144 protein-coding genes are annotated in these 172240 nt (G+C 38.8%); 84 read left to right on the top strand and 60 right to left on the bottom strand.

The window, feature by feature from the left end:
* Nucleotides 1-403: 403 nt before the first annotated feature.
* From H4J65_RS03895 to H4J65_RS03915, 5 genes are read right to left on the bottom strand one after another with little or no spacing between them, the layout of a single operon-like run.
* Complete coding sequence (locus tag H4J65_RS03895; RefSeq protein ID WP_182196037.1) at nucleotides 404-1435, bottom strand: XrtA/PEP-CTERM system-associated ATPase; 1032 nt, start codon at nucleotides 1433-1435, stop codon at nucleotides 404-406.
* 4 nt (nucleotides 1436-1439) lie between these two features.
* On the bottom strand, nucleotides 1440-3068 hold the full coding sequence (locus H4J65_RS03900) for a TIGR03016 family PEP-CTERM system-associated outer membrane protein (protein ID WP_182195675.1): 1629 nt from the start codon (nucleotides 3066-3068) through the stop codon (nucleotides 1440-1442).
* On the bottom strand, nucleotides 3025-3888 hold the full coding sequence (locus H4J65_RS03905) for an XrtA-associated tyrosine autokinase (protein ID WP_182137254.1): 864 nt from the start codon (nucleotides 3886-3888) through the stop codon (nucleotides 3025-3027). The genes H4J65_RS03900 and H4J65_RS03905 overlap by 44 nt, the downstream gene beginning before the upstream one ends.
* A 3-nt stretch (nucleotides 3889-3891) precedes the next feature.
* A complete protein-coding gene (locus H4J65_RS03910) occupies nucleotides 3892-5484 on the bottom strand; it encodes an XrtA system polysaccharide chain length determinant (RefSeq protein ID WP_182195678.1) in 1593 nt (530 codons plus the stop codon).
* A 37-nt stretch (nucleotides 5485-5521) separates the two neighbouring features.
* Nucleotides 5522-6145, bottom strand: a complete 624-nt coding sequence (locus H4J65_RS03915) for an XrtA/PEP-CTERM system exopolysaccharide export protein (protein ID WP_259367507.1) — start codon at nucleotides 6143-6145, stop codon at nucleotides 5522-5524.
* A gap of 258 nt (nucleotides 6146-6403) precedes the next feature.
* On the opposite strand from H4J65_RS03915, the gene H4J65_RS03920 reads away from it, so the two are divergent.
* A complete protein-coding gene (locus tag H4J65_RS03920) occupies nucleotides 6404-7813 on the top strand; it encodes a TIGR03013 family XrtA/PEP-CTERM system glycosyltransferase (protein WP_182137257.1) in 1410 nt (469 codons plus the stop codon).
* Nucleotides 7814-8004: 191 nt separating this feature from the next.
* On the opposite strand, the gene H4J65_RS03925 is transcribed toward H4J65_RS03920, so the two are convergent.
* The 8 genes from H4J65_RS03925 to H4J65_RS03960 form a co-directional block, all read right to left on the bottom strand.
* On the bottom strand, nucleotides 8005-8991 hold the full coding sequence (locus H4J65_RS03925) for a polysaccharide deacetylase family protein (protein ID WP_182195684.1): 987 nt from the start codon (nucleotides 8989-8991) through the stop codon (nucleotides 8005-8007).
* A 3-nt stretch (nucleotides 8992-8994) separates the two neighbouring features.
* Entirely contained in the window at nucleotides 8995-10089 is a 1095-nt protein-coding gene (locus H4J65_RS03930) for a hypothetical protein (protein WP_259367508.1), read from the bottom strand.
* Nucleotides 10090-10160: 71 nt separating this feature from the next.
* Complete coding sequence (locus H4J65_RS03935) at nucleotides 10161-11333, bottom strand: glycosyltransferase family 2 protein (protein WP_182195687.1); 1173 nt, start codon at nucleotides 11331-11333, stop codon at nucleotides 10161-10163.
* Nucleotides 11333-11857, bottom strand: a complete 525-nt coding sequence (locus H4J65_RS03940) for a serine O-acetyltransferase (RefSeq protein WP_259363403.1) — start codon at nucleotides 11855-11857, stop codon at nucleotides 11333-11335. Before H4J65_RS03940 ends, H4J65_RS03935 begins: the two co-directional genes overlap by 1 nt.
* Before the next feature lies 1 nt (nucleotide 11858).
* The gene (locus tag H4J65_RS03945; protein ID WP_182195690.1) at nucleotides 11859-13064 is read right to left on the bottom strand and encodes a glycosyltransferase family 4 protein; all 1206 of its coding nucleotides are present in this window, start codon (nucleotides 13062-13064) and stop codon (nucleotides 11859-11861) included.
* Nucleotides 13064-13702 (bottom strand): polysaccharide deacetylase family protein, encoded by a 639-nt coding sequence (locus tag H4J65_RS03950; protein ID WP_182195693.1) that lies wholly within the window; start codon nucleotides 13700-13702, stop codon nucleotides 13064-13066. Before H4J65_RS03950 ends, H4J65_RS03945 begins: the two co-directional genes overlap by 1 nt.
* Before the next feature lie 85 nt (nucleotides 13703-13787).
* Nucleotides 13788-14930, bottom strand: a complete 1143-nt coding sequence (locus H4J65_RS03955; protein WP_182195696.1) for a glycosyltransferase — start codon at nucleotides 14928-14930, stop codon at nucleotides 13788-13790.
* Entirely contained in the window at nucleotides 14920-16260 is a 1341-nt protein-coding gene (locus tag H4J65_RS03960; RefSeq protein WP_182195699.1) for a phenylacetate--CoA ligase family protein, read from the bottom strand. Before H4J65_RS03960 ends, H4J65_RS03955 begins: the two co-directional genes overlap by 11 nt.
* A 298-nt stretch (nucleotides 16261-16558) precedes the next feature.
* On the opposite strand from H4J65_RS03960, the gene H4J65_RS03965 reads away from it, so the two are divergent.
* The 3 genes from H4J65_RS03965 to H4J65_RS18175 all read left to right on the top strand — a co-directional run bounded on the left by H4J65_RS03965 (nucleotide 16559) and on the right by H4J65_RS18175 (nucleotide 21251).
* Nucleotides 16559-17494 carry a glycosyltransferase gene (locus tag H4J65_RS03965; RefSeq protein ID WP_182195701.1) on the top strand — a complete coding sequence of 312 codons (936 nt, stop codon included), beginning with the start codon at nucleotides 16559-16561 and terminating at the stop codon, nucleotides 17492-17494.
* A 232-nt stretch (nucleotides 17495-17726) separates the two neighbouring features.
* The gene (locus H4J65_RS03970; protein WP_182195703.1) at nucleotides 17727-18875 is read left to right on the top strand and encodes an acyltransferase; all 1149 of its coding nucleotides are present in this window, start codon (nucleotides 17727-17729) and stop codon (nucleotides 18873-18875) included.
* Nucleotides 18876-19316: 441 nt separating this feature from the next.
* Entirely contained in the window at nucleotides 19317-21251 is a 1935-nt protein-coding gene (locus H4J65_RS18175) for a tyrosine-type recombinase/integrase (protein ID WP_182195705.1), read from the top strand.
* A 236-nt stretch (nucleotides 21252-21487) separates the two neighbouring features.
* Here H4J65_RS18175 and H4J65_RS03980 read toward each other — a convergent pair whose 3' ends face one another.
* The 5 genes from H4J65_RS03980 to H4J65_RS04000 form a co-directional block, all read right to left on the bottom strand.
* The gene (locus tag H4J65_RS03980) at nucleotides 21488-22819 is read right to left on the bottom strand and encodes an O-antigen ligase (protein WP_182195708.1); all 1332 of its coding nucleotides are present in this window, start codon (nucleotides 22817-22819) and stop codon (nucleotides 21488-21490) included.
* 276 nt (nucleotides 22820-23095) lie between these two features.
* A complete protein-coding gene (locus tag H4J65_RS03985; protein WP_182195710.1) occupies nucleotides 23096-24061 on the bottom strand; it encodes a GNAT family N-acetyltransferase in 966 nt (321 codons plus the stop codon).
* Between the two features lie 139 nt (nucleotides 24062-24200).
* The gene (locus tag H4J65_RS03990; RefSeq protein ID WP_182195712.1) at nucleotides 24201-25709 is read right to left on the bottom strand and encodes an oligosaccharide flippase family protein; all 1509 of its coding nucleotides are present in this window, start codon (nucleotides 25707-25709) and stop codon (nucleotides 24201-24203) included.
* 27 nt (nucleotides 25710-25736) lie between these two features.
* Nucleotides 25737-27170 (bottom strand): sulfotransferase, encoded by a 1434-nt coding sequence (locus H4J65_RS03995; protein WP_182195715.1) that lies wholly within the window; start codon nucleotides 27168-27170, stop codon nucleotides 25737-25739.
* A gap of 15 nt (nucleotides 27171-27185) precedes the next feature.
* Nucleotides 27186-28031 carry a glycosyltransferase family 2 protein gene (locus tag H4J65_RS04000; protein WP_182195718.1) on the bottom strand — a complete coding sequence of 282 codons (846 nt, stop codon included), beginning with the start codon at nucleotides 28029-28031 and terminating at the stop codon, nucleotides 27186-27188.
* 217 nt (nucleotides 28032-28248) lie between these two features.
* Between H4J65_RS04000 and H4J65_RS04005 the strand changes: the two genes are divergently transcribed.
* Together H4J65_RS04005 and H4J65_RS04010 are read left to right on the top strand one after the other, a co-directional pair.
* Nucleotides 28249-29199: a DUF5672 family protein gene (locus H4J65_RS04005; RefSeq protein WP_182195721.1), complete on the top strand. Its 951-nt coding sequence runs from the start codon at nucleotides 28249-28251 to the stop codon at nucleotides 29197-29199.
* A 45-nt stretch (nucleotides 29200-29244) separates the two neighbouring features.
* Nucleotides 29245-30180, top strand: coding sequence for a glycosyltransferase family 2 protein (locus H4J65_RS04010; protein ID WP_182195723.1), 936 nt, complete (start codon nucleotides 29245-29247; stop codon nucleotides 30178-30180).
* Between the two features lie 210 nt (nucleotides 30181-30390).
* On the opposite strand, the gene H4J65_RS04015 is transcribed toward H4J65_RS04010, so the two are convergent.
* Nucleotides 30391-31212 carry a glycosyltransferase family A protein gene (locus tag H4J65_RS04015; RefSeq protein ID WP_182195727.1) on the bottom strand — a complete coding sequence of 274 codons (822 nt, stop codon included), beginning with the start codon at nucleotides 31210-31212 and terminating at the stop codon, nucleotides 30391-30393.
* A 204-nt stretch (nucleotides 31213-31416) separates the two neighbouring features.
* Here H4J65_RS04015 and H4J65_RS04020 point away from each other — a divergent pair, with 204 nt between their 5' ends.
* The 5 genes from H4J65_RS04020 to H4J65_RS04040 all read left to right on the top strand — a co-directional run bounded on the left by H4J65_RS04020 (nucleotide 31417) and on the right by H4J65_RS04040 (nucleotide 37663).
* Nucleotides 31417-32568, top strand: a complete 1152-nt coding sequence (locus H4J65_RS04020; protein ID WP_182195730.1) for a glycosyltransferase family 4 protein — start codon at nucleotides 31417-31419, stop codon at nucleotides 32566-32568.
* A gap of 23 nt (nucleotides 32569-32591) precedes the next feature.
* Nucleotides 32592-33584, top strand: coding sequence for a glycosyltransferase family 2 protein (locus H4J65_RS04025; protein WP_182137280.1), 993 nt, complete (start codon nucleotides 32592-32594; stop codon nucleotides 33582-33584).
* A gap of 104 nt (nucleotides 33585-33688) precedes the next feature.
* Nucleotides 33689-34759: a glycosyltransferase family 4 protein gene (locus tag H4J65_RS04030; protein ID WP_182195734.1), complete on the top strand. Its 1071-nt coding sequence runs from the start codon at nucleotides 33689-33691 to the stop codon at nucleotides 34757-34759.
* A gap of 9 nt (nucleotides 34760-34768) precedes the next feature.
* Nucleotides 34769-35752 (top strand): endonuclease/exonuclease/phosphatase family protein, encoded by a 984-nt coding sequence (locus tag H4J65_RS04035; protein ID WP_182195737.1) that lies wholly within the window; start codon nucleotides 34769-34771, stop codon nucleotides 35750-35752.
* Between the two features lie 351 nt (nucleotides 35753-36103).
* Nucleotides 36104-37663, top strand: a complete 1560-nt coding sequence (locus H4J65_RS04040; RefSeq protein ID WP_182195740.1) for a hypothetical protein — start codon at nucleotides 36104-36106, stop codon at nucleotides 37661-37663.
* A 115-nt stretch (nucleotides 37664-37778) separates the two neighbouring features.
* Here H4J65_RS04040 and xrt read toward each other — a convergent pair whose 3' ends face one another.
* Nucleotides 37779-39155, bottom strand: coding sequence for an exosortase (xrt, locus tag H4J65_RS04045; RefSeq protein ID WP_182195757.1), 1377 nt, complete (start codon nucleotides 39153-39155; stop codon nucleotides 37779-37781).
* Nucleotides 39156-39360: 205 nt separating this feature from the next.
* On the opposite strand from xrt, the gene prsT (H4J65_RS04050) reads away from it, so the two are divergent.
* From prsT (H4J65_RS04050) to H4J65_RS04065, 4 genes are all read left to right on the top strand, one after another.
* Nucleotides 39361-42126, top strand: a complete 2766-nt coding sequence (gene prsT, locus H4J65_RS04050) for an XrtA/PEP-CTERM system TPR-repeat protein PrsT (protein ID WP_182195761.1) — start codon at nucleotides 39361-39363, stop codon at nucleotides 42124-42126.
* Between the two features lie 112 nt (nucleotides 42127-42238).
* Nucleotides 42239-45010, top strand: coding sequence for an XrtA/PEP-CTERM system TPR-repeat protein PrsT (gene prsT, locus H4J65_RS04055; protein WP_182195765.1), 2772 nt, complete (start codon nucleotides 42239-42241; stop codon nucleotides 45008-45010).
* Between the two features lie 204 nt (nucleotides 45011-45214).
* A complete protein-coding gene (locus H4J65_RS04060) occupies nucleotides 45215-46087 on the top strand; it encodes a PEP-CTERM sorting domain-containing protein (protein WP_182195770.1) in 873 nt (290 codons plus the stop codon).
* Between the two features lie 446 nt (nucleotides 46088-46533).
* Nucleotides 46534-47403 carry a PEP-CTERM sorting domain-containing protein gene (locus tag H4J65_RS04065; RefSeq protein WP_182195773.1) on the top strand — a complete coding sequence of 290 codons (870 nt, stop codon included), beginning with the start codon at nucleotides 46534-46536 and terminating at the stop codon, nucleotides 47401-47403.
* 82 nt (nucleotides 47404-47485) lie between these two features.
* Here the strand turns inward: H4J65_RS04065 and H4J65_RS04070 are convergent, their stop codons facing one another.
* The 3 genes from H4J65_RS04070 to H4J65_RS04080 all read right to left on the bottom strand — a co-directional run bounded on the left by H4J65_RS04070 (nucleotide 47486) and on the right by H4J65_RS04080 (nucleotide 50236).
* The gene (locus H4J65_RS04070) at nucleotides 47486-48376 is read right to left on the bottom strand and encodes a ThiF family adenylyltransferase (RefSeq protein ID WP_182195778.1); all 891 of its coding nucleotides are present in this window, start codon (nucleotides 48374-48376) and stop codon (nucleotides 47486-47488) included.
* Between the two features lie 83 nt (nucleotides 48377-48459).
* The gene (locus H4J65_RS04075) at nucleotides 48460-49269 is read right to left on the bottom strand and encodes a PEP-CTERM/exosortase system-associated acyltransferase (protein ID WP_182195783.1); all 810 of its coding nucleotides are present in this window, start codon (nucleotides 49267-49269) and stop codon (nucleotides 48460-48462) included.
* Between the two features lie 145 nt (nucleotides 49270-49414).
* Nucleotides 49415-50236 carry a patatin-like phospholipase family protein gene (locus tag H4J65_RS04080; RefSeq protein ID WP_182195788.1) on the bottom strand — a complete coding sequence of 274 codons (822 nt, stop codon included), beginning with the start codon at nucleotides 50234-50236 and terminating at the stop codon, nucleotides 49415-49417.
* A 113-nt stretch (nucleotides 50237-50349) separates the two neighbouring features.
* On the opposite strand from H4J65_RS04080, the gene H4J65_RS04085 reads away from it, so the two are divergent.
* Nucleotides 50350-51114, top strand: coding sequence for a serine protease (locus H4J65_RS04085; RefSeq protein WP_182186247.1), 765 nt, complete (start codon nucleotides 50350-50352; stop codon nucleotides 51112-51114).
* A 51-nt stretch (nucleotides 51115-51165) separates the two neighbouring features.
* On the opposite strand, the gene H4J65_RS04090 is transcribed toward H4J65_RS04085, so the two are convergent.
* The 3 genes from H4J65_RS04090 to gpmI all read right to left on the bottom strand — a co-directional run bounded on the left by H4J65_RS04090 (nucleotide 51166) and on the right by gpmI (nucleotide 54747).
* Nucleotides 51166-51918 (bottom strand): divergent polysaccharide deacetylase family protein, encoded by a 753-nt coding sequence (locus H4J65_RS04090; protein WP_182195791.1) that lies wholly within the window; start codon nucleotides 51916-51918, stop codon nucleotides 51166-51168.
* Between the two features lie 94 nt (nucleotides 51919-52012).
* A complete protein-coding gene (locus H4J65_RS04095; RefSeq protein ID WP_182195794.1) occupies nucleotides 52013-53176 on the bottom strand; it encodes a murein hydrolase activator EnvC in 1164 nt (387 codons plus the stop codon).
* Nucleotides 53177-53205: 29 nt separating this feature from the next.
* Entirely contained in the window at nucleotides 53206-54747 is a 1542-nt protein-coding gene (gene gpmI / locus H4J65_RS04100; RefSeq protein WP_220465086.1) for a 2,3-bisphosphoglycerate-independent phosphoglycerate mutase, read from the bottom strand.
* Nucleotides 54748-55041: 294 nt separating this feature from the next.
* Between gpmI and H4J65_RS04105 the strand changes: the two genes are divergently transcribed.
* From H4J65_RS04105 to gpsA, 4 genes are all read left to right on the top strand, one after another.
* Nucleotides 55042-55467: a rhodanese-like domain-containing protein gene (locus H4J65_RS04105; RefSeq protein WP_182137296.1), complete on the top strand. Its 426-nt coding sequence runs from the start codon at nucleotides 55042-55044 to the stop codon at nucleotides 55465-55467.
* A gap of 27 nt (nucleotides 55468-55494) precedes the next feature.
* Nucleotides 55495-55749 carry a glutaredoxin 3 gene (gene grxC / locus H4J65_RS04110; RefSeq protein ID WP_404851937.1) on the top strand — a complete coding sequence of 85 codons (255 nt, stop codon included), beginning with the start codon at nucleotides 55495-55497 and terminating at the stop codon, nucleotides 55747-55749.
* 66 nt (nucleotides 55750-55815) lie between these two features.
* On the top strand, nucleotides 55816-56325 hold the full coding sequence (gene secB / locus H4J65_RS04115) for a protein-export chaperone SecB (protein WP_182137297.1): 510 nt from the start codon (nucleotides 55816-55818) through the stop codon (nucleotides 56323-56325).
* Nucleotides 56326-56328: 3 nt separating this feature from the next.
* Nucleotides 56329-57336 (top strand): NAD(P)H-dependent glycerol-3-phosphate dehydrogenase, encoded by a 1008-nt coding sequence (gene gpsA, locus H4J65_RS04120; RefSeq protein WP_182195801.1) that lies wholly within the window; start codon nucleotides 56329-56331, stop codon nucleotides 57334-57336.
* Between the two features lie 409 nt (nucleotides 57337-57745).
* Here gpsA and trmL read toward each other — a convergent pair whose 3' ends face one another.
* Nucleotides 57746-58210 carry a tRNA (uridine(34)/cytosine(34)/5-carboxymethylaminomethyluridine(34)-2'-O)-methyltransferase TrmL gene (gene trmL / locus H4J65_RS04125; RefSeq protein WP_182186235.1) on the bottom strand — a complete coding sequence of 155 codons (465 nt, stop codon included), beginning with the start codon at nucleotides 58208-58210 and terminating at the stop codon, nucleotides 57746-57748.
* Between the two features lie 112 nt (nucleotides 58211-58322).
* Between trmL and H4J65_RS04130 the strand changes: the two genes are divergently transcribed.
* Nucleotides 58323-59222 carry a cation diffusion facilitator family transporter gene (locus tag H4J65_RS04130; RefSeq protein WP_310649915.1) on the top strand — a complete coding sequence of 300 codons (900 nt, stop codon included), beginning with the start codon at nucleotides 58323-58325 and terminating at the stop codon, nucleotides 59220-59222.
* Nucleotides 59223-59298: 76 nt separating this feature from the next.
* Here the strand turns inward: H4J65_RS04130 and H4J65_RS04135 are convergent, their stop codons facing one another.
* From H4J65_RS04135 to H4J65_RS04145, 3 genes are read right to left on the bottom strand one after another with little or no spacing between them, the layout of a single operon-like run.
* A complete protein-coding gene (locus H4J65_RS04135) occupies nucleotides 59299-60309 on the bottom strand; it encodes an alpha/beta fold hydrolase (protein ID WP_182195805.1) in 1011 nt (336 codons plus the stop codon).
* A 49-nt stretch (nucleotides 60310-60358) separates the two neighbouring features.
* Nucleotides 60359-61765, bottom strand: a complete 1407-nt coding sequence (locus H4J65_RS04140) for an ATP-binding protein (protein ID WP_182195809.1) — start codon at nucleotides 61763-61765, stop codon at nucleotides 60359-60361.
* Nucleotides 61765-62466 carry a response regulator transcription factor gene (locus H4J65_RS04145; RefSeq protein ID WP_182195812.1) on the bottom strand — a complete coding sequence of 234 codons (702 nt, stop codon included), beginning with the start codon at nucleotides 62464-62466 and terminating at the stop codon, nucleotides 61765-61767. The genes H4J65_RS04140 and H4J65_RS04145 overlap by 1 nt, the downstream gene beginning before the upstream one ends.
* Before the next feature lie 237 nt (nucleotides 62467-62703).
* Here H4J65_RS04145 and H4J65_RS04150 point away from each other — a divergent pair, with 237 nt between their 5' ends.
* Entirely contained in the window at nucleotides 62704-63210 is a 507-nt protein-coding gene (locus tag H4J65_RS04150; RefSeq protein WP_182195815.1) for a Spy/CpxP family protein refolding chaperone, read from the top strand.
* A 3-nt stretch (nucleotides 63211-63213) separates the two neighbouring features.
* On the opposite strand, the gene H4J65_RS04155 is transcribed toward H4J65_RS04150, so the two are convergent.
* From H4J65_RS04155 to rsgA, 4 genes are all read right to left on the bottom strand, one after another.
* On the bottom strand, nucleotides 63214-65094 hold the full coding sequence (locus H4J65_RS04155; protein WP_182195819.1) for a M56 family metallopeptidase: 1881 nt from the start codon (nucleotides 65092-65094) through the stop codon (nucleotides 63214-63216).
* A gap of 123 nt (nucleotides 65095-65217) precedes the next feature.
* Nucleotides 65218-65604, bottom strand: coding sequence for a BlaI/MecI/CopY family transcriptional regulator (locus H4J65_RS04160; RefSeq protein ID WP_182137305.1), 387 nt, complete (start codon nucleotides 65602-65604; stop codon nucleotides 65218-65220).
* 412 nt (nucleotides 65605-66016) lie between these two features.
* On the bottom strand, nucleotides 66017-66859 hold the full coding sequence (gene asd, locus H4J65_RS04165) for an archaetidylserine decarboxylase (protein ID WP_182137398.1): 843 nt from the start codon (nucleotides 66857-66859) through the stop codon (nucleotides 66017-66019).
* A gap of 69 nt (nucleotides 66860-66928) precedes the next feature.
* Complete coding sequence (gene rsgA, locus H4J65_RS04170) at nucleotides 66929-67966, bottom strand: small ribosomal subunit biogenesis GTPase RsgA (RefSeq protein ID WP_182137306.1); 1038 nt, start codon at nucleotides 67964-67966, stop codon at nucleotides 66929-66931.
* Between the two features lie 210 nt (nucleotides 67967-68176).
* On the opposite strand from rsgA, the gene orn reads away from it, so the two are divergent.
* The 5 genes from orn to H4J65_RS04195 all read left to right on the top strand — a co-directional run bounded on the left by orn (nucleotide 68177) and on the right by H4J65_RS04195 (nucleotide 75462).
* Entirely contained in the window at nucleotides 68177-68722 is a 546-nt protein-coding gene (orn, locus tag H4J65_RS04175; protein ID WP_182195824.1) for an oligoribonuclease, read from the top strand.
* Between the two features lie 366 nt (nucleotides 68723-69088).
* Entirely contained in the window at nucleotides 69089-69577 is a 489-nt protein-coding gene (locus tag H4J65_RS04180) for a DUF4442 domain-containing protein (protein WP_182195827.1), read from the top strand.
* A gap of 377 nt (nucleotides 69578-69954) precedes the next feature.
* Nucleotides 69955-73587, top strand: coding sequence for a hypothetical protein (locus tag H4J65_RS04185; RefSeq protein WP_182195832.1), 3633 nt, complete (start codon nucleotides 69955-69957; stop codon nucleotides 73585-73587).
* The gene (locus H4J65_RS04190) at nucleotides 73584-73790 is read left to right on the top strand and encodes a DUF1289 domain-containing protein (RefSeq protein ID WP_182195835.1); all 207 of its coding nucleotides are present in this window, start codon (nucleotides 73584-73586) and stop codon (nucleotides 73788-73790) included. Before H4J65_RS04185 ends, H4J65_RS04190 begins: the two co-directional genes overlap by 4 nt.
* A 31-nt stretch (nucleotides 73791-73821) precedes the next feature.
* Nucleotides 73822-75462 carry a response regulator gene (locus H4J65_RS04195; RefSeq protein ID WP_182195838.1) on the top strand — a complete coding sequence of 547 codons (1641 nt, stop codon included), beginning with the start codon at nucleotides 73822-73824 and terminating at the stop codon, nucleotides 75460-75462.
* A 170-nt stretch (nucleotides 75463-75632) separates the two neighbouring features.
* Here the strand turns inward: H4J65_RS04195 and queG are convergent, their stop codons facing one another.
* Complete coding sequence (queG, locus tag H4J65_RS04200) at nucleotides 75633-76778, bottom strand: tRNA epoxyqueuosine(34) reductase QueG (RefSeq protein WP_182195843.1); 1146 nt, start codon at nucleotides 76776-76778, stop codon at nucleotides 75633-75635.
* Nucleotides 76779-76816: 38 nt separating this feature from the next.
* On the opposite strand from queG, the gene H4J65_RS04205 reads away from it, so the two are divergent.
* The 15 genes from H4J65_RS04205 (at nucleotide 76817) to H4J65_RS04275 (ending at nucleotide 94581) form a co-directional block, all read left to right on the top strand.
* A complete protein-coding gene (locus H4J65_RS04205; protein ID WP_182195848.1) occupies nucleotides 76817-78343 on the top strand; it encodes an NAD(P)H-hydrate dehydratase in 1527 nt (508 codons plus the stop codon).
* A 16-nt stretch (nucleotides 78344-78359) separates the two neighbouring features.
* Entirely contained in the window at nucleotides 78360-78845 is a 486-nt protein-coding gene (gene tsaE, locus H4J65_RS04210; RefSeq protein WP_220460886.1) for a tRNA (adenosine(37)-N6)-threonylcarbamoyltransferase complex ATPase subunit type 1 TsaE, read from the top strand.
* Nucleotides 78846-78942: 97 nt separating this feature from the next.
* Nucleotides 78943-80262: an N-acetylmuramoyl-L-alanine amidase gene (locus H4J65_RS04215; protein WP_182195852.1), complete on the top strand. Its 1320-nt coding sequence runs from the start codon at nucleotides 78943-78945 to the stop codon at nucleotides 80260-80262.
* A 7-nt stretch (nucleotides 80263-80269) separates the two neighbouring features.
* Nucleotides 80270-82252 carry a DNA mismatch repair endonuclease MutL gene (gene mutL / locus H4J65_RS04220; RefSeq protein WP_182195857.1) on the top strand — a complete coding sequence of 661 codons (1983 nt, stop codon included), beginning with the start codon at nucleotides 80270-80272 and terminating at the stop codon, nucleotides 82250-82252.
* Nucleotides 82249-83205 (top strand): tRNA (adenosine(37)-N6)-dimethylallyltransferase MiaA, encoded by a 957-nt coding sequence (gene miaA / locus H4J65_RS04225; protein WP_182195860.1) that lies wholly within the window; start codon nucleotides 82249-82251, stop codon nucleotides 83203-83205. Before mutL ends, miaA begins: the two co-directional genes overlap by 4 nt.
* A 130-nt stretch (nucleotides 83206-83335) precedes the next feature.
* On the top strand, nucleotides 83336-83584 hold the full coding sequence (gene hfq, locus H4J65_RS04230; protein ID WP_182137317.1) for an RNA chaperone Hfq: 249 nt from the start codon (nucleotides 83336-83338) through the stop codon (nucleotides 83582-83584).
* 33 nt (nucleotides 83585-83617) lie between these two features.
* Nucleotides 83618-84904, top strand: coding sequence for a ribosome rescue GTPase HflX (gene hflX / locus H4J65_RS04235; RefSeq protein WP_182137318.1), 1287 nt, complete (start codon nucleotides 83618-83620; stop codon nucleotides 84902-84904).
* Nucleotides 84905-84970: 66 nt separating this feature from the next.
* On the top strand, nucleotides 84971-86116 hold the full coding sequence (gene hflK / locus H4J65_RS04240) for an FtsH protease activity modulator HflK (protein ID WP_182137319.1): 1146 nt from the start codon (nucleotides 84971-84973) through the stop codon (nucleotides 86114-86116).
* A gap of 3 nt (nucleotides 86117-86119) precedes the next feature.
* Nucleotides 86120-87004: a protease modulator HflC gene (gene hflC, locus H4J65_RS04245; RefSeq protein ID WP_182137320.1), complete on the top strand. Its 885-nt coding sequence runs from the start codon at nucleotides 86120-86122 to the stop codon at nucleotides 87002-87004.
* Between the two features lie 129 nt (nucleotides 87005-87133).
* Nucleotides 87134-87319: a DUF2065 domain-containing protein gene (locus tag H4J65_RS04250; protein ID WP_182137321.1), complete on the top strand. Its 186-nt coding sequence runs from the start codon at nucleotides 87134-87136 to the stop codon at nucleotides 87317-87319.
* Nucleotides 87320-87445: 126 nt separating this feature from the next.
* On the top strand, nucleotides 87446-88744 hold the full coding sequence (locus H4J65_RS04255) for an adenylosuccinate synthase (protein ID WP_182137322.1): 1299 nt from the start codon (nucleotides 87446-87448) through the stop codon (nucleotides 88742-88744).
* A gap of 716 nt (nucleotides 88745-89460) precedes the next feature.
* Nucleotides 89461-90702, top strand: coding sequence for a malic enzyme-like NAD(P)-binding protein (locus tag H4J65_RS04260; protein WP_182186207.1), 1242 nt, complete (start codon nucleotides 89461-89463; stop codon nucleotides 90700-90702).
* A 318-nt stretch (nucleotides 90703-91020) separates the two neighbouring features.
* Complete coding sequence (locus tag H4J65_RS04265) at nucleotides 91021-92445, top strand: sigma-54-dependent Fis family transcriptional regulator (protein ID WP_182195864.1); 1425 nt, start codon at nucleotides 91021-91023, stop codon at nucleotides 92443-92445.
* Nucleotides 92446-92636: 191 nt separating this feature from the next.
* Nucleotides 92637-94016: a cytochrome c oxidase accessory protein CcoG gene (gene ccoG, locus H4J65_RS04270; RefSeq protein ID WP_182195868.1), complete on the top strand. Its 1380-nt coding sequence runs from the start codon at nucleotides 92637-92639 to the stop codon at nucleotides 94014-94016.
* A 151-nt stretch (nucleotides 94017-94167) separates the two neighbouring features.
* Complete coding sequence (locus H4J65_RS04275; RefSeq protein WP_182196053.1) at nucleotides 94168-94581, top strand: VOC family protein; 414 nt, start codon at nucleotides 94168-94170, stop codon at nucleotides 94579-94581.
* 448 nt (nucleotides 94582-95029) lie between these two features.
* Here the strand turns inward: H4J65_RS04275 and metJ are convergent, their stop codons facing one another.
* Nucleotides 95030-95362, bottom strand: coding sequence for a met regulon transcriptional regulator MetJ (gene metJ / locus H4J65_RS04280; RefSeq protein WP_182186199.1), 333 nt, complete (start codon nucleotides 95360-95362; stop codon nucleotides 95030-95032).
* Nucleotides 95363-95595: 233 nt separating this feature from the next.
* On the opposite strand from metJ, the gene metB reads away from it, so the two are divergent.
* Nucleotides 95596-96753 (top strand): cystathionine gamma-synthase, encoded by a 1158-nt coding sequence (gene metB / locus H4J65_RS04285; protein WP_182186196.1) that lies wholly within the window; start codon nucleotides 95596-95598, stop codon nucleotides 96751-96753.
* Between the two features lie 106 nt (nucleotides 96754-96859).
* The gene (gene metL / locus H4J65_RS04290) at nucleotides 96860-99391 is read left to right on the top strand and encodes a bifunctional aspartate kinase/homoserine dehydrogenase II (RefSeq protein WP_182195872.1); all 2532 of its coding nucleotides are present in this window, start codon (nucleotides 96860-96862) and stop codon (nucleotides 99389-99391) included.
* Between the two features lie 191 nt (nucleotides 99392-99582).
* Here the strand turns inward: metL and H4J65_RS04295 are convergent, their stop codons facing one another.
* Nucleotides 99583-100227, bottom strand: a complete 645-nt coding sequence (locus tag H4J65_RS04295) for a TorF family putative porin (RefSeq protein ID WP_259367516.1) — start codon at nucleotides 100225-100227, stop codon at nucleotides 99583-99585.
* Between the two features lie 361 nt (nucleotides 100228-100588).
* On the opposite strand from H4J65_RS04295, the gene rpe reads away from it, so the two are divergent.
* Both rpe and trpS read left to right on the top strand, forming a co-directional pair.
* Nucleotides 100589-101260 (top strand): ribulose-phosphate 3-epimerase, encoded by a 672-nt coding sequence (gene rpe, locus H4J65_RS04300; RefSeq protein WP_182192209.1) that lies wholly within the window; start codon nucleotides 100589-100591, stop codon nucleotides 101258-101260.
* Between the two features lie 61 nt (nucleotides 101261-101321).
* On the top strand, nucleotides 101322-102326 hold the full coding sequence (gene trpS, locus H4J65_RS04305; RefSeq protein WP_182137328.1) for a tryptophan--tRNA ligase: 1005 nt from the start codon (nucleotides 101322-101324) through the stop codon (nucleotides 102324-102326).
* A gap of 178 nt (nucleotides 102327-102504) precedes the next feature.
* Here trpS and H4J65_RS04310 read toward each other — a convergent pair whose 3' ends face one another.
* Nucleotides 102505-103473 carry an FHA domain-containing protein gene (locus H4J65_RS04310; RefSeq protein WP_182195876.1) on the bottom strand — a complete coding sequence of 323 codons (969 nt, stop codon included), beginning with the start codon at nucleotides 103471-103473 and terminating at the stop codon, nucleotides 102505-102507.
* Nucleotides 103464-104717, bottom strand: coding sequence for a serine protease (locus tag H4J65_RS04315; protein WP_182137330.1), 1254 nt, complete (start codon nucleotides 104715-104717; stop codon nucleotides 103464-103466). Before H4J65_RS04315 ends, H4J65_RS04310 begins: the two co-directional genes overlap by 10 nt.
* 584 nt (nucleotides 104718-105301) lie before the next feature.
* Between H4J65_RS04315 and H4J65_RS04320 the strand changes: the two genes are divergently transcribed.
* The 5 genes from H4J65_RS04320 to H4J65_RS04340 all read left to right on the top strand — a co-directional run bounded on the left by H4J65_RS04320 (nucleotide 105302) and on the right by H4J65_RS04340 (nucleotide 111000).
* Nucleotides 105302-105532, top strand: a complete 231-nt coding sequence (locus H4J65_RS04320) for a FeoA family protein (protein ID WP_182137331.1) — start codon at nucleotides 105302-105304, stop codon at nucleotides 105530-105532.
* Complete coding sequence (feoB, locus tag H4J65_RS04325; protein ID WP_182195880.1) at nucleotides 105529-107709, top strand: ferrous iron transport protein B; 2181 nt, start codon at nucleotides 105529-105531, stop codon at nucleotides 107707-107709. Before H4J65_RS04320 ends, feoB begins: the two co-directional genes overlap by 4 nt.
* A gap of 155 nt (nucleotides 107710-107864) precedes the next feature.
* Nucleotides 107865-108257, top strand: a complete 393-nt coding sequence (locus H4J65_RS04330; protein ID WP_182137333.1) for an MmcQ/YjbR family DNA-binding protein — start codon at nucleotides 107865-107867, stop codon at nucleotides 108255-108257.
* A gap of 428 nt (nucleotides 108258-108685) precedes the next feature.
* On the top strand, nucleotides 108686-109708 hold the full coding sequence (locus H4J65_RS04335; RefSeq protein WP_310649916.1) for an NrtA/SsuA/CpmA family ABC transporter substrate-binding protein: 1023 nt from the start codon (nucleotides 108686-108688) through the stop codon (nucleotides 109706-109708).
* Nucleotides 109709-109716: 8 nt separating this feature from the next.
* Nucleotides 109717-111000 (top strand): GGDEF domain-containing protein, encoded by a 1284-nt coding sequence (locus H4J65_RS04340; RefSeq protein ID WP_182137334.1) that lies wholly within the window; start codon nucleotides 109717-109719, stop codon nucleotides 110998-111000.
* A 295-nt stretch (nucleotides 111001-111295) separates the two neighbouring features.
* On the opposite strand, the gene H4J65_RS04345 is transcribed toward H4J65_RS04340, so the two are convergent.
* Entirely contained in the window at nucleotides 111296-112183 is an 888-nt protein-coding gene (locus tag H4J65_RS04345; protein WP_182195884.1) for a LysR substrate-binding domain-containing protein, read from the bottom strand.
* Between the two features lie 130 nt (nucleotides 112184-112313).
* On the opposite strand from H4J65_RS04345, the gene H4J65_RS04350 reads away from it, so the two are divergent.
* The 3 genes from H4J65_RS04350 (at nucleotide 112314) to H4J65_RS04360 (ending at nucleotide 114615) form a co-directional block, all read left to right on the top strand.
* Nucleotides 112314-112772, top strand: coding sequence for a DoxX family protein (locus H4J65_RS04350; protein ID WP_182195887.1), 459 nt, complete (start codon nucleotides 112314-112316; stop codon nucleotides 112770-112772).
* A 72-nt stretch (nucleotides 112773-112844) separates the two neighbouring features.
* Nucleotides 112845-113795 (top strand): glutathione S-transferase family protein, encoded by a 951-nt coding sequence (locus H4J65_RS04355; protein WP_182195891.1) that lies wholly within the window; start codon nucleotides 112845-112847, stop codon nucleotides 113793-113795.
* 112 nt (nucleotides 113796-113907) lie between these two features.
* Nucleotides 113908-114615, top strand: a complete 708-nt coding sequence (locus H4J65_RS04360; protein WP_182195911.1) for a pirin-like bicupin family protein — start codon at nucleotides 113908-113910, stop codon at nucleotides 114613-114615.
* Nucleotides 114616-114783: 168 nt separating this feature from the next.
* Here H4J65_RS04360 and H4J65_RS04365 read toward each other — a convergent pair whose 3' ends face one another.
* Nucleotides 114784-117756 carry an EAL domain-containing protein gene (locus H4J65_RS04365; protein WP_182195914.1) on the bottom strand — a complete coding sequence of 991 codons (2973 nt, stop codon included), beginning with the start codon at nucleotides 117754-117756 and terminating at the stop codon, nucleotides 114784-114786.
* Nucleotides 117757-118095: 339 nt separating this feature from the next.
* Between H4J65_RS04365 and H4J65_RS04370 the strand changes: the two genes are divergently transcribed.
* A complete protein-coding gene (locus tag H4J65_RS04370) occupies nucleotides 118096-118713 on the top strand; it encodes an HAD family hydrolase (protein ID WP_182186174.1) in 618 nt (205 codons plus the stop codon).
* Nucleotides 118714-118787: 74 nt separating this feature from the next.
* The gene (locus tag H4J65_RS04375; RefSeq protein ID WP_259367517.1) at nucleotides 118788-119399 is read left to right on the top strand and encodes a CIA30 family protein; all 612 of its coding nucleotides are present in this window, start codon (nucleotides 118788-118790) and stop codon (nucleotides 119397-119399) included.
* Nucleotides 119400-119786: 387 nt separating this feature from the next.
* On the opposite strand, the gene H4J65_RS04380 is transcribed toward H4J65_RS04375, so the two are convergent.
* The 8 genes from H4J65_RS04380 to H4J65_RS04415 form a co-directional block, all read right to left on the bottom strand.
* Nucleotides 119787-120533: an SDR family NAD(P)-dependent oxidoreductase gene (locus tag H4J65_RS04380; protein WP_182195917.1), complete on the bottom strand. Its 747-nt coding sequence runs from the start codon at nucleotides 120531-120533 to the stop codon at nucleotides 119787-119789.
* Nucleotides 120496-120921: a thiol-disulfide oxidoreductase DCC family protein gene (locus tag H4J65_RS04385; RefSeq protein ID WP_182186169.1), complete on the bottom strand. Its 426-nt coding sequence runs from the start codon at nucleotides 120919-120921 to the stop codon at nucleotides 120496-120498. Before H4J65_RS04385 ends, H4J65_RS04380 begins: the two co-directional genes overlap by 38 nt.
* 132 nt (nucleotides 120922-121053) lie before the next feature.
* Nucleotides 121054-121713, bottom strand: a complete 660-nt coding sequence (locus tag H4J65_RS04390; protein ID WP_182195920.1) for a flavin reductase family protein — start codon at nucleotides 121711-121713, stop codon at nucleotides 121054-121056.
* Between the two features lie 233 nt (nucleotides 121714-121946).
* A complete protein-coding gene (locus H4J65_RS04395) occupies nucleotides 121947-123704 on the bottom strand; it encodes an alpha-amylase family glycosyl hydrolase (protein WP_182195925.1) in 1758 nt (585 codons plus the stop codon).
* A gap of 15 nt (nucleotides 123705-123719) precedes the next feature.
* Nucleotides 123720-124946, bottom strand: a complete 1227-nt coding sequence (locus H4J65_RS04400; protein ID WP_182195928.1) for a glycosyl transferase — start codon at nucleotides 124944-124946, stop codon at nucleotides 123720-123722.
* A 13-nt stretch (nucleotides 124947-124959) separates the two neighbouring features.
* The gene (locus tag H4J65_RS04405) at nucleotides 124960-125802 is read right to left on the bottom strand and encodes an HAD-IIB family hydrolase (RefSeq protein WP_182195931.1); all 843 of its coding nucleotides are present in this window, start codon (nucleotides 125800-125802) and stop codon (nucleotides 124960-124962) included.
* On the bottom strand, nucleotides 125799-126680 hold the full coding sequence (locus H4J65_RS04410) for a kinase (RefSeq protein ID WP_182195934.1): 882 nt from the start codon (nucleotides 126678-126680) through the stop codon (nucleotides 125799-125801). Before H4J65_RS04410 ends, H4J65_RS04405 begins: the two co-directional genes overlap by 4 nt.
* A gap of 354 nt (nucleotides 126681-127034) precedes the next feature.
* Entirely contained in the window at nucleotides 127035-127907 is an 873-nt protein-coding gene (locus H4J65_RS04415) for a LysR family transcriptional regulator (protein WP_182195938.1), read from the bottom strand.
* A 120-nt stretch (nucleotides 127908-128027) separates the two neighbouring features.
* Between H4J65_RS04415 and H4J65_RS04420 the strand changes: the two genes are divergently transcribed.
* The 4 genes from H4J65_RS04420 to H4J65_RS04435 all read left to right on the top strand — a co-directional run bounded on the left by H4J65_RS04420 (nucleotide 128028) and on the right by H4J65_RS04435 (nucleotide 129463).
* Complete coding sequence (locus H4J65_RS04420) at nucleotides 128028-128531, top strand: lactoylglutathione lyase family protein (protein ID WP_182137349.1); 504 nt, start codon at nucleotides 128028-128030, stop codon at nucleotides 128529-128531.
* 184 nt (nucleotides 128532-128715) lie between these two features.
* Nucleotides 128716-128985 (top strand): DUF6482 family protein, encoded by a 270-nt coding sequence (locus tag H4J65_RS04425; RefSeq protein ID WP_182195943.1) that lies wholly within the window; start codon nucleotides 128716-128718, stop codon nucleotides 128983-128985.
* Complete coding sequence (locus tag H4J65_RS04430) at nucleotides 128985-129251, top strand: DUF3081 domain-containing protein (protein WP_259363392.1); 267 nt, start codon at nucleotides 128985-128987, stop codon at nucleotides 129249-129251. The genes H4J65_RS04425 and H4J65_RS04430 overlap by 1 nt, the downstream gene beginning before the upstream one ends.
* Complete coding sequence (locus tag H4J65_RS04435) at nucleotides 129248-129463, top strand: TIGR02450 family Trp-rich protein (protein ID WP_182137351.1); 216 nt, start codon at nucleotides 129248-129250, stop codon at nucleotides 129461-129463. Before H4J65_RS04430 ends, H4J65_RS04435 begins: the two co-directional genes overlap by 4 nt.
* A 280-nt stretch (nucleotides 129464-129743) precedes the next feature.
* Here the strand turns inward: H4J65_RS04435 and H4J65_RS04440 are convergent, their stop codons facing one another.
* Nucleotides 129744-130160, bottom strand: a complete 417-nt coding sequence (locus tag H4J65_RS04440) for a DUF3429 domain-containing protein (RefSeq protein ID WP_182195946.1) — start codon at nucleotides 130158-130160, stop codon at nucleotides 129744-129746.
* 161 nt (nucleotides 130161-130321) lie between these two features.
* On the opposite strand from H4J65_RS04440, the gene H4J65_RS04445 reads away from it, so the two are divergent.
* From H4J65_RS04445 to H4J65_RS04505, 13 genes are all read left to right on the top strand, one after another.
* A complete protein-coding gene (locus tag H4J65_RS04445; RefSeq protein WP_182137354.1) occupies nucleotides 130322-130834 on the top strand; it encodes a DUF2878 domain-containing protein in 513 nt (170 codons plus the stop codon).
* Nucleotides 130824-131459, top strand: a complete 636-nt coding sequence (locus H4J65_RS04450) for a chalcone isomerase family protein (protein ID WP_182195951.1) — start codon at nucleotides 130824-130826, stop codon at nucleotides 131457-131459. The genes H4J65_RS04445 and H4J65_RS04450 overlap by 11 nt, the downstream gene beginning before the upstream one ends.
* The gene (locus H4J65_RS04455) at nucleotides 131456-132007 is read left to right on the top strand and encodes a DUF3833 domain-containing protein (RefSeq protein WP_182137356.1); all 552 of its coding nucleotides are present in this window, start codon (nucleotides 131456-131458) and stop codon (nucleotides 132005-132007) included. The genes H4J65_RS04450 and H4J65_RS04455 overlap by 4 nt, the downstream gene beginning before the upstream one ends.
* Before the next feature lie 286 nt (nucleotides 132008-132293).
* Nucleotides 132294-132860: an LON peptidase substrate-binding domain-containing protein gene (locus H4J65_RS04460; protein WP_182195968.1), complete on the top strand. Its 567-nt coding sequence runs from the start codon at nucleotides 132294-132296 to the stop codon at nucleotides 132858-132860.
* 75 nt (nucleotides 132861-132935) lie between these two features.
* Nucleotides 132936-133562: a sigma-70 family RNA polymerase sigma factor gene (locus H4J65_RS04465; RefSeq protein ID WP_182186138.1), complete on the top strand. Its 627-nt coding sequence runs from the start codon at nucleotides 132936-132938 to the stop codon at nucleotides 133560-133562.
* Nucleotides 133555-134244 (top strand): ChrR family anti-sigma-E factor, encoded by a 690-nt coding sequence (locus H4J65_RS04470; RefSeq protein WP_182195971.1) that lies wholly within the window; start codon nucleotides 133555-133557, stop codon nucleotides 134242-134244. The genes H4J65_RS04465 and H4J65_RS04470 overlap by 8 nt, the downstream gene beginning before the upstream one ends.
* An 11-nt stretch (nucleotides 134245-134255) precedes the next feature.
* Nucleotides 134256-135215, top strand: a complete 960-nt coding sequence (locus H4J65_RS04475) for a DUF523 and DUF1722 domain-containing protein (protein WP_182137360.1) — start codon at nucleotides 134256-134258, stop codon at nucleotides 135213-135215.
* Nucleotides 135216-135402: 187 nt separating this feature from the next.
* Nucleotides 135403-136803 (top strand): deoxyribodipyrimidine photo-lyase, encoded by a 1401-nt coding sequence (phrB, locus tag H4J65_RS04480; RefSeq protein ID WP_182195975.1) that lies wholly within the window; start codon nucleotides 135403-135405, stop codon nucleotides 136801-136803.
* 169 nt (nucleotides 136804-136972) lie between these two features.
* Nucleotides 136973-137452 (top strand): nuclear transport factor 2 family protein, encoded by a 480-nt coding sequence (locus H4J65_RS04485; RefSeq protein ID WP_182195978.1) that lies wholly within the window; start codon nucleotides 136973-136975, stop codon nucleotides 137450-137452.
* Entirely contained in the window at nucleotides 137449-138246 is a 798-nt protein-coding gene (locus H4J65_RS04490) for an SDR family NAD(P)-dependent oxidoreductase (RefSeq protein ID WP_182195982.1), read from the top strand. Before H4J65_RS04485 ends, H4J65_RS04490 begins: the two co-directional genes overlap by 4 nt.
* A complete protein-coding gene (locus H4J65_RS04495) occupies nucleotides 138243-139526 on the top strand; it encodes an NAD(P)/FAD-dependent oxidoreductase (protein WP_182195985.1) in 1284 nt (427 codons plus the stop codon). The genes H4J65_RS04490 and H4J65_RS04495 overlap by 4 nt, the downstream gene beginning before the upstream one ends.
* On the top strand, nucleotides 139516-140352 hold the full coding sequence (locus H4J65_RS04500) for a DUF1365 domain-containing protein (RefSeq protein WP_182195989.1): 837 nt from the start codon (nucleotides 139516-139518) through the stop codon (nucleotides 140350-140352). Before H4J65_RS04495 ends, H4J65_RS04500 begins: the two co-directional genes overlap by 11 nt.
* Before the next feature lie 30 nt (nucleotides 140353-140382).
* Nucleotides 140383-141609: a cyclopropane-fatty-acyl-phospholipid synthase family protein gene (locus tag H4J65_RS04505; protein WP_310649917.1), complete on the top strand. Its 1227-nt coding sequence runs from the start codon at nucleotides 140383-140385 to the stop codon at nucleotides 141607-141609.
* A gap of 297 nt (nucleotides 141610-141906) precedes the next feature.
* On the opposite strand, the gene H4J65_RS18270 is transcribed toward H4J65_RS04505, so the two are convergent.
* Nucleotides 141907-142164, bottom strand: a complete 258-nt coding sequence (locus H4J65_RS18270; RefSeq protein WP_182196068.1) for an EAL domain-containing protein — start codon at nucleotides 142162-142164, stop codon at nucleotides 141907-141909.
* Between the two features lie 534 nt (nucleotides 142165-142698).
* Here H4J65_RS18270 and H4J65_RS04515 point away from each other — a divergent pair.
* Nucleotides 142699-146493 carry a multicopper oxidase family protein gene (locus H4J65_RS04515; RefSeq protein ID WP_220465088.1) on the top strand — a complete coding sequence of 1265 codons (3795 nt, stop codon included), beginning with the start codon at nucleotides 142699-142701 and terminating at the stop codon, nucleotides 146491-146493.
* Between the two features lie 116 nt (nucleotides 146494-146609).
* A complete protein-coding gene (locus H4J65_RS04520) occupies nucleotides 146610-147965 on the top strand; it encodes a copper chaperone PCu(A)C (RefSeq protein WP_182195992.1) in 1356 nt (451 codons plus the stop codon).
* A 570-nt stretch (nucleotides 147966-148535) separates the two neighbouring features.
* On the opposite strand, the gene H4J65_RS04525 is transcribed toward H4J65_RS04520, so the two are convergent.
* From H4J65_RS04525 to H4J65_RS04550, 6 genes are all read right to left on the bottom strand, one after another.
* Nucleotides 148536-152798 carry a cobaltochelatase subunit CobN gene (locus H4J65_RS04525; protein ID WP_182195995.1) on the bottom strand — a complete coding sequence of 1421 codons (4263 nt, stop codon included), beginning with the start codon at nucleotides 152796-152798 and terminating at the stop codon, nucleotides 148536-148538.
* 13 nt (nucleotides 152799-152811) lie between these two features.
* Nucleotides 152812-153117 (bottom strand): DUF2149 domain-containing protein, encoded by a 306-nt coding sequence (locus tag H4J65_RS04530; protein WP_126667454.1) that lies wholly within the window; start codon nucleotides 153115-153117, stop codon nucleotides 152812-152814.
* Complete coding sequence (locus H4J65_RS04535; protein ID WP_182186119.1) at nucleotides 153104-153712, bottom strand: MotA/TolQ/ExbB proton channel family protein; 609 nt, start codon at nucleotides 153710-153712, stop codon at nucleotides 153104-153106. Before H4J65_RS04535 ends, H4J65_RS04530 begins: the two co-directional genes overlap by 14 nt.
* A gap of 105 nt (nucleotides 153713-153817) precedes the next feature.
* Nucleotides 153818-154990, bottom strand: a complete 1173-nt coding sequence (locus H4J65_RS04540) for an HmuY family protein (RefSeq protein ID WP_182195998.1) — start codon at nucleotides 154988-154990, stop codon at nucleotides 153818-153820.
* Between the two features lie 18 nt (nucleotides 154991-155008).
* Complete coding sequence (locus tag H4J65_RS04545; protein WP_182196001.1) at nucleotides 155009-156967, bottom strand: TonB-dependent siderophore receptor; 1959 nt, start codon at nucleotides 156965-156967, stop codon at nucleotides 155009-155011.
* Between the two features lie 225 nt (nucleotides 156968-157192).
* Nucleotides 157193-157477 (bottom strand): hypothetical protein, encoded by a 285-nt coding sequence (locus H4J65_RS04550; RefSeq protein WP_182196006.1) that lies wholly within the window; start codon nucleotides 157475-157477, stop codon nucleotides 157193-157195.
* Between the two features lie 355 nt (nucleotides 157478-157832).
* Here H4J65_RS04550 and H4J65_RS04555 point away from each other — a divergent pair, with 355 nt between their 5' ends.
* The 3 genes from H4J65_RS04555 (at nucleotide 157833) to H4J65_RS04565 (ending at nucleotide 162069) form a co-directional block, all read left to right on the top strand.
* Nucleotides 157833-159416, top strand: a complete 1584-nt coding sequence (locus tag H4J65_RS04555; protein ID WP_182196011.1) for an alkaline phosphatase — start codon at nucleotides 157833-157835, stop codon at nucleotides 159414-159416.
* A gap of 24 nt (nucleotides 159417-159440) precedes the next feature.
* On the top strand, nucleotides 159441-161264 hold the full coding sequence (locus tag H4J65_RS04560; protein WP_182196016.1) for an alkaline phosphatase: 1824 nt from the start codon (nucleotides 159441-159443) through the stop codon (nucleotides 161262-161264).
* Between the two features lie 97 nt (nucleotides 161265-161361).
* Entirely contained in the window at nucleotides 161362-162069 is a 708-nt protein-coding gene (locus H4J65_RS04565) for a hypothetical protein (protein ID WP_182196019.1), read from the top strand.
* 220 nt (nucleotides 162070-162289) lie between these two features.
* Here H4J65_RS04565 and H4J65_RS04570 read toward each other — a convergent pair whose 3' ends face one another.
* Together H4J65_RS04570 and H4J65_RS04575 are read right to left on the bottom strand one after the other, a co-directional pair.
* Nucleotides 162290-163255, bottom strand: coding sequence for an NAD(P)-dependent oxidoreductase (locus H4J65_RS04570; protein ID WP_182196024.1), 966 nt, complete (start codon nucleotides 163253-163255; stop codon nucleotides 162290-162292).
* Between the two features lie 67 nt (nucleotides 163256-163322).
* Nucleotides 163323-163805: a putative 4-hydroxy-4-methyl-2-oxoglutarate aldolase gene (locus H4J65_RS04575; protein ID WP_182192172.1), complete on the bottom strand. Its 483-nt coding sequence runs from the start codon at nucleotides 163803-163805 to the stop codon at nucleotides 163323-163325.
* 691 nt (nucleotides 163806-164496) lie between these two features.
* On the opposite strand from H4J65_RS04575, the gene prmA reads away from it, so the two are divergent.
* The 6 genes from prmA to purD all read left to right on the top strand — a co-directional run bounded on the left by prmA (nucleotide 164497) and on the right by purD (nucleotide 171067).
* Nucleotides 164497-165378 carry a 50S ribosomal protein L11 methyltransferase gene (gene prmA, locus H4J65_RS04580; RefSeq protein WP_182186092.1) on the top strand — a complete coding sequence of 294 codons (882 nt, stop codon included), beginning with the start codon at nucleotides 164497-164499 and terminating at the stop codon, nucleotides 165376-165378.
* 207 nt (nucleotides 165379-165585) lie between these two features.
* Nucleotides 165586-166563: a tRNA dihydrouridine synthase DusB gene (dusB, locus tag H4J65_RS04585; RefSeq protein ID WP_182137371.1), complete on the top strand. Its 978-nt coding sequence runs from the start codon at nucleotides 165586-165588 to the stop codon at nucleotides 166561-166563.
* Between the two features lie 5 nt (nucleotides 166564-166568).
* A complete protein-coding gene (gene fis, locus H4J65_RS04590; protein WP_044832893.1) occupies nucleotides 166569-166856 on the top strand; it encodes a DNA-binding transcriptional regulator Fis in 288 nt (95 codons plus the stop codon).
* Between the two features lie 184 nt (nucleotides 166857-167040).
* Nucleotides 167041-168654, top strand: a complete 1614-nt coding sequence (purH, locus tag H4J65_RS04595) for a bifunctional phosphoribosylaminoimidazolecarboxamide formyltransferase/IMP cyclohydrolase (protein WP_182186090.1) — start codon at nucleotides 167041-167043, stop codon at nucleotides 168652-168654.
* A gap of 229 nt (nucleotides 168655-168883) precedes the next feature.
* Nucleotides 168884-169711 carry a class I SAM-dependent methyltransferase gene (locus H4J65_RS04600; RefSeq protein ID WP_182137373.1) on the top strand — a complete coding sequence of 276 codons (828 nt, stop codon included), beginning with the start codon at nucleotides 168884-168886 and terminating at the stop codon, nucleotides 169709-169711.
* 69 nt (nucleotides 169712-169780) lie between these two features.
* A complete protein-coding gene (gene purD / locus H4J65_RS04605) occupies nucleotides 169781-171067 on the top strand; it encodes a phosphoribosylamine--glycine ligase (protein ID WP_182196028.1) in 1287 nt (428 codons plus the stop codon).
* 83 nt (nucleotides 171068-171150) lie between these two features.
* Here the strand turns inward: purD and H4J65_RS04610 are convergent, their stop codons facing one another.
* On the bottom strand, nucleotides 171151-171894 hold the full coding sequence (locus H4J65_RS04610) for a hypothetical protein (protein WP_182196033.1): 744 nt from the start codon (nucleotides 171892-171894) through the stop codon (nucleotides 171151-171153).
* Nucleotides 171895-172240 lie beyond the last annotated feature (346 nt).

The following is a 172240-nucleotide window of genomic DNA, read 5'->3' on the forward strand; positions in this document are numbered from 1 at the left end:
GCAATTTTTTTGTAGGTCTGACTTCAGTCCGTCAATCGTTAAGCGCGCGATGAACGTGATAAGCCAAAAAATATTTGCAGTGGTTATACTTAATCGATTGGCATTTAGCTCAACCCAAGCAGGGCAATTTTTTGTAGGTCGGACTTAAGTCCGTCAATCGTTAAGCGGGCGATTAACGTGATAGGCCAAAAAAATTAGCAGTGGCTACTACCTCATCGATTGGCATTTAGCTCAACCTAGGCAGGGCAATTTTTTTGTAGGTCGGACTTCAGTCCGTCAATCGTTAAGTGGGCGATTAACTTGATAGGCCAAAAAACATTCGCAGTGGTTATTACTTCATCGATTGGAATTTAGCTCAACCTACACTTAACCTGCGTAGGCAAAGCTATAACCATAAGGTGGATTATTTTTGAGTGCTCTCGTCTGTATTGGTGTAAATACGGCTTTTATGTTTGAGTATTTTATCAACATAACGAGCCATTTTTATTTTTTGTTTTATATTACCTTCCAGTATTTCTTCTACTTCTCTTAATATCTCTTTAATGCTTTCCACTTTTTCTGAAGAATTTACCACAACTTGACTTGGCTCATTACTGGCCAGCTCTGCGGTATTTAGTGAGCCGGTAAGTTCAACTGTCATTTCTTGCGCAACCTCATTAATCGCATCAGTGTCTATACTTTTAAGTTCCTCCAAAAAACCAAATAAAAGTAAGCGGTCGACAAAAATATTTATCTTTCGTGGCACACCGAGGGTTTTCTCATGAATGAGGTCAAATGCCGCATTGGAAAACAAATCATCTTTAATACAACCGGCCTGCTGCAAGCGATGATTTATGTATTCTTTCACTTCTGCTTTTGATAAAGGTTTCAAATGTGCAGAAGCAATAATACGTTGGCGAAACTGCTCCATATTAGGCGCTTGTATAATGCCTTTTAGTTCTTCTTGGCCAAGTAAAAAGCTCTGTATTAAAGGTTTATTATCCAGTTGGAAATTAGACAACATACGTAACTCTTCAACGGTTTCACTCGGTAAGTTTTGCGCTTCATCAACAATTAATAAAGCTCTTTTTCCTTGCTGATGTAATCTAATCAGAAATTTTTCAATGCCTTGCAGTAAATCTGCTTTGCTATTACCAATAACAGAGATGTCAAATTCTGAAGCGACTAATTCGAGTAACTCCTGAGGATTTAGTTTAGTGGTAACAAGCTGAGCTGCTACGATACTTTTATCACATAAGTTATTTAATAAATTGCGGGCGATAGTAGTTTTTCCAGTACCTATTGGCCCAGTAACCACGATAAATCCTTCACCTTGATCTAAGCCATATTGAAGGTATGACAGGGCTCTTTGATGATGACTAGAAGCAAAAAAGAATCTCGGATCGGGACTTAATTGAAATGGTCTTTCTTTAAAACCATAATAACTTTCATACATACGACTAGAAGCCTTTGGTAATTTTGGCGCTAACGCGGCCTTCTTCATAATTGAGCGGAGCATTGCCAGAGCTTCTGTTTAGATAGCTCACAGCGACATTAAAAGACAATGCACTATTTAAGGATGTTTCGTAGTCTAGTTGGTAACGTCGATAACGATCGGTTCGCTCAAATTCGGTATCAAGTTGTAAACTAGTTTCAGTGTAAGATAAATTCAAACTAACGTTAGAACGGCCACTGACTTTTCGCTTTATGCTTAAACTTGCTGAGCTCAATTCGTCTTCAATACGGGTGTCGAGATTTTCGCGATTTTGCTGATTCGCATTAAAAGTAATCGTTGTGCGCGGCAGTGTCAGTGAAGAGTTCCAGCTAAGCGTTTTATTAAGTGAAAAAACGTTATCTTCTACTAAAGTAAAATCTTGAATTGCCAATATCACATAGTCCTGACCGTTAGGGTCATTAGGATTGTCAGGAATAATAGTGTCACCCTCACTGAGAATACACTCCTCTATTAGTAACGAATTATTATTAGGACATAAATAAAACCCGACTATGTTAGCCACAAAATTATTACGAGTTAAGGTCTGAATATCTTCAACATAACTAATGGTGTTGGTTAAACGCCTATTTCTATGTGTTAAATCAAGGCCATAACTATTACCATAAAAGCGTTCAGAAAAATTTGCGGATAGTTTGGTACGGGTTGATGGTTGCCATAGCACCGCAGCATCAACATAGGCTTTTTGTTCATCGCCATCAATATCGAGTTTTTTACCAATCGGCTTATTATAGGAAGTATCGAGACGCAGTCGGGGAGAAATTAACCAGCGTACACCTACACCATATGAATTTGATTCTATTGAACGATTTGAATTATTTAAATCACCACTATTGTCTTCATTATAGTAGCGAACAAAAGGATTGATTTTATAGTCAGTGATTAACCCTATTATGGCTTCGCTTTGGCTCTGTTTACCATTCCGGTTATTGTTGCTTAGCTTTTGATAATTATGCTCTAGTGACCAAAAGGCATGTCGAGCGCTTGTGCCGTTGGTACTGTTGATATTGGCAACTACACCTTGACGATTACCAATGTTATCTTCTGAATTGGTTTGACGATAGCCCAGAGTAGAATTCAAGATAAAATCACTATTATCAATATTATACTCAAGGCCACCGTTATAGGTTTCTACTCGCACAGTATCGGCTGAGACGATATCTGCTAAGGCATTTCTACTGCGATTACGGGATTGGTTTGAAATGTTTGCAGCACCAAAAAGTACAAGGCCGTTAGGCCAAAGCTGCAACCGTAAATCACTCGCTATCGTGTGGTAGTCATTATCAAGTTTATGATTATGGCTATAAAGTGCATAACGACTTTGCGACGACAAAGTGAATTTTGCTTGTTGTGCGGTATAACTGGTTTTTATATTAACCCCAGCTTGGCTTACTAAGCTAGACTGTTGATTATTAGAAACTAAACTAACATTGTCAGTATAAGTTTCATCAAGATTAATGCTCGGGTCAAATTGCCAATCACCTGAAAAAGCAAAGTTAGAGTAAATCAATGCTAAAAAAACAGTCGAGAGTTTAGTTTTTTGTGCCATACCCATAGCCGTAGCCGTAGTAGCCATACAAATCCTTATGAGATCTTATTGCTTTATTAAGTACCAGCCCCAAAGCTAAATTTTCGTTGAGGTGTTCAGTTGCCGCCTGTATATCAACAATTGAGGTTTTTGATTCCTCAACAACAATGATTGCTTGCCCCATTAAATTTGCTAATACCAGTGTTTCTGTGACGCCAATTAATGGCGGGCAATCAAAAATAACGATACGATCGGGATAACGATTAGCCAACTCATTAGCCAATGTGGCCATTTTCTCACTGGCTAATAATTCGTTAGACAAATGATGTAGTTTTCCCGCCGGTATTAATTTCAATTTATTAATATCGGTATTGTAAATGATATCGCTTACCTGTTCTGTTTTACCCAGTAAATAATCAATCATACCAAGCTGTTCTTCGATACCTAATTCACGCATAACACTTGGCCGCAGAACATCTGCATCGACAAGCAATACCGTTTTATCTTGTTCAAGCGCTATACTTAACGCTAAGTTAATTGCAACAAAGGTTTTACCTTCGTTGGGTTTAGCACTACTGACCATAATTAAATTACTATGGTGTAGTGTTTTTGCCGCTTTACCAAAAGCATTGTTCAGCAGTATTCGCTTGATTTTACGGAATTCGTCTTTGATACTTTTTCGGGTACCGTTATCAATCAGATAACCGCGCTCTGCTAAAGCTATTTTATCCAGGGTTAATTCGTGCTTTGGACTTGCGTCAATAGGCTCGTTAATGCTCTCTTCTTCTAGCGGATATTGAGCCTCCTTAACGGAGGTTTCTAAACTTTTCTGTTGTTGTTTTGCTCGCGCTTTTTCGATAATACTCATAAATTATAAAATCCCTCTGATCGGCGCTAATATGACATTGGGTGCAATGGCATAGAGCATAAAAAATGCCAGCATGATGAAGAGCACACAATTAGAAATAATAAAAATTAGGGTTTTTCGTTTATGCCAACGCTGCAAGCCAAGATTTTCTGTGGCTGACACCACACCAAAGACAGGAATGCCTGTAATTTTTGCTACCTGGCTACTAGAGGTAACCACAGGGTTAACCTGACTAAATAACAGTGATAAGCCAACACCAACGCCAAAAGCAAAAACAGTCGAACCCACTAGAAATAGCATGCGTTTGGGCCCAACGGGTGCAGTTGGGGCTCGAGGTGGGTCAATAACTTTAAATTGTATTGGGTTGGTTGTTTCATTGGCTTGTTGAGCTAACAGTGCTGTTTCTTTGCGGTTGAGTAATTGTTCATATTTTTCTTTTGTAATATTATAGCCACGATTCAATGAGGTTAACTCTGCTTCAATTTCTGGCAAAATGTGAATTTTGCTTTCAAGCTCTTTAACTTGCCGGCGATAATCATTTGCTCGAACGGTAGTTGATGCCACTTGATTTTCTAACTGATTCACTTGTATTTGCAATTGTTGTATAACGGGGTTTTGGCTGCTTAAAAGCTTACTGCCATCGTCATTTTTAGTACTACTTAAATATTCATCAATTTCTTCACTGCGTTTATTATTTAAGTGAGCCAGTCTGCGTTTAACTTCTTTAACATCTGGGTGCATTTCAGTGTAGCGTAATTGTAGTGAATCTAAATTTGCTTCTAATTCAGCAATACGATCGTCATAAGTGGTTTGAATACTATAGGAATTCTTAATGTTATTTTGAGCATTACCGCCACTGGACGGAGAAGAGCTTAATTGCGCTTTCGCAGACTTTAATTGAGTCTCTAATTCACGTAAACTTAAATCAATTATTTTTAGTTGCTCTTTTACAAGATTTAACTTTTGATAATAGCCGCCATATTGACCGGGTAACACACCACTATATTTTTGTTTAAAATCGGTCAACCTAGACTCAGATGCTAATAAACGATTTTCATAGTCTTTGATCTGGGTATCTAAGAATTTTTGTGCTGAGTTGGAATCGTTTCGATTTTCACCTAACGTATTCTCAATAAACACAGTTAATGCCGAATTAACGACATTTTTTGCCATTTCAGGATCTTTATCTAGATAAGAAATGGTAAAAATATTATCTGCGCGACCACCCGTTTTTCTAATCGTAATATTAGATTTTAAGCGATCAATTAATGACTCATAAGCGGCAGGCGTAGTGGCTTGCACATCTAAATCTGTCATACGCGTTATGCGCTCTAGATTTGGGCGACTTAACAGCGTTTTAATCATTAAGCGGATTTGTGTTTCGGGATTTGTTTTAACCGTTAAACCTTTTAACAACGGACCCAGGATAGATTGAGTATCTACGTATATACGGGCTTCAGACTCATATACATTATCGAGTTGAGCAATATAAACCCACGCTAACGGGCATATTAACCAAGTTGATATGATAATAAAGCGACGCTTAAGCCAAATCCCTTTAAGGTAATCTATAATTTGTTCTATAATTTCTTGCATGCCCGGCCTCTAAAACAGGTAAATAAAGCTATTACGTTTAAAACCATGTTTCAGGTATTACAATAATATCGCCAGGTAATACATCAACATTTGCTGATATTTCCCCATTTTTAATTAGGTCTTCAATAAATATGTCATATTGTTTTTGTAGACCATCTTCTATACGAACTAATATTGCCCCGTTACCATTGGCAAACTCAGTTAAGCCACCAACGCGGATCATAACGTCTAATAAGGTCATATGTTGAATGTAGTTTACTGCTTTGGGCTGGGCTGCTTCACCAATAATGCGAATTTGCTCACTGAAGGGGCCAACAAAATTATTGACCGTTACGGTCACAACAGGTTCTCGCAAATAGGTAGCAAGTATTTCTTCAATTGAGCGGGCAAGTTCCGTGGGTGTTTTGCCTGATACGGGAATATCTTCAACTAGCGAAGTGGTGATCATGCCATCAGGACGGACGATAAACGTGCCGGAAACCTCAGGATTACGCCAAACAAAAATATTGACCACATCGCCGGCACCAATTAAATATTTGTATGAGTCAACATCAACAGTGTTGGACGGGTGAAGCTGTGCAGGAGGTAATGTAGGCGAACTACATCCGGTTACAATATAACCTAGTGCAAGAAATATAAGTGCTTTTAATGTATTAGTCATGCATTTTTCCATGGTATTAACCTTCTTATTTACAACCGTTTTTTATATAAGCAATCAGATTGTATTTGATTTTTACATCTGATGCACATTATTTAATATATTGTAAAGATATTGTAAATCAAGTGCATTAAATATACTAACATTTGCACATACTAATCTTTACATTTAGTAATGAATCAACTCTAATAAACACCTGAGAAAATAAAAGCATTGCATGCTGGTTTATTTTTATTCACTAAAAAGGAACTTTCCAACCTTATGTCGAGCCTTAAATTTCGCGACTTATCTTCGGGTAGCAAGTCTTTAGTCTTAATCGAATTTTTCTGTTTTGCGGGCGCTCTTTTACTGAGCTTATACTTAAATAGTTTATTTCATTTTGTTGCTTACGATACACAAAGTATCGCGTTAAACGTGTTGTTTATCCACGCAGTTGTTTTTGCTTTAATGGTTCAGCTTTCATGTTTGGCAATGGGACTTTATAACTCCAAGTTAAGGGAGAACTTGCGAGGCGTCATGAGAAGATTACTGGTGTCGGTCGCTATCGGTTTCTTTATTGTTTCTTTGCTCAATCCTATTTACGGTGCTGACGCATTAGCTATTGAGCTACTAGCTATGGCGTCATTGATAAGTTTGTTCATAGTGAGTGCTGTGAGGTATTTAACGCTACGAATAGACTTTTTTGGTTTCAATAAACGCAATATCCTAGTATTAGGAGGAGGTGAACGTGCCTCGATTATAGAAAGGCGAATGCGTCGTGATGTTGACCGACAAAACTTTTTTATGCATGGCTTTGTTGTCCTTAATGGCGATGCTGACCATGGCATCATCAATGAAAATATCATTAAGTTAGATACCTCATTAGTTAATTACGCGTTAGAGCATCAAATTGATGAAATTGTTGTGGCCAACGACGAGCGCCGAGAAAACCTACCTGTGGATGAACTTTTTGCCTGTAAAATTAGGGGCGTTGAAATAACAGAAATTCTTGACTTTATAGAGCGTGAAACGGGTCAAATTGCTGTTAATTTAATTTATCCAAGTTGGGTTATATATTCGAATGGCTTTGCATCACCTAATCATCTACGAAACACTTTAGACTGGGTCTTTAATGCGGGTATGGGCTTTATTTTATTGATGGTTACTTGGCCTATTATGCTCATTACTACCCTATTAATTAAGTTAGATGAGGGCTTAAAAGCGCCTGTTTTTTATTCTCAAGAGCGTGTCGGCGTAGATGGCCAAGCCTTTAGTATTATTAAATTTAGAAGTATGCGACTTGATGCAGAAAAAAATGGTGCTCAAATGGCCTCAGAAAATGACGATAGAACCACAAGAATTGGTAAGTTTATTCGAAAATATCGCATTGATGAACTACCGCAAATATATAACGTAATGCTGGGTGAAATGGGTTTTGTTGGCCCTCGTCCCGAGCGTCCAGAGTTTGTTCAGCAGTTGATTAAGAATATTCCATACTATAATGAACGTCATAACGTTAAGCCGGGTTTAACAGGCTGGGCGCAACTTAAGTACCCATACGGCGCTACAGAAAATGACTCGTTAGAAAAACTAAAATACGATTTATATTACATCAAACATCGCAGCTTTATGTTGGATTTACTGATTTTAATAAGAACAGTTGAAATCATTTTATTTGGCAAGGGCCGCTAAACTTTCCACCCTAATATCTTTAAATTCAAGTGCCTATGTACTTGAGTTTGAGAGATAGCTTCAAGAATAAACCCCCACATTTATGCAGGTTTACACCATAATATTAATCACTTAAAACTCATTTGTTAACCGCCATTTGTTAACTGAAAGCCGACAGCTAGCAACTTAAAACTTCAAACTGTTGTGATCATTTAAAGGGTAGGTGCGTTAAGACACAACTCCATAAATCTTCTTTCAGTAAAGGGCTCAGAAATTGAGAATCGTCCTAATTGAAATTTGTTAGACTTTAATTCTTGATTGATAAAGTATCGAAAAGTGAAAGCAAGTTGATATCCTTGTCGATCTATTTCATCAAACATGTCTTTGTTATAGGTTGAGGCATTACCCACGGGGTAAGAAATAGACAATACTTTTTGAGCTAATTTCGCTTCTAATAACATTTTTGCATGCGATAATTCATGTGATAGTTCTTTGGCACTTAAGCTTGAAAAAATACGATGCGAATGTGAATGAGCACCGATTGTCATGCCGGCTGATTCCATTTCAGCTATATGCGCCCAAGTCATAAATTCACTGTCATAATGCTCTAATACCAAACCAGTAATCTGGCGTAATTCTACTAATTGCTTTTCTATCGGCGCCGATGCCGATTTGAATTGACTTAGTACGGCCTTAATTTTTTTAGTTAACGTTGTGTTAGATAATACAACCGGCTTATGCCACGAAGGCAGACTCAGTTCATCTAAATTACACTGCCTAACATGCCAGGCAATTTCATCCCACCAGGGAACAACTTCTGATTCAATTAGCCCAGTAGCAACAAAAAAGGTGGCGGGGACATTCATGGCCTTTAAAACAGGAAAAGCTAATTCGTAGTTATCTAAATAACCATCATCAAAGGTAATGTAAGCGAGCTTTTTATCAACTATCTGGCCACTATTGACTATGGCTATAAAGTAAGCCTGATTGATAATTTCAAAATTATTTTTAATAAAAGCAACGTGTTTTTCTAAGTCTTCTACGCTACAAGAAAATATATTAGGGTCATACTTGCCCTTATTAGCGTCACCTATACGGTGAAAATTAAAGCAATAAATGCCATTTTTTCGATAACGCCATAATATTTTCGTCATGCCTAAATGACGGAAAATTCGCGTTCTAATTTTATTGATCAGCATGCGCTATTTCGCAATGAAATCAGGTTTGGGTAAGATATAATCACGGTATTGATGAGGACTTCCTGTCTCATTTGCTTCAGCTGCTTTAATCATATTGTACATTTCCCTGCTATTAACGTAATGCAGCTGATGACGCTCACCATCGTTGTATTTAGCTTCTAAATAAGAAAACATATCATCAACAGGTTTCCCTAATATAACGTCCATATCTCTTTCTTGTGTGCCATGAGTGTGCACTTTAATGAATACCCAATCAGGCTTACCCTTAACATGCACATTAGCTTCTACCCATAAATCAACACGCTTATCAGTCGGCTCCATGCCTTTTCTAATGTCAGCGTTCTCGATTTGAGGAAAAATGCCTTTTTTTAATTTTTTCCAGTTCAACATCAATGGGCCGTTCACTATCATAAGGTCACCCCATGGGCTTCCTCCAACACTCACGTCAACACCCGTGTTATGCGATTTAGGTTTAAGCGCATCATCTTTGGCGTAATAGATACTATTAATGGTTTTAGGTTGTGTACTATGAGGGGCTGACGGATAGGTAAAGTCGGCGTAACAACCGGTTTCTTTTAAAACAATTAATTCGTCGTTTACACCACAAAGCTTACCGTCATGACCTGAATTATCTAGTGTCCAATTACCATGAATAAAGCCATACATTAATTGCCCTGTTTCTGGATGATGGGATAAAGCACCATGGTCATTATGTAAAACATGACAAAATTGGCTAATAGACGCTCTTAGGTTATCAGAGGTGTCATTGTCATGATGCAGGTGTACTTCTATCTCACCAAAACCAGCGCGACATAATTTGGCGATTTTATCTAAATGTTCAAAGCGATACTCTTCCTCGGGGTAGAAAAAGGTATGTTGAGGGTGTACGCCGTTGGCATCAAGGTGTTTACTGGCCATGGCTGGATATTCTTCACACCAACGGTCAACACGGCTGCGCTCAATATCAATGCTATTTGGCTTGCCCCATTGAGGTTCATAGTGATCAACAAAGGAGAAAATAATATGTTGGGTATTTGCCGCGTTGTGGGCTGGCTTGTTCATGCGTTGTTTAATGTATTGTGGCAGCCACTCCTGCATATTTTTCTTCTTTAAAATAAGAAAAAATAGATATAAAGCTATGAAAGATAAAAATAAAAATAAAATGATCACTAGCGAGTTGTCCTTTGCCAAGTTCCCTGCACGTTGGAACTAAAATATTTAATAAATCCACGCATCAATGCCAGATTCATCGCCACAAAAAAAGCCAAAAGTGCGATTAACATTGTTGTTTTCTTGTTATCGGCCTGTTGTTTAATGCCATAAAAGGCAGTGAAATAAAATATTAATTGCGCCGCCAGTATCGCTTGATAAAAACCACTATCAAGTAACAACACATTGCTAATCAAGACGATCAACATCAAGTGTGGTACAAACCATCGGCAGACTTTATGGCTAATATAAGCGACAAAGCGCCAACCTAATAACGGATTTAAAGCCCAAGACATCTTAAAAAAAGCTTGGTAATTACCTAAGCCAATACGCACTCTTCTGCCTTTTTCTTCGGCAAGGTTTGGAGCTATCTCTTCAACGGCTATGGCTTCAGGGTCGTAAACTAAACGAAAACCTTGCTTTGCCACATTCATCGCAATTTGAAAGTCATCAACAATGGTGTTTGCAGGCAATGGCATAAAAAGTGACTTTCTAATAGCATAAATAGCCCCATTTGCCCCTTGTAGTGCATTCAGCCTAGATTCATGAAATTTTAGTACTTGTTCGTAACGCCAATATACGTTGTCTTTATTGTCACCCGTATCGCCATCTACTAGATGCAGCTCACCGCAAACTGCGCCAATTTTATCATTGTTAAAATGCCGAGCTAATTGCGCTATGGTATCAGATTGAAAATGGGTATTAGCATCAGAAAATATGATGATATCGTCAATGGTTTTTTCAACTAAGTCATTTAAAACACTCATTTTTCCTCTGTTGGTGTTAAAGATATGCACATATAAATTTTCGATATCAAAGGCTGAGAGTATGTCTGCGGTTTGATCGCTACTGCCATCTGAGCCAATTAATAACGTAAGCTTTTCTTTTGGGTAATCTAAGCTTAATAAGTTTTCTATTCTGGCTTTGATGCAAGACTCTTCGTTATATGCAGCAATAATGACAGTAACAGCGGGGTAATCCTTAATATTTAAGGTCCGGCGCTGATGTCTGCGCCATAAATACTTGGTGTCACTGAAAGCTTGTTTAATACCACTAAAAGTAAATAAAACTAACGGGTAAATAAAATAACTGTAGATAATTATTGTGACGCTAATCCAAAATAAGCTTTCCATTAGCTCGCTGCCCCGTGATTTTTTTTCACATAAGCTTTGGCCGGTATACCCAGCATAGTGGCGCCTTTATCAGCATTTTTAGTCAGTACGGCATTAGCACCAATTTTCACATCATCAGCGACGGTTAGCCCGCCAATAATTTTTGCACCCGCACCAACAAATATATTGTTAGCTAAAATAGGTGACTGACCTTTTTCATCGCCAATAACCACGCCACTTTCTAGGGTAATATTATGGCCGCCAACCACTTTAGAATTAATAACGATGCCCATAGGGTGCATAATGACAAAGCCAGGGGCAAAGTCAGCGCCACTGCCGATAACACAAGCGTTTAAAAATTTATTAGCCCATTGAAAAAAGTAAGCCAATAAGCCAAGTTGGTGGGTAGCACACCAGCGCATACATCGATACAGCACATTAGCGCTTGTGCCGTCAGCCATGAAAATTCTGAGCATACTGACATCAGCACCATCTTGGGCAAAAATTTGTTGTTTTCTTCTTAAGTCAGCTTTTAAATTATCCATTTCAATTACCATCTCGATTTATATCTAGACTCACGAGCGATAATAACTGCGCCGCGTTATGCTGCCATTGGCGCTCGCTTTCAATATAAGCACGGGCATTAATACCGACGGCTTTATGTGCTTTTCTATCATTAACAATGTCAAAAACTTTGTCGATACAGGCTTGTTTATCGCCAGCTGGAAACAACCAACTGGTAACGTTATCTCGAACAACCTCGGCAATAGGACTAAAGTCAGGAGCGATCATGCCTTTGCCCATCGCCATAAATTCAAATAATTTCATCGGTGAACCATAATCATTTGAATCAGGTAATATCCCTAAATCCATGGCGGATAAATAGGATGAAACTTGGTGATGTGGCACTTTACCCGGTAAAATAACTTGCGATTCAACACCGGCTTCAATCACCTTGTTTTTAATGCCCTCAAAAGCGACACCATCGCCTACTAGCAATAATACTAGTTCAGGTGTTTGTTTTAATCGATGGCAAACTAAATCTACAAACCAGTCAATACCATGCCAATGCACAAATGCACCGACATAACCCAGCACTATTTTGTCTTCAATACCGAGTTTACTTCTTAAAGCGCAACCTGAGCTTTCATCAATAACAAACTTATCTAAGTCGGCCGCATTGGGTGAAACAACCGAGTTTGCAATCTCACCGTAGGCTTGCTCAGCGACTTGCTTAAATCGCGTTGAAATAAACACTAAGCCGGTAGCATTTTTAAAAGTCCAAGCCTCTATTTTTGTAGCAAGCTTTTTAAAGCTTAATGCACGCACCCTTTGAACTTGGCAAGAGTCGTTAATTTCTAGCACTATGGGTAAGTTATGACGTTTTGCCCACCAAACACTGGAAAACATAAATAAAGAATAACGTTCATAAATAAGGGTAATATTTTTTTCTTTAACCGCTTTACGTAAACGTATTAAGGCAATTAAATTAAAAGCCAGTTCAAAAAGTTCAAAGACAAATTCTGGCACATGTTTGGTCAGATCAGAAAGTATGGAAAAACTACTTTTTTTAGTCGGTGCTTTTTTAGCCTGTTCAACTGCAATGTTTGTTTCTTCTGCTTCAGGTTCGGCTCCAGGTAAAGATAAAATATCAACGTTATTACCTAACTGCCTCAAGCCTTTAACAACACCTCGAATATGCACACCTTCAGCACCTCTGCCACGGGTTCTATGATGAAATAAAATATTCACTAGTATTTGTGCTCCAGTGCGCTAAAGCAGTAACCTTGCGCAAGCCATTGCGGAATTAGTATGTCAAGTGCATCAATACAACGTGTGTTGTCGTCATGAAATAGAATAATATCGCCAGACTTAACTGGCTGTTTTAGTAAGCGCTCGGCAATTTTATTCGCAGGCTCTTTTAAAAAGTCTTGAGAGTCGCGACTCCAATGCACGGCGGTAATTTTTTTCAGCAGCAGTGTCAATATTAAGCGTTTATCCCAACGCCCATGAGGCGCTCTAAATAAGGTACAAGGTTTACCCGTAATCTGTTTAATAATGAGATTAGTTTTATCAATTTCTATGATTTTTTCAGTATGTGAAATTTTATGAAACGCGGGATGACTATAAGAGTGATTCGCGATGGTGTGAGCGCGCTTGTGGATTTCGTGCAGTAAATCAGGGTTGCTTTCTGCTCGACTACCAATAATAAAAAAGGTGACCTTAATTTGATATTTATCGAGTAAATCCAACAAACGCTCGATTACGCCAGGAACAGGACCATCGTCAAAGGTTAAATAGAGTGTTTTTTCTTGTTGAGTTTTGCTCAATAAAAATAAACGGTCGGGCAGTATGATTGACCTGAGGAGATATTTTAATTTACCGAGCATTAAATCATAGTTCCATTATTTTGATTAAATCACATTGTAACAGTAACGATTAATAATCATACCCTGAATGTTAATAATATTGCTATCAAGTGTTAATTTTCATTAACATTTGCAGCAGTTGCTGGCGATTGTTTTGCCAAGAAAACTGTAAGCTATGCTGCTGTATTTTTTCTTTATCCCATGTGTTTGATAAAATATAAGCTAAGCCATTGGCCACGGCCAAGTCACTTTTGGCTGAAATTATTTTGCCACAAATTTTTTCATCAACCACTTCAGGAATACCACCAACATTACTGACCAATACCGGTATGCCACAAGCCATTGCCTCAAGTACTACATTTGGCACACCTTCGTTATAACTAGGTAAGGCTAAGGCACGAGCTTGGCTAATAAGCTCAGGCAATTGGTCATGATCAACACTGCCCAATAAAATAACCTTGTCACTGATGGCTAAATGTTTTGCTTGGCTAGAAATTTCACTGCGTAAATTACCAGGCCCAGCATATAACAATTTAAGGGTAGGGTGTTTTTCACTTATTGCAGCAAAGCCTTTGAGTAGCTCAATGACACCTTTCTCTTTTTTTAAATTACCAACATATAAAATATAATCATCATTTTTTTCTTTTGTTATGGCATGCTGTACTTGAAATTTTTGCTGATCAACACCGTTGTAAATAACATGAATTTTTTCTTTATTAACACCCATAGCGATCATTTCATTAGCTAGAGCCTGAGAGACTGACAAAATGCCTAAAGCTCTTTTACTGGCATTAACTATTTGTTTGGCGCGAGCCGGCACCTTGCCATGCAAATTAATATCACTGCCATGCACTTTAAAATAGAAGTCACAATTAAATAGCTTACTGATCCAACTAGCCGCTACTGCATCGGGAAAGGCCCAACTGGCGAATATTTTTTTCGGATTTTTGCGCATTAACCAGTAACCAGAATGCAGCATTATCGAGGCAAACATCATAGCGCTATAAAATCGCCGACCAAACTTTGGCAGGTAAAAGTAAGGCACGTATCGCAAATTTTCTGTTTGTTTAAGCTCTTTTCTATGGGAAAACCAATCAGCAAAGGCAATAGGCACTAAAACACTTTTAGTAAATTTATCATCGAGTTGAGCAAATTGCTGACGGTTGAATGTTGCTCGATTAGGCTCCCAAGGTAAAGGGTATAAATTAGAGATTATAACAAGTGATTGTTTGTTTTTATCAGAGTTCACAGATAGTTACTCTGTGTTTGCCGCTAACGGTTAGCGGGATATCATCTACTAGATCAAACATCAGCTGTAACTCGTTTTCAGCGTATTTATTTATCTCTTTGGCAATGTCATCTTTGTTTTGTTCAGTAAAGTGCTTATTGGTAATCAACAGTATCTGCACACTAGATATTTCGCTTTGTTTAACTTGAAATTTATCTATGCCGATAAATTCTTTAAACAAGTGTGGGAAAAGCTCGCCGGGAATTGATTTTCCAGAAGCAGTTTTAATAATATCGAGTTTACGGCCATCAATACTGCTCATAATGGGTAACGGGTTTTCGCACCCGCAAGCTTGGTCTATTAAAGTGGCTCTATCACCATTAACATATCGAATTAACGGCATACCGTAATTATATAAGTCGGTAACAACCAAATCGCCTGACTCGCCAGTTATTGACCGTCCTAAATTGTTAACAGTTTCCACCACTAAATGATCACTATTAATATGAAGGTTTTTATGTGCTTGGCATTCTGCCGACATCAGCATAAATTCACGGCAACCAAAGGTATTATAAACCTCACAGTTAAAAGCTTTTTCGATGACTTGTCTTTGAAATTCGTGCAATGGCTCGGCACCCGTCAGAATGGTTTTTGGGGAGAATACCGAGATTTTTTGTTCGATAATAAATCGAGCTAATTCATATAAAGGGTTCACATAAGAAACCAGCGCTGTGGGTCGATAACTATTTATCTCCTCTACATAGGTATGCATGTTGTTGGTGTTCATGGCGAACGAATTAAGCATTTTTCTATTGTAAAACCTATGGTACAAGTTATTTTTTATACTTTTAAATAATGTGGGTTGACCAATGTCAGCCCCCCAAAGGTATAACGTTTTTTGCCCTAAGTCTGCGCCTAACCAACCATAACCGCGCCACATAATAGCTTCTCGGCGTGTATTGCTTTCTATATCAAGTTCGAAACGAAACGGTTGCCCTGTAGAGCCACCGGTCGCTTTTTTGATATTGTTTTTTGCGTTATTGGCGACAATGTCACGATAATGCTCGGTAATATCATCTTTAGTCACTAAGGGGAGTTTGGCAAAATCTGACATAGTATTAATGTCATCAATAGAGTGAATGCCAACTTTAGCCCAAAATTTGGGATAAAAGCTGGTATGTTTAAATGCATGCTCAAGTAATTTTCGCAGCTGCTGCCACTGATGTTGCTTTAACTCTTCAGGCGTCCAGGTTAAATGTTGTTCATAATGGGTGATATGTTCAACAAGATTTTTACCTTTAACAAGTTCATACATCGGCATTAATACATGACGAAAAATTGCGGTATACATCAGTAAAAATCATCCTTTTATTTTTAGTCGTCCAATGGCTTAAATTTAACAAATTAATTACATAAAAGTAACGCTTTTATAGTAATATTCTTAGATAATAAAAAATTAAGTGCTTAGTTGATAATAATACCGCAATTGTTATGACTTAAATAAAGGCATATGTAGCGTTAATTATTTTAACTAAATATCTATGAACTGACTTTTGGGCGGCATTTATGCTGTTAACTTGGCAGGCTAAAGTTTGGCTACATTGTTACCTGTGTGAATTACATAGAGAAGTAAATAAAAGGAAGTTTTTGTGTCACAAGTATTAGTTTCTGTTGTTGTACCTGTATATAACGGTGCAGAATATCTAGAAAAAACTGTTGAATCGATATTAGCTCAAGACTATGAAAATATTGAACTTATTTTAGTTGACGACGGTTCTGTAGATAATTCAAAAGCTATTATTAGCCAACTTGTAGCGCAAGACCCCCGTATAAAACCTTTTTTTAATAGTAATGGCGGTGTTGCTCACGCTAGAAACTTTGGTATTGGCCAAGCAAAAGGTGATTTTATCGCCTTTTGTGATCAAGATGATTTATGGCTACCAAGCAAGCTCAGTCAACAAATGCCATTGTTTAGTAATAACAAAGTTGGTCTAGTTTACTGTGGCGCCATCACTGATTATATTTTATATAAAAGACAGTCAAAGTCAGGCTTTAAAAATAAGCATAAAGGCAAGGTTTTTGAGCAATTAGTACAATTAAATATGCTCACTTGCTGTACCGCTGTAGTTCGGAAAAGCGACTTACAGCAAGTCGATGGTTTTGACGATGACAGAGCTTTAATGGGGGTAGACGACTGGCACCTTTGGCTTAAATTAGCCATGGTTTGTGAGTTTGATTTTGTTGCAGAACACCTCGCTGTTCACGTATTTCATGGCGACAATTACTCATTAAACGATGAGAAAATGCATGAAGCTGAAATGGTATGTTTAAAAAAAATTGAAACAATAGCAACTACTTACCAAAAAACTGCAGACTGGTCGTTAATCAAACAACGGCTACACCTTAGGTATGCTAAGTCTTATATTTATTCGGGCTTGTATAATTTAGCCGGTAATACTTACATTCGTGCCCATCAAACTAAAAAAAATATCCCATCTTTTTTAAAAGGCTGGTGCATAAAAGTAGTGCCCAATTTTTTTTGGAACATACTACAAAAAACTAAACGCAAATTTATCATGCATTAGTGACTCGTGTATCTACGTTCGAGTCATTCGTTTTTAAAAGTATGTCTAGGGGCTTTATAATGGGAAGCATCATACCCTTTCAGTATGTTTTCTTGAAATTATAGATAATACATTCTGAAATACAGATATTAAGTGGTGGTATATTTTTTGTATTTCTCCTAAACCTGTTAGATAAGAAGTCTATGAGAAAGTGATTTTCTCTATTTAGAAAAACACATAGGAAATTGAAAATATGATCCACCTCTGGCAAATCACTTCAATATTAATAACTCTACTAACGGTATTCTATTTAAGTACAAAAATATCTAGGTCGAAAAAATTTCAGTTTATCCTATTAAGAGACAACCGTTTTGGAGCCATTGATGGGTTGCGTGGATATTTAGCTTTAGGGGTTTTTATACATCATTTTATAATTACTTGGTATTGGAAAACTCAAGGGATATGGCAGCAGCATGAAGATAGCTATATACAAAATTTAGGTAAAGTTGGTGTAGCTGTTTTTTTTATGATTACGGGGTTGTTATTTACACAAAAGTTATTAAAAGATACTGGTAATATTCGCTGGTTACGCTTATATGTGTCTAGAATATTTAGGATTTACCCACTTTATATTTTCGCTTTATTGTTTATAACAGTGCTAGCATTTTATGAGACAAACTTTATTATCAATACTGACACCCTACAATTATTAAAAAACTATGTAAGATGGATGTTATTCCAGGGAACTAAAATTAATGGTTTTGAGCATACAGAATTGATTATAGCTGAGGTCTACTGGACGTTAAGGTATGAGTGGCTATTCTATTTAATTTTACCCATGCTTGCATTTATTCTAAAATTAAACAGATCAATTAGCCTTAGCTTGATTGCAATATGTTTTTTCTTTTTTATTGAGCCTGTAATTTTTGCAAAAATAAATAGTAAGTATTTTATTTTATTTGCAGTAGGAGGTTGTACTGCTTATTTAAGCCAAAAACTTAATGAGAATCATACTTTTTTTAGACATTATCTATGGTCGTATATTTCTTTAACCTCTCTTATACTATCGTTAACTTCTGCAGAATTTCTTAGTGTGGTGCAGCTTGTTTATATTACTATTTTCTTCATTCCAATAGCCTTAGGAAATGATTTGTTTGGTGTGCTTTCTTTAACAGGCTCTAAAGTTCTTGGTGAAATTAGCTATAGCATTTACTTGTTGCACGGCATAGCTCTATATATTTTATTCACAATACTGCCGTTTGCTGATTTGTCATTTTTTACTTATGAAGAATATATTATTTCTATGCCATTTGTTGCTTGTATCGTTGTTATTATTTCAACCCTAACTTTCTTAAATGTTGAGTTACCGAGTATGAAATATGGCAAAAAGTTAATAAAATAATTATCTTTTACGGAGATAATTATTATGAAAAATTAACAAAAATATAATTTATCCGCAAGAGATCACAGAGCAAACAGTAATAGAGTTTAAAAGATTAATAATTAAGCATAACTAAGCTTTTTTGACATGTAATAAAGACTGAAAAACATTGGAACATAAACCGGCTGATACTTACTATGGCAAGATTTAAAATTATGACTGGTCTTTACTATATATCAGATATGAGTATTGTTTTCGATTTAACACTTAAAAAATTAAATTTGATTAACCACAACCCTGTATTTTCAGAGTTAGCAATTTGAAGGATATAAAAATGACTTTTAATCTATCCTTTTTGGGTATGGCATTAAAATATGTTGGCTTTTTAATATTCCCGCATACTTTAACTTTATACACCATAAAAACGAGTAATAACTAGTGTCTTTCGATCGGAGCGTAGATGTGACATCTCCCGTATATCAAACCCAAAATATAGAATTAGATTCCAATATTCAAAATGAAATTTTACAAACGAAAAAATGGAAAGTACTAATAGGAACATTTCTATTTGTTCTTATAGTATCGTTAATTTTGGTATGGACTAGAGAAAATATTTTTGAGAGCAAGGCTACTATTCAATTTTCTGCTACACAGATATCAGGTGCAGAATCTTCTTCTACGTTAATGATAGATAGTTTACAAAATCAGCAGCGCCTTACAAGTAACAGAATATTAGCAGCAGTTAATCACAGCATACGCTTTAATTACGGTATACAAAGTAATGTGAAATTACTGAGTGAAATGCTAAGTGCCGAGTTGCAAAGTGGCCAAATTATTAACTTAAGGGCAACCGGAAGTAACCCTGAGCAATTGAAGCCGATTTTGTCTGCTTGGTTAGAAGAATACCTTAAGGCCTTTGGAGAAGAAAACGACAATAATAATACTGATAGTATATTAAGGCTAAGCAACATGCTTATGGCTTTAGAGGAAAAAATATCGCAACAAAAAGTAGCATTAATTACCTATAGTCAAGATAAAGACATTGTTTCTCTTGAGCGTAACGAAAACAAAATTTTAAATAAAGTAAACTCACTGGAAAAATTGCTGCATGCTGCAGAGCAAGACTACCTTAACCAGCAAGAAATAGTAAACCGCATTAACTATGCTGAAAAAGAAAATAGGTTAATTACTCATCCTGAAGATGAAGCTACTATTGCAACGATAAGACAAAATATAGCTAAAATTGAAAATCAATTGAGTGAATTATCTGATAAATATACGCGAAAATATATGGAGAAAGATCCTAGGATAATTTCGATGCAAAATTCGTTATTAAATTTACAAGAACAATTTAAAAAAGAGAGCCTATTAAGCCAATCTATATTCGTAAAAGAAGCTAAAAACAATTTACTGGTGGCAAAAAGCAAAGTTAGTCTTTTAACCGAGCAACTTGATGCGCTCAGTATAAAAGCCCAAGCTTTTAATCATCGTTTAAAAGAATATGTTCGCTTGAATGATTCATTGGATAAATTGGTAGCACAAGCACAAAGCCTAAAAGATAGCTTGCTCGCGCAGGAAATGCTACAGGTAGGAAGACCTCAATTTAAGGTGCTAGAATATCCATTTGTGCCTAGTTATCCTATAGCACCTAATAATAAAAGAGACTCTTTAATTAGCGTGCTAATAGCAGCGGTTGCTTCACTAATAGCGTTATTTTTGTTTAGTTATATTGTACGACAAAAACAGGCATCAACAGTTTTTTCAAATTATACCGTAGTGCCCAATGACATGAGCGATAAGCGACAACTGCTTCATCAACAAGAGGCTCAAATTTCCGAGAATCAAGTATTGCTTGAACAAAAATTTGCTATGGAAAGTTTTCGACTTTTAAGTGCTGGTGAATGTCATAAACTGGTGAGTTTTGCTAGTAAACAAGGAAAACTTGTTATTTTGCTAGTATTAAGTGGCGTGAATATTAAAGAATTATTAGCAATTAAGTTACAGGATGTTGATTTAGAAAAAAACACCCTCGAAGTTAACGGAGCGTTCGCCAGAAATATAGTGTTATCACCTGAAGTCAGTGTGCTAACTGCAGACGTTATGGAGTATAAAAACACGCAAGACAATATTTTTGATGAAGATTATTCACTTGAAGAACTATCTCATTTAATCACTAATAGCGCTCATGACGCAGCGTTAGCAAAACCAGAAGGCATTAGCCTAGAAAGCTTGCGACATACCTATCTTACTTTTCTATCTGAGCAAGGAATAAAATTAAATGATTTGGAAAAAATAGCAGGATATATTAACCCCGCACAGTTGTCGCTTTACCGTAAAAATAGTATTAACACACAGTTGGAAAATACAGAAGTTAGAACAATATACCCAACACATTAAATTAAGTATCTTTTGATGTGTTCAGGGCTTTATTAACAAGCCTTATAATAAATGTCAGATAATTCTTGGTACATTGAAAAAATGACAATCTGGACTAACTAGCTGGCTCTAGGTTACTTACTAAAGCAAGTATGCTGTGGCTAATCATAACGGCGAGTGCCGCTAATATCCTAAATTAAATTATTGTTTTGCTATCAATAACGCTGCTCAGTACGATTGTATTTTGGCGGCCTAAATTATAATCCTAACTTTAAGGAAATATAAACAGCAACGATAATTGACCAGCAATAAAGCATAGATCGAACAGCAAGGCGTGTAGAAAAGTGTATTGCATATTCTGGATTGAGCTTTACGAGTCTAATGTGGGACGCTATTGCCATACCTAAAAAGATGAATAGCAATAGTGTGAACATTCTACTGATAAAAAAGCCTGTGATCATAAAACCCACCAAAGAAAAGAACAGGGTTTTGTTTAGAAATAACTCTGCTTCTTCTTCAGGCGGGAGAGTTGTTTCAGCGTCGTCTAGCTTTTTCTTGCTAATTCTATCTTGAACAAATAGATAGCCCGTTAACGCGGTAAAAATCAATGCCCCGCCCCATAAAGAATAACCTGGCACTCCTAATTCAGCAGCAACATGAATATATGAATTGTGTGCCACTAAGCCATGTTCTTCAAGAAACTGGCCCATGCCGATACCAAAAATAGGGTTGTGTAATAGCATGAGCACCCCAGCATACCAAGCCTCTAAGCGGCCATCGGCAGACTCGTCCATATTACTTTGTAGAGATGTTATTACTGTAGCAGCAATAGGGGCGAGAACTACAATGGTAATAAATAGTTTTGGCCCCGCATTCATTACGATAAAATATACCGCAATTAAAGCACCAGCACCAAGCATAGTGCCACGAGAACCGGTTAAATAAATACCATAAAATAGCGTCGCCAATACGCCAAACATAAGTATTTTACTGACCGCTTGGCTTTTTTTATAAAAATAAATAGCAAAAGGAATGTTCATGACTAAAAACATACCTATGTCATTTGGATCATTAAAAAACCCTAAATAAGTAATGCGCCGCTCACCAAGATTAATGTAACCAACAGAGTATGTGCCTAATGCCCAACCAGCGCCTTGATATGCCGTTTGTTGTACATGACCGTTATGCACCATAAGTAGTGCAGCAAAAAGACAAACAGCCATAAGTATGTGTTGGCGCTTAATACTGGTTATACAGTTTGAATATAAGAAGAGAGGAAACAGTGCACTGATCATTATGCGCTCAGATTGCTCGACACCTATCATGCCTGAGCCGTTCAAGAACCCTGAGACTATAATTAACGGTACTAAGCCTAATATCATCCAATGCTGTGGATACATTTTTATTGGCCTATGCATGGCAACAGTGGCGCCAAACGCAATAATGATAAAAATTTGAATGGTTATCCACTGAAGACTTATTTGAAACATTTCATGTGGACGAATAAGCACTGAGGCGGTATATAAAAATAAAAAGAAGAAGCCTAACGGCGAGTCTTCGGTTTTATTTTTTGGGAAATAACGAGCCATACTTTTATAATTCCTTTATAAATTTTTTCTTAACACTCGGGACAATATGTGTAATAACATAATGCAACTGAGCCTTTTTAATGTCCTTATTAAGTAACAATACCCAACAAATGACTATAATCACTGGCAACGTAATGTTGAATATTACGGAAAAACTAGTAAACGCTGAGCTATAGTTATGATTTATTAACATAATTATAACTTATTTGACCTGGCGCATAAATTATATCGTTAAGGTTTTATTAAATAATCTAATGATCAATAAAATCAGTTTACTCATTTCGTCAATGCTAATTTCCATTTTTCTAATACTTTATAAGCAAATAACCTTAATGGGTTTAAGTTGATTTTTAAGTTCACCATGCCCATTTTTACATTTGAAAATTTGGACTTGTAGCTATCCTGATTACTACCCATCATAAAATCGTAATAGCAATGGTTACAGTTATCTATACTCCAAATATGTAAAGCTAGCCCAGGTGATAACTTTGAATATTGCCCATCATCCCAGCCACACTGATAAAAATACAAGGTTGTAGCATCACTCAAATAATAGTTTATTGCGATAGCTTTCCCGTCAAATAAAATAGCACTCATTTTTATACTATCACTATTATTTAACAATAGTTGCTGATGAAAAGCATTAAAGTTAGGGTGAAAAAAGGCCCCTAACTGCCCTTTTTCTTGCCAACGTATTTGATGAAAGTTGACTAATGTTTGGTAGTAATCTTTATAGTTTTCAGGTTTAATCCAAACACATTTTGCCGAATATTTTTGAAATTGGTTTAATGACCGCTTATGTCTTGATCGAGTATTTCGACTTAACTCTTTTATAGACCAACGCTTAGTTTCAACTAAGTATCTGGTATTGTTCTGTTGAATATTATATTTAAAAGCGCAAGTGATTAAGGCAGAGATATGACTGTTAGATAATGCCGCACGCCAAATTATTTGGTCAACTTTCATTAGCCTTAAACACAAGGCGAGTTCTTTTAACACCACATCTTTATATCCTGGGGATATTAAAATATCGAGATATTCTGAAGCGATTTCGGCGCTTTCGGGTTCTCCCTGACCTAAGGGGTATAAAAGCGTGGGCAGGTGCCATTTTTTTTCATTTTGACAATAAAAAGGGGCAATGGCGATTATGTTATCATTTTGGTAAATAACGATACTGTGCAGTTGCCAGCTCGTTTGCCAATAATGTGCATACCAAGTAGTTAACCACACTAATGAATTCATTAGTGGTTGGCTATTAGCTTTCTCGTAGTCGTAATAACATTGAGACAGCTCTTCAAAGGAGCTAACTTTTATTATTTTAATTTTTTTTAAAATAGCTGTTGTTGGCATAGTTATATAGGTTTAGCGAGTAATAATTAGTTTAAGCCAAGGTCTTTTTTAATTTTATTTTATCGGCAAGTAGGTTGAATATTATGACTTTAAGATTTTGCGGTAAAAGCATAAACCAACAAATCAAGACAATAAAAGGGAAAGTAAGCGCGGCAGAGAACACTAGCTCTAGCCAAGTATCGACAGCAAGCCTTTCTAATATTGAAGACCCAATAAACGATAACGAATAAACCAGAAATATTGACATAGCCAAGCGTTGATAAATTTCACCTGTTTTATAATTATTATAGTGTTTAAATAGGGCCATTTTCACAAACACATTAAAGATTAAATTGGTAATCGCCCCCGCCATAGCAAGCCCAATTAAGCCAAACTTTAATCCTAGAAAAACAGCCATAGGAATGTTAAAAATAACAATAAAAAAGCTAATTAAAGACAAAAGTTTATGGTTAGCTTGTGCGAGTAAAATGCTATTAGCGCTAGTGGTAAAACCAGCACAAAGTACAGAAAAAACAGAGTAATATAATATAGAGACTGAATATTCAAATGCCTCACCTACCCATAAAACAATGAATACTTTGCTAAACATTAACAAACAGGTAAACATTACGCTCGCGAGAAAAATATTGATAGTGGTAGTTTGGATAAATATTTTTTCCATATTCTGTTTTTTAGCAGCCATTTTATTATAAACTGGCCCGAAAACACCGGTAATTGTGCCAACAAAGGCTCTCGTATGCATAATTAAATTGGCAGCAATTTGTTGAATGGCAAGAGACGGTAAGTCAAATAATCTTGTAATTATCATCGGGCCTGATTTTGAACCAATAGTATTTATAATGCCGTTTAGCACTAGGTGCTTTGAATAAGAAAAAAGTTCATTTATTTCATTAAAACTAGCTAATTTCACGTTAAAAGCGAGGCTAGGGAATAAACGTTTAGCATAAATGACTTTTAGTATATTGGTAACGACATCAGAGGCTAGGGTGGCAACAACAGCCCCCCATATATTTAAGTCTGATATTAACCAAAATACGAGCAATGCTTTTACAATTGCATTTAAGGAAGATAAATTAGCGTCAATATCAAAGCGTAATAGGCCAGAGAAAAAACCATGAAAAGGGTTCATCAAAAAACCCCAGAAAATCTTTATAGAAAGTACTAATAGTATTTGAACTAGGGTTAATTGGTCAGGCCCAGTAACGCCAAAAATCGCAGGTACTTGGGTCAAACCAACAAGTGCTAAAACTGAAAAAAGCCCTAAAATAGCAAAAAGCACTATCCCTGTTGAAAAAACAATATTTACCCGATGATTATCTTTAAGTGCAAGCGCTTGAATAACTTGTCTCTGTACTGCTTGTGGAAAGCCAAGATCGACAACATTAAACCAACCTAGGATAGAGAGTACTAAAACCCATAGACCATAATCATTACTACCGAGTACACTAATTAAGTATGGAGTAAGTAATAATGACGTGATGACAACAATAGCCCGCTCTAAAAATCTAAATATAGAGCTTTTTAATAGGAGTTTTTTCATTTATAGTTTTATATCTTCGGTTGCCATTTAATACAAATCTTGCTTATCACACCATTTATTAAATGAAGAGTGCATTGCTGTTGTCCATTTTTCATCCGTTAATAACTCATATTTAGGCGGCGCCTTATTTGTTGTTGAAACTTCTGAATTTATAGGTTGAACATCTAAGAATTCATATATTGAGTTTATTTTTTCACCTAACTCCTCTAATCTAACCTTTATCCATAATTTACTGTCAATCAAGTCTAATTCTTTCATGATATTTTGATTCCAGAAATACCAATACCAACAGTTTCTTTCGAATTCAGACATGTCTAACCATTCATCTTTAGACATGTAGCCGGATAAATCTCCTCTTGGTCGGTAATCCGAATATATACCTGCATATAAATTACTATCCAGTTTGTTTTGCCCTTCAAACTCCATTTCATTATTTGAAAACCAACCTCTAGAGTATGTGGAGTTGACTGTTTTAACAGGTTCCCTTATTAGCCATATAAATTTAGCCTTTGGCATTATTTTGTGGATTAACCCTATTAAGTTAGAAAGTTTTTGATCTGATTCACCATAAATAAGACTAGAGGTTTTCGTGTCTTTAATATAAAGCTTTCTTAGTTCTTCTGCTGCTTCTGCTTGCGAAATTTCACCATGGAGCAACTTAGTAGAAATTCTTATTAATTGAAGTTTTGGTTCATGAAAACATGCGATGTTATTATGTTTGGATAAGGCTTTCGCAATTGTTGTACTACCTGAACGGCCGGTACCCAATACAAAAAATACATTTTTTCCATCTTCGTTTAAATTTTTACTGTACTTTTCAATTTCATTTAGAGGTAATTTTCGTCCTCTTATTCCTCCGTATGACTGCAAGTTATTCAAGCGTGAATATGTATCTTCATCTCTGTAAGTAATTTTATAACTTTCATTTATTGAAACAATAGCTCGCTCGGGAATATCATTAGATATGACTAATCCTGATTTGATCACTGCGCCTTCACCTATCGTAACACCAGGAAGAATACTTACATTATCATCAATATATACATTATTTCCAATTCTAACAGGATGATCATTAGTCGTAGAGTCGAATGGTAGGCATATGCCCTCATAATTACTTTTACTTGTAGTAATATTAACGTTACTACCAATTTGGGTGTTACTTCCAATTGAAATCCCTCCCCGGCAATTTAGATAAGAATTTTCTCCAATGTGGACATTATTTCCTATGATTAAACCTCTGGGTTCTATTATTTTAATATTTCGAGATATTGTTAAATACCGTCCTTTGTTGTTAATGTCATTTTTTATTTTATTTAATTCTTCTTTTTCATAGGCTTCCATTATTTTTTTATAAATTAATGGATTGTTTTCAATCATTGATTGAAAACCATAGCTAATTATTTTTCGAATTACTTTTTTGATTCCAATTAATTTTAAAAAGCTTTGTAATTTCAAGTGCATATTTAATCTACCCTTTTAAAAGAACTTATTTTTTAATGTACTCAAAATATTCTTGAGTTTCATGTAAAGAGTTGATTTAAAATGGATTTTATTTAGATGCTCTGCTTTTTGAGAGTCAAAGGATGTGGTTAATATATTATCAGCATCATTTTTTATCCATTGCAAGAATTCAGCATTTGTTGTGAACCCTCGAACTCTAGCTGTGAGTGCTAATGGTTGACCGGTAGAGTTTGTTAAACAATTTTTTGAGCGTGGATCATCCATATGTTCAGCGTGTATTAATGGAAAGTACCAACCGCTTACGTAACCATCTAAAGACATTCTTGCCCTATCAACAGGAAAGGCTCTTCCGTTGCCTTCAACTAGGTACTTTTTAGCTAAGCCTTTCATCATTAGAAAAGCAGTGCCTCCTATCCAGAAATTTTGTAATATTTTGCCTTTGTTAAGTTCTATAATTTTATTTATTGCTACTTGTTTATTTCTTTCATAATCTTCAGGATAAAAAGTCCAACACCCGACCATACCTACTTTCTTATTTTCATTTAATAAGCTTACACATTTATCAATCCAACCGTGTGGTGCGATTGTGTCATCATCTAATTTTCCAATAATGTTTGAAGTGCTATTTTTTAAAAACCAATATGTTGGTTCTGCTTGCATTACATTATTTTCACTTTTATGAGTTAACACAATCCTGCTATCATCATATCGTTCTATTAATTCCGCAGTACCGTCTTCTGAACCATTATCCCACCAATAAAGCCTAAAATTACTTTGATCAGAGAGTATATTTTCTAATGTTTTAATAACATAATCTTTTCTATTCCAAGTTATTAACAATATATCTACAGTTTCAGACACACTCATTTCTTCCTTTAATTTGCTATGTACATTATAAAAAATAATACAATATTTAGTTTTAATATCTAAAAAGATAACGACACTGACTTAAATCAATAGTTTTTATATTGATAGGCTGTATTTATTGATTAAATTAGTTGGGTTATTTGATTTTTGTTGTTAATCTCTTTCCTGAAATTAAATTGTTATTAAATTGTTATGCAAGAGTAACTCATTTGTGATTTTAATTAAAATAATTAAACCTATATATTGGCAATGGTTGAGGACTTACACTTCGATCCAACAATTTTTTGCTAATTTTAGACCTACTAGTGCAGCTGTAGCTTTAAAATATTTAAGTAAGAATAAATTGGATATAGCTCAAATATCAGTTAACGACATAGACTTCATCTATAAAAACCTTAAGTCATGGACGGACGCTCCTTCAGTTACCGGAAAGAAAATTTTAACTGATATTTTAGAACCATTGAAAAAAGATACTTCTGTTGATGATGATTGTATGGGAGTGATTGTTGAAACACGGTCACATTCTGCATTGGAGTTCGTTGTTTGTAACTTTGTCGAACAAACAGGAAAAAGAGTTCAGCTTTTTCATGGTAAAGAGAATACGGACTTCATTTTGAATTCAAAAATCGGTGATTTAGTTAAGAACGGTGTTGTGTTTTTGGTAAAGCTAGATATTGATAGTTTAAATGCAAACCTATATAACTCCTTGTTTTTAATTGAGTCATTCTGGAGGTTGATTGTAGCTAGGAATAAGGTGATAGTATTTCAAACAGATAGTGTAATTTGTAATGCATCAAGTTATCAGTTGTCAGATTTCATTCACTTCGATTATATAGGTGCGTGGTGGCATAATCGTTTGATCCCAAATGGTTTGATTTTAGATGGAGGGGTAGGTGGTTTTAGTATTCGAAATTACGAATTATCAATTGAAAGTGTGCGTAGATTTTCAAATCATACCTGGCAAGGTGGTGAAGATGATTTTTTTGCGTTTCATATAGAATTACTTGGAGGGAAAGTAGGTAAAAAATCCGATTGTATAAAATTTTGTACTCAAAATGAGTTTCTTAGTGAGAGTTATAGTGCACATCAAGTCAATAATTTAAATCCTGAAGCTTTAGAAAAGTTTTTACGTTATTGCCCTGATGCCGAAAAAATACTTTAAACAGTACTATTTATTAATGTGTTAATTTTAGGAACAGGATAAACAATGGATCTTTCTATTATTTTTGCAACCTACCATAGTGAAGAAATCTTGCAGAAATCTCTGGAGTGTTATTGTTTAATTGAGTCTAACTATCAATGGGAATTAATCATTGTTGATAATGCTTATCGTGAAGAAACGAGAAAAGTAATTGACTTATTTAAAGATATAATTCCAATTCACTTTATTGAAAAGTCTGAATCAGGCAAGAATAACGCTCTTAATAAAGCGATACCTCATGCAAAAAGCGACCTAATTTGGTTTACCGATAACGATATTTTACCAAATAAAAATTTAGTCGATCAATATGTAAATCATGCAAGAAGTAAGCTCGATATAAATATTTTTGGCGGTAAAATTTTACCAGACAGAGTACTTCCAAAATGGATTGAGGTGTCATCACCAAGTATTAAAACAGCTTTAGGTATATTGGATTTAGGTGACGAGAATAGACTGATTGATGCCGATGCCTTGTGGGGAGGAAATATGCTTATTCGTAAAGGTATATTCGATCAAGGTGTCCGTTTTGCTTCAAAAGAGATAACTGTAGTAAATAACCATATTACAGGAAGTGAAACTGAGTTATTGATTCGTCTTAAAAATGCGGGAAATACCACAATGTACTTGAAAGATTCTGAGGTACGTCACCAGATCAGAGATGAGCAGTTAACATTGGGCTGGCTAATTAAAAGAGCTTATAACGCTGGCGGTGGTTATGTGTATAATAATCCAGTTGGTCAAATGCCTAATTTTTTTGGAATGCCCAGATACTTATTTAAAGTATTATTGACTGACATATTGAAGGTCTTGGTTAAGGCGTTTTCTTTTAAGAAGAGTGAAATTTGTTTATCGTTAATGAAAGTATCTAATACATATGGAAAGCTAGTACAGTTTAGCCGAGATAGAAACATGGTAAATAGTAGTTCGACAAACGCTTCTTAGTGTTTTGAGTTTACTTCTTATTAGCTGCTATTTAGCGCTCATCTTATATTGTGGTGAGCACTAAATAGAAATTAAAATAGGCTATCTGCTACGTGGGGTATGGGACAAGCCTAAGACTTTTCCATCTCTTAAGTCTCTGTTTTTATTTGCAAATAATTATGCCGCAAATTATAACAGGTAGGTTTAGATTACCGATAGTTTGTTATCGTATTATTCTTTAACACTAAAGATAAGCTTAATAATATGACCTGTAAGATAATAAAGCTTTCGCTCAATGCCAGTGGATTTACCACCTGCAGTCATGAATGTTTTATATAAATATTTAGAAGTCATTCCCTTGTGTTGCCTAAACGTGTGCCAGTGTTTTTTTAAAAGCTGGCAATGGCCAATTAGTATCGAGCGGCCATTAGATGAAATGTTGCCATGGTCCATTCGCCGGACTTTTGTTAGCGCTTGGTCAATGAAACCTATTCTAAAGCCTTGTTGAACTAGGCGTATGCTGAAGTCATGATCTTCAGAGCAGCGTATGCCTTGATCGAAAAAATCAACTGCCTCTAGTGATGCTTTAGTAATAAGTAATGAGGGTGGGGTAACTTGCATCGATTCTAATAAATCAATAATTGTTAAGTCAAAGGGTTTATTATTAAATGTTGAAATATCACCTTTATCATTAAATGTAGTGACGCCTGTATGGCAAGCTGAAAAATGTGGGTACTCTTCTAAAAAAGCTAGTTGTGTTTCAAGTTTATTCGGTAGCCAAATATCATCAGCGTCTAAAAATGCAATTAAATCACTGGTTGCCGCTTTTGCCCCCTCATTTCTAGCCGTGGATACACCTTTATTTTCGGTGAAATTGATGATTTTTATATCAGTATATTGAGATAAAAATTCTATTGCTTTAGCACCACAACCGTCATTTACTACTATAATTTCTTGAGGTTGAATTGTTTGTTGCTTTATTGATTGGTATGTTTCGTCAAAAAACGCTTCAGCATGATAAAAAGGAATTACGACACTAATAGAGGGGAGCATTAAACATTCCATTGTTTGTTTCAGTTAATTAGCTACTAAATGTACTTTTATTCTAATTTTCATACAAGCTTTTAGACCTATTTCTTTTAATGATAAGGAAGATGTAGTAATTTATAAACAATAAAAGGCGATGTTTATTATTACGGACAATTTGTTTTGGTAAGTAGATTTTATAAGGGAATATAATGCAAATAAGGGAATATAATGCAAAAAAATGAAAAGCCACTGAATATTTTACAGTTAACATTGTCATTTGAGAATGGCGGTCGCAAAGAGGCCATTAGAAACCTCGCAGCAGGTATGCAAGGAGCTGGACACAAGGTTTTTTTAGGTTGTGTTTCTCATTTAGGTGCAGATGAGATAGATTTAACCGTATTTGAAGACACCATTGTATTTGATCGGAAAAAACTGTTCGACTTTGCTGCGGCAAAAAAGTTAGCGCGATTTTGTGCTTCGCATGACATAGATTTAATACATACACATGATGCTGGCAGTTTGTTTTTTTCATCGCTCGCTAAATTTTCTTTCAATAAAACACCACCTCAAATCATGACTTTTCATCGTTCATTAAACTTTGAAACAGCAAGCTTTAAAAACAAATTACGTAATATGTTTTCGCTAATAGTTAGCGAAGGTGTCATTACTGTGTCAAATGCTCGCGGTCGAGATTTTATTGCCAGCAATTTAATTAAACCTAAACGATTACAGTTAATTAATCTTTCTGCAGATATAAACAGATTTTCATTTGATCTTGATGCTAGAAATCGTATTAGGGATGGCTTTGCCATTAAACCAACCGACATTGTTTGTGGTGCCATGGGGCATTTTGGCTTAGAAAAAGGCATTGATGTAGTTATTAAAGGTTTTGCTGACTTGCAACAGCGCCTAGGTGACGAAGGTAAGTCAGTACACTTGATGATTTTAGGCAAGGGTAATGAGCAAGACACTAAACGGTTAGAAAAGCTGATCAGTGACTTTAAGGTTGAAAGGGTTATTTTTGCCGGTTTTCATCCTGATCCTGAATCTTACTTTTCGGCATTTGATATTTTCTTACATTCTCCAAGGGAAGAAAATGGCGCTACGGTATTATTTGAAGCAATGGCGACAGGTTTACCTATAGTTGGGTCTTTAATTGGTGGTGTGCCTGAAGCTATAGTAGAAAATGAAACCGGTTTATTGGTTGATAGCGACACGCCCAAGCAATTGGCTGATGCAGCCCATAAAATAATTGTTAATAATGAGCTTAGAAGCGCTATGGGACTGGAGGGCTTTAAACGATGTTACCTCAACTTTACTCGAGAGCATTATTTTAATCGCCATGTCGACTTTTATAGAGAAGTTTTAAAACAAAATTAACCATAAGTCATAAAGGAAATGTAATGACCACTATTACCATAGTGATAACTCCAAGAGAGCGATATTACGGTGTTATTGAGTGCATTGACGCTGTTTGTGAAAATACTGATGAGCCATTTGATTTAATAATAACTGATATTGGCTATCCAAAGGCTCTTATTAAGCAAGTTGAACAACGTATTAAAAGTATACCGAATGCTAAAATAATTGATTATGGTGGCATGGTCACGCCTATGAAAGTGTTTGAGCATTTAGTGCCTATTATTAAAACCGACATGTTGGTTTGGGTTGAAACGGATACTACTGTGTTGCCTGGTTGGATGCCGCCACTGATTGAAAGTATTAATGATGGCGCTGCTTTTGTTTCTCCATTAACGCTTGAAAAAGAGGGCGTTGATCAAGGCGCTAAGATTCGAAACCATTTATATACTTGTAAAATATTGGTTGTTGAATATGAGGGCGTTGATTACTTAATTGAAGCTAAAGAATATAGAAGAGAGCTACCAGAGAATATACCGTTAGAAATTAGGCCGACAGAAACTTTTGAGTGGCATACCGTAGCTTTTAAAACTGAAGATCTACAAGAAATTGATTTTCCAGATATGGTCATGAGACAACAAATAGATATTCCTATGCAGTTAAGAGCACAGGGTAAAACTATGGTTGCCAACCCTTTTTCAAAAGTGATATTTGATAATTTATGTACTCGATTAACCATTAAAGACATGCAATATTTCTTTTTTGTTTGGTCGCATAAGCTTAATGAAAAATCGCATCGAGAGTTTGAAAAAAGATGGGGCTATAATTTTTATTCAGAGCAGTCTATTTATAATTGGGTATTTCGCCGTAAGGCTTTTTTGATTTGCCGATTCTTTTTTATTCCTATTCCCTTAGCAAATAAAATTACCGGGCTGGCTAAAAGAATTTTTTGTAAAGATTGGGATCCTTTGAAAGATCCAATCGGTGATTCAAGACAATTATCTCAAGAAATAGGTAATCCAGAGCCGAATCGTTAGTGCTTACTTAATTGTATTGTTATTTTCACCTCTTTTGAGGCTAACACTTCATAAGAGGTATTTTTACACATTCATATTTATTATATGTTCATTCTAAGTTTGTTATGAAACAAAAAAAAACAAGTAAAAAAGTAGCTCACATTATTGGTAGCTTAAAAATTGGCGGAGCTGAACGCTTTATTATCGATTTGTCGATAGCGCAAAAAAAACTCAATATACAACCTGCAATTATTTCATTAGGCAGCCCAACCGATGATTTGGTTGGTACTTGCCACATCAATAACATTCCGGTTGCCTCTTATTCAAGTCACTCATATATAAAGTTATGTAGAGTGTTTATGGTTTTATTAAAGTTTGATGTAATTCATGTACATTCTCCTCATGCGTTAAAATATTTAAGCTTATTTTTACCTTTGCTAAGAAAGACGGTTGTTTATACAAGACATGGTGCCGCACCATACTCTTCAGCACCCTGGTTAAGGTTTCACCAAAAAATTAAGCAATATATAGCTGCCGTTACTTTTGTTTCTCAAGAAGGTAAAGATAATTTTCATCAAGCTCATGAATGGGGAAATGTTACTAGCGTTGTGGTTGATAACGGTGTTTTGATAGAACCAGTAAATAAAGTGCCTGCTAAAAGTGAAGTTTTAAGAATTGGTTCAGTCGGTAGGGTTATTCCTTTAAAAAACCAGATAGGATTACTTAAAGCTATTCAACGCTTACCTGCAGACTTACAAACTAATGTTGAAATACACTTTTTTGGTGATGGCCTAAGTTTAGAAGATTTAAAAACTTTCTATAAAGAAAAAACGCCTACTTTAGCTGTTACCTTTCATGGCATGGTGAACGACCGTGAACTGATTTATTCCTCTTTAGATTTACTCGTTGTTACTTCCGAAACGGAGGGGTTGTCGATGGTAATTATTGAAGCTATGGCCAATAGTATTCCCGTTGTCGCGACTAATGTGGGTGGTAATCCAAGACTGGTCAAACATGATGAAACTGGTTGGTTGTTTGAATTTGATGATGATCAAAAATTAGCAGAACAGATACTGAATATTATGAATAATAGATCGCTTGTTGATGAAATAGGTACTAATGCTCTTGCTTATATAACAGACAATTTTTCTATTGAGTCATCAGCTAAAAAATATGCTGAGCTTTATGAAAAATAGAGAAGCTACATGTTTAAACGTTTAAGCCAAGCGTATTTTATTTTCTGTTGTGGTATGTGCTTTTTGGTCACATTATTACCTTGGTGGCCGACTTACGAGATACTGACTATTCCTAAGTATGCGTTATTATTTGGTCCACGTTGGTGGTTGTTGATTGCTGTTATTGGTTTGTTGTTTTTCTGGCGTTATTTGTCAAAAGCACAATTATGGTTTTCTTCCTTGTTAATTTTATTATCACTAAATTTTTTAGACTTTCAATTGCCTAGCCCAAGTTCATACTTTTCAACTTCAACTTCAACTTCAGATGAAATATCAGTGCTTAGTGCTAATATTGGTGGTGGCGGCTCTAAGCGAGAGCTTGAGTATATTGGCTTCACTAGGAAGCCAGACATAATTTTATTGCAGGAAGCGAGAAACATAGCGCTTTCAACGCTATTTATTGATTATGATTTTAAGGAGTGTATTTCTGGTTTATGTATTTTTAGTAAATACCCTTTCAAACGAGTTAAAGTACTGAGTAGAAGGTTATTTGAGGGGTGGGGGACTTTTGCCATTTTCTATCAAATTGAAACTCAGTTTGGTCAAGTTTCTTTAGCGAATGTACACTTTGAAACGCCGCGTTCAGTACTGATGGGCTTAATTTATCGTTTTTTTGATTTTACATTGGCAAACACCATAGAGAGTAACCGGCAATTTGAAGCTGAATTAGTCAGCTTGTGGTCAAAAAACAAACCCTACACCTTAATTGTGGGTGACTTTAATATGCCGGAAGATGAAAATACTTATCAGCGTAATTTTACACATTTAAATAATGCGATTGGCATCAAAGGTATTGGTTTTAACGCCACTAAGCATACGGTATGGCATGGCGTAAGAATCGATCATATTTTATATTCTGATGACTTTAAGTTAAAGGCTGTTGATGTTGTTGAGGTTATAAATGGCGATCATCAGCCCGTGTTTGCTACTTTTAGTGTAGGTAATACCCATTAAATTTATTAAGGATTCAGCTTTACCTTTACCCTCACTTTACATAAGTAATGAGAGCAAATTTTAACAACAAGGTGCTTGATGGGTGCTTTCATCGCCTTTACTCGTCATCTGGGTATATGCTTCATGTATTCTTTAATACCTTGCTCTAATGACTAACACCTCTTTAGAACATGGCTCCAGGGCATTAGTAAAACCTAATATATTGATGTAAGCCTCTAGAATAAAACAAGAATATTTTTTTGAGAAATAGCTGGCGTGTGTGCTTGAAAGCAACAATATTATTAAATATTTAGACCATTTAAATGGCTCACTTAGTTAGTATCATAGGTGTAATTAATAAAAGGATTTTTGATGTTAAAATTAGCGCTTATTGCGGTTTATATTGTTTTGGTTTTTTTCTCAACTCATAGCTTTAGTGTTGAAAATACTATTACATTTGATCTTGCCACCATTAATAAAACCATTAATGAAGAGTCGATATTTTTATTGCTACCCATTCCAAATCAACGTGTTGCTTTGAACAGTAGCTTTTTTTTAACTGCCAATAACCATCCGATTAAAGCTAACTACCAGGTACTTAATACTTGGCCAACCATGAAGAGTGAGCCATTTATTCGCCTGCTGTCGATTGACCTTAGTCGTTTGCAAGACTTTGCTGAAGCACTGGGGCCTAAAGAACTGACGCCTAAAACACTGACGCTTACTTGGTTAGATTCAGATAAAGCACTTGCTGTTCAGCAAATTAATGCTAATCAATCTAATTTAAGCCAGCTTGTTTATCCTTCAACACCATGGCTGGTGCAAAGTATATTACTACATCCTGATAAAGCACTAGACACCGATTGGTATACAGAGCCGCAAAAAAAATACGCCCATTATTTAACCAATCAAGCCTTGTTGAGCAAAAAAGGTTACCCAGCACGCAAAGCAAGCCAATGGTTGTATGACCGCCCGCAAGCCATTTATCAATTATTTTTAATGTCAGGTGAAAATCAATGGTTAACAAAAGCCAATAAACTTGCAAAGTTTTATATTAAAAATATTGATGAAAGTGGCCTATTTGTTCTGAAAAAAAACTTTGACCCTAAATATTTAATGCCAAAAGGTTTGTTGTATCGGTACTTACTTACGGGTGACGTTGAAGCAAAAAAAACACTGAAGCGAATTTTTGAACGTTCACTAGATTGGGATGAAAGCTATAGTCTAGGGCGTGGTTTTTGGACTGAGCGTAATCAAGCAGCAGCGTTAAATGTGGCTGTTTCCTCTTGGGAGCTAACCAATGATGCAGCAGCCTTAGTTCGTATCAATAACATTATTGATGCGAGCGTTGCCATGACGTTTAATCCTGACAATAACTGGCCATTAAGAGGTTGTCCGCAGCATGGTTATAAATCACATGAAGGTTGGGGTGATGACACGCCGGCTTGTTCGCCTTGGATGATGGCTTTATTAGGTGATGCATTATGGCGCTTTTATCAACTAACCGGTGATGTGCGAGCCGCGTCTTTAATTGATGCCTTTGGCGATTTTATTTTGAATTATGGTATTTACTATGGTGACGCTAGGGTAAAGAATATTGTGATTGCTAAATACATAGTATCTATAGAAAACCCTAAGCAGGAAGAGTTAAATCAATGGACAGATCCGCAGCATGCTTGTGATGTTGCCGCTTTATTGGGTAAGTCAGCGTATATAAAGCAAATAACCAAGCAGGATAACTTTATGGTTAAAACCTTGTTTCGTGCTTTATTAGAGCAATGCTCAGGCACTTATACGAGATTAATAAAAGCACAAAAAAGCAAGCGAGAGAAAAATTACTGGGTGCTGAAACCGCCGCGACGTTTTGGTTGGATGTATTCAACTACCAGTGACTTACCTTGGTTAAAGAGCTTGTTGTTAAATACTGACTAATATTGCAATAGGCTTACGTGACCAGGCCAACTAAATGTAGACACCTTGATTAAGTCGTTTTCTTAATTTCATCATGTTGACCTAGTCAGGTAGCGTGTTAGTTGATGATATTACCTTAGAGGTTTTGTAACTCAGCTTCACAATTGTGTTGCTTGCAAGGTATAAAGGTCCAATGTAATTTTGTTTGATTGATGTTTTTGAATGCCATGGTTAATCGGGCGATTTTGAAGGCGGTAAGTGACGGAAATTGTTGTTGGTTGATTTCATAACTGACCAGAATTAATGCGCTTTTACCCTCCTTGAAAATGCGGTGTATTTTTATATTTTGATGGTTTTCTTGCCAAATGCTTCTCCAACCACTAGGTATTAAATTATTTTCATAATAACTGGGTTTACCATCTAAGGCTTCACCATTAAAAACATAAGTAAGCTTAATAGTGTTGTCGTTTGAAGATATATTGTGAGTGACAAAAGAATAAAAATGTATTTTTGGCTGTATTTCAAAAGCAGCATCGCTGGTTAAATTTTCAGTAGCAGTAGCAGGTACAAGCATGCTGCTGAACGTGGTTGATGACAAACCCAACATTAATACCATTACTGCCATAGATGCATAGCTAGGGCTATTTTTGATTTGTGCTGTATTTGATGTTGAGGCAATTAAGTCAATGTCAGAAAGCTTGTTACCCCACCAAAAAAGAAAAATCATAAATGGCACATAAAGATACCAGCCAAAAGTATTATGATCTTGCATCAAACTACTTTCCATATTGGTATATTCACCAATTAATATTAACGCTGTAATTCTTATCCAGTTAGTCAGTAGTGCCCCAATTATGGTCATCAATAAAAATAATATTGCTCGTTTAGTGTCTCTAATATTAAGAAAAACAAATAGAGAACCAATAGCTAATGAAACAATCATGTATCTTAATCCACTGCATCCGTCCGCTATTTCGAATACACCTGCAGGAATAGTTACAAAGTTGCCTTCTACATAAGTGGGCACACCCGTAAAGTTCATCAGGTAAGTGACAGCCGCTGTTGACACATTTTGTAATAAAGGGACTAATACCCCCCAAAAAGGGAATATAAAAATGAGGAAGGCAGCAGGAAAAACAATATAATAATTAAACCGAAACAGCATAGTTACACTGGTGATAAAAACCGCTAGTAACGCCGCCCAATAACCAACACTTATTTGTGCGTTACTGGTTATAAACAATAAGCCACAACTTAAGAGTAATAATATAGTGGGCACCACAGTCCATGTTTCTTTGAATTGTAGTGTGCCATTTCGAGACAATTGATAATAAAGATATAGACTAATAAAAGGGATGAGGTAAGCATGAGAATATGTACCATCATCAAATCCGTGTCGCCAAAGGGTTAGCAGAACAGGAATATTCAGCGCACAGATAGCAGTGAAAATTATTAATATACAAAGAAAAGGTTTATTAATTGTTGGCAGTTCAAAAGAGACATTTCTATTCATTATTAACCATTGATATCCATATTGTCTACATTCAATACTACCGAGTATAACGCGTTAGCGGTAGTTATTTTTCAGCTAGTGATAAAACGCTTCACTAATATTATTACGGGTTAATTTTTCTGACAATTGTAAACGGCTTGTTAAATTAGTAGTATGTTATATGAAGTAAAATATAGTCTATCTAAGTTAATAAAGGGATTTAATAATGAAATGGTTAAGTGTCTTAGTTTGTTGCAGTGTATTGATTAATATCGGAGGTTGCAGCGAAAGTGAAACCGCTTTAACTCATCTCAATAAAGCAAAAACTTATTTCGATGAAAATAAATTTGATGAAAGTATTATTGAGTTAAAAAATGCGATAAAAAAAGCACCTGATAATGCCAATGCTAGGTTTTTTTTAGGTCAACTTTATTTGCATCAAGGCAGTGGCTTAAATGCCGTGAAAGAGTTAGAAAAAGCGCAAGAATATAACTATAGTCCTGTTAAGGTACTCCCGCTTTTGGCTCGTGCATATATCTTGGTAGATGCAGATACTGATATTCTTGCTCTGAATGAACAAGCACAACTGTTACCTGATGATATCAAAATTCGCTATTTAGCCTATAAAACCTTAGCAGCCATTCGCACTGAAAACATCGCACTTGCAACGGAGGCAGCAGCACAAGCGAATGCGTTTGACTCGGTTAGTCTCTATTCTATGATGGCGGTGGCTTATTTAAATTTAGCAGAAAAACAAGTGATTAAAGCCAATACTCAAGTGTTGCGGGTGTTAACTGCTGAGCCAAAAAATCCCGATGCTTTAATGTTACAAGGTCAAATAGCTACGGCAATGAATGATCATGCTAGAGCCAGTAGCAGTTATTTGCAGTTTGCTCAAGTACAGCCAAAATCGAGTGTGGTGATATTGTTTTTAGCTGACTCTTTACTTAAAGAGCAAAAGTTTTCAGCAGCTGAAAAATATGCGGATATTATTTTGTTGAAGTTACCTAATCAACCCTTTGCACATTATGTTAAAGCCATAGCGCTATTTGAAATTAAAGCCTATCGAGGTGCAAAAAATCATGCGGAAATCGCGTTGCGCAGTAATTTTAATCGACCTTATTTACAGCTTATAGCGGGTGTTAGTTCATATTTTTTAGATGATTTTGAACAAAGTCATCATCATTTAAATTCAATAGTGCAATATTTAACGCCAGAGCATCCTGCGCGTAAAATTTTTGCTCTTAGTCAGTTACAATTGGGTTTGGTAGGTGAAATAAGTGAGACATTGAGTGGCTTTACGTCAGTATCAAAAGAAGATGATAAATTCTTATCTTCACTCAGTTATCAGTTAGCTGAATTAGGTGCCTATCAAGATGCCAAAGCATTAGCGCGTCAAGTTAGCACTCATGAAACCGATGACACTGTTACCAATGCCGAGCAAAATATTCGTGAGGGGATGTTAAAGCTAGTGCTAAATGATCCTTCAGGTATACAAAATTTAAAAGCTGCGCTTGCGCAATCACCTGGTATGTTATCCGCTGAGTTAGCCTTAGCATATGCGGCTATTCAGACGGGCGATTTTGACCAAGCATTGGATATTTCACAGAAATGGAAAAATGAATATCCAGATAACCCCGTTAGTTATAATGTATTGGCGGGTGTCTATTTAAAAAAAAGAGAATTAACAAAGGCTAAGGAAGCACTGTTACAAAGTCTAGCCATTGCACCCAATAATTTATTCGCATTAACTGAGCTAACCTCAATAGCGCAGCGGCAAAAGAATGATCAGGCGGCTAAACGCTGGTCTGAAATGGCAGTAATCGCTTTTCCTGCAAATGTTAAAACTCTAAGACAGCATTATGGGCTATTTAAGAATGAGTCTGCGTTTGCAAAAATTAAAACCTTGTTTGAAACAAATAAAGCCGACTTGTCTTATGGAATACTTTATACCGAGGCGTTATTAGATAGGGATAACATTATGGCAGCTGACCAAGTTTTAGCTTCATATCCTAGCTCAATAACGTCACCTAAAAAATTATGGCAGCTAAAGCTTTTTGTACAAAAAAAGCAGGATAATGACATTAATTATCAACGACTACTCGAGGATTGGCTTCAAACAAATCCTTACCATATAAAGCCAGTTTTGTTATTGGTAAAGCAATTTGTTAACAAACAGCAAGCAGACAGGGCACTCGTGCTGATTAACAAATCGCTTGCTGGGCCACATAAAGATAATAAAATGCTTAAAATGGCGAAAATGCAATTACTGCTTGAGGAAAAATTATTACGCGAAGCTAAAGACTTTTATACCCAGTTAGAAAGTGAGGGAATGAACAAAAAGCTTAGCCAAGGTTTTCAAGGCAGAATTTATTTATTAGAGAAAAGTTATGCACAGGCAATACCGCTGCTAAAAGCGTATTACACCCACTTTCCATCCAGTCAAAATATTATCCTCTTGGCAAGTTCACTGCAGGGTGATAATCAAGCCAATGCAGCAATTACAAGTCTAGAGTCGCATCTTGTCAGTAATGAAAAAGATGACAAAGTGCGTGCACAGTTGGCTAATTTATACTTACAAACCCAGCCAGATAAAGCGATTAGTCACTATGAAAAAATATTAACTAGGCTGCCCAATAATATTATAGCCTTAAATAACTTAGCTTGGTTAAATATAGAAAAAGGTGAATTAGAAACAGCGTTATTACATTCTAAGAAAGCAATGGATCTTGCCCCTGAAAATCCAAATGTTGTAGATACAAGAGGGATGGTTTTACTTAAGACTGGGAATAGCTTGGGTGCATGGAAGGCGTCATCAAAAGCATACAAAATAAGTAATGGCCAAGATATCAGTATCGCACTTAATTATGCAGAGGTATTAATCAGTATTAACGAAAGCCAAAAGGCATTGGATGTATTACAAAAGGTAGCTAATAATAGTGGCACTAGGCAGAGAAAGAATTCACTTATAACTTTAGCGAAAAGTAATTAATTAGTTAATTTTATTTAAAATTTGAATAATAGTGAATTAACCTCTATTTTCAAATTAAAAATTAAACCTAGCGAAATATATAATTGTTATTTAAATACAAAAGGATAGGATAATGCTACTAGGGAAAAACACTCAAAAAGTTATTGTTGCTTTAACATTAATAATGTTACTTCTAGGCTGTGGTAACAATTACACACCAGAAGAATATATTGCTGCCGCGAAGGCATCTCTAAAAGAAGGGAAGAATAACGAAGCGATTATCAGCCTTAAAAATGTGCTGAAACTTGACGTGAAAAACTCTGAAGCTCGACTATTATTAGGTATTACGTATCTACAAGAGGGCATCTGGTTGTTGGCTGAAAAAGAGCTTGATAGGGTCTTGGAGCTAGGTAATAAAAATATGGTTGTTTTACCTTTATTAGCCCAAGTGTATTATCACTTAAATAATAGTAGCGCTATTAGCGAATTAATAGCTAATAATTTATCGGTAGATGCCAATATTCTGATTATTCCAAGAACATATTTAGGTCTTTCTTATATTCGTGATGGCGAGGTTAATTTTGCGAAAGTTGTTTTTGAAAAAATAATTTCAGATAATATTGAGTCACCGTATACAAAAGTAAGTCAATCTTGGGCTACGGGTTTAAACAATGATTATGACAATGCGCTGCAATTAATTGATGAAGTGATGTCTTCACCTCCGGCACTAGACATTGCTATTATTTCTAAGGCACAATTTCTATTTGCTAAAGATGACATGAGCAAAGCGGCAGAAGCGTATGGTGCGTTTTTAGCGGTTCATCCCAAAGATCTTTATTCTAGATTAATGCTCGCATTATCATTAACTAAAGCCTCAGATTATCAAGCGGCCGAAAAGCAAGTCGACGTGATATTGAAAAACCTACCATCTCAGCCTCTAGGTAACGAAATAAAATCGCAGATCAGGTTCGTCGATAAAGACTATGCACAAGCCAAACATTTTGCTGAATTAGCCTTACAAAGAAATAATAATTTACTCATTTCAAGAGTGGTTGCTGGTATAAGTGCATACCAGCTCAAAGAACCAGAACTGGCTTACTCTCATTTAGTAAAAATTAAAGATCAATTATCACTAAAACATCCAGCACAACGCTTATTAAATAGTCTTCGATTACAACTGGGTTATGTTGATGAAAATATAGCGGCATTATCAGCGGCTCCATTAGAGGAACTAGATGTCGAATTATTAACTTCATCTGCTCAAGAGCTATTTAATTTGGGACGGGTGGATACTGCAGAACGATTGCTCTCAAAAGCATCCACTATAGCACCTGAAGATGGTTTTATAGATTTTCAAATGGGTATACAAAAATTACTGAATAATGATGATTCTGCAGGTGCTTTTTTTGAGGCTGCATTTGAAAAGAACCCTGACGAAGACACAATAGCAGCTATGAAAGTACTGAAACTGATTGATGAAAAAAATTACGAACAAGCGATTGAAATCACTAATGGTATTAAAAAACGCAATGAAGAGCTAGCCTATGGCTTAATGGCGGCTATATTTAAACGCCAAGAAAAATATGATCTAGCAGAAATAGAGCTTAAAAAGGTGGTGGGGTTAAATAATAAGCAAGTGGGTGCATTATACTCATTGGCTGATTTGGCGAAGCAAAAAAATAACCTTGAGGCCGCTATTGGTTATTATCAGGAAATTCTGATTATTGACCCAGATCAGGTTCATGCCATAAACGCTTTATTAAAGTATGTCACCAACAGTACTTATCAAGCAGAAATTAAATTATTCTTTGAATCAAATATTACTAATTCTGCGGGTAATGCTACAGCTAGTCTAGCTTTAGCTGAATATTTTGTATTTCAGCAGCAATTTAATGAGGCAGAAAATATTTTAGCGAAGGCTTTGCTACAACACCCAACTGATTTACGTTTGAATTTATTATTAGCAAAAATTTACATGTACCACAAAGACTATGCGTCAGCGCTCAATCAAGTAGATGCCTACATTCAGTTTCAGGATAGAGAACCCAGAGCTTATCTTGCCAAAGCCTTAATTTATAATGAAATGGGGGATAAATTTAATGCTCTGCAATCACAAATACAGGCCGTAAAGTTACAGCCTAATGATTTTGTTGCACAAACAGACTTGGTTGCGTTTTATTTAGCTAACAATAAATTGCCTGAAGCAAAGAAAATATTAGCAAGCTTAGCTAGCAGCCCACAAGTAGCGCTTAAAATTAAGCGTTTAAAAGGCAAAGTAGCATTTATGGAGCAAAATTATCAAGATGCGATAAGGTTTCTCCAACCAATATATAAGCAAGTAAATTCTCAAGAAGTTATCCTTGAAATTGTACAATCTATGCAAAACCTTGGGCAAGTAGAACAGGCAATTGAGATTATTAATGAGGTTAGCAATCGTGTTAAGTCAGATATTTCCGTAGCTATTTTGTTAAAGCAGGCAGAGCTTTATTCTGAGCAAAAGCAGTTGGCTGAGGCTATTGTTATTTATAATCAGTTACTTAAGAGAACAAATGACCATTTTGCTATTTCAAATAATTTGGCCTGGGCATTGTTAGCACAAGGCAATACAAAACAAGCGTTGGCACAGGCGACCCTTGCGATAAATGAAGCGCCTGATGAGCCTATTGTGCAAAATACTTTTGGAGTGATCTTGTTAGCCGCTGGGGAAAGTAAGCAGGCTTTAATATATCTTAAAAAATCTTATGAAGCAGAGCAAAGCAATAGTAATTATACCTTACATTATATTCAGGCATTGCTGAGCAATAATGAAAAGCAGGATGCTAAAAAATTATTAAAACAGCTCAATGAATCAACATTATCATCAGATAGTTTGAGCCGTCTTAAACGGGTGAAAAGGGAAATATAACTCAAACTCTTTCTTTAAAGTGTCAGTTTTTTTTACATAATGAAGATATAATTTTTTTTGTGATTGAAAAAAAACTAATAAAACAGCGATTTGCCATGTTGGTTTGTTTTATGCAAGTTTCTAGTTGGTAATACTACTGTTATCGAATAATTTTTTGCATATTCAGCTTTTTTGCAAATTAGTTCACATTTATAAGGAAAGAAAATGAAAAAACTAATTTCAACACTAATCGCTTTATCTATAGCCGGAAGTTTTGCCGGCAGTGCTTCCGCTGACGAATTTTATATAGATATAGGTTCTAATCAAGGCGGGAATGCAAATACGGCCAATGGCCCGAATACAACCGGCTGGTTAGATCAACTATCGTTTTTGTACGAATCTACATCTGTGATCACTGATGGTGGCGTTGGTGGGGCAAATGCTTTATCAGTTGGCGATACAATATTATCTGCTGGCGGTGTAAATAACGGTAACTTTGTTGACCCAACCGGTATTAGTAATAACTTGATTGATGGCTTTGAACCGTCAGAAACCACCTTCGGCGGCCCAAGTAATAATGGCTTTGGTCCTGCTAGTCCACTTCAGTGGGGTTTAACTTTTGGTTTTCCTGATTTAGCCGGCACTTGGAATGGCTCAGGATTTGATTATACTTCTGGTACGATATCTATGTATTATTATGATAATACGATGACTAACCTTGCTGGTTTTGTAAGACTGTTTGATTTACAAGTATCAAGTGGTGGTGACACTGGTAATTCCACGGTTTTAAATGGTCAGTTAGTCAATTTTAACGCGCTATCTTCAGTAAATGGTGTTGACGCCGCTGATGTATTTAATTTTGCTTTAGGATCTTTTGGTGAGCTAAGTGGGCCACCAAATAATCAAATAGTTAGCTTTAATGCCTCACAAGATACTCAAGCCATAGGTGCTCTTCAATTTGCAGGTGGACAAGCTGAATTTGCCGCTAGTCATAATGGCTCTATCAATTTCTCTCAAGTACCAGAGCCTGCTTCTATTGCTATTTTAGGCTTAGGTTTACTGGGTTTTGCAGGAGCCAAGCGTCGTAAAGCTAAATAACTTTGCGTATTATTATTTGAATCTACAATTAATGAAACCGCCGCAAGGCGGTTTTTTATGTATCCAGACTACTTATTTATACTATTTAAGTATTATGTTATAGCGTGTTAATACTATTCTTTAAGCTTGTGTAATATGTAATACTAAGTTTAGCTTTTTGTTCGTGGGTTATTTATCACCGAAAAAGTGAAGTTTATCTTGATAGCTAAGCAAATTTTTTAAAGGCTGAGTAAGAAAACTTAATAACTGAGAGTAATAATTTTAGTTAGACTTACAGATATAAGCTTTTTTGTGCTTGCTCTAGTGTTAATAAAGAGTGTCGAATTTATTAACACTAGAGCTAAAATTAATTACCTTTATTTAAATTAATTGATATTAATCAATGCCTTAAGTGTTGTGGCTTGACTTTTGCATTTCTTAGTCTAATTAAACAATAAGGGATTAACATGAAAAAAGTAGTAACCAATATAACAAAAGTAGTGACAACACTTGTTGCTTTATCTTTTGCAGGCACTTCAGCAGCAGATCAATTTTATATTAATGTAGGTAACGATTTTGGTGGTAATGGTACCAATAACCCAAAAGCCGCGGGTGTAAATACAACAGGTTGGTTAGATCAGTTGTCAATTGCTTATCAGTCAACTTCAACCATTACTGATGCAGGTAGTTTTGGTGTCGCTGACGGTATATTAAGTGCCGGTGATAGTATTTTATCTACAGGTGGTGTTTCAAATGCTAATTTTACTAGTTTATCTGACATATCAAGTAATTTAGTGAATAACTTTGAACCTGCATCAACCACTTTTGGTGGCCCAAGTAATAATGGTTTTGGCAATTGGGGTTTAACTTTTGGTTTTAGTGATTTAGCTGGTACATGGAACGGTTTTGGTTTTGATTACACTTCGGGTACCGTGTCTATGTATTATTACGATGGCACTACGACTAGTGTTAGTGAACTTATTCGCTTATTTGATTTAGAAGTCAATGGTGGTGGCGATACAGGTAACTCAACGGTTCTATCTGGCACTATGACTAACTTTGGTGGAACTACTGTTAATGGCGTTGATGCCGGTGATGTGTTTGTTTCAAAACTAGGTACCTATAAAGATTACTCTTCTGTACCAGGTCAAAACGTTTACTTTAATGCCTCACAAGATACACGGCCTCTAAATAGTGTCGATTATAATAATGGCATCGCTAACGTTGGTGGTACCCATAACGGTTCTATCAACTTTTCTGTGCCAGAGCCTACTTCTATCGCTATTTTAGGTTTAGGTTTATTAGGTCTTGCTGCTGCACGTCGTCGTAAATCATAATTAGCTTTATAGTAAAACATAAAAAAACCGCTTAAGCGGTTTTTTTATGTTTTAAATTTAAGAAAAGTGGATAAGTAATAAGTTAATTATTATCTGATAATAACGTTTTAACTCGCCAAAACATAAAGCGCTGTAGCCAATTTTTATTACCCCAAGGACGCCAAGTTTTAATCAAACTATTTCTATAGGCATCAAAATGCATGCCATGAGGTGCGTGAATAACGTGACCACGTTTTAGCAATATTTTTAATACATTGGTACAGAGTGTTCCTGCAGCTAAGGATATACCCATACAGGTAGATGGCACTTTTTTCTTAAGGAAATTAACCGATGCTCTATCCACTAAATAGTGGCGTTGCTGTACCGAAGGTGACACACCAATAACAAAGCGAATAATATTGTCGTTGAAAATTTGAGCTTTTTCTTCTTCACTACTATTTGCTGCAGGATCTACAATGGCAAAGTATTCATCAAAAGACATTTTACCGGGCATAAATACTAAAAAAGCGGTTCCCATGCCCATTGGTGCTGCTGTTATTGTTGGAATTCCTTTTTCATAGCAACGACGGAATACTTTGCGCCTGATCTCCAATACAAAAATATCAAGACTATCTACGTAGATATCTACACCATCTAAGAAGTCATCCATATTTTCTTCATTAATGCCTGAGCTGAAGTTTTTTATGTTGGCTTCAGGATTGATACCTCTAATGGTATCTTCCATAACTGCAGCCTTGGCTTGACCCAAAGTTGACATGTTAGCACCGGCTTGGCGATTAAAGTTTGCCACATCATAATCATCAAGATCAGATATATGAAAATCTCCAATACCTAAACGAGCTAATACTATGGCGTGATCACCACCCACACCACCTAAACCTCCAATAGCAACTTTGGTGTGTCTAAGTTTTTGTTGCTCTTCCTGAGTAACCCAACCGATATTTCGAGAGAATGCTTCTTCATAGTTAAACATGAGGATCCTTTTATACTAAAATTTAGGTTTATTAAGCTAGTATCAGTTTTTGATCTTAGTAATAGCATTAATATGGGAGAGCACTATTTTAAACTTTTACCAATTTCTCTTTCGATCTCTTTATATAAACTTTTAAATCCAGGAGATAAATTTTTCATAAAAATCGATGAGTTAATGTAGTAAGGTGCTCGCAAACCATGATAATCAATGGCTTCACCAAGCTGGATAAAGTTAATACCGACAAATCGCAGACTGCGGGCTAGCCTTGGTTCCATCATGACATACACGTGTTTTACGCCCGTTTTAATGCTTATTGACGCCCCGACCATATAAAGTCCAATGGCAATAAATGGAAAGCAACGTAACTCAGTTTCTGAGTAGGTGGGTTCATTAATTGTACCGACTGCTGAGCCATTGAATTTATCTATTTTACGTCGTCTAAAATCAGCTTTTACGGCAAGGCGAGATATTTCAGCTATTTCATGGCGTGGAAAGTTGCTTGGGTGTAGTTCTTTGTTTTGTATGGCATTGGGGCAATATCTTTCGATCGGTAGTAGTTCAGATTCGTTGGCTGATGTCACCATTCTTACGCAACTTGTATAGGTATTCGACGGCTTATGTTTTATCATAGCGAAGAGCGAGTGGGCATCAAACTCATCTTGTTCTTTACCACCATTTTTTACTTTTTCATAGGCCAATTCTTCACAATAAACATTGTGACGAATGCGGAACACTTCGTCGCGTAACTCATCAGTATCGGCAATTTCAGGCTTTAAGAATTGGGTGAAATGCTTAGAAATATCCACTGCATCATGATTAACTTTCATTGATGCAATGCGTTTGGTGATGGCTCCAACCACGGGCACGTTTAGTAACTTCTTGCTCCAATTCATTACTTTTAGTTCCTGACTTTTAGTCGGTTATGCATGATGATAATTATGTTGTTCTTAGTATAGCTATATAATTAAGTTACCATTTTATGTAATGATTATGAAACACAATTGTTAATTATTTATTAACAATTGTGTTTTTAAGCACTTAACGGCCATGATTAGTTTTAATAGGCACAATTTTCATTGCAGTTTCATAGCCAATATCAAAAAGTGAAAATTTTTTTTCTTCACTCATACCAAAATCAACGGCCGAGCATAAGCCGGTGTTGATAATGATAGTATTGTGCCAAAAGGCGTCATTAATATACTCACGTGATATGGTTGTCATAAAGGTCCTGATCAATAAGGTTACGTAATTTACGATAGGAAATAGCCCATCTGTTTTGAGCTCGTCATATTCATGCTCACCGCGCAGACGAAAACACAATACGGGTGTGCCGTCCATAGCCCAATCTCGGTGTAAGGCATCTTCAGATAAAATACTGCCATCAACCATTAAATGTTTACCAAAGGGTTTAAAGCTGAAAACCAGTGGAATTGACATAGAAAAACGCACGGCCAAAGAAACTTTCATATTAGGTGTTCGTGCTTGGTTAAAAATAACGGGTCGGCCAGTTTTAACATCGGTGGCTACTATATGTAAGTTTCGATCTAGGTCGATAAACCTTTTTCCTTCTAGGTGTTGGTCAACCCATTGTTCAAAAATGTCACCGGAACTTAAACCGCCATTACGAATTAAGCACACTAATGAGAAACCTTTAAATTGGTTGTAATCTGTGGTTATCGCAATATGTTTAATTTTTGCTATCGATAAACCAGCAGCATACAAGCTTGCAATTATGCTACCTCCTGATACGCCAACAAGATGAGAAAAATCGATATGCAAATCTTTTAATGCTTTCAAAACGCCGATATGAGCAGGTGAGCGTGTTCCCCCGCCAGCTAAAATAGGTACTATATTCGTCACATATATCTCCTCGCTGTATCCTATTATTTAATTATGGGTAAAAATGACAAAATCGCTAGCAAAAAAATGTGCTAAGTTCAGGTAAAGTTTAAATTTTTAAAAGGAGTAAAAATATGAATAAATTATTACCATTATTAATCTTTATTGGGCTGATATTCAGTTCAATAGCCTGCGCTGATTTCGCGGATACGGTGAGTTTACTTAAACCTTCTGTGGTTGGTATTGGTGTTTATACGCCGACAGGACAGCCGAAAAATCAACTTTATGGCACGGGCTTTGTTATTGGTGATGGCACTTATATCGTGACCAATCATCATGTTATTGAGCAAGAGTTAGATGATAATTTATTACAAAAATTAGCCGTATTTACCGGTAAGGGCCGAGCGGCGAAAGTAAAATTAGCTAAATTGGTTGCCCATGATGAGGATCATGATCTTGCTATCCTTAAAATTGAAGGGCAGGCGTTACCGGCATTATCATTAGCAAACAATGACTTTCGACGTGAAGGCAGTGCTATCGCATTTACTGGATTTCCAATTGGCGCCGTTTTGGGGCTTTATCCTGTAACACACAGAGGTATTATTGCTGCCGTAACACCCACTATTATACCCGTTGATGATGCAAGACAAATAAGCATAGCTATGCTTAAGCGCTTAAGAGATCCTTATTTAGTGTATCAGTTAGATGCAACCGCTTATCCGGGCAACAGTGGTAGTGCTATGTATGATGTTAAAACGGGTGAGGTTATTGGCATTATAAATAAAGTTTTTGTTCAGCAGAGTAAAGAAACCGTGATCAGTAAGCCGAGTGGCATTACCTATGCGATACCCGTGAAGTATCTACATAAACTATTAAAAAAGCATAATATAAAGGGCTAGTGACTATATATGGCCTGATGATTTCATCAGCGGCTAAAGTACAAAAGTGGGTTAATCTTCAGCATTTGTTTGTTGATTTGAACTGGCCATTTTATTGTTTAGTAGCCTTGATATCGGTACTAGTTCTATGTTGTTTTTCTCGAGCAAGGGCAAGAGCTTATGTAATGATTTGATTGTTTCAGGATGTGGATGAGCGATAGCAACAACGCTCCGATAACGTTTGGCATCGAGTATTAGTTGTTTAAATTGACTGAGAATATAGGCGTGTTCTAATTTATTATCGAGAAAAATATGTCGATGTAAACTGGGTACGCCAAAGCTTATAGCAACTTCTTCTGCTTGGCTAGCGCCAGTGGTTAAGCTATCAATAAACATTAAATTTCGTTCACGCAAAAATTGCATGGTCCACGCCATAGGTTGATATAGCTCGGTCAGTTTACTGCCCATGTGGTTGTTGATACCTAATGCGAAAGGAATTTCAGCAAAGGCATGAGTTAAGCTTGCTCGAATACCCGTTTCATTCATGGCACTGGTTAACGCGCCTGGGCCAAGTTTTTTGCCATTTTTTGCTTCCATTGGAATATGCAAAATTACATCATTTTTGTTTGCTTTTGCCTGTAACGCCAATATTTTTCCATAGGGCGTATGGGGAAGAATCGCGTAACTGATATTCCCGGGCAAATAGAGTGCTTGAGCGTCGCTTTTTCGATAGCCAATGTCGTCAATAATGATCGCTACTTGTGCAGGTTGAGCATAAAGCAAAGCAGGCCAAAGTAAGCTAAAGGTTAGTAGGAGTCGCAGCACGGTTAGTTTTTTTTGATGAGAGAATAAATCATTATTTAGGGTAACAGTTCAGATGGTCAAAATCGACTAGTTAAACGCTTAACAATGCATAAGCTTATTTACACCAAAGTTTAGGGTTGACGGCTATTCCTGTATGTCGAATTTCAAAGTACAGGCCTGAGTTGGCTTGACCACCACTTTGACCTACCAAAGCTATGGGTTCACCGGCTTCTACACGGTCGCCAACAGCTTTAAGTAACGCTTGATTATGGCCGTATAAACTCATGTAACCATCGCCATGATCAACCACAGAAACTAGTCCATAACCTTTAAGCCAATCTGAAAATAAAATAGTGCCATTGTGAATGGCTTTAACTTGTTGGCCAATCGGTGCTGAAAGAAATACCCCTTTCCATTTTAAGTAGCCCTGTTTACTTGAGCCAAAACGGTGACGAATTTGCCCTTTAACTGGCCAACTCAGTTTACGTTTTAATTTACTCAAACCGACTAGGTTATCTACTTTTTGTGCGGCAGCAGCCATTTTTCTCAACAAGGCAACCAATGCCGACTCTTCTTGTTCTAATTTAGCTAGCTTCTGTTGTTCGGTAAGCGCCTTTTTATTGAGCGCTTTTAAGGTTTGTTTTTGTTTGGTTTTTGATAATTCGAGCAGTTGTTTTTGCTGACTTTGGGTTTGTGTTAATTGCGTTAATTGTTCAGCTTGCTGCTGGTATTGTGCTGTCACGTCATTCAGTTGAGTAATTGTGCTTTTAAAGGTTTCAATTTCTTTAATACGGGCAGCATTGAGGTATTGATAATGAGTAATAGTACGCTGTACGTTACTGGGTTTTTGTTGGTTAAGAATTAACTTTATATAGTCGTGATGGCCGGTAGAATAGGCAGCTCTAAGCTGCTTGGCTAATATCTGCTCTTGCTGTTTTTTGGCCAGTGTTAATTGTTTTTTTTCTACGCTCAGTTGGCCTATTTTTTGGCGTGTTGTGGTTAGGCTAGTATTGGTATTTGCTAAGTTTCGGGCCACTTCACCTATGGCGATATCGTCTGTTTTTAATTGTTGCTCTAGATCACTAATCTCTACATTAGTACTTGATAAGGTTTGTTTCTGTTGATTAATAGCTTGTTGAATATCAGACAGTTGCTGATTGGCTTTTGCACTGCTTTGGGCAAAAATATCAAACGAGCAAAACATCAGCACTAGGCCAATAAAAAAAGCGTAGCCAGTGCTAAACTGGCTACGTTTTAATATTGGCTTGCTGATATTCATCTTAAAAAGCATGTTTAGATTAAATTAAGTTAAGTTAAGGTTAATAATTTACACCCGGTCATTTCTTTGGGTTGAGGCATATTCATTAATGATAAAATAGTGGGAGCGATATCACTTAGCGCACCTGTTTTGGCCATTTTTGCGTTTCGACCAATATAAATTAACGGTACAGGTTCACAAGTATGTGCGGTGTGCGCTTGTCCTGACACCTTGTCCATCATTTGTTCTGCGTTGCCGTGATCAGCGGTAATTAAACACTCGCTGCCCGTTTTCTCTAATGCCGTCACTATTCTACCAATACAAGTGTCGACGGCCTCGCAGGCTTTTACTGCGGCATCAAAATCACCGGTATGACCTACCATATCACCATTTGGATAGTTACAAACAATAAAGTCATGCTCGCCGCTTTCTATTGCGGCCACTAATTTATCGGTTAACAGGGTTGAGTTCATTTCTGGTTGTAGGTCATAGGTTGCTACTTGTGGTGATGGCACTAATATTCGTTGTTCACCGACAAAAGTATCTTCTTTACCACCACTGAAGAAAAAGGTTACGTGTGCATACTTTTCTGTTTCTGAAATGCGCAGTTGCGTTTTATCATGCTTTTCTAGCCATTCGCCTAACACGTTATTAAGTTTTACCGCTGGGAATGCAGAGGGCGCATCGATGTCGGCGGCATATTCGGTTAGCATAACAAAACTGCCGAGTTTGGGTTGTTTTTGGCGTGTGAAGCCTGAAAATTTTGTGTCGGTAAAGCAGCGGGTAAATTGGCGCGCACGATCGGCTCGAAAATTCATAAAGATCATGGTATCGCCATCTTCTACCTTAATCACTTCACCCTGTTCGTCGGTAATCGCTGAGGCTTTGACAAATTCATCATTTTCGTTGCGCGCGTAAGCAGCATGCAAAGCATCAGTCGCCTGAGTATAGTGAAACTCGGCTTGGCCTGAAACCATTAAATTATAAGCTAATTCAACGCGTTCCCAGCGTTGATCTCTGTCCATGGCATAATAGCGGCCAATCACTGAGGCGACTTGCCCGCAACCTAATTCAGCAAACTTTGCTTGTGCTTTTATTAACGAAGCTTCTGCACTGCGTGGTGGCGTATCACGGCCATCTAAAAAGGCATGTAAATAAATCTTTTTTGCGCCTTTTTCAGCCGCCATTTCTAACATAGCAAAAATATGATCTTCATGGCTATGGACGCCACCTGGAGATAATAGACCAAAAACGTGTATCGCTTTATTGTTGCTAACGGCGGTTTCTACCGCATTGACTAAAACAGGGTTGCTTTGAAATTCTTTATCTTTAATCGCTTTGGTAATGCGAGTGAAGTCTTGATACACAATGCGGCCAGCGCCTAAGTTAACATGACCTACTTCAGAGTTACCCATTTGCCCGTCAGGTAAACCAACCGCCATGCCTGAGGTCTCAATCAGCATATTCGGTTTATTCGCCATTAAGTTATCTATTACCGGGGTTTTGGCATGATATATAGCATTAGACTCTGGGTTTTCTCTATATCCCCAACCATCTAAAATAATAAGAACTGTTGATTTTTTGTTTGGCATCACGGCTTCCTTTATATAAGTAATGAGAAATAAAAATAATTTTCAACAGCAGTATATCAAGACACGCAGTGAATATCTTCTGTCTATGTAGAGAAAATAGCAGAGAAAACACTTCTGATCTCATCAGTTTTACAAGTCAATTATGGTGTGAAAAGTTACAGCAATAAGAACAAAATTTGTCGATGGGTATTAAGATATTAAGTAAATCTGTTTTTCTATGAAAAGTTCAGTTTGGGTTTAGTTTATTAGCCTGTATACTATTGCCAAATTTTAGTTAATTAGAATATAAAACTTATGGACCAACTTATCACCTTCGCAATGAGTCAATCTTTGCTCAGCACTATTTGGCTATTTATTGTTTTGATGATTATTGTCATGACGATCAGAATTCAAATGTCACCTATTAAACAATTAAGCACACAACAAATGACTTTTTTAGTTAATAGAGAGTCAGGTGTTGTTGTTGATAGCCGAAGCGAGAAAGACTTTAAAGCCGGACATATTGTCGATGCGTTACACCTTGGCAATGATAAAGTCAGTAAAAATGACTTTTCTAGTCTTGAAAAACATAAAGATAATCCCATCATTATAGTATGTAGTGCTGGCATGAGCGCAGGCAAAGTGGCTAACCAGCTAGCAAAAGCGGGTTTTACTCGAGTAAGTTTACTTAAAGGTGGCATGAGTGCTTGGTTAAGTGCAGGTTTACCTGTAACTAAGTAGTGTGCAACTAAACAACGGACTATGATAATGGCAGTTGACATATATACTAAAGTAACTTGTTTTTATTGCATGAGAGCGAAAGCTTTGCTTGATGACATGAAGGTTAGTTACAACGAAATAAAAATTGACGGTGATGCACTATTGCGTGAAAAAATGATCACACGCAGTCAGGGCAGCGCAACAGTGCCACAAATATTTATTAACAACGCTCATATTGGCGGTTGTGATGAATTACTTGCATTGCATGCGCAAGGAAAATTAGCTTCACTCTTAGCACAATAATATCAGTGAAAAAACATAGAATAAAAATGCCTTAAAAAAGGCGTAACACTTAGGAAGTAACATAACATGGCTGACGAAATTCAAAACGGCGCAGAAGCAACAACTGAACAACAAGCACCACAATTTGCTATTCAACGCGTTTATACCAAAGATATCTCATTTGAAACTCCAAACTCACCGGCAATTTTTCAAAAAGATTGGAAGCCAGAAATCCAGTTAGATATTGATACTAAATCAACTAAACTTGCTGATGATACTTATGAAGTAACTTTGTCGTTAACCGTTACGGCTAAAGTTGAAGACCAAACCGCTTTTCTAGCTGAAGTACAACAAGCCGGTATTTTTACCATAGGTAACCTGCCTGAAGCACAGTTAGCCCATACTATTGGTGCATTTTGTCCTACCACTTTATTCCCTTACGCGCGTGAATCAGTAGCGAACCTAGTTAGCCGTGGCTCTTTCCCACAAATTAACTTAGCCCCGGTAAACTTTGAAGCTTTATTCGCCAACTATGTACAACAACGTGCAGCACAAGCGAATGCCGAACAAGCACCAGCAAGCACAGAAACTCACTAGTTTATGAGCCCTGATTCTGCAGCAATTTCCGTCATTGGCGCTGGCTCTTATGGCACAGCGCTAGCAATATGTTTAGCCCGTAATGGTCATAAAACATTGCTTTGGGGACGTGATGCTAATCACGTTGCTGAAATGGGGAGTACACGCGCTAATGAAAAATATTTACCCGGCAGCCAGTTTCCAGAAGCATTAGTGGTTAGTGATGATTTGGCCAACGTAGTCGCGGCCAGTAAAAATATTTTATTGGTGGTGCCGAGCCATGTATTTGGTGAAATGCTGGAGAAAATCAAACCTTATCTAAGAAAAGATACGCGTTTGGTTTGGGCTACTAAAGGTTTAGAGCACGATTCAGGGCGCTTATTGCAAGATGTAGCACGAGAAATCCTAGGTAATGACATATCGTTAGCTGTGCTTTCTGGACCTACTTTTGCAAAAGAAATGGCCGCAGGATTACCAACGGCGATATCTTTATCTTCAACCGATGATGTCTTTGTTGAAGATATATCTAACTTATTACACTGTGGGCGCACCTTTCGTGTTTACAGCAACAGTGATTTTATCGGTGTACAGTTAGGCGGAGCCGTTAAAAATGTTATTGCCATTGGTGCCGGTATGGCTGATGGTATTGGCTTTGGTGCCAATGCACGAACAGCTTTAATTACCCGTGGCCTAGCCGAAATGACCCGCTTAGGTTGTGCATTAAACGCTGAACCGTCAACATTTATGGGCATGGCAGGGCTAGGTGATCTAGTATTAACTTGTACTGACAACCAGTCACGTAACCGTCGTTTTGGCCTAGCGTTAGGCGCTGGCGCAGGTGTTGAGCAAGCGATTGCTGATATTGGCCAAGTGGTTGAAGGTTATCGCAACACTAAAGAAGTTTATATGCTGGCACAGCGCATGGGTGTTGAAATGCCGATTGTTGAGCAGGTTTACCAAGTACTTTATTGCGGTAAAGACGCAAAATTAGCCGCGGCAGATTTATTATCTCGTGATCGTAAATTTGAATAAGGTTAACTAAAGCAACATAGTTGGTGACTTAATAAATAGCGGGTAGTTTAAAGAATTACCCGAAGTTTAAAATTACCTGTAGGTTCTATGCATGTATGTATGTATTTATTTATGTAGGGTGGACTTTAGTCCATCAAGTTAAATGAAATTTAACGGTTTTCTCCATAAATTACATTAATTTTTCAATCTATATTTACAGATTAAAAAAATAATACCCGCTACAGATGTTTGTTTGCCCATCACCTTAATTCCCTGATCAACGTTCCACGGACTCAAGTCCGACCGACAATAAAACTCTGAACGTTGAAAACCACCTGTAGGCTCTATTTAGGTTGGACTTTAGTCCATTAAGTTAAATGAAATTTAACAGTTTTATCCGTAAAAAAATTACGTTATAACTGACCTACTTTTACACTGAATCTGCAAAGCCTAGCTGTCGCCATGCCTCATAAACAATCACAGCGGTGGCGTTTGATAAGTTCATACTGCGGCTATCTTTTAACATAGGTATTCTGATTTTGTCTTGGTCAGGTATTTGTTGTCTAACATCTTCGGGTAAGCCACCGGTTTCTGAGCCGAATAAAAGATAATCACCGGACTGAAAACTGATATCACCATAATACCCGGTAGACTTTGTTGTCACCGCTAATATGCGCTTAGGTTGCTCACTTTCAATAAAACTTTGATAATTCGCATGGCGCTTAAGTGCTGCAAACTCATGGTAATCTAAACCGGCTCTGCGCAATTTTTTATCTTCTAGGTCAAAGCCGAGTGGTTCAATTAGATGTAACCTAAAGCCGGTATTAGCACATAGGCGAATTATATTACCCGTATTGGGTGGAATTTGAGGTTGAAATAAAACGACATCTAACATATCAAGTGCTTAATAAATTATATAATTAAGTGGTATTATACCGTGCTTGATTCGGCTTTGCTTTATCAATGTTCAGCAATGTTCAGCAATATTTATTCATTAGGAGGACTTAGTGCAGGCTAACAAGATAGATTCAAACCAATATGCTTACTTAGTAAAGCTAGCAGCATTTGCGGCAACAGCAACGGCGTTGATTTTAGTGGTCTTGAAGCTTTATGCTTTTTTTGTCACTGATGCTAGTGCCATGTTAGCTTCTGCGACTGACTCGATTTTAGATTTATTCGCTTCCATCATGAATGTGGTGATTTTACGTTTCGCTTTGGCTCCGGCCGACAAAGAACATAAATTTGGTCACGGCAAAGCGGAAAGTTTAGCCGGATTGGTACAGGCCGCCTTTGTGTTGGGTTCAGCATTATTACTGGTGTTTAACGGTGTTGATCGCATTATTAATCCACAAGAAGTGGTGCGCACTGAAGTGGGTATTGTGGTCTCAATTATTGCGATTGTCTTGACCTTGTTGCTGGTGATACTGCAAAAATATGTCATTAACCGGACAAAATCTGTCGCTATCAGTGCCGATTCTTTGCATTATCAATCTGACTTAATTCTGAATTTAGGCGTGCTTGCGGCCCTGTTTTTAAGCCAAGGTTATTGGTTACAAGCGGATGGGGTTTTTACTGTTGCGGTCGCTATATTTCTGCTCATTGGCGCAGGTAAAATTATCTGGAACAGTGTTCATCACTTAATGGATCATGAACTTACTGAAGAAGAGCTTAATACCATTAAGAAAATTATTTTGGCGCATGAAGGTACTCATGGTTTACACGAGTTGAGAACACGACAAGCAGGGCCAGATCGTTTTATTCAATTTCACTTAGAATTAGATGGTGAGTTATCTTTGTCAGAAGCTCATAGTATTGGCGAGGCCATTGAAACAGAAATTATTCTAGCCTTAGCACCCTGTGAGGTATTTATTCATCACGATCCTTTGTCAGCGTCTAACCACCAATAGGCTAAAGACAAAAAGCCGATGACTAAGGCATAACTCCTTATGTTTTAGTCATCGGCTCTTGGCGCTTAGTTATGGGTTATTGATGTTGTGAAAACCATGTGATGGTTTTATCTATCGCGATATCCCGGTATTGGTCCACTTCAAAAAAAAGCTCGTGATAGGCGCCAGAGATGACTATGGGCTTACCGCCCGGGCAAGCATTGTGATTAAAATTATTGAGTGTTAGACAAAAGTTATCTTGCGCATGATTATCAACAATTTGTTCATTTTCTGCTTGCAACATTTGTATTGGTAACGACAATTTTTCGATATCGATAAATAAATTATCCGAATTTATCATGGCTTGCTCTAGCCAATTAAAAGTGACGCCACCGAGTTTTAGTACTGGCTGAGCTTGATATAGTGACTGAAAACGCTGATAACGCTTTGCTGAATGCATCAAGCGATTTTGTGCAAATGAACTTTGATTACTATCACTTTGGCCAAAAAAATACCATGGTGTATTAGACAGCCAACAGTTTATGGTTGAGCCTGTTTTGATTAATGCTTTCGCTAACCAATCTGGTGTGCCGCCACTTGATATAGCTATCATGGGAGAGCTTAAACTTAATGCTTTAACCTTATGTGGGTAAAGTTGCAGGTATCTTAATGCAATAGCGCCGCCCATTGAATGTGCTAGCATAAAAGAGCTTTGCTGATGTTGCGGGTATTTTTCAGGTAAGACCTGGTGGAGTAATCGTTGTAAATCTTGCGCATATTGGTCAAAATTTTCCACATAACCCTGTAGGCGGTTTGTGGTTAAACGCATCGAAAGTCCTTGTCCTCTATGATCAATAATAACGCTATCATAGCCTTGATTATCTAGGTCATAAGCCAACTCTTGATATTTTAGGTAACCTTCTGAACGCCCAGGTACAATAACAATATAAGGCTTTTGAGGGCGTTTAAAGTTAGTGGCATAAGCGATGCGAATATTGTCATCTGTTTTAAATGACGCTTGAGTTACTGATTGCCAAAAGTTTTCAATAGCGGCAATTTTCTCTAAGGTAAGCGCTTGCTTACTCTCTAAGCTTTTTGCGTTAGTCATTACTGAAATTCCTAAAAATAGCCAAAAGAAAATTAGCGGATAAAGTTTTTTATGATTCATTAGCGCTATTTTTACTGATATCAAAGGGTAATTCAATGGTAACCGTAAGACCATTCTCGCTATTGTTCTGCGCACTAATGTTGCCATTATGTGCAACAATAGCTTGTTTTGCTATTGCCATGCCAAGTCCCGTGCCACCTGTGGCGCGATCACGTGATTGAGCAACCCGATAAAAGGGTTCAAATAACTTAGCTAAGTCCTCAGCGGGAACACCGATGCCAGTATCAATTATCTCGATTATAAAATGGCTGCTAGTTTTGTGTAAATGTACCTTTAGCTGATCGTTTGCGTGGCTATATTTTATCGCATTAATTAAAATATTATTGATGGCACTGGATAATAAGTTTGGATCTGCTTGCATCAGTGCTGACCTTTGACAGTCAAAGGTAATGGTTATTGATTTTTCATTGGCGATATATTGTGCGTCTTCAATGCAGAGGATTAATAGCTGTTTAAGATCGACAAACATCAATTCTATTTGGCTAATGGTGTTCTCCATTCTTGATAATGATAAAACATTAGCGATCATTTCGTCGAGCCGAGCGACCTCGAGTTCACAGCGTTGTAAATGTTTGTGTAATAGTGCTTCGTTTATATTGTTTTGTTGAGCAAGCCCAAGCGCGATTTGCAATCGGGTCATGGGTGAGCGCAGTTCATGAGAAACATCGGCCATCAGTCTTTGATGAGCGCCAATGTTTTGCTCTAGCTTTTCAGCCATTAAGTTAAAACTAATCGCACAAGCGCCAATTTCATCATTGCGTTGCGCTATTAAGGGAATGCGGGCGCTAAATTCACCATCACCAAAACGTGCGGCGGCTTTTTGCATAGCTATTAGCGGCTTGGTTAACGAGCGAGTCAGTAGCCAAAGTAAAATAGAGCTGATAATAATAGGAATAGCGAAACGCGGCCACACGGGCATACGGTCTATAATGTTACCAAAGGGAGGTTTTCGGTCGCGACTAGCAAGAAATAACTGATAGGGTGTACCGGCAATATCAATCGTTAACGGCCCGGTCATACGATAGAATTGAAACTTAACTGTAGTGAGGCTCTCGATATTATTTTCGGTTAAAAACTGTTGTAAATTTTTTATTTGCCACTTATCAGCAGCGTATACGGCATGAGTTGAGATGTTTTTTAATAGTAATTCACGGCCTTCTTTTTGCGACAAAATGGCCAGCACTTGTTGTGGTGAAGAGACTCGATTCGCTTTAATTTTTTGGCTAATTCGCTCTACTCTTGTAATATCAGAGTGATGCGTTGGAATAATAAAACTCTTGTTTCTAAATTGTTCAGATACCAACCTGGTGACGCCAATGGTCAATATTACAATTAACCAAAAACAGATAAATAGTTTGGCGCCAATGGAGGAAAATTTCCCGGCAATTTTCAACATTAATTGAGTTCTCCAGTCAAGAAAATATAGCCGGCACTGCGAATAGTCTTAAGTTTGTCGCTTGGGCTAAAGGGTAATAATTTTCGTCTGATATTACTGACATGCATATCAATACTGCGGTCAAACGCACTTAATTTACGCTTTAATACCTGTTCTGATATTTCACTTTTACTGACAATTCCCCCTGGCTTTGACATTAAATGCTCAATGATCTGGTATTCAGTGCCGGTAAGTTCAATAAGTTGGTTATGGCAACTCACCTGACGGGTCGCGTGGTTAAGTTTAAGGCCGTTAACTTGCAGTGCGGTGCTTTGTGCTTTGCTATTTTTTACAATCTCTATACGGCGAAGAATGGCGTTAATACGAGCGAGTAATTCACGATGTTGGAACGGCTTGGGTAAATAGTCGTCTGCGCCAAGTTCTAAACCTAATATTCGAGAGGCATTATCACCTTTGGCAGTTAGCATTAATATTGGGGTTTTGTGGTTGCCACCCAGCGCTTTTAGCACTTCAAAACCGGTTAAGCCTGGCATCATCACATCTAATAAAATCAATGAAATTTTATCATCATAGGCTTTTTCTAATCCTGAGATACCATCATGGCAAGATATTAATTCAAAGCCTTCTGTAGCCAGATAATCAGATAATAACTCAGCAAGCTCTGTGTCATCGTCTATTAAGAGAAGTTTATGCTTTTTCATGGTTGCTCTCGTTAAGCGCTAGGGTCAAGTATTCAGTACTTATACTCAAACCATTGAAACAAGGATGTTGAGGGCGTTTGGGTATAAGCGAAACAGATTAATTATGTTGTCTAATTAGCATTATAATAACGTATAAGTTAAGCGCCAAGGGCTATCTTTACAAAACATTTACGTTGCTTTGCGTTAACTTTCGTTGCACAAATTATACTGAGGGTGAATTAATTGAGGAACAAACTTATGAACACACAAAAACTGTATTCAACAATAAAACCCCATGCGGCAGTCAGCATACTTGTGCTTGGTATTATCAGCCTTAGTAGCTTTAGCGCCAATGCTATGGGTCACGAAAACAAACATCATAGCCACCACAATAGCCATGACATGAGTCATCAACAGCATGAAGGTCGTGAACATCAGCAGGCAAAGCTAGACAAACGCTTACATCACTTAGCGAAAAAGTTAGATCTAAGTCAAGCACAACGCAGTGAAATTAAGCTGATTTTTGTCAGTATGACAGAAGATAAACAGGCTAAAAAGCGCGTTATGTCAGATTTTAAAGCGCAAGTGAAACCATCGCTGCAAGCGAGCGAATTTGATGAAAATCAGTTTGCAGCTATTTATGCCGAACATCAGCTGAACTTTCAACAAGCCGCAATGGAAAGGGCAAAAGTTCACCATGGTGTTATGCAAGTGTTAACAGCAGAGCAGCAGCAAAAGTTTTTAACTATGGGTAAACACCGTTAAGCTTTACTCTAAAAGACTAAAGGAGAATATTTTTGACATTGTGCTTTCTACTGCGCGGCCATTTTCTTTTGCAGGTAGAAAGCGCCATTTTTCCATGGCGTTACGAATAGTATGGCGAAAGTAGCTAACTCTGCTTTTAGACTCAAACTGAATGTCTTGAACTAAGCCATTTCGGTCTATACTAAACTCCACCATGATCTCTAATTCTATGCCTTTTCTTTTTGCTGAAGCCGGATATTTAGGTTCAGCTGAATTTATTAGTCGCGCGGTTACCGTACTCGTTTTAAAAGCATCATGTTCGATGACACGCTTGTTTAATTGGCTTTGACTTAAGCGTGTACTACTCAACTTATTATCTGTCTGTTGTGGGTAGTTAGTACCAAATTGGCTTGGGTTTAATGCCGTTATTTGAGTATCTCTGGATGTTATGGGCTCGTTTAACAGTGAATTAACTTGTTGCTTATACGGGTTTGCCTCTGCTCCAACATATGTAGAGTCAGTGCGTTCAAAGGCTAATGTTGAAATCGATTGTTTGCTTGCTATGTCTGGCCGTTGCTTAACTTGTGTTTCCTGTTGTAATTCTGCGTGATGTTGGGCGACATTTTTTTTATTATTGGTATTTACACGCACAAAAGGTAACTCGTTATAATAGGAGCTAGTTGAATTATCACTCAAAACGTCAAGCTTATTTTTTGCTACTATTTCATTGGTTTTTTGTTTTTTATAAATAGGTTGAGCTGAGCTTGCTACTTTTTTGGGTGCCGGTAATGCACGGGCACTTGTCTGATCGCTAGCTAATAAATGACTAGCAAGTGTGGTGTTGGCATTTGTTTGCTGAAAGGTTTCAGGGCTCGGCGTTATTGAGTTTTTATTTTGCACTGTTACAGAGTTATACATTGTTACAGGGTTATATAATGAAATACTCCCCGACTGTAGATCAATAATCGGTAAGGTTAGCGAGTATTTAGACAAGAGAAAAATAATGCTCAATAAGATGGTAAATGAAGCAAGCCATTTGCCGGTGTCGGCAGTTTTTGTGCAGTGCTGCTGCTGGTCTAATAGTCGAACAACCCGTTGTTTTAAATCACCACCAGAAGCTGCCATGGCCATATTTGGAATGGTGTGATGGCGATGTTGCTCACACAAAGAGGCGGTATCTGCCAAGGTATGCGCATAGGCCAATGAACTGCCACCGTGTTGTACGGCAACATCATCGCTACAATACTCTCTTTCGTTACGCATTTGTTTTGACACCCAATTAACTGCAGGATGAAAAAACAGTAATATTTCAACAAGCGTTTGTAAAAAATTGACCAAGTAATCATGACGTCGAATATGTGCTAATTCGTGTAGCAACAGCATATCTAACTGTTGAGGTGTTAAGCCTGACAACATACTGAATGGGATCAGCACCACAGGTTTTAACCAACCTATTGCCATAGGAACATCGGTTTTGTTAGAAAGTAATAAGGCTACTTTTTTCGACAAGCCGACTTTAACAAGCAGCACATCAAAACGCTTTTGCAGTGCAATATCAACGGCAGTACAGCCCTGCAATGGCAGTTTATTAACATTGTACAGCTCGATAATTAACTTAAGCGCAAGTGTGGTGACAACAGTAAACCAAAGCATGGCGACTAGAGGGAAATATTCTAACCATTCCATATACCAAGCGTTTGCGGCTGTTTTTTGTAGATAAAAATCTTGATCCAGTAAAGGCTGAGCATGAACAAAGTTTGTTACTTGACGAAAATCAGTATCGTAAACAAGAAAAAAAGTGATGATAGGTAAAATAAGGTTGGCTAGCATCGCCATAGAGCTTAATGCGTAGCGTAATTGAGATTTTTGATAGGATATTAGCGACAGTAAGGCTTTTAATACCACTGCAATTAGAACTCCTTGCCATAAAAAATGGATAAGAGTTATGGCTAAAGCCGCCAATGATGGACTATGTATTAAGCTTTCCTCAATCATGCCTGTTTAAGTTACCTTTTGAGTCTTAGTTAATTAAGATTGTTGTTCTAATTCATTGAGTAACTGTCTAATATCTTCAATTTCTTCTTTGCTTGTTGAATTATCTAAGGCTCGCATGACTAACTTTGATGTTGAACCACCAAAGGCTTTTAACACTAAATCTTTTAATAAAGACGATTGTGTAACCATCTCGCTATTCGAGGGCGCATAAACATGCGCTCGGTTGCTTTCGTCGCGAATAACTAAGGTCTTTTCGTGCATAATTTGTAATATCTTCAGCACAGTTGTATAACCCGTTTTTTGGCTTTGGCTAACTGTGTCATGGACTTGTCGAACTGTAGCTGGTCCGATTTTCCAAAGAATATTAAGCAGCGTTAGTTCCGCCTCTGTAGGCTTAATATTTGATTTATCTCGTAACATTGAGATTCCTTAAGGCAAATTTATCTAAAATTATACCAAGCGAACTAATTTTCTGCTTATTGTGAGAAGTAGTCAGTTTGGTATTGTTATACGAATATACTCGTATCTTATTATTGCTATCCTAGCTTGCGACGAATAAATGAGCAATAGTAATAGTTGAATTGCTCTATTTAATTATCATTAGATTCAAATCATAAGTACTGAAAATATTTATTAGCCGATCGTGTTAATTATTGCTCTTACAGTATGACGTGATCGCTGTGTAAAGTTTGTCAATATACCAACACAGGCGGGCCGCTTGCTAAAAAGCTAGCAGTGAACTCTCAATAAACTCACCACTAGCCCCTTGATGGGCAATTATTTACATTTTTTGTAATGCTTATCGCTGAGCTTTAAAGCGATGGGATAAAATTTATGCACTGGTATCCAATGTTACTAAATCTGCATAATGTTCACCCAGGCGAGTCACTGTTTCTGGCCCCGCTTGCGGGTTAAATTTCACCATATTCGGCGCAAAGGTGGTAACAACAGTAGAGCCGAGTTTAAATCGACCCATTTCAGCGCCTTTCTCTAGCGTTATTGCCCCCGCGCCCTCTGTTGGATATTGCCAGCGAAATACATCTTTACCTGCAGGAGGTGTTATCGTGCCAGCCCAAATGGTTTCAATACTCGCAACTATGGTTGCGCCGACAAGCACCATCGCCATCGGGCCATGTGCGGTATCAAACACTGTGACTACACGTTCATTACGGGCAAATAAGTTGGGTACATTATTGGCGGTTAACGGGTTTACTGAAAACAAATCACCGGGCACGTAAATCATTTCTCGTAAGGTGCCGGTAATCGGCATGTGAATACGGTGGTAATCTTTCGGCGCCAGATAAATACATGAAAATTCACCATCTTGAAAAGGTGCTGCAGTTGCTTGATCGCCACCCAGTAAGGTTTCCAAGCTGTAGTTAAAACCTTTCGCTTGAATAAGTTGCCCTTGTACAATCGGCCCTTGTTGACTAATAGCACCATCAACAGGATAACAAATAGTGTTTGGGTCTGCGATTATAGTGCGAGCGCCTGCTTCTAATTCACGGGTAAAAAAGTCATTAAAGGTGGTAAAATCAGTGGCGTTTTTTAACTTAGCTTCTGCCATATTAATGTCATAAGCTTTGATAAAATAACTGATGGCCTTAGTGGTAAGCCAGCCAGCTTCTGCCGCGGCAAATTTACCTACCAGTCGCGAAATCGCATGTTTTGGCATCAGGTGTTGTAGGGCGATTTTCAATTTATTAACTAGCACTATTTTTTCCTTATTATGGGGTTAACTGTCTTAATCATTAAAGCGTGAGGTTAGGGTATTATCACCTAAACTGGCTAATATTTTTTGGAAACTGGCTAAGCGCTCTGGGAATATCTTGCCTTCATCTTTCGCGGCAATTAGCGCACAGCCGGGATCGTTTTGGTGTTTACAGTCACGAAATTTACAGGTCCCTATGTAGGGGTCAAATTCGATAAAGCCATTACTGACCTGTATGGGTGATAAATGCCACAAGCCAAATTCTCGTATGCCGGGTGAGTCAATCAGATCGCCACCTTGTTCAAAATGATATAATCGAGCAACTGTTGTAGTGTGCTGACCCAACCCTGAATTTTCTGAGACAATTTTAGTGACGACACCTAATTCAGGCATCAAGGTATTAGTTAGCGTTGACTTACCAACGCCAGACTGACCGACAAATACACTGGTATGTTGGCTAAGTTGACACTTTAACTCGGCAATACCTTCACCGGTTTCGTTACTCATGTAAGTCACTTGGTAACCAATTTTACGGTAAATATTCAGTTGATTTTCAATTTCATCACGATTGCTATCATCGAATAAATCAATTTTATTCAATAAAATAACCGGGGTAATACCGGTTTGTTCAGCCGCGACTAGGTAACGATCAATAATGTCGGCATTAAAAGCGGGTAACACAGATGAAACAATCAGTATTTGGCTAATATTGGCCGCAATAGGTTTAACACCGTCGTAAACGTCAGGGCGACTCAGTACCGACTCACGCTCATGAACGGCTTCAATGACGCCTGAAATACTGTGTTGCGTTTCTTTGCCTTTACGCCAAAGCACTTTGTCACCACAAACCAAGGAAGCAATACTGCGTCGCATATTACAACGAAACACTTCGCCATCGCTGCCCTCTACATCAGCATGTTGGCCAAAACGACTAATGATAGTACCGGTTTCAACTGCAGCGAGTTCATCATCTTGCCATTGTACTTTTTCAGTAGATTTACGTAATTTCTTACTTTGGTTCGCTTTGATCTGTCGCGTTTGACCTTTGGTTAATTTTTTGGCTTTAGCCACAAGTTATTCTCTTTTTATGTTAACTCAGAATTTGTATTTTTGATCTCTGTTGGTAACCGATAAATAAATTTAATCGTGTTACCTTCTGCCGTATTATATACTCAAGTAGCGCTTAAATGCATGTGTAATCGTGCCTTTACAGGCGCACTCTCTGTAGTTTATCTGCTAATATATATAATTTGATCAACAGTAAATAACGTAGGAATGACAATGAACGCTAACGATAGCAATTTAATTTGGTTAGATTTAGAGATGACCGGCCTTGAACCGAGTACTGACGTTATTTTAGAAATTGCGACAATCATTACCGATAGCCAACTTAATATTTTGGCTGAAGGCCCAGTGTTTGCTATTCATCAAAGTGATGAAATATTAAATAATATGAATCCTTGGTGTATCGAGCATCATGGCCAATCAGGTTTAACCCAAAGGTGTCGAGAAAGTAGCACGAGTTTAGCGCAAGCAAGTGCTGAAACCTTGGCATTTTTTAAGCCACATGTTACACAAGGTAAATCGCCTATGTGTGGTAATAGCATTGGGCAAGATAGACGCTTTATTAATAAATACATGCCAGAATTTGAAGATTACTTTCACTATCGTAATCTTGATGTGAGCACAGTAAAAGAGTTGGCCCGTCGTTGGAAACCAGAGGTATTAGGCAAAGTGGTTAAAACGGGAGCACATTTAGCCATGGATGATATTCGTGAATCAATTGCTGAATTGAAAGTTTATCAGGAACATTTTTTTAAGCTGTAGTATCGGCATTTAGAAACTGAGTAAAGCCTATAATTAGACGCATTAGCGTCTTTTTTATGCTCAGGCCTCACTGAGATATTTTGGCCTTTGAGGCATTTTTCTAGCTTAATCTGGCTCCTACACTTCGCTCATCTTTTACAGTTATTGAAGCTCCTGTGCGTTGTTGTTAGCCATTCAGTGCTGCGCAGTATTAATCACCTTAATGATTTTTCCTATATTAGGCTAATAACTTATATGACCTTTAGCCGTTGGTTTTAAGGCGTTATTATTTAGATTTTAAAGCGTAATAAGATAAAAAACTTGAAGGTCTGACCAGTTTGCTTGACAATCATTAACGTATTTTGAAAACATTTATCTAGGATATTTATGGTTAATCGCTTTAGTCGAATCGTTAAAAAAATTAAAAAGTTTCCAAAAATCAGTCATTCATTTTTGTTAACAAAATTATTTTGCTCTCAGGTTAAATATGCCAGCACGTCAAAGGTCACTCTGGTCGATATAGAACAGCAGCAAGTTAAGTTGTCTATGGTCAATCGCAAAAGAGTACAAAATCATATTGGTGGTGTGCACGCTATTGCCGCGGCGTTATTAGCTGAATCGGCGACAGGTATCGTTTTTGGTTTGAACTTACCCGATAGCTGTCTGCCTTTATTAAAGTCGATGACGATTAACTATCAGCGCAGAATGCAGGGAGATTTAACCGCTATTGCAAGCATTTCAGATCAGCAAATTGCATTATTGACCCAAGAAAAGGGCAATATGGATATTGCGGTTACCATCACTGATGAGTCAGGCGAACAGCCAATTGAATGTATAATGACATGGGCATGGATCAGTAAAAAAACCAAAAAGTAATAAGCGCTAATCATCACAAACATTAAAAAATGCATGTGGGTCAAGGTAATACTAAGTAATCGCTGATCTCTTTCAGCGCGCTGTGGTTAGACTTTGGCGCTTATGGGATCTTAGCTCGTTACCGCTGATTTATCCCGACTTGCTCTTATTTCCTAGCTTAACGCTGAAACTGCAGCTGGCAGTGGAACGGGTATATATAGGTTAAGATAAAATGCTCTGCTGACATGATTAATCTTTGCTAATTAATCTTAAAGCCATACACTATTAATGGTATAACTAATTTTTGCTAAGTTGTTGCACCATACAGCTTGGCGTCACTGGGTTATATAGGTATATAAAAATATTATCTATTTGATTTATTAGGATATTACCCAAGCATGGATTCAACACTGCCGCTATATCGTCAGCTTAGCCGCCAATTTTTTTTATTGGCCTTGAGCTTTTCCTTACTTTTTTTGCTGGGGTTTTGGTTGTTCTTTCAATCGGAACAAGATTTAGCGCTCGTTAACTATCAACAATTGCCTGCCCTTGAACAACACCATCAACGACAATTGTTATTAATTAAAAATAATCGCTTACTCAATGATCTGCTTGATAGTAGGTCGGCGCTAAAATTTGATGAAAGTTATCAAACACTGAATGAAAACTTAAAAAATATTTCTGCGTTAAGTCAAAATAATAAGCGGTTATTAGCGCAGTTAACTCAGCGTTTAAAAATGCAGGCAGAAAATGTCACACGCTTAACTGAAAGTGCTCGACGAAACCTTCAACTTAAAGACAGTGTCATTATTCAATTGATCCTAGTCACTGATAGTTTATCTCATTTAATCGCTGAGCAAACAAGTCAGCAAAAGGATTTATATCGTCAAATCAGCCAAGACAACTTAACCAAAAGGGTAATTACCCTACGGGCGAAGGCATTAAGTAACTTAGTGAATAGCTTAAATATTAATCGTGAGTTGCATCAAGGTATCATTGATACTTTAGTGATGTTTAACCAACTTGATTTACAGTATGATTTAGTCGAATTTAATTATATTCAGCAAGAGATTCAACGCGATATAATGCGTTGGCTGGCAAATGCCAGTAATGTGATGAATGAAAATTCAAATGAAACAGGCTTAGTTGAACAAATATCAGTGCTTAATCGCTTGCTGTTTAGTGAGCAAAACACTTTTGCAAAATGGCATGGTCAATTACGCAGGGCCGTTGACTTGCAGGCTGAATTAGCAAAACAGAAAGCTGAGTTAATCCCCTTACTTGATCACACACTTGTCGTGCAACCCCTTAAACCATCGCTTATCAAACAACAGTTTTTCGCATGGTTGGTAAAAGCTAATATTGACGTGCAGCCTAAGCATTACACTTGGCTTATTACCGGTGTTTTTCTTTTACTCAGCCTGATTTTTATCAGTTTTCTTTTCAGTTTACGCAGAAAAATCAAATGCTTTGGTAAACAAAGTACCGCTGTCGTTGAAGAGTTTGTGACTACAGGTCATGTGGTAGCAAAAATACCTGGGCTTGAAGTCACAGCAATGCTTAATGCTATTAAGCAACTGTCTCAACCTTTACATCGTGAAGCCGACTTTGAACAACAGCTGCAAGAATACCAAAGGCAAATAGTATTCATGTCTCGTCATAGCGGGGTTGTTTTTTGGCAAATGCCTTTGCGGTCAGAAAAACAGCAACAACAATTGTCAGCTTTACTCGGTGTTGACGTTAACAATCAACATTGGCGACAGTGCTTTAGTCGGGCCGATGTTCGGGTTATTTTGTCTCTTGCGCGACACGCCAAAAAGCATCAGGGTGTTGAAAAAATTTCGTTAATTAGTAATCAAGAAAAAGCCCTGGCTTTAACGCTTGAATATGTTGCTGGCCTTTGGTGTGGCAGTTTATCTAATGCAGAAGAATATCAAGTGCTTAAAGATAGTAATGCACAGTTAAAACAACAACTTAAACTGCAAAATCAAGCAGGTAAGCTCGCTATTATTACCCGTAGCGACAAAGCGTTAGGCCTAGTGAATAGCCTAATGTTACAAAGACAGTTAGTGTCGATTACTCAGGGTGACGAACAATTTGCCTACCAGCAATTACGGCAATTAGCGCGCTGGAATGAACAACAAAAAACCTGTGCCCAATTACGTCTAAACGATTTTGTCTTGACCTTATCTAGGGTAACACTGGCTAATGAAATGCATACAGTTTTAGCTAATGTTAGTTTGGTTGCAGGGCAAAGTAACAACTGCATTTATTTGCACATGGCAGAGAATTTAGCCTCTTCGGTGACACTTGAAAGTGAATTATTTCAGGCCATGATAGCGACAATATGTCATAAGATGCTAACGGAGCAGCGGGGTGCGGAGCTTAATATCGCTTTGCAAGTTATCGACGTAAATAGCGGCCAACAAACTGTACAGATAAGCTTTTTGCTTAACAAGCCATCTGATGCACAGATGCTATCTCAGGTGATTAACGAGTTAGCGTTCGATGATGAAATAACGGCTGACTTTGCTCATGCTACTGAGCATTATTTACGAGATTTGCAGTTAGTTTTTAATGTCAGTAATAAAGCTAGTCAACTGTTAGAATCGGCTGGAAAATTTTCTTTTGAATTTTCGTTAACCATTGCCGAGGAGCTGAATAAAACTAGCGAACACCAACCAGTAAACTTAGCTAAGTGCGCACTTTTAGTTATTGCCACTGACAAAGTTAGCCGTGAAAGAATTTGTCATCAACTCGGCCACAGCAAAGCCATAGTGGAAACAATGCAAGATTTGTCGCTATTTCGTCGCCAAATGAGTATAAAGCACCTAATGAAGTATCGCTTGGATGTGATTATTTTATCGCCTGAAGTCTACTGTTCAGATTATGATTTGATCACCCAACACTTGGCGAGTTTGCCGGCTAAAATACAACCTAAAATATTAGTTATTCAGCCACTTAATTGCACTATATTACAAAGAACAGGATTGTTTTCAGCCAGTAACTTACCTTGGTTTACCGGTGAGTTAATCGCCAATATTATCGCGTTGTTAAGTAATAACAACAAGATTAACTTATTAGTGGAGTCAGAGGTTTTCTCACCTTATCGTTTTATACCTAGCCAAGTTGAAGTTTTACTTGGCGTGACCTCAGCCAGTAAACATCAAGTTTTGCTGAGAATATTGCATTGGCTTGGTTTACAGGTGACTGTGGTTTCTCAACAAGAACAGCTCGAACACTTATGGCAGTCAGGGCGTTACTTAGTGGCTATTGGTGAGTTTTCCAGTTTTAACCATACTGTTAATAGCACTGTTAATAATACATTAACTCCTGTTCGTGGCCTGTTTGCTTTGAGCAATAATAAAGATAAGTCAGACGATTTTTTCGATAAACTTAACTTACCAACGTCTTGGCATAGTGGCTATTTAGCCCCGACATTAGATATTCAACAATTAATTCAACAATTATCTCCTTGGTTAAAGTCAGCTGCAGGCACAGGTGAAAATCAAGCCATATTGGCCTCACCGGCAGATAAGCAAGATAATAAGTACAGTGTCATGCCAAATACTGTGCCTGACAAGAGCGATGTGACTGGTGAGCAAGTATTGAATATGGCTGATATTGAGCAGTCGTTAGACTTCTCTGTTGGCTTCGAGCAAATAAATAAACCAACAGCAGAGGCTTTGGATTTAACCCAATACGCAGAAAATCAAGGCTCTGCTGAGTTAGCCGCTTTTATGTTAGATGAATATTTAGCAGACATTAGCACCAATCTCCAAGCGTTAAGTTCTGCATTAGCGGCGCAAGACTACCGCCTCGCTTTAGCGCTTTTACAGTCGTTAACTACCTTAGCTAATGTTATTGCCGCCAGACCTTTATTGGCGCAATGTCGACAGTTAAGTCAGTTGCTTAGCCCAAAAGCGTTAAATGGCGCTTTTTCAGTACCAGAAAAAGAGCCATTGCAACGTCAGCTAAATCACCTCAAACTATGTCTATTACAGCTAACTGAATTTGCAGAAGCGATATGAGTGTTCAATACTACCAGTCAAAAGACAAAGTTAAAGATGTTGCTAGCCCTTGTGTAAGTCATTGTGGCCTCAACGAGGACGATGTTTGTTTAGGCTGCTTTCGCAATATTGATGAAATTATGACATGGCGTAAGCTTGATGTAGCGGCAAAAAAAGCGGTACTTAACCAGTGCCGACAACGTCAACAACAATATGGAAAGTAGCAGGCTAAAACAATAGCCAGTAAGGTAAATCATGCAAGATGTTGAAAAAAATACCTTAGCGCAACTTGATCAACTTAATGTTTTAGTTATCGACGATAACCTACTAGTACACAGTGTGTTAAAAGCAAGCCTATTTGCGCTTGGTATAAAGGAAGTGCGTTGTGTGCAAAATGCCTATTATGGTCTTAGGTTGTGCGATGAAATGCATTTTCATATTGTTATTTGCGCCTTTAACATTCAAAGCGACAAAGACGGTTTTCACTTATTAGAAGAATTGAAATTTAAAGGCCATGTGACTAAAACTACGGTATTAATATTCCTCAGTACAGAAACTAATGAAGCATTGGTCAACTCTATCATCGAGTTGCAACCCGATGACTTTTGGACAAAACCGTTAGCGATAAAAAAAGTCAGAACCCGCTTCATCGCGATATTAAAGGTCAAGCAAGTGCTTTTTAATATCAACAATGCGATAGACAAAAAAGCCTACGCCAAAGCACTTTATTTTGCCGATCGACACCTGCAAAATGAAAAGTTAGCCCATTATCATCCTAATATTAACCGCATTAAAGGTGAGTCATATCTTTCCTTGCTTGAGTTTGAAACAGCAGAAGCTTTTTATCGGAGATTATTTAAAACCTATAAATACTCCTGGGTTTATTTAGGCTATGCCAAGGCCTTGTTAAAGCAAGGTCGCTTGGGTGAAATTAGCGACATGGTAAACAGCTTGATTGATAAGCCAGACACACGTTTTGGTGCTCACGATATGATGGCGCAGTATTTCATCGAACAAGAACAATACCAGCAGGCCTATGAAGAAATTAAAAAAGCCATGGCACTGGCACCGAGAAATATTGAACGTAATAGAAAATCGTGGGATTTAGCCCGCTTAACTCATGATTATAAAGGACAATATGTAGCGACGCGCAACATAGCACAACAAGCGAAAAACTCAATTCATGACTCCCCCGAACTTTTACTGAATGTGATCAGAGCGGGTATTGATCTTGCTTGTGCAACTCCAGATGACAGTGCCAATGAAATATTGCGGCAAACTGATCGTTATATCAGACAATTTGAGCATGACTGCCAAGATTTAAGCCTTTTTAAACAACCATTATTAGTGGTTAAAGCTAGGTTACACAATGTCCGTAATGAACAAGTTAAAGCGATAAAATTAGTTGAAAATCATATGTCGCTTATACCCAGCACAGTAGTAGAGGATAATTTAGATCGGGTGAAAGTATTGCATGAGTTAGGTATGCGTGAAGAGGCGATAAAATTGCTTGCAGCCATCAATCATCAAATTGCCGGTAATTCGTTGAATAGCCAAGTGGTTAGGCATTACATAGCGCAAGAAAGCCAACAGCGTGAAGAGATACACTTTACTGCCAAAGAACTTAACCGCATGGCGGTTGAGCATTTTCAGAAGCATCGATTACTACCGGCGTTAAAGGCCATTCAACAAGCATTACAACTGAGTCCAAATAATGTCAAATTACTGTTTAGCCAATTAAAAATATTGATAAAAATTAAGCAAGAAGATCAGGACACACCTGAGCATCAGGTGACAGTCGAGGGTATTCTTGCTGTGCTTTCAACGCTAAATTTTGAAGGTAAAGGCCTGGCAACGCTGAACGAATTAACGCTGAAATGGCAAAAATTAAACTAGTGGCAAACGCCATGATTTTTACCAAGCTCATTAATTTCCTGATCATTTCACCTGGGTAAAACAATTCACTACTGCGTTATTAAAATAACTGCCATGGTTTTGTTGGTTTTTTCCACAAATAAATCAGACCCGCTAATTAATGAAACGGGTCTGATTTAATGCATTAGGTGCTAAGCATCGCGAGGCATACCTTTTTCAACCGAACGAATTAATCGTGCGGTTAAACGTAAATTTTGATCTTTAGTTAAAGCTTGTTGTTTAAGTTTTTGTTGTACTATTGCCCACTCAATATGTTCAGCAACCATAGGGGCTGAGTTTGCTATTTTTTCAGTTAACGCCTCAATATTAGCTATTGAGAAATCGGCATTACCCAGGGCAACGGCGATATTGCGCTGCCAACACTGAAAGCCAATACGACGAATAGGCGAGCCTTCAGTTTTACTTAAAAATCTTGCTTCGTCCCATGAAAACAAAGTTAATAAAGTGATATTGTCTAAGTTTTGTCGAGGTTTAAAATCATCTTCACTGCCAAGCTTGGCAAACTTGTTCCACGGGCAAATTAATTGGCAGTCATCGCAACCATAGACTCTATTGCCAATTAAAGGCCTAAATTCTACGGGGATGGCGTCACGTAATTCTATCGTCAGATAGGATATACAGCGTCTTGCATCGACCACATAAGGTTCAACTATGGCTTGAGTTGGGCAAATTTTGATACAGGACACACAAGTACCACAGTGATTTTCTGCCTTAGTATCATGAATTAAGGGTATATCAACCAAGAGCTCGCCGATAAAAAACCAAGAGCCCGCTTGCTTGTTAATCAGTAATGAATGTTTACCCACCCAACCTAAACCTGCTTTTTCGGCCAGAGGTCTTTCAAGTATTGGCGCAGAATCAACAAAAGGGCGATAATTAAGATTGTTACAATGGGTTTTAATTATCTCACCTAATTGTTTTAGGCGTTTGCGCATTAATTTGTGATAATCGCGACCCAAGGCATATCGGCTGATATAAGCATGATCGCGATTTTTTAAAATGCGAGCAAATTTCGCATCGGTAGGCAAATAATCCATGCGCACGCTGATAACATTCAGGGTGCCGGCAACCAATTCCTTTGCTCTGGCACGCATTAAGCCATGTCGGGCCATATAATCCATAGTGCCGTGATAGTTATTTTCTAGCCAACGGGTTAAAGCGTCCTCGTGTTCAGATAAGTCGACATCGCTAATACCCACTTGTGAAAAGCCAAGTTCTTGGCCCCAAAGCTTGATTTTTTCTGTTAAATCTTGATAGTTAAGAGCAGGTGTAGTCATGGCAGCCGAATGTTCAAACGATAAAGGTGGTATTAAAAGTGTCGAATAGTTTAACACATCATGCTTATAAGGTTAATCAACTACAACGCTATGAGGCTGACGCCGCACAAGCAGTCGGTATCAATTTATTTCAACTAATGGAACGAGCAGGCCGTGCGGTGTTCAGTCAAATACAGCAGCATTTTCCCGCCGCGACTAAGCTCCTCATTGTTTGCGGTAAAGGCAACAATGGTGGCGATGGTTATATTGTTGCCAGATTAGCCCATCAAGCCGGTCTAGCTGTCACTGTGCTGGTTAATGCTGAGCGCGAATCTATTACGGGCGATGCACAACAAGCGCTAACCTTACTTACCGTGCTGCCAGTAAAAATTGATTTTTGCCCGCAAAGTGAGGTAATGGAAACCCTTGTAGCTGGGTTTCAAGCAGGTGTTATTGTTGACTGCTTATTTGGTATTGGTTTTAGCGGGGTATTATCTTCAGCCCTTGTCGACTTGATTACCCAGATAAATAACCAGCCATGCCCACGGGTGTCGCTTGACGTGCCGTCAGGACTTAATGCTGACTTAGGGACAGTATCAAGTGTTGCGGTCAAGGCCGATTTAACGGTGACATTAATAGCCTACAAGCAAGGTTTATTGACGGGGCAAGCCGCAAACTATGTCGGTAATCTACAGCTTGAAACCCTAGGCGTAAATCGGGTGTTAGCGGCGTTAACCACAGCGGCATGTTTTCGCCAAAGTGAGAAAAACTTACCGGCTATTTTACCCAGAGCCCCTTGCAGCCATAAAGGTAATATTGGCATGTTGCTAGCGGTTGGCGGTTTTCACGCCTTTACCGGCGCTATTTGTTTGGCTGCAGAGGCAGCTTTGCGAACGGGTGCCGCACTAGTTGGTGTTTGTTGTCACGAAAAGTCACGTAACACTTTACTGACCAGACAAGCAGAGCTGATGGTAGTGGCAAATTCAGCCGAAAGCTTAAAGCGTTCAGCGCTACTAAAAAAAATAAAAGTCATCATACTTGGCCCTGGCTTAGGGCAAGAGCTTTGGTCAAAAGCGTTATTTAATTTGGTGATTAAGCGGCCTGAGCCAAAAGTAGTTGATGCTGATGCCTTAAGGTTACTTGGCAAAAGTGCATTAAAAAATACTCAATGGGTATTAACACCTCATTCCGGTGAAGCGGCGGCTTTGTTGTCATGCTCGATTGCTGAGGTTGAAGCGGACCGATTTTCAGCGGTAAAAAAAATAGCGCAACAATATGGCGGCGTATGTGTGTTAAAAGGTGCCGGTACACTGGTATCTAATGGCGATATTGTTTGGGTTAATAGTACGGGTAATTCAGGCATGGCCAGTGGTGGAATGGGTGATGTGCTCAGTGGTATTATTGGCGCACTAATCTTACAAAGTGAGGATTTATTTGTCGCTGCCCGCTTAGGTGTCTATGTTCACGGTCGTGCAGCTGATATTATTGCCCAAAAGCACGGTCAAATAGGGTTACTTGCGAGTGATCTATACCCCGAAATTCAGCGGCTAATTAATGGTAATTACGCTGCAGATAAGATACTTTAGAAGTAATAACAATACGATGAATAATTTTGTGACAAAAAAAAACTTTATATTAGCCGATGAATTGGCAACAATCACTTTGGGTAAACAATTAGCTGATATTGTAAAAACAGAGTTGAAACAAGGGATTATTGTTTACCTAAATGGTGATCTTGGTGCCGGAAAAACTACCTTAACACGAGGTTTTGTGCAAGGAATGGGGCATGTCGGTAATGTTAAAAGCCCAACCTATACCTTAGTTGAACCCTATGACTTAGCAGACTGGCAAGTGTATCATTTTGACTTATACCGGCTAGCTGACCCTGAAGAATTAGAGTATATGGGCATTCGAGATTACTTTAATAGCCAGTGTTGTAGCTTTATAGAGTGGCCTGAAAAAGGTCAGGGCATGTTACCAGAGCCAGATATGATTATAGACTTGGCTTATCATGATGAGCAGCGTCAAGTTTCACTTTTGGCTAAAACAGTTTTAGGTAAACGCTTACTGTCAATTTTAGCGCGGTAGCGCGCTTTATTGCTCACAGATAGTTTCAGCGCAGTTCAATAAGAAAAGTAACAGCTAAAAAAGGCTGTTGAAAGGCCCTTAAAAGGTAAGTGATTCAATGCGTTTAGCAAGTTTTTCAACAAAAATAATAGTCATACTTATGCTCTGTCTAGGCATAGTAAGTATTGCTAACGCCAGCAACAGTATTGACAGTGTGCGGGTCTGGCCTGCGCCTGAAAATACCCGTATTGTTTTTGATCTTAGTCAACAACCTGATTTTAAATACTTTTCATTACAATCCCCTCAACGCTTAGTGATCGACTTTAAAAATAGTACAAACTATGTCGATTTAATGTCGGTGATAAAAGCTGACCGCCGAGTGAAAAAAATTCGCACTAGTCGCTCAAAACAGCAAGGAACGACTCGCTTAGTACTTGAGTTAGCGGATAACTTTCGTATCTCTGTATTTCCGCTGGCGCCTGCGGGGCAATACGGTGACCGGCTGGTTATTGATCTCTACGACAAACAAAGTCAGACCATTGCACAACACGACAATAGCAAAGGTAAACGCGACATCGTTATTGCCATTGTTGCCGGACATGGTGGTGAAGACCCAGGATCTATAGGTGCTGCAGGAACTTATGAAAAACGCATAACCTTAAAGATAGCGCAAAAACTCGCTAATTTAATTAACGAAAAGCAAGGTCTAAAAGCGGTGATGATCCGCAGTGGTGACTATTATGTTAACCATGATCGTAAAACTGAATTAGCCAGAAAATCCAAGGCTGATCTTCTTATTTCTATTCACGCTGACGCCTTTACCTCATCACAACCCAACGGCGCTTCAGTGTTAGTACAAGCTACGCGTCGTGCTGATTCAGAATTTAGCCACTGGATTCAAAACCGAGAAAAAAATTCCGAACTACTAGGTGGCGCAGGTGAAACCATTAGAAAAACTAAGGATAACAACTTAGCGATAGCACTAGGTGATATGAAGAAAGAATACACTATGGCAAGCAGTTATGATTTTGCTGAACATGTGGTTAAGCAGCTTAAGAAAGTCACAAGACTACATAAGCATAAGCCAGAACGTTTAAGCTTAGCGGTATTAAAATCTAATGATATTCCGTCAGTATTAATTGAAACCGGTTTTATTTCTAATCCACAAGAAGAAAGACGTTTAAATAATGCCAATCATCAATATAAGTTGGCTAAGGCAATATATATTGCGGTAGATGACTATTTCTCTCGTAATCCACCTGATGGCACATTAATCGCTGCGACACGATTTCGTGAACACAGGGTCAGCCGCGGTGAGTCGCTTTCTGTAGTTGCTCAGCGTTATAAAGTTTCCGTTAGAAAATTAAAATCAGCCAACAATCTCACATCTAATGTGGTTAGAATTGGCCAAACACTCAAAATACCACAGGCAGATTAAGCTTCGCATGACCATTGCCATATTACCCGCTCGCCTCGCCAACCAAATTGCCGCTGGTGAAGTCGTTGAACGTCCAGCCTCGGTTGTTAAAGAACTGGTAGAAAATAGTATCGATGCTGGCGCCACAAGCATTAAAATAGACATTGAAAAAGGCGGCGCCAAGCGCATTCGCATTATCGACAACGGCAAGGGTATTGCCAAAGCAGAGTTAGCGTTAGCGCTGAGCCGACATGCCACCAGTAAAATTAAAGACCTTGATGATCTTGAAGCCATCAGTAGTTTGGGCTTTCGTGGTGAGGCATTAGCCAGTATTAGTTCTGTCGCACGGTTAACTTTAACCTCTAAGCCTGAAGCACAAGCGTCAGCGTGGCAAGCGAATGCGGAAGGGCGTGATATGGCGGTGTCAATCAAGCCTGCTGCTCACCCAAATGGTACAACAATTGATGTGAGCGACTTATTTTTTAACACGCCAGCAAGACGAAAATTTTTACGCACAGAAAAAACAGAGTTTGCTCATATTGAAGAAGTGATTAAACGCATTGCTTTGGCAAATTTTGCTATTACTTTTGTGCTTACCCATAACCATAAAGTGGTTAAACAATTTCGCGTCGCTAATTCATCAATACAGCGTAGTAAAAGGGTTGCACAAGTTTGTGGACAAAAATTTATTGATCATGCGATAGAAATTAATTGCGAACATGATGGCCTACATTTACAGGGTTGGATTGCCCAACCAAGTTATTATCGTAACCAAAATGATCTTACCTACAGTTATGTTAATAATCGTATGATGCGCGATAAGTTAATTAATCATGCCATTCGTCAAGCTTATGCCGATTTATTGCCCAGTGACAGCTACCCTGCATTCGTCTTGTTTCTACAACTCGATTTTTGTGAAGTTGACGTTAATGTGCATCCGTCTAAACATGAAGTACGTTTTCATCAAGGGCGTTATGTGCATGACTTTATTTATTCGGTCTGTAATCGTGCCTTAACTAATGAGTTAGCGCTCAAGGTTGATAATAGTACCGGCGAAATTTTAACGCCTGATAACGAGGTTCAAAGCCCTCAACAAGCTGAGGTTCAAGCCCCTAGTTTCATTACCCCTTTACGGGCAAGTACTGATATTGATCGGCAAAGTAATGCCTTAGCTAGAGATCAGGCTGCAAGCCAAAAGGCTGAATATACCGCTGATAACAAAGACCCGCGAGTTAGCAGCAATTTTTCTCAAGCTAATGCGCGACATTATTCGACAAAAATAAATCCTCAAGCGAGCAAAGCCTACAGTGATTTAATGACACCATTAGCGCTTAATTCACAGGTAACTGAGCCTGAACTACCGGCCATAACCACTGATGTAGCACCAACAGCCGCCATGCCAATATTGGTAAATGCCGCATCATCAAGTAAAGATGAAATGACAGATGTGACAAAAATTTTATTCTGGCAGGCACCACATTACCTTGTTATTCAACAACGCCAGGCGTTACGTTTATTATCAGTGAACAAGCTCGAACACTTGTTACGGCTGCAAGTTATCCAGCAACGTTGGCATGAAAAATTGGTCAGTCAGCCGTTATTACTGCCAATAAAAATTAAGGTCAGTGAAAAAGTAGCAAAATTTGTGCAAATAAATGAAAAACAATTTCAGCATATGGGCATGGAAATTCGTCAGTTACAGACCAGCACATTACAAATTAGACAATTTCCTGCTTTGCTAAGAAATAAAGATATAGCTAATAGTTTTGATAAGCTAATTAAACAGTTAGACGTTGAAAATCAAGAGAGTGTCTACGCAGAAATTGATTGGCAAATGGCATTAGCTAGCCTTATGCTAAGCGAAGAATGTACGCAAGCACAGGCATTACAAGTTTGGCGAAATGCTGAAAGTGATTTTAATTGTCAATTTGAACAGCAACTACGCTTGAATTCGGTCGCCATAGACCTCACATCTTCAGTAAATGAGTTAGATAAAATATTACCGAAATGACTAAGCTGGCAAACCAAGAGCATATTGACGATAAACAGCCACCCGTTATTTGTTTAATGGGGCCTACCGCCTCAGGTAAAACTGCTCTAGCAATGGCATTATATGATGCTCTACCTTGTGACATTATTAGTGTTGATTCAGCGTTAGTTTTTAAAGGTATGGACATTGGTACGGCGAAACCAACAGCGGATGAATTAGCGGCTTATCCACATCAATTGATCGATATTAAAGATCCAAGCGAAAGTTATTCTGCCGCTGATTTTTGTCAAGATGCGCTTAAGGCCATTGCAAAAAGTCGAGAAAATGGTCGTATTCCTTTATTGGTCGGCGGTACTATGATGTACTTTAAAAGCTTGATTGATGGTATTTCGCCATTGCCTCAAGCTGATCAAAGTATTAGAGATATAATAGCGTTAGAAGCGGCTGAAAAAGGTTGGTTGGCTATGCACGAAGAGTTGCAAAGTTTTGACCCTGTTTCAGCAGAGCGCATTCATCCTAATGATCCGCAACGACTTGCAAGAGCGATAGAAGTTTATCGAAAAACAGGTAACACTTTGACACAATTGACCGAAATAAAAGGTGATAAAGTCAACGGGAATATTTTACAATTTGCGATAGCACCGAAAGAACGTAGTGACTTGCATGCACGAATAGAGTTACGCTTTACGCAAATGATAGCACAAGGCTTTGAACAAGAAGTTACTGGCTTGAAAGCAAGGGCTGATCTGGACCTTGACCTGCCGGCTATCCGCTGTGTTGGTTACCGACAAATGTGGCAACATTTAGCGGGCGACTATGATCACGATGAGATGGTTTTTAGAGGTGTTTGTGCAACACGTCAGTTAGCAAAAAGACAGTTAACCTGGCTACGGAATTGGCAAAATTTACATTGGTTAGATATGGAAGATGAAAATAATTTAAAAGTTATTTTATCGGCAGTAAGCAAACTTTAAACATTGATGTATAATTAAAACAGCTGTGTATTAACCAGCTAGTTTTATTGAATAATTTTAATAAAGTATTTTTAATAAAGTATTCAACAGAATATTTAACTTTCACTAAAAATAAAAAAGGTACCTAATAATGGCAAAGGGGCAATCTTTACAAGACCCATTTTTGAATGCGTTACGTCGTGATCGTATTCCTGTAGCAATTTACTTGGTTAATGGCATTAAACTACAAGGGCAAGTAGAGTCATTCGATCAGTTTGTAATTTTACTTAAAAACACCGTTAGTCAAATGGTATATAAGCACGCTATCTCAACGGTAGTACCCGCTAGAGCAGTAACTAGTATGCCAGTCCCACAAATGAATCAGGACATAGAAGATTAATGCAAAAAGTTAGTATTGTATTGAGTCGCTCATTTGTTTGATAGATATCAGGCAGGTGAGCGGGCTATACTTGTTCATTTAGATTTTCCCGATGATAATACCCGTGAAGACTTACAAGAGTTTGAAATGCTTGTAAGTTCTGCTGGTATAGGTGCGTTAAATACCATCACAGGTAAACGCGCTACTCCGCACCCGAAATATTTTGTTGGTACAGGTAAAGTGCAAGAAGTGGCTGATGCTGTGCGCATGTTCGATGCGAATATTGTCTTGTTTAATCATAGTTTATCGCCATCTCAAGAAAAAAACATTGAAGCCTTGTGTCAATGTCGTGTGGTTGATCGTACGACGCTAATTTTAGATATTTTTGCCCAACGAGCTCGAACTCACGAAGGTAAATTACAAGTAGAATTAGCACAGTTACGCCATATGAGTACACGATTAATACGCGGTTGGACTCACTTAGAGCGCCAAAAAGGTGGTATTGGTTTACGTGGGCCAGGCGAAACTCAGTTGGAAACAGATAGGCGTTTATTACGTGATCGTATGGTCAATATCCGTAAACGCTTGGGAAAAGTTGAAAAGCAAAGACAACAGGGGCGTCGGGCGAGAACTAGAGCTGAAATCCCAACACTTTCTTTAGTGGGTTATACCAATGCCGGCAAATCAACATTATTTAACCAAATAACGCAGGCAGGTGTGTACGCCGCCGATCAATTGTTTGCCACTTTAGACCCCACTTTGCGTAAAATTGAAGTAGATGAAGTTGGTCGTGTTATTCTGGCTGATACCGTAGGATTTATACGTCATCTACCCCATGATTTAGTGGCCGCATTTAAAGCGACGTTAACCGAAACAAGAGAAGCAGAGTTGTTGCTGCACATTATTGACATTGCTGATGAACGACGTAGCGAAAATATTGAACAAGTAGAAGAAGTTTTAAAAGAGATAGAAGCGGGTGATGTTCCACAACTATTGATTTGTAATAAAATAGACCAGTTAGATGATGTTGAACCCAGAATTGATCGTGATGATCAAGGGCTACCGATTCGTGTTTGGCTGTCAGCCCAGAAAGGCATTGGCATTGAGCTTTTATTTCAAGCACTGTCAGAACGATTAGGTAAAAAAATTATCAAACACCTACTTTGTTTACCGCCTAGTGCCGGTAAACTTCGTGGTCAACTTTACCAGTTAAATTGCATTACTGATGAGCATTATGACGAGCATGGTAATTGTTTATTAGATATAAAATTACCGGTGAGAGAATGGAATCAGTTACTAAAACAAGACGAAGCAGAAATAGAGCACTTTATTCACACTTAACAGACTGATATATTAGCGTGGTTAATATAGCAGTTAGCGCATTAATTTTTTATAGCGGAGAATAGCATGGCTTGGAATGAACCGGGGAACAATGAGAAAGACCCCTGGAAAAACAAAGGTGGCAAAAATCAAGGCCCACCTGACTTAGATGATTTATTAAAAGATATCGGCAATAAATTTGGCGGTATTTTTGGTGGCAACAAATCAGGAGGCGGTGCGGGGAAAAACTTTTCTAGTATCGGCATCATGGTAGTGCTTATTGTGGCGATTTTGGGCTATGCCTTCGCTGGTTTTTTTACCATTAAAGAAGCTGAAAAAGGTATCGTTTTACGTTTTGGTCAGTATGCTGGCACGGTAGAACCTGGTTTACGTTGGAAGTGGACGTTCGCTGAACGTATTATTCCAGTTGATATGCAAACCACACGTAACCTTCCTTCTTCTGGCTTTATGCTAACAAAAGATGAGAATGTTGTTCGTGTTGAAATGCAAATTCAATATCGTGTAGTTAATGCACGTAATTATATTTTCAGTGTTACTAATGCTGACGAAAGCTTAAGTGAATCGCTTGATAGTGCTTTGCGCTATGTGGTTGGTCACTCAAGAATGGATGACATTTTGACCAGTGGTCGTGAAGCTGTGCGCCAAGCGGTATGGACAGAGCTAGAAGAAATTATTAAACCTTATAATTTAGGTTTGATTGTTGTCGATGTTAACTTCAAGGACGCTCGTCCTCCTGAAGAAGTCAAAGACGCTTTTGATGACGCCATTGCTGCACAAGAAGATGAAGTGCGTTTCTTACGTGAAGCGGAAGCGTATGCAAGAGGCATTGAACCTCGTGCTCGTGGTCGTGTTAAGCGTTTAGAGCAAGAAGCATTAGCTTATAAAGCGCAGATACTACTTGATGCAGAAGGTGACGTTGCTCGTTTCAACAAGTTATTACCTGAATATCAAGCAGCACCTGAAGTTACCCGTCAGCGTATGTATTTAACGTCGATGGAAAAATTTTATAGCAACACCAGTAAAGTAATGGTTGATGTTGACGGCGGCAATAGCATGATTTATCTACCACTAGATAAAATTATGCAACAGCAGTCTAGTAGTCAACGTGCTACGCAACAATCAGTACCGGCGATAAACCAGTCGTCAAATAGTACTAATACTGCACCAGCATTATCCGGTCGTAATGATCGTTTCAATAATGGGAGAGACTAAGCCATGAAGAATTTTATATTGGCAATTATTGCCTTAATACTTGTGCTAACAGTTTCGTCTGTTTTTGTTGTGACTGAAGGCCAACGTGGCATAGTTTTCCAGTTCTCAAAAATTACGCGTGACGGTGATACCGGCGACATGAAAGTTTATGAGCCAGGTTTACACTTTAAATTTCCATTTATTAACACAGTACGTAAACTTGATGCGCGTATTCAAACCTTGGACGAAGAGCCAGATCGTTTTGTAACATCTGAGAAGAAAGATTTAATGGTCGACTCATTTGTTAAATGGCGCATTGTTAACTTTTCAACCTATTATTTGCGTACTTCAGGTTCAATTGAGAACGCTCGCGCGTTATTGAAACAGAAAGTAAATAATGGCTTACGTACCGAGATTGGTACACGTACGATTAAAGAAATTGTTTCTGGCGATCGAGATGACATCATGGCCCAAGCATTAGAAAGTGCTACCAGTAGCCGTGAAGATTTAGGTATTGAAGTGATTGATGTTCGCATCAAAGCTATCAACCTACCTACAGAGGTCAGTAATTCAATTTACGAACGTATGCGTGCTGAACGTACTGCTGTGGCGAAAGAACATCGTTCACAAGGTCAAGAGCAAGCTGAAATCATTCGTGCCACTATTGATGCTAAAGTAACGGTTATGTTAGCAACAGCACAGAAGAATGCACAAGAAGTTCGTGGTGAAGGTGATGCCCTAGCAGCAAAAGTCTATGCCGACTCTTATACACAAGATGCTGAGTTTTATAACTTCTTCCGTAGTTTAGAAGCTTATGAAAACAGTTTTAGCTCTAAGAGTGATATTTTAGTTATTAAACCTGACAGTAATTTCTTTAATTACCTAAAGAATGGTAAAAAAACTAATTAGTAGTTAAGGTTAAAGAGTAATTTAAAAGCCATGACATTGTCATGGCTTTTGTGTTTTTATCACTTGAAAAATGTACTCAAAGTGTTCTAGATTTGGTTTTCATTGTATGGATTTATATAAGGAATTTACATGCTATCTACGTTGCTAATGGCATTGGCTATTGCGTTAATTATTGAAGGAGTGATTCCGGCACTATTTCCGAATAAATGGCGAGCCTATGTTTTAAAACTAGCCAATGAACCGGTTAATACTATTCGTCAAATAGGTTTATTTTTGCTGTTAATCGGTATTATGCTGTTTTGGACAGTAAATTAATTCCTTTGCTAACTCTGCACTACCACAGGTTTTTTTAATAACGCATTAAAATTCAACAATTATTGCTTGGACTCAATATTGATATTTGATAGAATCCTCGCCTAATTTTCTTACCAAAATGTGAACATGGGTAAAAACGTCGTAGTTCTAGGCACCCAATGGGGTGACGAAGGTAAAGGTAAAGTCGTCGACTTACTTACTGATAAAGCGAAATATGTAGTGCGCTATCAAGGTGGCCACAATGCGGGTCACACACTAGTCATTGATGGTGAAAAAACCGTTTTACATCTTATTCCATCTGGCGTATTACGTGACAACGTAAAATGTTTAATCGGTAACGGTGTTGTTCTTTGTCCTAAAGCACTTATGACAGAAATGGCCATGTTAGAAGAACGTGGCGTACCAGTACGTGACCGTCTTTTAATCAGCGATGCATGTCCATTAATTCTTCCTTATCACAACGCATTAGATGCCGCTCGTGAAAAAGCGCGTGGTAGCAAAGCTATTGGTACTACAGGCCGTGGTATTGGTCCAGCTTATGAAGATAAAGCTGCTCGTCGTGGTTTACGTGTTGGTGATTTATTTTGTGCAGAATCATTTGCGGTGAAATTAAAAGAAATTATGGAATACCATAATTTTGTTTTAACGCATTACTACCAAGCTGAGCCAGTAAGTTATGAAGAAGTACTTGCTGATGCTATGGCTGTTGCTGACATAATTAAAGGCATGGTTGCTGATATCTCTGAAATGCTAGATCAAGCGCGTAAAGCGGGCGAATCTATCATGTTTGAAGGTGCACAAGGTACATTGCTTGATATTGACCACGGAACATATCCGTATGTCACCTCATCAAACACCACAGTCGGTGGCGTTGCTACTGGTAGCGGCTTTGGTCCACTTTACTTAGACTACGTGCTAGGTATTACTAAAGCATACACAACACGTGTTGGTTCAGGTCCTTTCCCAACTGAATTAAATGACGAAGTGGGTAATCACTTAGGCACTGTAGGGCATGAATTTGGTGCAACTACTGGCCGTGAACGTCGTTGTGGTTGGTTTGACGCGGTCGCTATGCATCGTGCGGTGCAAGTTAACAGTATTAGTGGTTTTTGTTTAACTAAGCTTGACGTTTTAGACGGCTTAAAAACATTAAAAATATGTACTGGCTACAAAACAGCTGAAGGCGACATTATTACTGTGCCACCAACAGCAGCTGAAGGTTACGAAAAAATTACCCCAGTGTATGAAGAAATGCCAGGTTGGAGTGAAACCACCGTTGGTGCTACGTCTATTGACGCTCTACCAGCTAATGCGATTGCTTACATTAAACGTATTGAAGAAATTACTGGCGTACCTGTTGATATTATTTCAACTGGCCCAGATCGTATCGAGACCATGATTTTAGTTAATCCGTTTGACGAATAATTAAATTTCTACGTTTTAATCACTTTTTAAAAACCACCTGCTAGGTGGTTTTTTTATCGCTAAAATTCAGTCACTATTTACCTCTGCATTTTTAAATCCCTTTGACTAATTTAACCAATCTATTGTTTCACCAGCAAAAATGGATAAATACAAGACATAAAATGTAGTCAGTAGTTATGCTACTTAGCAGTTTTATAATACGGTATTTTCTGATGTTAACCCTTTTAAGTGAGTAGATAATTAATCCACTCGGTATGGCAAGCTAGTGGCAATATCAGCATTAAAATTTAGCTTAAGCCTTTTTAATCTGGGCGAGAGCATAGTTATAAAGATCATTAAAAGCATGGTTAACACTATAGTTAAAAGTAAAGACAGATCTACTTTGGTTAATTTTGTTAGTCAGTATGAAATGATACAAATTCACAAAGCTTTACAAGTAAAACAAGCGGCTTAAACTTAATCTATATAATTAAACTGCTTATGGTTTGATAAAGTATGCTAATCGCTATTTTGATATCAATAGTTAACGCTTTATGTCCAATATTTAGCTAGGTTATGTGAAATATCAAACTATTCAGGCTATATTAATTATAGCTTGTAGCGAATTAATATATACAAAACAGCTTGAAATTAGACATCGCATTGCAATAGTATATAAATAACCATAATAGCTCTAACGTAAACTCACGCATAAGACTCACACATTAGGAATAAACATGACAGATCTTCGCCAACAAGCACTTGATTATCACCAATACCCAACGCCGGGCAAAATTAGTGTTGAATTAACGACCCCTGCTGAAACAAGCAAAGATCTCTCGCTCGCTTATAGCCCTGGTGTTGCCGAACCTGTTCGCGCCATTGCTGAAAATCCTGATGACGTTTATAAATATACCGGCAAAGGCAATACCGTTGCTGTTATCACCAATGGTACCGCTATTTTAGGTTTAGGAAACTTAGGGCCAATGGCCTCTAAACCTGTGATGGAAGGCAAAGCGTTATTGTTTAAACGTTTTGCTGGCATTAATTCGTTTGATATTGAAGTTAACCATAAAACCGTTGAAGACTTCATTAACACGGTAGCTAATATTGCTGACAGCTTTGGTGGCATTAACTTAGAAGATATTAAAGCACCTGAATGTTTTGTTATTGAAAAGGCGCTCATTGAACGCTGTAAAATACCGGTATTTCATGACGATCAACACGGTACTGCTATTGTAACGGCAGCGGGAATGATAAATGCGCTAGAAATTCAAGGTAAAGAACTTCGACACGCTAACATTGTTTGTATGGGGGCTGGCGCTGCAGCCATTGCCTGTATGGAACTGTTGATTAAATGTGGCGCACAACGTGAAAAAATTTATATGCTCGACACTAAAGGTGTTATTCACACCCGCCGTGACGATTTAAATGAATATAAAAAATTATTTGCTAACAATACGGATAAGCGCACGCTAGAAGACGCCATCGATGGTGCTGACGTATTCATTGGTGTATCTGGCCCTAATTTACTATTACCTTCACACATAAAGCTTATGGCCGCTAAGCCCGTGATTTTTGCTTGTTCAAATCCAGATCCAGAAATTAAACCTGAACTGGCTATGGCAACACGCGATGATTTAATTATTGCTACCGGTCGTTCAGACTACCCAAACCAAGTAAATAACGTACTTTGTTTCCCCTTTATTTTCCGTGGCGCTTTAGATGTGCGCGCACGTATCATTAATGATGAAATGAAAATTGCCGCCGTACATGCCATTCGCACCTTAGCAAAAGAGCAAGTGACGGCAGAAGTATTAGCGGCTAGTGGCTGTGACGAGTTAAATTTTGGTAGAAATTACATTATCCCAAAACCTATGGACTCACGTTTACGTTCGGCTGTCGCTATTGCGGTTGCACAAGCAGCAGTGGACTCAGGTGTAGCGGCACTCGCAATGCCAGCGAATTACCAAGGCTAACGGTTACGCTTGTAAGCAATGTAGCCTTAGATCGAGAATGAAATAGAAGGGAAGCTTATTGCTTCCCTTTTTTTTGGGCATTTTTTAATTTAACGTTCAACGTTCAACTTTTAACTTAGACATCGGCAACATCAAACATGGCTAATAAATTGATAACAGTGAATGAGATTGGCACGATTTGCTAGCGTAGTTACAAAATTGCTACTATTATAGCTATTGCTAATATAGCCACGGTATATCGTGGTTTACGATTAACCTCGATATTTAGCGTAAATAACGTAGTTTATTCGTGCCTAGTAAGTCACTTTAGGAAGATCAATGGATAAAGAAATTAAAGCCTATCTCGCCGATTCTGAATTATTACTAAACGCTGTTGGTGAAGGTATTTACGGTTTAGATACACAAGGGCGCGCTATTTTTATTAATCCTGCTGCAGAAGCCATGACCGGCTGGTCTTACGCTGAACTATTGGGACAAAATATTCATCAGTTTCATCATCATAGCTATAGCAATGGTGAGCCTTATCCTGCTTGTGAATGTAAAATATTCAATACCGCGCTTGACGGTATTTCTCGACAGGTGAGTGGTGAGGTGTTCTGGCGCAAAGATGGCAGTAACTTCCCTGTTGAGTACACAACACGAGCGGTTTATAAAAATAACCATATTATTGGCGCTGTTGCGGTATTTCGTGATGTGAGTCAGCAACAACAAATTGAGTTGGCACTGCGCAGTGCCTTGGAAAATGTACAATCACTTACTGAGCAGCTTCAGGCTGAAAATACCTATCTACAGAATGAGTTAGCGCAAGAGTGGTCGTCTGCTGGCTTGGTGGGTAGCAGCCCAATAATCACCAAAATGTTGGCGCAAGTAGAGCTAGTTGCACAAACTGATAGTACCGTACTTATTTTGGGAGAGAATGGCACAGGTAAAGAATTGGTTGCTCGTAATATTCATGCCTTAAGTCAACGTAAAAACTCTACTATGGTAAAAGTTAATTGTGCTGTATTTACCCCCAGCTTACTTGAATCTGAACTATTTGGGCATGAAAAAGGCGCATTTACTGGCGCTACTGAACGACGCAAAGGCCGTTTTGAATTAGCGAATGATGGCACGTTATTTCTTGATGAAATTGGTGAATTATCCATGGCAGCACAAGGCAAGTTACTACGGGTATTACAAGAGCAAGAGTTTGAACGGGTCGGCGGCAGTGAAACTGTTAAGGTTAATATAAGGGTTATCGCGGCTACTAACCGTGATTTATCGGCGATGATTACCCAAGGTACATTTAGAATTGATTTGTTTTATCGGCTTAATGTTTTTCCGGTTACTGTTCCACCGCTGCGTGAGCGCCAAGAAGATATACCACTGTTATCACAGGCGATTATCAGCACACTGAATAAAACGCTAGGTAAAAATATCAGTGCTATTAGTAACCGTAGCTTAACTCAATTAATGCAATATCAATGGCCCGGTAATATTCGTGAATTGCAAAATGTACTTGAGCGCGAGATAATTTTAACTAAATCGACTATTCTAAACTTTAACTTTAAAACCTCGTCAAAATCACTTACCCCTCCTGTTATTGAAACCTTAGCACAAGTGGAAACCCGCTATATATTAAGTGTGTTAAAAGCCTGTAAATGGCGCATTGGCGGTGAAATAGGTGCCGCTAAGCAGTTAGGCTTACCTGAAAGTACATTACGCTCTCGCATGAGTAAATTGAAAATTGTACGTCCTAACTAATAACTTCACTATAAAAATAATATGCAAGGCACGATATATCGCTAATGCACGATATATCGTGCTTTATGGTGGGTACTGTAAAGAATATAAAGTTATAAATATGATATTAAACAGTGAGTTAATTTAATTTTATAACTTGGTTCATATTTTGCTATTAGTAACTATCCTAACGTTAGTTTTAGCAGTAAACCATGAAGTTTGATTTTAAAGCAGAAGATTTGATCATTAAGCCCTACAAATCTGAATCCTCAGTCTATGTTCGTCAACAAAAAGGTCGTTATCAGCGTATTCGACAATTCACTGGCTTAGCCTTTGTTTTATTATTTATGTTGATGCCTTGGCTTAATTTTCAAGGTAATCAGGCTGTTTTACTGGATATAGGTAAGCAACAGTTTCATATTTTTTCACAAACATTTTTTCCACAGGATTTTATCATTCTAGCGGGATTATTACTGGTTAGTTGCTACTTACTTTTCTTTTTAACCACGTGGCTTGGTCGAATTTGGTGTGGTTATACCTGTCCTCAAACCGTATGGACCTTCAGTTTTATTTGGGTTGAAGAATGGTTGGAGGGTACGCGCAATAAACGTATTAAACGTGATGAACAGCCATTGTCATTAGAGACCTTAGCGAGAAAATCAGCCAAGCACTTTATTTGGGGATTAATCGCATTTTTTACCGCAACAACATTTATCAGTTATTTTTTACCGGCCCGCGCACTGTATCTTGATTTACTACAATGGCAGTGGGATGGCCTGACAACTTTCTGGGTGCTGTTTTTTGCTGTTTGTACCTACGGTAATGCCGGTTGGTTACGTGAAAAAATGTGTATTTACATGTGCCCGTATTCACGCTTTCAATCCGCCATGTTCGACAAGAATACCCTAGTGGTTGCTTATGATAAATTGCGTGGTGAAAGCCGCGGTGCTCGTAAACGTCACCAGCAGCCAAAAGACCTAGGTTTAGGTGATTGTGTAGACTGTAACCTTTGTGTGGAAGTGTGCCCAGTGGGTATTGATATTCGTAACGGCTTGCAATACGAATGTATTAATTGCGGTGCTTGCATTGATGCCTGTGATCAAACCATGAGTAAATTTAATTATGCTAAGGGCTTAATTAGTTATACCAGTGAAAATGCACTAGAAGGTAAAAAGGTTAAATTACTACGGCCGAAAATTATTGGCTATGCTGTTATGTCGGTATTAGCCATGGCGTTTATGATTTTTACTATTCAAGTGCGGGTGCCAATTGAATTTTCTATTTTGCGGGATCGTGGCACATTATTTCAGCTCGACTTTCAAGATAAGGTGACGAATAGTTACTTATTGAAAATTACTAATAAATCAAAAGTTGATCGCCAATTTAAGATCACAGTATTGGAAAAAGTAGTAAGTTTAAGTGTTGACGGTAAGGTGATGATAAAAGCGGGTGAAATCGCCAGTGTACCTGTACATTTAACGATGCCCCCGGAAAACATCAGCCAAAAAATTACGTCAGTGACACTGACTGTTGCCGTTGATAATATGCCGGAAATTAAGGTTGTTAAGCAAACTAAATTCTTTTCAAAGTAATTAATTTTTTAGCTAGTGGCTAGTGATTGTGAAAAAAGATCTCTAGGTGAGGTTTTTTTAATTACATCATGCAAAGTGCATTACGGAAGAAAAATACGTTAAAATAGCATGACTTGGACGATGAGTAGTGAAAATGAATAGAGAACAAAGCATGACCAAAACGATCAAACAAAGCATAGCCAATATTGCCCTCGTGGTTGAAGACTATGATGATGCGATTGCATTCTATAGCAAAAAATTAAACTTTCAGCTGATTGAAGATACTGACTTAGGCGGCGGAAAACGTTGGGTGCAAATATCACCACCGAATTCAAATGGCACCAACATACTGCTTGCTAAAGCCAGTAACGACGCGCAAAGCCAATCAGTGGGCAATCAAGCGGGCGGACGAGTATTTTTATTTCTGCAAACCAATGACTTTTGGCGCGACTATCAACAGATGAAAAGCCAAGGTGTCGAGTTTAACGAAGAGCCGCGCGTGGAAGAATATGGCACGGTTGTCGTGTTTAAAGATTTATATGGGACAAAATGGGATTTATTGCAGTTAAATGATGCGACTGGCTAGATTTATAGCTATCAGCTATCAGTTATCAGCCGTCAGTCATGAGTTAATGTAGCTGCTTAGTTAAATTCGATGATATTAAAGTTTCAGTTATTAAGCTTTTTAATGTGTGGACACTATGAAAAATTAAGGCTTAGTAAATCAAAATTATGTAAAGCTGGATGCTGGCCATATGGGTGACGGGCATAATGTTATTTTATTTGAACGACGCTGACTTTAAAAGTCACTTTAATGCAAACTAAAGCAATATCGTTCCAGTTTGAAGAATATTCAAATAGCGCTGATGAACAGAAATAATTATTTTTTGATATGTAGCGGCATACTACAGGCGGTATTTCGCTATATATTTCAAAGCAACTCTTGCTAATCACCCCTATTTTTCAGCAATAAAAAAGGCGCTAATCAGCGCCTTGTTTATTTGCTTGTTGTACTAATTGTTGTGCTACTCGTTTTAATCTTCTAATTCCGCTTCGTGTTCACTAAAGTCAGTTATGCCTTTTGCTTCCAAAGCCCGACGAACACTCGCGGGTAATTTTTGTGTGTTGTCTTTAGCCAAGTCACTATCATCAGGTAATGGTTGGCCAGTAAAAGCATGTAAAAACGCTTCACATAACAATTCACTGTTGGTGGCATGACGCAAGTTATTCACTTGGCGACGTGTACGTTCATCAGTGAGCACTTTTAACACACGTAAAGGGATAGACACGGTGATCTTTTTGACTTGTTCACTTTTCTTCCCGTGTTCGGCGTATGGGTTAATATACTCGCCATTCCACTCTGCCATGAATATTCCTCTATGCTAATTAATTGAGATAAACTTATCGATGTTAAACCTGTTTGGTAGGCCAGTTTATGATAAATTTATTCTTACTACTTGATTTTACTGGTTGTGGGGCCTGAGTCAATAACGAATGTGTAGAAGTTTAGAAGTCTAAAGTACTTGACCCAAGAACTTAAACCATTTAGATTGATAGACGTCCAAACATCTATACAGAAAATATTTTTACCGGAGTACACATGAGCGAGAAAAAAATTGCCACTACCGCTGTTCGAGCAGGTATTAATAGCGACCAACACCATGGCGCTGTTATTCCAGCTCTTCACCTTTCAAGCACCTATGCACTGAAAGGTTTTAATGACAAGCGTCAGTTTGACTATTCACGCACCGGCAATCCAACTCGCGCTACGTTTGCCCAAGCTATTACAGATTTAGAGCAGGGTGCCGTTGGCATAGTGACAAATACCGGCATGTCAGCGGTGCATCTTATTTGCCAATTACTTGATACACAAGACACGGTTGTTATTCCGCATGATTGCTATGGCGGAAGTTTTCGATTATTTACCCATCTTGCCAAGCGGGGGCAGTTTACGCTCGTGGTGGTTGATCAAAACGATCAACAAGCCTTGGCGCAAGCCTTAGCAACAAAACCTAAATTAGTCTTAGTTGAATCACCGAGTAATCCATTGTTACGCTTAGTTGATATTGCTGCCATTACCAAACAAGCCCATCAAGTTGGCGCATTAGTGGCGGTTGATAACACCTTTATGTCGCCGGTATTGCAACAACCCTTGCTATTGGGTGCTGATATTGTTTTTCACTCTACCACCAAATACATTAATGGTCATAGCGACGTGGTTGGCGGTGTGCTAGTCACCAAAGAACAAGCCTTAGGTGAAAAACTAGCTTGGTGGGCAAACTGCATTGGTATTACGGGTTCAGCTTTTGATAGCTTTTTAGCTTTGCGTGGCTTAAAAACTTTGCCCATACGGATGAAGCAGCATCAAATTAATGCCAATGCTGTGGCAAAATTTTTGCAACAGCATTCGGCTATTCAACAGGTTTATTTTCCGGGTTTAGCTAGCCATCCGCAACATGAATTAGCTAAAAAACAGCAGTATGATTTTGGCGCTATGATGAGTTTTGAGCTTAAAGGTGGCGTTGAAGCGGTTAAAATACTGTTTGATAAACTTGAACTTTTCACCTTGGCACAATCACTTGGTGGTGTTGAAAGTTTGATCTGTCATCCCTCAACCATGACCCATGCGGGGATGGAAATTGAAGCACAACTTACCGCCGGTATTACCCAGTCATTAGTGCGACTTTCTGTTGGTATTGAAGATATTGACGATATACTGGCCGACCTATCTCAGGCGCTCGATGCCAGCCAAGCTTAAAGTGGTTATCCATAGTTATCCATAGTTATCAATGTACTTTGGCTGCGTGTTATATATCAATAATTTAAAGGCGGTATGACAAGGTTGTCATACCTGTGGTAGTAAAATGATCGGTTCAAATACAGCGGTAACGCTTAGCTCTGCAAAAAATCACTTGGCAAAAGTTGCCTGTAATGTCCATAAATTTGGTGGTAGTAGTTTAGCTACCAGTGCTTGCGTTGAACGTGTGGTGGATATTATTCGTCAGCATTGCCAGCTCAATGACATTATTGTGGTATCTGCTAATGGCAATACCACAGATGCATTATTTACTCTTTATCAACTCGCGGTTGAGCTTCAGGAAATAACTTCGCTGAACACTGAGCAAGTGAGCACGAGTAATGACCTAAACACCTTACGTGAGCATTTACGGGTAACTATTACTGCCCTTGATGCGACGCAAGCTCAGTTAATTGATGAACTGTTAAATGCCAGTAGTGCCGCCAGACTGAAAAGTTTACTCAAGCAAGATGTTGCACAAATAACAGAACATTTACTGAGTGATCCGCTAAGTGCTCCCCTTAGTGAGCCATTGAGTTATCAAAATGACTTATTGGCCTTTGGTGAGGTTTGGTCAGCGCGCTTGTTATCTGCGGTATTGAGTGAAAGTGTGTGTCCAAGTTATATGTTGGATGCCAGAGACTTTCTTTTACTAAAAGATGAAAAAAATTGTGCTATTGACTATAGCGTGAGCCAAGAAAACTTTTTACCGCTTCAACAACAAGACCAACTGGTGATCGTTACCGGTTATATTGCGCGTAATCAACAGCAACAAGCCTGCACGTTAGGGCGCAATGGTAGTGATTACTCAGCAACCATAATGGCGGCACTATCAGGCGCGGGCAATGTAACGCTTTGGACTGACGTTGATGGTATTTATAGTGCTGACCCAAGGCTTGTACCTTTAGCGAGAAAATTACACCGTTTACCTAATGCGGTTGCCAATGAACTGGGCCGTTTGGGTAACCCAGTATTACATGCCAAAACCTTACAGCCATTAACCAACCATAATACCCATTTACATGTTGCCAGTAGTTTTGCACCTGAGGTTAGCGGTACTGAAATAGGCAAGTTTGGCCAAATAGCAAAACAAGAACTTTCAGTCACCAGTTTAAACGATTTAATATTAGCGAAATCAAGCAGCTTTTTAGCTAAGTCTGGCGAATTAGCGGTAAGTGAATTTTCACCGATTTGTTACAATCTTGACGAAGGTTACCTAGTCGTCACGCAGGCCCAACAAAAAGCGCTTAGCCAATGGTTAGCCAGTCATGACACCGAAGTAACCTTTAGGCCAGTAGCGATTATTGCCATTGTTGGCCATAGTGTCGCGAAACAAGGCGACATGCGCGCTAGGTTTAAAAGAGCGCTTAAGCATCAACAATGCTTACATTTTTTGCATGCCTTTAATGAACACAGTTATATTGCGGTTTTACCTGAGCCATGCTCGAGTGAAATACTCAATAATGTCCATGCGGATATGACCAAAGACGCGAAAAATATTGCCCTTGTTGTCGCTGGATTAGGTAATATTGGCCAACGATTTTTAACCATGTTACCAAAGCAAATAGCGCGTGTTTCAGGCTTAGACAATGTGCACTTAGTCGCTTTAGTGGGGGCAAGTAAAGCCTTAATAAATACCGATGGCATAGATGTCGCTAATGCTTTGTTACATTATCAACAACAAGCGCAGCCGTATGACAGTGAGCAACTGTTAACTTGGCTGACTAATCACCCTTATGACGAGTTGATTGTTGTTGATATCACACCCAGCGAAGACTTTAGTCAGTTGTATGAAGAGTTTTTTGCCCGTGGCATTCATGTTATTGGTGCGAACAAGTGGGCGGCATCTTCAAGTACTGAAAATTATCAGCAATTGCTTAAAACAGCAGAAAAAAATAATAGCTTATGGTTGGGTAATACCACAGTTGGTGCTGGTTTGCCTATTAACTCAAGCATTAAGGAGTTGATGAATAGCGGTGATAAAATAACGGAAATTTCGGGTATATTCTCGGGCACTTTATCCTGGCTATTTCAATTTTACGATGGCACAACGCCATTTTCTGCGCTGTTGTCGAATGCCTTAACGCAAGGGTTGACTGAGCCGGATCCGCGAGAAGATTTATCAGGGCGAGACGTACAGCGTAAATTATTAATCTTAGCGCGTGCCGCAGGTTTTGAATTGTCGTTAGCTGATATTGACTGTCAGAATTTAGTGCCAGAATCATTACGTGATATTAGCTTAGAGGCGTTTCTTCAACGAACGTCTGAGCTTGATGAGTTGTTTTTATTGCGCTTACAGCAAGCACAGGCAAAAGCCTGTGGAATTCGTTATGTTGCTCGCTTTATCAGTGAGAATGGTCAAGTGAGTGCGAAAGTTAGCTTGGAAGAATTAAGCCATAACGACGCGTTTGCTCAATTAACCCCATGTGATAATGTTTTTCAAATTAAAAGCGAGTGGTATCAAGAAAATGCGCTTATTATTCGTGGTCCAGGTGCTGGACGTGATGTTACTGCGGGTGGTATTCATGCTGATTTAGTCACTATTTGCCAGCAGCTAAATCATCGTCAACAGCAAGTTAAAATCAAAGGGTTAAATTAAACATTTTTGCTAGCGGGAAGTGATGCCAAGGGGTATAAATAGCGTTAAGCAGGAAGGTTAAGTAAAGTTTTGGCGCGATTCGTTATGATCAAAGTATCGCGCCAAATTCATCAGGAAATTAATTAACCTGGGTTTTTATTAGCCAACAAAACAGTGTATTCTTGTTTTGTTAGCTGTTAATTAGCGAGGTCTTAGAAAGATGTACCTATGCTAAATACTAGGTTTTCGTCACTTTCAGTACCTGATAATTCTTTTGAATTAGCCACAAGCGCAATACCCACGTCGAAACCTGAAACTTCTGTACTGTAACCTGCTTCTAGGTAGTCGCCATCAAAATCGTCACCCCAAGTGCCGTAAGTGGCATAAAAACCTTTATGTTCAACCGTTGCAGATAAGAAATCATAGTCTTGGTTTGCAGCACCTTCAACTTCCCACTCACCGACATTATAAGCAAGTGAAAACATGCCGTAACTTAAGCCTAAGTTTACTTCATTATAAGAAGTATCAAAATCACCGGTATATTGGTAAGTCGTAAAGCCAAGGCTATAGCCTACACCACCCTCGAGTTCGCCGCCGTAACCGCCATAAACGTCTACTTCTAAACCCTCTTGTACGTCAGCTGCCCAAGTGCCAATATAAAAACCACTGTTTTCATAATCAACACCCGCACTAGCAGAGGCGGTGTCTGTTTGTACTATGCCACGGAAAATATATTGTGATACCGCACCCACATTGGCACTTAAGCCTTCTATGCCAGTAGCAGATGCTGACGTTGCTGTAAGTGCAGAAGTTGTTAATATCATCGAAATTGCTAGAGAGGTCATTGTTTTGTTCATGTTTTAGTCCACTAAGTTTTTATAATTACTAAGGACATTGCAAAGACAGTGCCTATTTAATTAAATTTTTATAAAGACTTTATTTTCAGCGGCTTAGTGATTTTATTGAGGTGTTTCTTGGTTGAGTCAATTGACCATTTTGTACAGGCTTGGTGCAAAAAAAAGACGAATGTACAAAAAAGGTGCACAGCATTGCTGACAATAACCACCCGTATTGAGCTCAATATTGCGTCATGGGCGAAAACTTCAGCGTTAATCTAGCCGTTATTATTGCTTTTAATATCGATTTTTGTGTGGGTTCTCAGTCGCAAAATTATGGTAATTGAGGTAAAGTAGCGAAAATTTTTTTAAGGTTATCATTATGTCTAATTTTTTAATTGCTCCCTCAGTTTTATCGGCAGATTTTGCTCGTTTGGGTGAAGATGTTGCTAATGTGCTCAGCGCTGGTGCTGATGTAATTCATTTTGATGTAATGGACAATCATTTTGTGCCCAACCTGACCTTTGGTCCAATGATCTGTAAGTCATTACGAGATTACGGTATTACCGCGCCGATTGATGTGCATTTGATGGTAAAACCTGTTGATCGTCTTATTCCTGACTTTGCCAAAGCGGGCGCTGATATTATTACCTTTCATCCAGAAGCGAGCGATCATATTGATAGAACTTTGCAGTTGATTAAAGATCACGGCTGTAAAGCAGGTTTAGTGTTAAACCCAGCAACGCCGCTGCATGTGTTAGATTTTGTCATGGATAAGCTCGACGTTATTTTACTAATGTCAGTGAACCCTGGTTTTGGTGGGCAATCTTTTATTCCTACCACCTTAGATAAGTTACGTTTAGTCCGTGAAAAAATTGCGGCCAGTGGTTACGACATCCGCTTGCAAGTTGACGGCGGTGTTAAAGCTGACAATATTGCTGAAATAGCCAAAGCGGGGGCTGACATGTTTGTTGCAGGCTCAGCCATTTTCTCCAAGCCAGATTACAAAGTCGCGATTGATGAAATGCGTGCAGAACTTGCAAAAGTAAAATAAAAAAATATTGATTAAAACACGATTAAATCACATTACATTAAGAAAAGTTGAAGGATAAAAAATGAGTAAACCTATTGTATTAAGCGGCTGTCAGCCATCTGGCGAGTTAACTATTGGTAATTACCTTGGCGCGTTAAAGCAATGGGTGGACATGCAAGATAGCCACGAATGTTATTACATGCTGGTTGATCAACACGCGATTACGGTGCGTCCTAAACCTGAAGATTTACGTAAAGCGACCTTAGATGGTTTAGCCTTGTATTTAGCTTGTGGTGTTGACCCAGAAAAAAGCACCATTTTTATTCAGTCGCATGTGCCAGAGCACGCGCAATTGAGTTGGGTATTAAATTGCTACACCCAAATGGGTGAGTTAAACCGCATGACACAATACAAAGATAAGTCGGCAAAGTCTGAAGCTAATATGAACTCAGGTTTATTTACTTATCCGGTATTAATGGCGGCAGATATTTTATTGTATGGCGCGAACAAAGTGCCAGTTGGCGATGACCAAAAGCAACATTTAGAATTAGCCCGCGATATAGCGACTCGTTTTAATAATCTACATGGTGAAACCTTTAAAGTACCAGAGCCTTATATTCCAGAATTTGGCGCCCGGGTGATGAGTTTATTAGAGCCCACTAAAAAAATGTCAAAGTCTGATACTAACCCGGGTAATTTTATTGGTTTATTAGAAGATACCAAGAAAATTACCAAGAAAATTAAACGTGCGGTAACTGACTCTGACGAGCAAGCGAATATCTATTTTGACATAGCTGAAAAACCAGGTGTGTCAAACTTGTTGTCACTTTTATCGTGCACAACCGGTAAATCAGTGGCTGAACTTGTGCCTGAATATGAAGATAAAATGTATGGTCATTTAAAAGGTGATGTAGCTGAAGCCGTGGTTGCTTTATTAGCGCCCATTCAAGCGCGTTATCATGAATTTCGTAATGACCAAGCTTATCTAGATGAAGTGATGCGCAAAGGTGCTGAAAAAGCCTCTGCGCGTGCGAGTAAATTGCTTGCTGAGGTTTATCAGGCGGTTGGCTTTATTGCTAAGCCTTAATCTCTGCACTACTCATGCTGACGAGTTATTAAACTAGCGATTAAGTAAGTCACTAAGTAAGTCACTAAGTAAGTCACTAAGTCAGACATAAAAAAGTCGTCGTATTTACGACGGCTTTTTAGTTTTTATTTTTCAATTCAGTCTTAAAGCTGTTTAAGTGTTTAGGGCTGAATGACTGCTATTCTTTATTATCTTCAGCGGCCTCTTTGGTTACTTTTTCAAATAACTTAGCACTGTCACTGACAAAGCTTTCAACATCACTGCTCGGTGTAAACAAAAAGGCTGGCGACATGATGGTGGTGTCAAACTGCGGCCGGGGATTAAAGTCGGGTTGTTTACTTAATTGGACGATAAAACTACCGCCAAATAACAACAATACCAAACATAAAGACACGAAACTTCTGCGTTTTAATGTCATATGAAAGCCGACGTAACAGTTGAGCCAAAACAAACAAAACGCTAGCAACAAAGGAACAATGGCCAGCAGCCATAACATTGAAGCGTTGCTTGAGGTATTAAAGTGCACAATGTTTTCAAAAATATCACTGAGCCACATTAAGTTGAAGAAGATATAGCTAATACCCATTTGGGTCCAAAAACGGCCATCGTGTTTGGTTAAATGCGACACTAAAGCGATACCTGCTGGCCATAAGGCAAAACCTAGCGTTAAGCCAATGGTGGGCACGAGTATTTGCGTTAAGCTAACTTCGTTAACATTGTTTAAATTAATAATCCAACCACCAATAAAGGCAAATAAGGTCATGCTTAATGCCACTACCATAGGGTGACGCGCTAAGTTAATTAAGCCTTCAAAAGGGCTAATTGCTATGCTTTCTGAAACCGGATGGCTGGGAAAGACAAAACGAACTTGGCTTTTTCCAATAGTGATAATGTCGCCAGAATGCACTTGATGTTGAATAACGTTGTCTTTACTGTCTTCAAGATAACTGCCATTCATTGAACCTTGATCATTAACTAGCCAATGTTCACCATTAAAATGCAGTTGCAGGTGATCAGCGCAAACGTGAGGGTCACTAATGATAATATCGTTATCGTAACCGCGGCCAATGCTAATGTTATTTGAGGCAAACTTGTGGCGGCTTAATAATTTATGACCATGACTGATTTCTTCAATAATTATTTCCATGAAACCGACTCCATAAATTTAGCTAGAAAGGCTAATGAGGTTTCTTGTGCCACACCTGAAATCGTAAAATGGCTGAGCAATGCGTATTGTTCGTGATCTACCGAGATGGCAATGTAGAGCACATCGTAAAGTGCGGGGAAGTCTTTATAAGCGCGGGTACAAAATACTGCTTTATTCTTAATATTACTGCTGTTGGGCGTAACGATATCATGGTGGCATTGATATTCAGTGACATCATCTTTACCGGCTTTATTACCTGGCGCGGCTTGATTTAACTGACGTTCAAAAATATGGTAAAACTTAGTGCTACCAATTTTATCTGATTCCATATAGCGGTATTCCATTTCTAACGAACCAGTAAAAAAGTCAGAAGAAATGTAAGTGTTCTCATCTAGGTCACAATTAGCAACAGCCGCCATAATTTGTGCGTCGGTTTTATCTGAGTTGGATTCACCCCAACAACGTACAAAAGGTACGTCAACGGTTGGAATTAAGCCTCGACCTAACGGTTTCAGTTGCCAGTCACTGTTCAGTATTGTGGTGATTAACTTTTTTTGATTTTGCATAAGTTGTGCAGCCATTTGCTGCTCAATACTTTCTGGTGGGCTATTTTTATAGGCCTGATAAAGCTCAAGTAGCTTGTCGTGCGGCACTAAAAAGCCAATTTGATTACCCGAAGTAGCGACATTAATACCAACAACTTCGGTATTTTTGTTAACCACTGGGCCGCCACTCATACCTGAGTTAACCGAGCCAGTAAAATGAATGCGATCATTAAATGATTCATTTTTTAAACCATTATAAGTGCCGGGCACGACTATCATGCCTAAATCATGTGGGTTACCTAATGAATATAGTTCTTCACCTTTAGTCGGGGCTTGTTGGGCAAGCTGAAAAAAGGGCATTTCAGCCGTGACTTCACGTTGCACTATGGCGAGGTCATTAATGACATCAACACTTTTTAAGGTTAATGGGGCTTGGTTACCTTGGTTGTCTAAATATTCAATCTTGTATTTATTGGGATGACGGGCAAAACCGGAAATAACATGATAATTAGTAGCAATAAGGCCACTGCTGCTAATTTGAAAACCCGAACCAATGGATGATTTTTCACCACTGGCTTTGTCAATTAAGCGAATTTGATAAAGTGATGGGGCCAGTTGTTTAAAAATTTCTTCGGCCTGCTCAGCTGCGAAACTTAATGTACTAAAGCACATAAGTAGCAGAGCAAAAATAGCTTTCATTGCATATCCTTTTGTATTATTACTTTGGGAACTGTTTGATATTTAGGCAAAGCAGAACTTGTCTGACTACCATTGTGCCAGTGTAATCAAATTTGTCATCTTTTATCCGACAATATGACTATTTTGCTTGATGCAATGCACTAGTGTAACGGGATGAAAAAAAGCCAAACTAATTTGCGCTATTTGAATGCCCGTTTAATATCCGGTTAATACCTGTAGAAGCTTATGAAACTAATAGGCGTCTATTTAAGCAATAAAAGCGTTAGATGATTAGGTTTATCACTGGCATTAATTTTTGTTCTTTTTGTCTGCAGATAAGCTAAATAAAGTCATATGGTTATTGTTCCAGATTAACTACAAGTGGCGAAATTTTTATTGGTGAAATACTCGCAATCACCCTAGCAGATTATTGTGATGAACAGCCAAATTACTCTGGTGTGTTTTAACCAACATAAGTGGCTAATAATTTAATGAAACGGGTATCAGATCAAGCTAACGTTAAAACGTTTATTTAATATCTTGTTGTCTGCTACTAGTTTTAGTATGATTAAATGATAATTGTTATCATTTAGATATAGGCTACTATGACCTTATACGAATTACCCCTTAATCAACCAGCTCATATCAGTTATTTACCGGCAAACTTTGCGTTAAGTGCGCAGTTAATTGAACAGGGCTTCGCCTTGAAAAGTGAAATATCACTAGCCCATAAAGCGCCTTTTAACGGTCCACTTGCCTTTCATTTGCATGGCACAAAAATGTGCCTGCCAGCGACCATTGCCAAGCAAATCAACATTAAGTTATTAACCAAATGATAGAACAAAATATTGCACTGGTCGGTTTTGCTAATTCAGGCAAAAGCACACTTTTTAATGCCTTGGCGGTGGCAAAACAGAAAACAGGTAACTGGACAGGTGTCACAGTTGCCGCCAAACAGCAGCAATGTCAGCTAAATAAAAAACTGACATTACTGTCTGATTTACCTGGCATTAGCTCTTTAGCGCAGCGAAGTCAGCAAAGTAAAGATCTGTCGGTTACCCATGACTTTATTAAGCAAAATCACATTGATTGTTTAATTAATGTGATTGACGCCACACAACTTAAGCGCCAGCTGTATTTAACTACACAGCTGCTTGAGCTTGGTTTGCCTATGATAGTGGTGCTAAATAAATCAGACCGTAAAGAAGCCGCTAATATAGATTTGCAAAAACTGTCTGCTCAGTTAGGTTGCCCAGTAGTTACTGAAAATAGTGTTGGAAAACATGCGGGCAAAAAAATTACTGCCGCATTACAACATATTCCTAGCCCGCGGGTCGCTGGGCATTTATTGACCCTACCCGAAGCATTAGCTGATTACTCAGGCATGCCACTTGAATTAGAACGCCAAGCTTGCGGCAACACACCAGGCTGCCAATCAACTGATAAAAAGGCTATGGCGGTCATGCAAGCAAGGTATGACTTTATTTATCAACTGGTTGCTGACGTGGTTACTGCCCCCAGTAATAATGCTCAATTTAGTGACAAGTTAGACCGTTGGATGTTGCATCCAGTTTTAGGTGTACCGATTTTTTTAGTGATGATGTACTTGCTCTTCATGTTTGCGATTAATGTTGGCGGTGCTTTTATTGATTTTTTTGATATTTTAGCGGGCGCAATATTTGTTGATTATCCACAACACTTTTTAAGCGCATTTAACTTACCCGCCTGGCTAAGTACTATTATAAGTGGTGTCGGTTTAGGTATTCAAACCGTGGCAACATTTATTCCTATTATCGCCAGTTTGTTTATTGGTTTGTCACTGCTAGAAAGTAGTGGTTATTTAGCCCGAGCTGCATTTGTGGTTGATGCCGCGATGCAAAAAATTGGTTTGCCGGGTAAAGCCTTTGTGCCATTAATTGTTGGTTTTGGTTGTACCGTGCCGGCGGTGATGGCAGCGCGCATTTTGGATAATGAAAGAGAAAGAATCACCACCATAATGATGTCGCCATTTATGTCTTGCGGCGCTAGATTACCGGTTTATGCCTTATTTGCGGCAGCTTTCTTTCCAGAGTCAGGGCAAAACTTAGTATTCTTGTTGTACCTTATTGGCATTGCTGCTGCGGTATTGACTGGGCTGATGTTAAAGAAAACCATTTTAATGGGTAAAAACTCTATTAATATTATGGAATTACCTTTGTATGAATGGCCAAAACTGTCATATTTGTTGAAACGGGTATGGCAACGCACACGCTCTTTTATTGTTGGCGCGGGTAAAACCATCATAGTGGTGGTTTGTGTTTTAAACTTCTTTAATTCTTTAGGCACAGACGGTGAATTTGGTCATCATGACACGCAAGACTCTTTGCTAAGTAAAAGTGCGCAGGTGCTAACACCCTTGCTTGCGCCAATGGGGGTTAAAGAAGATAACTGGCAAGCCAGTGTTGGTATTATTACTGGGCTATTTGCAAAAGAGGCGTTAGTGGCTACTTTTAATAGTTTATATTCACCGGTTTCACAAGCGCCAACAGCACCCGATTCTATGCCGGTATTATGGCAGCAAGCGCTAGCCAGTATTAGCGATAATTTACAAGGCATAGCAGCAGATGATCCCTTAGGTACTGACATTGGTGATGTGTCTAGCGTAGAAGTTGCTGCACAAGCACAAGGCGTTGAACAAAGTACCATTACCATTATGCAAGCCGCTTTTGCGGGTAAAATTGGCGCATTTTGTTATTTGCTTTTTATTTTACTTTATACGCCATGTGCGGCGGCAATGGGGGCAATTAAAAATGAAGTGGGTACACGTTGGGCAATGTTTGCCGCATTATGGAGTTTTACGTTAGCCTACTTATCGGCAGCAGGATGTTACCAACTTGCGGTGTTTTCATCACAACCTGTTCACTCGTTCATCAGTATTGTTGTGATCATGGCAGTATTTTTTAGTATATATTACGGTTTAAAACGAGCAGGTAAAAACATTCTGACCATACCTACGTTGGTTTCTTATCGTTAACACTCAGGCCTTTAATTATCGTTAAGTAATCAATTCGACTGATATAGCACCTGATAACGCTATCTTTGCACAACATAGCGTTATTTATCTTGTCGAACATTACTAAACAGCTTAGGCTATATTGAATCTTAGTTGTAAAAAGCAGTATTGAAAATATGGATAACATACAAGCAAAGCGTTATTTACTGAATAAAACTGAAACTATTGAATATACTCCATTTGGTCCTGATGTGAGTGTTTTTAAAGTAAAGCATAAAATGTTTGCGACATTATCGCTAGGCAAAGGTAATGAAAAAGGCACTAATGGTAAAATGGCAGGGCATTATTGCATCAACTTAAAATGTGACCCTGACGAAGCCGTTATGCTACGTGATGTTTTTGATGCGGTTATACCAGGCTACCATATGAACAAAACGCAATGGAATACGGTTATTTTAGATGGTTCAATTCCACAAGGTGAAGTTGAACGCATGATTGATAATTCCTATATGCTAGTAGTAAACAAGATGCCCAAGCAAGACCAGCAGTCGCTGCTAATGCCTTTATAAAATTAACATTAGCGCTAAAATAGCACCAAACTGATGAATGGTGCTTGCTAACCTGAACTATTAAGCTGATGGCCTTAAATCTAGCTAAGACTAATCCTATTAGTCCTGAATCCAAAACCAAAACCAAAACCAAAACCAAAACCCAAAATAGCCAACGCCATAGTATTGAGCTTACAGACCTTGTCTGCAATAACTGCTCCCCATTGCATTTACATACGATTTGCTGAATCGTTAACCTGACACTCACCTTATTTTTAACAATATCATCAATTCAACCTTGTAATCATGATGCTTTTTGTATTCTTGAGTGTCTCCACCACACAATTAATTTATGCCACCTAAATACTGTTATTTTAAATAAAGCTCAATACTTATGCTGTATTTGTTGCTAAATTAACATCAGGATAAGATAAAACAACAGGCTGATAGTGTTGAATCTAAAATACCCCTTGGTATCTTCTATAACCTTACTCATTATTTTGGGGCTTGGGATCTTGTCTTTTAATCTACAAAGTTTTTGGCATCAGGACAAATACTCGGTGATTATTGCGGTTTCTAAAACTCCTTTGTCTACGCCTTTTTATATTGCTAAAGCGATAAATGCTTTTGATGACACCTGCGTTAGGGTTAAGTATGAGCAGGTAATAGGAGGTAAATCTGCATTTGATAAGGTGATGAGTGGCGAGGTTGATTTTGGCACAAGTTCTGATTCGGTTATTGCTTTTCAAAGTTTGACTACGCCATCATTTGTCAGCCACGCGATGTTTGTCCAATCTGATAATGATGTGAAATTAATTACCCATTCTGCCGATAACATAAAATCAGCCTTGGATCTAAAAGGTAAAAAAGTGGCTGTTACCCAAGGTACTGCCAGTGAATATCTGTTAAGTACACTTTTAGCGATTGAAGGCTTAACTATGGCTGATGTGAAGTTATATTATGATAAACCGCCACAATTGCTACAAGCTTTTAGTCGTGATGAGGTTGACGCTATTGTGTCTTGGGAGCCCTTCGTTTTTCAATTGTTGCAAGCACTTGATAAAAAAATAAAAATTCATGATACCAAAAGTTTAAGCACATTGAGCTTTAATTTAATTTCTCAAACCGCAGACAGTCAAGGGGTAGAAAAAGCAAAATGTGTCATTCAAGGACTACAAACTGCCATCCATTACATTGCTTCGCATCCACAAGCCGCTAAAAAAATAGTGATAGATGAGCTAAATTTAGATCCCGCATTTATTGACTGGGTGTGGCCTGATTATATTTTTAAGCTCGGATTGAATCAATCATTGATATTAAACATTAGATCTCAAGCACTATGGGTAGTGGAAACACAAATGAGAGTATCTAATAGTGCGCCTAACTCATTGCGCTTTGTTGATAGTAGGGCATTGCTACAGGTCGATCCTGGAGCCGTAGATATACCGCTGCAGATATTCCCCGGTAAATAAGGTTTTTTATGAAGATAAGCTTACAGCAACATATTTACTTTTTTACCCTGAGTACCGGTTTATTGTTCACTGTACTTGTGGGGAGTATTTTATGGTCCACTCAAGTAGTAGAAGTCGCTTTAGAACGAGAACAGTATGCCAATAAAGTTGAAAATCATACTAACATTTTAAAGCAATTGCTTATCAATGAAGACATTTATGCCAGCGATTACAATACCGATAATTGGCTGGTTTTAGACCGTAAATTTAATGAGTTACTGAGACGTAATCCTAGCTTGACACCAGAACAACAAACCATTCAAAACAGTATTGAAAGCCAGAATAAGAATGTACAAAGGTTATTTAATACCATCAATAAAAATCAACTAAAAAATGCCGATGAGAAAATTAAAAAGCATTTAAAAACCAGGTTGATAACGCAATTAGAAGCTATTCGATCTGACACAATACAGCTCTCCAGCATAGTTCAAAAAGACATTGCAAACGTTATTAAGCAGCAGATCATATTTATTCTATCTATACTCGCACTTAGCCTTTTTATTCTAGTTTATGGTGCGGTTAAATTAGTTAAAATTTTTAGCACATCACTCAATGAAGTCAAAACAGCCTTTGAAAAAAATCGCAGTGGTAACTTTCAAAAAATACAACTTTCTAATCAATCAGAAGAGTTTAATGGTATCGCTAATGCCTTTAATAACATGAATAAAGAATTGAGTGAAACAACGATTTCTTTAGAGTCAATGACCAAAATTGTTGCAGAAAGAACTCAAGTATTAGAGCAACTATCTAACACCGACCCTTTAACCAAAGTGGCCAATCGTCGGGCACTGTTTGAACGAGGCAATGACGAGTTTTCTCGTGTACAAAGAAGCAAAAACCCATTGGCTGTCATTTTGTTAGATTGTGATTTATTTAAAAATATAAACGATCAGTTTGGTCATTTATTCGGTGACGAAATTTTGAAAAATATTTGCAAAGTTTGCACTGAAGAAATACGCAGTATTGATTTTTTTGCTCGTTATGGCGGCGAAGAATTTATCATTATTTTACCCGATAGTGGTGTCAACGCCGCAGTAGAAACAGCCCATCGTATTCAACACGCTTTAGCTGATCATTGCATAACATATGAAGGTGAAGATATTTTTGTGACTGTCAGTATTGGTATTTGTACTGTTAATGATCAACATATTGATTTCGAAAACTTAATAAAAGATGCTGATTTAGCTATGTATCAAGCCAAGGAAAATGGCCGCAATAGAATTGAAGTGTTTGGCGATAGTATCGTTGATTAATTGTAACATCAGTAATGGTCATTATCTCAATACGTGCGTAGTAAGTGTGAGGAGTAAGTTAGGCTCATTGCATGCTTTTAAACATAGCCCTCAAACCACAGTATTGAAGTTAGCCTTTGCGAAAGTGATAGAGCTTACTGTTCTACCGCTTATTGTTCTAAAAAAACATTCTAAAAAAGCATGCTAAAAATTATTGCAAAGCAATTGGTTATTAGTGTTTATGAGTTAGGTGTATTGTATCTAGATATTAAAGGGCTTTAATATCTATGCGATTATGTCATGCTTAACACTAGTTTTAACACCTTGATAAAATTGTTATTAACTTATTTAAGCCCTTGCCTTTGTTCGTTATTTTCCATGCCATAAACAAGTCTTGAGGTGGACGTTCTTCAGCTAATTTGATCACAATGAGCTCGCCTGACTCAATGTGATCTTGGATCAGGTTTTTGGGTAAATAGCCAATACCGATGCCGGCAATAATAGCGGCAGTTTTGATGGCAATAGAGCTGACAAAAAAATGTTGGCTGCCTGCAATCATATTAACCGACCATGGAATTTGATGCTGTGCTGAGTCATGAACAACCACATTTCTATAGCCTGATAACTGTTCTAATTTAATCGGCTGCTTAATAAGTGATAACTCATGTGCTTTATTGACCACTAACACACTGTTTAACTCAGCTATTTTTATTGCTCGGATACCTTTTTGATTAGGTACAGGTGCAGGGGCGCCAATCACCAAATCAACTCGGTCGTCAATTAACGCTTCCCACGTGCCGTTCATCACCTGTTCTTGCACATCAATCTCAATACTGTGATGTGCAGCTAAAAACCCTTTTATGCCATTAAAAATAGTTTTTATATCCATAATTGAATCACAAGCAAGACGAATTTTTGGTTCCCAGCCATTAGCAATGGTTTGTGTTTGCTCTGACAAGGTATTGATTGCACTTAAGACTTTTCGCCCCTCAGACAATAAATGTTTGCCTGCTGGCGTAAGAACAGCTCGACGACCTTGGCGCTGAAATAGTGTGACATTTAACTGCTCTTCAAGCTTCTGCACAATATAAGAAAGCGCTGAAGGCACTTTATTTAATTGCTCTGCTGCGGCCGCATAACTACCACGAGTTTCAATGGCGTCTAATACAAGTAATGCTTCTAGGCTTATAGCGGGTGTCTTCATGTTGTTTAATCCAAACACTTAATTGTTCAAATTATTTGAACATAACAAACAAATACTAGGGGTTATTTAACAGCAATTCAACTTATACAATAGCGACATACTTAATTAACAACACTTAAAGGCATTTAGCATGGCAATTACCAACATCATTAATAGCATCACTAAAACTGAACAATCTTTATCACCATTACCACTACGATTAATCGCAGGGCTTATTTTTAGCGCTCACGGTGCGCAAAAATTATTTGCTTGGTTTGGTGGTTATGGCTTAGACGGTACAGGCCAGTGGATGGAATCGATAGGGCTTACGCCAGGATTTTTAATGGCATTGCTAGCCGGTAGTGCTGAATTTTTTGGTGGCTTATTACTCATCGTGGGTTTTCTCACCAGACCGACAAGTTTTGTTTTAGCCGTTACTATGATAGTTGCCATTTTTAGTGTCCATATAACGAGTGGCTTTTTTATCAGTAATAATGGCTATGAGTTTGCTTTAGCGCTATTAGCTATAACTCTTGCCTTATTTATTCAAGGTGGCGGTAAATACTCAATAGATAACACAATTTATCGCCAGTTAAACAAAAATGCTTAACTGGCGCTTACTATCTTTTATCACAAGCATTAGCCATGCTATTGGCTAAAGAAAAAAATTTAGGAGTTTATTATGGGATTAATTGTTAACGGTAAATGGGTCGATCAATGGTATGACACCAATAAAAGTAAAGGACAATTTGTTCGTCAAGATAGTGGTTTTAGAAGTCAAATTTCAGCCGCAGAAAATAGTCAATTTAAACCCGAGGCAGGTCGTTATCATTTATATGTTTCATTGGCTTGTCCTTGGGCACATAGAACCCTAATCTTTCGCCAATTAAAACAACTCGAAGATGTTATTTCGGTCAGTGTTGTAGAAGCCGCTATGATGGAAAATGGTTGGGAGTTTGGTGAAAAAGGTGATCCGCTTTATCAGTTAAATTATGCCTACCAGTTATACTTAAAAGCAGATCCCAGTTACCAAGGCCGTGTTACTGTGCCTATTTTATGGGACAAAAAGACCCAAACTATTGTTAATAATGAATCAATTGAAATCATGAGAATGTTTAATTCAGCATTCAATGAATTAACCAGTAACGTTGATGATTATTACCCACTTGCTCAAAGATCAGCAATAGACAACGTGAACGCTCGTATTTATGACAGTATTAATAATGGGGTTTATAAAGCCGGATTTGCCACCACACAAGTCGCTTACAATGAGGCTTACCAGGCCTTATTTGCTAGTTTAGACTGGCTAGAAGATCTTTTATCAACACAGCGTTATCTCGTGGGTGAAAACATTACTGAAGCGGATTGGCGTTTGTTTACTACCCTGATTCGTTTTGATGCGGTATATCATGGTCACTTTAAGTGTAATCGCGAAAAACTGATTGAGTTTCATCATATTAGTAACTATGTTAATGAGCTTTATCAAGTACCTGGTGTGAAAGGAACGGTTGATCTGGAGTACACGAAAATCCATTACTACGCGAGTCATTTAACGATTAACCCTACTCGTATTGTCCCTTTAGGTGCGCGTCAACACTTTGATGCGCTACACGATAGAGACCGCCAATATTAAGGGCTAAAAAGTGTTAAGCGTTTAACTATTAAATACCGCTTTATAGCGCTAAAAATTTATTACCAACGCCATGAGTTATAAAGTTTCATTCAATGAGTACGGAGGAAAGACCATGATCAAACATTATCCCTATAAAAGCTTAGGCAAGGCTAACTACGGCTGGTTGAAATCTAACCATCACTTTAGTTTTGCTAATTACTATAATCCGACACGTATGGGCTTTGGAAAACTACGCGTAGTCAATGACGACTGGGTAGAAGCCGGTATGGGCTTTCCTTCGCATCCACACCGTAATATGGAAATTATTAGTTTTATTCGCTCAGGTGCTATTACTCATCAAGACAGCACAGGTAATAAAAGCATAACTAAAGCAGGTGAAGTACAAGTGATGAGTGCAGGTAAGGGCATTGTGCATTCAGAGTATAACCGTACGAATAAACCGTTAACTTTCTATCAAATTTGGCTTGAAAGCAATAAAGATAACGTAGCACCGCGCTGGGAAAGTAAAAAATTTCCTAGCGAGTATGGCTCAGCACTGACGTTGTTAGTCTCAGGTTATCCAGAAGATAAAAGTAAGGCATTGTTTATTAACCAAGAAACGAGAATCTATGGTGGAAAATTAACTAAAGGAAGCGTTATTGAACATAAAATCAGCCATCAAGCTTATATTTTAGCCTCTGATGGTATGTTTAAAGTAGAAGACAGCTTAAAAACGGTAACCATGAACAAGGGCGATGGGCTGGAAGTTACCCGATCCAATGCCATTTTACTCAGAGCTGCTACCGACTGTGAAGTGATTATTATCGATACTATCGCTTAGTTTTTCCTACATATAAAGTAGACCAGCTAATTAATGAAACGGCTATAATCATTAAAAAACAAGGTGTTCACTAGAATGTAAAGCCTAACTATTGCCACAAATAATTCACATGTAAAGGTGTTAATTGGACAATAGCCAGTGCTAACCGTAATAATTAAAGGAGATTTTTTAGGACAGCCAAGTGCTATCAGGCTGCCAACTGTCCAGCCATGTTAGCACTGCACTGGCGGGCATTGGCCTTGCAATGCCGTAACCTTGTGCAAATTTACAACCCAGTTGTAATAATTCAGTGCCATGTTCAACCGTTTCTACCCCTTCTGCGATCACCTCAAGCTGGAAGGCTTTCGCCAAGCTAACAACGCCCTTCACAATGGCTAAGTCATCGGGGTCAGTGAGCATGTCGCGAATAAAACTCTGATCTATTTTGATCTGGCTAGCGGGTAGGCGCCTGAGATAAGTTAGCGAGGAATAGCCAGTACCAAAATCATCTAGGGCAAACTGCACACCCAGGCTAATACAAGATTTCATGGTCGCTATAATATAGTTGATGTCATTTAATGCGCTGGTTTCCAATACCTCTAGTTCCAATAAATGCGGTGACACATCAGGATGTGCAGCCAATAATGTCGCCAGGCGTTCAACAAAATCAGTTTTTTGAAGCTGATAAGCACTGATATTGACGCTAATCGGTAACGTAATGCCGATACTTTGCCACTGGCTTATTTGGCTCAGCGCGGTATCAATAACCCATTCACCTATATCTAGACTAATAGCGTGGTTTTCTATTAGCGGTAAAAAATCTAGTGGCGGCACTAAACCACGGATAGGGTGTTGCCAGCGGATCAAGGCTTCTACACCCACTACTTCACCCGTAGACATATTCACTTTCGGTTGATAATACAAAACGAACTCACCTTTATCGAGTGCTGCACTGATATTGTTAATGTTTTCCTGTTCAAGGTTAACGGCGTCATCGAGGGCGCTATCAAACAAGTGATAACAATTTTTACCCGATTTTTTCGCCATGTACATGGCTTGGTCGGCATGACGGATAAGTATTTCTGCATCGGATTCATCTTGAGGGTATTGAGTAACACCTATGCTAGCCGATACATTTAACACCAGATCATCAACTATTACTGGCGCTGAAACCACCAGCAGTAAACGCTCTAATATCTTGTTAAACTCTTCAGTTTTCGTTAAATCGGTTAATACCAAGACAAACTCATCACCACCAATACGAGCAAGTGTATCGCCCTCACGTAACGCCTCTTTCATGCGTAGTGAGATAATAATTAATAGTTCATCACCGACATGATGGCCATGGGCATCATTAACCGTTTTTAAATCATCTAAATCTATAAATGCTACAGCGAGGGAATTATGCTGGCGATTGCTTTGTAATATCGCTTGGTTCAGGCGCTGAGCGAGTAATGTGCGATTGGGCAAATCAGTTAAGTCGTCGTAATGAGCCATGCGCTGTAGTTGACTTTGATGGGTTTTGTTAAGTTCTGTAATGTCAGAATAGAGTGCAACATAATGGCTGATTTCGCCAGCCGCATTTTTCACCGCACTTAGGGTCAGGTTTTCTGGGTATACTTCACCATTTTTACGACGATTCCAAATGGTACCAACCCAATAGCCTTTGGAGTTAACCGCTTGCCACATCAAAGCATAGAACTCAGCTGACTGACTGTCTGATTGAAAGAAGCGTAGGTTTTTACCAACCGCCTCTTGATGTGAGTATCCGGTGACTTCAGTGAAGGTGTTGTTGACTTTGATGATGCTCGCACTCGCATCAGTGATGATAATGCCTTCACGGGTGTGAGAAAATACAATAGCGGCAAGGGCTAGCTCAGCTGCGCGTTTATCTTTCTCTTCATTGGCAAGTTTAAGCTTTTTCTCACTTTTTTTATGTTCAGTAATATCGGTACGAATTGAAGTATAACCACTAAGCTTTTCGTTGACATACAAGGGTATAATGGTGGTATTAACCCAATACTCTTGTCCATCTTTGGCAAGATTACAGATGTCATCATTCCAGGAGCCGTCTTTAGATATAATTAAATACATCTCACGCCAATAGTCTTTCGGTTGCTGCTTAGAATTAAGCAGGCGATGATTGGCTCCAATGAGTTCCTCTTGACTATAGCCACTGACCGTACAAAATTTGGTATTGGCATAGTTAATCGTGCCTTTAACATCAGTAATCGACACTAGCGAATGCTCATCCATGGCTGCTTTTTGTGCTAGAAGTGCAGCCTGAGCAGCTTTGACCGCCTGAGTGTCTTGTTCTGTTTGTGCTTTAGAACGGTGATCAAGTTCATGTAAAATTTCTGTTTTAACTAGCACTTCTGCGTTTAAGCGGTTAACTAGTTGTATGTACCTTAGTACGTGCGGAATGAGCATAGTGAGCAGTAATATCACTAAAATCACCACAGTGACAATTAAGGCTAATGTGGTTGGAGGGACTGCATCGATGACTTGGTCTGTAGTTTGCGGAATAAAGTGCACGGCTGTCATCGCGCTATAGTGCATACTTGAAGATGCCAAGCCCATAACCACAGCACTCACTAGATGTTTTTTAGTTATAAATTGATATCGACTTTGATTAATAGCGGCATACTGTATCTTTAGTGCCACCATAGCCAATATCACCGCTATCAAGATAGACAAATAAACTAAGGTCATATCATGAACCATTACGGCTTGTAATCTCATGGCGCCCATGGCTATGTAATGCATAAGGCCAATACTTGGACCTAACAACAACCCACCGATTAATAATCGATAATAGCTAAATGTTTTTAGTGTCATCAACCACATAACAATACTAGAGGCAAACATTACCGGTAGAATAGACACCATAGTTGTGGCTAGGTCATAGCTAACCGGTATTGGAAATGTTAACGATACCATGGCAATAAAATGCATTGCCCAAATACCGACACTCATCATTAAAGCACCGAATAAATTCCATAATATTTTTTGACTTTGTTGGGAAGCAGACATACTTCGTTCAACTATGCCAAAGGCACTGAATGAGGCTAACATGGCAATTAGCATGGAGAGAACGACTAATTTGAGATCATAAGTGGTCGTGAGCGCTGCAACAGTTATACCGTTATAGTCGTGATTCATTGATATTAAACCCTAAGCATAGTGTGAATATTTAGCAGAATTTTTTTCTGTAATATACAGGGTCTACATGGCATTTGATACAGTTGTTAATACTTTTGATACGGTATATAAGTTAGCTAAAAGACTGTTAAATATTTTTTATTAAACGAGCGTTTATTAATTTCATCGGTTGAGTTGCTGGCCTAAAGCGGGAACAGTTTGATCTTAATTTCATTTTGTTGCGTATTTAGCTCTAGTTAAATAGATATTCGTTAGCTAGAGCTAAAAGTTAATTAGAGCTAAAAGTTAATTCACTGTTCTGATGAATGGTTCTATAAGAAAAATAGGAGTGATTGAACATTGTTAGCAGAGAAATTGTTAGGCGTTATATTTGATTTAGATAATACTTTAGTTTCTTCATCTTTAAATTTTGAAGAAATAAGAGCGTCTTTAGGTTGCGCAAAAGATATCGACTTATTAGATTTTGTTGATGCTTTGCCCACAGAGCAGCAGATTCATGCCAATAACTCGTTAGTTGAATTTGAAGTTAGTGACGCGCTTAATGCGAAAAAACTGCTCGGTACTGACCAACTTATAGCGCTATTGTCTGAATTAGAGATACCTTGTGCCATTGTTACGCGAAACTGTCGTCAAGCGGCTTTGATAAAAATGCAAAATAATAATATTGCTATTACCCTGCTATTAACTAGGGCCGATCACAAGGCTAAACCTGCTCCTGATGCTTTATTGCATTTAGCACAATTATGGCAAGCACCTGCTGAAAATTTATTATATGTTGGTGACTATTTATACGATCTACAAGCCGCACAAAATGCTAATACTATGTCATGTCTGGTGACGCATGGCGAAACGCCTGATTATGCCAATTTAGCGAATATTGTAGTGAACGAACTGACCGAGTTAAGTGAGGTTATTAGGCAAATTTTTATTCGTGAGGCTGCTGGTGTCTCGGGCTAAAGTTCATCACTCAACAGTCACTAGTCACCGTTCACCAGTTAACATTCACCAGTCAAGAATAGGAGCGCAAGCCAATGCGAGTTACTGTTTACGCACTTTTATTATCTACTGTTCTTGCTGGTTATAGCCTTGCTAGCACTGAGCTTAAAATACAAGCCAAGCAAAATAAACAGCTTGCTGCTATGGCCAAAAAAGAGTCTGCCCTTATGATTAATTTTACTGAGCAACAAAGCCTTAATAGTTGGCGCATTACTAATGACGGTGTCATGGGAGGCAAATCTCAAGGTCAGATTTCATTACAAGCAAACAAAGCAATATTTTCAGGTGATATATCACTAGCAAATAACGGTGGGTTCAGCTCAGTATTTCGCCCAATAGAGCCTTTAGCTAAAGCACTTGAAACCGTAACAATAGATATTGAAGGTGATGGACTGACTTATCAATTAAGATTGATTGTTAACCTTGACGGTTATCGTATGGCTTATAAACAGAGTTTTGATACGGTGGCAGGCCAACAAACACAACTAAGTTTTACACTGGCTGACTTTCAAGCATCATTTCGAGGCCGTGAAATACCCAATGCGCCGGTACTAACATCTGAAAATATTCGTGAAGTGGGTTTTTTAGTGACTAGCAAAGTTGCTGGCCCATTCTCTTTAGTTATTACTAGCGTTTCTTTTAAATAAACTAGCTTATGGCTTTGGGCTATAGGTTGTTTTCTGTTCTATCACTAGGGGCTAACTAGGTAGTAATAAACTTAACTTTACCCGCTAACGCTCAGTTTACAGTGTATTCTGGCTAAACTGCTAGGTGTGTAACTACCATAGTTTGAGCGCTTTGAAAAAATCAATTAAATAAAACTATACATAAACTATTAATAAAAGATAACTAATTGCTCTATAAACAATTACTGATTAATTATTTATCAATGACTTAATGAAGTTTCCCTGTTGATTTTTAAAAATAAAGCTTGTTATAAGTCTTGTAGTAGCAGTGTTGAGTGTTGATCTCATTAAGCACAATGCCTAGCAATAATGCTATTGACTAGGCATTGTTATAGCCTTTACTCAAGACTACCAATTGATAGACTCTCCCTGCCAATCGAGATAGCTTGCTGTTTGATCTAACGCAGTGTTCTCAACAATGTCTAGTAGCTGTTTAGCGACAAATTCTGGGGTGAAAAGCTTATTAGCCGGAACATTTTTTTGAAACGGCTTTGATAATGGCGTATCAGTAGTGCCCGGATGAAAAGCGATTAGCTTGATGTTTTTTGCTCGACGGGCTAACTCTATTGATGCGGTTTTAACTATCATGTTTAATGCCGCTTTCGACGCCCGATAACTATACCAACCCCCTAAACGATTCTCACTAATACTGCCTACTCGGGCACTAAATAGCACGAATTTGCAGGGTGACTTCCCGGTCAATAAAGGGGTTAATTTTTGTATCCACAACATTGGCGTGAGAGAATTTGCGGTCATAATTTCAATAAAGGCTTGTGCATCAAAGTCTTCTAAACGTTTTTCTGGACGAATATGATCATTATGCAGTATGCCATTACAGACAAATACTCGCGTTATTGGCGTATCTTTATGCTGGGCTAATTCTGCGATCGCTTGGTCGATTGATTCTGCTTGATAGTCTTTAAGACTAATTTTTGTCACATTAGCGGCTATCAAGTCACTAGCAACAGGATTAGGCTGTGCTAGGTCTCGACTAATCAGTATTAATCCAGTGTTTTCTGAAGCTTGTATTTGCGCAGCAATGGCTTGGCCAATATCGCTATTTGCGCCGATGATCAGTGTTTGTTCGGTTATCATGACAAGTTCCTGAATTACAGTGAGTGGTTTTAATATTAAACAATTTGGCGAGCAGTGCTGAAATTGGATGACGATATTTAGCTAAGCCTAAATAGACCCAGTGGCTGACAGTTTTAATGACTGGCCAATTAAGTGGTGCAACCCAAAAACCTTTGCCAACTAAAGTCCATGCTCTGTGTGTAACGGCTAGGCCCAATAATACTTGGCCGTTGTAATGGCCATGCAATATTTTCATTGCGCCATCAAAACTGACGCTAGGGTGGAGCGTAGCAAAATTGTCTTGGTGGATATCGACCAAAGTTATTAAATCGTTTTGATCATGTTTTTTTAGTTGAGCCATTTCTGTGGCACATAATGGGCAGTTACCATCATAAAATATTGTTAGCATTAATTTAGCCCTAAAATTTACTATATATGGCAGTTAAGCCTTGGAAAAATCTTAAAAAAATTAAGCGGGTATAGCGAGATGATTTTTAACTTACTCTTAATGCGCTTAACGTCAGATTAATGCTTAGCTCGATTACTTTTCTGCTTGGCCATCGACTGAAAGTTTTTGTTGCGACTCGTCAGGCTTTGCATAACTTACACGCGATAATCGTTTACTGGTGTGATAACTGTCGAGGCCAGAAACCATGACGGTATTTAATGACTCGATATCAATGTAACCGTCGTTTTTAATCGCGGCTTGTTCACAGAGAATATCAGTTATTTCGCCAATCACTAATACGGTATTATTAAGTTCTATCGGTACTATTTCTTTTAGCGTTAAAGCATATTTAAGTCGACTTTCTTGCACAAAGGGCGCATTAACACCGTCGATAAAATTTGGTGTTAATCCAGTTTGTTGAAATTCACACTGATCATTGCCGTAGCGCGCAGAGGTTTGATGAGCTGCTTGCCAAAAGCTTTCATTGACTTGGTTAATCGTAAATTGTTTGGTTTGCTGAATATTGCGTAACGTGTGTCGGTCAACACTGTCGGGGCGTGAAATAAAACCCACTAAAGCCGGTGAAGCACCCAGGTGAAATACCGAGCTAAACATAGCCAAGTTATTGATATTTTGCTCGTCGCGAGTGCCAATAAGATTAGCACTTTTAAAACCAGATAAGCTGTTGATAACCTGAGCTCTATAGCGAGGTTCCATATTAACCAGTTCGTGGTGATTGATAATATATTGCATTTAAGTGCTGTCACATAAGTTGACTTGTATAGCCAGTATACGTAATTAGTTGGGTTTGCGATCACTTAACGTACTTAAACTTATCGATTTTTGTTGGTTAATAGCTAGGTTTATTTGTGGTTATAAGCTTTATTTGCCTGTAAAAAAGCTATTAACAGTATCGCGCTATAGCACACCGCCACAGCAAATAACCATCATAAAACAGAGCCATACCTGCTGGCAAAAATGGCGCGTTATATACGCTCTGCTTTGTTAGCTATCCATACGGTTTGATAAGGAGATAATATTATTTCCTGGCTTAACTCGGTAATATTTTCCCCCGTGATTAATTCTACCCAAGCTTGGGTAACGATCAAATTAAGTTCGCTTAGCGGCAAGGCGATAGCTTGGTCTGAGACGTTACTGACACAAAATATACTTTGTTTTCTGTTTTGGCTTTGTCGCCAAAAACCAAATAATTGTAAGCCTAAATGTAAAGTAAATTGGGTGGCGTTGGGATGAAATGCGGGTTGTTTAATACGAATTTTTAACAATGTTTTTAAGCTTGAAAGCACTTTTGCGTGATGCAAACTACTATCAGCCAATGCGGCCTCTAGTGCCTCTTCATGCCAACAATGGCGATTGATTGAGCGGCTATTATGCGTGTTGGCCAATTTTTTATAGTCGTTTTGTGTTCCTAGCATGCTGTGAATATAAATCCCGGGTATACCTTCAAGGGCAAACATGACGGCATGTGCACAAATAAAACGTTCAAAGTTCCAGTGGTCTTTACCTGCAACCGTACCTTGTAGCGCATCATAAAGGGCAATATTCATTTCATAAGCTTTTTGCTCGCCAGTGTTTGAGGTTCGCCATGAAATTTTACCGCCAAAGCTCTCAATAGTATGAATTAAACTATCAAGCTCAGTGTCACTTAATAATCCTTCTGCTGGACGCAGACCAATGCCGTCATGTGAGGCAATAAAGTTGAAATACAGGGTACCGTCTTGTGAAGGTGGCATGCTCATTAGCCAGCGTTTTAAATATAAACAATTACCGGTCAGTAAAGTGTTTATGAGTAAGGGTGGCAATGAAAAGTTATAGATACCGTGTGCTTCATTAGCGTTACCAAAGTAGGTAAGGTTTTGGGTGTTAGGAATATTGGTTTCAGTAATGATAATCGCTTGCGGGTCTGCAGATTCAATTAAGGTGCGTAATAAGCGCACAATTTCATGAGTTTGAGGTAGGTTGATACTATCGCGGCCAACAATTTTCCAGATAAAGGCAATGGCATCAAACCTAAATATTTTCACCCCGCTATCAAGATATTGTCGAATAATTGCAGCAAATGCTTTTAATACTTCGGGGTTACGAAAGTCAAAATCGACTTGGTCGTGACTAAAAGTACACCAGACAAATTTTTGTCCTTTGCCGGTGATCACTTCTTTTAGTAAGGGTGATGTCCGTGGCCGTACCACAGCAGACAAATCATCGTCTAACTGCGCGGTAAAGAAAAAATCATGCCCGGTTCCTTCGCCTTTGATGAAGTTATCAAACCAAGCACTGCGGCTTGAGCAATGATTAATCACCAGATCTGACATCAGTTGATAAGCTTGACTTATTTCAGTGATATCTTGCCATGTTCCCAGTGCCTCATTAACCGAGGAGTAGTCAATAACCGAAAAACCATCGTCAGAGCTATACGGAAAAAATGGCAATATATGTACACTGTTGATGGTGTTTTTTAGATGATTATCTAAAAATACTTTTAAAGTGTGTAACGGTGGCTGAGCTGTTTTTATGATGCTATCACCATAGGTAATTAAGACAATGTCTGCTTCTGACCAATGATTGCTAAAAGGTGTTGGCGCCAGTACTTCGCTTGGTAAGCGCATAATATCAATCAGCGCATCGGCAATATCATCCGTTGCTTGCTCAAGTGCTACCTCGTGATAAATAGTTGAAAGCTGTTGAATTAACTTGTTTTTTAACGGTTCAATTTGTGCGGGCATCGGCGACATCTTCCTTTATGTTTGATTAAACTCTTCGTTGTCTAACTCTACGGCGGTTTTTAATTGAGATAAAATATCGGGAATAGCACTCACCACACGGTTCCAAGAGGGAATAAAAGGCGTTTCCATTGGGTTTTCTAAGAAAGTGTTGCCTGCAGTTAAAATATTTTGCGCGAACATTTCTACTGCTTTTTCTTCATTATGAATGTCAAGTTCCAATCCATTCATCATGGCGTCATTGCGATAGGTTTCAACATAATCTAAAGCAATGCGATAGTAAGTTGCTTTTAAGGTTCTAAACTTTTCAGCGCTGAAGGTTTCACCTTGAGTGGCAAGTTTACGAATGAAAGCTTTGCTGATATCAATCGACATTTTTGATAGGCCACCCGCGGTATTATCTAACGATAAGTCTTGATGCTTATGATCATAAGTGGCGGCAATATCCACTTGGCATAAGCGGTTTGGTGAATAGTTGCGATACATTTCAGATAATACGCCAATCTCTAAACCCCAATCACTTGGAATACGAATGTCATTTAATACATCGCGTCGAAAAGAGAATTCACCCGCTAGGGGATACAAAAAACTGTCCATATATTCGAGGTAGTCGCAATGGCCAACCGTTTTTTTCAGCGCTTTGATCAAAGGGGTGACCAACAAGCGAGAAACCCGGCCATTTATTTTTCCGTCCGCAACACGGGCATAAAACCCTTTGGCAAATTCATAGTTAAATAATGGGTTGGCCACGGGATACAGCAGTCGGTCGAGTAACTCTGTTTCATAAGTGAGAATGTCACAGTCATGCAGGGCGATGGACTCGGCTTTACCTGAGGATAAAATATAGCCCATGCAATACCAAACATTGCGGCCTTTGCCGAGCTCTTTTGGTGCTAAACCTAAGGCCTGTAATTTTGCATCTATTGCTTGTAGTCTGGGGCCATCATTCCATAACACCCTATGGTGTTGAGGTAGTTGAGAAAAAAATGACAACGCGTGTTGGTATTGCGCTAAATCGGCTCGGTCTAAGCCGATAACAATTTCAGATAGATACTTTACCTGTTTTATTTTATGAATAATATCGGGTAAAGCTTTACCCTCTAACTCGGAAAACAGCGAGGGTAAAATGAGCCCTAATGAACGTTTTTTTGAAAACGCTAGTAACTCAGCAGCCATATTTTCTGGCTCGCGCTGGGCCAAGTTATGTAATGTTGTCACCGTACCATTTTGATAGAAGTCAGCCATGATTTACCTCAGATTAAGTTGCTTGTGAACCTAGTTGTTTTGCTAAGAGTTGTTGAATCGCTTCGGCCCAGCCTTCGGGGCCATATAATTGGCTTTGACTGGTTTTGTATTGTCGATACAGCGACGGAAAATCGTGCACCGGTGAGCGTATTTGCACGGCAATATCTGCGGCTTCTAACATGGGCGTGTCATTTTCACCGTCGCCTAGGGCAATGGTGTAAACCGTGTGGCGGCTAAAATATTCGCGATATTGTTGGGTTAACCAAATAAGCGCTTGGCCTTTATCACAGTAACCACCGACGTGAATAAAGCGTCCTCCTTGGACAACGCTGGCGCCTAATGCCACTAAATGTTCGATAAAGGCTTTTTTTGTGCTGTTATCACCTATCCATTGCACCGGCTCACTATAGTGTCGCTGTTTTGCCCGCCCAGCTTGCGCTAAATCTAAGCCCGTTATTTTGCCCACGGCGGCGGCTGACAGGGTTGAAAAACCGTGGAAATATGGCTGAAATTTTTCACTGTGCTCGTTCAGTAACTTTAGCCAATATTGTCTTGGTAAACAGAATGATTTTACCCAATAGTTACCGATGAGTTCAGTCTCTGCCGGTTGGGTAATGAAGGTATTAATAGGGATGTAAACGGCAGCGCCATTTTCGATAATAAAGGGCGTATCAAGCTTAAGTTCAGCGCGAATAATGTCTAATTCAGCCAGTGTTTTACTGCTATTTAAGATCACCGGAATCTTGGCTTTGCTTAACTGTTGCAGTGTTTTACGTGCCGGCGTTGACTGATAGCTATAATGGTCAAGCAGCGTGCCGTCGAGGTCACTGAAAATAATGGTTTTTGTCGCACTCATAGATCTTCCATAAAGGGCGTTTTTGAAATGTTTCTCGCATAATCTAAGTAAAAAATAGCATCAGCAGACTGTGAAATGCTCAGGCATGCTTGCACACTCAATCGTTGAAAATATTGTGTGAAATTTAAGATACCAGCAGATTTCATTATTTTTGAATTCGGTAAACCCATATTCTTGTCTTGCAATTTTTGCTCTTGCTCTAAGCGCCATTGGTAAACACAGTCGAATGACGGTGCTTGCAGTGCTAACCAGAAATTCATTGTTTTATATAAAGGTTGATAGTTATTTTTAAGTTGTTGATTAACATAATGGCGCCATTCACCCTTGCTGTCATGCTTGAGTTCAAGTTCATTAACCGGGGCTTTTAATTGCTCGTCAGTTTGTGGCTTTACGCCCCAACACCAGCCTTCTAATAAAATAATGTCTGCCGGCTTGTTAACTATCGGCCACTGTTCTTCAGGATATGGTTCGTCAGTGGCTTTATTAAACCTTGGGATAGCAAAGCCTGTTTGCTGGGCTTTTAACTTTGTTAAGGTACTTGCTAGCATTGTCATGTCGTGCGTGCCAGGCACACCACGAGTTGCTAATAACGGGTGAATGTCATCAGCAAGCTGCTGGCGTTTTTCACCGGTGAAATAGAAGTCATCTAACGACATCACTACAATGGTTAATTGATAGGTGGTGGCCAAATATTCAGCAATAAAATCAGTCAGAGTTGATTTACCGCTGCCTTGACAGCCATTAATACCAACAAAATAAGCGCCATTATTTTTCGTAAACTGACTGAATATTTGCTCGGCGAGCGGTTGGTAGTGCTCTTGTGCTGTTAGTTTAAAATTTTCTGGCAGTTTGTGGTGTTTAATAAAATTTGAGAGCATAATTTTTACTTTAGCTAAATAGTAATATAATTATACTTACAACTCTTATGCCATTAATTTAGTCACTCAGTTTAGGCTGTAATCTATTGTAAAATAATGATTATTTTATTTTTGGTGCGGAATGTTAAAAAATGACAACACGGCGTAAAGGGCAGTAAATGAACAATTTGCTTTATTTTGGTGCAATTAGCTACTGTGCTTAACCATTGCGGCTAGCGAGTATATTCGTTAAGCGCGGTTTTAAATATGACCCGGTTCACTGGCCTAATTTTATCAGTTAGCATTTCATTAGTTAGCATTTCATTAGTTAGTACTGCATCACTGATAGCGGCTTTGTTTCAATAACTAAGATAACTAAGCGATAAAGTCAATAATGGCGCTTTTGATATATTTGCTGCGGTTGTTTTCAAGTGAGTGTCGGTTCTGACATAAATACAGGGTTTCATTCACCGAATGTGCTAATAAATGCACCCTTATTTTTTCTGGTTTACTAAAGGCTTTTACAGCATATAAGGGTAAAACGGTAAAACCAAGTCCGCGGCTAACCGGTTCAAGAATTAAGTTAATTTGATTGGAAAACCCTTGGTGCTCAAATTGGCTAATGTGTTCAAATTGAGCATAGTTTTTACTGAGCAGCGCTTGTGCATGGTGCTCACCGTCAGGATGGTCGATAAAGCCTAATGTGGTTAGTGTTTGCCAAGTGATGGTACTTACCGTATTTGCGGTGACTAGCACTAGTGGCTCAACCGCAACTTTTTGGCTAATAATAGTGGCCGCCTTACTTAGCTCAGTGACCAAGCCAATATCGATTTTACGCTCAGTTAAGTCTTGCTCAATATTTTTATTCGGCGCAAATTTGTAGTCGATGGCTAATTGCCTATGCTGTTGTTGAATATCGAGCATATAAGGATAGAGCTTTAAGCCAATACTGCCCGGCGAGGCAATTTTTACTGTACCTATGTAAGGATCATCTTGTTGGATTGCTTTTTCTAACTCTGCTGAACTTTGCAATAAGCTTTGTCCTTGTTGATGCAATTTTATGCCGGCGTCGGTAAGCGAAAAAGACTTGCCTTCGCGCATCAGTAACAAGGTGTTTAGCTGCTGTTCTAGCTTTTTTACTTGTTGACTAACCCCAGACTGGGTCATAAAAAGCTGGTCAGCAGTTTTAGTGAAGTGGCCAACATCAACCAGTGTGCAAAAAGTTTTTAACCAAACAAGATTTATCATAACAAAACGTACTTAAATTGATAACTAATGATAATTTTTTATAATTTATAACATTGTCTATACTTTGTCCATGACATTAAAAAAAGTTATTAAAAAAAGTTATTAAAAGAGGTTATTAACATGAGCAAAGCATATCCAAGAACATTTTCACATATTGGTATTTCAGTACCGAGCGTAGAAAAAGCGGTTAAGTTTTATACTGAGGTTTTAGGTTGGTATTTAATTATGGCGCCGACAGAAGTCATTGAAGACGACAGCGCCATTGGCGTAATGTGCACTGATGTTTTTGGTGCTAATTGGGATAAATTCAAAATTGCCCATATGTCGACTGGCGATCGTATTGGCGTGGAGTTATTTGAATTTAAAAATCAGCAAAATCCAGAAAATAACTTTGAATATTGGAAAACGGGTATCTTTCACTTTTGCGTGCAAGATCCAAATCTTGAAGAGTTAGTTGAGAAAATAGTCGCTGCCGGTGGTAAAAAACGTATGGCAGAGCCACGTTACTATTACCCAGGTGAAAAACCTTACCGTATGATTTATATGGAAGACCCTTTTGGTAATATCCTTGAAATTTATAGCCATAGTTATGAATTAACCTATGCTCAAGGCGCTTATCAATAATCAGTATTTCTAGTGTATAGCCTTTCACTTCTAGTTTAGCTCCCTGTTGGCAAGCCGAGAAAGGGGCATTTTGAAGTGGAACGGTTATATAAGGTCAATCATATTGAACTTTATGTCTATTTAACTCGTATATCTTGTTAATAAAGGTATACGATTAATACGAGAAATAGACCAATGGAGGTTTATGATACAATCAAGTTCAGTACCTTCTTCAGAGCCCATTATTATCGCTGTTGCAGGTGCTACCCATTATTTAGTAGGGGTTATCGACTCAAGTGATAACTTTGTTGGATTAGGAGAAGACTCGGTAGAAGTTGTTAATTCTATCGTCGAAGCAAAAGCGTATTTAAGAGGCAACAATATATTTTCTGCACTGCTTGAGATAGACAGTGCTTTTGATGAAATGTGTGGCCAATCAAAGAAAAGCCGTTACCGTCAGAGGATCTTGTGCTAATGATGAAAAATAATACTGTCGCCTTAAGTGATTTATTACAGGTGTTTAATTTAGTCACCACCCAAGGTAGCAAAACTGAGGGTAACTATGAGTATCAAGGTATAACCGCTTGGCATGACTTCGATGGTTATACCTGTTTTTTAGGCTATAAAGACTTAACCTTAACCTTGTTGTTTCATGGTCGTTATACTTTTGATTTCGAGCAGCAAGAAACTTTAGATGTGTTCTTATCTAAGGTAAATAAACTATTGCTTGCAAAAGCATGAACAGAGTAAATCCAAAAGTATTGCTGCATAGTAAGTGGACCAAGGTGAGTGTTGAAAACCGAGAAAAGCATTTTGTTATCACTGAGGTAGAATTTGATGAGCAGAAAAATGTTATTGAGTGTCTTATCACCGCGGTTATTAATCATAATGAATACTCAATAAACTGGCGAGATTTAAAACAGCCTACGCTCTGGCGCTTTGGCTGGCAGTAAGTCTTGGCAGACAGATGAGTTGAAGCTTTATTTTTGCTTTTGCCTATATTAAGTCAGAGTTTAAAACCAAAAAAAATATTAAATTAACCAGATGAGTTACTCATCTGATTAAGCGAGTGATTACACTACAAACATAGCTAATCAACGACAGTACGTCGCCTTCACCATTTAAACTCAAGTCTATTGCTAGCTTTAGTATTTTATAGCGGCATTAAGTTTTATTTTCATTTCTGATCCTATGCATCTGAGCCCTATAACTGAATTTATATATCTGACTCGGCTAAGTACACCACAAGAGAAGCGCGATGATATGCATTATTGCCACTAGCGTAGTCAGTTTCAGCCGCATGCGTAAATAAGACTTGTGTTCATTTTTAGCAGTATCAAAGTAGTATTCACAGCATAAAATCGCTGGGTAAATCACCGCCAATATTACCAGTGCTAGATAGTTGGGCAATAGCAGGGCAAAAAAAGCAAGTAAACTGAATATGTTACTGCAGAGCTGTAATTTAATACTTAATTTATCATTGTGCTTGCGCCACAGTGTGCCAGCAATAAAGCTTAAGATGATGGCGCTGTAAAATATAAATACCTGCTCGGCGGCGATATTTAATAATGCAGGACTGAACTTTTCAAATACCAGTGCGAGGACGAAGGGAGCTAATCCTAAATAACCTAAGATTTGTTGCATTTGCATAGTAAGCTCTTTTCAATATTTATTGTTCAGCATACGAAATTTTTTATCATATAGATCATAAAAAATCTGAGCAGACTAATCTTGTTTACAGTTTATTACGTACAATTGACTAAGTTTGCATAAAGGCACGTTATGAGAATAAAGTTATGGTGAATAAAGTGATGAAAATTAAATCTCCACTATGGAATTTAGTCGCGTTCAATGTCGCTTGGTTTGGCTTGGTTTTTATTGGCGATTTATTTGTTCCGATTGCAGCCATTTTGTTTGGCGCACAGCTTTGGTATTTTAAGAGCACTACAAACGAAATATTATTAATCTGCTCAGTGGCAGCGCTTGGTATTTGCTTAGACCTTGCTTTAGTTTATTCAGGTGTTTTTATTTTTCCAGGTACCGAGGGTATTCCTTTTTGGCTTATTACTTTGTGGATTGTTTTCGCTAGTACCATACGCCATAGTTTAGCTTTTCTAGCCAATTCTAAGTTACTGCAGTTTGTTGTTGGCGCCATATCAGCACCACTAAGTTATCTGGCCGGAGCAAAATTAGCCGTGGTTGATTTAGGGCTATCAGTAGGGTCTAGTTATTTATTACTGGCCTGTTTGTGGGGGCCGTTCATGGTATTTATGTTTGCGCTAAGTGGTTGGTTACTGGTAAAGGAAAAAAGTTATGTTGGTTAATGTCAATCTTATGTCTACGCTTACACTATTAATTGGGCTATTTTCTTTCAATGCGCTAGCGAATAACCCGATTGAAAGTGTTACCCCTAGTGAAGTGGCAGTCGTCAGTGATGAAGGTTTGATGAAGTGTCAAGCTTCTGAACAAGTGTCTATTATCGCTAACGACTTAACAAAGTTGACTACCGAGCAGCACTTTACCTTGTTGGGTAAAGCCAAGTTCTCAGTTTTGTTTTGGGATATTTATGAAAGCTCGTTATTCACTACCGATGGCCAACGACCCTTTAGTAACCTATGTCAGCATGCCTTGTTTGAAATACATTACTTACGCGACATCAGTAAAAAAGAATTAATAGAGAACACCGTATCGCAATGGCAACATTTATCGCTTAATGAAAATGAATATCTAGATTTTTTGCCTTTATTGGAAAAAATATGGCGAGATATTAATGCTGGAGATCGCTTGTCGATGTTAAGCCAAAAAGGTACAAGCGTATTCTATTTGAATAGGCAAAAAATAGGTGAAATTGAAAGTTTAACTTTTGCCAAAACATTTCTTCGTATTTGGTTAGATGAAAACACCAGCGAGCCTAAACTACGACAACAGCTATTGGGGAATAATATATGAGTAAACATGCGAAATTGGCGGCACTTTTTTGCTTAGTCTTTGTACTTTCAAGCTGTACAACAAAATTAGAAGATTATCAGGCTACTGCTCCTCAACTCGATATACAGCAATATTTTTCTGGCAAGTCGATAGCCTGGGGCATGGTACAAGATTACAGCAGTAAAGTGACTCGGCGTTTTTGTGTTGAGCTTGATGGCCAATGGCAAGGTGACGAAGGTGTGTTAAAAGAAGTATTTTACTTCGCTGATGGTGAAGTCACTTTTCGTAACTGGCAGCTAACAAAGTTAAAGGAAGGTAAATACTTGGGTAGTGCTGGAGATGTTGTTGGCAAAGCTGTCGGTCAACAAATGGGTTTTGCCTTTCAATGGCAATATGAGTTATTGGTACCAATAGACGGTGAAGAAGTGCAATTGTCACTTGACGATTGGATGTATCGAATTGATGAGTACCGAGTATTTAACCGCACAAAAATGAAGAAATTTGGTGTTACTGTGGCTGAAATTACTTTATTTTTTGATAAAGAATTGCCGGTAAAAAGCTGTCAATAAGGCCTTGAATTCATCGTTCTAGCTGGCATTGACTATCTGAACAAATTACTGTCTGACCCTTTGCCCTTGTTAGGGCTTTTTTTTTGCTGATTGCTGTGATCGTTTTTTGTTTTTACCACGTATAATTCTTCAATATTGTTAAAGATTATTGCTCGTTGTATTCCCTGTTTGACTCTTTGCCTCATCTGACTCTTGATGGGGCTTTTTTTTGCTCATTGCTTTGATCGTCTTTTGCTTTCAACACGTATAACTAATATCAATCCATTAAGATTAGTTATTGTAAACTATGCCAACTATTAATTTGCCTATTTTCCCATTGCCAATATTTTTGTTACCTCGAGGGGTAACTCGACTGCGTATTTTTGAAGCGCGTTATTTAAAAATGGTCTCACTAGCAATGAAAAACCAAGGCTTTGTTATTTTTTCGCATGACAGAGATGAAAAAGCTGAACCTATGTCAGTCGGCAGCTGGGTCGAAATTATTAACTTTGACCAAGGTGAAGACGGGGTATTATTGATTGACGTACGCTGTAAATGCTTAGTCGATATCAAGGCGATTACCCAAGACACCGATAAACTGCATCACGGCGATGTCACCGCTAAAATCCATTGGCCTGATATCAGTCTAGATAAAACCACCGATAAACTGGCTAAGTCATTAAGTAAAGTGTTTATCGACAATGCTGAGTTAAATGCCTTATATCCAAAGCAACATTTTGATCAAGGCGATTGGGTGGTAGCGCGCTGGTTAGAATTGATACCGGTTAAACTTGCTGAAAAAAGTTTGTTTGTCGACAAAGATTCGTATAGCCAAGCGAAAGAACTGTTACAACGTATTATTTTATCTGAGTAGAAAGCTAAAATAATGTGATCTAGATCTATTTTTGTTGCGTATAGAAGAATATATGTCAAAAAATGGGTAAGAATTATGCTGTCAGTGCATTCAGTGTTGCCAAGTCATAAGGCAAATGCTACATCTAATAACATGACTAATAAAATCAATCATCCAGAACTCTGTCAATGGCTGAAATCAATCGCTATTGATAGAGACAAACAAGCATTTACTCAAGTGTTCAGGTTTTTTGCACCCAAAATACAGCGTATTGCGCAAAGTAAAATCAATAGTGAAGCACTCGCTGCAGAAGTTGTTCAAGACACTATGAGCAATGTCTGGCGCAAGGCGCACTTATTTGATGACAGTAAAGGGGCTGCTACTACTTGGGTTTATACTATCATGCGTAACGTTACCTTTGATCTATTACGTAAAATGAAAGCCAATAAAGAAGACAACCTCAGTGACGACATATGGCCGCTTGCTGAATTGGCAAACACTGAAGAAGAGGTGTTTACTGACCATATTCAAAGTCGAAATTTACAAGGCATAATTGCCACGCTGCCTGAAAACCAACAACAGGTAGTGAAAGGTTTCTATTTTATGGAAATGTCACAAGAGCAGCTTGCTGTTCATCTTGATTTACCACTTGGCACAATAAAATCACGACTTCGGCTTGCACTTGGCAAACTTAAGTTAAAACTAGGAGACCACAATGATTAAACACCACCCTAAATTTGAGTTGTTACAAGGTTTTGTGGATGGTGACTTACCCGCTTCACTTGCTGCCGGTATAGCGATACATACTGACATGTGTGCTTCTTGCCAACAGAAAGTAAGCCAACTAACAGAACAAGTTGCAGAGGCCAGTTTTGAGCAGAGTTTTCATCATAAACTTATGGTTAATGATGAGGAAAACTTAACGGAAATCGCCGAAATGGACTTTGATGATATGATTAATCAGATTACCGCTTCTGATGACGTTGCACCAACAAAAGCCTTCTATGATGAACGTTCAATTGACTTTAAAGGTATGCAGTACACTTTACCCAGTGCCCTGCGCAATATTGAGTTAGGTAAAACTGCACAAATAGGTAAATTATCACGCGCACGGTTAAATTTAGGCGAAGGTGAAATTCATACTAATTTATTGCATATAGGGCCTGGTGGTTCGATACCTGAACACACCCATAAAGGTTTTGAGCTCACACTATTATTAGCCGGTACCTTTGCTGATGCAAAAGGTCAATATGTGGCAGGCGATTTTATTATGCTTGATAAACGCGACCAGCATCAGCCAGCTACTGAAGATGGTTGTCTTTGTTATACCGTGGCTAATGATGCACTGCACTTTACCCAAGGTATAAATAAGTTACTGAACCCTATTGGTGCTTTCATTTACTAATTGAGCTGGCTATGTATAAAGAATTCGAAAAAGCAGATGTTATTATTGGCATTAGTGCATGTTTAATAGGTGAAAAAGTTAGGTTTGATGCCAGTAACAAACCGTCAAATTTTTGCATAAAAGAACTTGGTCAGCATGTTACTTTTAAAGCCTATTGCCCTGAAGTGGCGGTTGGCCTACCCGTACCTAGGCCCACTATACGTTTGATTAAAGATGATCAAATGATAAAAGTGTCGCGTCCAGATGGCTCGGGCGATGTAACGAGCGCCATAAAAGCTTACGGTAAAAAAATAGCCTCCCTGTCTAAAAACCTCAGTGGTTATGTGTTTTGTGCTAAAAGTCCAACTTGCGGCATGGAACGCGTTAAAGTGTATTCACCTACCGGCAATCAGCTACAAGTCCAAGGTGTTGGGGTTTTTTCACGAGAGATCATGAAAGCCAATCCGCTGCTACCTTGCGAAGAAAATGGTCGCTTGAATGATCCCATTATCAGAGAAAACTTTGTTGCACGGGTATTCGCTTATCGCCATTGGTTAGCATTGGTTGAATCTGGCATCACTAAGCATAAATTGACCAGTTTTCATGCCCAATATAAATATACCTTGATGAGTCATGACTTTGTTGCGAGCAAGCAATTAGGGCGTTTGTTAGCCAGTGCTGATATGGCCCTGGAGCAAATGGCTGAGCAATATATCTCTGGCTTAATGGCCGCATTAACGCTAAAAGCAACCCGTAAAAACCATGCTAATACGCTATCGCACATTCAAGGCTATTTTTCTACACACTTGGACAGAATGCAACGCAAAGAGTTATCCGAACAAATTGATGCTTACCGTTCAGGCTTAATGCCATTAGTTGTGCCACTGACCTTGATTAAGCATTATTTATTAGCGCACCCTAATTCTTATTTAGCTCAACAGTCATATTTGAATCCTTATCCTGAGTCGTTAAAACTCAGATACGGTTATTAATACCCGTTTCATTAATTAGGTGGTTTACTTTATACGCAGGAAAAATGGCCAAATATAAGGCATTTATTTAATAACTAGTTGTGCTAATTATTAAATAAATAACGCCGTAGTGGGTTATTTTAACCAGTAAAAATGATCAGATAATGAGTGAGATTGGTATAACATAGTTAATTATTAAGGAACGTCCTTGTTACTTTGGTTTCGCAACGATATAAGAATTCACGATAATCCCGCCTTAGATTATTTTCTTGAACAACATAAGGGTGCTGACCCAGCTCAGGCGATATTTTTTGTCAGTGAAAAACAGTGGTTAGCTCATGATTGGTCAACAATAAAAATTGATTTTATAAAACGTCATGTCAATGCACTCGCCGAGCAGTTGTTAGCTTTAAATGTTAGTTTGCAGGTTGTTCATTGTGATGATTTTTCTGAGCAAGTTTCATTTTTAAAAAATTATTGCCAGCAACATAATGTTAGCGAAGTGGTGGCTAATAAAGAGTTAGAAGTTAATGAAAACCAACGTGATAAGTCTTGTCTTGAGCAAGGTATTCCACTACGCATGTTTGAAAGTGATGTTATCGTTGAAAAAGGTAAAGTGCTAAATAAAAGTGGTGAAATGTATAAGGTGTTTACCCCGTTTAAACGTGCTTGGTTAACTTATGTAAAACAGCATAGTTTTCCTTACCTTGGTAAGCCTAGCCCTAAAGATTCAACCACGCCAAACAGCCAAGCAGCGCTGACATTAAACACGCCTTTACACTGTTCTAATGAATCGGCGGCATGGCCTTTGGCTGAACAAGTTGAACAAGAAGTTATTCCTGACTTTTACCGATATAAAGTGGCAGGTTACGGACAAAAACGTGATTTTCCTGCCATTAAAGCAACCTCGGGCTTATCACCTTATTTAGCGATAGGTGCTATTAGTCCACGCTATTTACTGCTGTTATTTATCCAACGTTTTCCTGATATTTTAGTCGCGTCAGACAGTGAGGAATTTACTTGGCTAAATGAGCTAATATGGCGAGAGTTTTATCGAAATTTAGTTTTTCATCAACAGAGTTTATCAAAACATCAATGCTTTAATCCTAAATACCGCACTATGATTTGGCCTAATGACCCGGAGTTATTCCAGGCATGGTGTCAAGGAAAAACCGGCTACCCTTTGGTTGATGCTGCCATGAGGCAACTTAATCAAACAGGCTGGATGCATAATCGACTGCGTATGGTGGTAGCGAGCTTTTTGACTAAGCATTTACTTATTGATTGGCGCTGGGGAGAAAAATACTTTATGCAGCAGCTTATTGATGGTGATCTTGCATCTAATAACGGTGGTTGGCAATGGGCGGCAAGTACCGGTTGTGATGCACAGCCTTATTTTCGTGTATTTAACCCGATTAGACAAAGCGAAAGGTTTGATCCAAAAGGCACCTTTATTCGTAAATATATGCCAGAGCTGGCGAAATTACCTGATAAAGAGATCCATTTTCCACACCAATACATGGCTAAAGAAAAGTTATCATCTTATTGGCCAGCCATAGTAGATCACAAGCAAGCTAGGTTAGCTGCTCTTGAGTTTTATAGGGTGTGATCGTCATTAGGTATTAATGTTCAGTCTTGAGCAATACAAATGTGTTGTTGAAATTTTAGCCTGATTACTTATGCTGAAATAAAGCTGAGGCATTAATTTAGCCTAAGTAATCCAATAGCTATTATTTTTCGCATAAGGGACTAATGTGACGATAAAATAAAGAGTATTTATGTCAAATAAAAATGTTACGCAAGCGGCTAAATTTAGTGCTCAACCCCAAGATGCAGTGTGGTTAGCTAAATTTATTGATACCTACCAAAAGCTCTCAACTGATAATTTGCAGTTGCTAGCTGACGTTTACCACCAAGACATTGTATTTATTGACCCGATGCACCAACTAACCGGCTTTAAGCAGTTAGAAAAATACTTTAAGCAACTTTATCAAAAGCTGAGTTATTGTGAGTTTACAATCGAAGATGTCATAGCGCACGACTCAGAGGCGGCTATTTACTGGCAAATGAGTTACCAACACCCGCGCTTAAATTCAGGTAACATTGTCACCGTGCAAGGTAGTTCACATCTTAAAGGCGTTGGCGATAAGGTTGTTTATCATCGAGATTACCTGGATTTAGGTGCTATGCTTTACGAGCAATTACCCTTGTTGGGTCGGGTTATTCGCTCGCTTAAAAATAGGGCTGCAAACGCATGAATATAAAACCTACCATTTTGATCACAGGCGCTACTTCTGGCATAGGCGAGTCATTGTTACAGCACTATTTAGCCCATGACTATCAAGTTATTGCTTGTGGCCGTAATCAAGAAAAGCTTAAACAATTAGCCACTGATAATGCCAATGTTGTTCCTATTGCTTTTGATATCACTGATAAAGAGCAGATCCGTGCCGCAGCCAATAAAATTAGCGCTATAGAGCGCATTGATATTTTAATGCTTAATGCGGGAGATTGTCGCTATATTGATAATGCTAAAGCCTTTGATGGTGAATTGTTTGCTAGCGTTATAGCGACAAACCTGCAATCTCTGGGCTATTTGCTCGAGTACTTTTTGCCAAAAGTTAACGCGGGTGGGCAAGTCGTATTTGTCAGTTCTAGTGCAACGTTATTGCCCTTTCCACGGGCAGAGGCTTATGGCGCTTCTAAAGCTGGAATTGATTATTTAGCCAAAAGCTTACGGCTGGATTTAAAAGCAGAAAATATAGCAGTTACCTTAGTTCATCCTGGATTTATTAAAACGCCATTAACCGATAAAAATGACTTTGCTATGCCGTTTTTATTGACCAGTGAGCAAGCGGCCAGTCGTATTTACCAAGGCGTGCGTGCCCGGAAAAGCTACCTGCATTTCCCTAAAAGGTTAACCTTGACCATGAAATTATTCGCACTGCTGCCAGATTTTATTTGGCAAAGTATTGCTTTAAAAAATGAGAAAGCTTTAAGCAATGAAAAAGCCTTAAAGCAAGAGAAAGAGTTAAGGAATGACAAAAAATGAAACGTATCGCCATTATAGGTGCCGGTGTCTCGGGTTTAACCACAGCTTATTTATTATCGAAAAAGCATCAAGTCAGTGTTTTTGAAAAGTCTGCTCATATTGGCGGACATACTGCGACAGTTGATGTTGAGTTGGAAGGTCAGTCTTATGCCATTGATACTGGGTTTATTGTCTTTAATAATAAAACCTACCCGAATTATTTAGCGTTACTGGACGAAATTGGTGTTGGAAAGCAAGAAACAGAAATGAGTTTCTCAGTGCATAACTCAGCGACAGGCATGGAATACAATGGCCATAATCTCGATACCTTGTTTGCTCAACGCCGTAATATATTCAACCCTAAGTTTTGGTGGTTGGTTAAAGAAATTCTCCGATTTAATAAGCTGTGTAAGCAAAGTTACCAAGCGAAAAACTATCAGGACAGCCTAACCTTAGGTGAGTTTTTACAAGCAAATAAATTCAGTGACTATTTCGCTGAGCATTATGTATTACCTATGGGGGCGGCTATTTGGTCTAGCTCTTTGGCGCAGATGCAAGTTTTGCAATTTCATTTTTTTGTTAAGTTTTTTCATAATCATGGTTTATTGAATATCGCTGATCGTCCACAGTGGTATGTAGTGCCCAAAGGTTCAAGAAGTTACTTAGCGCCGCTTTGTAAGCCCTTTGCGGATAATATTCACCTTAATGCCGATATTACCGCGGTGACTCGGGAAAACAACGCAGTGCAGTTACATTTTGCCAATGGTGAAAGTCAAACCTTCGATGAAGTGGTTTTAGCCTGTCATTCAGATCAAGCTTTGGCGTTACTGGCTGATGCTAGTGAGCAAGAGCAAAAAATACTAGCTGCTATACCCTATAGCGCTAACTCAGTGGTGTTACATACCGATATTAATTTATTACCAAAAAGAAAAAAAGCTTGGGCGAGTTGGAACTATCAATTGAGTGCTAACAGAACTAAACCCGCTAGTGTTACTTACAATATGAATATTTTGCAGGGCTTGAACGCCAAACACACGTTTTGCGTCACCTTAAATCAGCGTGAAGATATTGATCCAAGTAAAATTTTACGCGAATTTACTTATCATCATCCGGTGTTCTCAACCAGTTCTATTAATGCACAAGAGCAACGCTCAGCAATATGTGGTAAGCAAAACACTCATTTTGCTGGTGCCTATTGGTATAGCGGCTTTCATGAAGACGGGGTTAGGAGTGCGGTAGATGTTGCGCAGCGATTTGGTTGTCATTTGCAAAAAAAATCATTGAATCAAGATGATGGTTGAGCCTTCAGCGCATAGTCATATTTATTGTGGCCAGATCACTCATCGACGATTTACGCCAAAGTCGCACAGCTTTAGTTACCAGTTATATATGTTGGCGTTAGATGTTGATGAGATGCAAGCTAAGCAAAGTCCAAAAGGTATTTTTGGCTTTTCTTGGTTTAATTTTTTACGCTTTAAAGAAAATGATTACCTTAGAGGTGAACCAGAATGCCTCAAGCAACGTATAAAGTGCAAGGTAGAAGACTTATCTTGTGGTGAAGAATCTGGTGTTGCAGACATAAGTCGCATCACCATGTTAGTTCAGGTTAGGTGTTTAGGGCTATATTTTAGTCCAGCAAACTTTTATTTTTGTTATAACGCTGATGAAGTTTGTACGCAAGTGTTGGTCGAAGTCAGTAATACGCCATGGAATGAACGGCATTATTATTTAGTGCCGCTAGCAAGTGGTGATATTAATGACCCAGATTTAGCGCCACATGTAACGGATAAAAACTTCCAAGTATCGCCTTTTATGGATTTAAATATGTGCTATAAATGGCTGATTAAGCCGCCAATGGCCGATAGCTCAACATTATTAGTTCATATAGAGAATCACCGTAACACTGTTAATGATAATGGCAGTGAGGTAAGCACGGGCGAAAAAATATTTGATGTAACCATGAAATTAACCAAAGCGCCTTTTTCGAGGGCGTCTTTATGGCAACTCTGGTTTAATATGCCCGTGATGACCTTAAAAATAGTGTTGGGCATATATTGGCAAGCCATGAAGCTCTTCTGGAAACGTATACCCTTTATTGGTTATCAACAAGGTAAGCCGAAAAGGTAAACCAAAAAAACTTAAAGCAGGAGTTTAGTGGTGGAACAAGTGTCAGGACTGAAAATTAAAAAGCCAGCAAACTGGTTAGATAAACGCTGTCGTAGTTTAGTGTTGTCGGTTTTTGCAAAACTAAAAGTTGACCAAATTGAATTAGTCGACAATGGTGAGCATTTTCTTTTTCCCGAGGTTGTTCCAAGTAACGCCTTAATGGGTCGAATGAATATACATGACCATAGTGCGTACCGTGATTTTGTTAAAGGTGGCTCTATTGGCGTAGCAGAAGCTTATATTGCTGGAAAATGGAGTAGTCCAAATTTAACCACAGTCGTGCGTATATTTGCTCGTGCCCAGCAAGAAACTGATGCACTTGAAAAGCAAAGACCTTGGCTATCAAAGATTAAACATACCTTGTTCCACCGTCGTAATGGCAACAGTCAGTCAGGTTCAAAAAAGAATATTTTGGCTCATTATGATTTAGGTAACGAACTTTATTCACGTTTTCTTGATCCTGAAATGATGTATTCATCAGCTATTTATCCAGATCTACAAGCGAGTTTGGCGCAAGCACAACTGCATAAAATGTCGACTATTTGTCAACGCTTAGAGCTAACAGCGGATGACCATTTATTAGAAATAGGAACAGGTTGGGGTGGTTTAGCTATTTATGCCGCACAGCAATATGGTTGCAAGGTTACCACGACAACAATTTCTGATGCGCAGCATGCATACGCCAAAGAGCGCATTGAGCAGTTAGGGCTAGCAGACAAAATAACCTTGTTAAAAGAAGATTATCGCGACTTAACCGGTGAATATGACAAGTTAGTTTCAATCGAAATGATAGAAGCGGTTGGTTTTGAATATTTACCCAGCTTTTTTAAGCAGTGTAATGCCAGATTAAAACCAGGTGGTAAATTGTTGATACAGTCAATTACCATTGCCGATCAGCGTTTCGATTATTACAAACAGAATGTTGACTTTATTCAGCACTATATTTTCCCTGGTGGCTTTTTACCTTCTATTACTGTACTTACCGGGCACTTGACTGAATATACCGATTTAGTGACTGAATCGATTAGTGACATAGGCTTAGATTATGCAAAAACCCTAGCCCATTGGCGTGAAGCCTTTTTAAACTCTTGGCCTGAGCTCAAACCTTTTGGCTATGATGAAGAGTTTAAAAAACTTTGGCTTTATTATTTCGCGTACTGTGAAGGTGCCTTTCTTGAGCGCGCCACCAGTACAGTACATTTAGTCGCGAGAAAATAGTCAGCTTAATATTATCCCGATAACTAAGCTTTAGTTTAGTTATCGGGATAAACTCACCTTTTTATTACCTTTGTTTATTTAACCGCTTGCTGAAGTGATTTAAATTAATCATTTGGCTAAACATGTAACCTTGTACCGAATTACATGCATTTTCTACCAGAAAACTCAATTGCTCTTGGATTTTTGGGCCTTCTGCCGTGACACATAAATTTAAGTTGTGCACTATTGAAGTAATCTCACCTATTATCATTATGATTATCATCAGTAGCAATTCCTTTAATAAATGAACGGTCGTACTTAAATAATCTGAAGGCAATTTTTTAAGTACGACAGCGAACTATAGCCAGTAGCAAAGCTATCAACAGAGACACTCATGCCAATCGCTCTCACATGACTCAATAACTTCTCGGCCACTGAATAATCATCAACTAAAACATCTTCTGTTACTGCTAATTCTAATAGGCGGGGGATGATTTTATTTTTATTAATACAGGCGCTTAGGTGAAAAAATAAACTGTCATCAGCTACTGAGAGGCGACATTTTATACCGTTCAGTAAAAATTCTTGTTTAAATAATCAGTAAAAAGCGCATATTTAACATGCATTTAACGTATATTTAACGTGCAATTATTGAGTGACAAAAAATAAAAAAATGCTTATACTTAATTAGCTTTGTGGATACCTAGTATCTAACTTAGCAATTCAGAAATTGAACTGTAGTATCTTAACTACTCGTAGCCATGGTGTGGAAAGTTTTAGGAAATATAACTAGATAGGTTGTCAGTGAATGACCCCCCGCATAATCGGCAGTTAAATCTGCGAAGATCCTCAATTTTGATTATGTAGTACAAAATCTTATTGAACTATATTTTCTGTATTATTAATCCTCTGTCTATGGCTAGACAATTGCGTTATGCAACAACTGTCTAGAGTGGTGGAATGTAAATGAATAACAGGTAGCTCTCAGTGACCGTAAGGTCGACGTACCTTGAGCGGAATGACAACTTAAAATGGAATTTATTTTGGTATGAGTAATAGCTGTTAATAACATAAACTAAAATCATAAGCATTGAAGTAGAGAGATATAATATGAGTAGTAATCTCCGAAATGTAGTAAAGGTTGCGATACAATATTGCATATTGTGTTCGTTAATTATTGTGCTATCAGGTTGCGGAAACGATGATGACACACAGCCCACACCAACACCCGCACCAACACCCGCACCAACACCTGAAGACGCAGTCGATGAGTCTGGCTTGAGAGAAGTGAGAATGGATGGGCTGAGTAAGGATATTGTTCCAGCAATGGAACACGCTTTTGAAGGCGGCGCTACAGAGGGAAAAACAGACGTCACTGTAAATAACGTTCGTGCTGAAGAAGATCAAGCTGACAATAAACGTTTCGATGTACCCTCTAATGGTGCTCCTAGTCCATTATTTGGAGCCCAACCTTTTACTCAACAGTTTGTAAGGTTTGAGGAATTTGGTACCTCATCACTGGCTGAAGCAAACGTTGATCCAGAAACCGCGTTATCTCTACCGGTTCCAGCAGATGCAGCAAGTATGCCTGAATCTGCTGCTTTAGATATGTTTCTAAAACAAGATATTTATCCTGCTCCAACACGTTGGGCAAATACGGTTGAGAGCAATCCATGGCAAGAATTAATAGAGTCATTTCTTGGCCGTAATTTAGATACCCCGCCAATCGAAGGACGCCCTCCTGGCGAAGGCTGGGCGCATCAGCGTTGGGACGAATTTGCTCCCAAAGCCTATTTTAGTACAGCCCAAACGGGTGCCCGTACTAATCAAGGTTTACGTGATAATAAGCAAACACATACTTATAGTGTTGGTGAGTTTTCCCCTGGTGGTTTGTATCACAATACGACCGGAGAAGAAGGTTTTTCAGGCACAACAAAGGGTTTACAAGTAAGACTTCATCCTTACTTCCCCGTTCAAGAACAGGAATCGCTGTGGACCTTTGATGGTACTTTCCCTCCAAAATTACTAAAAGCTCGTTATGGTGAGCCAGTTCTCATGCGTCACCATAATGCTCTCCCCGTTGATGTTTCTGCAAATCGGGGATTCGGTTTACACACACTTACCACTCATGAGCACAATGGTCATAACCCTGCTGAAAGTGATGGCTTCGCTAACGCTTTCTTCTTTCCTGGGCAGTTTTACGATTATAGATGGCCAATAACGCTTGCAGGGCATGACAGCATTAATGTAGATGCCAAAGATCCGCGTGCAGGCTCTCCTGATGGAAAAGGTGGCATCACCAAATTGGCTGGTGATTGGCGTGAAACTATGAGTACTCACTGGTTTCACGATCATATGCTCGACTTTACCGCGCAAAATGTCTATAAAGGCAACGTCGCCATGATGAATTACTACAGTGCGCTTGACCGTGGTAATGAATCAATTGATGACGGTGTAAACCTTCGCCTACCTTCAGGCTCTGCATTAGATTGGGGTAATCGTGACTATGATGTCAATATCCTCTTGGCAGAAAAAGCCTGGGATGAAACGGGGCAACTTTGGTTTAACCCTTTTAATCAAAGAGGCTTCATCGGCGATGTTATGACCGTAAACTGGTTATACAAACCGTATATGGAAGTGCGCGCTCGTCGTTATCGTTTTAGAATACTAAACGGCTCTGTTTCTCGTTACTTTAAACTTGCCTTAGTCAATGAAGCGGGTGTTGCTGCTGAATTCCACATGGTTGCTAATGATGGCAACATTATGGAGCATTCAGTATTAATGGAAAATGGTGAAATGCCGACCCTTGGTGTTGCAGAGCGTTATGATATCGTCGTCGATTTCAGTAAGTTTAAAGCTGGTGACAAACTACACCTCGTTAATATGCTTCAGCATAAAAATGGTGAGGGTACCGACACTATTATACCACTTAGCGACATCACAAGTGGTGACTATGACCCGCGGTTGATCCATGACGATGCCGACGGCATTGCCGATCGTTGGAGTGCTGATCCTGTTGTTGGTCGTTTCTTGGAATTTCGCGTAGTTAAGTATACAGGTCAAGACAAGAGTCTCGATCCTGTTGACTATGTCGAAGGAAAAAAACAAATGATCCCACTTCGCCGTCCTACGGAAGACGAATTAGGCACAGCATTGCACCGTACTTTTGAATTTGAGCGTCAGGCTACCGACGAGAACCCTTGGGTTATTGAAACTGATGGTGGTAAAGGCTACAACATGGATCCAAGGCGTTTATCAGCCGCACCTGAAAAGAATTCAGGTGGCTTGGAAGTATGGCGTTTGCTTAACAGTGGTACCTGGAGTCATCCCATTCATATCCATTTTGAAGAGGGAATTATTCTGCGTCGTGATGGTAAAGAGCCACCACCTTGGGAAAAATATGCTCGTAAAGACGTGTACCGTTTAGGACCACAGCCCGATAGTGGAAATATGGTAGAAATCGCTTTACGTTTCCGAGAGTTTGCCGGTACCTTTATGGAACATTGCCATAATACTCAGCATGAAGATCATGCAATGTTATTGCGCTGGGATATTGAAAATCCAGGACAAACTTTAGTTATGCCATCACCCATTCCATCGTGGGATGGTGTTAGTTATGTAGATACACATGCGCTGCCAACTTTTCGCACCGGCGATACTATCGGCCAATATGGACCCGACCTAGATGATCAGGCGTTGGAGATTTGGCTTAAAGGCATGGAAATTGAAGAAGTTGACTTGTTAAACATGGAAATAGGCGATGCCTTGAATCCTACTGAAGATGAAAGGGCCGTTGGCAAAATACCTTTACGCCGCGGTATTAATATTGATGCTGATGGTGTCAAACGTGATGTATTCTTTGTTTTACATGATATTACTGACAAAGACTTGGCTGAAGAATATGGAATTATCTGGGCGGGTGGCTTAGTTGGAGTACCAGAAGCCGCAACGTCAGAAGCAAGCTATGATGCAGCGACGGATACCTTTACTTTCTTTGGTGATTTACCTAATCCACTTACGCGAATAAATGCTAATTTTGTCGACCAAAATGATGCCAATATTCCAGCCCAAAGTGCTGATAATACCTATTCACCGCTGCGCCGAGTTACAATGGATGGCAAAGATGTGATTGTAAATGCATTTTTTATTAATTGGGGCAATGAAAGTTGGGAGCAGTTAAGAGTCGATGTTAACTGTGATCCAAAAGTTGAAGGTACTTTCCCAGATGATCCACCAAATACATCTTGTATGTATAACGGTGAAACATGGGGTGGTGATACCGGACATGCGGTTGAAATAAATGTTGATGCATTTGAACCTTATGTACGGATGAAACTGCACAAGTCATGGACAGAAGATTCAGATTATATACCTTACTACATTGTAGTTGACTCGTACCCAGCGGGACCTGCCAACAACATGGGCGTGATTTACGTACCTAAGCATGAGTTTATGGCGCAAGCAGGTGTTCCCTTGATACAATGGTTACCACCAACGCCACTTAATGCAAGTTACCCGCCGAGCGATGTTAACGCTGCAACTGCAGGGGTCGATTTATCGATGCAACTCAGTGGTGGTGGCCCATTAGGAGGACAAATTGGTCTGCCTTCCTACTTCATGCCGGAAAAAAATTATAGCCCAATGTGGCATATTGGATTTGCCCATTGGAACAGTAAAGTAGCTAGCCCTGATGAAGTGTTTGTTGTTAAAGGCTTAGATGAGCTTAAAGCACTTAGGGAGGAAGGGAAGGTGATGATCCACGAATGGCCAGGTGCCTCTCCTAAAAAGATTGGTAGCAATGACTATAACTTTGAGAATCTAAACTCGCCTCATATAGTTAATTGTCCTACACCAGTTACTATCGATACGGTACTGCACAAAATTAGGAAATCAACTAAACCTTAACAAGCTAAGATCAATAAATGTACAGCATGGGTTACTGTTAGTAGCCCATGCTTTTTATTTTAGGCTGTGTGTTTTAATTGACAATGCAGGTAGTATAAAACAAGCGAGAGAAAGTTATGTTTAACCCATTACCAATAGCGAGTGCCGCGATATTACTGCTAGTATCCACATTTTCTATATCGGCAGAATCGATATGGGGAGGGGATTACTTCCCAAATACTGAACTCATCACCCATGAAGGGAAAACAGTAAAATTTTTTGATGATTTAATTAAAGATAAGATTGTAGCAATAAACTTTATCTATACCAGTTGCCCTGATGTTTGCCCACTTGAAACCGCCCAACTGACGCGGGTGCAAAAGATAATGGGTGATAGAATTGGCAATGATGTTCATTTTTATTCCATAAGTATCGACCCAGAAAATGATACCCCAGCAGTATTGGCTGAATATCGTGAACGCTTTGGCGCAAAATGGACATTCCTGACCGGTGATAAAGAGGAAATTAAAGAATTACGCCGTAAGTTAGGCTTGTATGTTGAAGGCATAGATACCGGACCCAACAAAAATAATCATAACGTGAGTATGATTATCGGCAATCAAAAAACAGGTAGGTGGATGACCCGTTCACCTTTTGAGAACCCTCATGTTTTGGCTGACCAACTTGGTAACTGGTTAAGTGGATGGGTCTCCAAACAAGAAGGAGATGATTATGACACCGCTCCAGAATTGCGTCCACTCACCCTAGGAGAGCCAATTTTTAGAACCCGTTGTGCGACCTGCCATTCTGTCGATGGGGTTGAGAATGAAGATGATATCGGCCCAGATTTGTTAGGGGTCACAAAGCGTCGTGAACAGCAGTGGTTAATAAAATGGCTACGCAGCCCTGATAAAATGATAGCCAATAAAGATCCTATCGCGCTAGCGTTACTTAAAAAGTACAATAATTTACCTATGCCGAATCTACGCCTTAATCAGCAGGAAGTTATGGAATTGATAACGTACATGGATGAGTTACACGATCCAAATGCAGCCCCACCTACATCTTTAGTGAGTAAGCTTAAAGCCTATCGACAGTCTAAGGTGGTTGCATTACCTGTTAGTGTTGACGTAGTTGCTGTCATGAATGCCTGGGTACGTGAGGCTCATCCTAAAGCAACAACAAACGCTGGTTTTATGACCCTTATCAATGTCAGTGACAAACCTGTGCAATTGATGGTAGCCAGCAGTCCGGATTTTGGACTAGTCGAATTTCACGAAATGAAAATGGAAGACGGTATGATGCAAATGAATGAGTTGGAAGAGCTCAACATCGAACCTGGCGCTCAGCTAAAATTTGAGTCGGGAGGAAAACATCTGATGTTAAAGCATCCTAATAGGTCATTGCAAGACGGTGATCAAACTGAAATTACGCTGGAGTTTGCAAGCGGGGAGACTCAAACACTCTCACTTAAGATCATAAAAGATTATTAAGTTGCCTAGACAAGATCTTATGTAGTCGCTTTGTAGCAAAACAGTTTCAGATTATTAACTGGAAAGCTGAGTTGAACGGTCTATACAAAATTAATGACATTTATTGTTAGCGTAAAATTTTCGAGTAAATTTAACCTTGAAACCTGATCGGTATAGTACTAAATGATTCACTAATATCAATCATAGATAGGAATAAAAAACGGTATCCGTTACGGGTACCGTTTTACGTTTAATAAGAGTGAGAATACTGTCTCCTAATTTGAGTTGTATGTTTGAGCTCTATTTATGGCTGTGCTTACTGTGAAGGCGCTTTTCTTGAGCGCGCCACCAGTACAGTACATTTAGTCGCGAGAAAATAGTCAGCTTAATATTATCCCGATAACTAAGCTTTAGTTTAGTTATTGGAAACTCTACTGTTATCAACATTGTTAACGTTTGTATGTATTTTGAGTATTTAGTCACTATTTATTATTTTGATTGAATGATGTCAATGTTAAGAAAAATATCGCCAGATACAGTATAAAAAAGCCTCAACTGTTGTTGAGGCTACAATATGCAAGTTAAGTTGAATTATTTGTTTTTAGCTATTATAAATAACTGATTTTTATTTGCTTTTCTATTGTTACTTTGCCACGCTGCGCCGCAAGCTATTAATAATAAAATACCCGCTAAGCTATAGTAAGCAAAGTTGTTAGGCTCCATGGTTTGCGTGCTTTGTTTATTAAGTTTTTGACCTTCAACTTGCTGTTCTGGCTTAGTCTCTGGTGCTGTTTTATTTTTTTGCTTGCTCAGTTGTTGGTTGTTCCTGGCTTGCTGTGCTTTGGCGCTCGCCGCCATTGCTTCCATGGTTTTCGTGACCAGTGGCGCTAAACCAAAACCTTCGGAAAGTTCATTCACATGCGCTTTTACCGCGTCATTTAAAATCACTAAGTCATTGTTATTAACCACGGCTATATATTGCTCGACTAATTGCTTTAAACGCTCAGGGTCTGCTTGCCAATAGTCTTTGCGTTCTGCTTCCAACATTCTTTCCATCATACGTGCAAAGGCATCGGGATTGATCTCTTTAAACCATTCATCAAGTTGTAAGGTCAATTTATCATTAATATAAATGTCCATGTATTCGTCCCATTGATCGTTTCTGATCAGGCTAGGATCAACCACTTGCCAGCCAAAAAAGTTATCCATTTTCGACGCTAATGACACAGCACCAGAATAACCTTCTTTTTGTAGCTCTTTTATCCAACGTGGATGAAACATGCGAGTACGCAGTTCTTTGGCAAGAAATAAACTGGCATCTTCAGCTTTAGCGTTTTTAGCGTCACGTAAGTTAGCCACTACCATGTCGGGGCTTTTGCCGTCGATATTACGCACGGCTAAGCTGAGTGAACCAAAGTATTCAAACGGGTCATCAGTACTTAGCATGCCGAAAAGGTTCGATGAACGGGCAAATAGTGCAATGTCGGTACCTGAAAGTTGCTTAGCATAAAGTTGTACTTCTTCACCTTGAGTATTCGCCGCTTTTTGTCCCCAGCGGCTATTATCTGCACCGAAGAAGTAGCCCATTTTACCTAAATAGTTATCTGATATTTTTTTATCCGTTTCCCATGTATCACTGGCCCATGCGGCATCATCAACACCGGTACCATAATCACCTGATTGATTTGAGAAAATTCGAATAGTTGATAAATACTCGGCTTCTTTTTCATCAACACCTTCGGCCAGTAAGTCAGCTTTTACTTTTTGACTATTTTGCCAAATAGAGTTGTTGTCTTCTTTTAAGGCTGCGACTTGATTGACCGCTTTTGCCAACATTTTTATAACATTAGGAAAAGCATCGCGGTATAAACCTGTGGCTGATACCACAACGTCAATACGTGGGCGTTTTAATTCACTGTAGGGAATTATTTCAGTGCCAATAACACGGCCGCTTGTACTCCATTTTGGCTTAACACCCATGGCATAAAGTACTTGAGATTCAAGTACGCCGTAGTGACGCATAGTTTCAATTGACCATAATGAGAAGGCCATTTTGTCCGGATAACGTTTATGTTTTTGATAGTAATTAGCGACCATTTGCTCTGTCAGCTCTTTACCTTGTTCAAAGGCGGCTTTTGTTGGCACGCGTGAAGGGTTAAAGCCAAATAAGTTATAGCCGGTGGCTAAAGATTCTGGGTGACGAATAGGATCTCCGCCAGACTTAACTGGAATATATTTAGCACTCAGAAAATCGACCATGGCATCTAGCTCATGAATACTGGCCATGCTTTGATACAGCTTTTTACCTCGTGCAATATCCGCTTGCAGTTCAGTTGTTAGCTCAGTAACTGGCACCGGGCGTTCGGCTGATTGATCTGCGGCAGCGGTGATGTAGTTTTTAACGGTTAAATAACCTGATAAACGAGTAATGTCGTTTTCTGTGGATGTATCATGTTTTTTATCACGACTCTTTCCATTGATCTTCTCATGACTCTTCTCATGGTATGTATGACTATGATTATCACGGTCATCTTCATTATTTTCGCCCGTTAAGTTGTTGGTATAGTGCTCATGTTCAAACTCACTGGCTCGTGCAGTAAAATCGTTGCCAAGCATTTGCACTAAGGTTGATATCGTTAAGGCTTGTTCTGGAATATAACCAAAAGTATGTAACCCCAAAGGTTGATTCGCTGTTGCCAAAGCTTCTAAGTGAATGTGTAAGGCGTCAATAAATTCATCAAATGCTTGATCAATTTGCGCTTGCTCCCAGGCTAAGTCTTTACAAATATTGGTATCAAAGCATAACTGCGTCAGCTGGACGGCCGTTTTTTGTTTTACGCCACCTTGGTCGAGCTGTTTATATTGGTGCATTAATTCATGCAAATGTCGAATGTCGCCTTCTAGTCCGGCAGCAGCAAATGGCGGCGTCATGTGTGAGATAACGGTAGCGCGGCCACGGCGTTTGGTTTGCATAGCTTCGCCAACATCATCAACAATAAATGGGTAGACCACAGGCGTATCCCAAACCGCTAAATTACCTTGGTCATATATAGATAAGCCACGTTCTTTACCGCCTAAATATTCTTGTGAGCCGTGCGTACCTAAATGAACAATAGCGTCTGACTGCCAATACTCGCGGGCATAATAATAAGCCGCAAGATAGAAATGATTGATAGGCACTAAGCCTTGGTGATAAATCATGTTTTCATCATTTTTGCTATCAGAGCGCGGTGGTTGGCGCATGATCAACATATTACCGTTGCGAATACGTGGCAGGATAAAAAAGTGTTTACCGTCTTTTTCTACCGACATAAAGTTGTCTTGAGGCTTGCCCCAATGGTCAGTTATTTTTTGCGTTAATTCAGTGGGCAGGGCATTAAACCAGGTTAAATAGTCATCAATTGGCATCAACTCGGCTAAGTCATTATCTAACAATTCGGTTAATTGGTAATCACGGTAGAAGGGATCGAGTATTTTCTTGGCATTGGCAACAAAGTATTCTGCATCACGTTCTGCGGTTTTATAGCCTTCATTGGCTAAGCGTTGGCTAATGGCTTCAATACTTTCAGGAATATTCATAAAGGAAGCACCAACATCTTTGTCGCCCCAAACAAATAGGGTGAGTTTTTTATCTTTATTGGCTTTATATTTTAAATTAACGACGTTAATCGCTTTGTTAACTAGGTGCTTTAGTTGGTAGTCGATAACTTCAACTTTTTGATCTGTCATGTTCATTGCAGCCACGATCATAGGATCAATCACGCCAGCGTTTTCTGGTAACACTAAAGTGAATGACATCATATTGGCGCTGACCCCTTGCATGTCATTTTCCCATGTTTCTTTATCACCAGAATAGTAAGTCATGGCCTGCATGACGGGCACATTGAATTTTTCAAACTCGACTTTACGTTGGTTAGCCCAATGAATGTTACGAAAGTTAATGATCAGATCAACATCGGTTTGTTGGCCAACAACTTGACCATCTTTAGTGATTGGCAGTTGTAGTAAATGGCTATAGTCATTGGTCACAGGACTAAGTTTGAAAAAGAACGGCACAACATAGGCGCCTCTGGCTTCTAGTTGGGCAATGGTGGCGTCAATTAACTGGGTTTGCTCAGATTCTATTAATGCCCGCTGTAACAGCACTGCTATTTTCGGTTGTTGGGGTTTTACCGGTCGGCGTTTTTTATATTCGGCTAAATCTTTGATCATTAAGTCTGGCAATGCCGGGTGATAAATTCCCTGTTGTGGAAAAATAATCGGTGCGGGTACTTTGCTGACGGTGGGTACTGTTGAAATTTCTGCCGTTGTGCTTTCTTGCTTGGCTTTAATAACATTTTCTGCAATATATGACAGCATGTTATCGAGATTACGACGTCCTGCATTCTGCCAATAATTTTCTAAGGTACTGGCGCTATTGGCGCTGAAGCCTTTATTTAGCTTGGTGTTTTGTAAGTATTTAAAGGCAACAACCCTAGCACTAACTTGCGAGATGGCCTTGGCGTAATTGTCAAAAGTGGCGCTGGCCTCTCGTCCAGATACTGCGTCAAGAATGACTAAGTCGTATTGATTAAAAAGCGCAACGAGTGTGCCAGTTTGGTGAGTAGCGTCTAGTAATGACTTTGCTGATTTTTGTTGTATATGCCAAGTCGAATTAACTTTTTCTTTTGCGATTTTCTTTAACAAGGTGATTTTGGCCGTATTGGCATGTGCCGTACTGATAAATAGCACACTATGTGCTTTGGCTGTTGGTGCTTGATTGTTTTTAGCGTTCGGTGCTTCAGCAAAAACATTACTGATAAAAGTAATGTAGGAAAACAATAAGATAGAAATTTTAATTAAAGAATTTTTCATATGATAAATATCGCTACTCTTTTACGTAAATCATGCTGCCGTCGGCCATTTCATAGGCCGTGCCTGCTTTTTTACCTGTGCCTGCACCCGTTTTTCCATCACTTTTAAAACTTTCGATGGTATTGCCTTTTTTAACGATAATTTCCATATTATCTTTACCGGCATTTTTAATAACGGTGACATCTTCGGCGAGAAAGGGGTTCAATGGATTTTGTGCAATGGCAATTAATAATGCTGCCACTAATACTAAAAACACATCAACTAAGTTTACGACCGATAATGCTGGGTTAATGCCTTCATCTTCATCAAGCAACCTCATAATCTTTCTCCACAGCGTGCACGGGTAAAGCGAGTTCTTGGCGCACATCATCATATGGCTTAGGGTTAATTAACGGCATTAAGGCAACGAGTTCTTCAACCATCCAACGCTTTTTCACTGACGCGATCCAAAAGGTAATTGAGGCGATAATTAGGCCAAAAATTACTGCGGAAAATGCGACAATCAAATTTTCGCTGATGCCTTGTATATTGCCATCGGCTAAGCTTTTTAAGGCTGGACCCATTGGGATCATGGTGGCGATTAAACCTAACATAGGTGCTAATCGACTGACGTTACGTACCCCTTCAAGTTCTTTTAATGCCGCGACATCAAGCTGGTCTTGGCTGATGTTGGGTATTTCATTTGCCAAACTTGCCATTGGGTAGCCGTTTAATGTTAATTCAGGTTTATGGCCTAATTGGCTGTTAAGTAATTCTATAAACGACTTATAGTGGCGACGACGCTGCAGGGTTTGACTAAAAAATTGTCCACTAGCAAATAGCGCGTAAATAAAGAGTAATGCAATAAGACATAGCACAGGTGCCATAAAAAAATCGGACAGCTGATACATGGTTTGTTCGATCAGGGCGATCATAGTATTTCCTAACAGGTAGTTAATTTAAGTGATAAACAGTGAAGGTGAGTCAGGGACTCAAGGCGCGCGAGAGGGTTGCGCCTTGAGTATGAGGTTTACTCGGGTTTACTCATTAGCGGCTTCGCCAGCAAGTTCGGTTACTTCATCAGCTCTGAAACTGTAATTACCCGATGTAGCTTCTTCATCGTAGTAGCTGGTTATTTGTAGCTTATGCGTTGTTGTTGGTGTTTTAATTAAGTAAATGTCGAATTGTGACCACAATAAATGCCCACCATTAAGTGCGTATTGGTACCAATTATGAGCAAAAGATTTGAACGCGTTTATTGAATAGCTACTGCTTTGAAAACCTAAAAATTCGGCTGCAGCAGGATCAATAGCCTCATAGCTGTTATCGAAGTCTTGTAATGCTTGTGCATCATCAGCAAGGTTTATTTCGAAACTTGCGCTCGTTTTATCTTCTGCACAAGGCAGGCTGATATCCCAAGCATCAGCTTCAGTTACTTCTTGATTACTATCAAAATCAACATACACATCAATTACGTCACCAGAACAGGTCAATGCGGCGTCGATTACCAGCGCTTGTTCTGTGGCAAAAGCAACGTCACTGCTACCTTGGTAAGCAGTTTGTAAGGTAATTTCACCTATACCTTGACCAACAGTGGCAATGCTTGTTGCTCTAAACTTAGTATAGGCAGCGTCTGAGTTAGTGATAAAGTATTTGGTATCTGCGGCACTAACCACATGTGTGGTCGAGTCATAGTCGTAGAAGCCTTCAATAATATTTGAGGTAATATCACCGACAAACAATGTTTCATCTGTTGGAATATCGCTAGTTTTTATCGCTAAATATGCAGCTAACTCAGTTTCAGCATTTGCGGCAATAAAGCTCGAAGCGATAGGAGCGCCATCGGTATCAAAAAAGTCACTGTTATTGCCCATTGCATAGGCGGTAATGGCATTTTCGCTGTTTTGATTAAGATAAATACCGGTACGTTTAAAGGCGATATCCCACACAGTGTCTGCCGCTGCGGCTTCTGCTGTTGCTAATTCAACAACAGCTTGAGAGTCTAAATCGTAGTAAACAAATACTGGTTCGCTAGTACTGCCAGTGCTATGTGGGCCACTAATATCAGCTTGTGTCGGCGCTGCCGGCGTAGGTGTTGGTTCAGGTGTGGTTTCCTTACTTGAACTATCGCTGCCACCACAAGCGGTTAATAATACACACAGTGCTATGCTGGTTAGTTTCAATGTACTGTTTAAACTTTTGTCAAATATCATGTTATTTCCCTATGTTCCCTAAAATTGGTAGCTAATGCCGGCACTAATAGTGCGGCTACTAACAGGTCTTGCATCAAATAAATTTTGACTGCTTGCAGTCGGCTTTTTGTGTTCATCAAAGATATTGTCAACACTTATTCGCCATGACAGGTTGTTTGTTATGGCTTGATTAAATACCGTGTTAAACGTGGTGTATTCGTTATTTTCGACGCCTTGGTAGCTATCAGGTACTGCTTCACCCGCTTGATAAACTGCGTAGGCGATAACTTCGATATCGTATGCGTCAATATCGTAATTAATGTTGAATTTAATTTGATGGCGCGGGCGGGAGAATAGGCGCTGGTTATTTTCATCTTCACTGGTTAAGTAGCTGTAATTTAATTGAGTTTTCCATTGGCTAAAGGTCAATTGCGTACTGATATTGAAACCGTGAATTGTCGCTTCACTGATGTTTTGATATTGATATATAGATAGGCCAGTTTTTTGTGATTTCTCCACATCAATGACTGAATCAATAAGATTGTCAGTTTTTGAAAAATGCACACTAATATCGCTACGCAAGTCGACTACATTATCAGCTAAGGTGCTATTAAAGGTTAAGCTTGAGTTAAGTGAATCAGCTGTTTCAGGTTCAAGCGCTTTATTACCCAAAACCATATAGCCTAAAGCGCTGTGGTCAAAAATATAAAAACGTTCTTTTAAGTTTGGTACGCGATAACTTTGGCCTATGCCTGCGCGCCACTGCAACTTACCTTTACCTAAGGAAAAATTCTTCATGCTGCTAAGTCGAAGCGCGTCATGCCAACCAAAGTCTGAATCATGTTGGCTGCGCATACCAGCAAGGAGCTGATAGTCTGGTTTCACCCAGTTGCCTTGCACAAATACTTCAACGCTTCCTCGGCTTTCATTGTCAACTTCAATAACGTTTACAGCGGGTTTATCTTGATCAAGTTGGTCAGCATGAATGGCTGCACCTGTAACTAGCTCAATGTTGCCTAGTTGAAAGACCTTTTGGCCATTAATTTCTGATAAGGTAATAGTCGTGTCACGTAAGCTGTTTGATTGGCCACTGGTTTCTTGATGGTTAATGTATCTGGCATTAATTTGCCAAGGCGTTTTGGGATGTTTAGTACTTTTTAATCCCAGATCTATTTGCTGTTGATCAACATTCGTTTGGTAAAAAATAACCTCGCTTTGCCCAGGAATTATCGAACTATCACGAAGTTTTTCATCACTTAACCATTGATATTTAATGCTAGTAGCAAGATTTTTATGGGCTTTATTTGCGCGCAATGTAATGAATTTTTTATCAACACTAGCAGCGTCTTGACTAACGGTATTACTGTCGTAATCATAGCCTTGGTCATCAATAATTAAGGCATTTAATTGCGTACGCCAGCCAACGAAATTTTCAACTGCATTTACTTTTATGGTGTGATTAAGGTCACCATCTTCAATGTTGTTACCTTGGTATTGACTAACATCGTAATCAAGCTGTAGTGAAGGCTGATCAGATTTATGGGTAATAATATTTATAACACCACCCATGGCAGCACTGCCGTACATAACCGAGGCAGCACCACGAATAATCTCAATTTGGGCGATATTACTAGCAGGGATTTGGTCTAAATCTGCGGATGAACCCGTAGGGCTAACAATTGGCTGACCATCAATTAGCACTAGAACATGGTCGCCGTCAAAACCTTGCATTTGAATGTTGTAGCCGTCTTTTACGCTACGTTTTATTACGATACCAGGAATATAGTTAAGTGCTTGCGCTAAGGTCCCTTGGCTGATTTTTGCAATAGTTTCACCGTCAATAACATCAACTAAAACTGGTGAGTTACTCAGTAGTTTGGCTGTACGGGTTCCCGTGACAACAATATGTTCTGTTTGATTTTTGTCTGGCGTTGTTTGCGCTATGGTGTCCATAGGTAAGGCCAAAATCAGCGCTGATATGCTAGCTTTAATATACATGTTAAATTAATACCAATAAGAATCTAAATACGAATGATTATCGATTACGATCGTAATGGTAAGGTGAATAAATAGCAAGTAGATTTATTTATTTTTAAGTATTAATTTTAATACTGGCTATTTATCTGGTTAGTTGTAGATAAAAACCTAGTAATAACATCAAGATAGTTGGTGCTTATTAGCACCAACTATCTTTTATGCGGCACTTTAACTATTCGATTAAGATTAATTTTTTAAGAAAACGTCTAATTGTTCGACGTAATGAGCGGGCAATATATGACCACTATCAAAATCAATACGTTGCTTCTGCTGACCTGCAATTAAACTCAATAGTAAATTATTTTCGACTGGATTTGCGTATTCATCATCACTGGCTGTGATGAATAGTGTCGAGGTATTGGCCATTATTGGCAGAAGATTTTTAGGGGCTACAACAGCTACTTTGTCATTTATAAAAGGTGGTGCGATAGCAATGACCTTATCGACACGTAGATCAATACTGGCAAGCAATATTCATCTCAATCAAGAAATAATACGACGCACCGCGCAGTAACCCCGATAATTCATCTTCATCCCACACTCGTAGTCGTGGTATTTACGCTGCTAATCGCGATTGCATTGGTAGTATAAATGACAGCTAAATCTTATATATACAAGTTGACCTGGTTCATCCCGACGCTTGCTAGTTTATCGAGCAATATAAGCCAGCAACAAACCGGCTGTCACACTTTCGTTATAAAACCTTCATCGTTCGGTCATTTTTCTTTTACCTTACTGTCATTTTTACTGCTTAGCATGTTAGTGGTGTTAATGCATCGGCATTAACAAACTCACTTTAACTAAAAATAACACCAAAGGAAGCATTATGAACTCGACATGGGTTTCACTTTCAGCTTTGTCATCTTTTTTACTCTCTAGCGTCGCTGTTGCTGGGGTTTTACCAAACGTACAAAAAGACAGTCAGTGGTTTGTTGATGGTCAGCAATCAGTGATAGCTAAAACCAAACTAATAACACGTAATAAAGCCAAAAATGTCATTCTATTTGTCGGTGACGGTATGGGCTTGTCAACCTTAACCGCTGCGCGAATTTTAGCCGGGCAAAACGAAGGAAGAACGGGCGAGGAAGGCTACTTAAGTTTTGAAAAGTTTCCTTATTCTGCACAAGTTAAAACCTATAATGTTGACGCACAAACGCCAGATTCTGCTGGCACAATGACCGCTATGATGTCAGGTGTGAAAACAGATGTTGGTGTGATTGGTGTTGATGAAGATATTGAACGTGGTGATTGTGCTTCACTCAGCGGTAACGAATTAGTCACGTCATTAGAAGCGGCTGAAATTAAAGGCTTGTCAACCGGCATTATTTCAACGGCACGTATTACCCATGCGACACCCGCGGCAACCTTTGCAAAATCAGCGGATCGAAATTGGGAAGATATTTCTGATATGCCAGCAGCAGCGGTAGCGGCTGGTTGTGTCGATATTGCAACCCAACTTATTGATTTTGAGAAAAATCTAGAACAGCGTTTTCCAGGGGTAGATGTTAATGGGATTGAAGTGGCATTTGGCGGCGGTCGTCGACACTTTCTACCAAAAGATGCCAGCTTTAACAGTGCAGATGCCAGTAGTGCTGTTGAAGGCGATCGCACCGATGGTGTTGATTTAACCGCTAAATGGCAAGCACAATATCAAACCGGTCAGTATATTATCGATCAAGCAGGCTTCGATGCCATTGACGCGAGTAGCACTGAGCGGGTGTTGGGACTATTTAATGAGTCGCATATGCAATACGAAGGCGATCGCAGTAATGATATTGCGGGTGAACCTTCGTTAACTGAACTTACCAGTAAAGCCATTGATATTCTTGATAATAACGACAAAGGCTTTTTTCTTGTTGTGGAGTCAGGGCGAATTGATCATGGTCATCATGCGGGCTCTGCTTATAATGCCTTAACCGATACCATCGAGTTCTCTAACGCAGTACAAGCCGCTATCAATAATACCAATCCTGAAGAAACATTAATCTTAGTTACAGCCGATCATAGCCATGTATTTACCATTGCCGGTTACCCAAAACGTGGCAATCCAATATTAGGTAAGGTGGTTAATGTTGGCGCAACTGAACCTGCTCTAGCAAGTGACGGCCTGCCGTATACCACAGTAGGTTATACCAATGGTAAAGGCTTTAGAAACTTGGTTAATGAAACCAATGCAGACGTAACCTATAACGATGATGCACTTGCCGGTCGTCAAGATCTAACCACAGTAGACACCACCACCACAGGATTTCATCAAGAGGCTACCGTGCCACTGAGCTCTGAAACCCATGCAGGTGAAGATATTAGTTTACACGCATCAGGACCTGGAGCGCATTTGGCACAAGGCGTTATCGAACAAAGTGTTGTGTTTCATATCATCAATCAATCGCTTGGCTTAATTGCTAACTAACTGGCTAATCGAAAGGAATTAATCATGAAAACAGTAAAAAATTTATCATTAGCCGTATTGACTGTATTAGCAGGTTGCGGCGGAGATGACGGTTCAAATGGTAGCAATGGTATTGACGGCGAAAGTGCTTTCAATAGTCTGGTTAGCCAAACCTTATTAAAGGTTGGCCATGCACAATGCCTTAATGGTGGGGTAAAAATTGATTCAGGTGTTGATGATGATAGCTCTGGCGTATTGGATACTAATGAAGTCGATGCAACAGAATTTGTTTGTTCACCCACACTAACGCAAACACAAGGTTCGTCATTGGCCGCCACCACTCATAATTTATGGTATGAGCAAGGCCAAAGTGTTTTAGCGCAAGCCGCACTCAATTCTCAGTCATTGGTTAATACTAAAGGCAAAGCGAAAAATATTATTTTGTTTGTTGGTGATGGTATGGGTATTTCTACTGTGACAGCAACACGCATTTTAGCAGGCCAACAGTTAGGTAAATTGGGTGAAGAACATCAATTAAGTTTTGATAAGTTCCCTTTTTCTGGTTTTGCTAAAACCTATAATGTTGATGCACAAACGCCAGATTCTGCGGGCACCATGACCGCGATGATGTCAGGGGTGAAAACCGATGCAGGTGTTATTGGTGTAAACGAAGCCATTAGTCGCGGCGACTGTGCTTCAGTCTCCGGAAATGAGCTAGTAACCGCATTAGAATTAGCAGAAATTGCCGGCAAATCAACAGGTATTATTTCTACTGCACGTATTACGCATGCTACGCCAGCGGCAACTTATGCTAAATCGGCAGAGAGAAACTGGGAAGATAACTCTGATATGCCAGCTGCTGCTGTGGCCGCGGGCTGTGTTGATATTGCCTCACAATTGATTAGTTTTGAAAATGATATGCAAAGCCGATTTTCTGGTGCAAAAGTTAACGGCATAGAAGTAGTGCTAGGCGGGGGCAGACGACACTTCTTACCAAAAGATGCGGCCTTTAATAGTACCGATGCAGCCAGTGCTGTAGAAGGTGATAGAACCGATGGCCGAGATTTAACCGCAGAATGGCAAGCACAGTATCCAGCGGGCAGTTTCGTTACCGACCAAGCGGGCTTTGATGCGGTTGATGCTAATACCACGCCGCGGCTGTTTGGTTTATTTAATGAATCGCACATGCAGTATGAAGTAGATCGCGTTAATGACATTGCCGGTGAGCCGTCTTTACGCGAGATGACTAATAAAGCGATTGATATACTTGATAATAACGAGCAAGGGTTTTTCTTAATGGTGGAAGCCGGCAGGATTGATCATGGTCATCATGCGGGTAGTGCACATGGCGCTTTAACAGATGCAATTGCTTTTGCTGATGCAGTGCAGGCTGCGGTTGAGGCGACCAATCCAGAAGAAACCTTAATTATTGTTACCGCGGATCATAGTCATGTCTTTACGATGGCAGGCTATCCCAAACGCGGCAACCCTATTTTAGGTAAAGTGGTGAGTGTGGGTAGCACAGAACCAAGCCTAGCAAGTGACGGTATGCCATACACAACATTAGGTTATACCAATGGCAAAGGCTTTAGAGATTTAGGTGCAGAAACTAATGCCGATGCGAGTTATAGCGCTGACGCCGTCACTGGCCGTCAAGATCTTAGTATGGTGGATACCCAGTCTACGGGGTTTCATCAAGAAGCCTTAGTGCCCACAAGTTCGGAAACCCATGCGGGTGAAGATGTGGGTATTTACGCCCAGGGTCCTGGTGCGCATTTAATTACCGGTACCAATGAGCAAAGTGTGATTTTCCACGTGATGGATTATGCCGCAGACCTTGTTGTAAAAGCTGAGCAAGCGCTAAATTAACTCGTGCTTTAGCAAATGCTGTAGCAGGGAAGTTGTCAGATTAAACATGGCAACTTCCTTTTATTTATTGACCTATTTACCCTGAGTTGGTTTTATTATGAAAATTATTTCAGCATTATTATGCCTTTTGTCTTTGAGCAGTAGCGCCAGTGAGTGCCATATTTCACCTAATGTGATCAGTGCTTATTATCAACTAAGTACTCAAGCGGCTAATAGCGAGCGGATGACAAAGCCAGTTCAGCAATTGTTTGAACTACACCGCAATAATAATACCGTGCTGCAACGAAATGTCAGCGCAGGTATTAACGATATTTGGTTGTTGAACGGTAATCGATTATCGCTAAACCGAGCATTTGAAAAGTATCAACACACCATAGAATATCAACCTAATGAATTGAGACATCAACCGCAGTGGCAAGATGCTTTTCAGTTGGTTATGACACCCGAACTGAGTCAGATGCAGCTGGTAGAGCAGAACAAAGCGGGTTGTTTACTTGAGCAACACTTTGTATTGAAAGATAAACACAGAGAATATCAGTTAACTTGGTTACCAAAATTACAGTTAGTAAAGTTTTTTCAAGTAAACGATGTCGAGTTAACGCGACAATGGCAATTGACAAAATTTCAACCTAATGCGGAAAAAACAGTATCACTACTTAAGCAATACGCCAGTTATCAAAGCACAGATTATGCTGATATCGGCGATAATGAAGGTATCCCGTTTTTGGCCACCATGATTAACCAAGGTTTTTCAATGCCGGTGCATAATCGCCCAGCTTTGGTCGACAAGCCGCATCAACATTAAGGCACCTGAGCTGCAGAACAGCCAAATAATTGCGTTAGCGGCAAGGGTGTTGGTTTTTTTATTAGCGATTTAAAACCGTGAGCTCTTTGTTAGAGCCCATGGCTAGTGGTATTACTTTATTTTGGTGTGATGTCGTTGTGGGAGTAACTTTACTTCAGTATTCGAATAGTCATTATCTTAGGCGTTAGGCGTTAGGCGTTACTCAACTCAACTCAAGGCATTAGTTGCCACTATATATATGCTTGGTGATAATAGCGCTTTCTGCCAAGGTTTTATTCTCAGGCAAATCGACAGCGCCACTGAGTAAGTAAATCACTTTCTCACCTTGCTCGGCTAGATCTAATGCGTGTTGGACATTAATCAAAATGCTTGAGGCGATTGCTTGAGGAAACTTGCTGGCGTCACGTCGAATATATTCTATCAGGTCGATATTAACCGCTTGGTCGTAAAAAACCGCATCGGCAAATTGCATTTCTCGATGGGCATTAAGGGTTAAGTGGTCGGGATTACCGTCACGGGTATGGATAAAAACAATTTCACCACTGGGTGGCGGCGCTTGTGTTTGTAAGCTGGCAATTAACTGTTGTTCAGCTGAAGTAGTTTTACCATCTAAAATAGCTTGTCCGATACTGCCGCGTAAAGTGCGCTCCCAAAAAGTGCGACGCTCGCGTAAGCTTTTCACGCGCGCTTTTACGTGGTCTCTAAACTTAAAAGAAAAGTCAGCTAATTTTCCATAGCCATTAGGTAATGTTTTTTCAATTTGCTCGCGTAACATCCGCAGTAAAATAGGTGCGCTTCCAGAACTCGACATGGAAATTATGATGGGACTTCGGTCAATAATAGCCGGAGTTATATAGGTGCACAGTTCAGGTTGGTCAACGACATTGGTCAGTAGTTTTAACTGAGTGCTTTCTGCGGCCACCGCGCTATTAACTTCAACACTGTCGGTGGCAGCAATGACAATATTACTCTTGCTCAGGTGGCCGGGTTGATAATTATGCTTGAGCCAATTTAATTGGTGCAAATTCACCAAACGCTCAACACTGCTATTCAGGGTTTCAGACATAATAGAAATGTTAGTTGTCGATTTTAATAACAGCTCTATTTTACGTGCTGCTACCTCGCCGCCACCTATAATCATAGCGTTAATATGTTTGGCATCTAGATATATAGGAAAGTACTTCATTATTTTACTCTGTTTTTTGGCTTTATTTACCCGCTTAGCGATACTGTGCTGACTAAGCGGGTAATCATTAAAAGGGGATTAATACTTTGCTAATGGCTAAGCCATTAGCGTCACCATAAATATATTGACCAGGATTAAAGCTTAAGTCGGCAAAGTGAATAACCTGGTTAATTTCACCTTTACCCAATTTCTCGGTTTTTATTGGGCAGCAGCCAAGGGCTTTTACCGCAATGGGTAAGGTTGCAATAGTACCCGCGTCACGTATACAGCCATTAATAACAATGGCTTGCCAGCCATTTTTTACGGCTAGCTCAGCTAGCATGTCACCGAGTAAGGCGTTAGTCATACTCGCTTTGCCATCAACCACCATCACTTTGTTGGTACCGTCGGTGGCTACCAACTCTTTGACTTTGGAATTGTCATTATGACAGCTAACAGTCACTATTTCGCCAGAGAAGATAGTGTGACCACCATAGTCGTTAAAAATCGGCTGAGCTAAAGAAAGCTGTTCGCTGTGATCATCAAATAAATCGGGTAGTAGATCTAACATTTTTATCCCTAAGGTATGCACGCTAGTATATTGAGTATAAATGAAGTTTTACTTTATCAGAACAGGCAATGTATATCTGCGCAGCGTAAGTAATATTGAGTATAAAGCTAAGTTATTTACCTTGCTGGTAAAGCGCTATTCATTTTTTTCATTGGCTTAAAGTCATTGGGTTAAGTCATTTGGTAATCTGCATCAGCCTTGATATTACCTAAGGCCTTTGTTCATACGAACATAATAGCGTTTTAGATTTTTTAATCTTACGGCACTATATAAGTCGGTAGCATAAGTCATTGGCAAAGATAGCTACTTGAGGTTGCGTTCCAGTGAGTTGGGAACAAGGCCCAGGAGAGAATTTTATCTTGGCTATTTGGTGCGCGGCTATTCGTGTGACTTAAATTATGTCGAGTATCATATCGCTAGCCTGACTTTTTCTATTAAGCAGTTGTTATACACTAGCCTCTTTACCGACAATGTTGAGTGGTTAAGAGCAAGCTAATACAGCTGTAAACCTCAAACGTCATGATATTATTTTTAGCATTTCGATAACGTTTATTTTGCTATTACTCTAGCAATGACGAAAGGCTATCAATCGCCAGATTATCTGTAGTTATTGCTTGAGTATATGGCTAAAGTAGCTATTTTGTCGCGGTAGAGGGTGATAAACTAGCAAAAAATTTTAATGAGAAAAAACATGCCTTGGATCCAGCTTAGATTAAGTGCCAATGAAGAGACAGCTGAAAAATATAGCGATTGGTTGAGTGCTTGTGGCGCACAAGCGGTGACCTTTATTGACGCTAAAGATACACCTATATATGAGCCGCTTCCGGGTGATGAAGTTATTTACTGGAATAATACTGTGGTAATGGGCTTATATGATGCCAGTCATGATATGGACAAGGTGTTGAATTATTTAAAAGGTATCCATCCAGACAAAGCTAAAATGGTTTATAAGCTTGAACAGTTGGAAGACAAAGATTGGGAACGTGAATGGATGGACAATTTCCATCCGATGAAATTTGGCCAACGTTTATGGATTTGTCCAAGCTGGCGTGATGTTCCTGACCCTAGTGCGGTGAACGTTATGCTTGACCCCGGTCTAGCATTTGGTACGGGCACCCACCCAACAACCGCTTTATGTTTAACTTGGCTGGACGGTTTAGACTTAGTCGGCAAAACCGTGGTTGATTTTGGTTGTGGCTCAGGTATTTTGTCATTAGCCGCGCTTAAATTAGGCGCAAAAAAAGTGATTGGTATTGATATCGATCCACAAGCGTTACAAGCGAGTTTAGAAAACGCGAAACGCAATCACTGTGAAGACCGTTTGGCATTATTTTTACCGAAAGACCAACCTGAATTTAAAGCTGATGTGGTGGTGGCAAATATCTTAGCCGGACCATTACGTGAACTTGCTCCAGTTATTATTAACTATCTAGCGAGCAATGGTGTGCTTGCTTTGTCTGGTGTTTTAGAAGAGCAAGCCGAACAATTACAAACTCAGTATGCTGAATTTTGTCAGATGGACGCTATTGCTGTTCAAGACGAATGGGTACGTTTATCTGGTGTTCGTTATTAGTTTATTATTAGTTGGCGATTAATGGCCTAAAAATGAGCAGCTTTTGTTATCAAATCGTACAGAAACTGCTCGCATCAACACTTTAGAAAATGTCAACACGAAAAACGTGAAAAAAAGCGCGTTTTGTTCAATTTATATCCTTTTCAATCCCAAAAAAAACACGTAAACTTAGCGCCCTTTTGACTAGTAGCTCAAAAAAACAGCAGCGTGAAGATAGGTCCATACACTTTAGCAAGCAATACTATGCTTGCACCCATGGCGGGTATTACCGATCAACCATTTAGACAACTATGTTGTCAGATGGGGGCAGGCTTAGCGGTATCTGAAATGATGTCATCTAATCCAAAAGTGTGGAATACCGGTAAATCTCAGCGTCGAATGTTGCATAGCGAAGAAGCAGGTATTCGTTCCGTACAAATCGCGGGCTCGGATCCTGAAGAATTAGCTTTTGCAGCTAAGCATAATGCTGATAATGGCGCACAAATTATTGATATCAATATGGGCTGCCCAGCAAAAAAGGTAAATAAAAAATTAGCAGGTTCAGCGTTACTGAAAGAGCCCGCATTAGTCGAGCAAATTATTAAAGCTGTGGTTAATGCGGTGGATATTCCAGTCACGTTAAAAATTCGAACCGGCTGGTGTGAAAACACTCGCAATGGTATTGAAATAGCCAATATTGCTGAGCATAACGGCATACAATCACTTGCGGTGCATGGCCGTACTCGTAATGACTTTTATAAAGGCAATGCAGAGTACGACACCATTAAAGCAATCAAGCAAGCGGTGAGTATTCCAGTTGTTGCTAATGGCGATATTACTTGTGCCGAAAAAGCGGAGCAAGTGCTGAATTACACTGGGGCTGATGCCATTATGGTTGGTCGTGGTGCCCAAGGGAGACCTTGGATTTTTCAAGAAATTAATTATTTCTTGAAAACGGGTAGGCATTTGCCTGCTCCTTCAACGGATGAAGTACGCACAATTTTGATTGGGCATGTAATGGAATTACACAAATTTTACGGTGAATTTATGGGTTTACGTTTTGCCCGTAAACATGTTTCTTGGTACATGCAAACGCATGAACAAGGAAAATCGTTTCGTTCTATTTTTAATGCACTCGAGTCAGTTACTGAACAACTTGACGCATTAACTATGTATTTTGATAATTTAACTTTAGAAAGAGTCTGAACTTTATGTTTGAACAAAATATTTCCTCTCCATTTATTACCGGTGATCTACAAACTCAGACAAAGGCCTCGCCTTTACGCACACAAGCAAAAGTAGCCATTAAAAACTACTTGTCTCAGTTAAACGGTAATGACGTTGATGATATGTACGACCTTGTACTTTCAGAAATTGAAGCGCCAATGCTTGAAGAAGTCATGCAATATACGCGCGGTAACCAAACCCGCGCCGCTAACTTATTAGGCATCAACCGTGGTACTTTACGTAAAAAGTTAAAAAAATACGGCATGAACTAAGAAGTACGACAGGCTAGCCTGTCAATTAAAAGCACCCTCGGGTGCTTTTTTGTTTTTAGAGAGATAAAAGTTATCCAAGTAGTCAGCTTTTATGCCATTTAAGAACTACCGCATATCAATAATGTAAAACAGATATGTGTCATAGGCCAGACAATCATTTTAATTTATAGGTAATTAGAAAACCATGGATACACCACGCCCAATCAAACGTGCACTATTAAGTGTTTCAGATAAAACCGGTATTGTTGAATTTGCTCGCTCGTTATCACAAAAAGGTGTCGACCTTTTATCAACAGGCGGCACCGCTAAGTTATTGGCCGAAAATGGCATTAAAGTCACTGAAGTATCTGATTACACCGGGCATCCAGAAATTATGGATGGTCGAGTTAAAACCTTACACCCGAAAGTACATGGCGGTATTTTAGCGCGTCGTGGTATCGACGAAACTGTTATGGTTGAAAACGACATCAGTGCGATAGATTTGGTGGTGGTAAATCTTTACCCATTTGCCAATGCCGTTGCTGATGAAAATTGTTCATTAGAAAATGCCATAGAAAACATCGATATTGGTGGCCCAACTATGGTGCGCGCAGCCGCTAAAAATCATAAAGACGTCACCATAGTAGTCAATGCCCATGATTACGACCGTGTGTTAGCAGAAATGGCGACAAACAATAATTCTTTGGTTTATCAAACACGTTTTGATTTGGCTATTGCTGCCTATGAGCACACGGCAGCTTACGACGGTATGATTGCTAACTACTTTGGTAAAATGTTACCTGCGTATGGCGCAACTGAATCAGCAGCATCTGTTGACTCATCAGTAGGTGAAAAAGTTAAATTTCCACGTACTTTTAACAGCCAGTTTATTAAAACTCAAGATTTACGTTATGGTGAAAACTCGCATCAAGAAGCAGCTTTTTACAAAGAAGCGAATCCTGAAGCAGCGTCAGTTTCTACGGCAACTCAATTGCAAGGCAAAGCCTTATCTTATAACAACATTGCTGATACGGATGCGGCATTAGAATGTGTTAAAGAATTTGATGAACCCGCTTGCGTTATTGTTAAGCATGCAAACCCATGTGGTGTTGCTATTGGCGATAATATTTTAGCGGCTTATGAAGGCGCTTATAAGACGGATCCAACGTCTGCGTTTGGTGGCATCATAGCGTTTAACCGTGAGTTAGATGCAGATACTGCGCAAGCAATCGTGTCTCGTCAATTTGTTGAAGTTATTATCGCACCTAGCGTGTCAGATGCAGCTGCAAAAATTGTTGCCACTAAAGCTAACCTGCGTTTATTAGTCTGTGGTCAATGGACAAGTAAAACTACTGGTTTTGATTTTAAACGCGTTAACGGTGGTTTATTAGTTCAAGACACGGATCAAGGTAGCGTAACAAGTGACGACTTAACGGTAGTGACTAAACGCCAACCCACGGACGAAGAGATGCGTGATTTACAATTTTGTTGGAAAGTAGCAAAATTTGTTAAGTCGAACGCAATTGTTTACGTTAAAAATAGTGCAACTATCGGGGTTGGTGCAGGCCAAATGAGCCGAGTTTACTCAGCAAAAGTAGCGGGTATTAAAGCGGCAGATGAAAACCTTGAAGTTAAAGGCTCTGTTATGGCATCAGATGCATTCTTCCCATTTCGTGATGGTTTGGACGCTGCTGCTGAAGCAGGCATTACTGCGGTAATTCAGCCGGGTGGCTCTATGCGTGATAATGAAGTTATTGCTGCTGCAGATGAGCATAATATCGCCATGGTATTCACTGGTATGCGTCACTTTCGTCATTAAGTCAAAATGGTAAAATAAAAATGCTCAGATAGAGTTAATTATTCTGAGCATTTTTATTGCAGAAATCATGCTAAGTAGTGTCTGGGTAATAAAATTAATCATTAGACACACTCAATTAAGTTCAAATGCTGTTTTTTGTCGATAAGATATGAGTAACAGCACTGATCATCTGAACGAAATCTGCTATAACTAGCCTGTATAAAAATTCACTAGTTAATGGAAGATAACAATGCATACAACAGCTCAAACTCTCAAAAAAGTTTTTACCGCGTCAATCGTGTCTGCAACTTTATTATGTTCTGGTTTTGTTAACGCTCATCAGGATGCTCATCAGCAAAGTCAGCTTGAAAAAGCTATCGCTGGCGAACATCGTTCAGCAAAAAATAAAGCGCGTGATGAATATCGTCATCCGTTACAAACTTTAGCATTTTTTGGTTTTGATCCGTCAATGACTGTGGTTGAAATTACCCCCGGCGGTGGTTGGTATACTGAAATTTTAGCCCCAGCAGTAAAAGGTAAAGGTAAACTTTACGGTGCTCATTATCCCGATACTGGCGAAGATAACTATTATAGTAATTCACGTAAAAAGCTAGTTGAAAAATTAGCCAGTGACGACGTATTTAGCGAAGTAGAGTTAACTAACTTTATTCCGCGTCAAGCAAGTGAACTTGCACCGGCAGGTACAGCCGATTTGGTACTGACTTTTCGTAATCTACATAACTGGCGCGATGAAGGTGTAGAGCAAGCTTTTAAAGACGCTTACAAAGCATTGAAAAAAGGTGGCGTGTTAGGTGTGGTAGAACATCGTCTACCTGAAGGCGTTGACGCTGAAAAAGCAAAGGGTTATGTATCGCAAAGCAAAACTATTGCACAAGCCAAAGCGGCAGGGTTTACTTTAGTAGCAAGCAGTGAAATCAACGCTAATGCTAAAGATATGGCCATCTATCCAAAAGGTGTATGGACCTTACCGCCAGTATTACGTTTAGGCGAACAAGATAAAGCAAAATATATAGCGATTGGCGAAAGCGATCGTATGACATTAAAATTTGTAAAATAACATAATTGAGCTGCTATAACTTGATATCTGCAGGTTATAGCAATTTTAAAATATTAGGAATGTAAGTAAATGAATGTTTTGGTCATTGGTAATGGCGGTCGTGAGCACGCATTAGCGTGGAAAGCTGCACAATCATCTTCAGTAACAAAAGTATTTGTTGCACCGGGTAATGCAGGAACGGCTACAGAAGCCAAGTTGGAAAATATTGCCATATCAGCTGGCGACATTCCAGCCTTAGTCGACTTTGCCAAAAGCAACGAGATCGTGCTAACTATTGTTGGGCCTGAACAGCCTTTAGTAGATGGCATTGTTGATGCTTTTCAAGCAGAAGGTTTAATGATTTTCGGACCCAGTGCAAAAGCGGCACAACTTGAAGGTTCAAAATCATTTACTAAAGACTTTTTAGCAAGAAATAATATTCCAACCGGTAGTTATCAAACCTTCACTGAAATCGAGCCTGCACTTGCGTATGTTCGTGCACAAGGTGCGCCAATTGTTGTTAAAGCTGATGGCCTTGCCGCTGGCAAAGGCGTTATTGTTGCGATGACATTAAAAGAAGCTGAAGACGGTATTAAAGATATGCTTGCCGGCAATGCTTTTGGTGATGCGGGTCATCGTGTGGTGATTGAAGAATTCTTAGCAGGTGAAGAAGCTAGCTTTATTGTGATGGTTGACGGCAAAAATGTTTTAGCCTTTGCTACCAGCCAAGATCATAAGCGTGCTTATAATGGTGATAAAGGACCAAATACTGGTGGTATGGGCGCTTATTCTCCAGCACCTGTTGTGACACCAGAGATCCATCAACGCGCTATGAATGAAGTTATCATGCCAACCGTTGAGGGCATGGCGAGAGAAGGTGCACCTTATACCGGCTTTTTATACGCGGGCTTGATGATTGATACTGATGGTACCCCAAAAGTTATTGAATACAATTGTCGTTTTGGTGACCCTGAAACCCAGCCAATCATGATGCGATTAAAATCTGATCTGGTTGAGTTGTGTATCATGGCTTGTCGTGGTGAGTTAGACCAAGCAACAATCGATTTTGATCTTCGCCCTGCAGTAGGCGTGGTAATGGCGGCAGCTAATTATCCTGCTAGTTATCCCAAAGGCGATGTTATTTCTGGTCTAGAGACAAATACTGTCACTGATCGAAAAATATTCCATGCAGGTACAGCTGAAAAAGATGGTGCAATAGTTACCGCAGGCGGTCGTGTCTTGTGTGCAACAGCATTAGGTAATAATGTCACTCAAGCGCAGCAATCAGCCTATGAATTATTAAAACAAATTTCTTGGCAAGGTGTTGAGTATCGTACTGATATCGCTTATCGAGCGATCGAGCGTGAACAAAGTTAGCTTAGCGCAATCACAACCGTATAATATAATCGTATAAAAAAGCCCAGTAATTACTGGGCTTTTTTTATATAACAATTAACGGCTTAGTTATTAAGTTTTGCTAAGGTTTCTTGTTTTGCACCACCGGCTATTGCAGCAGCAATTGCTGAATCTCTATCAAATCCTAAATCAATAGCGGCTTTAACAATAGCATTATTATGATTATCAGTGCTTTGATTAACCGCGGTGGCAATTACTCGGTCAGCTTCACCAGGAAATAAAGCTAATATATCTTTAACTATATTACTTGCCTGTTCCGGTATAGCTGTAATAGCGGCTGTTAAAATATTCAATATCTGACTAGGGTAATTTGATGCGGTGTTGTTAACTATGTTACTAACGTCGTAAGGTTCAGTCCTGATGGCAACTCGGACAATATTTTCTATTTCACTTGGATTAAATTTAACCGCAGTATTAACTATTTCTTGAGCATAAGCGGGTTCTGCAGTAATAGCTATTTCAACCAGCTCAGTACTAGGGGCAACTTTAGCTTTAATCGAATTTTGTATAACATCGCAGGCCAAAACAGGCTGCGCAGATAAAGCACCCAACATAATTTCACGATATTTTTCTGGATATCGGGCAAAAGCCACGGCCATAACAACATCTACTTTCTCTGGATAGCGTGAAAGTATGGCATGGACACTACTTTGAATTGATCTCTGTTTCTTTACTTGTTGGTTTAATATCTTAGCAATCAAACGTTCATGTTTATATTCGGCAACATCCTTCGCCACAACTGTACTACTAATGCCAGCAAGCATTAACAAGATGATAAGTTTTTTCATTTGTTATGCTCTCTGTACAAACACCGTGGTGAACCCCACTTTATCTGTAGTTTGTTATTATTATTATGCGCAAATACAATATAGAGCATAAAATACATTATATCTCCTGTTTATTTGTACATAAAAATATGGGTTTTGGAAAAACTGCTAGCCAAATCTTGCTAACTACGTAGTGATTAGTCCGTAAAATAGCCGAATAGTTCAATTAAAAAGCAAACAAACATTTAATCGCAATTTAATGACAATTAGGTGTTGACGTGAAGCCAGAAATCTCTAGAATGCGCTCCAGTTCCAAGGGGTAACCCAAACGAACGGTTTTAATGAGTTATCTAACTCGGTCTAGGCT

The organism is Colwellia sp. MB02u-9, from assembly GCF_014077085.1.
GTDB lineage: Bacteria > Pseudomonadota > Gammaproteobacteria > Enterobacterales > Alteromonadaceae > Cognaticolwellia.

Excerpts from the sequence above, each read along its gene's own strand:
- H4J65_RS03995 (WP_182195715.1), bottom strand. The coding sequence starts at position 27,170 with ATGCACTTGAAATTACAAAGCTTTTTAAAATTAATTGGAATCAAAAAA.
- H4J65_RS04465 (WP_182186138.1), top strand. The coding sequence starts at position 132,936 with ATGCTGTCAGTGCATTCAGTGTTGCCAAGTCATAAGGCAAATGCTACA.
- H4J65_RS04475 (WP_182137360.1), top strand. The coding sequence starts at position 134,256 with ATGTATAAAGAATTCGAAAAAGCAGATGTTATTATTGGCATTAGTGCA.
- H4J65_RS04040 (WP_182195740.1), top strand. The coding sequence starts at position 36,104 with ATGTTAAAATTAGCGCTTATTGCGGTTTATATTGTTTTGGTTTTTTTC.
- prsT (WP_182195765.1), top strand. The coding sequence starts at position 42,239 with ATGCTACTAGGGAAAAACACTCAAAAAGTTATTGTTGCTTTAACATTA.
- H4J65_RS04105 (WP_182137296.1), top strand. The coding sequence starts at position 55,042 with ATGGACCAACTTATCACCTTCGCAATGAGTCAATCTTTGCTCAGCACT.
- H4J65_RS03930 (WP_259367508.1), bottom strand. The coding sequence starts at position 10,089 with ATGCAGGAGTGGCTGCCACAATACATTAAACAACGCATGAACAAGCCA.
- H4J65_RS04340 (WP_182137334.1), top strand. The coding sequence starts at position 109,717 with ATGAAGATAAGCTTACAGCAACATATTTACTTTTTTACCCTGAGTACC.
- H4J65_RS04415 (WP_182195938.1), bottom strand. The coding sequence starts at position 127,907 with ATGATAAATCTTGTTTGGTTAAAAACTTTTTGCACACTGGTTGATGTT.
- H4J65_RS04295 (WP_259367516.1), bottom strand. The coding sequence starts at position 100,227 with ATGAACAAAACAATGACCTCTCTAGCAATTTCGATGATATTAACAACT.
- purH (WP_182186090.1), top strand. The coding sequence starts at position 167,041 with ATGGATACACCACGCCCAATCAAACGTGCACTATTAAGTGTTTCAGAT.
- queG (WP_182195843.1), bottom strand. The coding sequence starts at position 76,778 with ATGACTACACCTGCTCTTAACTATCAAGATTTAACAGAAAAAATCAAG.
- gpsA (WP_182195801.1), top strand. The coding sequence starts at position 56,329 with ATGAGCCCTGATTCTGCAGCAATTTCCGTCATTGGCGCTGGCTCTTAT.
- H4J65_RS04565 (WP_182196019.1), top strand. The coding sequence starts at position 161,362 with ATGAAAATTATTTCAGCATTATTATGCCTTTTGTCTTTGAGCAGTAGC.
- metL (WP_182195872.1), top strand. The coding sequence starts at position 96,860 with ATGATCGGTTCAAATACAGCGGTAACGCTTAGCTCTGCAAAAAATCAC.
- H4J65_RS04135 (WP_182195805.1), bottom strand. The coding sequence starts at position 60,309 with ATGACTAACGCAAAAAGCTTAGAGAGTAAGCAAGCGCTTACCTTAGAG.
- H4J65_RS04530 (WP_126667454.1), bottom strand. The coding sequence starts at position 153,117 with ATGAGGTTGCTTGATGAAGATGAAGGCATTAACCCAGCATTATCGGTC.
- H4J65_RS04360 (WP_182195911.1), top strand. The coding sequence starts at position 113,908 with ATGATCAAACATTATCCCTATAAAAGCTTAGGCAAGGCTAACTACGGC.
- H4J65_RS04485 (WP_182195978.1), top strand. The coding sequence starts at position 136,973 with ATGTCAAATAAAAATGTTACGCAAGCGGCTAAATTTAGTGCTCAACCC.
- H4J65_RS04365 (WP_182195914.1), bottom strand. The coding sequence starts at position 117,756 with ATGAATCACGACTATAACGGTATAACTGTTGCAGCGCTCACGACCACT.
- H4J65_RS04260 (WP_182186207.1), top strand. The coding sequence starts at position 89,461 with ATGACAGATCTTCGCCAACAAGCACTTGATTATCACCAATACCCAACG.
- H4J65_RS04310 (WP_182195876.1), bottom strand. The coding sequence starts at position 103,473 with ATGGAAATAATTATTGAAGAAATCAGTCATGGTCATAAATTATTAAGC.
- grxC (WP_404851937.1), top strand. The coding sequence starts at position 55,495 with ATGGCAGTTGACATATATACTAAAGTAACTTGTTTTTATTGCATGAGA.
- H4J65_RS04195 (WP_182195838.1), top strand. The coding sequence starts at position 73,822 with ATGCAAGATGTTGAAAAAAATACCTTAGCGCAACTTGATCAACTTAAT.
- H4J65_RS04400 (WP_182195928.1), bottom strand. The coding sequence starts at position 124,946 with ATGGCTGACTTCTATCAAAATGGTACGGTGACAACATTACATAACTTG.
- H4J65_RS04150 (WP_182195815.1), top strand. The coding sequence starts at position 62,704 with ATGAACACACAAAAACTGTATTCAACAATAAAACCCCATGCGGCAGTC.
- H4J65_RS04025 (WP_182137280.1), top strand. The coding sequence starts at position 32,592 with ATGACCACTATTACCATAGTGATAACTCCAAGAGAGCGATATTACGGT.
- H4J65_RS04265 (WP_182195864.1), top strand. The coding sequence starts at position 91,021 with ATGGATAAAGAAATTAAAGCCTATCTCGCCGATTCTGAATTATTACTA.
- H4J65_RS04320 (WP_182137331.1), top strand. The coding sequence starts at position 105,302 with ATGACCTTATACGAATTACCCCTTAATCAACCAGCTCATATCAGTTAT.
- H4J65_RS03990 (WP_182195712.1), bottom strand. The coding sequence starts at position 25,709 with ATGAAAAAACTCCTATTAAAAAGCTCTATATTTAGATTTTTAGAGCGG.
- H4J65_RS04160 (WP_182137305.1), bottom strand. The coding sequence starts at position 65,604 with ATGTTACGAGATAAATCAAATATTAAGCCTACAGAGGCGGAACTAACG.
- tsaE (WP_220460886.1), top strand. The coding sequence starts at position 78,360 with ATGAATAATTTTGTGACAAAAAAAAACTTTATATTAGCCGATGAATTG.
- H4J65_RS04180 (WP_182195827.1), top strand. The coding sequence starts at position 69,089 with ATGGTTAATCGCTTTAGTCGAATCGTTAAAAAAATTAAAAAGTTTCCA.
- metB (WP_182186196.1), top strand. The coding sequence starts at position 95,596 with ATGAGCGAGAAAAAAATTGCCACTACCGCTGTTCGAGCAGGTATTAAT.
- H4J65_RS04345 (WP_182195884.1), bottom strand. The coding sequence starts at position 112,183 with ATGAAGACACCCGCTATAAGCCTAGAAGCATTACTTGTATTAGACGCC.
- H4J65_RS04460 (WP_182195968.1), top strand. The coding sequence starts at position 132,294 with ATGCCAACTATTAATTTGCCTATTTTCCCATTGCCAATATTTTTGTTA.
- H4J65_RS04075 (WP_182195783.1), bottom strand. The coding sequence starts at position 49,269 with ATGAATTGGAGCAAGAAGTTACTAAACGTGCCCGTGGTTGGAGCCATC.
- asd (WP_182137398.1), bottom strand. The coding sequence starts at position 66,859 with ATGCCAAAACATGCGATTTCGCGACTGGTAGGTAAATTTGCCGCGGCA.
- H4J65_RS04435 (WP_182137351.1), top strand. The coding sequence starts at position 129,248 with ATGAACAGAGTAAATCCAAAAGTATTGCTGCATAGTAAGTGGACCAAG.
- H4J65_RS03980 (WP_182195708.1), bottom strand. The coding sequence starts at position 22,819 with ATGGCTCGTTATTTCCCAAAAAATAAAACCGAAGACTCGCCGTTAGGC.
- H4J65_RS04410 (WP_182195934.1), bottom strand. The coding sequence starts at position 126,680 with ATGCTCTCAAATTTTATTAAACACCACAAACTGCCAGAAAATTTTAAA.
- H4J65_RS04070 (WP_182195778.1), bottom strand. The coding sequence starts at position 48,376 with ATGTTTAACTATGAAGAAGCATTCTCTCGAAATATCGGTTGGGTTACT.
- secB (WP_182137297.1), top strand. The coding sequence starts at position 55,816 with ATGGCTGACGAAATTCAAAACGGCGCAGAAGCAACAACTGAACAACAA.
- H4J65_RS04065 (WP_182195773.1), top strand. The coding sequence starts at position 46,534 with ATGAAAAAAGTAGTAACCAATATAACAAAAGTAGTGACAACACTTGTT.
- trpS (WP_182137328.1), top strand. The coding sequence starts at position 101,322 with ATGAGTAAACCTATTGTATTAAGCGGCTGTCAGCCATCTGGCGAGTTA.
- H4J65_RS04010 (WP_182195723.1), top strand. The coding sequence starts at position 29,245 with ATGGATCTTTCTATTATTTTTGCAACCTACCATAGTGAAGAAATCTTG.
- H4J65_RS04350 (WP_182195887.1), top strand. The coding sequence starts at position 112,314 with ATGGCAATTACCAACATCATTAATAGCATCACTAAAACTGAACAATCT.
- H4J65_RS04330 (WP_182137333.1), top strand. The coding sequence starts at position 107,865 with ATGGATAACATACAAGCAAAGCGTTATTTACTGAATAAAACTGAAACT.
- hflK (WP_182137319.1), top strand. The coding sequence starts at position 84,971 with ATGGCTTGGAATGAACCGGGGAACAATGAGAAAGACCCCTGGAAAAAC.
- H4J65_RS04035 (WP_182195737.1), top strand. The coding sequence starts at position 34,769 with ATGTTTAAACGTTTAAGCCAAGCGTATTTTATTTTCTGTTGTGGTATG.
- H4J65_RS04570 (WP_182196024.1), bottom strand. The coding sequence starts at position 163,255 with ATGAAGTACTTTCCTATATATCTAGATGCCAAACATATTAACGCTATG.
- H4J65_RS04405 (WP_182195931.1), bottom strand. The coding sequence starts at position 125,802 with ATGAGTGCGACAAAAACCATTATTTTCAGTGACCTCGACGGCACGCTG.
- H4J65_RS04030 (WP_182195734.1), top strand. The coding sequence starts at position 33,689 with ATGAAACAAAAAAAAACAAGTAAAAAAGTAGCTCACATTATTGGTAGC.
- H4J65_RS03905 (WP_182137254.1), bottom strand. The coding sequence starts at position 3,888 with ATGAGTATTATCGAAAAAGCGCGAGCAAAACAACAACAGAAAAGTTTA.
- H4J65_RS04555 (WP_182196011.1), top strand. The coding sequence starts at position 157,833 with ATGAACTCGACATGGGTTTCACTTTCAGCTTTGTCATCTTTTTTACTC.
- H4J65_RS04520 (WP_182195992.1), top strand. The coding sequence starts at position 146,610 with ATGTTTAACCCATTACCAATAGCGAGTGCCGCGATATTACTGCTAGTA.
- H4J65_RS04490 (WP_182195982.1), top strand. The coding sequence starts at position 137,449 with ATGAATATAAAACCTACCATTTTGATCACAGGCGCTACTTCTGGCATA.
- H4J65_RS04440 (WP_182195946.1), bottom strand. The coding sequence starts at position 130,160 with ATGCAAATGCAACAAATCTTAGGTTATTTAGGATTAGCTCCCTTCGTC.
- H4J65_RS04600 (WP_182137373.1), top strand. The coding sequence starts at position 168,884 with ATGCATACAACAGCTCAAACTCTCAAAAAAGTTTTTACCGCGTCAATC.
- H4J65_RS03910 (WP_182195678.1), bottom strand. The coding sequence starts at position 5,484 with ATGCAAGAAATTATAGAACAAATTATAGATTACCTTAAAGGGATTTGG.
- H4J65_RS04535 (WP_182186119.1), bottom strand. The coding sequence starts at position 153,712 with ATGATCGCCCTGATCGAACAAACCATGTATCAGCTGTCCGATTTTTTT.
- H4J65_RS04575 (WP_182192172.1), bottom strand. The coding sequence starts at position 163,805 with ATGTTAGATCTACTACCCGATTTATTTGATGATCACAGCGAACAGCTT.
- H4J65_RS04095 (WP_182195794.1), bottom strand. The coding sequence starts at position 53,176 with ATGAATATCAGCAAGCCAATATTAAAACGTAGCCAGTTTAGCACTGGC.
- rpe (WP_182192209.1), top strand. The coding sequence starts at position 100,589 with ATGTCTAATTTTTTAATTGCTCCCTCAGTTTTATCGGCAGATTTTGCT.
- H4J65_RS04140 (WP_182195809.1), bottom strand. The coding sequence starts at position 61,765 with ATGTTGAAAATTGCCGGGAAATTTTCCTCCATTGGCGCCAAACTATTT.
- H4J65_RS03985 (WP_182195710.1), bottom strand. The coding sequence starts at position 24,061 with ATGAATTCATTAGTGTGGTTAACTACTTGGTATGCACATTATTGGCAA.
- H4J65_RS03940 (WP_259363403.1), bottom strand. The coding sequence starts at position 11,857 with ATGGATAATTTAAAAGCTGACTTAAGAAGAAAACAACAAATTTTTGCC.
- miaA (WP_182195860.1), top strand. The coding sequence starts at position 82,249 with ATGACTAAGCTGGCAAACCAAGAGCATATTGACGATAAACAGCCACCC.
- H4J65_RS04145 (WP_182195812.1), bottom strand. The coding sequence starts at position 62,466 with ATGAAAAAGCATAAACTTCTCTTAATAGACGATGACACAGAGCTTGCT.
- H4J65_RS04395 (WP_182195925.1), bottom strand. The coding sequence starts at position 123,704 with ATGCCCGCACAAATTGAACCGTTAAAAAACAAGTTAATTCAACAGCTT.
- H4J65_RS03970 (WP_182195703.1), top strand. The coding sequence starts at position 17,727 with ATGATCCACCTCTGGCAAATCACTTCAATATTAATAACTCTACTAACG.
- H4J65_RS04255 (WP_182137322.1), top strand. The coding sequence starts at position 87,446 with ATGGGTAAAAACGTCGTAGTTCTAGGCACCCAATGGGGTGACGAAGGT.
- H4J65_RS03895 (WP_182196037.1), bottom strand. The coding sequence starts at position 1,435 with ATGTATGAAAGTTATTATGGTTTTAAAGAAAGACCATTTCAATTAAGT.
- hfq (WP_182137317.1), top strand. The coding sequence starts at position 83,336 with ATGGCAAAGGGGCAATCTTTACAAGACCCATTTTTGAATGCGTTACGT.
- H4J65_RS04610 (WP_182196033.1), bottom strand. The coding sequence starts at position 171,894 with ATGAAAAAACTTATCATCTTGTTAATGCTTGCTGGCATTAGTAGTACA.
- H4J65_RS04185 (WP_182195832.1), top strand. The coding sequence starts at position 69,955 with ATGGATTCAACACTGCCGCTATATCGTCAGCTTAGCCGCCAATTTTTT.
- H4J65_RS04450 (WP_182195951.1), top strand. The coding sequence starts at position 130,824 with ATGTTGGTTAATGTCAATCTTATGTCTACGCTTACACTATTAATTGGG.
- H4J65_RS04540 (WP_182195998.1), bottom strand. The coding sequence starts at position 154,990 with ATGATATTTGACAAAAGTTTAAACAGTACATTGAAACTAACCAGCATA.
- H4J65_RS03900 (WP_182195675.1), bottom strand. The coding sequence starts at position 3,068 with ATGGCTACTACGGCTACGGCTATGGGTATGGCACAAAAAACTAAACTC.
- H4J65_RS04420 (WP_182137349.1), top strand. The coding sequence starts at position 128,028 with ATGAGCAAAGCATATCCAAGAACATTTTCACATATTGGTATTTCAGTA.
- H4J65_RS04355 (WP_182195891.1), top strand. The coding sequence starts at position 112,845 with ATGGGATTAATTGTTAACGGTAAATGGGTCGATCAATGGTATGACACC.
- fis (WP_044832893.1), top strand. The coding sequence starts at position 166,569 with ATGTTTGAACAAAATATTTCCTCTCCATTTATTACCGGTGATCTACAA.
- H4J65_RS03915 (WP_259367507.1), bottom strand. The coding sequence starts at position 6,145 with ATGACTAATACATTAAAAGCACTTATATTTCTTGCACTAGGTTATATT.
- trmL (WP_182186235.1), bottom strand. The coding sequence starts at position 58,210 with ATGTTAGATGTCGTTTTATTTCAACCTCAAATTCCACCCAATACGGGT.
- H4J65_RS04190 (WP_182195835.1), top strand. The coding sequence starts at position 73,584 with ATGAGTGTTCAATACTACCAGTCAAAAGACAAAGTTAAAGATGTTGCT.
- H4J65_RS04315 (WP_182137330.1), bottom strand. The coding sequence starts at position 104,717 with ATGAAAGCTATTTTTGCTCTGCTACTTATGTGCTTTAGTACATTAAGT.
- H4J65_RS03960 (WP_182195699.1), bottom strand. The coding sequence starts at position 16,260 with ATGTATACCGCAATTTTTCGTCATGTATTAATGCCGATGTATGAACTT.
- H4J65_RS04455 (WP_182137356.1), top strand. The coding sequence starts at position 131,456 with ATGAGTAAACATGCGAAATTGGCGGCACTTTTTTGCTTAGTCTTTGTA.
- H4J65_RS04425 (WP_182195943.1), top strand. The coding sequence starts at position 128,716 with ATGATACAATCAAGTTCAGTACCTTCTTCAGAGCCCATTATTATCGCT.
- xrt (WP_182195757.1), bottom strand. The coding sequence starts at position 39,155 with ATGAATAGAAATGTCTCTTTTGAACTGCCAACAATTAATAAACCTTTT.
- H4J65_RS04560 (WP_182196016.1), top strand. The coding sequence starts at position 159,441 with ATGAAAACAGTAAAAAATTTATCATTAGCCGTATTGACTGTATTAGCA.
- H4J65_RS04015 (WP_182195727.1), bottom strand. The coding sequence starts at position 31,212 with ATGCTCCCCTCTATTAGTGTCGTAATTCCTTTTTATCATGCTGAAGCG.
- H4J65_RS04525 (WP_182195995.1), bottom strand. The coding sequence starts at position 152,798 with ATGAAAAATTCTTTAATTAAAATTTCTATCTTATTGTTTTCCTACATT.
- H4J65_RS04445 (WP_182137354.1), top strand. The coding sequence starts at position 130,322 with ATGAAAATTAAATCTCCACTATGGAATTTAGTCGCGTTCAATGTCGCT.
- feoB (WP_182195880.1), top strand. The coding sequence starts at position 105,529 with ATGATAGAACAAAATATTGCACTGGTCGGTTTTGCTAATTCAGGCAAA.
- H4J65_RS04470 (WP_182195971.1), top strand. The coding sequence starts at position 133,555 with ATGATTAAACACCACCCTAAATTTGAGTTGTTACAAGGTTTTGTGGAT.
- H4J65_RS03950 (WP_182195693.1), bottom strand. The coding sequence starts at position 13,702 with ATGCTCGGTAAATTAAAATATCTCCTCAGGTCAATCATACTGCCCGAC.
- H4J65_RS04275 (WP_182196053.1), top strand. The coding sequence starts at position 94,168 with ATGACCAAAACGATCAAACAAAGCATAGCCAATATTGCCCTCGTGGTT.
- H4J65_RS04430 (WP_259363392.1), top strand. The coding sequence starts at position 128,985 with ATGATGAAAAATAATACTGTCGCCTTAAGTGATTTATTACAGGTGTTT.
- H4J65_RS04380 (WP_182195917.1), bottom strand. The coding sequence starts at position 120,533 with ATGATAACCGAACAAACACTGATCATCGGCGCAAATAGCGATATTGGC.
- H4J65_RS04085 (WP_182186247.1), top strand. The coding sequence starts at position 50,350 with ATGAATAAATTATTACCATTATTAATCTTTATTGGGCTGATATTCAGT.
- orn (WP_182195824.1), top strand. The coding sequence starts at position 68,177 with ATGAACGCTAACGATAGCAATTTAATTTGGTTAGATTTAGAGATGACC.
- purD (WP_182196028.1), top strand. The coding sequence starts at position 169,781 with ATGAATGTTTTGGTCATTGGTAATGGCGGTCGTGAGCACGCATTAGCG.
- prmA (WP_182186092.1), top strand. The coding sequence starts at position 164,497 with ATGCCTTGGATCCAGCTTAGATTAAGTGCCAATGAAGAGACAGCTGAA.
- H4J65_RS04500 (WP_182195989.1), top strand. The coding sequence starts at position 139,516 with ATGATGGTTGAGCCTTCAGCGCATAGTCATATTTATTGTGGCCAGATC.
- H4J65_RS04385 (WP_182186169.1), bottom strand. The coding sequence starts at position 120,921 with ATGCTAACAATATTTTATGATGGTAACTGCCCATTATGTGCCACAGAA.
- gpmI (WP_220465086.1), bottom strand. The coding sequence starts at position 54,747 with ATGCCAAACAAAAAATCAACAGTTCTTATTATTTTAGATGGTTGGGGA.
- H4J65_RS04215 (WP_182195852.1), top strand. The coding sequence starts at position 78,943 with ATGCGTTTAGCAAGTTTTTCAACAAAAATAATAGTCATACTTATGCTC.
- ccoG (WP_182195868.1), top strand. The coding sequence starts at position 92,637 with ATGAAGTTTGATTTTAAAGCAGAAGATTTGATCATTAAGCCCTACAAA.
- H4J65_RS04515 (WP_220465088.1), top strand. The coding sequence starts at position 142,699 with ATGAGTAGTAATCTCCGAAATGTAGTAAAGGTTGCGATACAATATTGC.
- H4J65_RS04390 (WP_182195920.1), bottom strand. The coding sequence starts at position 121,713 with ATGCAATATATTATCAATCACCACGAACTGGTTAATATGGAACCTCGC.
- H4J65_RS04545 (WP_182196001.1), bottom strand. The coding sequence starts at position 156,967 with ATGTATATTAAAGCTAGCATATCAGCGCTGATTTTGGCCTTACCTATG.
- mutL (WP_182195857.1), top strand. The coding sequence starts at position 80,270 with ATGACCATTGCCATATTACCCGCTCGCCTCGCCAACCAAATTGCCGCT.
- H4J65_RS03920 (WP_182137257.1), top strand. The coding sequence starts at position 6,404 with ATGTCGAGCCTTAAATTTCGCGACTTATCTTCGGGTAGCAAGTCTTTA.
- metJ (WP_182186199.1), bottom strand. The coding sequence starts at position 95,362 with ATGGCAGAGTGGAATGGCGAGTATATTAACCCATACGCCGAACACGGG.
- hflC (WP_182137320.1), top strand. The coding sequence starts at position 86,120 with ATGAAGAATTTTATATTGGCAATTATTGCCTTAATACTTGTGCTAACA.
- H4J65_RS04495 (WP_182195985.1), top strand. The coding sequence starts at position 138,243 with ATGAAACGTATCGCCATTATAGGTGCCGGTGTCTCGGGTTTAACCACA.
- H4J65_RS04250 (WP_182137321.1), top strand. The coding sequence starts at position 87,134 with ATGCTATCTACGTTGCTAATGGCATTGGCTATTGCGTTAATTATTGAA.
- H4J65_RS04060 (WP_182195770.1), top strand. The coding sequence starts at position 45,215 with ATGAAAAAACTAATTTCAACACTAATCGCTTTATCTATAGCCGGAAGT.
- H4J65_RS03935 (WP_182195687.1), bottom strand. The coding sequence starts at position 11,333 with ATGGAAAGCTTATTTTGGATTAGCGTCACAATAATTATCTACAGTTAT.
- prsT (WP_182195761.1), top strand. The coding sequence starts at position 39,361 with ATGAAATGGTTAAGTGTCTTAGTTTGTTGCAGTGTATTGATTAATATC.
- H4J65_RS03925 (WP_182195684.1), bottom strand. The coding sequence starts at position 8,991 with ATGCTGATCAATAAAATTAGAACGCGAATTTTCCGTCATTTAGGCATG.
- H4J65_RS04375 (WP_259367517.1), top strand. The coding sequence starts at position 118,788 with ATGCGAGTTACTGTTTACGCACTTTTATTATCTACTGTTCTTGCTGGT.
- H4J65_RS04020 (WP_182195730.1), top strand. The coding sequence starts at position 31,417 with ATGCAAAAAAATGAAAAGCCACTGAATATTTTACAGTTAACATTGTCA.